General features: G+C 50.0%; 230 protein-coding genes, 9 tRNA genes and 15 pseudogenes (2 of these 254 running past the window's edge). 162 read left to right on the top strand and 92 right to left on the bottom strand.

Annotated features, from left to right (window positions below; all coding sequences use genetic code 11):
* Positions 1 to 411, top strand: partial view of an amidohydrolase gene (locus ACE15A_RS13760; protein WP_023246998.1) — the final stretch only. It extends 546 nt beyond the left edge of the window; the window shows 411 of its 957 coding nt (coding positions 547–957); its start codon lies off the left edge, out of view; the stop codon is at positions 409 to 411.
* Between the two features lie 239 nt (positions 412 to 650).
* Here ACE15A_RS13760 and ACE15A_RS13755 read toward each other — a convergent pair.
* Positions 651 to 1786 (bottom strand): IS3 family transposase gene (locus tag ACE15A_RS13755; RefSeq protein ID WP_206541419.1). Its coding sequence is split into 2 segments (ribosomal slippage): positions 651 to 1540 and positions 1540 to 1786, totalling 1137 coding nucleotides; the frame shifts between segments, so codons are not numbered across the junction.
* Between the two features lie 692 nt (positions 1787 to 2478).
* Between ACE15A_RS13755 and ACE15A_RS13750 the strand changes: the two genes are divergently transcribed.
* Genes ACE15A_RS13750 through ACE15A_RS13720 form a run of 7 tightly spaced genes read left to right on the top strand, consistent with a single transcriptional unit; the run spans position 2479 to position 9073 of the window.
* On the top strand, positions 2479 to 3381 hold the full coding sequence (locus ACE15A_RS13750) for a Bcr/CflA family efflux MFS transporter (protein ID WP_226998558.1): 903 nt from the start codon (positions 2479 to 2481) through the stop codon (positions 3379 to 3381).
* Positions 3378 to 3701: a hypothetical protein gene (locus tag ACE15A_RS13745; RefSeq protein ID WP_226998560.1), complete on the top strand. Its 324-nt coding sequence runs from the start codon at positions 3378 to 3380 to the stop codon at positions 3699 to 3701. The genes ACE15A_RS13750 and ACE15A_RS13745 overlap by 4 nt, the downstream gene beginning before the upstream one ends.
* Complete coding sequence (locus ACE15A_RS13740; RefSeq protein ID WP_053510649.1) at positions 3694 to 4635, top strand: 3-hydroxy-3-methylglutaryl-CoA lyase; 942 nt, start codon at positions 3694 to 3696, stop codon at positions 4633 to 4635. Before ACE15A_RS13745 ends, ACE15A_RS13740 begins: the two co-directional genes overlap by 8 nt.
* On the top strand, positions 4632 to 5348 hold the full coding sequence (locus tag ACE15A_RS13735) for a hypothetical protein (RefSeq protein ID WP_023246898.1): 717 nt from the start codon (positions 4632 to 4634) through the stop codon (positions 5346 to 5348). The genes ACE15A_RS13740 and ACE15A_RS13735 overlap by 4 nt, the downstream gene beginning before the upstream one ends.
* Positions 5345 to 7507 (top strand): isocitrate/isopropylmalate dehydrogenase family protein, encoded by a 2163-nt coding sequence (locus ACE15A_RS13730; protein WP_053510647.1) that lies wholly within the window; start codon positions 5345 to 5347, stop codon positions 7505 to 7507. Before ACE15A_RS13735 ends, ACE15A_RS13730 begins: the two co-directional genes overlap by 4 nt.
* A 7-nt stretch (positions 7508 to 7514) precedes the next feature.
* A complete protein-coding gene (locus ACE15A_RS13725; RefSeq protein WP_053510725.1) occupies positions 7515 to 8183 on the top strand; it encodes an RraA family protein in 669 nt (222 codons plus the stop codon).
* Complete coding sequence (locus ACE15A_RS13720) at positions 8180 to 9073, top strand: DUF6282 family protein (RefSeq protein ID WP_023246901.1); 894 nt, start codon at positions 8180 to 8182, stop codon at positions 9071 to 9073. Before ACE15A_RS13725 ends, ACE15A_RS13720 begins: the two co-directional genes overlap by 4 nt.
* Here the strand turns inward: ACE15A_RS13720 and ACE15A_RS13715 are convergent.
* The 4 genes and pseudogenes from ACE15A_RS13715 to ACE15A_RS13700 form a co-directional block, all read right to left on the bottom strand.
* A complete protein-coding gene (locus ACE15A_RS13715; RefSeq protein WP_023246902.1) occupies positions 9039 to 9932 on the bottom strand; it encodes a LysR family transcriptional regulator in 894 nt (297 codons plus the stop codon). The two genes, ACE15A_RS13720 and ACE15A_RS13715, sit on opposite strands and share 35 nt — an antisense overlap.
* A gap of 162 nt (positions 9933 to 10094) precedes the next feature.
* Positions 10095 to 11357, bottom strand: a pseudogene (locus tag ACE15A_RS13710) (tyrosine-type recombinase/integrase).
* A gap of 165 nt (positions 11358 to 11522) precedes the next feature.
* Positions 11523 to 11598: transfer RNA gene (locus ACE15A_RS13705), tRNA-Asn, on the bottom strand.
* A gap of 122 nt (positions 11599 to 11720) precedes the next feature.
* Complete coding sequence (locus ACE15A_RS13700) at positions 11721 to 13184, bottom strand: EmmdR/YeeO family multidrug/toxin efflux MATE transporter (protein ID WP_023247436.1); 1464 nt, start codon at positions 13182 to 13184, stop codon at positions 11721 to 11723.
* A 159-nt stretch (positions 13185 to 13343) separates the two neighbouring features.
* Between ACE15A_RS13700 and ACE15A_RS13695 the strand changes: the two genes are divergently transcribed.
* From ACE15A_RS13695 to ACE15A_RS13680, 4 genes are all read left to right on the top strand, one after another.
* Positions 13344 to 13419: transfer RNA gene (locus ACE15A_RS13695), tRNA-Asn, on the top strand.
* Positions 13420 to 14146: 727 nt separating this feature from the next.
* Positions 14147 to 16324 carry a hypothetical protein gene (locus ACE15A_RS13690; protein ID WP_249928964.1) on the top strand — a complete coding sequence of 726 codons (2178 nt, stop codon included), beginning with the start codon at positions 14147 to 14149 and terminating at the stop codon, positions 16322 to 16324.
* An 8-nt stretch (positions 16325 to 16332) separates the two neighbouring features.
* Positions 16333 to 16743 (top strand): hypothetical protein, encoded by a 411-nt coding sequence (locus tag ACE15A_RS13685; RefSeq protein ID WP_249928965.1) that lies wholly within the window; start codon positions 16333 to 16335, stop codon positions 16741 to 16743.
* A gap of 177 nt (positions 16744 to 16920) precedes the next feature.
* Positions 16921 to 18375 (top strand): AMP nucleosidase, encoded by a 1455-nt coding sequence (locus tag ACE15A_RS13680; protein WP_023247434.1) that lies wholly within the window; start codon positions 16921 to 16923, stop codon positions 18373 to 18375.
* A 111-nt stretch (positions 18376 to 18486) separates the two neighbouring features.
* Here ACE15A_RS13680 and ACE15A_RS13675 read toward each other — a convergent pair whose 3' ends face one another.
* Together ACE15A_RS13675 and ACE15A_RS13670 are read right to left on the bottom strand one after the other, a co-directional pair.
* Positions 18487 to 18846: an aldo/keto reductase gene (locus ACE15A_RS13675; RefSeq protein WP_226296310.1), complete on the bottom strand. Its 360-nt coding sequence runs from the start codon at positions 18844 to 18846 to the stop codon at positions 18487 to 18489.
* A gap of 443 nt (positions 18847 to 19289) precedes the next feature.
* Positions 19290 to 19520 (bottom strand): annotated as a pseudogene (locus ACE15A_RS13670) (integrase); the annotation flags it as partial.
* Between the two features lie 177 nt (positions 19521 to 19697).
* Here ACE15A_RS13670 and ACE15A_RS13665 point away from each other — a divergent pair.
* Both ACE15A_RS13665 and ACE15A_RS13660 read left to right on the top strand, forming a co-directional pair.
* The gene (locus ACE15A_RS13665) at positions 19698 to 21602 is read left to right on the top strand and encodes a hypothetical protein (RefSeq protein WP_220529744.1); all 1905 of its coding nucleotides are present in this window, start codon (positions 19698 to 19700) and stop codon (positions 21600 to 21602) included.
* A gap of 55 nt (positions 21603 to 21657) precedes the next feature.
* A complete protein-coding gene (locus ACE15A_RS13660) occupies positions 21658 to 22242 on the top strand; it encodes a hypothetical protein (protein WP_023247431.1) in 585 nt (194 codons plus the stop codon).
* A gap of 119 nt (positions 22243 to 22361) precedes the next feature.
* Here the strand turns inward: ACE15A_RS13660 and ACE15A_RS13655 are convergent.
* The 3 genes and pseudogenes from ACE15A_RS13655 to mtfA form a co-directional block, all read right to left on the bottom strand.
* A pseudogene (locus ACE15A_RS13655) lies at positions 22362 to 23398 on the bottom strand (tyrosine-type recombinase/integrase).
* Positions 23399 to 23565: 167 nt separating this feature from the next.
* Positions 23566 to 23641, bottom strand: a tRNA-Asn gene (locus ACE15A_RS13650).
* Positions 23642 to 23741: 100 nt separating this feature from the next.
* Positions 23742 to 24539, bottom strand: coding sequence for a DgsA anti-repressor MtfA (gene mtfA, locus ACE15A_RS13645; protein WP_023246485.1), 798 nt, complete (start codon positions 24537 to 24539; stop codon positions 23742 to 23744).
* 88 nt (positions 24540 to 24627) lie between these two features.
* Between mtfA and ACE15A_RS13640 the strand changes: the two genes are divergently transcribed.
* From ACE15A_RS13640 to ACE15A_RS13630, 3 genes are all read left to right on the top strand, one after another.
* Positions 24628 to 24717: transfer RNA gene (locus ACE15A_RS13640), tRNA-Ser, on the top strand.
* Positions 24718 to 25287: 570 nt separating this feature from the next.
* Positions 25288 to 25500, top strand: coding sequence for a cold shock domain-containing protein (locus tag ACE15A_RS13635; RefSeq protein WP_023246484.1), 213 nt, complete (start codon positions 25288 to 25290; stop codon positions 25498 to 25500).
* Positions 25501 to 25510: 10 nt separating this feature from the next.
* Complete coding sequence (locus tag ACE15A_RS13630; RefSeq protein ID WP_024131163.1) at positions 25511 to 25699, top strand: hypothetical protein; 189 nt, start codon at positions 25511 to 25513, stop codon at positions 25697 to 25699.
* Between the two features lie 236 nt (positions 25700 to 25935).
* On the opposite strand, the pseudogene ACE15A_RS13625 reads toward ACE15A_RS13630, so the two are convergent.
* Both ACE15A_RS13625 and ACE15A_RS13620 read right to left on the bottom strand, forming a co-directional pair.
* A pseudogene (locus ACE15A_RS13625) lies at positions 25936 to 26251 on the bottom strand (porin); the annotation flags it as partial.
* 5 nt (positions 26252 to 26256) lie between these two features.
* Positions 26257 to 26379: pseudogene (locus ACE15A_RS13620) on the bottom strand (porin); the annotation flags it as partial.
* Positions 26380 to 27017: 638 nt separating this feature from the next.
* On the opposite strand from ACE15A_RS13620, the gene drpB reads away from it, so the two are divergent.
* From drpB to ACE15A_RS13600, 4 genes are all read left to right on the top strand, one after another.
* Positions 27018 to 27329 (top strand): cell division protein DrpB, encoded by a 312-nt coding sequence (gene drpB / locus ACE15A_RS13615; RefSeq protein WP_023246830.1) that lies wholly within the window; start codon positions 27018 to 27020, stop codon positions 27327 to 27329.
* 79 nt (positions 27330 to 27408) lie between these two features.
* Positions 27409 to 28104: a phosphohydrolase gene (locus tag ACE15A_RS13610; protein WP_053508871.1), complete on the top strand. Its 696-nt coding sequence runs from the start codon at positions 27409 to 27411 to the stop codon at positions 28102 to 28104.
* A gap of 73 nt (positions 28105 to 28177) precedes the next feature.
* Positions 28178 to 29608, top strand: coding sequence for a DNA cytosine methyltransferase (locus tag ACE15A_RS13605; protein ID WP_053508873.1), 1431 nt, complete (start codon positions 28178 to 28180; stop codon positions 29606 to 29608).
* On the top strand, positions 29589 to 30059 hold the full coding sequence (locus tag ACE15A_RS13600) for a very short patch repair endonuclease (RefSeq protein WP_023246833.1): 471 nt from the start codon (positions 29589 to 29591) through the stop codon (positions 30057 to 30059). The genes ACE15A_RS13605 and ACE15A_RS13600 overlap by 20 nt, the downstream gene beginning before the upstream one ends.
* On the opposite strand, the gene yedA is transcribed toward ACE15A_RS13600, so the two are convergent.
* Positions 30048 to 30968, bottom strand: coding sequence for a drug/metabolite exporter YedA (yedA, locus tag ACE15A_RS13595; RefSeq protein ID WP_023246834.1), 921 nt, complete (start codon positions 30966 to 30968; stop codon positions 30048 to 30050). The genes ACE15A_RS13600 and yedA overlap by 12 nt on opposite strands.
* A gap of 169 nt (positions 30969 to 31137) precedes the next feature.
* On the opposite strand from yedA, the gene ACE15A_RS13590 reads away from it, so the two are divergent.
* The 3 genes from ACE15A_RS13590 to dgcQ all read left to right on the top strand — a co-directional run bounded on the left by ACE15A_RS13590 (position 31138) and on the right by dgcQ (position 34194).
* Positions 31138 to 32055 (top strand): DUF808 domain-containing protein, encoded by a 918-nt coding sequence (locus tag ACE15A_RS13590; RefSeq protein WP_088733885.1) that lies wholly within the window; start codon positions 31138 to 31140, stop codon positions 32053 to 32055.
* A 76-nt stretch (positions 32056 to 32131) separates the two neighbouring features.
* Positions 32132 to 32317, top strand: a complete 186-nt coding sequence (locus ACE15A_RS13585; RefSeq protein WP_000232161.1) for a YodC family protein — start codon at positions 32132 to 32134, stop codon at positions 32315 to 32317.
* Between the two features lie 164 nt (positions 32318 to 32481).
* Positions 32482 to 34194, top strand: a complete 1713-nt coding sequence (gene dgcQ / locus ACE15A_RS13580) for a cellulose biosynthesis regulator diguanylate cyclase DgcQ (RefSeq protein ID WP_053508875.1) — start codon at positions 32482 to 32484, stop codon at positions 34192 to 34194.
* On the opposite strand, the gene ACE15A_RS13575 is transcribed toward dgcQ, so the two are convergent.
* Both ACE15A_RS13575 and yodD read right to left on the bottom strand, forming a co-directional pair.
* Complete coding sequence (locus ACE15A_RS13575) at positions 34173 to 34988, bottom strand: mannosyl-3-phosphoglycerate phosphatase-related protein (RefSeq protein ID WP_023246836.1); 816 nt, start codon at positions 34986 to 34988, stop codon at positions 34173 to 34175. The genes dgcQ and ACE15A_RS13575 overlap by 22 nt on opposite strands.
* Positions 34989 to 35296: 308 nt before the next feature.
* Positions 35297 to 35524 carry a YodD family peroxide/acid resistance protein gene (yodD, locus tag ACE15A_RS13570; RefSeq protein ID WP_023246837.1) on the bottom strand — a complete coding sequence of 76 codons (228 nt, stop codon included), beginning with the start codon at positions 35522 to 35524 and terminating at the stop codon, positions 35297 to 35299.
* Positions 35525 to 35652: 128 nt separating this feature from the next.
* Between yodD and dsrB the strand changes: the two genes are divergently transcribed.
* Positions 35653 to 35847, top strand: a complete 195-nt coding sequence (gene dsrB / locus ACE15A_RS13565) for a protein DsrB (RefSeq protein WP_000867218.1) — start codon at positions 35653 to 35655, stop codon at positions 35845 to 35847.
* Between the two features lie 38 nt (positions 35848 to 35885).
* Here dsrB and rcsA read toward each other — a convergent pair whose 3' ends face one another.
* The 14 genes from rcsA to fliF form a co-directional block, all read right to left on the bottom strand.
* Complete coding sequence (gene rcsA, locus ACE15A_RS13560) at positions 35886 to 36509, bottom strand: transcriptional regulator RcsA (protein WP_129382444.1); 624 nt, start codon at positions 36507 to 36509, stop codon at positions 35886 to 35888.
* A 281-nt stretch (positions 36510 to 36790) separates the two neighbouring features.
* Entirely contained in the window at positions 36791 to 37585 is a 795-nt protein-coding gene (fliR, locus tag ACE15A_RS13555) for a flagellar biosynthetic protein FliR (protein WP_023246840.1), read from the bottom strand.
* Positions 37586 to 37593: 8 nt separating this feature from the next.
* The gene (gene fliQ, locus ACE15A_RS13550) at positions 37594 to 37863 is read right to left on the bottom strand and encodes a flagellar biosynthesis protein FliQ (RefSeq protein ID WP_000187355.1); all 270 of its coding nucleotides are present in this window, start codon (positions 37861 to 37863) and stop codon (positions 37594 to 37596) included.
* Between the two features lie 9 nt (positions 37864 to 37872).
* Positions 37873 to 38610, bottom strand: coding sequence for a flagellar type III secretion system pore protein FliP (gene fliP, locus ACE15A_RS13545; RefSeq protein WP_001253411.1), 738 nt, complete (start codon positions 38608 to 38610; stop codon positions 37873 to 37875).
* On the bottom strand, positions 38610 to 38987 hold the full coding sequence (fliO, locus tag ACE15A_RS13540) for a flagellar biosynthetic protein FliO (protein ID WP_072158691.1): 378 nt from the start codon (positions 38985 to 38987) through the stop codon (positions 38610 to 38612). The genes fliP and fliO overlap by 1 nt, the downstream gene beginning before the upstream one ends.
* The gene (fliN, locus tag ACE15A_RS13535; protein ID WP_053508877.1) at positions 38987 to 39400 is read right to left on the bottom strand and encodes a flagellar motor switch protein FliN; all 414 of its coding nucleotides are present in this window, start codon (positions 39398 to 39400) and stop codon (positions 38987 to 38989) included. Before fliN ends, fliO begins: the two co-directional genes overlap by 1 nt.
* Positions 39397 to 40401 carry a flagellar motor switch protein FliM gene (gene fliM / locus ACE15A_RS13530; RefSeq protein WP_000502811.1) on the bottom strand — a complete coding sequence of 335 codons (1005 nt, stop codon included), beginning with the start codon at positions 40399 to 40401 and terminating at the stop codon, positions 39397 to 39399. The genes fliN and fliM overlap by 4 nt, the downstream gene beginning before the upstream one ends.
* A 4-nt stretch (positions 40402 to 40405) precedes the next feature.
* Positions 40406 to 40873 (bottom strand): flagellar basal body-associated protein FliL, encoded by a 468-nt coding sequence (fliL, locus tag ACE15A_RS13525; protein ID WP_023246842.1) that lies wholly within the window; start codon positions 40871 to 40873, stop codon positions 40406 to 40408.
* A 104-nt stretch (positions 40874 to 40977) separates the two neighbouring features.
* The gene (gene fliK, locus ACE15A_RS13520) at positions 40978 to 42198 is read right to left on the bottom strand and encodes a flagellar hook length control protein FliK (protein WP_064055684.1); all 1221 of its coding nucleotides are present in this window, start codon (positions 42196 to 42198) and stop codon (positions 40978 to 40980) included.
* Positions 42195 to 42638 (bottom strand): flagellar export protein FliJ, encoded by a 444-nt coding sequence (gene fliJ, locus ACE15A_RS13515; protein ID WP_023246844.1) that lies wholly within the window; start codon positions 42636 to 42638, stop codon positions 42195 to 42197. The genes fliK and fliJ overlap by 4 nt, the downstream gene beginning before the upstream one ends.
* Positions 42639 to 42659: 21 nt before the next feature.
* A complete protein-coding gene (fliI, locus tag ACE15A_RS13510) occupies positions 42660 to 44030 on the bottom strand; it encodes a flagellar protein export ATPase FliI (protein ID WP_023246845.1) in 1371 nt (456 codons plus the stop codon).
* The gene (gene fliH / locus ACE15A_RS13505; protein WP_023246846.1) at positions 44030 to 44737 is read right to left on the bottom strand and encodes a flagellar assembly protein FliH; all 708 of its coding nucleotides are present in this window, start codon (positions 44735 to 44737) and stop codon (positions 44030 to 44032) included. Before fliH ends, fliI begins: the two co-directional genes overlap by 1 nt.
* The gene (fliG, locus tag ACE15A_RS13500) at positions 44730 to 45725 is read right to left on the bottom strand and encodes a flagellar motor switch protein FliG (RefSeq protein ID WP_023246847.1); all 996 of its coding nucleotides are present in this window, start codon (positions 45723 to 45725) and stop codon (positions 44730 to 44732) included. The genes fliH and fliG overlap by 8 nt, the downstream gene beginning before the upstream one ends.
* Positions 45718 to 47400 carry a flagellar basal-body MS-ring/collar protein FliF gene (gene fliF / locus ACE15A_RS13495; RefSeq protein WP_053508881.1) on the bottom strand — a complete coding sequence of 561 codons (1683 nt, stop codon included), beginning with the start codon at positions 47398 to 47400 and terminating at the stop codon, positions 45718 to 45720. The genes fliG and fliF overlap by 8 nt, the downstream gene beginning before the upstream one ends.
* 216 nt (positions 47401 to 47616) lie before the next feature.
* Here fliF and fliE point away from each other — a divergent pair, with 216 nt between their 5' ends.
* Positions 47617 to 47931: a flagellar hook-basal body complex protein FliE gene (gene fliE / locus ACE15A_RS13490; RefSeq protein WP_023246849.1), complete on the top strand. Its 315-nt coding sequence runs from the start codon at positions 47617 to 47619 to the stop codon at positions 47929 to 47931.
* A 118-nt stretch (positions 47932 to 48049) separates the two neighbouring features.
* Here the strand turns inward: fliE and ACE15A_RS13485 are convergent, their stop codons facing one another.
* The 3 genes from ACE15A_RS13485 to yedE all read right to left on the bottom strand — a co-directional run bounded on the left by ACE15A_RS13485 (position 48050) and on the right by yedE (position 50134).
* Positions 48050 to 48448: a hypothetical protein gene (locus ACE15A_RS13485; RefSeq protein WP_162786016.1), complete on the bottom strand. Its 399-nt coding sequence runs from the start codon at positions 48446 to 48448 to the stop codon at positions 48050 to 48052.
* A 250-nt stretch (positions 48449 to 48698) separates the two neighbouring features.
* Positions 48699 to 48932, bottom strand: a complete 234-nt coding sequence (gene yedF / locus ACE15A_RS13480; protein WP_000790504.1) for a sulfurtransferase-like selenium metabolism protein YedF — start codon at positions 48930 to 48932, stop codon at positions 48699 to 48701.
* Positions 48929 to 50134 carry a selenium metabolism membrane protein YedE/FdhT gene (yedE, locus tag ACE15A_RS13475; protein WP_023246851.1) on the bottom strand — a complete coding sequence of 402 codons (1206 nt, stop codon included), beginning with the start codon at positions 50132 to 50134 and terminating at the stop codon, positions 48929 to 48931. Before yedE ends, yedF begins: the two co-directional genes overlap by 4 nt.
* Positions 50135 to 50319: 185 nt before the next feature.
* On the opposite strand from yedE, the gene yedD reads away from it, so the two are divergent.
* A complete protein-coding gene (gene yedD / locus ACE15A_RS13470; protein ID WP_023246852.1) occupies positions 50320 to 50733 on the top strand; it encodes a lipoprotein YedD in 414 nt (137 codons plus the stop codon).
* A gap of 39 nt (positions 50734 to 50772) precedes the next feature.
* On the opposite strand, the gene amyA is transcribed toward yedD, so the two are convergent.
* From amyA to fliD, 4 genes are all read right to left on the bottom strand, one after another.
* Positions 50773 to 52257 (bottom strand): alpha-amylase, encoded by a 1485-nt coding sequence (amyA, locus tag ACE15A_RS13465; RefSeq protein WP_053508885.1) that lies wholly within the window; start codon positions 52255 to 52257, stop codon positions 50773 to 50775.
* 71 nt (positions 52258 to 52328) lie between these two features.
* The gene (gene fliT, locus ACE15A_RS13460; protein WP_000204899.1) at positions 52329 to 52697 is read right to left on the bottom strand and encodes a flagella biosynthesis regulatory protein FliT; all 369 of its coding nucleotides are present in this window, start codon (positions 52695 to 52697) and stop codon (positions 52329 to 52331) included.
* Positions 52697 to 53104, bottom strand: a complete 408-nt coding sequence (fliS, locus tag ACE15A_RS13455) for a flagellar export chaperone FliS (protein WP_000287764.1) — start codon at positions 53102 to 53104, stop codon at positions 52697 to 52699. The genes fliT and fliS overlap by 1 nt, the downstream gene beginning before the upstream one ends.
* An 11-nt stretch (positions 53105 to 53115) precedes the next feature.
* Positions 53116 to 54522: a flagellar filament capping protein FliD gene (gene fliD / locus ACE15A_RS13450; protein ID WP_023246854.1), complete on the bottom strand. Its 1407-nt coding sequence runs from the start codon at positions 54520 to 54522 to the stop codon at positions 53116 to 53118.
* A 255-nt stretch (positions 54523 to 54777) separates the two neighbouring features.
* Between fliD and ACE15A_RS13445 the strand changes: the two genes are divergently transcribed.
* The 9 genes from ACE15A_RS13445 (at position 54778) to sdiA (ending at position 63554) form a co-directional block, all read left to right on the top strand.
* Positions 54778 to 56265, top strand: coding sequence for a FliC/FljB family flagellin (locus ACE15A_RS13445; RefSeq protein WP_129382443.1), 1488 nt, complete (start codon positions 54778 to 54780; stop codon positions 56263 to 56265).
* A 78-nt stretch (positions 56266 to 56343) separates the two neighbouring features.
* Positions 56344 to 57549, top strand: coding sequence for a flagellin lysine-N-methylase (fliB, locus tag ACE15A_RS13440; RefSeq protein WP_053508889.1), 1206 nt, complete (start codon positions 56344 to 56346; stop codon positions 57547 to 57549).
* A 196-nt stretch (positions 57550 to 57745) separates the two neighbouring features.
* A complete protein-coding gene (locus tag ACE15A_RS13435) occupies positions 57746 to 58465 on the top strand; it encodes an RNA polymerase sigma factor FliA (RefSeq protein ID WP_053508891.1) in 720 nt (239 codons plus the stop codon).
* Positions 58466 to 58523: 58 nt separating this feature from the next.
* Positions 58524 to 59075, top strand: coding sequence for a flagella biosynthesis regulatory protein FliZ (gene fliZ / locus ACE15A_RS13430; RefSeq protein WP_023248839.1), 552 nt, complete (start codon positions 58524 to 58526; stop codon positions 59073 to 59075).
* A gap of 146 nt (positions 59076 to 59221) precedes the next feature.
* Positions 59222 to 60022, top strand: a complete 801-nt coding sequence (tcyJ, locus tag ACE15A_RS13425; protein WP_053508893.1) for a cystine ABC transporter substrate-binding protein — start codon at positions 59222 to 59224, stop codon at positions 60020 to 60022.
* A 153-nt stretch (positions 60023 to 60175) separates the two neighbouring features.
* A complete protein-coding gene (dcyD, locus tag ACE15A_RS13420) occupies positions 60176 to 61162 on the top strand; it encodes a D-cysteine desulfhydrase (RefSeq protein WP_023248837.1) in 987 nt (328 codons plus the stop codon).
* 20 nt (positions 61163 to 61182) lie between these two features.
* Entirely contained in the window at positions 61183 to 61851 is a 669-nt protein-coding gene (gene tcyL, locus ACE15A_RS13415) for a cystine ABC transporter permease (protein WP_023248836.1), read from the top strand.
* Positions 61848 to 62600, top strand: coding sequence for an L-cystine ABC transporter ATP-binding protein TcyN (gene tcyN / locus ACE15A_RS13410; RefSeq protein ID WP_023248835.1), 753 nt, complete (start codon positions 61848 to 61850; stop codon positions 62598 to 62600). Before tcyL ends, tcyN begins: the two co-directional genes overlap by 4 nt.
* A gap of 231 nt (positions 62601 to 62831) precedes the next feature.
* Positions 62832 to 63554 (top strand): transcriptional regulator SdiA, encoded by a 723-nt coding sequence (sdiA, locus tag ACE15A_RS13405; RefSeq protein WP_053508895.1) that lies wholly within the window; start codon positions 62832 to 62834, stop codon positions 63552 to 63554.
* A 66-nt stretch (positions 63555 to 63620) separates the two neighbouring features.
* Here sdiA and ACE15A_RS13400 read toward each other — a convergent pair whose 3' ends face one another.
* Positions 63621 to 63845, bottom strand: coding sequence for a DUF2594 family protein (locus ACE15A_RS13400; protein WP_000106483.1), 225 nt, complete (start codon positions 63843 to 63845; stop codon positions 63621 to 63623).
* A complete protein-coding gene (locus tag ACE15A_RS13395; RefSeq protein WP_023248833.1) occupies positions 63842 to 63997 on the bottom strand; it encodes a hypothetical protein in 156 nt (51 codons plus the stop codon). The genes ACE15A_RS13400 and ACE15A_RS13395 overlap by 4 nt, the downstream gene beginning before the upstream one ends.
* A 311-nt stretch (positions 63998 to 64308) precedes the next feature.
* Between ACE15A_RS13395 and uvrY the strand changes: the two genes are divergently transcribed.
* From uvrY to ACE15A_RS13345, 10 genes and pseudogenes are all read left to right on the top strand, one after another.
* A complete protein-coding gene (gene uvrY / locus ACE15A_RS13390; protein WP_023248832.1) occupies positions 64309 to 64965 on the top strand; it encodes a UvrY/SirA/GacA family response regulator transcription factor in 657 nt (218 codons plus the stop codon).
* Complete coding sequence (uvrC, locus tag ACE15A_RS13385) at positions 64962 to 66794, top strand: excinuclease ABC subunit UvrC (RefSeq protein WP_023248831.1); 1833 nt, start codon at positions 64962 to 64964, stop codon at positions 66792 to 66794. The genes uvrY and uvrC overlap by 4 nt, the downstream gene beginning before the upstream one ends.
* Before the next feature lie 56 nt (positions 66795 to 66850).
* Complete coding sequence (gene pgsA / locus ACE15A_RS13380) at positions 66851 to 67399, top strand: CDP-diacylglycerol--glycerol-3-phosphate 3-phosphatidyltransferase (protein ID WP_001160192.1); 549 nt, start codon at positions 66851 to 66853, stop codon at positions 67397 to 67399.
* Between the two features lie 150 nt (positions 67400 to 67549).
* A tRNA-Gly gene (locus ACE15A_RS13375) sits at positions 67550 to 67625 on the top strand.
* A gap of 43 nt (positions 67626 to 67668) precedes the next feature.
* Positions 67669 to 67742: transfer RNA gene (locus ACE15A_RS13370), tRNA-Cys, on the top strand.
* An 11-nt stretch (positions 67743 to 67753) separates the two neighbouring features.
* Positions 67754 to 67840, top strand: a tRNA-Leu gene (locus ACE15A_RS13365).
* A gap of 247 nt (positions 67841 to 68087) precedes the next feature.
* Positions 68088 to 68419: pseudogene (locus ACE15A_RS13360) on the top strand (hypothetical protein).
* 214 nt (positions 68420 to 68633) lie between these two features.
* Entirely contained in the window at positions 68634 to 70073 is a 1440-nt protein-coding gene (locus ACE15A_RS13355; RefSeq protein WP_077918487.1) for an SH3 domain-containing C40 family peptidase, read from the top strand.
* Positions 70074 to 70287: 214 nt separating this feature from the next.
* A complete protein-coding gene (locus ACE15A_RS13350) occupies positions 70288 to 70614 on the top strand; it encodes a hypothetical protein (protein WP_023248828.1) in 327 nt (108 codons plus the stop codon).
* Between the two features lie 435 nt (positions 70615 to 71049).
* A complete protein-coding gene (locus tag ACE15A_RS13345; RefSeq protein WP_023248827.1) occupies positions 71050 to 71715 on the top strand; it encodes a YecA family protein in 666 nt (221 codons plus the stop codon).
* A 73-nt stretch (positions 71716 to 71788) separates the two neighbouring features.
* On the opposite strand, the gene tyrP is transcribed toward ACE15A_RS13345, so the two are convergent.
* Positions 71789 to 73000: a tyrosine transporter TyrP gene (gene tyrP / locus ACE15A_RS13340; RefSeq protein ID WP_053508946.1), complete on the bottom strand. Its 1212-nt coding sequence runs from the start codon at positions 72998 to 73000 to the stop codon at positions 71789 to 71791.
* A 226-nt stretch (positions 73001 to 73226) separates the two neighbouring features.
* Here tyrP and ACE15A_RS13335 point away from each other — a divergent pair, with 226 nt between their 5' ends.
* Positions 73227 to 73466, top strand: a complete 240-nt coding sequence (locus ACE15A_RS13335) for a YecH family metal-binding protein (RefSeq protein WP_023242292.1) — start codon at positions 73227 to 73229, stop codon at positions 73464 to 73466.
* A 45-nt stretch (positions 73467 to 73511) separates the two neighbouring features.
* Here ACE15A_RS13335 and ftnA read toward each other — a convergent pair whose 3' ends face one another.
* On the bottom strand, positions 73512 to 74009 hold the full coding sequence (gene ftnA, locus ACE15A_RS13330) for a non-heme ferritin (protein ID WP_000920616.1): 498 nt from the start codon (positions 74007 to 74009) through the stop codon (positions 73512 to 73514).
* Positions 74010 to 74360: 351 nt separating this feature from the next.
* On the bottom strand, positions 74361 to 74696 hold the full coding sequence (locus tag ACE15A_RS13325) for a YecR-like lipofamily protein (RefSeq protein WP_000803229.1): 336 nt from the start codon (positions 74694 to 74696) through the stop codon (positions 74361 to 74363).
* A gap of 255 nt (positions 74697 to 74951) precedes the next feature.
* On the opposite strand from ACE15A_RS13325, the gene ACE15A_RS13320 reads away from it, so the two are divergent.
* Both ACE15A_RS13320 and ACE15A_RS13315 read left to right on the top strand, forming a co-directional pair.
* Positions 74952 to 75590: an RpiB/LacA/LacB family sugar-phosphate isomerase gene (locus tag ACE15A_RS13320; protein ID WP_053508898.1), complete on the top strand. Its 639-nt coding sequence runs from the start codon at positions 74952 to 74954 to the stop codon at positions 75588 to 75590.
* Positions 75591 to 75758: 168 nt separating this feature from the next.
* Positions 75759 to 76010, top strand: a complete 252-nt coding sequence (locus ACE15A_RS13315) for a DUF2766 family protein (protein WP_023248824.1) — start codon at positions 75759 to 75761, stop codon at positions 76008 to 76010.
* Positions 76011 to 76096: 86 nt separating this feature from the next.
* Here the strand turns inward: ACE15A_RS13315 and ACE15A_RS13310 are convergent, their stop codons facing one another.
* The gene (locus ACE15A_RS13310; protein ID WP_053508900.1) at positions 76097 to 76600 is read right to left on the bottom strand and encodes a non-heme ferritin-like protein; all 504 of its coding nucleotides are present in this window, start codon (positions 76598 to 76600) and stop codon (positions 76097 to 76099) included.
* 554 nt (positions 76601 to 77154) lie between these two features.
* On the opposite strand from ACE15A_RS13310, the gene ACE15A_RS13305 reads away from it, so the two are divergent.
* From ACE15A_RS13305 to otsA, 4 genes and pseudogenes are all read left to right on the top strand, one after another.
* Positions 77155 to 77712, top strand: a complete 558-nt coding sequence (locus ACE15A_RS13305; RefSeq protein ID WP_053508902.1) for a DJ-1/PfpI family protein — start codon at positions 77155 to 77157, stop codon at positions 77710 to 77712.
* 271 nt (positions 77713 to 77983) lie between these two features.
* Positions 77984 to 78553 (top strand): annotated as a pseudogene (gene araH, locus ACE15A_RS13300) (L-arabinose ABC transporter permease AraH); the annotation flags it as partial.
* 162 nt (positions 78554 to 78715) lie between these two features.
* The gene (gene otsB, locus ACE15A_RS13295) at positions 78716 to 79519 is read left to right on the top strand and encodes a trehalose-phosphatase (RefSeq protein WP_023248821.1); all 804 of its coding nucleotides are present in this window, start codon (positions 78716 to 78718) and stop codon (positions 79517 to 79519) included.
* Positions 79494 to 80915, top strand: a complete 1422-nt coding sequence (gene otsA / locus ACE15A_RS13290) for an alpha,alpha-trehalose-phosphate synthase (RefSeq protein ID WP_053508904.1) — start codon at positions 79494 to 79496, stop codon at positions 80913 to 80915. The genes otsB and otsA overlap by 26 nt, the downstream gene beginning before the upstream one ends.
* 17 nt (positions 80916 to 80932) lie before the next feature.
* Here the strand turns inward: otsA and uspC are convergent, their stop codons facing one another.
* Positions 80933 to 81361 carry a universal stress protein UspC gene (gene uspC, locus ACE15A_RS13285; RefSeq protein WP_023248819.1) on the bottom strand — a complete coding sequence of 143 codons (429 nt, stop codon included), beginning with the start codon at positions 81359 to 81361 and terminating at the stop codon, positions 80933 to 80935.
* Positions 81358 to 81474, bottom strand: a complete 117-nt coding sequence (locus ACE15A_RS13280; RefSeq protein WP_044136501.1) for a hypothetical protein — start codon at positions 81472 to 81474, stop codon at positions 81358 to 81360. Before ACE15A_RS13280 ends, uspC begins: the two co-directional genes overlap by 4 nt.
* Positions 81475 to 82147: 673 nt before the next feature.
* Between ACE15A_RS13280 and flhD the strand changes: the two genes are divergently transcribed.
* The 15 genes from flhD to ACE15A_RS13205 all read left to right on the top strand — a co-directional run bounded on the left by flhD (position 82148) and on the right by ACE15A_RS13205 (position 97796).
* Entirely contained in the window at positions 82148 to 82489 is a 342-nt protein-coding gene (gene flhD / locus ACE15A_RS13275; protein ID WP_001804550.1) for a flagellar transcriptional regulator FlhD, read from the top strand.
* Entirely contained in the window at positions 82486 to 83070 is a 585-nt protein-coding gene (gene flhC, locus ACE15A_RS13270; protein ID WP_000605987.1) for a flagellar transcriptional regulator FlhC, read from the top strand. The genes flhD and flhC overlap by 4 nt, the downstream gene beginning before the upstream one ends.
* Positions 83071 to 83194: 124 nt before the next feature.
* Positions 83195 to 84082: a flagellar motor stator protein MotA gene (gene motA, locus ACE15A_RS13265; RefSeq protein WP_000906315.1), complete on the top strand. Its 888-nt coding sequence runs from the start codon at positions 83195 to 83197 to the stop codon at positions 84080 to 84082.
* Entirely contained in the window at positions 84079 to 85008 is a 930-nt protein-coding gene (gene motB / locus ACE15A_RS13260; protein ID WP_023248818.1) for a flagellar motor protein MotB, read from the top strand. The genes motA and motB overlap by 4 nt, the downstream gene beginning before the upstream one ends.
* 4 nt (positions 85009 to 85012) lie before the next feature.
* A complete protein-coding gene (cheA, locus tag ACE15A_RS13255; protein WP_023248817.1) occupies positions 85013 to 87028 on the top strand; it encodes a chemotaxis protein CheA in 2016 nt (671 codons plus the stop codon).
* Between the two features lie 20 nt (positions 87029 to 87048).
* Positions 87049 to 87552: a chemotaxis protein CheW gene (cheW, locus tag ACE15A_RS13250; RefSeq protein WP_000147290.1), complete on the top strand. Its 504-nt coding sequence runs from the start codon at positions 87049 to 87051 to the stop codon at positions 87550 to 87552.
* A 238-nt stretch (positions 87553 to 87790) separates the two neighbouring features.
* Positions 87791 to 89452: a methyl-accepting chemotaxis protein II gene (gene tar / locus ACE15A_RS13245; RefSeq protein ID WP_023248816.1), complete on the top strand. Its 1662-nt coding sequence runs from the start codon at positions 87791 to 87793 to the stop codon at positions 89450 to 89452.
* Positions 89453 to 89613: 161 nt separating this feature from the next.
* A complete protein-coding gene (gene cheR, locus ACE15A_RS13240; RefSeq protein WP_000204357.1) occupies positions 89614 to 90480 on the top strand; it encodes a protein-glutamate O-methyltransferase CheR in 867 nt (288 codons plus the stop codon).
* Positions 90477 to 91526 (top strand): protein-glutamate methylesterase/protein glutamine deamidase, encoded by a 1050-nt coding sequence (gene cheB, locus ACE15A_RS13235; protein ID WP_023248815.1) that lies wholly within the window; start codon positions 90477 to 90479, stop codon positions 91524 to 91526. Before cheR ends, cheB begins: the two co-directional genes overlap by 4 nt.
* 17 nt (positions 91527 to 91543) lie before the next feature.
* Positions 91544 to 91933: a chemotaxis response regulator CheY gene (gene cheY, locus ACE15A_RS13230; protein WP_000763861.1), complete on the top strand. Its 390-nt coding sequence runs from the start codon at positions 91544 to 91546 to the stop codon at positions 91931 to 91933.
* Between the two features lie 10 nt (positions 91934 to 91943).
* Positions 91944 to 92588, top strand: coding sequence for a protein phosphatase CheZ (gene cheZ, locus ACE15A_RS13225; protein ID WP_023248814.1), 645 nt, complete (start codon positions 91944 to 91946; stop codon positions 92586 to 92588).
* A 193-nt stretch (positions 92589 to 92781) separates the two neighbouring features.
* Positions 92782 to 93933 (top strand): flagellar biosynthesis protein FlhB, encoded by a 1152-nt coding sequence (flhB, locus tag ACE15A_RS13220; protein WP_023248813.1) that lies wholly within the window; start codon positions 92782 to 92784, stop codon positions 93931 to 93933.
* A complete protein-coding gene (flhA, locus tag ACE15A_RS13215; RefSeq protein WP_023248812.1) occupies positions 93926 to 96004 on the top strand; it encodes a flagellar biosynthesis protein FlhA in 2079 nt (692 codons plus the stop codon). Before flhB ends, flhA begins: the two co-directional genes overlap by 8 nt.
* Entirely contained in the window at positions 96004 to 96396 is a 393-nt protein-coding gene (gene flhe / locus ACE15A_RS13210; RefSeq protein ID WP_023248811.1) for a flagellar protein FlhE, read from the top strand. Before flhA ends, flhe begins: the two co-directional genes overlap by 1 nt.
* Positions 96397 to 96656: 260 nt before the next feature.
* Entirely contained in the window at positions 96657 to 97796 is a 1140-nt protein-coding gene (locus ACE15A_RS13205; RefSeq protein ID WP_053508908.1) for a glycoside hydrolase family 105 protein, read from the top strand.
* Between the two features lie 54 nt (positions 97797 to 97850).
* Here ACE15A_RS13205 and mrdA read toward each other — a convergent pair whose 3' ends face one another.
* The gene (gene mrdA / locus ACE15A_RS13200) at positions 97851 to 99722 is read right to left on the bottom strand and encodes a penicillin-binding protein 2 (protein WP_064055773.1); all 1872 of its coding nucleotides are present in this window, start codon (positions 99720 to 99722) and stop codon (positions 97851 to 97853) included.
* A 188-nt stretch (positions 99723 to 99910) separates the two neighbouring features.
* Complete coding sequence (gene argS / locus ACE15A_RS13195; RefSeq protein WP_001025367.1) at positions 99911 to 101644, bottom strand: arginine--tRNA ligase; 1734 nt, start codon at positions 101642 to 101644, stop codon at positions 99911 to 99913.
* A 236-nt stretch (positions 101645 to 101880) separates the two neighbouring features.
* Between argS and ACE15A_RS13190 the strand changes: the two genes are divergently transcribed.
* Together ACE15A_RS13190 and cutC are read left to right on the top strand one after the other, a co-directional pair.
* Positions 101881 to 102450 (top strand): VOC family protein, encoded by a 570-nt coding sequence (locus tag ACE15A_RS13190; protein WP_053508911.1) that lies wholly within the window; start codon positions 101881 to 101883, stop codon positions 102448 to 102450.
* A gap of 19 nt (positions 102451 to 102469) precedes the next feature.
* A complete protein-coding gene (cutC, locus tag ACE15A_RS13185; RefSeq protein ID WP_023248807.1) occupies positions 102470 to 103216 on the top strand; it encodes a copper homeostasis protein CutC in 747 nt (248 codons plus the stop codon).
* A gap of 316 nt (positions 103217 to 103532) precedes the next feature.
* Here the strand turns inward: cutC and cmoB are convergent, their stop codons facing one another.
* From cmoB to ACE15A_RS13160, 5 genes are all read right to left on the bottom strand, one after another.
* Positions 103533 to 104504: a tRNA 5-methoxyuridine(34)/uridine 5-oxyacetic acid(34) synthase CmoB gene (gene cmoB / locus ACE15A_RS13180; RefSeq protein ID WP_053508913.1), complete on the bottom strand. Its 972-nt coding sequence runs from the start codon at positions 104502 to 104504 to the stop codon at positions 103533 to 103535.
* Complete coding sequence (gene cmoA, locus ACE15A_RS13175) at positions 104501 to 105244, bottom strand: carboxy-S-adenosyl-L-methionine synthase CmoA (RefSeq protein ID WP_023248805.1); 744 nt, start codon at positions 105242 to 105244, stop codon at positions 104501 to 104503. Before cmoA ends, cmoB begins: the two co-directional genes overlap by 4 nt.
* A gap of 40 nt (positions 105245 to 105284) precedes the next feature.
* Positions 105285 to 105680: an MAPEG family protein gene (locus ACE15A_RS13170; RefSeq protein WP_129382442.1), complete on the bottom strand. Its 396-nt coding sequence runs from the start codon at positions 105678 to 105680 to the stop codon at positions 105285 to 105287.
* Positions 105681 to 105932: 252 nt separating this feature from the next.
* Complete coding sequence (locus ACE15A_RS13165; RefSeq protein ID WP_053508914.1) at positions 105933 to 106751, bottom strand: DUF72 domain-containing protein; 819 nt, start codon at positions 106749 to 106751, stop codon at positions 105933 to 105935.
* Positions 106748 to 107314, bottom strand: coding sequence for a hydrolase (locus ACE15A_RS13160; protein WP_023248802.1), 567 nt, complete (start codon positions 107312 to 107314; stop codon positions 106748 to 106750). Before ACE15A_RS13160 ends, ACE15A_RS13165 begins: the two co-directional genes overlap by 4 nt.
* 324 nt (positions 107315 to 107638) lie before the next feature.
* Between ACE15A_RS13160 and aspS the strand changes: the two genes are divergently transcribed.
* The 6 genes from aspS (at position 107639) to ruvB (ending at position 113007) form a co-directional block, all read left to right on the top strand.
* Complete coding sequence (gene aspS, locus ACE15A_RS13155; protein WP_053508916.1) at positions 107639 to 109411, top strand: aspartate--tRNA ligase; 1773 nt, start codon at positions 107639 to 107641, stop codon at positions 109409 to 109411.
* 102 nt (positions 109412 to 109513) lie between these two features.
* Complete coding sequence (nudB, locus tag ACE15A_RS13150) at positions 109514 to 109966, top strand: dihydroneopterin triphosphate diphosphatase (protein ID WP_053508919.1); 453 nt, start codon at positions 109514 to 109516, stop codon at positions 109964 to 109966.
* Between the two features lie 29 nt (positions 109967 to 109995).
* The gene (locus tag ACE15A_RS13145; RefSeq protein ID WP_023248799.1) at positions 109996 to 110739 is read left to right on the top strand and encodes a YebC/PmpR family DNA-binding transcriptional regulator; all 744 of its coding nucleotides are present in this window, start codon (positions 109996 to 109998) and stop codon (positions 110737 to 110739) included.
* 34 nt (positions 110740 to 110773) lie between these two features.
* Entirely contained in the window at positions 110774 to 111295 is a 522-nt protein-coding gene (gene ruvC, locus ACE15A_RS13140; RefSeq protein ID WP_023248798.1) for a crossover junction endodeoxyribonuclease RuvC, read from the top strand.
* A gap of 81 nt (positions 111296 to 111376) precedes the next feature.
* Positions 111377 to 111988, top strand: coding sequence for a Holliday junction branch migration protein RuvA (gene ruvA / locus ACE15A_RS13135; protein WP_023248797.1), 612 nt, complete (start codon positions 111377 to 111379; stop codon positions 111986 to 111988).
* An 8-nt stretch (positions 111989 to 111996) separates the two neighbouring features.
* On the top strand, positions 111997 to 113007 hold the full coding sequence (ruvB, locus tag ACE15A_RS13130) for a Holliday junction branch migration DNA helicase RuvB (protein WP_000568510.1): 1011 nt from the start codon (positions 111997 to 111999) through the stop codon (positions 113005 to 113007).
* A 51-nt stretch (positions 113008 to 113058) separates the two neighbouring features.
* Here the strand turns inward: ruvB and znuB are convergent, their stop codons facing one another.
* Positions 113059 to 113844, bottom strand: a complete 786-nt coding sequence (gene znuB, locus ACE15A_RS13125; RefSeq protein ID WP_023248795.1) for a zinc ABC transporter permease subunit ZnuB — start codon at positions 113842 to 113844, stop codon at positions 113059 to 113061.
* Positions 113841 to 114596: a zinc ABC transporter ATP-binding protein ZnuC gene (znuC, locus tag ACE15A_RS13120; protein ID WP_053508920.1), complete on the bottom strand. Its 756-nt coding sequence runs from the start codon at positions 114594 to 114596 to the stop codon at positions 113841 to 113843. The genes znuB and znuC overlap by 4 nt, the downstream gene beginning before the upstream one ends.
* Before the next feature lie 78 nt (positions 114597 to 114674).
* Here znuC and znuA point away from each other — a divergent pair, with 78 nt between their 5' ends.
* From znuA to ACE15A_RS13095, 5 genes and pseudogenes are all read left to right on the top strand, one after another.
* Positions 114675 to 115619 (top strand): zinc ABC transporter substrate-binding protein ZnuA, encoded by a 945-nt coding sequence (znuA, locus tag ACE15A_RS13115; RefSeq protein WP_053508948.1) that lies wholly within the window; start codon positions 114675 to 114677, stop codon positions 115617 to 115619.
* A gap of 15 nt (positions 115620 to 115634) precedes the next feature.
* Positions 115635 to 116954 (top strand): murein DD-endopeptidase MepM, encoded by a 1320-nt coding sequence (gene mepM / locus ACE15A_RS13110; protein WP_023248792.1) that lies wholly within the window; start codon positions 115635 to 115637, stop codon positions 116952 to 116954.
* A gap of 116 nt (positions 116955 to 117070) precedes the next feature.
* Positions 117071 to 118042, top strand: coding sequence for a lauroyl-Kdo(2)-lipid IV(A) myristoyltransferase (lpxM, locus tag ACE15A_RS13105; protein ID WP_023248791.1), 972 nt, complete (start codon positions 117071 to 117073; stop codon positions 118040 to 118042).
* 746 nt (positions 118043 to 118788) lie between these two features.
* Positions 118789 to 124017: an Ig-like domain-containing protein gene (locus ACE15A_RS13100; RefSeq protein ID WP_164984582.1), complete on the top strand. Its 5229-nt coding sequence runs from the start codon at positions 118789 to 118791 to the stop codon at positions 124015 to 124017.
* A gap of 286 nt (positions 124018 to 124303) precedes the next feature.
* Positions 124304 to 124503 (top strand): annotated as a pseudogene (locus ACE15A_RS13095) (integrase core domain-containing protein); the annotation flags it as partial.
* A 3-nt stretch (positions 124504 to 124506) separates the two neighbouring features.
* Here the strand turns inward: ACE15A_RS13095 and pyk are convergent.
* Together pyk and ACE15A_RS13085 are read right to left on the bottom strand one after the other, a co-directional pair.
* A complete protein-coding gene (pyk, locus tag ACE15A_RS13090) occupies positions 124507 to 125949 on the bottom strand; it encodes a pyruvate kinase (RefSeq protein WP_023246238.1) in 1443 nt (480 codons plus the stop codon).
* A gap of 123 nt (positions 125950 to 126072) precedes the next feature.
* Complete coding sequence (locus ACE15A_RS13085; RefSeq protein ID WP_001056723.1) at positions 126073 to 126942, bottom strand: MurR/RpiR family transcriptional regulator; 870 nt, start codon at positions 126940 to 126942, stop codon at positions 126073 to 126075.
* 341 nt (positions 126943 to 127283) lie between these two features.
* Between ACE15A_RS13085 and zwf the strand changes: the two genes are divergently transcribed.
* The 3 genes from zwf to kdgA all read left to right on the top strand — a co-directional run bounded on the left by zwf (position 127284) and on the right by kdgA (position 131484).
* On the top strand, positions 127284 to 128759 hold the full coding sequence (gene zwf, locus ACE15A_RS13080) for a glucose-6-phosphate dehydrogenase (RefSeq protein ID WP_053508927.1): 1476 nt from the start codon (positions 127284 to 127286) through the stop codon (positions 128757 to 128759).
* Between the two features lie 234 nt (positions 128760 to 128993).
* A complete protein-coding gene (gene edd / locus ACE15A_RS13075; protein WP_129382441.1) occupies positions 128994 to 130805 on the top strand; it encodes a phosphogluconate dehydratase in 1812 nt (603 codons plus the stop codon).
* A gap of 37 nt (positions 130806 to 130842) precedes the next feature.
* Complete coding sequence (kdgA, locus tag ACE15A_RS13070; RefSeq protein WP_053508930.1) at positions 130843 to 131484, top strand: bifunctional 4-hydroxy-2-oxoglutarate aldolase/2-dehydro-3-deoxy-phosphogluconate aldolase; 642 nt, start codon at positions 130843 to 130845, stop codon at positions 131482 to 131484.
* Between the two features lie 97 nt (positions 131485 to 131581).
* Here kdgA and purT read toward each other — a convergent pair whose 3' ends face one another.
* Positions 131582 to 132760: a formate-dependent phosphoribosylglycinamide formyltransferase gene (purT, locus tag ACE15A_RS13065; RefSeq protein WP_053508931.1), complete on the bottom strand. Its 1179-nt coding sequence runs from the start codon at positions 132758 to 132760 to the stop codon at positions 131582 to 131584.
* 130 nt (positions 132761 to 132890) lie between these two features.
* Between purT and yebG the strand changes: the two genes are divergently transcribed.
* The 4 genes from yebG (at position 132891) to ptrB (ending at position 136619) form a co-directional block, all read left to right on the top strand.
* Positions 132891 to 133181, top strand: coding sequence for a DNA damage-inducible protein YebG (gene yebG / locus ACE15A_RS13060; RefSeq protein WP_023246234.1), 291 nt, complete (start codon positions 132891 to 132893; stop codon positions 133179 to 133181).
* A 67-nt stretch (positions 133182 to 133248) separates the two neighbouring features.
* On the top strand, positions 133249 to 133602 hold the full coding sequence (gene yebF / locus ACE15A_RS13055; protein ID WP_053508933.1) for a protein YebF: 354 nt from the start codon (positions 133249 to 133251) through the stop codon (positions 133600 to 133602).
* A 93-nt stretch (positions 133603 to 133695) separates the two neighbouring features.
* Complete coding sequence (locus ACE15A_RS13050; protein WP_023178693.1) at positions 133696 to 134355, top strand: tellurite resistance TerB family protein; 660 nt, start codon at positions 133696 to 133698, stop codon at positions 134353 to 134355.
* 212 nt (positions 134356 to 134567) lie between these two features.
* The gene (gene ptrB, locus ACE15A_RS13045) at positions 134568 to 136619 is read left to right on the top strand and encodes an oligopeptidase B (RefSeq protein WP_053508935.1); all 2052 of its coding nucleotides are present in this window, start codon (positions 134568 to 134570) and stop codon (positions 136617 to 136619) included.
* Positions 136620 to 136657: 38 nt separating this feature from the next.
* Here the strand turns inward: ptrB and exoX are convergent, their stop codons facing one another.
* The 3 genes from exoX to ACE15A_RS13030 all read right to left on the bottom strand — a co-directional run bounded on the left by exoX (position 136658) and on the right by ACE15A_RS13030 (position 138370).
* A complete protein-coding gene (exoX, locus tag ACE15A_RS13040) occupies positions 136658 to 137353 on the bottom strand; it encodes an exodeoxyribonuclease X (protein ID WP_023246231.1) in 696 nt (231 codons plus the stop codon).
* A gap of 23 nt (positions 137354 to 137376) precedes the next feature.
* The gene (locus tag ACE15A_RS13035) at positions 137377 to 138033 is read right to left on the bottom strand and encodes a carbon-nitrogen hydrolase family protein (protein ID WP_053508937.1); all 657 of its coding nucleotides are present in this window, start codon (positions 138031 to 138033) and stop codon (positions 137377 to 137379) included.
* A gap of 106 nt (positions 138034 to 138139) precedes the next feature.
* Positions 138140 to 138370: a DNA polymerase III subunit theta gene (locus tag ACE15A_RS13030; RefSeq protein ID WP_023246229.1), complete on the bottom strand. Its 231-nt coding sequence runs from the start codon at positions 138368 to 138370 to the stop codon at positions 138140 to 138142.
* A 137-nt stretch (positions 138371 to 138507) separates the two neighbouring features.
* Between ACE15A_RS13030 and yobA the strand changes: the two genes are divergently transcribed.
* Genes yobA through ACE15A_RS13015 form a run of 3 tightly spaced genes read left to right on the top strand, consistent with a single transcriptional unit; the run spans position 138508 to position 140125 of the window.
* Entirely contained in the window at positions 138508 to 138882 is a 375-nt protein-coding gene (gene yobA / locus ACE15A_RS13025; RefSeq protein ID WP_023246228.1) for a CopC domain-containing protein YobA, read from the top strand.
* Positions 138883 to 139758: a copper homeostasis membrane protein CopD gene (copD, locus tag ACE15A_RS13020; RefSeq protein ID WP_072158693.1), complete on the top strand. Its 876-nt coding sequence runs from the start codon at positions 138883 to 138885 to the stop codon at positions 139756 to 139758.
* A 16-nt stretch (positions 139759 to 139774) separates the two neighbouring features.
* Positions 139775 to 140125 (top strand): YebY family protein, encoded by a 351-nt coding sequence (locus ACE15A_RS13015; protein WP_053508939.1) that lies wholly within the window; start codon positions 139775 to 139777, stop codon positions 140123 to 140125.
* A gap of 378 nt (positions 140126 to 140503) precedes the next feature.
* Here ACE15A_RS13015 and ACE15A_RS13010 read toward each other — a convergent pair whose 3' ends face one another.
* From ACE15A_RS13010 to ACE15A_RS12990, 5 genes and pseudogenes are all read right to left on the bottom strand, one after another.
* Complete coding sequence (locus tag ACE15A_RS13010) at positions 140504 to 141580, bottom strand: tyrosine-type recombinase/integrase (protein ID WP_053508942.1); 1077 nt, start codon at positions 141578 to 141580, stop codon at positions 140504 to 140506.
* Positions 141546 to 141827 carry an excisionase gene (locus ACE15A_RS13005; RefSeq protein WP_001311878.1) on the bottom strand — a complete coding sequence of 94 codons (282 nt, stop codon included), beginning with the start codon at positions 141825 to 141827 and terminating at the stop codon, positions 141546 to 141548. The genes ACE15A_RS13010 and ACE15A_RS13005 overlap by 35 nt, the downstream gene beginning before the upstream one ends.
* Positions 141828 to 141933: 106 nt before the next feature.
* On the bottom strand, positions 141934 to 142122 hold the full coding sequence (locus tag ACE15A_RS13000; protein WP_380910826.1) for a DUF1187 family protein: 189 nt from the start codon (positions 142120 to 142122) through the stop codon (positions 141934 to 141936).
* Positions 142115 to 142309: a type I toxin-antitoxin system endodeoxyribonuclease toxin RalR gene (ralR, locus tag ACE15A_RS12995; protein WP_021500490.1), complete on the bottom strand. Its 195-nt coding sequence runs from the start codon at positions 142307 to 142309 to the stop codon at positions 142115 to 142117. The genes ACE15A_RS13000 and ralR overlap by 8 nt, the downstream gene beginning before the upstream one ends.
* A gap of 63 nt (positions 142310 to 142372) precedes the next feature.
* Positions 142373 to 142912, bottom strand: a pseudogene (locus ACE15A_RS12990) (recombinase RecT); the annotation flags it as partial.
* A gap of 102 nt (positions 142913 to 143014) precedes the next feature.
* Between ACE15A_RS12990 and istA the strand changes: the two are divergent.
* Together istA and istB are read left to right on the top strand one after the other, a co-directional pair.
* A complete protein-coding gene (istA, locus tag ACE15A_RS12985; protein ID WP_000952373.1) occupies positions 143015 to 144187 on the top strand; it encodes an IS21-like element IS21 family transposase in 1173 nt (390 codons plus the stop codon).
* The gene (gene istB, locus ACE15A_RS12980; protein WP_000544830.1) at positions 144187 to 144984 is read left to right on the top strand and encodes an IS21-like element IS21 family helper ATPase IstB; all 798 of its coding nucleotides are present in this window, start codon (positions 144187 to 144189) and stop codon (positions 144982 to 144984) included. The genes istA and istB overlap by 1 nt, the downstream gene beginning before the upstream one ends.
* A gap of 60 nt (positions 144985 to 145044) precedes the next feature.
* On the opposite strand, the pseudogene ACE15A_RS12975 reads toward istB, so the two are convergent.
* The 9 genes and pseudogenes from ACE15A_RS12975 to ACE15A_RS12935 form a co-directional block, all read right to left on the bottom strand.
* Positions 145045 to 145596 (bottom strand): annotated as a pseudogene (locus tag ACE15A_RS12975) (recombinase RecT); the annotation flags it as partial.
* Positions 145597 to 145610: 14 nt separating this feature from the next.
* A complete protein-coding gene (recE, locus tag ACE15A_RS12970; protein WP_064055953.1) occupies positions 145611 to 148757 on the bottom strand; it encodes an exodeoxyribonuclease VIII in 3147 nt (1048 codons plus the stop codon).
* A 99-nt stretch (positions 148758 to 148856) separates the two neighbouring features.
* Positions 148857 to 149132, bottom strand: a complete 276-nt coding sequence (locus tag ACE15A_RS12965) for a hypothetical protein (RefSeq protein ID WP_055278136.1) — start codon at positions 149130 to 149132, stop codon at positions 148857 to 148859.
* 74 nt (positions 149133 to 149206) lie between these two features.
* Positions 149207 to 149371 (bottom strand): YdaE family protein, encoded by a 165-nt coding sequence (locus ACE15A_RS12960; protein WP_000692777.1) that lies wholly within the window; start codon positions 149369 to 149371, stop codon positions 149207 to 149209.
* Positions 149337 to 149573 carry a DUF1482 family protein gene (locus ACE15A_RS12955; protein ID WP_001093898.1) on the bottom strand — a complete coding sequence of 79 codons (237 nt, stop codon included), beginning with the start codon at positions 149571 to 149573 and terminating at the stop codon, positions 149337 to 149339. Before ACE15A_RS12955 ends, ACE15A_RS12960 begins: the two co-directional genes overlap by 35 nt.
* Positions 149574 to 149721: 148 nt before the next feature.
* Positions 149722 to 149994 (bottom strand): hypothetical protein, encoded by a 273-nt coding sequence (locus ACE15A_RS12950; protein ID WP_001156287.1) that lies wholly within the window; start codon positions 149992 to 149994, stop codon positions 149722 to 149724.
* A gap of 422 nt (positions 149995 to 150416) precedes the next feature.
* A complete protein-coding gene (locus ACE15A_RS12945) occupies positions 150417 to 150569 on the bottom strand; it encodes a DUF1391 family protein (protein ID WP_001169150.1) in 153 nt (50 codons plus the stop codon).
* Positions 150570 to 150579: 10 nt separating this feature from the next.
* A complete protein-coding gene (locus ACE15A_RS12940; protein ID WP_000233807.1) occupies positions 150580 to 150714 on the bottom strand; it encodes a hypothetical protein in 135 nt (44 codons plus the stop codon).
* A 250-nt stretch (positions 150715 to 150964) separates the two neighbouring features.
* Entirely contained in the window at positions 150965 to 151426 is a 462-nt protein-coding gene (locus ACE15A_RS12935) for a helix-turn-helix domain-containing protein (RefSeq protein ID WP_000753628.1), read from the bottom strand.
* A gap of 107 nt (positions 151427 to 151533) precedes the next feature.
* On the opposite strand from ACE15A_RS12935, the gene ACE15A_RS12930 reads away from it, so the two are divergent.
* The 54 genes and pseudogenes from ACE15A_RS12930 to ACE15A_RS12665 all read left to right on the top strand — a co-directional run bounded on the left by ACE15A_RS12930 (position 151534) and on the right by ACE15A_RS12665 (position 193678).
* Positions 151534 to 151809 (top strand): YdaS family helix-turn-helix protein, encoded by a 276-nt coding sequence (locus ACE15A_RS12930; protein WP_001053423.1) that lies wholly within the window; start codon positions 151534 to 151536, stop codon positions 151807 to 151809.
* On the top strand, positions 151793 to 152215 hold the full coding sequence (locus tag ACE15A_RS12925) for a toxin YdaT family protein (RefSeq protein WP_053507835.1): 423 nt from the start codon (positions 151793 to 151795) through the stop codon (positions 152213 to 152215). The genes ACE15A_RS12930 and ACE15A_RS12925 overlap by 17 nt, the downstream gene beginning before the upstream one ends.
* A gap of 19 nt (positions 152216 to 152234) precedes the next feature.
* A complete protein-coding gene (locus tag ACE15A_RS12920; RefSeq protein WP_000695003.1) occupies positions 152235 to 152648 on the top strand; it encodes a hypothetical protein in 414 nt (137 codons plus the stop codon).
* Positions 152649 to 153157: 509 nt separating this feature from the next.
* Positions 153158 to 154072, top strand: a complete 915-nt coding sequence (locus ACE15A_RS12915) for a DnaT-like ssDNA-binding domain-containing protein (protein WP_064055958.1) — start codon at positions 153158 to 153160, stop codon at positions 154070 to 154072.
* Positions 153984 to 154526 (top strand): replication protein P, encoded by a 543-nt coding sequence (locus ACE15A_RS12910; RefSeq protein ID WP_072158637.1) that lies wholly within the window; start codon positions 153984 to 153986, stop codon positions 154524 to 154526. Before ACE15A_RS12915 ends, ACE15A_RS12910 begins: the two co-directional genes overlap by 89 nt.
* A gap of 32 nt (positions 154527 to 154558) precedes the next feature.
* A complete protein-coding gene (locus ACE15A_RS12905; RefSeq protein ID WP_053507836.1) occupies positions 154559 to 155320 on the top strand; it encodes a DUF1627 domain-containing protein in 762 nt (253 codons plus the stop codon).
* A gap of 15 nt (positions 155321 to 155335) precedes the next feature.
* The gene (locus ACE15A_RS12900) at positions 155336 to 155758 is read left to right on the top strand and encodes a DUF977 family protein (RefSeq protein ID WP_053507837.1); all 423 of its coding nucleotides are present in this window, start codon (positions 155336 to 155338) and stop codon (positions 155756 to 155758) included.
* 57 nt (positions 155759 to 155815) lie between these two features.
* Positions 155816 to 156172: a hypothetical protein gene (locus ACE15A_RS12895; RefSeq protein ID WP_001533377.1), complete on the top strand. Its 357-nt coding sequence runs from the start codon at positions 155816 to 155818 to the stop codon at positions 156170 to 156172.
* Positions 156173 to 156262: 90 nt separating this feature from the next.
* Complete coding sequence (locus tag ACE15A_RS12890) at positions 156263 to 156445, top strand: hypothetical protein (RefSeq protein WP_001224672.1); 183 nt, start codon at positions 156263 to 156265, stop codon at positions 156443 to 156445.
* Positions 156438 to 156614 (top strand): hypothetical protein, encoded by a 177-nt coding sequence (locus ACE15A_RS12885; protein ID WP_000753063.1) that lies wholly within the window; start codon positions 156438 to 156440, stop codon positions 156612 to 156614. The genes ACE15A_RS12890 and ACE15A_RS12885 overlap by 8 nt, the downstream gene beginning before the upstream one ends.
* The gene (locus ACE15A_RS12880; RefSeq protein ID WP_129382440.1) at positions 156611 to 157126 is read left to right on the top strand and encodes a hypothetical protein; all 516 of its coding nucleotides are present in this window, start codon (positions 156611 to 156613) and stop codon (positions 157124 to 157126) included. The genes ACE15A_RS12885 and ACE15A_RS12880 overlap by 4 nt, the downstream gene beginning before the upstream one ends.
* A 290-nt stretch (positions 157127 to 157416) precedes the next feature.
* Positions 157417 to 157572 (top strand): type I toxin-antitoxin system toxin HokD, encoded by a 156-nt coding sequence (gene hokD, locus ACE15A_RS12875; RefSeq protein WP_000813254.1) that lies wholly within the window; start codon positions 157417 to 157419, stop codon positions 157570 to 157572.
* A gap of 220 nt (positions 157573 to 157792) precedes the next feature.
* Positions 157793 to 157870, top strand: a pseudogene (locus ACE15A_RS12870) (hypothetical protein); the annotation flags it as partial.
* A 155-nt stretch (positions 157871 to 158025) separates the two neighbouring features.
* Positions 158026 to 158625 carry a DUF1367 family protein gene (locus ACE15A_RS12865; RefSeq protein ID WP_064055952.1) on the top strand — a complete coding sequence of 200 codons (600 nt, stop codon included), beginning with the start codon at positions 158026 to 158028 and terminating at the stop codon, positions 158623 to 158625.
* Positions 158625 to 158915, top strand: coding sequence for a DUF1364 domain-containing protein (locus ACE15A_RS12860; RefSeq protein ID WP_000228037.1), 291 nt, complete (start codon positions 158625 to 158627; stop codon positions 158913 to 158915). The genes ACE15A_RS12865 and ACE15A_RS12860 overlap by 1 nt, the downstream gene beginning before the upstream one ends.
* Positions 158912 to 159454, top strand: coding sequence for a DUF1133 family protein (locus ACE15A_RS12855; RefSeq protein WP_000640163.1), 543 nt, complete (start codon positions 158912 to 158914; stop codon positions 159452 to 159454). The genes ACE15A_RS12860 and ACE15A_RS12855 overlap by 4 nt, the downstream gene beginning before the upstream one ends.
* A gap of 453 nt (positions 159455 to 159907) precedes the next feature.
* Complete coding sequence (locus tag ACE15A_RS12850; protein WP_053507840.1) at positions 159908 to 160621, top strand: hypothetical protein; 714 nt, start codon at positions 159908 to 159910, stop codon at positions 160619 to 160621.
* A gap of 136 nt (positions 160622 to 160757) precedes the next feature.
* Positions 160758 to 160833, top strand: a tRNA-Ile gene (locus tag ACE15A_RS12845).
* Between the two features lie 2 nt (positions 160834 to 160835).
* Positions 160836 to 160912, top strand: a tRNA-Arg gene (locus ACE15A_RS12840).
* A gap of 1140 nt (positions 160913 to 162052) precedes the next feature.
* Entirely contained in the window at positions 162053 to 162445 is a 393-nt protein-coding gene (locus ACE15A_RS12835) for a putative holin (protein ID WP_053507841.1), read from the top strand.
* Complete coding sequence (locus tag ACE15A_RS12830; protein WP_000016408.1) at positions 162435 to 162710, top strand: phage holin family protein; 276 nt, start codon at positions 162435 to 162437, stop codon at positions 162708 to 162710. Before ACE15A_RS12835 ends, ACE15A_RS12830 begins: the two co-directional genes overlap by 11 nt.
* 2 nt (positions 162711 to 162712) lie before the next feature.
* Positions 162713 to 163090 (top strand): M15 family metallopeptidase, encoded by a 378-nt coding sequence (locus ACE15A_RS12825; RefSeq protein WP_000014549.1) that lies wholly within the window; start codon positions 162713 to 162715, stop codon positions 163088 to 163090.
* Between the two features lie 14 nt (positions 163091 to 163104).
* Positions 163105 to 163287, top strand: a complete 183-nt coding sequence (locus ACE15A_RS12820) for a hypothetical protein (RefSeq protein WP_000087514.1) — start codon at positions 163105 to 163107, stop codon at positions 163285 to 163287.
* Between the two features lie 404 nt (positions 163288 to 163691).
* The gene (locus tag ACE15A_RS12815; RefSeq protein WP_053507842.1) at positions 163692 to 164483 is read left to right on the top strand and encodes a ParB/Srx family N-terminal domain-containing protein; all 792 of its coding nucleotides are present in this window, start codon (positions 163692 to 163694) and stop codon (positions 164481 to 164483) included.
* The gene (locus ACE15A_RS12810; protein ID WP_053507843.1) at positions 164476 to 165408 is read left to right on the top strand and encodes a hypothetical protein; all 933 of its coding nucleotides are present in this window, start codon (positions 164476 to 164478) and stop codon (positions 165406 to 165408) included. The genes ACE15A_RS12815 and ACE15A_RS12810 overlap by 8 nt, the downstream gene beginning before the upstream one ends.
* Positions 165386 to 165595 (top strand): hypothetical protein, encoded by a 210-nt coding sequence (locus tag ACE15A_RS12805; RefSeq protein ID WP_053507844.1) that lies wholly within the window; start codon positions 165386 to 165388, stop codon positions 165593 to 165595. Before ACE15A_RS12810 ends, ACE15A_RS12805 begins: the two co-directional genes overlap by 23 nt.
* 3 nt (positions 165596 to 165598) lie before the next feature.
* Positions 165599 to 166678, top strand: coding sequence for a terminase small subunit (locus tag ACE15A_RS12800; RefSeq protein ID WP_053507845.1), 1080 nt, complete (start codon positions 165599 to 165601; stop codon positions 166676 to 166678).
* Positions 166668 to 167996 carry a terminase gene (locus ACE15A_RS12795; RefSeq protein WP_053507846.1) on the top strand — a complete coding sequence of 443 codons (1329 nt, stop codon included), beginning with the start codon at positions 166668 to 166670 and terminating at the stop codon, positions 167994 to 167996. The genes ACE15A_RS12800 and ACE15A_RS12795 overlap by 11 nt, the downstream gene beginning before the upstream one ends.
* 19 nt (positions 167997 to 168015) lie before the next feature.
* Positions 168016 to 169452, top strand: coding sequence for an anti-CBASS protein Acb1 family protein (locus tag ACE15A_RS12790; protein ID WP_053507847.1), 1437 nt, complete (start codon positions 168016 to 168018; stop codon positions 169450 to 169452).
* Positions 169397 to 170230, top strand: a complete 834-nt coding sequence (locus ACE15A_RS12785; protein WP_001018392.1) for a hypothetical protein — start codon at positions 169397 to 169399, stop codon at positions 170228 to 170230. The genes ACE15A_RS12790 and ACE15A_RS12785 overlap by 56 nt, the downstream gene beginning before the upstream one ends.
* On the top strand, positions 170211 to 171533 hold the full coding sequence (locus ACE15A_RS12780) for a DUF2213 domain-containing protein (RefSeq protein WP_053507848.1): 1323 nt from the start codon (positions 170211 to 170213) through the stop codon (positions 171531 to 171533). Before ACE15A_RS12785 ends, ACE15A_RS12780 begins: the two co-directional genes overlap by 20 nt.
* The gene (locus ACE15A_RS12775; protein WP_047675851.1) at positions 171526 to 172143 is read left to right on the top strand and encodes a hypothetical protein; all 618 of its coding nucleotides are present in this window, start codon (positions 171526 to 171528) and stop codon (positions 172141 to 172143) included. The genes ACE15A_RS12780 and ACE15A_RS12775 overlap by 8 nt, the downstream gene beginning before the upstream one ends.
* A gap of 14 nt (positions 172144 to 172157) precedes the next feature.
* Positions 172158 to 173186, top strand: coding sequence for a hypothetical protein (locus ACE15A_RS12770; protein ID WP_001272367.1), 1029 nt, complete (start codon positions 172158 to 172160; stop codon positions 173184 to 173186).
* A gap of 57 nt (positions 173187 to 173243) precedes the next feature.
* Entirely contained in the window at positions 173244 to 173714 is a 471-nt protein-coding gene (locus ACE15A_RS12765) for a hypothetical protein (protein WP_000780861.1), read from the top strand.
* Entirely contained in the window at positions 173714 to 174154 is a 441-nt protein-coding gene (locus tag ACE15A_RS12760; RefSeq protein WP_053507849.1) for a hypothetical protein, read from the top strand. The genes ACE15A_RS12765 and ACE15A_RS12760 overlap by 1 nt, the downstream gene beginning before the upstream one ends.
* A complete protein-coding gene (locus ACE15A_RS12755; protein ID WP_000762302.1) occupies positions 174151 to 174591 on the top strand; it encodes a hypothetical protein in 441 nt (146 codons plus the stop codon). The genes ACE15A_RS12760 and ACE15A_RS12755 overlap by 4 nt, the downstream gene beginning before the upstream one ends.
* Entirely contained in the window at positions 174578 to 175522 is a 945-nt protein-coding gene (locus ACE15A_RS12750; RefSeq protein WP_001139505.1) for a hypothetical protein, read from the top strand. Before ACE15A_RS12755 ends, ACE15A_RS12750 begins: the two co-directional genes overlap by 14 nt.
* Positions 175522 to 176859, top strand: coding sequence for a hypothetical protein (locus ACE15A_RS12745; RefSeq protein WP_053507850.1), 1338 nt, complete (start codon positions 175522 to 175524; stop codon positions 176857 to 176859). Before ACE15A_RS12750 ends, ACE15A_RS12745 begins: the two co-directional genes overlap by 1 nt.
* Positions 176860 to 176882: 23 nt before the next feature.
* Positions 176883 to 177314, top strand: coding sequence for a hypothetical protein (locus tag ACE15A_RS12740; protein WP_000613368.1), 432 nt, complete (start codon positions 176883 to 176885; stop codon positions 177312 to 177314).
* A complete protein-coding gene (locus tag ACE15A_RS12735; protein WP_000684992.1) occupies positions 177311 to 177928 on the top strand; it encodes a hypothetical protein in 618 nt (205 codons plus the stop codon). Before ACE15A_RS12740 ends, ACE15A_RS12735 begins: the two co-directional genes overlap by 4 nt.
* Before the next feature lie 64 nt (positions 177929 to 177992).
* Entirely contained in the window at positions 177993 to 180068 is a 2076-nt protein-coding gene (locus tag ACE15A_RS12730) for a hypothetical protein (RefSeq protein ID WP_053507851.1), read from the top strand.
* A gap of 3 nt (positions 180069 to 180071) precedes the next feature.
* Positions 180072 to 180740, top strand: coding sequence for a hypothetical protein (locus ACE15A_RS12725; RefSeq protein ID WP_000056327.1), 669 nt, complete (start codon positions 180072 to 180074; stop codon positions 180738 to 180740).
* On the top strand, positions 180737 to 181003 hold the full coding sequence (locus ACE15A_RS12720) for a hypothetical protein (RefSeq protein WP_000209263.1): 267 nt from the start codon (positions 180737 to 180739) through the stop codon (positions 181001 to 181003). Before ACE15A_RS12725 ends, ACE15A_RS12720 begins: the two co-directional genes overlap by 4 nt.
* The gene (locus tag ACE15A_RS12715) at positions 181003 to 182010 is read left to right on the top strand and encodes a hypothetical protein (protein WP_053507852.1); all 1008 of its coding nucleotides are present in this window, start codon (positions 181003 to 181005) and stop codon (positions 182008 to 182010) included. The genes ACE15A_RS12720 and ACE15A_RS12715 overlap by 1 nt, the downstream gene beginning before the upstream one ends.
* Complete coding sequence (locus tag ACE15A_RS12710) at positions 182010 to 182723, top strand: phage baseplate protein (RefSeq protein WP_000063620.1); 714 nt, start codon at positions 182010 to 182012, stop codon at positions 182721 to 182723. The genes ACE15A_RS12715 and ACE15A_RS12710 overlap by 1 nt, the downstream gene beginning before the upstream one ends.
* A gap of 282 nt (positions 182724 to 183005) precedes the next feature.
* On the top strand, positions 183006 to 183353 hold the full coding sequence (locus ACE15A_RS12705; RefSeq protein WP_001261327.1) for a hypothetical protein: 348 nt from the start codon (positions 183006 to 183008) through the stop codon (positions 183351 to 183353).
* Positions 183354 to 183502: 149 nt separating this feature from the next.
* Positions 183503 to 184663 carry a type I restriction endonuclease gene (locus tag ACE15A_RS12700; RefSeq protein WP_000426902.1) on the top strand — a complete coding sequence of 387 codons (1161 nt, stop codon included), beginning with the start codon at positions 183503 to 183505 and terminating at the stop codon, positions 184661 to 184663.
* Between the two features lie 40 nt (positions 184664 to 184703).
* Positions 184704 to 185930, top strand: coding sequence for a baseplate J/gp47 family protein (locus tag ACE15A_RS12695; RefSeq protein ID WP_380910790.1), 1227 nt, complete (start codon positions 184704 to 184706; stop codon positions 185928 to 185930).
* Positions 185914 to 186540 (top strand): hypothetical protein, encoded by a 627-nt coding sequence (locus ACE15A_RS12690; protein WP_053507853.1) that lies wholly within the window; start codon positions 185914 to 185916, stop codon positions 186538 to 186540. The genes ACE15A_RS12695 and ACE15A_RS12690 overlap by 17 nt, the downstream gene beginning before the upstream one ends.
* Positions 186537 to 188090, top strand: coding sequence for a hypothetical protein (locus tag ACE15A_RS12685; protein WP_064055950.1), 1554 nt, complete (start codon positions 186537 to 186539; stop codon positions 188088 to 188090). The genes ACE15A_RS12690 and ACE15A_RS12685 overlap by 4 nt, the downstream gene beginning before the upstream one ends.
* A gap of 2 nt (positions 188091 to 188092) precedes the next feature.
* Positions 188093 to 188638 carry a tail fiber assembly protein gene (locus ACE15A_RS12680; protein WP_053507855.1) on the top strand — a complete coding sequence of 182 codons (546 nt, stop codon included), beginning with the start codon at positions 188093 to 188095 and terminating at the stop codon, positions 188636 to 188638.
* Positions 188639 to 188661: 23 nt separating this feature from the next.
* Positions 188662 to 189064: pseudogene (locus ACE15A_RS12675) on the top strand (prophage tail fiber N-terminal domain-containing protein); the annotation flags it as partial.
* Between the two features lie 2527 nt (positions 189065 to 191591).
* Positions 191592 to 192155: a DUF4376 domain-containing protein gene (locus ACE15A_RS12670; RefSeq protein WP_053507935.1), complete on the top strand. Its 564-nt coding sequence runs from the start codon at positions 191592 to 191594 to the stop codon at positions 192153 to 192155.
* Between the two features lie 1070 nt (positions 192156 to 193225).
* Positions 193226 to 193678: a helix-turn-helix transcriptional regulator gene (locus ACE15A_RS12665; RefSeq protein WP_319792437.1), complete on the top strand. Its 453-nt coding sequence runs from the start codon at positions 193226 to 193228 to the stop codon at positions 193676 to 193678.
* Positions 193679 to 194137: 459 nt separating this feature from the next.
* On the opposite strand, the gene ACE15A_RS12660 is transcribed toward ACE15A_RS12665, so the two are convergent.
* Complete coding sequence (locus ACE15A_RS12660; RefSeq protein WP_023245926.1) at positions 194138 to 194587, bottom strand: hypothetical protein; 450 nt, start codon at positions 194585 to 194587, stop codon at positions 194138 to 194140.
* A 495-nt stretch (positions 194588 to 195082) separates the two neighbouring features.
* On the opposite strand from ACE15A_RS12660, the gene ACE15A_RS12655 reads away from it, so the two are divergent.
* The 7 genes and pseudogenes from ACE15A_RS12655 to ACE15A_RS12625 all read left to right on the top strand — a co-directional run bounded on the left by ACE15A_RS12655 (position 195083) and on the right by ACE15A_RS12625 (position 199167).
* A complete protein-coding gene (locus tag ACE15A_RS12655) occupies positions 195083 to 195295 on the top strand; it encodes a phage holin (RefSeq protein WP_345964928.1) in 213 nt (70 codons plus the stop codon).
* A pseudogene (locus ACE15A_RS12650) lies at positions 195276 to 195626 on the top strand (lysozyme); the annotation flags it as partial. The gene ACE15A_RS12655 and the pseudogene ACE15A_RS12650, both read left to right, overlap by 20 nt.
* Before the next feature lie 49 nt (positions 195627 to 195675).
* Positions 195676 to 195897, top strand: a complete 222-nt coding sequence (locus ACE15A_RS12645) for a DUF6979 family protein (RefSeq protein ID WP_371113465.1) — start codon at positions 195676 to 195678, stop codon at positions 195895 to 195897.
* Positions 195898 to 196710: 813 nt separating this feature from the next.
* Positions 196711 to 197130, top strand: coding sequence for a subtilase family AB5 toxin binding subunit (locus tag ACE15A_RS12640; protein WP_072158639.1), 420 nt, complete (start codon positions 196711 to 196713; stop codon positions 197128 to 197130).
* Between the two features lie 117 nt (positions 197131 to 197247).
* Positions 197248 to 197700: a subtilase cytotoxin subunit B gene (locus ACE15A_RS12635; protein WP_053507858.1), complete on the top strand. Its 453-nt coding sequence runs from the start codon at positions 197248 to 197250 to the stop codon at positions 197698 to 197700.
* A complete protein-coding gene (gene artA / locus ACE15A_RS12630) occupies positions 197697 to 198428 on the top strand; it encodes a pertussis-like toxin subunit ArtA (protein ID WP_053507859.1) in 732 nt (243 codons plus the stop codon). The genes ACE15A_RS12635 and artA overlap by 4 nt, the downstream gene beginning before the upstream one ends.
* A 196-nt stretch (positions 198429 to 198624) precedes the next feature.
* Entirely contained in the window at positions 198625 to 199167 is a 543-nt protein-coding gene (locus tag ACE15A_RS12625; protein ID WP_053507860.1) for a glycoside hydrolase family 108 protein, read from the top strand.
* 177 nt (positions 199168 to 199344) lie between these two features.
* Here ACE15A_RS12625 and ACE15A_RS12620 read toward each other — a convergent pair whose 3' ends face one another.
* The 9 genes and pseudogenes from ACE15A_RS12620 to ACE15A_RS12580 form a co-directional block, all read right to left on the bottom strand.
* A complete protein-coding gene (locus ACE15A_RS12620) occupies positions 199345 to 199722 on the bottom strand; it encodes a DUF1353 domain-containing protein (protein ID WP_053507861.1) in 378 nt (125 codons plus the stop codon).
* 157 nt (positions 199723 to 199879) lie between these two features.
* Positions 199880 to 200692, bottom strand: a complete 813-nt coding sequence (gene cdtB / locus ACE15A_RS12615; RefSeq protein WP_064055957.1) for a cytolethal distending toxin subunit B family protein — start codon at positions 200690 to 200692, stop codon at positions 199880 to 199882.
* A 716-nt stretch (positions 200693 to 201408) separates the two neighbouring features.
* Positions 201409 to 201543, bottom strand: a pseudogene (locus ACE15A_RS12610) (DinI-like family protein); the annotation flags it as partial.
* Between the two features lie 516 nt (positions 201544 to 202059).
* Positions 202060 to 202866: a transcriptional regulator gene (locus tag ACE15A_RS12605; protein ID WP_053507938.1), complete on the bottom strand. Its 807-nt coding sequence runs from the start codon at positions 202864 to 202866 to the stop codon at positions 202060 to 202062.
* Positions 202853 to 203362: a CaiF/GrlA family transcriptional regulator gene (locus ACE15A_RS12600; protein ID WP_053507939.1), complete on the bottom strand. Its 510-nt coding sequence runs from the start codon at positions 203360 to 203362 to the stop codon at positions 202853 to 202855. The genes ACE15A_RS12605 and ACE15A_RS12600 overlap by 14 nt, the downstream gene beginning before the upstream one ends.
* 126 nt (positions 203363 to 203488) lie before the next feature.
* The gene (locus ACE15A_RS12595; protein WP_053507862.1) at positions 203489 to 204685 is read right to left on the bottom strand and encodes a hypothetical protein; all 1197 of its coding nucleotides are present in this window, start codon (positions 204683 to 204685) and stop codon (positions 203489 to 203491) included.
* Positions 204678 to 205430, bottom strand: coding sequence for a fimbria/pilus periplasmic chaperone (locus ACE15A_RS12590; protein WP_077944397.1), 753 nt, complete (start codon positions 205428 to 205430; stop codon positions 204678 to 204680). Before ACE15A_RS12590 ends, ACE15A_RS12595 begins: the two co-directional genes overlap by 8 nt.
* 60 nt (positions 205431 to 205490) lie before the next feature.
* Positions 205491 to 207974, bottom strand: a complete 2484-nt coding sequence (gene stdB, locus ACE15A_RS12585) for a fimbrial outer membrane usher protein StdB (protein ID WP_053507864.1) — start codon at positions 207972 to 207974, stop codon at positions 205491 to 205493.
* 188 nt (positions 207975 to 208162) lie between these two features.
* On the bottom strand, positions 208163 to 208777 hold the full coding sequence (locus ACE15A_RS12580; RefSeq protein ID WP_053507865.1) for a fimbrial protein: 615 nt from the start codon (positions 208775 to 208777) through the stop codon (positions 208163 to 208165).
* A gap of 982 nt (positions 208778 to 209759) precedes the next feature.
* On the opposite strand from ACE15A_RS12580, the gene ACE15A_RS12575 reads away from it, so the two are divergent.
* On the top strand, positions 209760 to 210503 hold the full coding sequence (locus ACE15A_RS12575; protein ID WP_053507866.1) for a CZB domain-containing protein: 744 nt from the start codon (positions 209760 to 209762) through the stop codon (positions 210501 to 210503).
* Between the two features lie 147 nt (positions 210504 to 210650).
* Here the strand turns inward: ACE15A_RS12575 and ACE15A_RS12570 are convergent, their stop codons facing one another.
* From ACE15A_RS12570 to ACE15A_RS12560, 3 genes are all read right to left on the bottom strand, one after another.
* Positions 210651 to 211649 (bottom strand): hypothetical protein, encoded by a 999-nt coding sequence (locus ACE15A_RS12570; protein ID WP_053507867.1) that lies wholly within the window; start codon positions 211647 to 211649, stop codon positions 210651 to 210653.
* Positions 211650 to 211765: 116 nt separating this feature from the next.
* Positions 211766 to 212266, bottom strand: a complete 501-nt coding sequence (locus tag ACE15A_RS12565) for a hypothetical protein (RefSeq protein WP_023247737.1) — start codon at positions 212264 to 212266, stop codon at positions 211766 to 211768.
* A 325-nt stretch (positions 212267 to 212591) separates the two neighbouring features.
* On the bottom strand, positions 212592 to 212987 hold the full coding sequence (locus ACE15A_RS12560) for a DUF1398 domain-containing protein (protein ID WP_023247736.1): 396 nt from the start codon (positions 212985 to 212987) through the stop codon (positions 212592 to 212594).
* A 690-nt stretch (positions 212988 to 213677) separates the two neighbouring features.
* Between ACE15A_RS12560 and sopE2 the strand changes: the two genes are divergently transcribed.
* The 3 genes and pseudogenes from sopE2 to pphA all read left to right on the top strand — a co-directional run bounded on the left by sopE2 (position 213678) and on the right by pphA (position 215721).
* The gene (gene sopE2, locus ACE15A_RS12555; RefSeq protein ID WP_129382437.1) at positions 213678 to 214400 is read left to right on the top strand and encodes a type III secretion system guanine nucleotide exchange factor SopE2; all 723 of its coding nucleotides are present in this window, start codon (positions 213678 to 213680) and stop codon (positions 214398 to 214400) included.
* A gap of 284 nt (positions 214401 to 214684) precedes the next feature.
* A pseudogene (locus ACE15A_RS12550) lies at positions 214685 to 214848 on the top strand (hypothetical protein).
* A 222-nt stretch (positions 214849 to 215070) separates the two neighbouring features.
* Positions 215071 to 215721 carry a protein-serine/threonine phosphatase gene (gene pphA / locus ACE15A_RS12545; RefSeq protein ID WP_053507869.1) on the top strand — a complete coding sequence of 217 codons (651 nt, stop codon included), beginning with the start codon at positions 215071 to 215073 and terminating at the stop codon, positions 215719 to 215721.
* Between the two features lie 27 nt (positions 215722 to 215748).
* Here pphA and ACE15A_RS12540 read toward each other — a convergent pair whose 3' ends face one another.
* From ACE15A_RS12540 to yebS, 5 genes are all read right to left on the bottom strand, one after another.
* Positions 215749 to 215940: a YebW family protein gene (locus ACE15A_RS12540; protein ID WP_000457838.1), complete on the bottom strand. Its 192-nt coding sequence runs from the start codon at positions 215938 to 215940 to the stop codon at positions 215749 to 215751.
* A 110-nt stretch (positions 215941 to 216050) separates the two neighbouring features.
* Entirely contained in the window at positions 216051 to 216287 is a 237-nt protein-coding gene (locus tag ACE15A_RS12535; RefSeq protein WP_024149645.1) for a YebV family protein, read from the bottom strand.
* Between the two features lie 117 nt (positions 216288 to 216404).
* Positions 216405 to 217844: a 16S rRNA (cytosine(1407)-C(5))-methyltransferase RsmF gene (gene rsmF / locus ACE15A_RS12530; RefSeq protein WP_053507940.1), complete on the bottom strand. Its 1440-nt coding sequence runs from the start codon at positions 217842 to 217844 to the stop codon at positions 216405 to 216407.
* 77 nt (positions 217845 to 217921) lie between these two features.
* Entirely contained in the window at positions 217922 to 220555 is a 2634-nt protein-coding gene (locus ACE15A_RS12525; RefSeq protein WP_053507870.1) for a PqiB family protein, read from the bottom strand.
* On the bottom strand, positions 220524 to 221807 hold the full coding sequence (yebS, locus tag ACE15A_RS12520) for a membrane integrity lipid transport subunit YebS (RefSeq protein ID WP_023247729.1): 1284 nt from the start codon (positions 221805 to 221807) through the stop codon (positions 220524 to 220526). Before yebS ends, ACE15A_RS12525 begins: the two co-directional genes overlap by 32 nt.
* 128 nt (positions 221808 to 221935) lie before the next feature.
* Between yebS and ACE15A_RS12515 the strand changes: the two genes are divergently transcribed.
* The 4 genes from ACE15A_RS12515 (at position 221936) to htpX (ending at position 226359) form a co-directional block, all read left to right on the top strand.
* Positions 221936 to 222433 carry a GAF domain-containing protein gene (locus tag ACE15A_RS12515; protein WP_001518229.1) on the top strand — a complete coding sequence of 166 codons (498 nt, stop codon included), beginning with the start codon at positions 221936 to 221938 and terminating at the stop codon, positions 222431 to 222433.
* A 97-nt stretch (positions 222434 to 222530) separates the two neighbouring features.
* Positions 222531 to 223217, top strand: a complete 687-nt coding sequence (gene proQ, locus ACE15A_RS12510) for an RNA chaperone ProQ (protein ID WP_000431401.1) — start codon at positions 222531 to 222533, stop codon at positions 223215 to 223217.
* A 19-nt stretch (positions 223218 to 223236) separates the two neighbouring features.
* Positions 223237 to 225285 (top strand): carboxy terminal-processing peptidase, encoded by a 2049-nt coding sequence (prc, locus tag ACE15A_RS12505; protein WP_053507871.1) that lies wholly within the window; start codon positions 223237 to 223239, stop codon positions 225283 to 225285.
* Between the two features lie 192 nt (positions 225286 to 225477).
* A complete protein-coding gene (gene htpX / locus ACE15A_RS12500; protein WP_000984496.1) occupies positions 225478 to 226359 on the top strand; it encodes a protease HtpX in 882 nt (293 codons plus the stop codon).
* 94 nt (positions 226360 to 226453) lie between these two features.
* Here htpX and ACE15A_RS12495 read toward each other — a convergent pair whose 3' ends face one another.
* Positions 226454 to 228295 carry the 3' portion of a hypothetical protein gene (locus ACE15A_RS12495; protein ID WP_053507872.1) on the bottom strand. It continues 819 nt past the right edge of the window, so only the last 1842 of its 2661 coding nucleotides appear in the window; the start codon falls outside the window, past its right edge; its stop codon occupies positions 226454 to 226456.

Raw genomic sequence — 228295 nt, 5'->3', positions numbered from 1 at the left:
AATGATTTCCCGGATACGATGATAATCCTGAACCATACGGGACTACCCGCCCAGCGTTCTGTTGAAGGACTTGCCGGATGGCATTCATCAATGGCAGCTTTAGCCGAGTGCGAAAATGTTGTGGTGAAAGTGTCAGGTATTGGTTTAAAGGGTATCCCGTGGTCGGTGGAAAATAACCTGTGGATTATCTCTGAAGTTATATCAATGTTTGGCCCAGACAGAATCATGTTTGCAAGTAATTTCCCTGTGGATAGTCTTTGCGGTAGTTTCAGTGACATATTTCATGGATTTATGACGGTATGTGAAATGAAAGGATATTCTCATGCAGCACAACGGAAAATGTTTCATGATAACTGTAAACGAATTTACAGGACCATACCGCCACATGAGATAAAAGAAGACAATAGTTAACTACAATATAATTATACGACACATCAACGAAACCATACATACTGAGATAGTATATCGCTGGTCAGTGATGTCTTTTTCTGAATTTCGGTTATTATCAGGAACAGAGAGTACCTGAAAGCAGCTTTATGCCAGTAATCGTTGGCGACGGGCTCAATTACAGAGCATATGGATGTGAATAATTTTTGCAGCCACAGGTAAAAAAATTGGAGTGACCACGCTCCGGTAGACAGTTTCTGTCCTCACGGTGAGGCCTTTTCGAAGGCCTCTGGGCTGACGCCACCGAGGTGGCTGTGGCGTCGGGTACGGTTGTAGAACACTTCAATGTAATCGAAGATATCCGCCCGGGCTATGTCCCGGGTTTTATATATCCGCTTCCTGATGCGCTCTTTTTTGAGTGAACTGAAGAACGATTCTGCCACTGCATTATCCCAGCAGTTGCCACGACGGCTCATGCTCGGTGCCAGATTATTGGCCCGACAGAACCGCTGCCAGTCATCACTGCCATACTGACTGCCCTGATCGCTGTGCACAATGACGTTTTCTGCAGGTTTACGCCGCCAGACCGCCATCAGCAGCGCATCCAGTGCCAGCTCGCGCGACAGTGTCGGTTTCATCGACCAGCCCACCACATTACGGGCAAAAAGATCGATAACCACTGCCAGATACAGCCAGCCCTGCCAGGTGCGGATGTAGGTGATGTCGGTTACCCGCACCTGATTGGGCTTCACAACAGTAAATTCACGCTGCACGCGATTGGGCGCTATCACGGACGGTCTTCCCCGGGTTCCGCGTGGCACTTTATAACCATGTATGGCCTGTATCCTGTTTTTCCTCATGATTTTGGCAACCCGGTTTCTGTTGCACGCTTCACCAATTTCACGAAGATCGCCATGGACTCTGCGATAACCGTAAACTCCGCCACTCAGCGTATAAGAGTCGCGGATGAGTTCCAGCAGCCGCTGGTTATCCTTTTCTCCGGCGGATACTGGGTTATGGAGCCAGACATAAAATCCGGCACGGGCAACCTTAAGGACCCGACACATTGTAACGATCGACCAGATTTCACGGTGATCGTTGATAAAGCGATACTTCAGTCGGGCTCCCTTGCAAAGTACCGCGCTGCCTTTTTCAGAATATCCCGCTCTTCCTCAGTGCGTTTAAGCTGTGCTTTCAGCCTGAGAATTTCTGTTCTGGCATCCAGTAAATCCTGTGCCTGCTGTCCACTGTTGTCAGGCTTAACAGCACGGAGCCATTTATATAGGCTGTGCGCCGACACGCCGAGCCGTTCAGATACTTCAGCAATAGAATAGCCCCGCTCGGTGATCTGGCGGACAGCCTCTTCCTTAAATTCAGGTGTAAAACGTGGTGTGCCCATAGACTCCTCCTATGCTCAAACTATAGGGCAGATTTGTCTACGGGCTCGGGGGCACTCCACCGCTTAACATGAACTGTCCAACTTTATGGGGTCAGTCCAATTTGTGGTGCGATCGTTTATCCGGACTATTTTACCTTTTGGTTTTCAGGCCTTTTCGGGCAGGTCAGTTACCCTTATGAACCCTTACCTTTGGCCTTTTTAGGTCCCTTTGTTTCACACTACATTATGATGGCCAGGTTCCTGGGTCGGGTCATTAAATCTATTGCTATCAACATGAATGTACCTTTTACGATAAATATTATGAATGGAAGTGTTGACCATGATAGTTTACGCCAAGGCGATACCATCCAGACTATATTTATTAATCTATTCTGCCTGCCCATAAACAGGACATTTTACGTCACCTTAGCTATCAGAACTCCTCCTATAAAACGTTTAACCAGCCTGATAACCTTCTAATTGAAAACTTGCCCTAAACAATGAAACTGCATGACAAAGTTACGGGGCAATATCTGGCTAAACATAATTATCAATGAGTTGGAACTATCATCATAAAAATTTATATATTTACTTAGTAAGGATACAACTGAAGATTGTTTGTTTACTTATATGCAACAGTCTGTTTGATTATTTTTCATATTCATTTCGATAGCTTTTCGCTAGATTTAAGTTACTCAAGAATTATTGTTGAAATGATGATGAATAAAAAAATTCCGATATCTCTCATGGTGTTAGTTATATGCCTCTCTGTTGGCGGGTTGATTTCCACCGACATATTTTTACCCGCGCTTGGTGAAATGCGATTGTTTTATAAAGTGACTGAAGCGCAAATACAGGACGCAATTGCGTTATTTTTATTTGGTGTGGCATTTTCGCAACTTATCTATGGCCCATTGAGTGATAGCCTTGGGAGGAAAAAAACATTAATCGGAGGGTTACTGATATGGCTGATTTCCACTGCCAGTGTGATTTATACGACGCACATTAATGAATTGCTGGGTTTAAGATTATGGCAGGGGATCGGCTCATGCGCTGGTATTACCATCAGTCGGGCGATCATTAACGATATGATGGATAAAAAATCATCTGCGCAGCTCTACCTGGTCATCTTTCCGTTTGTGGGGATGTCACCTGCGATTGCGCCGATGATCGGCGGGATTTTGACTCAGCATTTCGGCTGGCGGGCATGTTTTATCTTTTTAACCCTCTTTATCCTGGCCACGCTGGTTCTCTGCTTTACGGCACTCCGTGAGACATTGCCGATAGAAAAAAGACAAAAACTAAGTGTACTGACAGCAACAAAAAATACCGTTGATGTTGTGCGAAACCCAACCTTTCTCTTTTATGCTGCCATTCCCTGTTTTGCCTATGCGGCTTATTTTGCCTATATCGTCGAGTCGCCGTTTATGCTTGCGAAACTGGGGCTTTCCCCAGCCTATGTGGGTTATACATATATTCTGCTCTCCGCCAGTTATGTCGCCGGAAATTTGACGGCCAAAAGGCGTTCAAGGCGCGAGGGTATTGAAGATACGATCCGTCAGGGATACCGCATTTTTGTGCTGGGGGGATTATTTTTGCCTTGCAGATGTATGTGAGTCCATTTCCCCTGCCGACGACGATTATCGCTATTTCCATTCTGACCTTTGGCAACGGCTTTTTGCTGCCGTTGGGGACGGCATCAGCCATTGCCGCCCATCCGCAGGCCTCCGGGACGGCATCTGGTGTGATGGGAGCACTGCAACTCGGGAGTGCTGCCATCGCCACTTTTTTAATTGGCAAACTGTCCGCCCATGCACCAGGAATGACCGCCCTGATCATCGCATGTGTGTGTGTATTCGGTTTTCTCATTTATGTGTTGGGTCAATCTTCATTTATGCAATTTGTCTCTAACAAAGAGAGTAAGATCAATGATTAATAATATCGATGTCACATTACGGGATGGTGGTTATCAGAATGGTTTTCACTTTCCGACAGACTACGCGATTAAACATGTTCAGGCGCTAGTGGAAAGCGGTGTTGAGTGGATTGAAATAGGTTATCGGAACGGGTCTTTTAAGCCGATTCCTGATATTGGTATTACGGGGGTGTCACCCGATGAATATATTCAGCAGATCCACAATGCTGTGCCGGATGCTAAATTAGTGGTGATTGCCCATCCGCATAATATTAATCACGATGATGTGATTCGTATGAAAATGCACGGTGTGAGTCTGCTCAGGATCTGTATTAAAACAGATAATCCACAACCAGCATTGGCATTATGCGAATTTGCCAAAATGAGTGGGTTACGTGTGAGTATGAATTTTACCCGTGCCAGCCAAATTAATATCAATACGCTTATTGATGTGGCTGCACAATGCGAAAAAGCCGGGGCCGATATTATCTGTATCGCCGATTCAAATGGTAGCTTACGCCCGGAACAGACATCGCGGCTGGTCAACGTCCTTAAATGCACCACGCGTGTGGACGTGGGTTTTCACGCGCATGACAACCTGGGGCTGGCGATGGCAAATGCAATTGAGGCTGTCAAAGCCGGGGCAACGTTTATCGACAGCTCATTAACCGGAATGGGAAAAGGCGCGGGCAATCTCGCCATGGAGACTTGGCTTGCCCTGTGCAATTTCAATAGCGGCGCTGACATTTATCAGACGGAAGTGATCTTCAGGCAGGTTCAACAGCTTCAGTCTCAGGCCTGTTTTAATGCTTCGCACCGCAGCGTGGTGGACATGATCCTCGGGGTGAAAAACCTGAGCGTGGACTACCGCAAAATGATTGAGGAGAAACTTTCCGAAAATCTCAGCAACACCTTTACGGCCATTGATCACGTTATTACCGGGACGGCAGCATGAAAAAGAGGGAGGCCGTTATCCTCGCCCCGGTGATGCCCGTCTGGGATGAAGGTCAGTTTTGCGCGCCACTGGTTATGTTGCTGGTGGCAAAGGGGTATCACGTCACCGTTATTGATACGTTGACCCTGATTCAGGATGCCTCGCCAGAGAGGGCGGTTGAGGCACTCTGCCAGGCACTGAATGCCCGGTTCCAGTCTCCCTATCTGCTGGTGGGGTTCGCCATGGCGGGCACGTTAGTCCAGCTGTTGGCTCCGCACCTGCACGGCCTCAGTGGTGTGATGTCTGTCAGTGCACCGGGTTTTGCGGATGAACAACTCAACAGGCGTTTGGGCGAGCTTGTCTCGCTGCTGGAGAAGGGCGAGGTTGAGCATGCGGTGGACGTTCTGCATCAATTCGTTGTCCCTGAAGGGCAAGCCGCCCAGGAGGGGCGTTTCACGTTGCCTGACGCGGCGAAAGCATCTGCCATTCAGCGGATGTTGACCGGATTTGCCTTGCTACTGAACATGGACGCTCGCGCTGCCATTGCTCGCTATAACGGGAAATACCTTGCCATCGTGGGGGATAAATCACAGCTGGCGTCCTGGGAAAACCAAACCCATAGCACTCAACCGACACACCTCTACAGGCGCATCCCGAAAGCGGGTATGCGCCCATGGAATGACAATCCCGCAGCGATGAATGCCTTACTTAATGAATGGGTCGACACACTATGAAAAAAAATGTGCTGGTTTTACCGGGTGATGGAATTGGTCAGGAGGTTTGCGAGGCTGCGCTACCTGTTATCAGTGCTATGGATCTTCCCATTACGCTCACTTTTGGCGAGATTGGCTGGGCATGCTGGACGCGGGAGGGAAACCCCGTACCAGATCAAACCTGGGAAAAAATCGCCGGGGCAGACGCGGTGCTGCTTGGCGCAATAACCAGTAAAGGTAAAGCGCAGGCGCAGCAGGCTTTACCTCTGCCTCTCCAGCAGAAAGGTATCGAGTATGTTTCGTCGGTGATCCAACTCCGCCAGAAACTGGGGTTGTTCGCCAATATCCGCCCGGTGAAATATGTCGCAGGCGATCGACGTCCTTTTCGCTGCTGCGTGATTCGGGAAAATACCGAAGGTTTGTACGCCGGGATGGATTTTAAAGGGGTTAGACCGGCGGTTTCCGACTGGCTGAAGCATCCTAATCTGAACAAGTATGGCCCGGAAGAGGCTGCCTGGACGGTTCGGCTGCAAACCCGGTATGGGCTGGAGCGCTTGTTTCAGACGGCCTTTGAGTATGCCCGCAAGCACCACTTTACCCGCGTCACATTTGCCGATAAACCCAATGTGATGCGCGAGAGTGGTCACTTTGCGGGGAGCATATTCCATGAGGTGGCTGCGCGTTTTCCTGAGATCACGGCAGATATCCATAATGTCGATGCTATTGCCCTCTGGCTGGTGCGTAAGCCCCATGAGTTCGGCGTGATTGTCGCAGAAAATATGTTTGGGGATATTTTGTCCGACTTAGCCGCAGGGGTGATGGGCGGTTTAGGCCTTGCACCAAGCGCCAATATTGGCAGCCATGTTGCCTACTTTGAGCCGGTACATGGCAGCGCGCCAGGGATGGCAGGACAGGGGAAAGCCAACCCGTGTGCCATGTTTTACACCATTGCACTGATGCTGGAGTATCTGGGCTTTGAGTCACAAGCCGAAAAACTTCAACACGCGGTTGACCGGGTGGTCCGGGACGGGAAAGTGGCTACCTATGATTTGGGAGGGACGGCATCCACACGGGAAATGGCGCAGGCCATCATCCGGGAGCTGCTTCACCCGACTCTCGGGAAAACGGCCAGCGTGATCACCATCGGTGATGAACTGTTGTCCGGGCAATACCCGAACAGCAATCAGTTGCACATCAGCCAGCGGCTTGAGGCGGCGCAGCATCAGGTGAGATTTCAGGCGTCCTGCGCGGACAATATTGCCCAGATCAGCGCCCTGATCACCTCACGTATAGGGCAGGACGATCTCATTGTCATTTGCGGCGGACTTGGCCCCACCTCCGACGATAAAACCCGCGAGGCAGTGGCACAGTCTCTCGGCAGGCCCTTGATTTATGATGAGGATGTCTGGGCCACTATTCAGGCGCAGCTCAGGGCGTTTGGGGTGAAAAACGATCCGTCTAACCGTCAACAGGCCAGATTTCCAGACGGCGCTAGCGTTCTGGATAACCCGTTCGGTACTGCCCCCGGTTTTTACACCAGCATAGCCAGTAGCCTGGTAGTTGTTCTGCCTGGCCCTCCTTCTCAAGCGTTGCCCATGCTTGATGACTTGTTATCAGGCCGCGAGCATAGCGAACCGGCAAAGACTACATCCTCCTGGACGCTTATTGGTATAAGCGAAAGCGAAGTAGGTTCAATTGTGAGCGCCTTAGTCTCTTCGACGGCGTGGGATGTGCATTTTTTATGGAAAAGTCCCTATGTCATTGTGCAAATAGAAACGCCGGAGCACAGCCCGTTACCACTTCCGGTGTGGCAAAGTCTGGATCGGGCATTACGTCCGTATCTGGTGAGTAAACGTAACAAAAAGGCGAGTGAGATATTGCAGGACACCTGCAACGTCCGCTGGCAGACGGCCGATGTGGAGCTGTCATCTTATTTGCCAGTGGCCAGAAAAAAGACGGGAGGTGAGCCAGTGCTTTGCATCGACGTCGCGGTTAACCCCTCTCTGGTCGACGTGCTGGAGAGTGAAACATGGATGGGGCAAATGACGATGTCGGTTCGCCATCAGGATGGCAAGAAACACCAGATGACCTTTCCCCTTAATAAAGCCCTTCTGGCGCAAACCCTGCCTGAGTATGCGGCCTGGTGCGTACTGAAAACCCTGACAATACAAAATGGATGAGACGATCATGACAACCCAAAAAACGATTAAAGAGCGCCTGTTGGCCCTGGACACGGCAGCAGTCTCTGATGCGCTGGACAGCCTGTACATTTCGGGGGGGCTGTTGGGGATTAAGCCGCAGGTCAGCGGAAAGAAAATCGCGGGGCCGGCTTTTACCGTTCAATATGAAGCTTGTACACCGGAAAAAAATCGCTTCATGAATGCCGGTAACTATATTGATCAGGTTCCGGCCAGAGCCGTTATTGTGGTGGACAACGGCGGGCGTCTGGACTGCACGAGCTGGGGGAATATTCTCACCACTAAAGCGGTGCAAAAGAAGATCGCCGGGTCTGTCATCTATGGTTCAGCCCGTGATATTACCGATATTCGCCAGATGGATTACCCCCTGTTCTCCTGCAATATCTATATGGTTTCTGGGAAAAACCGGGCGCGGGTAAAAGCGGTGCAGTGCACGCTTGATATCCACGGTGTGACAGTCTGCCCTGGCGACTGGGTGTTTGGCGACGACAATGGTGTGCTGGTGATACCCGGCGAACACCTGGAAGAGGTGATCCGGCGTGCGGAAAATGTCGAAAATACCGAGCGGCAGATCCTCAGTACCATTGATGCCGGCACACCGCTGGACGTTGCCCGTCAGCAACTGGGCTATGATGTTCCCTGGGAAAATAACGTATGACCCGTCAATTTTTCGCGTACTGGGCATCCCGGCTGCAGTTTCTGGACGTGCATTATCACGCGCGTCCGGATAGCTACCATCGGCGCTACTCGGCATTTGAAGCCGGGCAGCAGTATGCCCGGTATCAGGGCGGGGTCGTGTTGAAGAACCACCTGGGGAGCGTGAGTGCGCTGGCGGCAGCCATGCAGGAGATATCTCTGCCTGTGTTTGGCTCGGTGGTGCTCAATGCGGCTGCGGGAGGAGTGAACCTTAATACGGTACGCCAGGCGCTGAGCCAGTATCAGTTTGAGGGCGCTCCCCGGTTGCTGGTGCATTTGCCCACGGTGGTTTCCACCGTACACAAGAGCACACTTTCAAGAACCTTCAGTAACAAATATGCCCGCTATTTTGCCGGACAACCGCTCTCTGTGACCGATGAATACGGTAAGTTACACCCTGATGTTGAGGCACTAATCCATTTCGCACGACATCATGACATTGTGCTTTCTTCTGGGCATACCTCGAAAGATCAAACGCTGCGTCTGATTGAAGCCGTGGAGCGTGTTGGCGGCGTCCGGTTGATGTTGAACCAACCGGCAAATCCGATCACGGGGTTTTCGGCGGCAGAACTCTGCGCGCTGGGAGAATACGACTGGCTCTATGTCGAGCAGTGCGCGCTGACGCTGTATCTGGGCTACCAGACCCCGCAGGACATGTATGATGTTCTGACGCAGGTGAACAATGTGGTTTATAGCTCTGATCTGGGCCAACCCGCTCAGCCGGACATCGGCGAATGGCTGGAAGGCAGCCGACGCTGGTTCCAGACCGGCGGACTCAGTGCAGAGCGAATTGATGCTGTGACCCGGTTAAATCCGCTCAGGATGCTGGATCCAGAGCGGTCGCCAGATTGAGGGGACGAATAAAATCAATGAATGCCTGCTCTTTGGGGGATGGGCGCGGATTGATATGCACCACATACATTGGCAATGGCGGAGGCATAAATTCTTCCAGCACGGTAATAATTTCGCCTGACTCAATACCGGCTTTGATGGTGAAATCAGGGAGGTAACAAATCCCAAGCCCTTGATGGACCATGTTACAGAGGTCAAGGCTGTTGCTGACCCTGGAGATGTAATGAGGCCGAATTTCTGTACATTCGTTATCAATCATAAATTTCCAGGAGCGTCGGTGATTATCAAAGTGCAGCAGACAGGTATGCTTGTGCAGCTCGTCGGGATGTGACGGCATACCGTGCTGCTGCGCATAGCCGCGCGAGAGGCAGGTATGTTTACGCCAGTAACCAATGAGCGAGTAGTACAGGTTGCTGTCCGGGAGGGGGCCACACTGTAGCGCTAGATCAAAACCGTGGCTGAACAGTTCCATGCAGTGGTTTCCGGTGACAATATCCAGCTTAAGGTCAGGGTAGCGTTCAAGGAATGTTTTCAGACACGGGATTACATGCAGATGACTTATGGAATGGGGGAGCCCAACCTTGAGGTTGCCGCTAACCACATTACTGAGACTTTTCACGTCCCTGAGGCAGGATTCATACTCATCAATAATCAGCAGACAGCGCTGATAAAACTGTTCACCGGCGGCCGTAAGGGATATGCGACGCGAATTACGCTTGATAAGCTGTGTATTGACTTCAAACTCCAGCTTCTCAATTCTGCGACTTACCATTGCCGGTGAGAGTTTCATGGCAATCGCGGCGGCCCGGAATCCCTGACATTCCACCACCATCCTGAATGCTTTCATATTTTCCAGCATCGTGTCCTCCTGACATACTCAACATATCTATTCTTGCACTATTCCTTTCATCGGGGGAGTTTAGATATTGTAAGCAAGTCTAAACCTCTCGCTCACCACTATGTTATAAAATGTAGTTTTAGTAGCCATCAGGGATAGGTAGTGCGAGTGGGAATTTTCCCGCTACGATATTTTCTTCAGATTCCCGGCAATCTGATAAGGTGACACATACAGCTCAGTATTTGTATCAAGATAATCCGCCCACCACTGCATCATAGCGATCCGCTCCTCCATATATTTTGCCTTATGAATATAGGCGGCACGCACGCTGTTCCTTTCCTGATGGCTCATTTACTTTTCAATCGCTTCTTTGCTCCACCGTCCCGACTCACTCAGCGCACTGCACGCCATAGCCCGGAAGCCGTGACCGCAGATCTCTTTTCGGGTGTCGTAGCCCATCACGCGCAATGCCTTGTTGATGGTGTTGTCGCTCATGCACTTGTCCTGGTCGTATTCGCCGGGGAAAATAAACCCCAGATGCCCGGAGAGCGCTTCAGTTTGTTTCAGGATCGCCATTGCCTGATCGGACAGCGGGACGATGTGCTGCGTTTTCATCTTTGTGCCACGGTGAGAGAAGCGAACGTTTTCGATCTGCTCCCGTTCTACCGGGATTATCCAGAGCTTCTGCTGCCAGTCGATCTCACTCCAGCGGGCAAAGCGCAGTTCGCTGGAGCGCACAAAGAACAGCAGCGACAGCTTAAGCGCATACCGTGTCAGCAGCCTGCCGGAGTAGTTATCCGTCCGGGATAATAATTCTGGTAGTTTCTCAAGCGGCAGGGCCGGGTAATGCTGTGTTTCCGGCGGCGTAAATTCACCGTCCAGATCCAGCGCCGGGTTTGACCTGATTAACTGCTTTTTCACCGCATAACGCATGATCTCGGTAACGTAATTTTTCAGCCGTGCAGTGATCTCCAGAAAGCCTTTGTTCTCCACCTTACGCAGGGTAAACAGCAGATCTTCCGTGACGATTTGAACGATGTATCTGTCCCCGATATCCGGGGAAATATACATTTCCAGCCTGCGCCGGATGGTTGTCGCATAGTGTTCAGACCAGCGGCGGTGATCGGCATGCCAGTTCATGGCGATCTGGCGGAATGTCTGTCCGTTTTTCTTTTTCTGTTGCGCGATTTTTTTGTCAACGGAGGGATCGACCCCCGCACGCATTTTACTGCGTGCCGCATTGCGGAACTGGCATGCCGTAAGCAGGGAAACATCCGGGTAAGGACCAAAGGCCAGCTTCTTCTCTTTCCCGTCAATGCGGTACTTCATATACCAGAGTTTTGAGCCGTTGGGTTTGATCAGCAGGTACAGTCCGGCACTGCCGCCGAGTTTGAAGGGGGGGGCTGTGGGTCTGGGCTTGCGGATAGCGGTATCAGTGAGTGCCATAGCGGGGGGCTCCATTCGTTCAACGAACCGAGAGGCCCCCGATGAATCCCCCGAAAACTACAGATATCAAAAAACCCGGCAATCCTTTTCAGGACAACCGGGTCAATCTAACTGCTTGTTTTTATAACGCATTAAGACTCACTGAGGCGTCTTAATACTAAAATCTGGCTCCTCTGACTGGACTCGAACCAGTGACATACGGATTAACAGTCCGCCGTTCTACCGACTGAACTACAGAGGAATCGTGTGAACGAGGCGCATAGTAACGATGCGACTGCGGGTTGTCAAAGCCTGAATGCATAAAAAATTCTGTTTGCTGAAATATTCTTCATTTCGCTGAATATTCAGGCGTAGCAGCACTTTTCACCTTGTTTTTCGTTCAGGGCGTGGATATTTCCATAGCCAGCGTCCGCTGACCATTCTCCAGTAAAAGAGAACGGCGCGTACGGTCCAGTCGAAAAACATCCCCAGCCAGACACCAACCACGCCCCAGCCAAGTAATATTCCCAGTACATAGCCTGCGATAACGCGGCAACCCCACATTCCAAGCATCGAGACCCACATGGCGAAACGCGCGTCGCGTGCGCCTTTAAAACCGGCAGGCAGTACCCATGAGGCGGCCCAGATAGGCATAAATGCCGCATTCAGCCAGATAAGGATCACCACGACATCTTTGACGTCCGGGTCGTGGGTATAAAATGACGCCATAATACCGGCGAAAGGCGCGCTAAGCCACGCGATGGCCGTGAGGCCTATGGTAGAAAGCCAGAACACGTGGCGAAGCTGGATCTCGGCCTGGGCTATCTGCCCATTTCCCAACCGACGCCCCGTAATGATGGTGGATGCCGAACCTAAGGCATTGCCCGGAAGGTTAATTAACGCCGCAATGGAGAATGCAATAAAATTACCGGCGATGACGCTGGTGCCCATACCAGCAACAAACATCTGTGTAAGTAATTTCCCGCTATTAAATAAAACCGACTCAACGCTGGCAGGCACCCCTATGCCCATCACTTCCCAAATAATGGCAAAGTTTAAGGGTTTAAAATAACTTTTAAGGGGGATACGTAGCGCGGGGTTAAACCCAATCATTAAAACCCAGATAATTGCGATAGCGCCAATGTAACGCGAGATAGTCAACCCCAACCCTGCGCCAATAAAGCCGAGCCCCTGCCAGGAGAAAATCCCGTAGATAAGAATGCTGCTGATAATAATGTTCAGAATATTCATGCCGCCATTAATCAGCAGGGGGATTTTCGTATTTCCAGCGCCACGCAAGGCACCGCTGCCAATCAGAGCAATAGCGGCCGCCGGATAACTGAGCACCGTTAATTCCAGATAGATTAACGCCAGATCTTTTACATCTGCAGTAGCTTCTCCGGCGACGACATCAATAATCTGTTTGCCAAAATAGTGTATGAGAGCCGCCAGCAATACGGCAAACAGCGTCATGATCACCAGCGACTGCCTGGCGGCCGCCCTGGCGCGTCGACGGTCACGTTTACCCAGACTAAAGGCGACAACAACCGTCGTCCCCAGATCGATAGCGGCAAAAAAAGCCATAATCACCATGTTAAAACTGTCGGCAAGCCCCACTCCCGCCATTGCTTCCTTGCCCAGCCAGCTGACAAGAAAAGTGCTGAGCACGCCCATCAGCAGAACACAGGTATTCTCCAGAAAAATGGGGATAGCAAGTGGGGTGATTTCACGCCAGAACAACACCTTGTAACTCTTGCGTTTGGCATACCAGGGCGTACGGACGACAGCCTGGCGTAAGGCAGCGGAGACGTTCAAAATGGACCTTAAAGAAGAGAGTTGAAACCACATTTCAATAATGAGCGAGAAATCGTAAGGCTGCAAAGCTTTTCGCAGAAAAAATGTCTGCAAATGCAACAAAGTGATGAGAGAATCCGCAATCGAACCTGTAAGGGGTTAAATGGGGTTTGACAAAATTTTTTTCGCCGCTAACATACGACTCCACGCGATTCCTCTGTAGTTCAGTCGGTAGAACGGCGGACTGTTAATCCGTATGTCACTGGTTCGAGTCCAGTCAGAGGAGCCAGATTTTAGTATTAAGACATCTCAGTGAGTCTTAATGCGTTATAAAAACAAGCAGTTAGATTGACCCGGTTGTCCTGAAAAGGATTGCCGGGTTTTTTGATATCTGTAGTTTTCGGGGGGATTCATCGGGGGCCTCTCGGTTCATTAAACAAATAGCCTTTCACTATGGCACTCACTGATAGCGCTATCCGCAGGATCAAACCCACCGATAAACATCTCTACATCAGACAATAACAGATTGCATCCTGCGTCCGGAAACTATGCAGGGAATGCGAAACTGCTGCCCGATACATGGCGTTTGACCGTTCTCTTATTTATAATTACTTTAAGCTGGTTTACGGTAACGTTTTTCAGGTGCAACTCTAATGCTTCGGCAATTAACGTCTCTTCTTTGGGTGTGTTTCATACCGCCAATAGATGTAGGACAATATCATGTAAATAATAATAGAGAGATTATGTTTCCCGTCACTGGCTAATTTATTATCACTTGTTTTCTCTTTGATTCCACCATTATATTAATATCCATCAAAAAATTAAACTCAGCGGTATATATGTTATGATATTAAATCACCGCTTCTCATTTTATCGGCGATAGGCATGCGTTTTCATTTTTACTGGGTTATAACTAAAAATGCTTGAGCACTGAATTAATCTCATTGCAGAGAAGTTCAGCCGGGATGGCACTTAATATAAAAACGTTTGATTATGCATATTTCATGGAGAAAACAATGCAATTAGATTTTACCCTTAATTTCCATAACGACACCTGGTACCCCACTGTCGATATCAGTGGTTTTAAATCCACCACTGGCGCCAGCGCCGATATTCAGGAGAAAATGATCCTGACGTTTAGCGCGCCGGGTAAAATTACCGCCGGAGATATCACCATATCGACGAACCCGTGGTGTGAATTAAAAACCCATATTGAAACCAGTGAAATTTCCAGCGGCGTTTTTGATAGTAAACTGACGATTACCGCCGCCGATGGTTCCGCCCTGGGTAATGCCATTTCAACTATTCATATGGGCGTTAATGCCTCCTCCGATACCGCGCCAAAATGGGAAACCTTCAGCGACGCTTTCACCGCCGCCGCTGACGAAGAGGCGGACGTGGCAGGTGAGCTGGCGGTCACCTGCGCCGCCTTCCCGGCTGGACTGGAAAACACCGTTCTGGAACTGGTTTTAGTTCGCGGTGAAAAAAGCGAAACGCTCCAGCCAAAAGCGGGCATCACCTGGTTCGATATTGACGCTGGCGCGTACGCGGTTACCGCTGCGGAGCTGCGTACCGCTGAAGGTACTATTCGCGCAGCGGTGCAATTAAGCGCATCGGAGCTGATCATCACTAAAGGCCAGCGCACTCAGCTTGATATCACCTTTGCCCAGGCGGAGCGCAGTACTACTCTGGACCTGGCAGTGAATTTACCAGCCACTCACGCGCTGTATAATGAAGATCTCAGCGTAGTTTATATGGAAAATGGCGTTGCTAAACAGCGTCATACTATGCGCGTAGGTCAAAAGCAGCGCCTGGAACTTTTGCCGGTTACCGGAACCTATTCGGCGCGCATCGATGATGTCAAACTGAACAATATCCACTACACCTTTGATGTGGCGAGCGGCGCACTGGATAATCAGCTCCACGATATCGCCTTCACCAGCACTCACCAGAACGATGAATCTCAGTCAGCCTCAACGAAGCTGACCATCAGCATCGACGCGGAAAAAACGGTTGCTTCTACCTTCTCTCTACGTCTTGTGGATGGCAGCACAACTCCGCGCCAGTATCTCTTCACCGATCTGGCAATGAAAGCGGGCAGTCTCACGCCGTCGGTTGAACTGGCGCCGGGCCTTTATCAGGTTGAATCCGCGACCGTGATCCATAACGGCATCGTTTACTATATTGATGTCGCTCCACAGACGCTGAGCGTTGAGAAAAATACCGCGCTGACCTTAGCGGTAACCCTTACTGAAGGGGCGAATCTGCGTGTCAAAGGTTTTCCTGATTTCCTGAGCTTCGGCGGTTGCGCCAATATGTCGCCCAGCAACGTGGACGACCTGGCCGAAGCTCGTGTCTCCTCCCTGTTCAAATACTCCGGCGATGACGGTATGGGAGACGCTTCCGCTTATCTGGACCCGACGAAAGAACCGACGACAAAAATCATTCAGATGGCGCGCGATGTTGCTGCCAAAACCGGCGATAGCGTGCTGCCGGTAATGGTCTCTTACACCTGCAACCTGTCGCTGGGTGATGTAGAAAACATCATTGACGATCCGGAACGTCATCAGTTCAGCTTTGCTAATTTCATCCAGGCGCTGCAAATGGCGCAAGCCATGAAAGATGATGAACATCTGGTACCGGCTGGTTTTATCGTCAACCCGGATTACCTGGGCGAATGCCAGAAATACGGTTTCTCTCCAGACTATGCTATTCCGGTACGTCAACCGCTGGCGAAAGCGCTGGCGCATCACGGTGTGGATATCGCCGTTCCGGCCTCGATTACCGATACGCTGAAAGGCTATATCAAAGGCGTTAACTGGTTGGTGCGCGTTATTGCCCCTGACGTGGTGTTGGGCTGGCAGGTTAACTTGTGGAGCGTCGGCGGTTCACAGTGGGTTTATAACGATTTCACCTACGACGATGTGTTTGATGCCGTAGACGGAACCAAAAAGAAAATGACCATCAACCCGACGCTGGCGGGCAAGCTTACCGCCGAGTACGCGCTGCTGGTCGGCGTATTCGAGAATATCGAATACACCGACGCCAAAGGAGCCGTGATTATGGCTAAGGGCGCGGACTTTATGGCCGCAGACCGCTATGAAGCGGACGACTTCACCGTCGCGCCTATAAAAACGGTTACTGCTATTCGCCGTTTGAGTGGGACCGTACCTTTGATTTCTGCGCCGCGCTGAGCCGCTATTTGCGCCAGCCGGTGCTGCCGTGGCAGGTTCCGGCCAGCCGTCTGGCTACCGTTTCCGAGTCGGTTGGCGCGTTAGAAGAGAAATTCTGGGGGACCGGCGGCAGCTATCTGATGGGCCACGCTGAAATTGGTAGCGCAGTGGAAGCAATTAATGCTGATCTGCTGAACATTGAGTTCCTTGATGTTCACGCCAGCATGATGGGCAAAACTCCACGCGAGCTATTCCAGCGTCACAAGTGGGATTTCACTGAGCCTAAGTACATCGATTTCCCGTCACGCGGAATATTCCACGTACAGGTTGGCGGCGGGGCAACCACAGGCGTAGTGAGCGCGGTCAATAACAACAGCAGCCGTTGGATGCGCGCGAAGCTGGCGGCCTATCGTGATAATCCGCTAAAATTTGAAGTGTGATCTATTAAGATAGTCCTCTTTTTGTGAAACAGGAAAGCCAACGCATAATGCGCCGGCTTTTCTTTTTAAATTGCTCATATTTACTGCCGACGCTCTTACGCTAATCCCTTTAGTTTCCCCCTTTGCTGTCATACTATCGAATGACGTGCCTCACCTGTGAACGCTAAGGAGAATAATATGGAAAATAAAGGCACAAACCTGACGCCCGAGCAGGCGCTGGATCGCCTGGAGGCGCTGTACGAGCAGTCGGTTAACGCGCTCCGTGAAGCCATCGCTGACTATATTGATAACGGTACGCTGCCCGATCCCCATGCAAGATTTAACGGACTGTTTGTTTATCCTTCGCTGTCTGTAAGCTGGGATGGCGCGACATCGAACCCACCTAAAACACGCGCTTTTGGACGCTTTACTCATCCCGGCTGTTATACCACTACCGTTACGCGGCCTGCGCTATTTCGCGCTTATCTCCTGGAGCAACTTAACCTCGTTTACCATGATTATGGCGCGCATATTGCGGTGGAAGCCTCGCACCATGAGATCCCGTATCCTTACGTGATCGACGGCTCAGCTCTGACGCTGGATCGTTCTATGAGCGCCGGGCTAACGCGCCATTTTCCCACCACAGAACTGGCGCAGATTGGCGATGAGACGGCAGACGGTCTTTTCCACCCCGGCGAGTTCTATCCGTTATCGCACTTCGACGCGCGTCGCGTTGACTTCTCGTTGGCCAGGTTACGACACTATACCGGTACGCCGGTCGAACACTTTCAGCCCTTCGTTCTGTTTACCAACTATACCCGCTATGTCGATGAGTTTGTGCGCTGGGGATGTAGCCAAATTCTTGATCCTGACAGTCCCTATATCGCGCTTTCCTGTGCCGGTGGAATTTGGATCACGGCGGAAACGGAAGCGCCGGAAGAGGCTATTTCCGATCTGGCCTGGAAGAAACATCAGATGCCCGCCTGGCACCTGGTAACGGCAGATGGACAGGGGATTACGCTGGTAAATATCGGTGTCGGCCCTTCAAATGCTAAAACGATTTGCGACCATTTGGCCGTGTTGCGGCCTGACGTCTGGCTTATGATTGGACACTGTGGAGGGTTACGAGAAAGTCAGGCGATTGGTGATTATGTGCTGGCCCATGCCTACTTACGTGATGATCACGTGCTGGATGCCGTTCTGCCGCCTGATATTCCTATTCCAAGCATTGCGGAAGTACAGCGGGCGCTGTATGACGCTACCAAAGTGGTTAGCGGAATGCCCGGCGAAGAGGTCAAACAGCGACTACGCACGGGAACGGTCGTCACCACGGATGATCGTAACTGGGAGCTCCGCTATTCCGCTTCTGCGCTGCGGTTCAACCTCAGCCGTGCTGTCGCGATTGATATGGAAAGCGCGACGATAGCAGCGCAGGGCTATCGCTTCCGCGTACCTTACGGCACGTTGCTTTGTGTCTCTGATAAACCTTTACACGGTGAAATTAAACTGCCCGGGCAGGCAAACCGGTTTTATGAGGGGGCTATTTCAGAACATTTGCAAATTGGTATTCGTGCTATTGATTTGCTACGCGCAGAAGGCGATCGTCTGCATTCACGTAAATTACGCACATTTAATGAACCACCGTTTCGCTAACAGAATGAGCCGTCGCCTGCCATTGGATAAGGGCAGAAGGCGCATTTATTTAATGTGGAAAGTGGCTGAATGAAGTCTTAGCGGGATGCGATTCTGCATCCCGCGGAGTCTTTATCGTGCTGCAAACTTCATCACTATCGCCGGATACCTGTAGCTAATAATAGCGTCAGGTGAGAAGGCGCTATCCAGCGTAAACTGTTCCTCATCCGTCAATGTGATATCAAACGCCTGAAGGTTTTCCGCCACGCGATCTGGCCGACTCATACCGACAACCGGCACGATATCATCCCCGCGAGACAGCAGCCAGGCGACGGCTAGCTGCGCGGGAGAACATCTGCGGGCTGCGGCCAGAGCTTTTAGTACCGCCGTGGGCTGCAAATTATGTTCGAGATTTTCGCCTTCCATTCTGGGAACAGTATAGTGGGCGGCGCTGCGTGAAGTTACTCTCCCCGTGAGAAGACCATCGGCCAGAATGCGATATCAGCGGCACGCTGAAGGGCAGTTTGATCGTCGTGGGAAAGATTATCCCAGGTTTTTTATTCATAACTAAAAGGTAGAGATTCCCCAACCATAAATTTTTAGAAATCAATATATTGGGTGAAAATTACTGAGCTTTCAGGGAGTAACCGCTATCCACATTAAGGATCATCCCGTCAAAGGCTAAATGGGCCTTAGATGGCGCAGTTCGATGCTTATTCCGCAGTATCTGGTGCAGTCCTGCCATATCCTGGCGACGACAGGTTGGTGCAGATTATCTGGCAGTTATCGCCTGAAATTATTCGACGTGGAATAATTTTGTACGCTTTCTGATTAGTAACTATAAAATTGAAGGTAAATCCTTTTAATACAAAAAAGCAGTCCCTTATCAATTGGGAACTGCTTTTTTATTTTTAACGAATTATGCTGCTACAGGCTCAGGCCGCCTTATTCCGCCGCGCATAAATGTAAGACGCAACGTACCCCTCGCGGCTCACGTCCAGATAGTCCGACCACCACTGCATCATGTCTTTACGGGCGTCAAGATGCTCGGCGCGATGGATATACGCCGCCCGCACGCTGTTGCGTTCCTGATGATTCATCTGCCGCTCCACGGCATCCCGCAACCAGAGTTCAGACTCCACCAGTGTGCTACAGGCCATTGCCTGGAAGCGCAAAAAATTATAGCGCAGGGCAGTACAGCATTGCGACGAAAGTATCCTGAGTAAGTCAGTCCGGCGTATCAGATATGCCGGTAACATCCTGAAATGAAAAATTGTACTGAATACAAGCTATTGCGCGGAAAATAAACGCACTTTTATCATGGTGTCAGGGAACAAAGATTCATGGGAAACACCTCAGCCAGTACTACCGGTGCTGCCGTCAGTACACCACCACGTCCCTTTATCCGGGTCTTTCCGGTCCCCAAAAATAACCGGGGGCACGCGTTCAGCAACATTGACGACATTCTGGCTCATCTTCAGGGAGAGCCTACCGGACACTGGCTCATTGGCAGTAACGGGATGTGGCATGGCGGGATTCATATCACCGATGCCACCACGCCGTGGTGCGCCCTGAGTGGGAAAGCACCACAGGAGGTGATGGAGTACCCTGTGCCCGGGAAAGGCGAGCAGGCCATACGCTGTATGGCAGACGGTGAGGTTGTCGCTTACCGTATTAACCGGGACTACCTTACTCTGCCGTGGGAGTCGGGCGATTTGTTTTATTCCTCGTCCTTCGTGCTGGTCAGGCATCATATCCAGCCGGGACAAACCGCTGCCAGCTCCCTGACGTTTTACACGCTGTATATGCACCTGGCCCCGTGGTCGGCGTATCCCGAAGAAAGCACGGCGTACAAAGTGGCTGACGGTCAGCACCTGAAAGCGTATGTTGACGATACCCTGCAATGGACCGCCACCACACTGAAGCCCGGTACCCGCGTGAACTGGAATAAATCAGACCCGGCAGCACAGATGACCGCTCGCGGGCGACGGTATGCGCACGTGTCACTGGTGGAAGGTATCACCGATAAAATGAACCTGAACGCCGGGGACCTGCTCTGGGTGGTGTGCGATAACGGCAATCTGTTGCCGGACCATAACGGGCCGGAGCGCCCGGCATGGTGGAGTAATCTGCTGCCTCCGGCAAAAGAGACGATGCAGTTTGATACCGTGGTCTGCCCGACGCCGTACCCGATACGGTCCGGGGATGCCATCGGGCATCTGGGGTATTATCAGGCACCGAAGGATGGCGGTTATAACGGGCGCTATCAGGTGCATATTGAGTGCTTTACCACTGATGACTTGCCGCGCTTTCTGAGTAATTCTGAACATGTGGAGCGGGATAAACCCGCGTTTGGCAAATACCCGGCGGGTATACCGCTCTATATGAAGAACAGCGTAAATGCGATATATCAAAGCCAGTTGACTACCCATCAGGACGGTATTTTTCCCCTGAATGGCAGCCAGCACACAGAAGACAATCAGGTGACTTACTGGCAGGCTGGCGCATCGCGGGGCTATCTTGCAGAATCCGACCTGAAACTGCTGTCACGCTATGACCTGGCGGAGCGGGGTTTTGAAACCGTTGAAGCCAGCCCGCGTAGCTTTGACCACCTCGACGGCAAAAACCAGCCTGCGGGACTGGTGCGGCATATTTTTCAGATGCTGTTTAACGCTTCCTCAAAAGACCCGCGTACCAGTCATGCGCAGGTGAAACACAACTACCAGCGGCTGCTGGATAAAATCGACAGCGGTGAGACACGCTATTCGGCCCAGGAGTACCGCCGGGCAGTACAGAACCCGGATTACATTGATCACCTGCAACACCTGTGTGTGAAACATCCGGGTGACTGGTACTGTACGTCAGATGACCCCGTCTGGCAGGCTTTCTTCACCACATTGCTCAAAAAGGAAGCGCCGGAATGGTACAGCTATGGTATCCGTTTTCTGAACGCCACTCGCTGGATGGATCAGGTACCGGACATGTCGCGAACGCCATGGCATATGCACCCGCAGGTGTTTCTGGATGCCATCAGCACGTCGAAAAAACGCGGCTGGGCGCACAGTCCGTTTGCAGACCTGCTGGGCTGCGTGGAGTCAAAGAACGATTACACGGCTTACAACCAGATATTTCATAGTCCGGAAAGGTCGGAGAATTTGCATCTGCTGGAGTTCGAAAAGGTAAGCAAATCAGTAAGGGACGAATTAGCGCGAATGATGGGCATGGTTATTATGATGGCGATGGTTTAAACAAAGCTTCACTTCTACCTGACGATATGGTTAGAGCACTAGAGGAGTCAAAATAATGCAACGGAAATCTATATTGCTAGCCTGTATCAGCCTGTGGGTGTGCGCAACTGCAACAATTCAGGCTGAAGATAAAATGTTCCCTGAATTTTCTCATTATCCAGCAACAGTCACTTCGGGGCCTTTTTCTCAGACGCTGGTTTTAACAAACGAGCAGATTAAATACTCTGCGCATTGGAAAAAAACGATGCAGCAGCAATTAGTAAAACCCGTTAATTTCGCGGGGCATTATCGCTTCTTTGCAACAGATGCGTACCAAGGCGATGAATGTCAACATGGTATTTGTGGCTGGGTATTAGATAAATCGACAGGGAACGTTGTCTCGAACCTTCCTGAATTTAATGGCAGTGACTCATATGGTGCAGTAGGTGATAATGGTACACCTGTTGGCGAACCGTTTGAAACAAAAACACAAAGTGATAGTTTGTTATTAATACTTACCGGCCAAGCAATACCTAAAGAGTTAAAGCATGATAAAGATGGCGTTCCAATAACCAATCCATGCGAAACAAATTACTATAAATTTGAGAATAACAAATTTATTAGAATTTTCGAAGATAGAAATGGCTGTAATGTTGATTAATTGATTATAGATAGCCTCATTCATGAGGCTATCATTTTTAGAAGTAAACCAATGAAATACTGACAGGCTCATACTGATAGGTAAAAATGGTGTAAGTTCTCTCCTGTCCTGGTATTATTTTATGACGCTTCCCTCTGATATCCCGCAAACTGATAAGGAGACACATACAGATCCATGCTTGCATCCAGATAATCCGCCCACCACTGCATCATAGCGATCCGCTCCTCCAGATATTTTGCCTTATGAATATAGGCGGCACGGACGCTGTTTCTTTCCTGGTGACTCATTTGCTTTTCAATCGCTTCTTTGCTCCACCGTCCCGACTCACTCAGCGCACTGCACGCCATCGCCCGGAAGCCGTGACCGCAGATCTCTTTTCTGGTGTCGTAGCCCATCACGCGCAATGCTTTGTTGATGGTGTTGTCGCTCATGCACTTGTCCTGGTCGTATTCGCCGGGGAAAATAAACGCCAGATGCCCGGAGAGCGCTTCAGTTTGTTTCAGGATCGCCATTGCCTGATCGGACAGCGGGACGATGTGCTGTGTTTTCATCTTTGTGCCACGGTGAGAGAAGCGCACGTTTTCGATCTGCTCCCGTTCTTCCGGGATTATCCATAGCTTCTGCTGCCAGTCGATTTCACTCCAGCGGGCAAAGCGCAGTTCGCTGGAGCGCACAAAGAACAGCAGCGACAGCTTAAGCGCATACCGTGTCAGCAGCCTGCCGGAGTAGTTATCCGTCCGGGATAATAATTCTGGTAGTTTCTCAAGCGGCAGGGCCGGGTAATGCTGTGTTTCCGGCGGCGTAAATTCACCGTCCAGATCCAGCGCCGGTGATCGGCATGCCAGTTTATGGCGATCTGGCGGAATGTCTGTCCGTTTTTCTTTTTCTGTTGCGCGATTTTTTTGTCAACGGAGGGATCGACCCCCGCACGCATTTTACTGCGTGCCGCATTGCGGAACTGGCGTGCCGTAAGCAGGGAAACATCCGGGTAAGGACCAAAGGCCAGCTTCTTCTCTTTCCCGTCAATGCGGTACTTCATATACCAGAGTTTTGAACCGTTGGGTTTGATCAGCAGGTACAGTCCGGCACTGTCGCCGAGTTTGAAGGGGTTGTCTGTGGGTCTGAGCTTGCGGATAGCGGTATCAGTGAGTGCCATAGCGGGGGGGCTCCATTCGTTCAACGAACCGAGAGGCCCCCGATGAATCCCCCCGAAAACTACAGATATCAAAAAACCCGGCAATCCTTTTCAGGACAACCGGGTCAATCTAACTGCTTGTTTTTATAACGCATTAAGACTCACTGAGGCGTCTTAATACTAAAATCTGGCTCCTCTGACTGGACTCGAACCAGTGACATACGGATTAACAGTCCGCCGTTCTACCGACTGAACTACAGAGGAATCGTTTCAACGAGGCGCATAATACTGGGCCAGCTATACCGTGTCAATAGTAAAATTAACGCGGTAATTCAATTGGTTAATTAACCTACAAAATGAGGAATTAATGCTCTGATGCTTTCCCGTAGTCGCCCTCGGTTGAGTGTACCCGTAAGCGCTGAGAAGGGTCCTGGCGATAGAACTGACAAAAACGCTGCCATAACGACGGAAAGCGTGGAGCAAACAGTTCTGGCGCACTGAAAAAATACTCTGACAACACGGCAAAACATTCTGCTGGGTCGGTGGCGGCATAGGCATCTATACTGGCAGCGCTTTCGCCAACAAGATCGATTTCATCCTGTATATTATTCATTGCAGCGTGGAGATCGTGTTCCCAGCCGGCCACGTCCCGCAACGGGATGAAAGGAATACCGCTGGCGCGATCGCCATTGCGCATATCCAGTTTGTGCGCGACTTCATGGATAATGAGGTTGAAACCCGAAGCATCGAACGAGTCCTTGATATCCAGCCAGTTCAAAATGATTGGCCCTTGTTGCCAGCTTTGCCCCGACTGTACGACGCGCTGACTATGCACCAGACCTATGTCATCTTCCCATTCATCATCTACAACAAAGGGGGCGGGATAAATGAGTACTTCATGGAAACCATCAAGCCACTCAATACCGAGCTCCAGGATCGGTAAGCAAAAAATTAACGCAATACGCGCGCTTTTCAACGAGTCGAGCTCAAATCCCTGTAGCGCTACCAGCCTTTTTTGCTGCAAAAAACGTTCGGCCAGCGCAATGAGCCGGGCCTGTTCTTGCGCAGTGAGGTTTACCAGAAGAGGTATAGCCAGCGCATCATCCCACGGCCAGTCTGCGTTCTGGGTTATTTCTTGTGCTTTCCAGGGCCATTTAATCATCGTTTTGCTCGTAAACTCGTCACTTGAACAAAATTACCCAAACAGGGTCTGTTAAAATGCCAAATTACCTGGCATCATTGCAATATACGGAGAGATGCCGGAGCGGCTGAACGGACCGGTCTCGAAAACCGGAGTAGGGGCAACTCTACCGGGGGTTCAAATCCCCCTCTCTCCGCCACTATTCAAACACTTAGCTTAACTGCTTTCAACGACCCTCGTCACACTTGGTATGTCACACCTGATATCCTGGTATATAGTGTTGGTATACGCACTGGCTCTCTTTCTTACCATCATCATCTTCTGATTTCCTCAAAACAGCACGTGTCAGTGTTGAAGAAATCTTCGCTTCGCAATGGTGGCACGTCTCCGGTTTACGATATCAGGAGAGTGGCGCGTTTATTACCAGGGTAGGTAGGCGTTGTGAGACGTAGCTGGCTATTAATAGATATTTGATGAAGATTATTTACGCCAGGTTCACCTGCAGCGGCGGACATAGCTAAAAAAACGTATGGCAATCAGCGCGATAATGCCAAAAAAGCAATTAATATTTTTTTAACAAAACTAAAGCTTGCTATGTTCAGTTAACCGTGCGTTAATGGTTGTGCGGTTTGATACAAACTTATCTGAAGTAGTGATTGTAATATTTCTCATTATTTGTTCCTCTTGAGATCTCCTTTAGGTTTTTTTCTCTCTGATAATTTTCTTCAGGCCATTCTGCCCAAGGGCTAATTCAAAAGGTAACAATATTATGACGACGAAAATCACTGGTTTAGTAAAATGGTTTAACCCTGAAAAAGGCTTTGGTTTCATTACGCCTAAAGATGGTAGCAAAGATGTATTTGTACATTTTTCTGCAATCCAAAGTAATGATTTCCGCACTCTTAATGAAAATCAGGAAGTTGAGTTTTCAGTAGAGCAGGGACCAAAAGGTCCATCAGCGGTCAACGTTGTGGCGCTTTAAGGCAACTGATATCACTAATAAAATTCACTTCAGGTGTCCATGTTGTCATGGTTCACAATACAGAACATCGACATTCGATGTTACTGAGCAAAACCCGTTCGGCGCGAAATGTATTTTTTGTAAGTCAACCATGATCACTTTTGATAATGTTGGGCTATACATTCGTTCAGGACAGGTTCCGCTAGATTTTAGAAAATAATTCACATTAGCTCCGTACAGGAGCTTTTTTTATACCCGGATGATTATAATCTATGGAAGCTGGCATCTATAGTGATATTCTTCTCTCTTTCATACAGCGCCTAAAAAACGTAAGGTTGTTTTCATCTATCGGATGAAACCAGGTCAGCCTATCTTTGCGTTGTTATCCGTTATTCAATTCTCACTATTATAATAATAAGCCCGCGATAAATGCGGACTCGAATAACCTAAAGCGTTTTAGAACGGGTAGACCAGACCAACATCTACGATATCATCGGTTACAATACCGCTTTTCGTATAGAAGTCGTTATCTTCATCCAGCAGGCTGATTTTATAATCAACCAGGGTGGACATATTTTTGTTGAAGTAATAAGTCATACTGGCGTCAACATATTTAACCAGATCTTTGTCAGTGTAACGCCAGTGGCCACGATGGACTTTCTGACCGCCAAAAATCTTTGCCCTTAGACAGCAAACAGGCGACAGACGGACACAGATCGAAATCGAACTGATACTGTGCGACTACTACAACGTTCTGGGTTTTGTTAGCGATACTTGCAGACCATCAACTTTGCCGTACAGATCAAGCTTGTTGCCATTTTTATTATAAACTTCAGCCGCATTTTCTGCGCCTGCCACTAATAACGTCGGGACAAGTAGTGTCAAAATTTTTCTGTGCATTATGTATTCCCTTGTGATAATAATTTATATGAATGTATAGTCACCTCAATAAAACCACAATCTGATACTATTCTATTAAGTTCGCGAATTTAGAAAATAACATGCAACAAATGCATTTCAAATTATTTCTATTCGATTTTTTATAATGTAAACTATATAGGTAGTAATGAATATATACATTATAATTATCATTTTTATCAATGATTTATTTATTTTTATTTGAGGATTTTTGTTGCGAATATAATTTGTTTTTTATATGTATTTTATATTTTGATTATGAAAAGACATAAAAAAACCGGCATAAGCGCCGGCAATATGGGTAATAATAAAAATAAATAATAAAAGGCTAATAACCGGATCATTTTGACATTTAATACCAATAAAATAAAACACTATCTCAATAGGTAAAAATAAGTTGTTCTGGTTATAGGTTATTCTGCATCAGAATGCGATTCAATCACCATTATCTTATTTAACAGCAGGTTCAGCGCCAGGCGCAACATTGTCTGAGAATAAACTATTTGTGGCATGAATAACCAGAACAGGCGGAGAAGGTATTTCATGGTCGAAATGTGACTGATATCACATTATAATGTAATTAATGTCATATGACTTACATCACAAAAGCGGAGTAAAGTTTGAGTACCAGGGAGGACAACGCCACCCGTAGCATGGGCGGTAAATTAGCGTTATGGGTTTTTTATACCTTTTGCGGCTACTTCATCTGGGCGATGGCACGTTGCATCTGGTTGATGTCCGCCATACAAACCGAGCCGGTTCTCGGCCCAACCAGCGCGCCTGGCAGCGCAACGGAAAAATGGCTTAACGCGCTCTCGCTGGGCGTCGTCTGGCTTATTCTGGGGAGTATTGCCTGGTACACCCGGCCTCGCAAAAAACTGGCTTATCCCTCCAACACTAAGCCAGAAACGCGCAAGCAAGCAGGGATGTAAAGTGGTGACGGATATGTCAGGATAGCGAACCACATGCTCAGGCATGTAATAAAAATGGTCTGCTATAAAGAGAGGGCGTATGGACTCAGGATACTGGCAATCGCAGTTTGAAGACTGGCTACGTCACCACCACCAGGAGCAGGATGCCGCCCATGACATCTTCCATTTTCGTCGTGTTTGGGCAACCGCGCAAACGCTCGGGGAAAACGGTCCTGTCGACTGGCTGGTGGTTCTGGCGGCATGTTATTTCCATGACATTGTCAGCCTGGCGAAAAATCATCCGCAGCGGCATCGCTCTTCCATTCTGGCGGCGGCAGAAACCCGGCGTATTTTTCTGCGGGATTTTCCTGACTTTCCGGCAGAAAAACTGGCGGGTATTTGTCATGCTATCGAAGCGCATAGTTTCAGCGCAAACATTGCGCCCGCCACGCCAGAGGCAAAAATCGTGCAGGATGCAGACAGACTGGAGGCATTGGGCGCCATTGGTCTGGCGCGGGTCTTTGCGGTCTCCGGCGCGCTGGGCGTCGCGCTGTTTGATGCCGACGATCCCTTTGCTGACAGACGGCCTCTTAACGATAAACAATTCGCGCTCGACCATTTTCAAACCAAACTGCTGAAACTGCCGCTGACGATGCAGACCGAACGGGGCAAGTACCTGGCGCAGCGTAATGCGGATTTTCTGGTGTCGTACATGGCAAAATTGAGCGCTGAGTTGAAAGGCGACTATGAAACGCAGGACCAGGCGGTCATCCAGAGGTTTGCTACGCATCAGTAACCCCTGTCGCTGAAACGTAAACCGCGTCATTTTATGTTAGTCTGTCGGCAATTATTTTTGGCCGGTTAAATGTATGCAGGAAAATATTTCAGTAACACACGCCCGGAACCTCATCGCCGACGACGCCGGAAGCGAGATCCAGGCGATGCTGAGTCAATTGCTGGAAATCTATGATGTTAAAACGCTGGTGGCGCACCTTAACAGCCTGGGCGAACAGCACTGGAGCCCGGCCATCTTAAAGCGCGTAATGATGAACGCGGCATGGCATCGTTTGAGCGACAATGAACTCACCTGTCTTAAAACAGGGTTGCCGACGCCGCCAGCGCATCATCCGCATTACGCCTTTCGTTTTATCGATCTCTTCGCTGGCATCGGCGGTATTCGCCGCGGATTTGAAGCGATAGGCGGACAGTGCGTGTTTACCAGCGAATGGAATAAGCACGCGGTACGGACATATAAAGCGAACTATTTTTGCGATCCGCTGCAACATCGCTTTAATGAAGATATCCGCGATATCACGTTGAGCCACCGGGAAGGGGTCAGCGATGAGGAGGCGGCGGAACACATTCGCCAGCATATTCCGCAACATGATGTCCTGCTGGCAGGCTTTCCCTGCCAGCCATTTTCCCTGGCGGGCGTCTCCAAGAAAAATGCGCTGGGCCGGGCCCACGGCTTTGCCTGCGAGACTCAGGGGACGTTATTTTTTGATGTCGTAAGAATTATCGACGCCCGCCGCCCCGCGCTGTTTGTGCTGGAAAACGTGAAAAACCTTAAAAGTCACGACCAGGGCAACACCTTCCGCATTATTATGCAAACGCTCAATGAACTGGGATATGACGTGGCGGATGCCGCTGACAATGGCCCGGACGATCCGAAAATTATCGACGGGCAGCACTTTCTTCCTCAGCATCGGGAACGTATTGTGTTGGTGGGATTCCGCCGCGATTTGAACCTGAAAACCGATTTTACGTTACGCAATATCGCCCGCTGTTATCCACCGCGCCGTCCGGCGCTGGCGGAGCTGCTGGAGCCCGTCGTCGAAGCCAAATATATCCTGACGCCGGTACTGTGGAAATATTTATATCGCTACGCAAAAAAGCACCAGGCGCGGGGAAACGGTTTTGGCTATGGCATGGTTTATCCTGACAATCCAGAAAGTGTGGCGCGCACGTTATCTGCACGTTACTACAAAGATGGCGCCGAAATCCTGATTGATCGTGGTTGGGACATGGCGAAAGGCGAAGCGAATTTCGACGATATCGGTAATCAACAACATCGTCCCCGCCGACTCACGCCGAGGGAGTGCGCGCGTTTAATGGGATTTGAGGCGCCGCAAACGTACCAGTTCAGGATACCCGTCTCGGATACTCAGGCTTATCGCCAGTTTGGCAATTCCGTGGTGGTGCCGGTATTTGCCGCGGTAGCAAAGCTACTGGAAGCCAAAATTCACCAGGCGGTGGCGCTGCGTCAGAGAGAGGCGGTAGATGGCGGACGTTCACGATAAAGCCACGCGCAGTAAAAATATGCGCGCGATAGCGACCCGCGATACGGCCATTGAAAAACGTCTTGCCGGCCTGTTAACCGCGCAGGGGATTACGTTTCATACTCAGGACGCGACATTACCGGGCAAGCCGGATTTTGTGGTGAATGACTATGATTGTGTGATTTTTACTCACGGCTGTTTTTGGCATCATCACCACTGTTATCTGTTCAAAGTACCGGCCACGCGAACGGCTTTCTGGCTGGAAAAAATCGGTAAGAACGTTGAGCGAGACGAGCGCGATATTCAGCGTTTACAGGCGCTTGGCTGGCGGGTACTGATCGTCTGGGAGTGCGCCTTGCGCGGGCGGGCGAAATTGAGCGACGCGGCGCTGGCGGAGCGCCTGGAAGAGTGGATCTGCGGCGGCGGTGCCAGCGCGCAGATCGACACCCAGGGTATGCATCTACTGGCGTGAATTTTCCGTTTTACACGGCGTGACCACCGCCCTGGCGGAAAACAGGTACTTACCCAGCGTCACCAGCACTACGGCAAACACAATCACGCCCAGCGCGGCCCATTCAACGGGCGAGAGCCTCTCGCCGCCCAATCCGGTGCCAAGCAACACGGCGACAACCGGATTCACATAGGCATAGCTGGTCGCCAGCGCCGGGCTGACATTGCGAATCAGGTACATATAGGCATTAATGGCGATGACAGAACCGAACAGCGCCAGGTAGCCGACGGCCATAAAACCCGATAAGCCAGGCAGCGTGGTGAGTTTCTCGCCGGAAAGAAACGCCGCGCAAAGCAAGACCACGCCCGCCGCCAGCATTTCAATCGCGCCCGCCATCATGCCTACGGGGAGGGCGATGCGCGAGCCGTAAACGGAACCAAACGCCCAGCTCATCGAGCCTATCAGGATCAACATCGCGCCCCACGGATTGCCGCTTAAATTGCCACCACTGTTCAGCAGAATAATCCCGGCAAGCCCAATGGCAATCCCCACCCATTCTAATTTGCGCGTTTTAATACCGAAAAAGTAACTAAAGCACAGCGTAAATAGCGGGACGGTGGCGACCACAACTGCAGCAATGCCCGATGGCACGTTTTGATGCTCCGCCACCGTAACCAGGCCATTACCCACCGCCAACAATAATAAACCAATCAGCGCAGCATTGATGGACTGGCGCAGCGGCGGAAGTTTTTCGCCGCGCAGCAGCAAAAACGCCATAAGCAAAATACCCGCTGAGAGGAAACGTACGCCTGCCATCATCAGCGGCGGCCAGCTTTCAACGCCTATTCGGATAACAAAATAGGTAGACCCCCAAATGATGTACAAGGCAAAAAGCGCGCCAAAAAGAGGTAACAACTGCCGGAAACGCATAATCTCTCACGGTGAAATAAAAAGGGTGAATATAGTAAACGCCAAAATTATTATGCTGGCGAGCATTATAATTGTCCTTTTTGAATAAAAAGGCGTTGACCCGTGCCGCTGGTTTCGGCATTGCGCGTTTTGCTACATACTTAACGTTTTAGAAGAAAAAACCGAGGGAATCATTTTGGCAGGAAGTAGCTTACTGACATTGCTCGACGATATTGCCACGTTGCTGGACGATATTTCGGTAATGGGCAAATTGGCCGCGAAGAAAACCGCGGGCGTACTGGGGGACGATCTGTCGCTCAATGCGCAGCAGGTGACCGGCGTTCGCGCCAACCGAGAGCTGCCAGTCGTATGGAGCGTGGCGAAAGGGTCATTGATCAACAAGGTTATTCTGGTGCCGCTGGCGCTGCTGATAAGCGCATTTATCCCGTGGGCCATTACGCCTTTATTAATGTTAGGCGGCGCGTTTCTCTGCTTTGAAGGGGTAGAAAAAGTCCTTCATACCTTTGAAGCGCGAAAACACAAAGAAGACCCGGCGGAGCGGCAAAAACGTCTTGAGGCTCTGGCTGCGCAAGATCCTTTGGCCTTTGAAAAAGATAAAGTGAAAGGGGCGGTACGTACCGATTTTATTCTTTCTGCTGAAATTGTGGCTATCACCCTGGGGATTGTCGCGCAGGCGCCGCTGCTTAATCAGGTACTGGTACTGGCAGGGATTGCGTTGGTCGTAACCATTGGCGTGTATGGCCTGGTGGGGATTATCGTAAAACTGGATGATATGGGATACTGGCTGGCGGAAAAGCGTAGTGTACTGGCGCAGGGCATCGGTAAAGGATTACTGATTATCGCGCCCTGGTTAATGAAAGCGTTATCCATTGTCGGTACGCTGGCGATGTTTTTAGTCGGCGGCGGGATTGTCGTACACGGTATTGCGCCGTTACACCATGCCATTGAACATCTTGCGCAGCAACAGGGTACTTTCATGGCGCATACGCTTCCCGGGGGGCTGAATCTGGTGCTCGGTTTTATTATCGGCGCCATTGTGGTGGCGCTGGTGAAAGGTGTGGCGAAAATTCGCGGTGTTTCGCACTGATTTTCTGCAATGAATTGTGCAAAATTGCCCGTTGTCGTCTAAGGTGAAAACGTTTCATCTGATACCGGAGGCAGGTATGGTCTTTTCTGTCAGTGAGGAAGTTACGGTGAAAGAGGGGGGACCCCGGATGATCGTCACCGGTTATTCCAGCGGAATGGTAGAGTGCCGCTGGTATGACGGTTTTGGCGTAAAGCGGGAGGCATTCCATGAGAATGAGCTCGTGCCAGGCAAGGAAAGGCGCGTGCGGGACGAAGCCCGATGACAAAACGCCCGGTTAACGCCGGGCGTTTTGTTGTGGATAAAGAGAGTCGTCGCGCGGCGACATGCTGCTATCAGGTTATGCCTGGATTTAGCGGTATCCCTTAGTGATGTCTGACTACCGTAAGCCATCAAGGGGCGTTGTATAAATAACCAGGAGTTACCAGGGTGCCGCACGAGACACTGTTAGAAAATCAAGGCTGGTTTAAAAAGCTGGCGCGGCGTTTTGGTCCCGGCCATGTCGTCAACACTTGCTTTCTGATCGTGATGCTGTTCTCGACGCTACTTACCTGGCGGGAAGTGATGATACTGAAAGACGCCTATGTCGCCAGTCAGCGCAATCATCTGGGGAGCGTCGCGAATGCCCTTGACCGCCAACTGCAATTCAACATGGATAGGTTGATCTTTTTACGTAACGGTATGCATGAAGCGCTGGTGGCGCCGCTGGCTTTTGCCGCATTGCAAAGTGCGGTAACGCAGTTTGAGCAACGACGCGCCCGGCATTTCTGGCAACTGGAGCTGGATAAGCGGCGGACATTGCCGCTATATGGCGTTTCCGATCAGTTTGTCGCCCGGACGACGCTCCTTTCGCGGGATAATCGCGATCTGGCAAATGAATTAACCGCCACGCTGGAGCTGGGGTATCTGGCGCGTCTGGCGCGCTCATCCGCCATGCTGACGCTGGAGACGATGTATGTTTCTCGCTCAGGGTTTTATCTCTCAACCCTCCCTACGGCATACGGTAGCGATATCGTATCACGTTACTATCAGTACGTGACCCAGCCCTGGTTTATTGAGCAAAGTCAACGGCGTAACCCACAGCGCGGCGTGCAGTGGTTTACCTCCTCACAGCCCTATATTGCTGTTGAGCAGCAAAAAGTGACAGCCAGTGTGCCGCTGGATCACGATAATTACTGGTATGGCGTACTGGCAATGGATATTCCCGTCGCGTCATTCCAGCGGTTCCTGCGCGATGCGGCTGAAAAGGATATCGAAGGAGAGTATCAGCTATACGATAACCATCTCCGTTTGCTGGCAGACTCCACGCCGGAACAACAAACCGCTAATACGTTAAATGACCGTGAACGCGCCTTACTGGCGCGTGAAATAGAAAAAGATACCCTCGGCGGGCTGCGTTTAGGAACGCATTATGTAAGCTGGGAGCGGCTGGATCATTTTGATGGCGTCCTGCTGCGCGTGCATACATTTCGTGAAGGCATACAAGGGAATTTTGGCAGTATTAGTATCGCGCTGACGCTGTTATGGGTACTTTTTACGGCGATGCTGTTGATCTCCTGGGGCGTTATTCGACATATGGTCAAAAACATGTTTGTTCTGCAAAATTCGCTGCAATGGCAGGCATGGCACGATCCGCTGACCCGGCTCTATAACCGTGGCGCGCTGTTTGAAAAAGCGTCCAGGCTGGCAAAGCGTTACCGGGAATCCCGCCAGCCTTTTTCTGTGGTACAGCTGGATTTAGATTATTTTAAAAGCGTTAACGATCGCTTTGGCCATCAGGCCGGCGATCGCGTGTTGTCCCATGCCGCTGGGCTCATTGGCAGCACCATTCGATCGCACGACATCGCCGGACGGGTAGGGGGCGAAGAGTTTTGTATCGTGCTGCCCGGCGCGACGAAAGCGCAGGCGCTGCAGATTGCCGAACGCATACGCCAGCGCATTAATGACAAAGAGATTCTGGTGACGAAAAGCACGACGCTTCGTATCAGCGCGTCAATGGGGATCAGCAGCGCGGAGGAATACGGCGACTATGACTTTGAACAGTTGCAGTCGCTGGCCGACAAACGGCTTTATTACGCCAAACAGTCCGGACGTAACCGTATTTGCGCCAGCGACGCGACTCAGGAGCGGGAAAAGAAATAGTCCATTCCTTCGCGCCAGCCATTCGGTCCTTCATTCTGGCTACGGTAGACGCGCTGAGGATCGTCGTTACGCAAATGTACGCCCTCCCGGTTTAGCCCTTTAACGATAACCGCATAATCCATCACATCCAGTAAGGGCGCATCATTGGGACCGTCTCCCAGTCCCAACGTCAGAGGACGCGCGTGCCACTGGCGACGATATGCTTCAATCAGCCAGTTGGCGGCCTGATCTTTACCGGCGGAGGCGTCCAGCACATGCCAGAAACGGGCGCCATGGACAAATTGCAGTCCCAGTTCATTTAAACGGGCGACAAACTGCGCCATGCGTTCATCGCTATCGCGCCAGATCAGCGACACCGAAGCTTCATGCAGACGGGTTAGGGCAGACTGTGCCCGATTCAGGCCCGTCCATTCACTTATTACCTGATCGTCAACGTCATCAAAAGTGGTGAACTTAAACTGTTCCTTTTCACGCAACTTATGCAGGACGAGGCGGATTTCGTTGTGAGAAATACCGGCTATCAGGCGGGGATAGTTGGGATGGTCTTCCCAATGAGCGTCCAGTTGGATCACCGCACCGTTTTCCGCAATCAGCGGCAGTCCCTGTAGATTTAACGTCGTCTGGAGCTGGAGCATTTCAGCCGCGGTTTTACTGCTACAGAGGATCACGGGTACGCCGCTTTCATGCAGGCGCGTAAGCCAGGGGGCTGCGGGCTGCCACTCAAAGGTGTGGCTGTTCAGCAACGTGCCGTCCAGATCGGTAAAAATCAGCAAGGGGTCATGGATTGAGAGCATTTTTTCCTCATTTTCCATTGCAACGGCGGGCTTATTTCTAGGAAAAATCCTAAAGCACATCCGAAAGAAGTAGAACGCTAACTGGAACCGATCCCGTCGCTTCCAGACAGCGCATGCGTTGTCACACTTTTGCTACCGAACCATTAGCAGGCTTAATCATTCATGTAAAAAATATTTACTTGTCATGCAAAAAAATTGCAGATAAGGTAAATCTCACATCAGATTTCCTGGTGTAACGAATTTTCAAGTGCTTCTTGCATAAGCAAGTTTGATCCCGACCCGTAGGCCGGGATTTTTTTCGGCCATTTTTAACGGTTTATTTCCGTTACACTAAAATCATGAATATCCAGCTCGAATGCTTCAGCTAATTCATGCCATGTATGATATTCCCGTCCGTCTACGCTCACTCGCTCAGGATCTTCTTGGCTACGGTGAACCTCGCTTTCGCTGATTTCATTTATTGCCGCCAGTAGCGCATCTACGTCGACGCTGACTTCGCGCTTGGCCGTATCGCTGTACTCTTTTGCCGTTTTCATCTTCACTACCTCGCTGGTTCCTGACAGCCTAAGTATAGCCCGTTGAGAAAACCAGCAAACACGTCAGCAAGGCGCTGTCAGACGCGGAAAATTGTTCTACACTGGCACAAAGTAACAGGAGGAAAATGATGAAGGTGAATGATCGGGTAACCGTTAAAACGGACGGCGGTCCCCGCCGACCGGGCGTGGTACTGGCAGTGGAAGAATTTAGTGAAGGCACAATGTATCTGGTTTCGCTGGAAGATTACCCGCTCGGCATCTGGTTCTTCAATGAGTCAGGTCATCAGGACGGCATTTTTGTCGAGAAGGCGGAGCAGGACTAATTGAGCCGGACTGGAGGTGCATTGCCAGTCCGGATGTCTCAGCGCATGTTAACAAAAATGCTGTTAGTGACGTTATCTGTCAGTCGTACTACGTGATAGATCACTTGTTTATTATGCGTTTTTATCTTTCGTTTAATATTCCCCTTATGGGAGGACACTGTCTTGGCTTTAATATTCATTCTGTCAGAAATCTGAATGGTTCCCTGACCTTCCATCCACATTCGCAGCATGCTGGATTCAGTTCGACTTAACGATAACGTTGGTAAATTTATGGTTCCTGAAATACCAGACTCTTTTTTCAGAATATCGCCAAGAATAGTATCCAGCGAGTCAGGTTTAATCGATTTTGAGCTAATCAGTAAGTTTTTTCTTACTAATAAATATTCATCAAAATGTACATTAGCAATTGCCATAAAAACAATAAATAACGTGTCAGGATGTTGATTAATGATTTGCTTTATTTGTTGACTGTCTGAAGGCGTATGAATAAAACAGTCCTCATTAATAAACACCACCGAAGGCTGATGCGCGCTACAAGCGATAGCGAGTTCGTCAACGGTTTCGATGTCGTTGATTTCCCTTTTTTTCACCCCTCTGCTGACCAGATACCCGCTTAACCCTAGCCGGGTGTAACTGCATAAATCCATAATAATCGTTGACATGGCATACCCTCACTCAATGCGTAACGATAATTCCCCTTACCTGAATAACTCACCATAATCAGACGGAACACGAATAGTCACCTTAGATAACGCTTACGCCGTTTTTCAGGCGAACTTACTATCCCGTAAAGTTGCATATAATTTGCTAGGAATCATCTTAAAGTAAAGTGAATATTGTGTTATGTGAGTGAAGTAAAAACAAATAAGTGGCAACAGATATATCCTGGTGAATGTTTTTTAAAATTTATTTTCGGATAAACCTTAGTAAAACATGATAAAGATTATGGGTTATTATTTATCGGCATCTCGCTAACAATATCAGCAAGCAAATTGAAAATTTCGCTGAATAAATGTTCGCAAAACGGTGCAATTAATGGCATTAGCGCGGCCATCAGCATAATGCCGACGGTGAGCGTCAGCGGGAAACCGATAACGAATATAGAAAGCTGTGGTGCCATGCGGTTTAATAGCCCCAGCGCCAGATTGAGCGTAAGCAGGAGGGTAATGACCGGCAATGCCAGCATCAGTCCGTTTAAGAAAATGAGTCCTCCGGCCCTGGCGAGCGCCATAAACGCATTACTGTTCACCGGGTTGCTACCGATGGGCAGGGTGTGGAAGGTATCGACCAGCAGCGAAATAAGCCACAAATGACCATTAAAGGTGAGAAACAGTAGCATGGCGAGCATATCCATAATACGCGCCAGGACCGGCATATTAAGGTGGCTGCCCGGGTCGACGAAGGTGGCAAAGGAAAGCCCCATTTGCAGACCGATAAATTCACCCGCGGTACGAACCGCCGCAAAGGCGAACTGCATGGTAAATCCCAGCGCAATACCGATCAGAATTTGTTGCATTGCCAGCCATAAGGCGGCAATAGAAAAAAGCGGCGTATCGTTTGTCGGTAACGACGGCGCGATAACGAGGGTAATCATCACTCCCAGTCCCAGCTTTACACGCTTGGGAATAGCGCGCTCGCTGAGAATCGGCGCGGTTGAAATCAGCGCCAGCACGCGCAGCAAAGGCCAGAAATAAAGATTCATCCAGTATAGCCATTGCTCGCTTGTGACCTGTATCATCGTTCTGTTTATCCGATGATATAAGGTAAATTGCTGAACAGAGTGCGTACGTAATCCAGCAGCAGGTTGAGCATCCACGGGCCGGCAACGATAATTGCGATAAATACGGCGACGATTTTAGGGATAAACGACAGCGTCATTTCATTAATCTGAGTGGCGGCCTGCAAGATACTGATAATGAGGCCGGTAATCAGCGCGACGAGTAACAGCGGCGCAGCCAGGGCGAGGGCGACTTTCATCGCCTCGGTGCCCATCATCATGACGGATTCTGGAGTCATTTTGCGCCTCTAACTGTAAAAGCTTTGGGCCAGCGACCCCACAAGCAATTGCCAACCATCGACCAGTACAAACAGCATCAGCTTAAACGGCAGGGCGATTGTCGCTGGCGGTACCATCATCATCCCTAACGCCATCAGTACGCTGGCGATCACCAGGTCGATAATCAAAAAAGGGATGAAAATCGTAAAACCGATCTGAAACGCCGTCTTTAATTCGCTGGTGACATAGGCGGGCAGGAGAATACGCATCGGTACTGCTTCCGGTCCCTGTAACGGGCCGCTATTGGCCAGACGGGCAAACAGCGCCAGATCGGCTTCGCGGGTTTGGCGCAGCATGAACGCGCGTAACGGTTGCGCGCCTTTATCCAGCGCTTCCTGCATAGAAATTTTCTGCTCGCTAAACGGCTGGTAAGCGTCCACGTAAATCTTGTCAATGACGGGCGACATAATAAAAAAGGTCAAAAACAACGCCAGTCCGAGTAGTACCTGATTTGGCGGCGCCGAGGGCGTGCCCAGCGCGTTACGCAACAAGCCAAAAACAATGATGATGCGGGTGAAACTGGTCATCATCAGTAAAATCGCTGGCAGGAACGTCAGCGAGGTGATGAAGACCAGAGTCTGGACGGATAATGACCAGCTTTGGCCTCCGCCCGCTAATGGTTGGCTGATAAGCCCCGGCAGTTGCGCAGCGGCGGCGGGACTAAAAAGCCACAGGCCCGCCAGCGAAAGGAATAACAAGCGGCGCATCAGGATCTCCCGGAACGCTTGAGTAAGCTCTTCATCATGTTCTGGAAATCTGCCGGTGGGGCCACAGGCGCTTCCGTGTCGCTCTCCGCGGGAGGAAGAGTGTGCAGCAGGTTAATCTGCGAGGCGGTTACGCCCAGTACCAGACGTGCATTTTCGACCTCAACAATCACCACGCGTTCTCGCGGGCCGAGCGAGGTGCTGGCTGATACCTTGAGTCCACGCACGCTATTTCCTTTTGGGGCGAATCCCATACGCTTAATCACCCAGGCCGCCGCCAGAATGAGCGCTATAATGCCAATTAATGCGCCGCTCACTTGAATTAGCGGCGATCCGGTTGACGCGGCGGGCTGAGAAACCGTGGCCTGTGTCTTCATCATTAACGACTCAAACGACGCATACGCTCGGATGGCGTAATAATATCGGTGATACGTACACCGTATTTATCCGCCACGACGACCACTTCACCCTGGGCAATCAGGTAGCCGTTAATCAGGATATCCAGCGGCTCGCCCGCCAGCCCGTCCAGCGCGACGACCGACCCCTGCGTCAGGCGCAGCAGTTCTTTAATGGTCATTCGCGTGCGGCCCAGCTCTACGGTCAGTTTGACCGGGATATCCATAATCAGGTCGATATCCTGCATGGCGCCGCTGACATCGCCGCTGCCAAGTTGTTGGAAAACCGCGTCGGCGGCGCTTTTATTGGTGGTCGCTTTTTGCTCGTTTAACGCGTCAGCCCACAGATCATCCAATGCGCCAGTATTCTCATCGGACGGATTATTCATGTCACTCATTTGGGCTGTTCCTCATTCAGCGAATTCAAAATTGGGTTGATCAAATGTTCTACGCGTAGCGCATACTGTCCGTTTACGGTGCCATATTGGCTGGTGAGTACCGGCACGCCGTCCACATGAGCAATAATGCGGTCGGGTTTTTCAATCGGCAGTACATCGCCGGGTTTCAGCTTCAAAATCTGGGAAAGACGCAACGGAATGTCGGCAAAATTCGCCACCAGCTCCAGTTCGGAGTGCTGAACCTGGCGTACCAGGTTATCACGCCAGTTCTGATCTTCATGGCGCGAGTTTTCCAGCGGCGGGTTCACCAGCAGCTCACGCAGCGGCTCGATCATGCTAAATGGCAGACAGATGTTAAATTCACCGGTCAGATTGCCGATTTCCACATGAAACGGCGTATTGACGACGATATCGTTCGGCGAGGTGGTGATATTGGTAAATTTCACCTGCATTTCGGAACGAACATACTCCACTTCCAGCGGATTAATGGCTTTCCATGCATCGCTATAGCCTTCCAGCGCCAGTTTCAGCATACGGTTGATGACGCGCTGTTCCGTATGGGTAAACTCGCGGCCCTCGACTTTGGTCGGGAAACGACCGTCGCCGCCGAACAGGTTATCGACGGCAATAAACACCAGACTCGGCGAGAACACCACCAGCCCGGTGCCGCGTAGCGGCTTCAGGTGGATAAGGTTCAGGTTGGTCGGTACCGGCAGATTACGCGCAAATTCGTGATACGGCTGAATACGTATAGCGCCCACGGTAATATCCGGGCTGCGGCGCAGCAGGTTAAATAATCCCATCCGGAACTGGCGTGCGAAACGTTCGTTAATGATCTCCAGCGCCTGCAAGCGTTCACGCACGACGCGACGCTGGGTATTGGGATCGTAAGGGCGAATATCGCTATCGCTTGCGATACCGGGAGTGGGTTCGTCTTTAGTGTCGCTGTCGCCGTTCAACAGCGCATCGATTTCAGCCTGAGAAAGAATACTATCGCCCATATCGTTACCGCAGAATAAAAGCTGTATAAAGCACGTCGGTGACGACCTGTCTTGGTTGTCCGGCAACGAGCGGCGCGGCCAGAGTCTCTTTAATGGCGGCAATCAGTTTTTGTTTGCCTGCTTCCGTTGAGAGCTCGGCGGCATTCTGACGGGAAAACAGCAACAGCAGACGGCTGCGCACTTCCGGCAGATATTCATTTAATCGCGCGCGGGTCGCTTCGTCTTTCAGACGCAGGGTTACGCCGATATACAACACACGATCCGCATCGCCCAGATTGACGGTAAACGTATCCAGCGCAAAAAATACCGGCGCAGGCGGCGGAGCCGGTTCCGCTTTAGCGTTCGGGGTCGGTTGTTGCTGCATACGCCAGTAGCTATAACCTGCGGTTGCGCAGGCGGCGAGGGTAATCAACACCAGCAAAGGTATCCAAATCGAGCGTTTGCTCTTTTTGTTAATCGCGGAGTCAGTCATCTGATACGGGCTTCCTGTTTCGGTACTGCTTATTGGCTGATTATCCCGTGTCCTGTCCACGACAAAGCGTGGAAAAGACGCGGATAATCATGCTACCTCTGGCGTTAGGCGAAGATATCCACTGCGCCATTGCCGCGTGCGGCGGCCTGAAGCGAGGCCGGCGCCGCTAACGCTATGTCATCTTCAGCGCCAAACGCGTCCGCATGTTGGGCGCGGGCAGGCTGTTGCTGCTGCGATGAAGACTGCTGCTGTCCGGCAAAGCTTTCGCTACTGATGCTGCTTTGTCCCAACTGAATGCCGCTTTCCGCTAACTGGGTCCGCAACACGGGCAGCGCGGCTTCCAGCGCGGCGCGGACATGGCTGTGCGGCGATACCATCTGGAGCTGCGCCTGATTGTCATCCAGCTTGAGCGAAATATGCACCTGACCTAACTCTTCCGGATGTAATCGAAGCTGCGCGCTTTGCTGTCCCTGACGTGTAAATAACATGACCTGCTGACTGAACGTTTGCTGCCATTCATGGCTGCCTAACGGCGCGCTGAGAACCGGGGCTGAGGCAACAGGTAGCGGTTGCGCCGTGGCGCTGCTGAGAGTCGGCATTGCCGCGCCATGCGTTACTGGCGCGGGTGGGCTATCAACATCCACTTTCGCGCTGGTCGCGGCGGCGGCAGCAACCAGCGGCGTCAGTGATTGACCCGTGGCGCGATCGTCGCTGATGCGCGCAAACGACGCCTCTGTTTTCCCTTTTTCATGCTCGCTAAAAGAGAGCGTATGTGTCTCTTCCTGCGGCACCGATCGCATGTCGCCGCGTAAAAGTGACGGTAAGGCGATGTGATTTTCAGCCGACGTTTCTCCGGCGACAGGCGTCGCGACAGGTTGTCCGGGCAGCATGGCGAATAAGGCGCTCAGACTGGCGAGATCCTCATCGCTCAGCGCTGGCGTTTTCTCATCATGCTGCGCTGTTTTACTCAATGCGGCCAGAGCGCTGGTTTTCAACGATGGCGTTAGCGTAGACAGTAGATGTTGCGCTTGTGTCAGATCCGTAAGCGTTTCATCCGTCGCATTCGCTTTTTGCGCCAGCAGGTCGGCAAGCTTCGCCGCCTGACCCGGTTCGCCATGTTGGGTCAGTAACCCTTTTGATAATTTGCCGCCTGCCGCCTGTAAATCGGCCAGCGTGATGCGGGCGTCTTTGCCCTGTACGCCGTCTGCGCCTAACGCGCCCGCCAGTAGCGCCAGAAAGTCCTCGGCTGAACCGGTGGCTTTTCCTGACGTCAGACCCGCGGTCATGTCGGTATCGGTGGTGATCAGTTGGGGCAGGGTGATCATTCGGGTTTCCTCATTGCTGCACGCTGAGCAAATTCATCCATCTTTTTCTGATCCATGCGGTTTTCAGCTAACAGCGCTGCCGCGGTTTGTCGGTCCTGTAAGGTTTGCCAGGCCTGAAGACGTTGCTTTTTTTCACACCAGCTCTTCAGCGCCATGTCAACTTTTTGCGTCCACTGCGTAAGCTGGAGGCGATGCTGCTCTATCGCCTTTTCCAGTGTCTGAATAAACTGCTGATAATTGATCCAGCGATTACTGGCGATGCCGTTGCCCATATCGGTGTTCAAATTACTGCGATACTCATTCTGATAATCGATCAGCATTTTGAGCTGTTCTTCCGCCTGTTGGCAGCCGCGACGCATTTCTCCCAGTAAACGCGCCGCGTTATCTACCTCTTTTTCGGCCAGATCTTTGAGTGTTTCCAGAGCGCCATGTTGTGCCATGATCGTCGCCCTCCTGCTTTATCACACCGTCGGGAAAATTAAATCGAGCGCCTGGAGAGAGTCCTCCCAGTCGGCCCGTTCAAAAATGCCTTGCTGTAAAAACGCTTCTAATTGCGGCCATAAGGTAATGGCTTTATCGAGCATCGGATCGCTGCCTTTGGCATAGGCGCCGACGCTGACCAGATCGCGGTTACGCTGGAAACTGGAAAGCAACTGTTTAAATAGCCGTACCCGCGCATAGTGCTGCTCGGTAATGAGCGCGGTCATCGCCCGGCTGATTGACGCCTCGATATCAATGGCCGGATAGTGTCCGGCCTCCGCCAGACGGCGGGACAAGACAATGTGCCCGTCAAGAATTGCGCGTGCCGAGTCGGCAATGGGATCTTGTTGGTCATCCCCTTCGGTCAACACGGTATAAAACGCGGTGATAGAGCCGCCGCCGTGGATGCCATTACCGGCACGTTCGACCAGCGCCGGCAGCTTTGCGAACACCGAGGGCGGATAACCTTTGGTGGCTGGCGGTTCGCCGATCGCCAGCGCAATTTCACGCTGCGCCATCGCATAGCGAGTCAGCGAATCCATAATCAGCAACACATGCTGTCCGCGATCGCGAAAGTCTTCGGCGATGCGAGTGGCATAGGCGGCGCCCTGCATTCGCAGCAGCGGTGAGACATCAGCCGGGGCGGCAATCACCACCGAGCGCGCGCGACCGTCGGGGCCGAGAATATTTTCGATGAAATCTTTGACTTCGCGGCCACGTTCGCCGATAAGTCCCACGACAATCACGTCCGCCCGCGTGTAGCGCGCCATCATGCCAAGCAGAACCGACTTACCGACGCCGGAACCGGCAAATAGCCCCATACGCTGACCGCGCCCTACGGTTAACAACGCGTTGATAGCGCGCACGCCGGTATCCAACACATGTTCGATTGGCGTTCGCTGTAGCGGGTTAAACGGCGGTGTGATTAACGCGCCAGTCTCCATCGTATCCGGCGCAGGCAGTCCGTCCAGCGGTTTACCGCCGCCATCCAGCACCCGACCAAGCAGGGCCGGGCCGAGCGGTAACTGTTTGCCGCTTTGCAGACCATCGCCATGCCCGTTACGGGCGTAAACGCGGGCACCGGGCAGAATGCCTTCGACTTCTTCCAGCGGCATTAAAAACAGACGTTGGCCGTTAAAACCGACCACTTCCGATTCCACCTCTTTGGTTTCAGGGCCGTCCTGGCGCTCAATAATGCAGGTTGCTCCCAGCGGAAGCTGGAGACCGGTGGCTTCCAGTACCAGTCCAGTGGCGCGGGTTAAACGTCCATAACGACGCACCGCCGGCAATAACGCTATTTTTGCTTCAAAGTTGTCGAGCGCGGTAAGCCAGCGGGTTAGACGCGTGGTCATCAGAGCACTCCCGGCGCCGCCAGGCGACATAACTCTTGCCAGCGAGTGGCGACACTGGCGTCCAGATCGCCCTCATCGGCAGACACTTTACACCCACCGTGATGCAGAGTCGGATCGCCACGCAACCGCCAGCCATGAAGACTGAGCGTGGCGCCCAGCATCTCTTCCACCCGCTGTAAGTCGTCCGGATGCACGCGCAACTGCGGCTTGCCGCTAAAGAGCGGCTCTTGCTGCAATAGTTGTTGGATCTGTTTAATCAGCGCTGAGTTGTCCACTGCTGGCGTTTGGCCGATGACCTGACGTGCGGCCTCCAGGGCCATTTGCATCAGCCGTGAGGCGATGACGCTATCGAGCGCGTCAAGCGTATTCTGAAACTCGCTCACTAACTGCTGCATACGGGCATGAATCGGCGCCTGCTGCGTCTGCGCCTGGGCTTGTCCTTGCTCCAGTCCCTGCGCTAACCCTTCCTGATATCCCTGTGCGTGTCCTTTTTGCCGTCCCTCCGCCAGCCCGGCGTTATAACCTTGTTCATGGGCCTGTATTTTTAGCTGCGCCAGTTCCTGCTCCAATTGTTGTTCGGCAGTGAGCTCGGGCTCTGGCGCATCTTCTGTCAAGGTAACGTTATCAGCTTCAACCGGCACAAACGTCTCTGGCGGCGGGGCGAGGTCGTCGGGGGTCCAGACTTGCCACGGCAATTCATTAGACATAGGTATCCTCGCCGCTGCCAATCACCATTTCGCCGGTTTCCGCCAGACGACGCACAATAAGCAGAATCGCTTTCTGCTCGTTTTCCACCTGAGACAGACGAACCGGGCCACGGTTGGCAAGGTCGTCGCGCAGGATATCGGCGGCGCGCTGGGACATATTGCGCAGGAACTTCTCGCGTAATGGCGGTTCGGCACCTTTCAGGGCGATCAGTAGCGACTCGGAATCCACTTCCTGCAGCAGACGCTGGATACTGCGATCGTCCACATCCACCAGATTTTCGAACAGGAACATCTCGTCGATGATTTTCTGCGCCAGTTCGCCGTCGAATTCACGCACAGCGGTAATAACCGCTTCTTCCTGCTGCGTTTTCATCAGGTTGATAATTTCCGCCGCGGTTCTTACGCCGCCCATTTTGCTGCGTTTCAGGTTCTGACCGTCGAGCAGGCCATTCAGCACTTCGGTCAACTCCGCCAGCGCCGCCGGCTGTACACCGCCAAACGTCGCGATACGCAGCATCACATCATGACGCAGACGCTCGTCAAACAGCGCCAGAATATCGGCGGCCTGGCCGCGTTTGAGGTGGACCAGAATGGTGGCGATAATCTGTGGGTGTTCGTCGCGAATCAGGTCGGCGGCGCTCTGCGGTTCCATAAAGTTGAGCGTTTCGATACCGCTGGTGGTATCGCGCGTTTCCAGAATATCTTCCAGCAGGCTGGAGGCGCGCTCTTCGCCCAGCGCTTTTATCAGTACGGAGCGTAGGTATTCGTTGGCATTGATATTCAGCGCGGCGAACTGCTCCGCTTCCTGCTCAAACTCTGACAGTACGTCCGTCAGTTGTTTGTTGGAGATCTGACGCACGTTAGCCATCGCCGTACTTAGCGCCTGTACTTCGCGGGTGGAGAGGTGTTTAAACACCTCTGCCGCCCGGTCTTCGCCAATGGTCATCAACAAAATGACGCTTTTATCGGTACCGCTAAGATTACTCATGATCGTTACTCATCCACTGGCGAATGACCAGCGCCACCACGCGCGGATCGTTGTCTGACATTTCGCGAATACGCTGACTCATCACCTCGGCGCCAAGACGCTGGTTAGCCCGACGTTGCTGGAGTTGCTCGTCTTTGCTGAGGCGTACTTCCACAGCTTCTTCGGTTTCCTGACGAACCTGCGCCTGTTCCTGCGCTGCTTTCGTTTCTTCAACGCGGCGCGTCAGCTGCGGACGTACCGCTTTGCGCCACAGAATCCAGGCCACCAACAGCACCAGTAACCAGCGACCTGCCGCGAGCAGTTGATCGATAAAGGATTGCTGTTGCCAGAAGGGCAGTTCGCCGCCGGTTTCATCCACTGCGGTAAACGGTGAATTCACCACGTTTAGCGTATCGCCGCGTTTATCGGAAAAGCCCATTGCTTCGCGGGTTAAATCCTCGATCTGTTTCATCTGATCGGCAGTCAGCGGCAGCGGTTTGCCATCCGCCAGCGTTTTGTAATTCACCACGACGGCCACTGAGAGACGCTCAATATCGCCCACATTCATTTTGGTGTGACGAATGGTACGGTCCACTTCGTAGTTGCTGGTTTCATTACGCTGCGTATTGCGCGGACCAGCGCTGTTACTGTTCGTACTGGTGCTGGTTTGTGGCGTATTCTGCGCGTTTTGCTGATTGGTCGGCGGCGTGGCGATCGGCGCCTCGTTCGGCGGCGCTGGTTGGTTCGACAGCGCGCCAGGCACGCCGCCGGGGTAGCCCGCGCCTATCTGTTCGCTAATATTCAACTGACGTGAACGCAGGGTGGCCTTCGACGCATCGCCGTTCGGGCTGTAGTGCTCTTCCGTCTGTTCTTTATTGGCGAAATCCAACTGGGCGGTTACCTGAGCGTGAACATTACCGTTACCGACGATAGGCGACAGAATGGCTTCGATACGGCGCTGGATACGGCTTTCCACATCATTAGCGAATTTTAATTGTGCGTCATTAAGGTCGCGACCGCTGGTATTGGATTGCGTAAGCAGATGACCGGATTGATCGACCAGAGTAACGTTTCCTGGCGGCAAACCGGCGACAGCGCTGGAAACCAGATGTACTACGGCGCTAATTTGTCCTTCATCCAGAGCCCGGCCCGGTTCCAGTGTGACGGTGACGGAGGCGGAAGGGGATTTTTGTTCCCGCACAAATAGAGACGGTTTTGGCATCGCCAGGTGAACGCGGGCGCTTTTTACCGGACCCAGCGTCTCGATCGTCCGGGCCAGTTCACCTTCCAGCGCGCGCTGATAATTCACCTGCTCGCTGAACTGACTGATACCGAATTTTTCCTGATCAAGCAGTTCAAAGCCTACCGCACCCCCTTTGGGCAACCCCTGCTGTGCCAGACGTAGACGCAGTTCGTGCACTTTGTCGGCTGGCACTTCAATCGCGCCGCTGCCATTGGCAAAGCGATAGGGGATATTCATCTGGGTCAACTGCGCGACGATCGCGCCGCCGTCCTGATCGGAAAGATTGCTAAATAGCGTGCGGTAATCGGGCGTTTTGGCCCACAGCACCATCGCAACGACGATCGCCACGGCAGCGGAACCCGCCACAATTAATGGAATTCGGGGATTCGCGCGTAGGCGATTAAGCCACTCGAGAGGTTTAGGTTGGGTTGCAGTCGATGCAGTCGCACTCATCTCGCACCTCGTGACTGATCGTGGACGGCGTTTTTTGCAAAGTGGAACAAGACTCACTCCCGGGTCAGCAAACTCGAAAAATTGACGGTCTCATTATTTGCGGTTTCGAATTTTTCTATGCGCTAAAAACCGAGGTTTTTTATCGTTATTTAACGCCTTTATCTTATTGACAAACTGGTAATCTCTGTTGCGTAAAAAATCATCCAGGGGAATAGCATGGCAGCAATACAGGGGATTGAAGGGGTTATTAGCCAGTTACAGGCGACGGCGGTGGCCGCGCGCGGGCAAGAAACGCACTCGCAGCCGACGGTGAGTTTTGCCGGTCAGCTACATGCTGCGCTGGATCGTATTAGCGACAAGCAGACGGAGGCGCGCGTTCAGGCCGAAAAATTCACTCTGGGTGAGCCGGGCATTGCGCTTAATGATGTGATGGCCGATATGCAGAAAGCGTCCGTCTCCATGCAAATGGGAATTCAGGTGCGCAACAAGCTGGTGGCTGCGTACCAGGAAGTAATGTCGATGCAGGTTTAAGCCAGAGCTGACAACACATCGGCAGCGAGCTCCCAGGCGTTTACATAAGTCAGTGGCTGGGGGCGTGACTTATGTAACTAGTGCGTCAGAAAGTGGATTTATTTTTTGCGAGGCGAGCTCATTTCATTGATAAGCGGGTTGCACATTGTTGCAGGGACTTATTAAAAATAGGGTACGCTTGTTTACTGACGCCATACATCCCTACCGTTCGTTCTGGCGATGTTGACATTGAGTTTGCGATCCAGAATGTTCCGGCAATGTGCGCGCCGTTGCGATAATACACGGTAAATTCTTTATTAACGCCTGGAAAATCTGTTTCATGAAGATCCAGTATATAACCATACTGGTACAGATTATCAGCGAGACAGCGGGCAATGACGCTGGGATACGCATTGACTACTGTGACGGGTGAGTAACGGGCAGCAGCAAGGCTGACGGTTACCATAAGAGAAATGAGAATAACTTTTATCATTTTTTTGACTTTTGCTGCGCATAAATAAATCTCACCTGATGGCATCAGTGAGTAAAAGTATCAATATCCGATAGTTTTTATGGTGTGGGCGAAAAATAATAATTACTTTATATTTTGGTCAAATAGTCATAAATTTTTCATCATCTCAGAAAAAATTAAAGCGGTATCTATTAATAATAGATTTATGCAGCGGCGCACAAGACAACCTTGTCTGATTTATTTTATGTGTTTTAGATTTTTGCCTGTTACGCCGTAAAAAATGTCTCCCGCCGTAACGTACAGCGGGAGCATGCGCTTATTTTTGAATCAGATAACGAATTGTTGGGCCATCCTGCTGGATATCCAGCACCGTATAGCCATGATTGCGCGCATCCAGCGGAATATTATTAATAGATTGCGGACAATCGCTCACCACTTCCAGAATCTCCCCTTTTTTTAGCTGCGGCATCGCTTCCAGAGTCGCTACCGCCGGGTACGGACAGGGTTCGCCAACCATATCAAGACGGTAATCAGGGACGATATTTTTCATGTGGATTCCTTAGCGAGAGTTAGTCCGGCGCGGCGGAAGAAACGTTTTTCCCAACCGATGATTAACATCAGCGCGGCAAATAACAACAGATACGTGACCAGCAGACCACCCAGCGGGCCGAAGGTACTCAACAGGTTCACTTTATCCCAACTGGTCGCCAGCGCGGGCGCGAAATCATCCCAGTAGTAAGCCAGGATGGTCGAACCGATGACATTGCCGAGTCCCACCCACCAGTAATGCACCTGGCCCTCTACGGCGCGGTACATCCAGCCGGTTTCGCAGCCGCCCGCCAGCACGATGCCAAAACCGAACAGCAGTCCGCCAATGACCGCATTCGGGCCTGCCCACATAATTTTAGGTGCAACGCCCAACTGCACGTAGCTGAAAATACCAATGGCGCTGACCGCCATGCCGAAAATAATCGCTTTTGCCATATGGGCGCGTCCGGAGATCCACAGATCGCGGAAGGCCGAGGTAAAGCAGATTTGCGCGCGCTCGATCAGTAGTCCAAATCCGACGCCGAACAGCATCGCCAGTCCCAGTTTCGGCTGATGCATTGCCGTTAACAGCGCCCAGCCCATCATGCCGATAAAGACCAGCATACCGAGCCTGAAACGCCGTCTTGCCTGATCCGGTTTCTGCGTCAGCGGGGAAGCCGCTGAGACCTTCTGCATTTTCACCGGTACACGAAATATCGGCAGCAGCGTAAAGCGGGCACCGAACCAGGAGCCGATAGCGGTCGCCAGCGCAAAGAACCACGCGTGTAGGGAGAACTGCGGAATACCGGTAAAAAAGGCGGCCAGGTTACACCCCATCGCCAGACGCGCGCCGAAGCCAGCGATAATGCCTCCGACCACCGCCTGCACGATACGGATTCTGCTACGCGGCATACGCAGTTTTACGTTGTTGGCCCACAGCGCGGCGGCAAAACAGCCACCGAACATGCCGAGGATCATCATTCCGTCGATACGCGTCAGCGGCGTACCTTCCAGATGAATCAGCTTATAGTAGCCCCACTGTTCGGCATGAACGCCAAAAAGCTGTAAAATTTGCCCGCCCCAGCGGGTAAATTCGCCCGTCACGGCCCAGAAAGTACCGGTGATGCCAAAATAGTAGGTAGAGAGAATACCGGCTGCGATCACCGCAGGGGCCGGGGCCCAGAATTTAATTAACCAGGTTTGCCTGAAGTGTTGCCATGACATGTGTTTAGCCTCTGAACTCAGAAGGTGTGAAACAAGAAGTGTGCATACTACACCGATCACAGAATTTGCCCACACCTAATAAGCGGTAATACCGACTGGATCAAATTGCGGCCAGAGCCTGGAAAGGCTGGCGGCATCAGGGCTTTAATGCCACAATTCCTCTTTCTTCTGATGCAGGATGAATGATGAAAAAAGTAGCGATCGTTGGCGCATTGCTGGTTCTGGCCGGATGCGCTGAGGTGGAAAATTATAATGATGTGGTGAAAACGCCAGCGCCGGCCGGTCTGGAAGGGTACTGGCAGTCAAAAGGCCCGCAACGTAAGCTGGTGAGTCCTGAAGCTATCGCCAGCCTGGTAGTAACTAAAGACGGCGATACGCTGGACTGTCGCCAGTGGCAGCGCGTTATTGCCCTGCCGGGTAAGCTGACCATGCTCTCCGATGATTTAACCAATGTTACGGTTAAGCGTGAGCTTTATGAGATTGAGCGCGACGGGAATACCCTGGAATATGATGGTATGACGCTGCAACGGGTCGCTCGTCCGACGCCGGAGTGCGCCGCCGCGTTAGAAAAAACGCCACTGCCGACGCCACTGCCGTAATTTTGCTTCCCGGCAGCGTTCTGCCGCCGGGAAAGTTCATCACGCGTCCTCAATAACCCACACGCTGACGCTGCCTCCGTTGCAGAAAAAAGTCGCTTCGCCTTGCTTGTTAGTTACAACATGCTCATCCCGGTTTCTCAGAAAATCACGCCAGGTCTTGTTAGCGTAATTGTCGCCGAGCAGGAGGGTTTTTTCACCGTCGTCGCCATTAGAAAGTACGACCACGCAGCCTGGGTTTTCTTTAGTACCACTGCGGCTAAAGGCAATACAGTTAGGATGATCGAAAAAGAGTGTTTGTATGCCGTGCGCAAAATGATGACGAGCGAGGATCAGCCGATCCAGTTGGTTAATGACCGGCATTTCGACCCGACGGGGCTCACCATTTTCGTTGCTATCCTCATAGCTGGCGCCGTATAAATCGGGATAGAATACCGACGGTACGCCGTTTTCACGAAGCAGGATCAGCGCATAGGCTAACGGTTTGAACCAGGGTTCTACCGGGGCTTCCAGCGCCTGTAACGGTTGTGTATCGTGGTTAGCGACCAGCGTTACCGCGTGAAAAGGATCGGCTTCTACCAGCGTGCCGGTGAAAATGTGGCGCATGTCATAATCCGCGCCCTGGCGGGAGGCCTCGTGAAATTTCATCTGCAACGGCGCGTCGAACAGCATGGTTTTCCCGTCAACCTGATCGATGTACGTTTGTAGTTTATCCACTTCATGCGACCAGTATTCTGCGACAATAAACAGCGATTTTGGTGCGACGGCCTGTACATGCTCAATCCATTCTTTATAAAACCAGGCGGGTATATGTTTTACCGCGTCCAGGCGAAAGCCGTCACAGTGGGTTTGTTCCATGACCCAGCGTGCCCAATATTTAATCTCTTCCGTAACCGCATGGTTGCGAAAATCGATATTTTCGCCCATCAGGTAGTCAAAATTACCCATCTCATCATCAACCTGATTGTTCCAGCCATCGCCGGTATAGTCATTGACGATCTTAAAAATGCCGTCTTCATCGGGATTTTCGATGTGATCAATGCCGCTGAAACAGTGATAGTCCCAAATAAAGTTGGAATATTGGCCCGCGCGGGCAGGGAAGGTGTAGCGCGTCCAGCCTTCGCATTCGATGATGTTGTCATCGATTTGCGTGCGGTCATCCTGATTCACGCGCTGGACGCGAATACGTTCTTTTTCGTCTGCGCCCATTTTGTGGTTCACAACCACGTCGAGTAACACCGCAATATTATTTTTTTTGAGCGCGTCTATCGCTGCCAGTAACTGGCGTTTATCGCCGTACTTTGTCGCGACGGTCCCTTTTTGGTCAAATTCGCCGAGGTCAAATAGGTCGTAGGTATCATAGCCTACGGAATAGCCGCCGGAGGCGCCTTTACAGGCGGGCGGTAGCCAGACCATATTGATACCGATATCATTCAGCTCATCAGCACGTTCCGCCAGCTCAGGCCAGAGTTTACCGCCGTCGGGATAATACCAGTGGAAGTACTGCAATAACGTGGGGTTTTTCATCTTCCGCGCTCCAGAAGTCGTTTAGCCGACCTCTGGAGTATGGAGGAGTTTTCATACGAGACGGGAAAATATTATGAGGCGCCAGGCGCGTCTGGCACGAGTAACATACCGGAGAGACGGCCATAAGCGTTATTGAGCGATTTTTGGCGGGTGGATTGTCCGATCAAACTACTGAGTTCATCCAGTCGCTGTTGCAGCAGCCCTTTGAGGAGCTGCTCATTATCCAGCGTTTGTTTGATGTACCCGGCGACCATATCCTGAATACTTCGCGTAATGCCCGGTGGAGTTTGCTTTTCCATCACCGTTTCAATACTTTGCAGATAGGAGACCTCTTGTTGCAGTAAGAGATCCCATTCACCTCGCTGCGCAAGTTCAAGCAGCGATTGACTGAGCAGCGCAATACGCTGCCAACGGTTGATAAACTCCACGGTTGAGGTCATTAACGAGACTCCTGGAAAGATGCTTTCGGTGAAATCTGCTTCCAGGCTTCTGCAATATTGCTGAGTAACCCTTCCACTTCTTCGATGGCCTGAGCGTCGTTACGCAAGTTAGCCTGCAGTAAACGGCGAATCATATAGTCGTATAGTTCGGAAAGATTCGTCGCAATCTCACCGCCTTTTTCCTGATCGAGACCGGCTTTCAGACCGTTATCGATAATATTAATAGCTTTGCTTAACGCTTCACCTTTCGCGACAACATCGCCTTGTTCTAAAAACAGGCGAGCGCGCACCAGGGCGCTATTCGCGCCATCAAACAACATTTCAATCAACTGGTGCGGGCTGGCGCTCATCACGGCGCTTTCCACGCTGACTTGCGCATAAGCTTTGATACCGCTCGCGGTGTACATGGTGACCTCTGTTATCTGGAGTTGCTCATTGCTGTAAATTGCTGGGTCAAATAACTACTGGTGTTATTCAGTTTACTCATCATGGTATCCAGTTGGGTAAACTGGGCCTTGTAACGGGCAACGGTTTCATCGATGCTGTTGCTAACGGACAGGTATTGTTTAGTCAGGCTTTTCAGCGTGGCGTTAATGTTGTCCTGCGCATTATCAATAATGCCGTCATCCGCCAGATAACTTTTTACTTCGGTGGCAATTTTGGTGGTGATCCCCGTTTCTTTACCATCGCCCACCAGCAGCTCACGTGCTGCTGCTGTGTTATCTTTCAGTGCCTTGGACAGCTTATCATCATCAATCTTCAGTTTGCCGGAAGTCCCATCTTGGGCGATGCCAATTTCCGCCATCGTTTTGAACGCAGAGTGACTACCGCTATTGGCAAATTGTGCCCGAATCCCGGTCTGAATAGTACGAACCACACTATCGCCTAACAGAGCGCCATTTTTATCGCTGGCCTCTTCGCCCGGCTCGACAGCAGTATATTTAGTTAATGAATTAAAGGTGTCCACCAGCGAGTTATAGGCATCAACCCAGGATTTAATCGCCTCTTTCGCTTTAGTATCATCTTTCGTTACCGTCACGGTCGCGTCGGTCACTTTCTTCGTCAGGTTTAGCGTAATTCCCTGAGGGGCGTCGGTTACGGTATTGCTTTGACGCTCAATATCGATACCGTTTACGTTCAGCTTTGCATTTTCCGCCTTCACCAGCTCTTTCATGTTGCCGGTATTGGTGGTGCTGTCATAGGCGAGTAGATCGTTAAGTTTCTTATCGCCTTCCACCGTTATCTTCATCGTATTGTCGGTACCGCTATCGGCGGTAAGCACCAACTGGAATTCGTTCTCTTTGACCTTAACGATACTGGCGGAAATACCGCTGTCGGCGTCATTGATCGCATCGCGAATCGCCTCCATTGAGGTGTCGCCGTTATCCAGCTTAATTTCCAGCGGCTCTTTACGTCCCGGCTGTTCAATTTTAATTGTCCGGGACGTGGCCGACGTATCGCCCAACTGCTCTTTGGTGGTCGCGAAGGTGGTTTTTGTCGCCAGCGACTGTGCGGCGGCAAGCTGGGTTACGCTGATCTTATAAGTACCTGCGGCAGCGCCAGCGGTAGTACTGACTTTGAGATCGTCGGTAGTACTGGACGCCACGGTAGACTTAAACAGATCCGCTTTATTTAACGCGGTATTTGCCGTCTGGAATTTTTCTAATGAGCTTTTCAGTGTGCCGTAGGCAGTAAGCTTTGCCGAATTCGCGCTCTGCTGCTTGGTAATTGGCGTTAAGCGTCCTTTTTCGTTCTTTGCCAGGTCTGTCAACAACTGGTCCAACGGTAAGTTTGATCCCACACCTAATGATGAAATTGAAGCCATGCCTTCTTCCTTTTGATTGCAAACAGTAGTTAAGCGCGTTATCGGCAATCTGGAGGCAAAGTTTAATGTTAATTTTGCAAAAATAATGCGCGGAATAATGATGCATAAAGCGGCTATTTCGCAGGCTAAGAAAAAGATCGGGGGAAGTGAAAAATTTTCTAAAGTTCGAAATTCAGGTGCCGATACAAGGGTTACGGTGAGAAACCGTGGGCAACAGCCCAATAACATCAAGTTGTAATTGATAAGGAAAAGATCATGGCACAAGTCATTAATACAAACAGCCTGTCGCTGTTGACCCAGAATAACCTGAACAAATCCCAGTCCGCACTGGGCACCGCTATTGAGCGTCTGTCTTCCGGTCTGCGTATCAACAGCGCGAAAGACGATGCGGCAGGTCAGGCGATTGCTAACCGTTTCACCGCGAACATCAAAGGCCTGACTCAGGCTTCCCGTAACGCTAACGACGGTATTTCTATTGCGCAGACCACTGAAGGCGCGCTGAACGAAATCAACAACAACCTGCAGCGTGTGCGTGAACTGGCGGTTCAGTCTGCTAACAGCACCAACTCCCAGTCTGACCTCGACTCTATCCAGGCTGAAATCACCCAGCGTCTGAACGAAATCGACCGTGTATCCGGTCAGACTCAGTTCAACGGCGTGAAAGTTCTGGCGCAGGACAACACCCTGACCATCCAGGTTGGCGCCAATGACGGTGAAACTATCGACATCGATCTGAAGCAGATCAACTCTCAGACCCTGGGTCTGGATGCGCTGAATGTGCAGAAAGCTTATGATGTAGATAGCAAACCAGCGCAGAGCATTAAACTGGATACCAGTGCTCTTACTGCTACTGCAATTAAAAATGGTGTAACTGGTGCATCGACAGATGGTGCCCTAAAAGACGGTAAAGTTTACTCTAATGGCACAGATTACTATGTAGAAGTAAGCTTTGCTGATGCGACTGATACTGCTAAAGGTGGTTTCCTTAAAGTAGATGTTGATTCCGCTACTGGTGCAGTTACCGTTCCGGGTACGGCAGCAACAGCAGCTGCAACTAAACCTGCCGGTGTGAAAGAGGTTACAGAAGTACAAGGTAAAATCCCAGCATCTACTGCTATTCAAGACCAATTGAAAGCAGGCGGTGTGACTACTGCAGATGCAGCTACTGCTGAAGTTGTCAAAATGTCTTATACCGATAAAAACGGTAAGACGATTGATGGCGGTTATGCTGTAAAAGTAGGCAATGACTACTACGCCGCTACTCAGAAAAAAGATGGTAGCTTTAGTGTTAACACTACGTCTTACACCGCAGATGACGGTACATCCAAAACTGCACTAAACAAACTGGGTGGCGCAGACGGCAAAACCGAAGTTGTTTCTATTGGTGGTAAAACTTACGCTGCGAGTAAAGCCGAAGGTCACAACTTTAAAGCACAGCCCGATCTGGCGGAAGCGGCTACCACAACAACCGAAAACCCGCTGCAGAAAATTGATGCTGCGCTGGCACAGGTTGACACGTTACGTTCTGACCTGGGTGCGGTACAGAACCGTTTCAACTCCGCTATCACCAACCTGGGCAACACCGTAAACAACCTGACTTCTGCCCGTAGCCGTATCGAAGATTCCGACTATGCGACCGAAGTCTCCAACATGTCTCGCGCGCAGATTCTGCAGCAGGCAGGGACTTCCGTTCTGGCGCAGGCTAACCAGGTTCCGCAAAACGTCCTCTCTTTACTGCGTTAATCCGGCGATTGATTCACCGACACGTGGTACACAATCAAGGCAGCGAAAGCTGCCTTTTTTAATTCCGGAGCCTGTGTAATGAAAGAAATCACCGTCACTGAACCTGCCTTTGTCACCCGCTTTTCCTGTTCTGGCTCGGCCTGTCGCGACCACTGTTGTAAGGGCTGGAAAATCACGCTGGATAAGACGACGGTCAAAAAGTATCTCGCCAGTAAAGACACGACGATTCGTACCATAGCGCAAGACCATATTATTCTGCTGAAAAAGAACAACAGCCACTGGGGGGAAATTAAACTGCCTTCCGCGCTGGGAAATTGCCCCTATCTGGATGAGGACCGTCTGTGCCGGGTGCAAAAAACGTTGGGAGCAAAGGCATTAAGCCATACCTGTTCCTCTTTCCCGCGGGCGCATCATACCTATAAAAATGAGGTACGTAACTCTCTGAGCCTTGCCTGCCCGGAGGTGACGTCCCGCATTTTAAACGACCCTGACGCGATGGCACTTGGCGAAAAAACAATCATTCAGCAGACATTCAATACTGCGCCGTTATTTCCACCGCAGCAAAAGTTACTCAATCTGTTTTGCCTGAGTTTGATCAACCATGCCAACAGCAGTACGGAAGCCGCGCTCTATGCGTTAATTAAATTTGTCATGTATGCGCAGAAATTTGCCAAAATTGATGATGCGGCGCTGGGTGAACTGGAACAAGTATATGCCGCGTTACTTGAGCAATTGCAGACAGGCGTGCTGGCGCAGGAGTTGATGAATATCACGCCGGATAGCAAGGTAAAAACCTCGCTGGTATTGCAGATGCAGAACTATTTCCGCTCGCTCCCGCTTAATCGCGGCAGCATTATCCTTGATCACTACATCCAGTGTCTTCTGCGGGTGTTGACGGCGGAAGAGGGCGTTTCAATGGAGCAGAAGGTCGGCGATATTGAGACCTCGTTCGCACGTTGTTTGCAGGCGGATGAGCAGCAGGGGAGCTGGGCCTTCAGGAATTTAATTCTCTATAAAATTTGGGAAAATAATTTCCCCAATCAGCCGAATGTTGACCCGTTACGCGCGCTGTATATTATCGTGGCGGAATATGCGTTTATTAAGCTATTAACGGCGGCCAGCGTGCATGAGCGCGGGCGGCTTGAGTGGGATGACGTTACCAACATTGTGTATAGTTTTCACTCCCGCAGTCAGCATAACAGCGAGGTGGCGAAGAATTTTCATCGCCATATAGAAACGGTGCGTACTGGCGACGATCTGTCGATGATTCATCTTCTGACATAATTTTGTTCGGGGTGGGCTCTTGCGCATCCCGTTAATTCTATCTGGCTGATTTTATTCTGCTCTTTTATCCGCAAAAAAGGCGCTACAGGTTACATAAGTGAAATAACCCTTCTTTTATAGCCTTATTCCTTCGATAGAACCCTCTGCAGAAACGGATAATCATGCCGATAACTCATTTAACGCAGGGCTGTTTATCGTGAATTCACTGTATACCGCTGAAGGTGTAATGGATAAACACTCGCTGTGGCAGCGTTATGTACCGCTGGTGCGTCACGAAGCATTGCGCCTGCAGGTGCGATTGCCGGCGAGCGTGGAACTGGACGAGCTGCTACAAGCGGGCGGCATCGGGTTATTAAATGCGGTCGACCGATATGACGCTTTGCAAGGAACGGCATTTACCACTTACGCAGTGCAGCGTATTCGTGGGGCGATGCTGGATGAATTACGCAGCCGCGATTGGGTGCCGCGTAGCGTCCGGCGTAATGCCCGCGAAGTGGCGCAGGCGATGGGACAACTGGAGCAGGAACTGGGGCGTAATGCGACGGAAACCGAAGTGGCGGAACGTCTTGGCATTCCTGTTGCAGAGTATCGTCAGATGTTGCTCGACACCAATAACAGTCAACTTTTCTCTTACGATGAGTGGCGGGAAGAGCATGGCGATAGCATCGAACTGGTGACTGAAGAACATCAACAGGAAAACCCGTTACATCAACTGCTGGAGGGTGACCTGCGACAGCGGGTAATGGACGCGATTGAATCGCTGCCGGAACGCGAGCAACTGGTGTTAACGCTGTATTATCAGGAAGAGCTCAATCTGAAAGAGATTGGCGCGGTACTGGAAGTCGGCGAATCGCGGGTCAGCCAGTTGCATAGTCAGGCCATCAAACGATTACGTATCAAACTGGGTAAGTTATAGGTAGCGCATGATCGCACCCGAAAAGTGCCGCACAACGTATAGACTACCAGGAGTTCTCATGACGGTGCAGCAACCTAAAAGGCGGCCTCTGAGCCGCTATCTTAAAGACTTTAAACACAGTCAGACGCATTGCGCGCATTGTCACAAACTGCTCGACCGCATTACGCTGGTTCGTCGTGGCAAGATCGTTAATAAAATCGCCATTTCACAGCTGGATATGCTGCTTGACGACGCTGCCTGGCAGCGAGAGCAAAAAGAGTGGGTGGCGCTGTGTCGCTTTTGCGGCGATTTACACTGCAAAAAACAGAGCGATTTTTTCGATATTATCGGTTTTAAACAGTATTTGTTTGAACAAACCGAGATGAGCCATGGCACGGTGCGGGAATATGTAGTGCGTTTGCGACGTCTTGGCAATTATCTCAGCGAGCAAAACATTTCCCACGATCTGCTGCGGGACGGTTTTCTCGACGAAAGCCTGGCGCCATGGTTGCCGGAAACCAGCACCAATAATTACCGTATCGCACTGCGTAAATACCAGCAATATAAAGCGCATAAACAGATTGCGCCCAGACAGATATCCCCCTTTACCGCCAGTTCTGATATATATTAAAAAAGAATAAGATGTAGCAGAGTCGTGTTGGTGAATTGCGGTAAACCTTCTACATTAGGCTGAGTCCCCCCAAGGTTCATGAGACGTGACGATGCGCCATGGCGGGACACAGTCTATGGTCATTAACGGCAATATTCGGGGTTACTATGAAATTAGCACTGCTGGGACGTCAGGCACTGATGGGAGTAATGGCTGTGGCGCTGGTTGCGGGAATGAGCGCGAAGAGCTTTGCCGATGAGGGTTTGCTGAACAAAGTTAAAGAACGCGGCACGCTACTGGTAGGGCTGGAAGGCACCTACCCGCCGTTTAGCTTTCAGGGCGACAACGGCAAATTAACCGGTTTTGAAGTCGACTTCGCCGAGGCGTTAGCAAAACATCTGGGCGTTAAAGCGTCGCTGAAGCCGACCAAATGGGACGGAATGCTGGCGTCGCTGGATTCTAAACGTATTGATGTGGTGATAAACCAGGTCACGATTTCAGACGTCCGCAAGAAAAAATATGATTTCTCTACACCTTATACTGTCTCCGGCGTTCAGGCGCTGGTGAAAAAAGGGAATGAAGGCACGATCAAAACGGCTGCCGATCTGCAGGGCAAAAAAGTAGGCGTCGGGCTGGGTACTAACTATGAAGAGTGGCTACGTCAACATGTTCAGGACGTGGATATCCGTACCTACGACGATGATCCTACGAAATACCAGGATCTGCGCGTAGGCCGTATTGACGCGATTTTAGTCGATCGTCTGGCGGCGCTGGATCTGGTGAAAAAAACCAAAGGGACGCTGGCTGTCACCGGTGATGCGTTTTCGCGTCAGGAGTCCGGGGTTGCATTACGTAAAGGTAACGAAGATTTGCTGAAGGCGGTAGATAACGCGATTGCGGAAATGCAAAAAGATGGCACCTTAAAAGCGCTTTCCGAAAAATGGTTTGGCGCTGACGTGACCCAATAATCCTCTACGTTGCCTGGCAGGCAGAGCGCCGCCGGGCAATACCCATCTCATACTATGTCAGCAAACGGAGGCGCGTTAATCGGCGCCTTTTTTATTTCCGTTGAATCAACGTGCATAATAAAAAGAATACACGACAACACTACCGGAGGCTTAATGCCACTACATCACTTAACGCGCTTCCCTCGTCTGGAGTTTATCGGCGCGCCTACCCCGCTCGAATACCTGCCGCGGTTGTCTGATTATCTTGGCCGTGAGATTTACATTAAGCGCGATGACGTTACGCCCATTGCGATGGGCGGCAATAAACTGCGCAAGCTGGAGTTTCTGGTGGCCGACGCGCTGCGGGAAGGGGCGGATACGCTGGTAACCGCAGGGGCGATTCAGTCGAACCATGTCCGTCAGACGGCGGCGGTCGCGGCTAAATTGGGACTGCATTGCGTCGCCTTACTGGAAAATCCCATCGGTACTACCGCGGAAAATTACCTGACGAATGGTAATCGCCTGTTACTGGATTTATTTAATACGCAAATTGAGATGTGCGATGCGCTGACCGATCCGGATGCGCAACTTCAAACGCTGGCGACGCGCATTGAAGCGCAAGGGTTCAGGCCCTATGTGATTCCCGTTGGCGGTTCCAGCGCGCTGGGCGCAATGGGATACGTAGAGAGCGCTCTGGAAATCGCCCGGCAGTGTGAAGAGGTCGTCGGACTCTCTTCGGTGGTGGTGGCTTCCGGCAGCGCAGGTACGCACGCCGGGTTAGCCGTCGGGCTGGAACACCTGATGCCTGATGTCGAACTGATTGGCGTGACCGTTTCACGTTCTGTCGTCGAGCAGAAACCAAAAGTGATTGCCTTGCAGCAGGCTATTGCCGGTAAGCTGGCGCTGACGGCGACGGCGGATATTCATTTATGGGATGACTATTTTGCTCCAGGTTACGGCGTGCCAAATGACGCGGGGATGGAGGCGGTGAAACTGCTGGCGCGTCTGGAGGGGGTACTGCTGGACCCGGTATATACCGGCAAAGCGATGGCGGGTCTGATAGACGGCATCAGCCAGAAACGCTTTAACGATGACGGGCCGATTCTCTTTATTCACACCGGTGGGGCGCCTGCGCTGTTTGCCTACCATCCTCATGTATAATCTCCAGGTAATCAACGCGAATGCAAGAAAGTATCCAACTGGTTATTGAATCGCTGCCGTATTTGCTTAAAGGCGCCGTATTTACCCTGCAACTGAGTATTGGCGGTATGTTTTTCGGCCTGCTGCTGGGATTTGTGCTGGCGCTGATGCGGATGTCGCCGCTATGGCCGGTTCGCTGGCTGGCGCGCTTTTATATCTCGATTTTTCGCGGTACGCCGCTTATCGCCCAGCTATTTATGATCTATTACGGCCTGCCGCAATTTGGTATTGAGCTGGACCCTATTCCGGCGGCGATGATTGGTTTATCGCTCAATACCGCGGCTTACACGTCTGAGACGCTGCGCGCGGCGATCTCGGCTATCGACAAGGGACAATGGGAAGCGGCGGCGAGTATTGGCATGACGCCGTGGCAAACGCTACGCCGCGCTATTTTGCCGCAGGCGGCTCGCGTCGCGCTTCCGCCATTGAGCAACAGCTTTATCAGTCTGGTGAAAGATACATCGCTCGCCGCGACGATTCAGGTGCCGGAGTTGTTTCGCCAGGCGCAGTTAATTACCTCGCGAACGCTGGAGGTGTTTACCATGTATCTGGCTGCGTCGTTAATCTACTGGCTGATGGCGACCGTCTTATCGGCACTGCAAAACTATTTTGAAAACCAGCTTAACCGCCAGGAGAGAGAGCCAAAATGAGTGCGATCCAAGTCACCAACCTGGTCAAAAAATTTCATGGTCAAACGGTGCTGCACGGTATCGACCTTGAGGTGAAGCCCGGAGAAGTCGTCGCCATTATCGGCCCGAGCGGCTCAGGGAAGACAACGTTATTACGCAGCATTAACCTGCTGGAACAACCGGAAGCGGGCACCATTAAAGTGGGTGACATTGTCATTGATACCGCCCGCCCATTAAGCCAGCAGAAAGGGCTGATTCGCCAGTTGCGCCAGCATGTCGGCTTTGTCTTTCAGAGTTTTAACCTGTTCCCGCATCGTACTGTGCTGGAAAATATCATTGAAGGTCCGGTGATTGTAAAGGGGGAGCCGAAAGCCGACGCGACGGCGCTGGCGCGGGAACTGTTAGCCAAAGTCGGATTGGCCGGAAAAGAGACCCGCTATCCGCGTCGTTTGTCGGGCGGGCAACAGCAGCGCGTGGCGATTGCGCGCGCGCTGGCGATGCGCCCGGAAGTGATTCTGTTTGATGAGCCCACTTCGGCGCTTGATCCTGAATTAGTTGGCGAGGTGCTCAATACGATTCGCCAGCTGGCGCAGGAAAAGCGCACAATGGTGATTGTCACTCACGAAATGGGCTTTGCGCGCGACGTGGCTGACCGGGCAATATTTATGGATCAGGGGCGAATTGTTGAGCAAGGGCCTGCGAAAACCTTATTCGCTGATCCTCAACATCCGCGTACCCGCCAGTTCCTTGAGAAATTTTTAATGAAATAATGCCTTTTCAACGCTCGCCCGAATTAACCGTGCTTCGGGCGAGCGCAATGAATAATTATGAACTAATTCTGCCAGAATATTAGCTACTCCCTCAGGCGCAAGCAGAAAACTGTAATGCCGCTCAAGTATTCTACGATTCGTCCGATATTTCTTACATATAAACGCTATTTATGTGTTAATTTGAATCATTCATAATAATGATTATCAATATCAAAGGCGTGACCACAAAATATGCAGGAAAATGATTTCTTCACCTGGCGACGCGCAATGCTGTTACGCTTTCAGGAGATGGCGACAGCAGAAGATGTTTATACTGAATTGCAATATCAGACACAGCGGCTGGAATTTGATTATTATGCACTATGTGTTCGTCATCCCATTCCCTTTACCCGGCCTAAAATATCGCTTCGTACCACTTATCCTCAGGCGTGGGTAACGCATTACCAGTCCGAAAACTATTTCGCGATCGATCCGGTATTAAAGCCGGAAAATTTCAGGCAGGGCCATTTACATTGGGATGACGTGCTATTTCATGAGGCACAGGCGATGTGGGATGCAGCCCAGCGTTTCGGATTACGCAGAAGCGTAACCCAGTGTGTGATGTTGCCGAATCGGGCGCTGGGCTTTTTGTCTGTCTCTCGTGGCAGTCTGCGTTGCTCCTCCTTTACCTACGATGAAGTGGAGCTGAGGTTGCAACTGCTGGCGCGGGAGAGTCTTTCGGCGCTAACAAGACTGGAAGACGACATGGTGATGGCGCCGGAGATGCGTTTCAGTAAACGTGAGAAAGAGATTCTGAAGTGGACAGCGGAGGGGAAGACCTCATCGGAGATCGCTATTATTCTGTCGATTTCTGAAAATACCGTTAACTTCCATCAGAAAAACATGCAGAAGAAATTCAATGCGCCGAATAAAACGCAGATTGCCTGCTACGCTGCGGCGACAGGTCTGATATGACGCGTTGACGATTCTTCACGTCAGACGCGAAACCGGCTGAAAGCAACGCTAACAGCCGGTTTTTTACTACTGGCGGTAAGCCTGTTTAATTTGCTTAACCGTACTGGAAAATACCGCCGCTTGTGCTTCATCATCCATCTGCGCGATCTGTTTTTCCATTTTAAGAATCACGCGGCCTGCATCGGCCTGGCCCATCGCCTGCAGCATCAGCGTTAACATGGCTTTCAGGCAGTTGACTTCAGTAGCCAGTTCTTGATTATTCTCAGCGGTGGAAAAATCAGGCGTACTCATTTATTTTCCTCGTTATGTTTCAGTGAAAATGTGCGATAGCAGATGTTAAGGCGGCGGAGTATACCATAAGCTACGCTAAAAATAGCAGTGGTTGTTTTTTGATCAAAAAGCCGAAGATTTACCCATAAAATAAACGTTGCCGCGTGATGCATATATTTTCTTCATTCTTTGTTTATTACGCGTATTTCACTCGTTAATTATTGTTACAAAGTTGATTTCCTAATTAGTGTTTAGACAGCGGAACGTGAAATTTTTGTCACCATTATGAAATACCTGACTGAGGCGGTTGCGCCAGTAGGGGCTACAGCACTGGCGGTTTCCGCATGACGTACAACATAATTTCCAAAAACGAGAGCAAAATCGAATAGCCGGCGTTTTTTTACGTTTCAAAGTTGAGATAAAACCAGCTAATATAAGGGCGATTAACTATCAGTAGCGTTATCCCTATTCTGGAGATATTCCTTTGATCAACGTTCTTCTTGTTGATGACCACGAACTGGTGCGCGCAGGGATACGACGCATTCTTGAAGATATAAAGGGCATTAAAGTTGTCGGTGAAGCGTGCTGCGGAGAGGATGCGGTAAAATGGTGCCGTACTAACGCCGTTGACGTTGTGCTGATGGATATGAACATGCCTGGTATCGGCGGCCTTGAGGCGACGCGTAAAATTGCCCGATCGACAGCGGATATCAAAGTGATCATGCTGACCGTCCATACGGAGAACCCGTTGCCCGCCAAAGTGATGCAGGCTGGCGCAGCAGGCTATCTCAGTAAAGGTGCCGCGCCTCAGGAGGTGGTGAGCGCTATTCGTTCGGTGTATACCGGACAACGCTATATCGCTTCCGATATTGCCCAGCAGATGGCGCTCAGTCAGATCGAGCCTGCAAAAACGGAAACGCCGTTCGCCAGTTTGTCTGAACGCGAGTTGCAGATTATGCTGATGATCACTAAGGGTCAGAAGGTCAATGAGATTTCAGAACAGCTTAATCTCAGTCCTAAAACGGTGAACAGCTATCGCTATCGTATGTTCAGTAAATTAAACATTCATGGTGATGTTGAGCTGACTCACCTGGCAATCCGCCATGGCCTGTGTAATGCGGAGACGTTAACAAGCCAGTGAGTGAAATGTTTGACGCAAAGGCGTTCCTGAAAACCGTTACCAGTCAACCCGGCGTCTATCGTATGTATGACGCTGGTGGTACGGTTATTTATGTCGGCAAAGCGAAAGACCTGAAAAAGCGTCTTTCCAGCTACTTTCGCAGCAACCTGGCTTCGCGTAAAACCGAAGCGTTAGTCGCGCAAATTCAACACATTGATGTCACGGTAACGCATACCGAAACGGAAGCGCTGCTACTTGAACATAATTACATCAAGTTGTATCAACCGCGTTACAACGTGTTGTTGCGTGATGATAAATCCTATCCTTTTATTTTCCTGAGCGGCGATACTCATCCACGTCTGGCGATGCACCGTGGCGCCAAACATGCGAAAGGCGAGTACTTCGGTCCGTTTCCTAATGGCTATGCTGTGCGGGAAACGCTGGCGCTGTTACAGAAAATTTTCCCTATCCGCCAGTGCGAAAACAGCGTGTATCGCAACCGTTCGCGTCCTTGCCTGCAATACCAGATTGGCAGGTGTTTAGGCCCATGCGTTGCAGGACTGGTCAGCGAGGAGGAGTACGCGCAACAGGTGGAGTATGTCCGGCTGTTTTTGTCCGGCAAAGACGACCAGGTGTTAACACAGTTGATTGCCCGGATGGAAAAGGCCAGCCAGAATCTGGCATTTGAAGAGGCGGCGCGTATTCGCGATCAGATTCAGGCGGTACGCCGTGTTACGGAGAGACAGTTTGTCTCCAATACGGGCGACGATCTCGACGTTATCGGCGTGGCTTTTGATGCCGGTATGGCCTGTGTGCATGTGCTGTTTATTCGCCAGGGTAAGGTGCTGGGCAGCCGCAGTTATTTTCCAAAAGTGCCTGGCGGTACGGAACTGGGCGAAGTGGTGGAAACCTTTGTCGGCCAGTTTTACCTGCAGGGTAGCCAGATGCGCACGCTACCGGGCGAGATACTACTCGATTTTAACCTGAGCGATAAAATGCTGCTGGCCGATTCGTTGTCGGAACTTGCCGGACGGCGTATTCATGTCCAGACAAAGCCGCGCGGCGATCGCGCCCGTTATCTCAAGCTGGCGCGGACCAACGCGGCGACGGCCTTAACCACTAAACTTTCGCAGCAGTCCACCGTCACGCAGCGTTTGACCGCGCTGGCGACGGTGTTAAAACTTCCTGCGGTCATGCGAATGGAATGTTTTGACATCAGCCATACCATGGGAGAGCAAACGGTCGCATCCTGCGTGGTATTTGACGCTAACGGGCCATTACGCGCCGAGTATCGTCGTTATAATATCGCGGGCATCACGCCGGGTGATGACTACGCGGCGATGAATCAGGTGCTACGTCGACGTTATGGCAAGGCCATAGAAGAAAGTAAGATTCCGGACGTAATTCTGATCGACGGCGGAAAAGGGCAACTCGCCCAGGCGAAAGCCGTTTTCGCTGAGCTGGATGTTCCCTGGGATAAGCATCGCCCGTTGCTGCTCGGCGTTGCCAAAGGCGCGGACAGAAAGGCGGGGCTGGAAACGCTTTTTTTTGAACCGGAAGGCGAGGGGTTTAGCCTGCCGCCAGACTCCCCAGCGCTGCATGTCATTCAGCATATTCGCGATGAGTCGCACGATCACGCGATCGGCGGGCACCGTAAAAAACGGGCGAAGGTAAAAAACACCAGTACGCTGGAAACTATTGAAGGCGTTGGGCCTAAACGCCGTCAAATGCTGCTGAAATATATGGGCGGTTTGCAAGGACTACGTAACGCCAGCGTAGAAGAAATTGCAAAAGTGCCGGGTATTTCGCAAGGTCTGGCAGAAAAGATCTTCTGGTCGTTGAAACATTGAGGCCACTGTAGCAACATAGGGGTAATTTCACTGACAACAGATAGTTACCCGTCACTATGCAATTTAATATCCCTACGTTGCTCACGCTGTTTCGCGTCATCCTGATTCCATTCTTTGTCGTGGTGTTTTATTTGCCGTTCGCCTGGGCGCCGATGGTCAGCGCGCTGATTTTCTGTATTGCCGCTATTACCGACTGGTTTGACGGCTTTTTGGCGCGACGCTGGAACCAGAGTACGCGTTTCGGCGCCTTCCTCGATCCCGTTGCCGACAAGGTGCTGGTGGCGATCGCCATGGTGCTGGTCACCGAGCATTATCATAGCTGGTGGGTGACGTTACCTGCGGCGACGATGATAGCCCGCGAAATTATTATTTCTGCTCTGCGTGAATGGATGGCGGAGCTGGGCAAACGAAGTAGCGTAGCGGTTTCCTGGATCGGTAAAGTCAAAACTACCGCGCAGATGGTGGCGCTGGCGTGGCTCTTGTGGCGTCCGAATATCTGGGTGGAGTATGCGGGTATCGCGCTTTTCTTTGTCGCAGCAGTGTTAACGTTGTGGTCCATGTTGCAATATTTGAGCGCGGCACGTGGAGATTTGCTTGATCAGTGATCGTTTCGCCGCAAATTTCAGCAAACGATCATGAGTGACGAAAAATATCGTTGACTCAGTGCGTCAGGTAAGTAGAATGCAACGCATCGAACGGCAGCACTGATTGCCAGACGATAACAAAATCAAGTGATTAACAAGTTGCTTGATAATGCGGGAATAGCTCAGTTGGTAGAGCACGACCTTGCCAAGGTCGGGGTCGCGAGTTCGAGTCTCGTTTCCCGCTCCAGTTTAAAAGCATTGGCGTAAAGCGGATGCTGGATGAAAAATTTGGCGCGTTAACAAAGCGGTTATGTAGCGGATTGCAAATCCGTCTAGTCCGGTTCGACTCCGGAACGCGCCTCCAATTTTTCCCGAGCCCGGATGGTGGAATCGGTAGACACAAGGGATTTAAAATCCCTCGGCGTTCGCGCTGTGCGGGTTCAAGTCCCGCTCCGGGTACCATGGGAAAAACAAGAATAATCAAAGCAATAAGCAGTGTCGTGAAACCACCTACGGGTGGTTTTTTTGTGCCTTTAATTCACACGCCGGTCATGAGCGTGAACTTTCCAGTGCTATTCACAGTAAAAAACATTGGTAGCGGCATTTCTGCCAGTATAGCAGTTATCGTGTTACCGCCCTCCAGGACCATGCTGGCAAATACTAAACGTCAGGTAAATCAGCCGGTAAAATTCATTAATCTGTATAAAAAATACTGATATGTTTTATTCCTGATTTATGAAGAGGGTAGATATGCCAGTGAAATATACCGATAATGCAAAATTCTTTATTAGCTTCATTAATATTGGAATTGTAGGTTGCACTTTTCTACTCTTTTTTATTTTATATGAACCTGATACGGAAGTTGTAACCCATGTTTTTCCGGGTGAGTATTCATCTTCTACGTGTGATGCGCGTAATTTTATCGGCTACGTCGATGCAAATGATTTTGCAGGATATATAAAAATAGCAGAATCGACACGCTACAGTATGTATTGTCTGAAAAAAACGGGGGCTGGTCAGTGGGGTATTTATGCAAATTAAACGAGTATATCGCTACATAATGGATGTTTTTTGCACAATTTAATTAAAGGTAAATAGCAGACTAACGTTCATCATAAGATAATGTGATTGGCGTCATGCTTTAATCACGTTTTGCAATAATGTCTTAATAACAGGTCAACTACAGACAATTTTAGGTTTTCGTAAATGGTGATTTTGGTCAGTCTCTATATTGTGCTTTCCCTACGTTACGGAGATGATGATGCAAAACAAAGCCTGGGCCGTTTTATTGATGCCGCTGTGCCTTACCGCTTGTCACCAGACGACGTACCGACCAACGGCCAAAGGTGAAATCCCCGCGGGGAGTTATATTGACCCAACAAAAACGCGCTTTCCGTTAGCGGATTATTCACAGTCGGTCGATAAATGGATACCCCCGGACTCGGCTGATTACACTATTCCGGTTATTGATAGTGCTACCCAACAACGCTACTTTAGCGCACTGAAATCCCATTATTTCGGAATGGACAGTGAAGCACACTCGCCGTGGAATGTTTTTTATATCACCACGTTGCTGAAAAAAAACGCAGGGCAGGCCCGGGATGCCAGTATTAAGCAGTTCCTTAGCGACGGCAGTGCTTATTGGGGGGAAAATTTCAGATTGTATTCCTCACACTGGAAAGCGGGGGTAAGAGGGAATGCGGATACGCAGATTGATGATATATATCATGCCTCCCGACGTGGCATTATGGTCAGAGAGAGTTTAGTCAGAGCACTACCAACGGACGATCCGCTCTTTAACGATCCCCGTCGGGCGGGCGAGGGGTACCCTTTTGATAATTTACAAATGTCTTCGCTGCGCCCCGGCACGCCGGTCTATACGCTAACGGAGAGCAAAGACCAACGTTGGCAATATGTCGTTTCACCGGCGGTAACAGGTTGGGTTCATAGTGAGGATATTGCCAGTGTGGATCAGAAATTTGTAACCCAGTGGGTTTCGCTCGCTCATAAGCAACTGGGAGCATTTATCAACTCGCCAGTTTCTGTCCATGCCGCAGGCGTCTATTATTTCACCGGGCGACCGGGCACTATTTTACCGTTCCGGAATCAACGAGCGGGTCTTTTCCTGATTGCGGCGCCAGTTCGCGACAGCAATGGTCGTGCGTCTATCCATTGGGTCTGGCTAAGTGACAAAGAGTTTACGGCTATGCCGTGGAAAATGACGCCGGAAAATATTGCCGTATTAATGAAATCAATGGGCGGCACCCCCTACGGCTGGGGAAATTTTAACTTTTATAATGATTGTTCAGCCGAAATCCGCAGCCTGATGATGCCGTTTGGCATATTCCTACCCAGACATTCAACCGCGCAGGTAGAGGCTGCTGGACGAGTCGTCGATCTCAGCAGTAAAAGCACCCAAATGCGGATCGATTATCTCACCAGGTACGGAAAACCGTTTACTACGCTGGTCTATATTCCAGGGCATATTATGCTGTATATCGGTAACACAACCATGAACGGGCAGGTGGTACCGGTCACTTATCAAAATATCTGGGGATTGCGCCCGAACAATGCCAATAGCCGGAGCATTATCGGCGAGGCAGTATTTTTCCCACTACTCCATTTTTATCCTGAAAATCCTGAACTGGTATCGCTGGCTGGTAAGGTTCTGTTTAAACTTGGTTATATAGAATAAGGTTGACAGGCTGTGCTATCGCGGAATACGTGATTGAGGCAACTGTGCGCAGTGGATATAAAGATGGTATCCCTGTAAACTGTATCTGAAAAAGGTATGCGCTATAGTGCGGTCTGTTTATTTGAAATACTATCTGGAGTTGATTCTGGATGTGGTCATGAGCCTCACACATTGAAGTGAGAGTTATTGTTAGCGGTATCTGGCTGGAGGCTGGGTGGTAAAAAGACGTAGTTTATTGCATTTTAATAACCGTACCCGGTCGGAGCGCGATCTTGGGGATCTGGTCACTAAAGTTTTTGAGAAAGCGGCGAAAAAAGAACCGCAACCGCTATACACATTTAGCCTGCCGTTGCTGAGTGTGCAGGATGAGATCCGTGCTTACTGTAAGAAAAAAAATATCAAAATAGGGTATGATACTCTGTTTATGGAAATAACCTTTTCTGCTGACAGAGAAGCGGTAGACGAACTCATCAAACACTTTTTTACTGAAAATAAGCTCTATTTAAGAGGACGATTTTATCTGTCCGCGGCGGTGGTATAAGTTAGCATGAGTATAATATAGCGAGAAACATTTAGAATGCCTGTCCCGTCTTGCGCACCGCCAGCATAGCGATTATTACACTGAGTAAAGAATGTCTGATTTCAATAAGGGAAGAGGATGTTGTACTCATATAGGACAGTGACGCCCCCGCCGTTATGAGAAATATGCAGTGGAGAGTATCTCATGGTAGAGAATGCGCGGGCAATGACCGTCGCGAACGCGAGTTCAGATGCCTGGCTTTTATGTGGATTTGAGCGCTTCTTAGCGGAAAACCTGCGTCCCGATCCTCCTTTTGTGCGTTAACTTCCGGAATCCTCCCCATTTCGTGTTAATCTGGCCCCTGATGGTTGCCATCCAAACTGCCTGCAAAAATTATTTTTATCCGCTGCAATGTAAGAGAGCCACAGGCGGAAGTCATCACTGAGGAAAAGCGTTATGAAAATGGAACCATTAAATGAGAACGAGCTGGAATGGCTGGATGATGTGTTGACGAAATACAATACCGATCAGGCCATTCTGGATGTCGCGGAACTGGACGGTTTGATTACTGCGGTACTGAGTTCTCCGCGTCCAATTGAGCCGGAACAGTGGCTGGTAGCGATATGGGGTGGACCCGCGTACGTACCGCGCTGGACATCTGAAAAAGAAATGACGCGATTTATGGACCTGGTGTTCCAGCACATGGCGGACACAGCCGCCCGGCTTGAAGACTATCCAGAACAGTTCGAGCCGCTGTTTGGCCTGCGAGAAGTTGATGGCCATGAACTAACGATTGTTGAAGAATGGTGCTTTGGTTATATGCGTGGAGTGTCGCTGTCCGACTGGTCAGATTTGCCAGATACGCTAAAACCGGCTCTGGAAGCGATTGCATTACACGGCACTGAAGAAAACTTTGACCTGCTGGATAAAATGAGCCCGGAAGCGTTCGATAAAAGCGTTGACGCTATCCGTATCGCGGCGCTTGAGCTGCATGCCTGGTGGATGGCGCATCCGCAGACTACGCCGCTACAGATGCCGGTAAAAGTAGAGGTGAAAGTGGGGCGTAACGATCCTTGTCCATGCGGGAGCGGCAAAAAATTTAAGCAGTGCTGCCTGCATTAATTCCTCATAAACGACATAGCGTGATGATTATCGAGCCTGGATGGGGTCCGGGCCCGGTAATCTTTTCCTGGCATTAACCTGGATCGGGCAGGAATCCCATTGCGATCGAAAACTGGACGCCAATCACGACAATGCCGCAGATAAACACCAGCGCCAGCGCTGGGGTGCCGCCTGCCACACGATATCCCGCCTGAGAATTCTGTTTGCGGCATTGCCAGACCAGCATGGCAGGGATTAGCAGTGCCAACACTGCCAGCGCCACGCCGGCATAGCCTAATGCCATCACAAATCCGCGTGGGTAGAAAAGCGCAAACGCCAGCGGCGGCAGAAAGGTAATCAGCCCGGTTTGCATACGCCCGAACACCGTACTGCGACGCTGGAATAGATCGGCCAGGTAATCAAATAATCCTAGCGCTACGCCCAGAAAAGAGGTTGCCAGCGCCAGATCGGCGAACAGGTGGACCGCCAGTTCGACATGTGGGGAAGCGACCACTTCTCTGAGCGCCTGCAGCAGACCATTTAACCCGGCATGGCTGGCTAGCAGCCCTCTGAATGTCGGCGAGTCGATGCTTCCCAGCGTGGCAAGCTGCCAAAAAATATAGGCCACTAACGGAATGGCGCTGCCCGTCATAAAGACCCAACGCAGCTTGCGAATGTTGCCGTTCATATAACTTACAATACTCGGTACACTTCCGTGAAAACCAAAGGAGGTGAAAATGACCGGTATTGCAGATAATGCCAGTCCCTGCTGTAAAGGAAGCGTAAGAAGATTTACTTTATGAATATGTGGTGTTAGCAACGCAAGCATGATGACCAGAAAAATGATCTTCGCGCTAAACAGAAAGCGGTTAAAAAGATCGACCAGCGAGGTACCCACACACACCACACCACCGGCAACAAAGGTGAACAGCAGCACACCGGCGGCAGGAGAGAGCGTGGCGCCGACCCAGTTGTTAATACTGGACGCCAGTAATTCACCGGCTCCGGAAATGTAGGCGGCGGTGAGCGCATACATTAAGAACATCATGCTGAATCCCGTAAGCCACTGTCCGTAACGTCCAAGATAGCGTTTTGCCAACGAGCCCAGCCCGGTATCCGCCGGAACATGTTGATACACCTCCAGTAATAGTAACGCGGTATAACACATCAGCGCCCACAGTCCAATCAACAATCCCAGCGTAACGCTGAAACCAACGCCAGCCGCTGCCAGCGGCATTGCCAGCATCCCGGCGCCGATAGTGGTGCCTGCCACGATAAAAATACTGCCCAGAGTTCTGTTTTTCACGCTTTCTACTACCCCGGTAAAAAAGAACGGTGATATCCGCGGCGCAGGGTAAGCCATTACGCTATTTTCGTCAAATGGCCGTTACAATGTGTGTACTGTAAATTTTACAGTTCCGGGCATAAAAGCGAATATGGGAAGAGACACGTACAACCACCGCAAACCTGCGCTAGCGCAAAGTCGCTCGCACAAGGACACATTAGGCTACGGGTTTTATTCAGGAGGGGTTATGGATTCCATTCATGGTCACGAGGTGCTCAACATGATGATTGAGTCTGGCGAGCAGTATACGCATACTTCGCTGGAGGCGGCAATTAAAGCGCGCTTTGGCGAGCGGGCACGATTTCACACCTGTTCAGCGTCAGATATGACGGCGGCGGAACTGGTCGCGTTTCTGGCGGCGAAAGGAAAGTTTATTGCCGTGGATGGCGGTTTTTCAACGCATGAGAGTAAGATCTGCCGCCATTAATACACCACGGTGAGAGTTCGTCTCACCGTGTAAGGACGTGTTGGATTAATTTTGCGTATCCAGTGTTGAGAGTTCTTTATCAATGAAATAAAGCCCTTCGCCGCTTTTTCCCGCCAGCGTTAATTTATCAATAATGGATTTGAATAATTTTTCTTCTTCATGCTGTTCTGCCACATACCACTGTAAGAAATTAAATGTCGGATAATCCTGGCTGGTCATTGCGGCATGAGCCAGTTCATTAATTTTTTGCGTAATAAGTTGCTCATGCTCATAGGTCGCGCGGAACAGTTCATCCAGTGAGGCGTACTCAGCGAAGGGCGAAGAAACGGTATTAATGCGCGGCAGACTTCCGGTATCGGTAAGGTAGTCGAACAGGCGTTGCATATGCGTCATCTCTTCTTGCGCATGGCGGCGAAGAAATGCGGCGGCGCCTTCAAAACTGTGATAGCTGCACCACGCGCTCATCTGTTGATAGAGCAGTGAGGAATACAGCTCCAGATTCATTTGCTCATTCAGCTTGTCGATCATTTCTGTTTTCAGCATGGTTCCGCTCCACAAATAGCAAAAGATATACGGTGATGTGGCGCCACTATAATTTGTTATTTTATTATTTGCAAAAGGTAAAATATTAAAATTAATTATTAAAAATACGAATGGGAATAAAACGCATTAGCACCATTGTGTACTCTAAATAATTCAGGTTGCAGGCAGGCGGCGCGGCGAATCCCAGAGGGGGGACATAATTAAGTGGCTGGGGAAACGAGGAAAGCCAACGCACATGCCGCTTGAAGTATGACGAGTATATAAATAAAGGAAAGCCAGCACCTTCATGCTGGCAATAGCGACCATGCACTATCCTCCATTGTACATGGTGTCGGCGTTAAGCCAGCAACCTTAATAATAAAGCGGCATGATTTGCGGGACGGCTACGCCCCGGCACTGCCAGGAGAGGGTAAATCGGGTGTTCAGGCACAAAGAGCCCGCATAAATGCTACAGGTTCCTACCGGCTGACCAAACGACACGGCATCGGCATAGCCCATCTGCTGGCATTCGCGAGTTGCGGTCCCGTGAGAAACATAGTCGTCTGTCCGTGACGTAAAAAATAGCGGCTGGTTATACGTCAGGCGCACAATGCCGCTTATCGGGCTGGCTTCGCTGACCTGCGCTTGTCGAGTAATGGTGCACCCCGTCAGGGCTAGCAGTGAAAGAGTAAAAATAAGAGGCTTCATAAAATCGCTCCGACAGTTCGGTATCGGACCATGCTACCTCGTGTCTTTCACCGTCAATGGCTGGAATAACTTACGGATTCGCCTTGATTAAAGGTAACGGCAGGAGATTTACAGCGGGAGCAGAAAATGTGTGAGCGCCTTTTTATTTTTTAAAACTTGGTTTCATTAAATTTGAAAGTGTGTTTGTAAGCGTGTAGTGTAGGCGAAACGTCATGATTTACACAGGCGCGATCGCCTGCATTCAGGAGGAACACCATGAAAATCGCATTGATGATGGAAAACAGCCAGGCCAGCAAAAACGCCATCATTTATAACGAACTTAGCGCTGTCGCCGATGAAAAGGGATTTCCCGTTTTTAACGTCGGTATGTGCGACGAAAATGACCATCATCTGACGTACATTCATTTAGGCATTATGGCGAGTATTCTGCTTAATTCAAAAGCGGTTGATTTCGTCGTTACCGGCTGCGGTACAGGTCAGGGCGCGCTCATGTCGCTAAATATTCATCCTGGTGTCATTTGTGGCTATTGCATCGATCCGGCAGATGCTTTTCTGTTTGCGCAGATCAACAACGGTAATGCGTTGTCCCTGCCATTTGCGAAAGGCTTTGGCTGGGGCGCTGAGCTGAACGTGCGTTTCATCTTTGAAAAAGCGTTTACCGGTCGTAAAGGCGAGGGCTATCCGCCTGAACGTAAAGCGCCGCAGGTTCGCAATGCGGGCATTTTGAATCAGGTTAAAGCTGCGGTCGTCAAAGAGAATTATCTGGATACATTACGGGCTATCGATCCTGAGCTGGTTAAAACAGCGGTTTCAGGGCCGCGTTTCCAGCAATGTTTGTTTGAAAACGGCCAGAATAAAGAAATAGAAGCGTTTGTACGTGAGATTCTGGGGTAATGCCCCGCCTGACAAGTCAGAAGCGTTTCGCCCTGTCGCCAGGCATGATGTGTCGATAAAAGACCAGTAGCGACAGGTTCTATCCCTGGCATACAGACCAGAAACGGTGTTGCTACCGTTTCTGGCTATGAATGGGTACTATGACGTCCTGACTATAAGGAGTTCATCATGCCCCATACACTTAATGCCGACCAGGAACTGCTTTCTGACGTTGTCGCTTGTCAGTTGGTTATCAAGCAGATTCTGGACGTAATCGATGTGATTGCGCCAGTGGAAGTACGCGAAAAAATGTCCAGCCAATTGAAAAATATCGACTTTTCTAATCATCCTGCCGCCGCTGATCCGGTCACGATGCGCGCCATCCAAAAAGCGATAGCTCTGATCGAACTGAAATTTACGCCCCAGGGTGACTCTCACTAACAACCGCTGACTGTAGGCCGGATTAGCCGCTTCACGTTGCTATCCGGCGTAATAACGTCTCAATATCGTCGTTCAGGTAGCTGTTATCAGTGATGCTGATAGGTCACGACGTTAAGGAGATGTTGATCGGTTTGCGCCAGACATAACCCTGCTCGTTTAGCGCTGCGAACTTCTTCGAGAATAGTTTGTAAAAGTACGCCATCCTGCTGCTGCTCTTTTTCCAGGGTATGGAGAAAATCAAGCGTTGAGGCATCATTGAGCGCTTTCGCTTCGTCCGCAAGACGCGACAGCGTGCTGGCGCGTTGCTGATAATCCTCCAGAGTTTTCTGGAACAGTTCTTCCAGAGAACAGAGCTCATCGCCCGGAACGTCAATGGCTTTGACGATAGGGGGGGCGCCAGCGCTTTTCATAAAATTAAACATGCGCATCATTTGCGTCACGTTGCCTTGCGCCTGGGTACGAAGAAAGGTGGCGGTGCCTGTTAAACTGTGTTCAGAACACCATTCGCTTAGATGGAGGTAAAGATTTGATGCGTAAAATTCAAGGTTCATTTGCGTGTTGAGCTTTTGAACCATTCCTACTGCTGCCATAACAATATCCTTATTTCCAGAAAGTGTTGATGTGCATGACGGACGAAAATGCAACGGGCCGTTGTCACACTCTTACATCCATGCACAATAAATACTCTTAGCAGAAGAACTCCGTTCCGCCAGTCCCTTATGCGATCTGATTTCCTGTTTATCGATCGGTAACGAGAATAGCGCGTCAATAAAAATAAAAAAATCCTTAAATGCAATTGTTTATCTTTTTTTACATTTTCAGTGACGCGATTTTTTCAATAGTAATGTTTTCTGTTGTGCTTTTGTAATTATAACCAATTGAAAAACAATAGATATATAATTATTGTTTTGTTTTATGAAACATTGTTTCAGATCATAGAATAATCGTTTGAATCGTGGTAGTATCAATAAAATAAACATTATCCGATCTGGTTGTCACACGCATGAACGGTTGATAGCAAATTTACCTGTTTTTATAAAAAAACTGATTTTGCTGTAGATCATTTTTAATGTCATTAATCATACGGGCACATTATTCGGTTGAGCATAGTTTTGATGGGTGACACGTTAACAAGGAGCAGTCAATGAAAAAGGTCGCGGTGCTGCTGGCGCCAGGATTTGAAGAGGCAGAGGCCATTGTTACTATTGATATCCTGCGGCGTTTGCATATCGACGTAGAAATGCTGGCGTGTGCTGAATCTCGGGCGGTGGTGAGTTACCATGATATTCCCATGGTTGCGGACAGCACGCTGAGTGAACGCCAGCAGGCGCTTTTCGATGCGGTAGTTCTACCGGGTGGTCCGCAGGGTAGTGCCAATCTGGCCGCTAATCCGGCAGCGATCGCTTTCGTTGCGCGTCATGACGCAGCAGGTAAATTAATTTGTCCTATCTGTTCCGCTGCGGCAAGGGTACTGGGTGCCCACGGATTACTGAAGGGGCGTCGTTATGTTTGCTCCGGCGATCTGTGGAAAGCGGTTCAGGAAGGTGTCTATGTGGATGCTCCTGTTGTTGAAGACGGCAATTTAATTAGCGGCAAAGGTTTGGGTCATGTCTTTGATTTCGCGCTAACCCTTGCCGCCAGACTGCTGGTAGACGACGCGCCGGTTCGCGAACAAGCCGGACATATCTATTATTCCTGGTAATCGTTATTTGCCCAGAGACGTAAGGATTAGCTGGCAGATGTGATGCTGGCTTTCCTGCCACTTGTCTGACAAACCTGATCTGGTTTATGTTATTTTCCGCTGAATTTATGTACGCAATTACTGTAATTCAGCGCTGTGCTGCTCTCCTGTGGGGAATCAAGTTCCCACTAAAACTATTCCAGCCATCAGTATTTATCTAACAAGAATCGCTCGATTTTACCCTACATAAAAGAATGCTAAAGCTGGAGTTAACCATGCACAAATTTACTAAGGTGTTGGCGCCGGGCTGCTGCTGGGCGTACTGTGCGGACTGGTCAGTGGCTTTGTGATTGCGCATCTGGAAATTGCCGCACTCGCCACAATGCAGATTGTGCGCAGTCTGGCTTATATCATCTCCGAGGGTAAATCGGTAGGCATTGAAGACGAGCTTTTCTGAACAAAACACTTTCGGGCGTAACACGCTGACGATAGGCGGCAATGAGGAGGCCGCACGGCTGGCCGGCGTACCGGTTGTACGTACCAAAATTATCATTTTTATTCTCTCTGGCCTGGTGTCGGCGGGTATCATTCTGGCTTCGCGTATGACCAGCGGTCAGCCAATGACCTCCCTGGATTATGAGTTAATCATTATTTCTGTGTGCGTATTAGGGGGGCATCCCTGAAAGGCGGTCTCGGAAAAATCTCATATGTGGTGGCGGGCTTACTGATATTAGGGACGGTGGAGAACGCGATGAACCTGCTCAACATTTCACCCTTTGCGCAGTATGTGGTTCGCGGCTTAATCCTTCTGGCAGCAGTCATTTTCGACCATTATAAGCAAAAAGCGAAGGGTACGATTTGATGAATTAACATTCAACTAAACAGTATAGCCCCACGCCATCGCTAACCGCTACCCCGGCTGGCGATGGCCTTTCTAAATGGCGAGCAGCGTCACACTGTCTATACTTACATGACTAATGAGACCGTTTGTGAGTCTCAATATGATGATAAGGAGGAGACCAGGGTGGCAGAACCGTTAACCGTATCCCCCGAACTCACTGCGAACTATGCGTATTTTTTTGACCTTGATGGCACATTGGCAGAGATAAAGCCTCATCCCGATCAGGTAGCGGTACCGCATAAAATCCTTCAGTTGTTAGACCGTCTCGCGGCGCACAACGCAGGGGCACTGGCATTGATTTCAGGGCGTTCAATGACCGAGCTGGATGCTTTGGCGAAACCTTTTCGCTTTCCGCTTGCTGGCGTTCACGGGGCAGAGCGCCGTGATATCAATGGTAAAACCCATATCGTACGCCTTCCTGAATCGGTAGTCCGCGAGGTAGAGGCGTTATTACGTTCGATGCTAGTGGCGCTGCCCGGGGCGGAGCTGGAGACGAAGGGCATGGCGTTTGCGCTGCACTACCGTCAGGCTCCTGAACATGAAGCGGCACTGCTGGCGCTTGCGCAACACGTTACGCAGCACTGGCCACAACTGGCGTTGCAGCCCGGTAAATGCGTAGTGGAAATCAAACCTAAAGGAACCAACAAAGGCGAAGCGATTGCCGCCTTTATGCAGGAAGCCCCCTTTGCGGGACGGATTCCCGTTTTTGTGGGAGACGATTTGACCGACGAGGCTGGCTTTGGCGTGGTGAATCACGCTGGCGGAATTTCCGTAAAAGTGGGCGTCGGGGCAACCCAGGCGGCATGGCGACTGGAAAGCGTACCCGATGTCTGGCGCTGGCTGGAGCAAATCAATTATCCACAACAAGAACAACAAGTAATGAATAACAGGAGAGATGGCTATGAGTCGTTTAGTCGTAGTATCTAATCGAATTGCCCCCCCGGATAATAAAGGCGGCGCCGGCGGCCTCGCCGTTGGCGTGCTTGGCGCGCTAAAAGCGGCTGGCGGGTTGTGGTTCGGCTGGAGTGGCGAGACAGGTAACGAGGATGAGCCATTAAAAAAGGTGACAAAAGGTAATATTACCTGGGCATCGTTTAACCTGAGTGAACAAGATTACGAAGATTATTACTGTCAATTTTCCAATGCGGTTCTCTGGCCTGCGTTCCACTATCGTCTGGATCTGGTGCAGTTTCAGCGTCCTGCATGGGAAGGCTACATGCGGGTTAATGCGTTATTAGCGGATAAGTTATTGCCTCTCGTTAAAGAGGACGACATCATTTGGGTGCATGACTACCACTTATTACCGTTTGCCAGCGAACTGCGTAAACGCGGCGTGAACAACCGAATTGGTTTTTTCCTGCATATTCCATTCCCGACCCCGGAGATTTTTAACGCCTTACCACCGCATGATGAACTGCTGGAGCAGTTGTGTGACTTTGATCTGCTAGGGTTCCAGACGGAAAATGATCGCCTGGCTTTTCTGGATAGCCTTTCAAGTCAGACACGAGTTACGACTCGCAGTGGCAAGCAGCATATCGCGTGGGGTAAAGACTTCCAGACAGAAGTGTATCCTATCGGTATTGAACCCGATGAGATTGCCCTACAGGCTGCCGGTCCGTTGCCGCCTAAACTGGCGCAGCTCAAAGCGGAACTGAAAAATGTGAAGAATATTTTTTCCGTTGAGCGACTGGATTATTCGAAAGGGTTGCCGGAACGCTTTCTGGCGTATGAAGCGCTACTGGAAAACTATCCGCAGCACCGGGGAAAAATTCGTTACACCCAAATCGCGCCTACATCACGCGGCGAAGTACAGGCATATCAGGATATTCGCCACCAGCTTGAGACGGAAGCAGGCCGTATTAATGGGAAATATGGACAACTGGGCTGGACGCCGCTCTATTATCTGAATCAGCATTTCGACCGTAAGCTATTAATGAAGATATTCCGTTATTCAGATGTTGGGCTCGTCACCCCGCTGCGTGATGGGATGAACCTGGTGGCGAAAGAGTTTGTCGCCGCGCAGGACCCCGCTAACCCTGGCGTATTGGTACTGTCGCAGTTTGCCGGCGCGGCGAATGAACTGACGTCAGCGCTTATCGTCAATCCTTACGATCGGGATGACGTAGCGGCGGCGCTTAATCGCGCTTTAACGATGCCGCTTGCCGAGCGTATTTCGCGTCATGCGGAAATGCTTGACGTAATCGTTAAAAATGACATTAGCCGCTGGCAGGAGCGTTTTATTCATGACCTAAAGGAGGTCACGCCGCGCAGCGCGGAGCGTCAACAGCAGAATAAAGTAGCGACGTTCCCTAAGCTGGCCTGATATATCGCGAGCGGCGACTAGTCACCCGCTAACGGCACCAGCAATACATCTACCTGGCTGGCGCTAACCACACTTTTTGCTGAGCAGGACGCTCGCGAAAAGAAGCTGTGGTTATGGTTGCCGCAAATGACCAGATCAACATGGTGTTTGCGGCACACATCCAAAATATGCTGGCTTAGCTCACCATAGGTGATGAAGGTTTGTTCAATCGGATAATCCGCTCTCTCACCCAGCATCTTAAGAAAATTCTCAGTCTCCTCATGCATAACCGCGCGTAAATCCTCCATCATAGGCGCGGCGAATTGGTTATACAGCTCAGGATCGGAAGCAAGGGTAATCAGACTTACTTTCGCCTGAACTGGACGGGCGATAGAAACGGCTTTAGCCAGTAGCTGGTGACTTTCGGGGGTGACGGCAACAGCGACAAGAATATGGGTGTAGCTCATAACTCGCTCCTTAATTGCAAGAATATGAGGTTGTCCTTTAGCTTTACTCTGTTTATCTCATTTCTGCAATGTGGTAATACCACAATAATGTGAAGGGCATCATAATTAATCATTAATTATTCTTATGAAAAGAATAGTGTTATAAGATGCTTTTTACACACCATCAAGATACTTTGATTGAGCCGATGAATAATAAAAGCTAAAAGTTAAATTAATTGAGCTTGTTTTTAATGTGACAGGGCTTGTGCTGAGGTATGATTAATTAATAACATTTAATATTTAACCTGCTGTTTACTAAAGGTAAAATAAAATCGTTTCTATAATAGAAATAATAGCGTGTTATCTATTACCCTGCCGTTATTTTAACACAGAGAAACAAAAAATAATTTGGTGTTGACGTCCCTCTATTCATCAGTGTGGAATAGAAAAAGTGAACATTAGGTGATTAAATAAACAAAATAAAAGCCATGCTGATGGTTTTATCGTAAGTATTCCGCTAAAATATGTGATCTACATCACATATTTTCTAAAATCGCTGTCCCGCTCCGTTGTATGTGACGAAGCTGACGAGTAGAGTTGCGTCGAATTAGGAAAAATCTTAGGCATTTGTAAAAATTGATGTAAACGTGTAAGGCGAATCCCGGCGGGAGGCTGTGTTATACGTCACAATGTCTGAGCACTGCTATGCATTTGACCTTTTTGCTTCTTTTACCGGGCCTTCCCGGCGACATCACGGGGTGCGGCTACGCCGCACAAAAATAAAGTTGGTTATTCTGGATGGGAACAATGCATACATCCGAGTTGCTAAAACACATTTATGACATCAATTTGTCATATTTACTCCTTGCACAGCGTTTGATCGTCCAGGACAAAGCATCTGCGATGTTCCGCCTCGGTATCAACGAAGAGATGGCAAACACACTGGGCGCGTTGACCCTGCCGCAGATGGTCAAACTGGCTGAGACGAATCAGCTAGTTTGTCATTTCCGGTTTGACGATCATCAGACGATCACCCGTTTGACTCAGGATTCGCGCGTCGACGATTTACAGCAGATTCACACAGGTATCATGCTTTCAACGCGTCTGCTCAATGAAGCGGACGATACGGCGCGTAAGAAAAGGGCGTGATAATGAGTGAAAAAAGCATTGTTCAGGAAGCTCGCGATATCCAGTTGGCGATGGAGTTGATCAATCTTGGCGCTCGCCTGCAAATGCTGGAAAGCGAAACACAGCTCAGCCGTGGTCGCCTCATCAGGCTGTACAAAGAGTTACGCGGTAGTCCGCCGCCTAAAGGGATGCTGCCATTTTCGACAGACTGGTTTATGACCTGGGAGCAAAATATTCACGCTTCCATGTTCTGCAATGCCTGGCAATTTTTACTTAAAACTGGCTTATGTAGCGGTGTGGATGCGGTGATTAAAGCTTATCGGCTTTATCTTGAGCAGTGTCCGCAACCGCCTGAAGGGCCGTTGTTGGCGCTGACCCGCGCATGGACTCTGGTGCGTTTTGTTGAAAGCGGATTGCTCGAATTGTCGAGCTGCAACTGCTGCGGCGGAAACTTTATCACCCATGCGCATCAGCCCGTGGGTAGCTTTGCGTGTAGTTTGTGCCAGCCGCCATCCCGCGCAGTAAAAAGACGTAAACTTTCCCGAGATGCTGCCGATATTATTCCACAACTGCTGGATGAACAGATCGAACAGGCTGTTTAACCGAAACGGTGTGGACAAACACTCCAGCAGCGGTAAGTCATTACCGCTGCTTTTTTTTGCCTTACCTTCGCGTTAATCGCCCGACTGCGCATCCTGTCATAGTCAACAGCGGAAGGATGATGTCGTGCTTATCTTATTAGGTTACCTGGTGGTTATCGGTACAGTTTTCGGCGGTTATGTCATGACCGGCGGACACCTTGGGGCACTCTATCAACCCGCTGAACTGGTCATCATTGGTGGCGCGGGGATAGGGGCGTTCATTGTCGGCAACAACGGGAAGGCCATCAAGGGCACAATGAAAGCGATCCCGTTGTTGTTTCGTCGTTCGAAATACACGAAAACCATGTACATGGATCTGCTGGCGTTGCTCTATCGCCTGATGGCCAAATCACGCCAGCAGGGTATGTTCTCCCTTGAGCGCGACATTGAAAATCCGAAAGAGAGTGAAATCTTCGCCAGTTATCCGCGTATTCTGGCTGATGCGGTGATGCTTGATTTTATTGTCGATTATCTGCGTCTGATCATCAGCGGCAACATGAATACGTTCGAAATTGAAGCGTTGATGGATGAAGAGATTGAAACCCATGAAAGCGAGGCGGAGGTCCCTGCCAACAGTTTGGCGATGGTGGGGGATTCACTGCCTGCCTTTGGTATCGTAGCGGCGGTAATGGGGGTGGTTCACGCTCTGGCTTCAGCCGATCGCCCTGCAGCGGAGTTGGGGGCGCTGATTGCCCATGCCATGGTAGGAACGTTCCTCGGTATTTTACTGGCTTATGGATTCATTTCACCGTTAGCTACCGTTTTGCGCCAGAAGAGCGCCGAAACCACCAAGATGATGCAGTGCGTAAAAATCACACTGCTGTCTAATCTGAACGGCTATGCGCCGCCGATTGCCGTGGAATTTGGACGTAAAACCCTTTATTCCAGTGAGCGTCCGTCGTTTATCGAGCTGGAAGAACATGTTCGCGCGGTGAGAAACCCAAACCAGCAGCAGACGACTGAGGAAGCATGAAAAATCAGGCTCATCCCATTGTCGTCGTAAAACGCCGCAAGCACAAACCGCATGGCGGCGGGGCTCACGGTTCCTGGAAGATTGCCTACGCCGATTTTATGACGGCGATGATGGCTTTTTTTCTGGTGATGTGGCTGATTTCCATCTCCAGCCCTAAAGAATTAATTCAGATTGCCGAATATTTTCGTACGCCGTTGGCCACCGCGGTAACGGGCGGTAAGCGGATTGCCAATAGCGAGAGCCCGATACCAGGCGGCGGCGATGATTACACCCAACAGCAGGGTGAAGTGGAAAAGCAACCGAATATCGACGAGCTGAAAAAACGGATGGAGCAGAGTCGGTTAAACAAACTGCGCGGCGATCTGGATCAACTGATCGAATCCGATCCCAAGCTGCGCGCGTTACGTCCGCATCTGAAGATTGATTTAGTTCAGGAGGGGTTACGCATCCAGATTATCGACAGCCAGAACCGTCCGATGTTTAAAACTGGCAGCGCCGAAGTTGAGCCGTATATGCGCGATATCCTGCGCGCGATTGCGCCAGTGTTAAACGGTATTCCTAACCGAATTAGCCTGGCGGGCCATACCGATGACTTTCCCTACGCGAACGGCGAAAAAGGCTATAGCAACTGGGAGTTATCTGCCGACCGCGCCAATGCCTCGCGTCGTGAACTGGTCGCCGGCGGGCTGGATAACGGAAAAGTATTACGGGTGGTTGGCATGGCCGCCACGATGCGGCTGAGCGATCGCGGTCCTGATGACGCCATCAATCGCCGTATAAGCCTGCTGGTGTTAAACAAACAGGCGGAACAGGCCATTTTGCATGAAAACGCTGAAAGCCAGAATGAGCCGGTAAGTGTATTACAACAGCCTGCGGCAGTCCCGCCGGCAAGCGTACCCACATCGCCACAAGCCGAACCGAGGTGATAGCGTGAGCATGGATATTAGCGATTTTTATCAGACATTTTTTGATGAAGCTGACGAGCTGTTGGCAGATATGGAGCAGCATCTGCTGGATTTGGCGCCGGAATCCCCGGACGCTGAACAACTGAACGCCATTTTTCGCGCGGCGCACTCTATTAAAGGCGGCGCGGGCACATTCGGCTTCACTATTCTGCAGGAAACCACGCATTTAATGGAAAACCTGCTGGATGAAGCCCGACGCGGTGAAATGCAGCTCAATACCGACATTATCAACCTGTTTTTGGAAACGAAAGATATTATGCAGGAACAGCTCGACGCCTATAAAAACTCCGAAGAGCCGGATGCCGCAAGCTTCGAATATATCTGCAATGCGCTACGCCAGTTGGCACTGGAAGCGAAAGGCGAAACCGCGCCGGCGGTCGTAGAACCCGCGGCATTAAGCGCCGCGATCCAGGAAGAGAACGTAGCCGAAACCGAAACGCCTTGTGACGAGAGTAAACTGCGCATTGTACTTTCGCGGTTGAAAGCCAGTGAGGTCGATCTGCTTGAAGAAGAGTTGGGTAATCTGGCTACTCTGACGGATGTCGTCAAGGGGGCGGATTCACTGTCGGCGACTCTGGATGGCAGTGTTGCGGAAGATGACATTGTCGCAGTGCTCTGTTTTGTCATCGAGGCCGATCAGATCGCTTTTGAAAAAGTTGTCGCCGCGCCGGTTGCAAAAGTGCAAGAGAACATCGAGGTGGCGCCGGTAGCACCTCCGGCGGTGGTTGCGCCTGCCGCCAAAAGCGCGGCGCATGAACATCATGCGGGGCGCGAAAAACCTGCGCGTGAACGCGAGTCCACCAGTATTCGCGTGGCGGTAGAGAAAGTGGATCAGCTCATAAACCTGGTCGGCGAGTTAGTGATTACCCAGTCAATGTTGGCCCAGCGTTCTAATGAGCTGGACCCGGTAAACCACGGCGATCTCATTACCAGTATGGGACAGTTACAACGTAACGCCCGCGACTTACAAGAGTCGGTGATGTCGATTCGCATGATGCCTATGGAGTACGTCTTCAGCCGTTTCCCGCGTCTGGTACGCGATTTAGCGGGCAAACTGGGCAAGCAGGTAGAGTTGACGCTGGTGGGGAGCTCCACTGAACTTGATAAAAGCCTGATCGAACGCATTATCGACCCGCTGACGCACCTGGTGCGCAACAGTCTCGACCACGGGATTGAAATGCCGGAAAAACGCCTTGAGGCCGGAAAAAATGTTGTCGGCAACCTGATTCTCTCGGCAGAACATCAGGGCGGGAATATTTGTATTGAAGTAACCGATGACGGCGCGGGACTTAACCGTGAGCGTATCCTGGCGAAGGCCATTTCGCAGGGCATGGCGGTGAACGAAAACATGACCGATGATGAAGTGGGCATGCTGATTTTCGCGCCGGGATTCTCAACTGCGGAACAGGTCACGGATGTCTCCGGTCGCGGCGTTGGCATGGATGTCGTGAAACGTAACATTCAGGAGATGGGCGGTCACGTTGAGATCCAGTCAAAACAGGGCTCCGGCACCACGATTCGTATTCTGCTACCGCTGACGCTGGCAATCCTCGATGGCATGTCGGTTCGCGTAGCGGGGGAAGTTTTTATCCTGCCGTTGAATGCGGTGATGGAGTCGTTGCAACCGCGTGAAGAAGATCTTCATCCGCTGGCGGGCGGCGAACGAGTTCTGGAAGTCCGCGGCGAGTATTTGCCGCTGGTCGAATTGTGGAAAGTATTTGACGTGGAAGGGGCGAAAACCGAAGCCACGCAGGGCATTGTTGTGATTCTGCAAAGCGCGGGACGCCGTTACGCGCTGCTGGTCGATCAGCTCATCGGCCAGCACCAGGTGGTGGTTAAAAACCTGGAAAGCAACTATCGCAAGGTACCGGGTATTTCCGCCGCGACGATCCTGGGCGATGGTAGCGTCGCGCTGATTGTTGATGTTTCCGCATTGCAGGGTTTAAACCGCGAACAACGTATGGCGATCACAGCCGCCTGATTGAGTGAGAAGGGAATAATATGACCGGTATGAGTAATGTAAGCAAACTGGCCGGCGAGCCGTCAGGTCAGGAATTCCTGGTGTTTACACTGGGAGATGAAGAGTACGGTATCGATATCCTGAAAGTGCAGGAGATCCGTGGCTATGACCAGGTGACGCGCATCGCCAATACACCGGCCTTTATTAAAGGGGTGACTAACCTACGCGGCGTGATTGTACCCATTGTTGATCTGCGCGTGAAATTCTGCGAAGGCGACGTGGAGTATGATGACAATACGGTAGTGATCGTACTGAATCTGGGGCAACGTGTCGTCGGGATCGTGGTGGACGGCGTGTCTGACGTACTGTCGTTAACGGCGGAACAAATCCGTCCGGCGCCAGAATTTGCCGTGACTTTGTCAACGGAGTATTTGACGGGGTTGGGCGCGCTCGGCGAGCGTATGCTGATTCTGGTGAATATCGAAAAACTGCTTAACAGCGAAGAGATGGCGCTGCTGGATATCGCAGCATCACACGTCGCGTAATGACGTTGCCGGATGGCGTTGCGCCATCCGGCAATATTAACCGTTATGCTTCCACCTGCGGTAATATTGCCTCTTCATCGCCCACGCCCAGAACTCCTGCATTTTGCGTCAGCATCGCCGCCGCGACACCGGTATGGTCAATATCGCCTTCCGGGATAACGTTTTTCCTTTTCGCAAATGTAAAGTTATCACCGCAGGTGCCGATAACGTTGATAACTCGTTATCAGGAAGGTGCCTTATGTTTAACCGTATCCGCGTTGTCACAATGCTGATGATGGTGCTGGGGGTTTTCGCACTGCTACAGCTTGTTTCCGGTGGTTTGCTGTTTTCTTCATTACAGCATAACCAGCAGGGTTTTGTTATTTCTAACGAATTACGCCAGCAGCAAAGTGAACTCACGTCGACATGGGACTTAATGCTGCAAACGCGCATTAACCTGAGCCGCTCCGCCGCACGCATGATGATGGACGCCTCTAACCAGCAGAGCAGCGCCAAAAAGGATTTACTCCAGAACGCAAAAACGACCCTCGCACAGGCGGCGACGCACTACACCAATTTCAAAAACATAACTCCATTGCCAGCGATGGCGGAGGCCAGCGCCAACGTCGATGAAAAATATCAGCGTTATCAGGCCGCATTAACCGAACTTATCCAGTTCCTGGATAACGGTAATATGGAGGCCTACTTCGCCCAGCCAACCCAGGGAATGCAAAACGCGTTGGGTGAAGCGCTGGGCAACTACGCCCGGGTGAGCGAAAACCTGTACCGCCAGACATTTGAGCAAAGCGCTCATGACTACCGTTTTGCGCAATGGCAACTGGGGATTCTCGCGGTTGTGCTGGTGCTGATTTTGGTGGTGGTTTGGTACGGCATTCGTCATGCCCTGCTTAACCCATTAGTGCGAGTGATTGCCCATATCCGTGAAATTGCCAGCGGCGATCTGACGAAAACGCTCACCGTCTCAGGGCGTAATGAAATCGGCGAACTGGCGGGGACGGTTGATCATATGCAACGCTCGCTGATTAACACCGTGACGCAGGTTCGCGAAGGTTCGGATGCGATTTATTCCGGCACCAGCGAAATTGCCGCCGGTAATACCGATCTCTCTTCCCGTACCGAACAGCAGGCCTCCGCGCTGGAAGAGACGGCCGCCAGCATGGAACAACTGACGGCTACCGTGAAGCAAAACGCCGATAACGCTCGTCAGGCTTCGCAACTGGCGCAAAGCGCCTCCGATACCGCGCGTCATGGCGGTAAAGTTGTCGATGGCGTGGTGAACACCATGCACGAAATTGCCGACAGTTCGAAAAAGATCGCTGACATTATCAGCGTTATCGACGGTATTGCTTTCCAGACCAACATTCTGGCGCTGAACGCGGCGGTAGAAGCGGCGCGCGCGGGCGAGCAGGGCCGTGGTTTTGCGGTAGTGGCAGGCGAGGTACGTAATCTGGCCAGCCGCAGCGCCCAGGCGGCGAAAGAAATAAAAGCGTTGATTGAAGATTCCGTCTCGCGTGTCGATACCGGTTCTGTGCTGGTGGAAAGCGCCGGGGAAACCATGACTGACATCGTCAATGCCGTTACGCGCGTCACGGATATCATGGGCGAAATCGCTTCCGCCTCGGATGAGCAAAGCCGGGGTATCGATCAGGTCGCTTTGGCCGTTTCCGAAATGGATCGCGTAACGCAACAGAACGCCTCTCTGGTTCAGGAGTCTGCGGCGGCGGCCGCCGCGCTGGAAGAGCAGGCCAGCCGTCTTACCCAGGCGGTATCGGCTTTCCGCCTGGCGTCGCGACCGCTGGTGGCAAATAAACATGAGACGCGTCCGTCAGTGGACGTTCAGTCTGGCAATACGCCGCGGCCGTTAGCCGCCGGGGATGATGCGAACTGGGAAACCTTCTGATCGACATACGCTGTGTGCTATCGGTTATCGATTAATTTGCGAGCCTGCCGATACTTTTCGACTGGTTCGCGATAGATAAAAGCAAAAAATGTGTAATACGGGAAGCATGGCGCTGCCGCAGGGCGCGCCCGTTGTATTTTGAATGTGATTAAGAAGGCGCTATGACATCATCTCTGCCCTCCGGGCAAACGTCATTATTGTTACAGATGACACAGCGCCTCGCGCTGTCCGACGCGCATTTTCGTCGGATATGTCAATTAATCTACCAGCGCGCAGGGATCGTGCTGGCCGACCATAAGCGGGATATGGTTTATAACCGCCTGGTCCGTCGGCTGCGTACCCTGGGACTGGATGATTTTGGCCGTTATCTCAGTATGCTGGAGGCTAACCAAAACAGCGCTGAGTGGCAGGCTTTTATCAACGCTCTGACCACCAACCTGACCGCTTTTTTTCGGGAGGCGCACCATTTTCCGATCCTTGCGGAACATGCGCGTCGCCGCCACGGCGAGTACCGCGTCTGGAGTGCGGCGGCATCGACGGGAGAAGAACCTTACAGCATCGCCATTACGCTGGCGGATGCGTTGGGGATGGCTCCCGGTCGCTGGAAAGTGTTCGCCAGCGATATTGATACTGAAGTGCTGGAAAAAGCGAGAAGCGGTATTTATCGCCTCAGCGAACTGAAAACGTTATCGCCGCAGCAGTTACAGCGTTACTTCATGCGCGGTACGGGGCCGCATGACGGATTGGTGCGCGTGCGTCAGGAACTGGCCAATTATGTTGAATTTTCCTCCCTTAATTTGCTGGAAAAGCAGTACAACATACCCGGCCCCTTTGACGCGATATTTTGCCGTAACGTCATGATCTATTTTGATAAAACGACACAGCAGGACATTCTGCGCCGTTTTGTTCCACTCCTTAAACCTGACGGACTGTTGTTTGCCGGTCACTCAGAAAACTTTAGCAACCTCGTGCGCGAGTTTAGCCTGCGCGGACAGACGGTGTATGCGCTAAGTAAGGATAAAGCATGAGTAAAATCAGGGTATTGTCGGTTGATGATTCTGCGCTGATGCGTCAAATCATGACTGAAATTATTAATAGCCATAGCGATATGGAGATGGTGGCGACCGCGCCGGACCCGTTGGTCGCCAGGGATCTCATCAAAAAATTTAATCCGGACGTATTGACGCTGGACGTTGAGATGCCGCGTATGGATGGCCTCGATTTCCTTGAAAAACTGATGCGTCTGCGTCCGATGCCGGTGGTGATGGTCTCCTCGCTGACCGGTAAAGGTTCCGAGGTGACGCTGCGGGCGCTGGAGTTGGGGGCCATCGATTTTGTCACTAAACCGCAGCTTGGCATTCGTGAAGGTATGCTGGCGTATAGCGAGATGATCGCTGAAAAAGTGCGTACCGCCGCGCGAGCCCGCATCGCCGCGCATAAACCGATGACGGCCCCGGCAACTTTAAAAGCCGGTCCGCTGCTCAGTTCGGAGAAACTGATTGCTATCGGCGCTTCAACGGGCGGTACTGAAGCTATCCGCCATGTGCTGCAACCGCTGCCGCTTTCCAGTCCGGCAGTGATTATTACGCAGCATATGCCGCCTGGCTTTACCCGCTCGTTTGCCGAGCGCCTGAATAAACTCTGTCAAATCAGCGTCAAGGAGGCCGAGGATGGCGAACGCGTATTGCCAGGTCATGCCTACATTGCGCCCGGCGACAAGCACATGGAGCTGGCGCGTAGCGGGGCGAATTATCAAATCAAAATTCATGACGGCCCGCCGGTGAACCGGCATCGGCCTTCCGTGGATGTGCTGTTTCATTCGGTGGCGAAACACGCGGGGCGAAACGCCGTAGGCGTCATTCTTACGGGGATGGGCAACGATGGCGCCGCCGGAATGTTAGCGATGTACCAGGCAGGTGCCTGGACCATTGCGCAAAACGAAGCAAGTTGTGTGGTGTTCGGCATGCCGCGCGAGGCCATCAATATGGGTGGCGTAAGCGAAGTGGTCGATCTTAGCCAGGTAAGCCAGCAAATGCTGGCGAAAATCAGTGCCGGACAGGCGATACGTATTTGAACCAGGAGTAGTATTTTATGGCGGATAAAGAGCTTAAATTTTTGGTTGTGGATGACTTTTCGACCATGCGTCGTATCGTGCGCAACCTTTTAAAAGAGCTTGGATTTAACAATGTGGAAGAGGCCGAAGACGGCGTCGATGCGCTGAATAAGCTCCAGGCGGGCGGCTTTGGTTTCATTATCTCCGACTGGAACATGCCGAACATGGATGGTCTGGAGCTGCTGAAAACCATTCGCGCCGATAGCGCCATGTCGGCGTTACCCGTGTTGATGGTAACGGCGGAAGCCAAGAAAGAGAATATTATCGCCGCCGCGCAGGCTGGCGCCAGCGGTTATGTCGTAAAACCGTTTACGGCAGCGACTCTGGAAGAGAAGCTAAACAAAATCTTTGAGAAACTGGGCATGTGAGGATGCGATGATGATGCAACCATCTATCAAGCCTGTTGATGAAGGCTCAGCAGGAGACATCATTGCGCGCATCGGTAGTCTGACCCGAATGCTGCGCGACAGCCTGCGCGAACTGGGGCTGGACCAGGCGATTGCCGAAGCGGCGGAGGCGATACCCGATGCGCGCGACCGTCTGGATTACGTCGTCCAGATGACGGCGCAGGCGGCGGAACGCGCGCTAAACAGCGTAGAGGCCTCGCAGCCGCATCAGGATGCGATGGAAAAAGAGGCGAAAGCGCTGACACAACGTTGGGACGAGTGGTTTGAAAATCCGATCGAGCTTTCCGACGCCCGTGAGCTGGTGACAGATACGCGCCAGTTTCTCAAGGATGTCCCGGGCCATACCAGTTTTACGAATGCGCAACTGCTGGACATCATGATGGCGCAAGATTTCCAGGACCTGACGGGTCAGGTGATCAAACGCATGATGGACGTGATTCAGGAGATTGAGCGCCAGTTGTTAATGGTGCTGCTGGAAAACATCCCGGAACAGGGCGCGCGCCCAAAACGCGAGAACGAAAGCTTGCTCAACGGCCCGCAGGTGGATACCTCGAAAGCTGGCGTAGTCGCCAGCCAGGATCAGGTGGACGACCTACTGGACAGCCTTGGGTTTTAAGCCTTTTTGACCTGATGGCGCTGCGCTTATCGGGTCTGAATCCGTCAACCAGGCCGGATACGATACCTTCTTATCGTATCCGGTTATCCATATTAACGCCATAAACCCCGCCTTTTTTACCGCTTACTCTGCCCATTGGCGTAAAGCGGTTCTGGCATCATTCTCGCTTATCAATCTATCCAGGGTTTGCTGCGTGGCAGAAGAGAGCGACGACGACAAAACAGAAGCCCCCACACCCCACCGACTTGAAAAAGCGCGGGAAGAAGGGCAGATCCCCCGATCCAGAGAACTGACCTCACTGCTGATATTGCTGGTGGGCGTTTGCATTATCTGGTTCGGCGGCGAGTCGTTGGCGCGGCAACTGGCGGGAATGCTCTCAGCAGGCCTGCACTTCGATCACCGTATGGTGAACGATCCTAACCTGATCCTGGGACAGATAATTTTGCTGATTAAAGCGGCGATGATGGCGCTGCTACCGCTCATTGCGGGCGTGGTGCTGGTGGCGCTTATCTCGCCGGTTATGCTTGGCGGTCTGATTTTTAGCGGTAAGTCACTACAGCCCAAATTTTCTAAATTAAACCCGCTACCGGGAATTAAGCGTATGTTCTCGGCGCAGACCGGCGCGGAGCTGCTAAAAGCGGTGTTGAAATCCACGTTGGTAGGCTGCGTTACCGGATTTTATCTCTGGCATAACTGGCCGCAAATGATGCGCCTGATGGCGGAGTCGCCGATCGTCGCAATGGGGAATGCGCTGGATCTGGTCGGACTCTGCGCGTTACTGGTGGTACTGGGCGTGATCCCGATGGTGGGATTTGACGTTTTTTTCCAGATCTTTAGCCACCTGAAAAAATTGCGCATGTCACGTAAAGATATTCGCGACGAATTTAAAGAGAGCGAAGGCGATCCGCACGTTAAGGGCAAAATTCGCCAGATGCAACGCGCCGCCGCGCAGCGACGCATGATGGAAGATGTGCCGAAAGCGGACGTCATTGTCACCAACCCGACGCACTATTCCGTGGCGCTGCAGTATGACGAAAACAAAATGAGCGCGCCGAAAGTGGTCGCGAAGGGGGCCGGGTTGATAGCGCTGCGCATTCGCGAAATAGGCGCTGAACACCGGGTTCCCACTTTAGAAGCGCCGCCGCTGGCGCGGGCATTATATCGCCACGCCGAAATCGGTCAGCAAATTCCCGGACAGCTATATGCTGCCGTTGCGGAAGTGTTGGCCTGGGTCTGGCAGCTTAAACGCTGGCGGCTTGCGGGCGGGCAACGTCCTCCACAACCTGAGAATCTTCCAGTGCCAGAAGCGCTGGATTTTATGAACGAGAAGACTACTGATGGCTAATCTGGTCGCGATGCTGCGCCTGCCCAGCAACCTGAAATCAACGCAATGGCAAATTCTCGCCGGGCCGATCCTCATTCTGCTGATTTTGTCGATGATGGTGCTGCCGCTGCCTGCTTTTATCCTCGACTTACTGTTTACCTTTAATATTGCGCTATCGATCATGGTGCTGCTGGTGGCGATGTTTACCCAGCGTACTCTGGATTTTGCCGCGTTTCCGACCATCCTGCTGTTTACCACGCTATTGCGTCTGGCGCTTAACGTGGCCTCAACGCGTATTATTTTGATGGAGGGACATACCGGCGCGGCGGCGGCGGGAAAGGTGGTGGAGGCGTTCGGTCATTTCCTGGTCGGCGGTAATTTCGCGATCGGGATTGTGGTCTTTATCATTCTTGTCATTATCAACTTCATGGTCATCACCAAAGGCGCCGGACGTATTGCCGAAGTCGGCGCGCGCTTTGTACTGGACGGTATGCCCGGTAAGCAAATGGCGATTGATGCCGATCTTAATGCCGGTCTGATTGGTGAAGACGAGGCCAAAAAGCGGCGTTCGGAAGTCACTCAGGAAGCCGATTTCTACGGCTCGATGGACGGGGCGAGTAAATTTGTACGTGGCGACGCCATCGCCGGTATTCTCATCATGGTGATTAACGTGGTCGGCGGGTTGCTGGTCGGCGTATTGCAGCATGGAATGAGCGTGAGCAGCGCGGCGGAAAGCTATACCCTGCTGACCATTGGCGACGGCCTGGTCGCCCAGATCCCGGCGCTGGTCATCTCCACGGCGGCGGGTGTCATTGTAACCCGCGTCAGTACCGATCAGGATGTCGGCGAGCAGATGGTCGGCCAACTGTTCAGTAACCCAAGAGTAATGCTGCTTGCAGCGGCGGTACTGGGGCTGCTTGGCATGGTGCCTGGAATGCCTAACCTGGTATTTTTACTCTTTACCGCCGCCTTGCTCGGCCTGGCATGGTGGCTGCGCGGGCGCGAAGAAAAAGCGCCTGAGGAGCCGCAGCCGGTAAAAATGCCGGAGAATAACTCGGTGGTCGAAGCCACCTGGAATGACGTACAGCTTGAGGATTCACTGGGAATGGAAGTCGGTTACCGCCTGATTCCGATGGTGGATTTTCAACAGGATGGAGAATTACTCGGACGTATTCGCAGCATTCGTAAGAAATTCGCGCAGGATATGGGGTTTCTGCCACCGGTTGTCCATATTCGCGACAATATGGATTTACAGCCTGCGCGTTACCGTATTTTGATGAAAGGGGTAGAGATCGGCAGCGGGGACGCTTATCCGGGACGCTGGTTGGCTATTAACCCCGGCACGGCGGCGGGAACACTACCGGGCGAGAAAACCGTCGATCCAGCTTTTGGCCTTGATGCCATCTGGATTGAAAGCGCCCTGAAAGAGCAGGCGCAAATTCAGGGCTTTACCGTAGTTGAAGCCAGTACTGTTGTGGCGACGCACCTTAACCACTTGATTGGCCAATTCTCCGCCGAACTGTTTGGCCGCCAGGAAGCGCAGCAACTGTTGGATCGTGTCTCTCAGGAGATGCCTAAACTCACAGAAGATCTGGTCCCCGGCGTCGTGACCCTTACGACCTTACACAAAGTCCTGCAAAACTTACTGGCGGAAAAAGTCCCGATTCGCGATATGCGAACCATTCTTGAAACGTTGGCGGAACATGCGCCGTTACAAAGCGATCCGCATGAATTAACCGCCGTGGTACGCGTGGCATTAGGACGGGCTATTACGCAACAGTGGTTCCCCGGTAATGAAGAAGTGCAGGTGATTGGCCTGGATACCGCGCTGGAACGTTTGCTGCTTCAGGCATTGCAGGGCGGCGGCGGTCTTGAACCGGGTTTGGCGGATCGCCTGCTGGCGCAGACGCAAGAGGCGCTTTCTCGCCAGGAGATGCTTGGCGCGCCGCCAGTATTGCTGGTTAACCATGCGCTACGTCCATTATTGTCCCGCTTTTTGCGACGCAGTTTACCGCAGTTGGTGGTGTTATCGAACCTTGAGCTTTCCGATAACCGTCATATCCGCATGACAGCGACCATTGGAGGAAAATAATGCGTAAGTGGCTGGCGTTGCTGCTCTTTCCCCTGACGGTTCAGGCCGCAGGCGAAGGCGCGTGGCAGGATAGCGGTATGGGCGTAACCTTAAATTACCGGGGCGTTTCCGTATCGTCTTCGCCGCTGTCGGCGCGTCAGCCGGTTTCCGGTTTGATGACGCTGGTCGTCTGGCGTTATGAACTGAATGGCCCGACACCCGCGGGATTACGGGTACGTTTATGTTCCCAGTCCCGTTGCGTAGAACTTGATGGTCAGAGTGGCACGACCCACGGTTTTGCTCATGTTCCCGCAGTCGAACCGCTCCGCTTTGTCTGGGAAGTCCCCGGCGGCGGCCGACTCATCCCCGCGTTAAAAGTGCGGAGCAATCAGGTGATTGTTAACTACCGCTAACCCCCCATCTTTTCACCAGGCAGCAGGAATGCTGCTGCCTGTTTCGCATGTTTGACTTTCCTTTTTTTATAAACAGAAACGCTGTTTTATAAATTGGTGACGTAGGTTGCCGGACTCTTTGTGTTTTTGCCATTTATGCTCTGGCAATGGCAGAAACAAAAAGGTTTCCGCCCAGCTTAGCTTTTACTGTGGCGAATCGACTGCGTCGGCGATAAAACTGCACGCAGTGCTGAATTCGACATTAAACAGAGGGTAAGTAAATGATGGTTTATCCAGTCAAACACAGTCCGTTATTGCGTCAGCCTGAGCATTTTATCGCCAGAGATGAACTAAAAGCCTTGATTCAAAAGGTGACGCATAACCTGGTCAATATTAAAGATGAGACGGGCGAATTTTTATTGCGACTGGACGATGGACGCGTGATCGATACTAAAGGTTGGGCAGGATGGGAGTGGACGCACGGTGTGGGTCTGTACGGAATGTATCACTATTATCAACAGACCGGCGACCAGACGATGCGTAAGATCATTGATGACTGGTTTGCCGATCGTTTTGCGGAAGGCGCGACGACGAAAAACGTTAATACGATGGCGCCGTTTTTAACGCTGGCGTATCGCTATGAAGAGACGCGTAATCCAGCGTATTTACCGTGGCTGGAAACGTGGGCCGAATGGGCGATGAATGAAATGCCCCGTACCGATCACGGCGGGATGCAGCACACCACGCTGGCGGAGGAAAATCATCAGCAGATGTGGGACGACACGCTAATGATGACGGTGCTGCCGCTGGCGAAAATCGGTAAACTGTTGAACCGACCGGAATACATGGAAGAGGCAACCTATCAGTTCCTGCTACATGTGCAGAATTTGATGGATAAAGAGACGGGGTTGTGGTTCCACGGCTGGAGCTATGACGGTCATCATAACTTCGCTAACGCTCGCTGGGCGCGTGGCAACAGTTGGCTGACCATTGTGATCCCGGATTTTCTTGAACTGCTGAATTTGCCGGAAAATAATGCCGTGCGCCGTTATCTGGTCCAGGTACTGAATGCGCAGATCGCCGCGCTGGCGAAATATCAGGATGAAAGCGGTTTGTGGCATACTCTGCTTGACGATCCGCACTCTTATCTTGAGGCGTCGGCGACGGCAGGTTTTGCCTACGGTATTCTTAAAGCGGTGCGCAAACGCTATGTCGAGCGGCACTATGCGCTGGTGGCGGAAAAAGCCATTCGGGGGATAGTGAAACATATCTCGCCGGAAGGCGAACTGCGACAAACTTCATTTGGCACGGGCATGGGCCACGATCTCGATTTTTACCGCCATATTCCGTTGACCTCTATGCCTTACGGGCAGGCGATGGCCATGCTGTGTTTGACGGAATACCTGCGTAACTATTTCTGATTTATACGCATATTCCGGCCGTATCCTTGTCTGATGGCGCTTCGCTTATTTGATTTATGGAGCCTGGCCCGGCTGCGTGGTATTAGCCTGCGGATCAAACAGATGGTCAAGGATTTTTCGCATGACGGGCGCGGCGGTAACACCGTCGCTTCCGCCGTTTTCCAGAATCAAGGCAATAGCGACCTTAGGGTTTTTATATGGCGCAAAAGCAGTATAAAACACATGATCGCGAAGGCGAATGGGGATCATTTTCGCGTTGTAGGTCTGATTTTCTTTCAGGCTAAACACCTGCGACGTGCCGCTTTTCGCCGCAATGCCGTAGGGCGCGGTGTGAAAGAACTTATAGCCCGTTCCGTTGGGCGCATTCGCCATGCCATACATCGCCTGCCGCACCAGTCCCCAGTATGGCGAAGCCGGATCGGCTATCTGTGACGATGTACCAGAAGGACGATACGGAACCACCGTTTTGCCGCTCTCTTCATTGAGTAACAGGTGAGGGACGATCACCTTGCCGTTGTTGATGAGCGCTACCATCGCTTTTACCATCTGGATGGGGGTGGCAATCCAGTAACCCTGGCCGATGCCGACAGAGATGGTATCGCCCTGATACCAGGCTTTTTTATGGACCCGCTGTTTCCATGCGCGGCTGGGAAGCAGTCCGTCATACTCTTCATTAAGATCGATGCCCGTCGGTTTGCCATAGCCGAACTGAGACAACATCGTGTCGATACGGTCAATATCCATCATATAAGCGACCTGATAGAAAAAGGTATCCGCAGATTCCTCAATCGCTTTAGTGACATCCAGCATACCGTGTCCGGTTTTTTTCCAGTCCCGGTAATGTCGCTGCGTGCCGGGAAGCGTCCAGGTTGGCGCGCCAAAGAAGGTGGTTTGCGGCGTAATAATCCCGCTTAACAGCGCGGACATCGCCATATAGGGTTTAACCGTTGATGCCGGAGGATAAAGCCCTTGCGTCACGCGGTTGATCAGCGGCAGATTTTTATCGTGCAGCAGTTTGCCGTAATCCTGATAGCTAATGCCTTTTACAAAGGGGTTCGGGTCGTAGCTAGGCATAGATACCATCGCCAGCACTGAACCATCGTGCGGATCTTCAACCAGTACGGCAGCACGCTGCCCGGCCAGCAAACTTTCAATGTACTCTTGTAAATGGAGATCCAGCGTCAGGTGAATGTTCTTACCCGCGATGGGGGGAACGTCTTTCAGCAGGCGGACAATACGCCCGTGATTATCCACCTCGACCTCCTGATAGCCAGTTTTACCGTGAAGATCGTTTTCGTAGTAACGCTCAATTCCCTGCTTACCGATGTTATGGTCCGCCGCGTAATTCTCCGCCAGCCCTTTTTGGTTCAGCGCTTTAAGGTCGTTGTCGTTTATCTTTGACACGTAACCGAGAACATGCGCCAGCTCGGCGCCGTAAGGATACTGCCGATCCTGATAGCTATTGATCGTGACGCCGTTGAAATGGAACTGATTGACCGCAAAGCGTGCGATTTCAACATCCGTTAGCGCGTTTTTGAGCACTACCGGACGGTAGCGGCTACTTGATTTTAGCGCATGGCGGAAGTCGGCGATATCATCGGGAGAGAGATCAACAATAGGGGGGAGCTGTTTTAGCAGCGCATCCATATCGGCAATTTTATAGGGCGTAACCGCGATATCATACCAGGTCACGTTACGTACCAGCGGAATACCGTTACGATCGTAAATGATGCCGCGCGTTGGCGCGACGGGCAGCATCTTGATATCGTTCTCATTCGAACGGGTGGTGTAGTAGTGGTGCTGGCGGATTTGCAAGTTATAGAGATTGAAGATCAGGATACCAAAGCAGACAACCACTACGCCAAACGCCACGATTACACGTCTCAGGAAGAGTTTCTCTTCCGCATCAAAGTCTTTAAAAGTCATTACCTGTACCTGAACAATCCGCCGCCTAATGATACGGGGCGGTCAGCGCCAGCACAGGTAAAAGATGTTCCATCTCTCTATAGAAATGTGTCATTCCTTGTGATTTGTTACAGATATACCGCAGTGGCAATAAAAAGGCCTGAGTCCGCTACCCGGAGCCAGGCCTGATGATGTTAACGACGGCGCGTTTACATGCGTTCTACGGTTTCGATACCTAACGTATCCAGACCCAGTTTCAGGGTCTTCGCCGTCAGTTGCGCTAGCTTCAGACGGCTATTGCGAACCGCGTCATTCTCTGCGCTGAGAATGGGGCAGTGCTCGTAGAAGCCGGAGAACAGCCCGGCGACGTCATACAGATAAGCGCACATGACGTGCGGCGTACCTTCACGCGCCACCACCGTCAGGGTCTCTTCAAACTGCAGCAGACGGGCAGCCAGTTGCGCTTCGCGATCTTCGCTGATGATAACCGGCGCGCTCGCCAGCGCCTGCTCGTCGATGTCCGCTTTACGGAAAACAGACAGCACACGCGTATAGGCATACTGCATATAAGGTGCGGTATTGCCTTCGAAAGCCAACATATTATCCCAGTCGAAGATATAGTCAGTGGTGCGGTTTTTCGACAGATCGGCGTATTTCACCGCGCCAATACCGACTGCGTTAGCCAGTTTTTCCAGCTCGTCAGCCGGCATATCCGGGTTCTTCTCCGCCACCAGACGACGCGCGCGCTCCAGCGCCTCATCCAGCAGATCCGCCAGTTTCACCGTACCGCCCGCGCGAGTTTTAAACGGTTTGCCGTCTTTACCCAGCATCATGCCGAACATGTGGTGTTCCAGCGGAACGGAATCTGGTACATAACCGGCTTTGCGCACAATGGTCCAGGCTTGCATCAGGTGCTGGTGCTGACGGGAATCAATGTAGTAGAGCACGCGGTCGGCGTGCAGCGTTTCGTAACGGTATTTGGCGCAGGCGATATCGGTAGTGGTATACAGATAACCACCATCTTTCTTCTGAATGATGACGCCCATTGGGTCGCCTTCCTTGTTTTTAAACTCATCAAGGAAAACCACCGTTGCGCCTTCGCTTTCAACCGCCAGGCCTTTGGCTTTCAGATCGGCGACGATGCCCGGCAGCATCGGGTTATACAGACTTTCGCCCATCACATCATCACGCGTCAGAGTGACGTTGAGGCGATCATAGGTGATCTGGTTTTGCGTCATCGTGATATCAACCAGCTTACGCCACATCTCACGGAAATAGGCATCACCGCTCTGCAATTTTACGACGTAGTTACGCGCGCGCTCGGCAAACGCTTCATCTTCGTCATAATGCTTTTTCGCATCGCGGTAAAATCCTTCGAGATCCGCCAGCGCCATGTCGCCCGCGTTTTCCTGCTGCTGTTTTTCCAGCCAGGCGATAAGCATACCGAACTGGGTGCCCCAGTCGCCGACGTGGTTAGCGCGAATAACATGATGGCCCAGAAACTCCAGCGTGCGCACTGCCGCATCGCCGATAATCGTAGAGCGTAGATGACCGACGTGCATCTCTTTCGCGACGTTGGGCGCGGAGTAGTCAACGACAATCGTCTGGCGAGTCGGCTGAGAAACGCCCAGACGATCGGAGGTCAGCGCCTGTTGCACCTGTTCAGCGAGAAAAGCTGGTTCGAGGAAAATATTGATAAAGCCAGGGCCGGCGATTTCAACCTTGCTGGCGATGCCGCTGAGATCCAGATGAGTCAGCACCTGCTCTGCAAGTTGTCGGGGGGCCATACCCAGTTTTTTCGCAACTGCCATCATGCCGTTGGCCTGATAGTCGCCGAACTGAACTTTGGCTGACTGACGAACCTGGGGCTCGCAATCTGCAGGCGCGCCTGCAGCAATCATGGCCTGACTAACTTTTTCTGAGAGAAGAGCCTGAATATTCACCGGAATACCTTACGTTTATGAAGCGGGCTGTATTGCCCGCGCCAGTTTAAGAATTAGGGCGGGAGTATACTGCAAATGCCCGTTGGCGTCAGCATTGCGCGCGCGGCGCGTCGCCTGAAATATACGCAACAATAATCTGCATAAGCATTCAATAAACGCCCCATCAAATCAAAGGTTGGTTGACGGGACGCAACAGCGTAAATTAGCGGTTTTCACAGCAAGAAGAGCGTCCTGATATGGCGAACTGGCAAAACATTGACGAACTGCATGATATTTCCGCAGATTTACCGCGATTCACTCTGGCGTTCAGAGAACTTTCCACTCGTCTTGGTCTGGATATTAGCGCCCTTGAGGCCGATCACATTTCCTTGCGCTGTCACCAGAATACGACGGCAGAGCGTTGGCGTCGCGGATTTGAACAATGCGGTGAGTTACTGTCGGAAAATATCATCAACGGCAGGCCGATTTGTCTGTTTAAACTGCATGAACCGGTATGTGTGGAACACTGGCGGTTTTCTGTCATTGAATTACCGTGGCCGGGAGAAAAACGCTATCCGCACGAAGGGTGGGAGCATATTGAAATCGTGCTGCCCGGCGAGCCGGAGACCTTGAACGCGAGGGCCCTGGCGTTGTTGTCGGATGAGGGACTTAGTCAGCCGGGGATCGTGGTTAAAACCAGTACGCCGCAGGGCGAGCATGAACGTTTGCCAAACCCTACGCTGGCCGTGACCGATGGCCGCGTCACGGTAAAATTTCATCCGTGGTCGATTGAAGCGATCGTCGCCAGTGAACAGGCTGCCCATTAACCTGCCGACAGGAGTGAATATGGCGTTACTTGAGATCTGTTGTTACAGCATGGAATGCGCGCTCACCGCGCAGCGAAACGGCGCGGATCGTATCGAACTGTGCGCTGCGCCGAAAGAAGGGGGGCTTACGCCTTCGCTGGGCGTCTTACGCAGCGTGCGCGAGCATATTACGATTCCCGTACATCCGATTATTCGTCCTCGCGGCGGGGATTTTTATTACACTGACGGCGAATTTGCCGCCATGCTGGAAGATATTCGCCTCGTCAGAGAGTTGGGTTTTCCCGGGCTGGTTACTGGCGTGTTAACCCTTGACGGGGATGTCGATATGTTGCGAATGGAAAAAATAATGGCGGCGGCCGGACCGCTGGCGGTGACATTCCACCGCGCCTTTGATATGTGCGCTAATTCCTTCAATGCGCTAAAGAATCTGGCTGACGCAGGCGTAGCAAGAGTGCTGACCTCCGGGCAAAAATCCGATGCGGCGCAAGGTTTATCAATAATTATGGAACTTATTGCACAGAGGGATGCTCCAATCATTATGGCTGGTGCGGGGGTTCGTGCAAATAACCTGCAGAATTTCCTCGATGCCGGAGTACGGGAAGTACACAGTTCCGCCGGAGTCTTACTGCCTTCGCCGATGCGCTATCGCAATCAGGGGTTATCGATGTCTGCCGATATTCAGGCGGACGAGTATTCCCGCTATAGGGTAGAGGGGGCGGCGGTCGCTGAAATGAAAGGAATCATGGTTCGCCATCAGGCCAAATGATTTTTACCGTTGCATCATGTCGCCCAATATGATGCTTGCTCGTACCAGGCCCCTGCAATTTCAACAGGGGCCTTTTTTTATCCTTCTCCTGCATATTTCGGTCTGCTACTGCGTTGGCAATAACTCGGCCCATCCCTGGGCCTCGCCCTTGCGGGCGCTGTGAACAGCGTTCAAATTCGTTCCAGACGAATTTGTCCTCGCGCACCCCGGTCACGTAGTGATCTACGCTCCCGGGGATTTGCTGCGTTGCCGCCTTGCTGCAACTTGAACTATTTTGGAGAAACGGTGCTATACGTAACGGTCATTCGGCAATCCATCACGGTTTACGCGCAATCAGCACCGCGCGCTGCGGGGCGGGATAGCCTTCTACCGTTTTACTGTGATCGTTCGGGTCAAGAAAATCGGCCAGCGATTCGGTAACCATCCATTCGGTACGGCGCTGCTCTTCGGTGGTGGTGACGCAAACGTCAGCGATACGCACATCAATAAAGCCACATTTTTCCAGCCATTTTTTTAATGCCGGCGCGGAAGGAATAAAATAGACGTTACGCATCTGGGCATAGCGATCTCCGGGCACCAGAACGGTATTTTCATCGCCGTCGACGACCAGCGTTTCCAGTACCAGTTCACCCTCGTTGACTAACTGATCTTTTAACTGCCACAGATGCTCCAGCGGCGAGCGACGGTGATAAAGCACCCCCATCGAGAAGACGGTATCAAATGCTCTCAGCGCCGGGAGTTGTTCAATGCCCAACGGCAGCAGATGCGCGCGCTGATCGTTACCCAACAGTTTACGCACCGCCTCAAACTGGCAGAGGAAAAGCTGCGTAGGATCGATGCCGACCGCCAGATGTGCGCCTGCGCCAATCATCCGCCACAGGTGATAGCCGCTGCCGCAGCCGACATCAAGGATCGTCCGGCCGGTTAAATCTGACAAATGCGGCAGTACGCGATCCCACTTCCAGTCGGAACGCCATTCGGTATCAATATTGACGCCATAAAGCGAGAACGGGCCTTTACGCCACGGCATCAGATTACGCAGCAACGTATCAATACGCTTTAGCTGACCTTCGCTGAGCGGCGTTTCGCTTTCCGCCGTGACGCTGTGCAGTAAGTCCAGCCGCCAGGGCGTAATTTCCGGTAAAAATTCTACCGCGTTCGACCACTGTTTAAACAAGCCATGCTGCTGCTCGCGTTGCCAGGCGGCAATCTGCGCTGGTAATGTTTCCAGCCAGTGGGAGAGATGATTTTTAGCAATGAGCTGATAAAAGTTACCAAACTCGATCATGCGGCAACTCCGGCTTTTAACGCGACAAGCGACCCAAAATTAAAGCACTGGAACCACAGTTCGCTGTGTTCGAAACCCGCCTTACGCAGGCGCGCTTTATGCGTTTCCACCGAGTCGGTGAGCATCACGTTTTCCAGCATACTGCGCTTCTGGCTGATCTCCAGTTCGCTGTACCCATTCGCGCGTTTAAAATCGTGGTGCATGTTGAATAACAGCTCGCCCACTTTAGCGTCTTCAAAGCTAAATTTTTCCGACAGCACCAGCGCGCCGCCGGGATTTAACCCCTGGTAAATCTTATCCAGCAATGCCTGGCGTTCGGCAGGTTCAAGGAATTGCAGGGTAAAATTCAGCACCACCAGCGAGGCGTTTTCAATAGTGATATCGCGGATATCGCCTTCAACTACGTCAACCGGCGTAGGCGCTTTATACGCATCAATATGGCGGCGGCAGCGTTCAATCATGGCCGGGGAGTTATCGACGGCGATAATCCGACAATGCTCATGGCGGATATTGCGCCGAACAGACAGCGTCGCGGCGCCCAGCGAGCAGCCCAGATCGTAGACCTGCGTGTTCGGCTGTACAAAGCGTTCAGCCAACATACCGATCATAGAGATGATGTTAGAGTAGCCGGGCACCGACCGTTGAATCATGTCGGGGAAAACTTCGGCTACTCGTTCATCAAAAGTCCAGTCGCCGAGACGGGCGATAGGCGCAGAAAAAAGCGTGTCGCGGTGAGACATAACGTATACATCCGGGAAAAATAAAGGCGCGTATTGTGCGCTAATACAGGGAGAAAACCAACTCCCAGGGCATATACCACAGGTTTGCCAGCACCATCAGCAACAATGCACACCAGGTCGCGCTCATCCCCGCCCGCCGCCAGCGGAACAGGCGGTGGTGGAAGCCGTAATAATGCATCAGCCGACTGGCGATTAAAATGATGCCGCAGATATGCACCATCCACGTTTCGGCGCCGTTCATTTCCATAAACAGCAGCAGTACCAGCGCGACGGGAATATATTCCACCGCATTACCATGAATACGGATAGCGCTTTGCAGCTCGCTAAAACCGCCGTCGCCATAGGCGACACGGTACTGCATTCGCAAGCGAACGACATCAAAAGAGAACTTCATTAATAATAACGCACCCAAAACGGCATAAAGCGCGCTTACCATACAAACTCCCTTTACTTTTCATACTTCAAGTTGCATGTGCGTTGGCTGTAGATACTTGACTCATCTCTGGGTCTCGCCCCATACGGGGCCGCTGCAAGCCGCGTTCAAATCTGCTCCCGGCAGATTTGTCGTTCACTCCAGTCACTTATTGAATGTAAGCTCCCGGGGATTCTCTCCCTTGCCATCTTCCTGCAACTCGAATTATTTAGAGTAAGTAATGGCTGATGGCATTGCCTATGATAGGGGGCATTTTCAGAAAAGAGAAGATTGCTGTGGAATGGACGGAGCAGTGCCGATTTCCGGTAAGACGCTGCGTAAATCATGCCAAAGCGTATTCACCAGTTCCGGCGCCTGCGCGATATCCGGAGTATGTAAAAACAGAAAAGGCGTGGTGGTCTGCCGCCACTGCGGGAGTTTCTGCAACCAGGCGGCGAAAAACTGACGGTTTTGCGCCATATTATCGCTACCGATAAAACGCACCATCGGATGGCTGGCCGTCACGACCGCATGTACCGGGACTTTGGGTTTTTTCCGCTGCGCCTCGCGGACGGCCTCGCTGTGGGGATGGGCGGCATGTACCGGACGACTATCCAGGATCACGCGGTTTACGCCGCGCTCGTGTAACCCGCGATTGAACCGCTGTTCATCCTCACCTTTGTCAAAAAAACACGGATGACGAACTTCTACGCCATAGGTAAACGTGGCGGGGAGCGCATCAAGAAATTGCCATAAGGCGGGGAGATCTCGCGGTCCAAAGACGGCAGGCAACTGAAGCCAGTATTGGCCAATGCGCGTTTCCAGCGGCGCCAGACGGGTAAAAAATTCCTGCACCAGATCGTCGCAATGACGCAGAGCGGCCTGGTGAGAAATGGTCGCGGGAAATTTGAAACAAAAACGAAAATCATCCGTAGTTTGCGCATACCAGCGATCAACAATTTCCGCTTTCGGCAGCGCGTAAAGCGTGGTGTTGCCCTCCACGCAGTTAAAGTGGCGGGCATACTCTTCCAGACTGGTGATGCCGAGCCGCGCCCATTTCGGGTGCGACCATTGCGGCAAGCCAATGTAGATCATAAGGCGTTTAAAATATCCTCTACGCTACGTACCCGGCCAATACGCGGGAAAATATGCGTCATACTGCTCTGATGCTGCTCACTGCTGGCGGCGCTACAGGCATCTTCGGCAATAATAAGGTTAAATCCCAACTCCCAGGCGTTACGCGCTGTGGATTCGACGCCGATATTGGTTGAGATCCCGCACAATATGATGGTGTCGATACCCCGGCGGCGAAGTTGTAATTCCAGATCGGTGCCGTAAAACGCGCCCCACTGGCGTTTAGTCACTTCCAGATCGCTGTCAGTTTTACCCAATGCCGTAGGCCAGGTCCACCAGTTTTCCGGCAACGCGTGCGCAGGCGTTGAAGCATCAACCGGCTGTTTTAACGCCTCGGCATAATCCTCAGACCATCCGACGCGTACCATGACCACTGGCGAGCCGTTGGCGCGACACTTTTCCGCCAGCCGCGCGGCGCGGGCGACCACCTCGTTTGCCGTGTACGGGCCGCCGGCAAACGGAAGAATTCCTTCCTGTAAATCAATAACTACCAGGGCGGTTGTGGTCGCGTTGAGTTTCAGCATGATAATCACTCTCCTAAAAATAGCGGATTTCGCTATACCTTAAGCACGATTAAAGAGGAAAGCGGCGACAAATATTGTTAATTTTTGTGAGCATACGCAATACCCGCGTGAAAAACCCGGGTACAGTCAGTATGAACCAGGCGTCGATACCGCATGAAACGGGCAAGTTATCGCTCCCATGCTGGATTGACTCTTATCGTGCGGCAGAATTTCCAGTATAATAGCCGCCTTTTTTCATCCAGTTGTGACATACAGCTAAAGCTGCGACTTCGTCGCCTGCATGGCAGGCAACAATCCGCCTGCGGCTAAGTTAAGGGATATCTCATGCGTACAGAATATTGCGGACAGCTACGTCTGTCCCACGTGGGGCAGCAGGTGACTCTGTGTGGTTGGGTCAACCGTCGTCGTGATCTTGGTAGCCTGATCTTTATCGATATGCGCGACCGCGAAGGTATTGTGCAGGTGTTCTTCGATCCGGATCGTGCGGACGCGTTAAAGCTGGCCTCTGAACTGCGTAATGAGTTCTGCATTCAGGTTACGGGCACCGTGCGTGCGCGTGACGCGAAAAACGTCAATGCGGATATGGCGACCGGCGAAATTGAAGTGCTGGCGTCCTCTCTCACTATCATCAACCGCGCAGACTCACTGCCGCTTGACGCTAACCACGTTAATACCGAAGAGGCGCGTCTCAAGTACCGCTATCTGGATTTGCGTCGTCCGGAAATGGCGCAGCGCCTGAAAACTCGCGCCAAAATTACCAGCCTGGTGCGTCGTTTTATGGACGATCACGGTTTCCTTGATATTGAAACGCCGATGCTGACCAAAGCCACGCCGGAAGGCGCGCGCGACTATCTGGTGCCTTCGCGCGTTCATAAAGGTAAATTCTACGCGCTGCCGCAGTCGCCGCAACTGTTTAAACAGCTCCTGATGATGTCCGGTTTCGACCGTTACTATCAGATAGTCAAATGCTTCCGTGATGAAGACTTACGTGCTGACCGCCAGCCTGAATTTACTCAGATCGACGTCGAGACCTCCTTCATGACCGCGCCGCAGGTGCGCGAAGTGATGGAAGCGTTGGTGCGCCATTTGTGGCTGGAAGTGAAAGGCGTGGATCTGGGGGATTTCCCGGTCATGACATTTGCAGAGGCGGAACGTCGTTACGGCTCTGACAAACCAGACCTGCGTAACCCGATGGAGCTGGTGGATGTCGCTGACCTGCTGAAATCGGTAGAGTTCGCGGTCTTCGCGGGCCCGGCTAACGATCCGAAAGGCCGTGTGGCTGCGCTGCGTGTGCCGGGCGGCGCACAGCTTAGCCGTAAGCAGATCGACGATTACGGTAACTTTGTTAAGATCTACGGCGCGAAAGGCCTGGCGTATATCAAAGTTAACGAGCGCGCGAAAGGTCTGGACGGGATCAACAGCCCGGTGGCCAAGTTCCTGACCGCCGACATCGTAGACGCTATCCTTGAACGTACTGGTGCGCAGGACGGCGATATGGTTTTCTTCGGCGCAGATAACAAAAAAGTGGTTGCCGATGCGCTGGGCGCGTTGCGTCTGAAACTGGGCAAAGACCTGAGCCTGACCGACGAAGACAAGTGGGCGCCGCTGTGGGTGATTGACTTCCCGATGTTTGAAGACGACGGCGAAGGCGGTTTGACCGCGATGCACCATCCGTTCACCGCCCCGCGCGACATGACGGCGTCTGAACTGAAAACTGCGCCGGAAGAAGCCGTCGCTAACGCTTACGATATGGTGATTAACGGCTACGAAGTGGGCGGCGGTTCGGTGCGTATTCACAACGGTGAAATGCAGCAAACCGTATTTGGTATTCTCGGTATCAATGAGCAGGAGCAGCGCGAGAAGTTCGGCTTCCTGCTGGATGCGTTAAAATACGGTACGCCGCCGCACGCGGGCCTGGCGTTTGGTCTGGACCGTCTGACCATGCTGTTGACCGGCACCGACAATATTCGTGATGTTATCGCCTTCCCGAAAACGACCGCTGCCGCGTGTCTGATGACCGAAGCGCCAAGTTTCGCCAACCAGGCGGCGTTGACGGAGTTGGGTATTCAGGTTGTGAAGAAAGCTGAGAATAACTGATATGAACAATGTACACGACATCATTCGCGCGATATCGCGGCGGTCCACAAGGGCGAGTCTCATCAATGAGCGGCGTCACCTAACAGCCAACAACGAGGCCGCGTGAAGGATAAAGTGTACAAGCGCCCCGTTTCGGTCTTGGTGATTATCTTCGCGCAAGATACGAAACGGGTGCTGATGTTGCAGCGACGCGACGACCCGGATTTCTGGCAGTCGGTGACGGGCAGTGTGGAAGAAGGGGAGACCGCGTTGCAGGCCGCCGTGCGTGAAGTCAAAGAGGAGGTCACGATTGATGTTGCGGCAGAGCAACTGACCTTAATCGACTGCCAACGTACGGTGGAGTTTGAGATTTTTTCACATTTACGTCATCGCTATGCGCCGGGCGTCATGCACAATACAGAATCCTGGTTCTGCCTTGCCCTACCGCATGAGCGTCAGGTGATATTCACAGAACATCTGACGTACCAGTGGCTTGATGCGCCTGACGCGGCGGCGCTTACCAAGTCCTGGAGTAATCGGCAAGCGATTGAAGAGTTTGTCATTAACGTCGCCTGAAAAGGCGCGCTTTTTTTGAGGAAATATTTATGGCAGGTCATAGTAAATGGGCCAACACCAGACATCGTAAAGCTGCGCAGGATGCCAAGCGCGGTAAAATCTTCACTAAAATTATTCGTGAACTGGTAACGGCAGCTAAATTGGGCGGCGGCGATCCGGATGCCAACCCGCGTCTGCGCGCGGCCGTGGATAAAGCTCTGGCCAACAACATGACCCGCGACACTCTGAACCGCGCCATCGCTCGCGGCGTCGGCGGCGATGATGATGCGAACATGGAAACCATCATCTATGAAGGTTACGGTCCTGGCGGCACGGCCATTATGATTGAGTGTCTGAGTGACAATCGTAACCGTACCGTAGCGGAAGTGCGTCATGCTTTCAGCAAGTGCGGCGGTAATCTGGGTACGGACGGCTCAGTGGCGTACCTGTTCAGTAAGAAAGGGGTCATCTCCTTTGAGAAAGGCGATGAAGACACCATCATGGAAGCCGCTCTGGAAGCTGGCGCGGAAGATGTTGTGACCTATGATGATGGCGCGATTGATGTTTACACTGCTTGGGAAGAGATGGGCAAAGTGCGTGACGCGCTGGAAGCGGCGGGTCTGAAAGCGGACAGCGCCGAAGTGTCCATGATCCCGTCAACCAAAGCGGATATGGATGCGGAAACCGCGCCGAAACTGCTGCGTCTGATTGATATGCTGGAAGACTGTGATGATGTTCAGGAAGTCTACCATAACGGTGAGATCTCTGATGAGGTTGCCGCTACCTTAGAATGAGGTGGTTGAATCCGAACATAACAGGAGATGCGTGATGGCTATTATTCTCGGTATTGACCCGGGGTCGCGCATCACCGGTTATGGCGTTATTCGTCAGATCGGCAGGCAACTGACCTATCTGGGCAGCGGATGTATTCGCACTAAAGTCGATGATCTGCCGTCTCGTTTGAAGCTCATATACGCAGGCGTGACGGAAATCATTACACAGTTCCAGCCGGACTATTTCGCTATCGAACAGGTGTTTATGGCGAAGAATGCCGATTCAGCCCTCAAATTGGGACAGGCGCGCGGCGTAGCAATTGTCGCCGCGGTCAACCAGGAACTGCCGGTGTTTGAATACGCGGCGCGTCAGGTGAAGCAAACCGTCGTCGGTATTGGTAGCGCGGAGAAAAGCCAGGTGCAGCATATGGTGCGAACGTTGCTGAAGCTCCCCGCTAACCCGCAGGCAGACGCCGCAGATGCGCTGGCTATCGCGATTACGCATTGCCACGTTAGCCAGAACGCGATGCAAATGAGCGAGAGCCGACTCAATCTGGCGCGGGGAAGGTTGCGATAATGACAAATGAGGCTGGATATCTATCCAGCCTTTTTTTATGATACGGCTTTACCTTTTCAGCCCTTTACGCAGGAGCGTCATGTGATTGGCAGACTCAGAGGCATTATTCTCGAAAAACAACCCCCGATCGTGCTGCTGGAGACAGGGGGCGTAGGCTATGAAGTGCATATGCCCATGACCTGTTTCTATGAGCTCCCGGAATCCGGAAAGGAAGCGACTGTCTTTACCCATTTTGTGGTGCGTGAAGATGCGCAGTTGCTGTACGGATTCAACAATAAGCAAGAGCGCACGCTGTTTAAAGAGCTAATCAAAACAAATGGCGTCGGGCCTAAGCTGGCGCTGGCGATCCTCTCCGGCATGTCGGCGCAACAATTCGTCAATGCGGTTGAACGTGAAGATCCTGCGGCGCTGGTGAAATTACCCGGCATCGGTAAAAAAACCGCTGAACGATTGATTGTGGAAATGAAAGACCGCTTTAAAGGGCTACATGGCGATCTCTTTACGCCAGCGGTCGATCTGGTATTGACGTCGCCAGCCAGCCCGACAACGGACGATGCTGAGCAAGAAGCGGTTGCTGCGCTGGTGGCGCTGGGTTATAAACCGCAAGAAGCCAGTCGGATGGTGAGCAAAATCGCTCGTCCGGACGCAAGCAGTGAAACACTGATTCGCGACGCGTTACGCGCCGCGTTATGAGGTAAAGGATGATAGAAGCAGATCGCCTGATTTCAGCAGGCGCCACGATCGCAGAGGAAGTTGCCGATCGCGCCATTCGCCCTAAGTTATTGGCGGAGTATGTCGGTCAACCGCAGGTGCGCTCCCAGATGGAGATCTTTATTCAGGCGGCAAAACTGCGCGGCGACGCATTAGATCACTTGCTGATTTTCGGTCCGCCAGGGTTAGGTAAAACGACTCTGGCGAATATCGTGGCCAATGAAATGGGCGTTAATCTGCGTACCACATCCGGCCCGGTGCTGGAAAAAGCGGGCGATCTGGCGGCCATGCTCACCAATCTTGAACCGCATGATGTGCTGTTTATTGATGAGATTCATCGGCTTTCACCGGTGGTGGAAGAGGTGCTCTATCCGGCGATGGAAGATTACCAGTTGGATATCATGATTGGCGAAGGGCCAGCCGCGCGGTCGATTAAAATCGACCTGCCGCCGTTTACGCTCATTGGCGCGACGACGCGAGCAGGTTCGCTAACCTCGCCGCTACGCGACCGTTTTGGTATCGTGCAGCGCCTGGAGTTCTATCAGGTGCCCGATCTGCAGCACATTGTCGGGCGCAGCGCCCGGCACATGGGGCTTGAGATGAGCGATGACGGCGCGCTGGAAGTGGCGCGTCGGGCGCGCGGTACGCCGCGTATAGCCAACCGTCTGCTCAGACGTGTGCGTGATTTCGCCGAGGTGAAGCATGACGGGGCTATTTCTGCGGAAATTGCCGCGCAGGCGCTGGATATGTTGAACGTCGATGCGGAAGGGTTTGACTATATGGATCGCAAACTGCTGCTGGCGGTTATTGATAAATTCTTCGGTGGTCCGGTGGGACTGGATAACCTTGCGGCGGCGATTGGCGAAGAGCGTGAAACCATTGAAGATGTGCTGGAGCCGTATTTGATTCAGCAGGGCTTTTTACAGCGCACGCCACGCGGCAGAATGGCAACAGTGCGTGCGTGGAACCACTTTGGTATTACGCCGCCGGAAATGCCTTAAGCTTGATTATGCCGGATGGCGGTGTTGAACTGCGCCACCCGGTAACATCCCCTAGCTCGCCTGTTTTTTCATCATGCTGAAGATAAACAGCATGGCTGCGCACAATACCACTGACGGACCTGCTGGCGTATCATAGAACGCGGAGAAGGTCAGTCCGCCCGTTACGGCGATCATTCCTGTTACCACCGCTACACCCGCCATCTGCTCCGGCGTACGGGCAAAGCGACGCGCGGTTGCGGCGGGGATAATCAGTAGCGATGTAATGATCAGTGCCCCGACAAACTTCATCGCTACGCCGATGGTTAACGCCGTTACCAGCATCAATAGCAGCTTCACGCGCTGTAACTTCACGCCATCGACAAAGGCAAGATCCGGGCTAATAGTCATCGACAGCAAGTTGCGCCACTGCCAGAAGAGAATAGCCAGCACAATAACTACGCCAATGGCGATCGAGATAAGATCTTCCGGCGTGACGGCCAGCAAATCGCCAAACAGATAAGCCATTAAATCAACGCGGACATTGGACATCAGGCTGACAACGACCAGTCCTAAAGACAGAGCGCTATGCGCCATAATGCCCAGTAAGGTATCAATCGCGAGGTGAGGGCGTTTCTCCAGCCATACCAGACCGGCGGCCAGCAGCAGCGTAACGGCGATTACCGCATAAAAGGGGTTAACGTCCAGCAACAGGCCAAACGCCACGCCCAGAAGCGACGCGTGAGCCAGTGTATCGCCAAAGTAGGACATCCGACGCCAGACCACGAATGAGCCCAACGGACCTGCGGCGCAGGCCAACATCATCCCGGCTAGCCAGCCGGGCAGTAATAATTCAATCATGAGTGACCATTTCCCCGGCGCAGTACAATACGGCCCTGTAAATCATGGCGATGATTATGATGATGGCGATAAATCCCCAGTTGCTCTGCACCGCGCGGACCAAACATAGAGATAAATTCCGGATGCATAGACACCACTTCCGGCGTGCCGGAACAGCAAATATGATGGTTCAGGCATAACACCTCATCTGTTTTTGCCATTACCAGATGTAGATCATGCGACACCATTAGCACGGCGCAATCGAGTTCGCGGCGCAACTGATCGATAAGGTCGTATAACGCGACCTGGCCGTTGACATCCACGCCTTGCGTCGGCTCATCAAGTACCAGCAACTGCGGCCGGTTAAGCAGAGCGCGGGCCAGCAGTACGCGCTGTGTCTCGCCGCCGGAGAGTTTTTGCATGGGCGCGTCAATCAGATGTCCGGCCTGAACACGTTTAAGCGCCGGGAGAATATCCGTTTTTTGCGTGCCGGGACGTAAACGTAAAAATCGGTTTACCGTCAGCGGAAGCGTGGTATCGAGATAGAGCTTTTGTGGGACATAGCCGATACGGAGTTGTCCGTTGCGCTTGATCACTCCTTCATCAGGAGCTACCAGTCCTAAAACCACGCGCACAAGCGTTGACTTCCCCGCGCCGTTAGGACCGAGAAGCGTTAAAATTTTTCCGGGGCTCAATTCAAGCGACACGTCAGAGAGGACGCGGCGTTGACCAAATGAGACCGAGACGTTTTCCAGTGAAACTAAACTTGTCATGTCAATTTTAGGCTTGCAGAAGTGATAGGATGTTATAATATCACATTTCACACATTCATTACGATGATTGGTCGCATTATGTTACAGAAAAATACGCTTCTTTTCGCAGCATTATCCGCCGCGCTTTGGGGGAGTGCAACCCAGGCTGCCGACGCCGCCGTTGTCGCTTCGCTTAAACCGCTTGGGTTTATCGCTTCCGCCATTGCTGACGGCGTTACGGATACGCAAGTCTTACTTCCGGATGGGGCTTCCGAGCATGATTATTCATTGCGTCCATCAGACGTAAAACGCTTACAGGGCGCGGACTTAGTCGTCTGGGTTGGCCCGGAAATGGAAGCCTTTATGGAGAGGTCGGTCAGGAATATTCCTGGTAATAAGCAGGTTACCATTGCGCAACTTGCCGATGTGAAGCCATTACTCATGAAGGGCGCGGATGATGATGAGGATGAACATGCGCACGCTGATGCCGATGAGGAAAAAGGTGACGTACATCACCATCACGGCGAATATAACATGCATCTTTGGCTTTCCCCAGAGATAGCGCGGGCTACAGCGGTTGCAATCCATGAAAAATTAGTGGAACTTATGCCGCAAAGTCGAGCCAAACTCGACGCCAACCTGAAGGATTTTGAGGCACAATTAGCCGCAACCGATAAACAGGTCGGTAACGAGCTCGCGCCGCTCAAGGGGAAAGGGTATTTCGTTTTTCATGACGCCTACGGTTACTACGAAAAACACTACGGACTCACCCCACTCGGTCACTTTACCGTGAACCCTGAGATACAACCTGGCGCGCAGCGTTTACATGAAATAAGAACACAGTTGGTTGAGCAAAAAGCAACCTGCGTTTTTGCTGAGCCACAATTCAGGCCAGCGGTCGTGGAAGCCGTGGCGAGAGGGACATCCGTTCGAATGGGAACACTGGACCCCCTCGGGACGAACATTAAACTGGGTAAAACAAGCTATTCAGCGTTTTTAAGCCAATTAGCCAACCAGTATGCGAGCTGCCTGAAAGGAGATTAACGAGGAAGTGAATACGTGCAACAGATAGCCCGCTCTGTCGCCCTGGCATTTAATAATCTGCCCCGACCCCATCGCGTTATGTTGGGGTCACTTACCGTTCTGACACTGGCCGTCGCCGTATGGCGGCCATATGTCTACCACCCGGAATCCGCGCCAATCGTTAAAACTATTGAACTGGAGAAAAGCGAGATTCGTTCCCTCTTACCTGAGGCCAGTGAACCCATCGATCAGGCCGCCCAGGAAGATGAAGCTATTCCTCAGGATGAGCTGGACGATAAAACCTCAGGCGAAGTCGGCGTCCATGAATACGTCGTCTCTACAGGCGATACGCTAAGCAGCATTCTGAATCAGTACGGCATCGATATGGCCGATATTAGTCGACTTGCCGCTTCTGATAAGGAGCTGCGAAATCTGAAAATTGGTCAACAACTCTCATGGACACTGACCGCCGATGGCGATTTACAGCGTCTGACATGGGAAGTCTCCCGCCGTGAAACGCGTACCTACGATCGCACTGCAAACGGTTTCAAAATGAGCAGTGAAATGCAGCAGGGGGACTGGGTCAACAGCCTGCTGAAAGGCACGGTAGGTGGTAGCTTTGTCGCCAGCGCGAAAGAGGCAGGTTTAACCAGCAGCGAAATCAGCGCAGTGATAAAAGCGATGCAGTGGCAGATGGATTTTCGGAAGCTGAAAAAGGGCGATGAATTTTCGGTTCTGATGTCGCGTGAGATGCTGGACGGCAAGCGCGAGCAGAGTCAGTTGTTGGGCGTGCGTATGCGTTCCGATGGCAAAGATTACTACGCCATTCGCGCCGCTGACGGTAAATTCTATGACCGTAACGGTGTCGGCCTGGCGAAAGGCTTTTTACGATTCCCGACCGCAAAACAGTTCCGCATCTCCTCCAACTTTAATCCGCGTCGTCTGAACCCGGTTACTGGACGCGTTGCGCCGCATCGTGGCGTTGACTTTGCGATGCCGCAGGGGACGCCGGTGCTGTCGGTGGGGGATGGCGAGGTAGTGGTTGCTAAACGTAGCGGCGCTGCCGGTTACTACATCGCGATTCGTCATGGACGCACCTACACCACGCGCTATATGCACCTGCGTAAGCTGCTGGTGAAACCGGGGCAAAAAGTGAAACGTGGCGATCGTATTGCGCTTTCTGGTAATACAGGGCGTTCCACAGGGCCGCATCTGCATTATGAGGTATGGATCAACCAGCAGGCCGTTAACCCTCTAACAGCAAAATTGCCGCGTACGGAAGGTCTGACGGGATCAGATCGTCGTGAATACCTGGCGCAGGTGAAAGAGGTTCTGCCGCAACTGCGTTTCGATTAACAAATGTGCTGACAGAGCCGGTACGCGATGTGTACCGGCTTTTTTGTTTTGTGTGAGGCGCAGACGCCGCTACACTATTCACAATTCCTTTTCGCGTCAGCAGACCCTGGAACAGCATGAAAACCCAAAAAAATAATAGAGAATATATCCCTGAATTTGAAAAATCCTTTCGCTATCCGCAGTATTGGGGCGCCTGGTTGGGCGCTGCGGCAATGGCGGGGATCGCATTAACCCCGGCATCATTTCGCGACCCTTTGCTGGCGACGCTGGGGCGTTTTGCCGGACGTATGGGAAAGAGCTCCCGTCGCCGTGCGCTGATTAATCTGTCATTGTGCTTTCCGCAGCGTAGCGAAGTTGAGCGCGAAGCAATTGTCGATGAAATGTTCGCCACCGCGCCGCAGGCGATGGCGATGATGGCTGAGCTGGCGATGCGCGGTCCGAAAAAAATTCAACAGCGTGTTGACTGGGAAGGTCTGGAAATCATTGAGGAGATGCGTCGTAACGACGAGAAAGTCATTTTCCTTGTGCCGCATGGCTGGGGTGTGGATATTCCGGCCATGCTGATGGCCTCGCAAGGGCAAAAAATGGCGGCGATGTTTCATAACCAGGGTAACCCGGTTTTTGACTATATCTGGAACACGGTGCGTCGGCGTTTCGGCGGACGTTTACATGCGCGTAATGACGGGATTAAACCCTTCATTCAGTCTGTTCGCCAGGGCTACTGGGGTTACTACCTACCGGACCAGGATCACGGCCCGGAGCATAGTGAATTCGTTGATTTCTTTGCAACGTACAAAGCGACGCTGCCTGCGATTGGTCGGCTGATGAAAGTGTGTCGCGCACGCGTGATACCGCTTTTCCCGGTTTATAATGGTAAAACGCATCGCCTGACCATCCAGATTCGCCCACCAATGGACGATCTTCTCACCGCTGACGATCACACTATCGCCAGACGAATGAACGAAGAGGTCGAAATTTTTGTCGGCCCGCATCCGGAACAGTACACCTGGATTCTGAAATTGCTCAAAACTCGCAAGCCGGGCGAGATCCAGCCGTATAAGCGTAAAGATCTTTATCCCATCAAATAAATAAAGCCTCTCGTAAGAGAGGCTTTATATTGTGTATACCCCGTCCTGAATAGCGTTGGCACATTTTGCTTATACATGTGATGAACCAATAAGTTAACGCACACAACACGATGACTCACTGTTGTTTAAACCGGTCGTCGTTGAACAGGTCGAAAAAGGCGAAATGACATACTGCCAGCGGCAGCATACAAACGAACGCGTCGCTAAAACTGAAGGTTAATGAAACGCTTACTATAATAATTATGGATAATCAATAAATTACTCATAATGTAAATAATAGGAAATAAAATAGCTCTCTTGAAGAATATTATTTTTTGTCTCTTGATAGCGAATACCTGATCTATTATTAATTATGGGGGTAGCTATAAATTTCCTTCTTTTAAATCATTTAAATGATGTAACTGTTTGTTATTTTATGATGTTAGAAAAACTAAATTTATAAATAAGAAATCATAAAGCTGCTTCCTGAAAAAATATTAATATACTCTCAAGTGGTTTTTATTCTGCCTCGTCGTTAACCTAAAAGGATTTTGGCTATGCGTTTTTCCACTCGATTTACGGCCTGCATACAAATATGTATTCATATAATATTTTTATTTATTAACTCTTTTGTATTTTCATTCCCAATCAGAGCGGAAACTACCCCCTCGTCAGCGCCGCAGACAACGGTCACAGCGGCATCAAACACGGCGAAAGAAGACGATGCAGGTAAGAATCTCGCGAATGTGCTTTCCAGCACTGGTGCTATGTTGAATCAGGATAACAAAACGGATGCATTAATCAATTCTGCGATTAATAATGGATCTGCTTACGCCACTAATGCAGTACAAAACTGGCTTCAGCAATTTGGTACGGCGAGGGTAAATCTGGGTCTCGATAACGATCTGTCGCTGGAAAGTGCTAGCCTGGATATACTGTTGCCGCTTTATGATGACAAGAAACACAACCTGTTATTTACACAATTAGGCGGAAGACGCGATGACGATCGTAATATTATCAACGCAGGCGTGGGCTACCGCTATTTCGCCGACCACTGGATGTGGGGCGTTAACGCATTTTATGATCAGCAAATCTCCAGTGTTACCCACCAGCGTCTGGGTTTCGGCGGCGAGCTTGGCTGGGATTATTTCAAGCTGAGCGCCAACGCCTATCAGCGTCTTTCTGGCTGGAAAGATTCGAAAGACCATACTGATTACGAAGAACGTGTCGCCAACGGCTATGATGTGCGAGCCGAAGGCTATTTACCAGCATATCCGCAGCTAGGCGCTCAGTTGATTTGGGAGCAGTATTATGGCGATGACGTTGCTCTGTTTGGCGATAGCGACGACGACCGTCAACGTGATCCTTATGCTTTGACCGCAGGCGTTAATTACACCCCGGTTCCGCTGTTTTCCGTTGGCTTAAATCAAAAAATGGGGAAAGGCAATCATAACGATACTCAAATTGAGATGGCGGTTAACTGGATGCTCGGCTCGCCGCTCAATGCTCAGCTCGACGCCGATAATGTCAAAAACCGCCGCACACTTCTCGGCAGTCGCCTTGATTTGGTTAATCGCAATAACACTATCGTGCTGGAATACCGCAAGAAAGAGTTAATTTCGCTGAAAGTGCCGGAAAAAATGACCGGCGTGGAAGATGAAACCCTGCCTGTCAACGTAACTGTGAAGAGTAAATATCCTCTCGATCATATCACCTGGCAGGATGATAGCCTGATACAGAACGGCGGCAACATCACCGAGGAAAATGGGACGTGGACGGTTACGATGCCGCACTACGTGCAAAATGGTGCCGAGAAGAATATGTATGTTGTCGCCGCCACGGCATACGACAACCAGGGTAATAAATCTGACGTCAGCCATATGACTGTCGCCGTGAGCGGCTTTAACCCTAATGACATTGTTACCGCAACCACAGCGGCCAGCACAACTCTGCCGGCAGACGGCGTCAGCACCACGCAGGTGAGCGTTACTGTTACGTCCGGTAGCGGGCAAAAAATTACCGGCCTCGCCAGTAGCCTTAGCGCCCAGCTCATTCGTAACACGCAGATTCAGGGGGCATCGGCGGCCTCGCCGGTAGCGGAAAAAATCAGCGAGTTTAAAGAGCAATCGCCGGGCGTGTACGTCAGTACCTTCACCGCAGGCACCCAGCCTGGCGCGGTTATCGTTCAGCCTCTCTACAATCAGACGACCAAGCTCAACACAACCACCATTAACCTTACGGCAGTGAAAGACACCGCGCATTTCGCCACACTTGATGCGTCCAAAACCACAGCGCTGGCGAATAGTCAGGATGCGATTTCAATGACTGCGCACGTGGTGGATGCGATGAATAATCCTGTTCAGGGCGTGACCGTGCACTGGGAAAGCGACAATGCTGGCGCGATGCTAAACACACCATCAAGCACAACGGATAGCCAGGGTAATGCCGTCGCCTCTGTCACCAGCGGTCAAATCATAAGCACAACGGTGAGTGTAACGCTGGATAACGGCGAATCCATGCAGAGTAAAACGCTGCAGTTTACGGCCGACGCCAGCAGCGCAAAAGTCATAAAAATTGATGCCGATAAAACCCTTGCTCGCGCCGATAATCAGGACGCTATCACCGTCAGCGCGATGGTCACTGATGCCAGCCAGCACCCGCTGGTGAACCAGCCCGTTAACTGGGCGATCGATTCGGCCAGCGGCAGCGCTCACCTGGCGGATAAACAGAGTAATACCGATGAAAATGGCATCGCCACCGTCACGCTGAAATCAGCGAAAGCCGGACAGGGCATCGTTTCGGCCTCAACAGGCGACAGCGAAGCGTTAAAAACAGATACGCTAACCTTCCTGCCAGACGTTAAAACCGCGACATTGAGCAGCGTAACGGTCAGCAAAACGTCAGCTCTCGCGAACGGGCACGATCCTGTGACGTTCAGCGTAAAGGTTGAAGATGCTAATAAAAATCCATTAAAAGGAATACAAATTAGCTGGGCAACCAGCAGTACCCAGGCCAGTCTGTCCGCCACCTCCACCAGCACGGACGCGCAGGGGGAAGCGACAGTAGATCTGACTTCCACCGCCGTAGAAAACGTGACGGTGACCGCGACACTGGGAGAACAATCGCAAACTTCGCCCACGGTTAATTTCCTCGCCGATGACGCCACAGCATCCGTTCAGTCAGTGAATGCCGACAAAACCCAGGCGGTTGCTAACCAAAACGACCGGATTACGCTGACAGCTCACGTTATCGATGCCAATGAGCACCCTGTCGCTAACAGCGCAATTGAATGGAAAATCGTGGAAGGACAAGGCACGCTGAGCACCACGCAAAACAGCACCGACCAGCAAGGTGATGCCATTGTAACGCTGGTCTCATCCGTGCAGGGTAAGGTCGTCGTCTCAGCCAGCGCCGCAACCGGCGGGGCGGTTAATTCGCCCGACCTTCTGTTTACCGCAGATACCGCAACAGCCAAAGTGACTGACATTACTGTAGATAAATCGACGGCTATCGCCAATGGTAAAGACCAGATTACCTACACCGCCACCGTGACGGATGCAAAAGGCAATCCAGTTAAGGAACAGGACGTTAACTGGAAGGTAACGCCTGCCACGGCAAAACTGTCTGCAGTAACGACCCAAACGGACGTGAACGGAACCACTACGGTGACTGTGACAACGCTGAAAGCAGGTGACGTAAACGTCACCGCCCAGGCAACTACGGGCGCGGCGTGGAATGCGCCGGTAACCACATTTACCGGTGATACCGCTACCGCACAGATAGGAAACATCACCGTGAGTAAAACCACCGCCATCGCCGATGGCGTGGATAGCATTACCTATACCGGCACCGTTATCGATGCCAACAGCAATCCTGTTGCAGGTGTTACTGCAGAATGGTCGGTCAGCCCGGCTACGGGCAAGCTGTCAGCCACCACCAGCACCTCTGACATCGCAGGTAAAGTGACCGTCGCCTTAACATCTACCGAGGTAGAAAATTACGTGGTGACCGCAGAAGTCAATGGTAACCCTGAAAACGCCGAAACCGTTAACTTTACCGCTGACGCCGGATCGGCCGCCATCCGAACGCTTACGGCAAATAAAACGGACGATATCGCCGCAGGAAGAGACACTATCACTCTTACCGCAACGGTACAGGATGCGTCGGGGCACCCTATTGCGAACGCTAACGTGAACTGGTCATCCGATAATACTTCGGGCAACTTCAGCGAAACCACCACGGCCACGGATGCCCAGGGTCAGGCGATTGTCACCTTTAGTGGCACACTCGCACAGGTCACAACTGTGACGGCGAGTAGCGTGAATGACAGTGAGAAAACCATTCAGCTCAACATCGTACCGGATCAGTTGAGCGCGAAAGTGGTCTCGATCACCTCTCCGGAACATGACTACGATGCCATAGCCAATGGAATGGACGCGATTAACTTAACGGCCACCGTGAAGGATCAATACGGCAACGTCATCAATCAGGGCGACGTAGCCTGGAGTCTTGACCCGGCGAGTTCTGCACAGCTCTCTGCCGACACCGTACCCACCAATACCGAGGGCAAATCTACTGTATCCGTTACTTCAGAGAATATTGTCTCATGCAAAGCGGTCGCCACGTTCAATGGCATCAGTACACACTCGGTGACGATGCGTTTTATCGCTGACAGCACGACAGAGAAGCTCTCGCAAATCACTGCCAGCAAAACGACGGATATCGTCGCCGGAAAAGACGTCATCACGCTTCAGGCCGCCGTCACCGACGGGAATAACAATCCCGTCGCTAACGCGACGGTAAATTGGGGGACTGATAGCAGCGGGGGGGCATTCCAGCCAGCCGACAGCAGCGTCACCGACAGCAATGGTTTAGCCAGTGTGACTTACACAGATACCAAAGCCGGTACAACGACTGTCGGGGCGGGTATCAACGATTCTCAGAAAGAATTACAGTTGAACGTTATCGGTGATGTTGACACCGCAACGCTCTCAAACATTAAGGCCGATAAAACCCAGGCCGTAGCGGACAACACCGACACGGTCACCTGGTCCGTCACCGTGAAGGACGGTTACGGCAACGTTCTGCCGTCAACGGCGATTAACTGGAGCAGCGACGACCCGGATCTGACGCTTACGGCCAACAGTAGCGTAACCAACGAGCAGGGTATCGCCTCCATTTCAGGCCATACGCTGAAAGCACGTGATGCGGTGGTGACAGCAACCGTTCCAGGTAATGGCAAAACGCTGTCAGCCGCTAAAGTGACCTTTATTGGCGACGCGAAAACGGCAACGCTGCTTTCACTGACAGTGGATAAAACCAACGCACTCGCTAATGGCTCTGATACTGTTACCTATACCACTCAAATTGAGGATGTGAACCATAACAGTGTGCCTAATGCAGCCATTAACTGGCAGACCACGCTGAACAAGCTGTCAGCGTCAACAACCAATACTAACAGTTCTGGCGTCGCCACAGTGAAACTAAGTGGTAATGATGTTGGTCAGGCCACGGTAACAGCATCGATCAATACGTCGTCATTAAAAAATGACCAGGTGAAGTTTATCAACACCATTGAAGATACATGGTATGTCACAACGGATTCATCAACCTATACGTCTTCGTCAATCAAAGGTTATTCCGATTTAGGTTTTGTCACCTCTGCGCCCACAACGGGCCCGACAGAACTGGTCTGGGCGCCTTCTGGCGATTATTCTAAAGTCTCAACGCCCGTGACGCTGGTAGATAACAGTGGGCAGCAGTATACGGTTAATCTCAAAGGCTATCGTAAATCGGATTGTTCACAACGTCCTCTTAACGCTGCCGTGGGATGTAGCAGCTCAGGCGGGTACCAGGCCAGATTTACATGGAGCCGCAGCGATAATCAGGCTATCCCACCGGGTCATTACACTGGACTGATCCATTTCTACGGACAAGACTGGCATACCAGTTGGGCGTTTGAATACCGATTAACGTTGGATTTAACTATTAACTGACAGCGAATAAAAAAGCGAGCCACAAGGTTCGCTTTTTTATATCCGTTCCCCCGCCCTGAATAACGTTGACATATTTAACGTATAGACAGATGAAAGTTTGATGAATCAAAAAGTTAAACGCACACGGTGCGATCACTCTCTATCCTTTAAACTGGCTGTCGTTGAGCAGGTCGGAAAAGGCGAAATGACATACTGCCAGGCGCAAAACCGCGGGCAACCATACTGTGCTGAACTGGCTGAACAAACGGTTAACCCGACTGGCTCACGTCCTCTTCACTCAGAAAGTGCGGAGCCAGAAGATAGAGAACAGGCAAGAAGGATGGTCAGGGAGTCGGTAGAAATTTACAACACTCAGCGGCCTCATCTGTCGCTACAATACAAAACGCCCGATGAGGTTCATCGGGCGTTATAAGACTGAAAAGTGTCAACCTATTCCAGGACTCGTCAGTAATACCTGATGGCGCAACGCTTATCAGGCCTGGGTGAGTTTTACTCAACGGTCAAAATACGCGTGGTATTGGTCGAACCTACTGTGCTCATTACATCGCCCTGGGTCACGATCACCAGGTCGCCGGAAACCAGATACCCTTTATCGCGCAGCAGATTAACAGCTTCATGCGCCGCGACAACGCCATCAGCCGCGCTGTCAAAATGCACCGGCGTTACGCCGCGGTAGAGCGCGGTCAGGTTCAGCGTGCGTTCATGGCGTGACATGGCGAAAATCGGCAGGCCGGAGCTGATACGGGAAGTCATCAGCGCGGTACGACCGGATTCCGTCATAGTGATGATCGCGGTAACGCCTTTCAGATGGTTTGCCGCATACATCGCAGACATGGCAATGGCTTCTTCGACATTGTCGAACTGCACGTCGAGACGGTGTTTAGACACATTGATGCTGGGGATTTTTTCTGCGCCCAGGCAGACACGCGCCATTGCGGCAACGGTTTCAGACGGATACTGACCGGCTGCGGTTTCGGCAGACAACATAACCGCATCAGTGCCATCCAGTACGGCGTTCGCCACGTCCATCACTTCTGCACGGGTTGGCATTGGGTTAGTGATCATCGATTCCATCATCTGGGTTGCAGTGATGACTGCGCGGTTCAGTTGACGCGCACGGCGAATCAGCGCTTTCTGGATTCCGACCAGTTCCGGATCGCCGATTTCAACGCCCAGGTCGCCACGAGCGACCATCACCACGTCAGATGCCAGAATGATGTCGTCCATGGCGTTTTCATCGCATACCGCTTCGGCGCGTTCGACCTTAGCCACGATTTTCGCGTCGCAGCCGGCGTCGCGTGCCAGTCGGCGTGCATAGTTCAGATCTTCGCCGCAGCGTGGGAAGGAGACGGCCAGATAGTCAACGCCTATCAGCGCAGCGGTCTGAATATCGGCTTTGTCTTTTTCGGTCAGCGCTTCGGCAGAAAGCCCGCCGCCGAGCTTGTTAATGCCTTTATTGTTAGACAGCGGGCCGCCGACGGTGACTTCGGTAAAGACTTTCATGCCCTGGACTTCAAGCACTTTCAGTTGCACGCGACCATCATCAAGCAGCAGAATATCGCCGGGAACGACGTCTGCCGGCAATCCTTTGTAATCAATGCCGACTTTTTCTTTGTCGCCTTCGCCTTTACCCAGGTTCGCGTCTAACAGAAATTTGTCCCCAATGTTGAGGAACACTTTGCCTTCTTTGAAGGTGGAAACGCGAATTTTTGGCCCTTGCAGGTCGCCTAAAATAGCCACATGACGCCCCAGTCTGGCGGCAATCTCACGGACTTTATCAGCACGCATTTTATGATCTTCCGGCGAGCCGTGAGAGAAGTTCATACGTACTACGTTTGCGCCCGCGGCGATAACCTTCTCAAGGTTGTTATCGCGGTCAGTTGCCGGGCCTAACGTGGTAACGATTTTGGTTCTGCGAAGCCTTCTGGACATGTAATACTCCGTTGACTAAAACAACTTGGTGTTGCGTGAACATTGATCCGGTCGTTCTGAAACCTTAACGGTATAAAATGAACGTCCCCGGATGACGAAAAGGGTAGAACATTGTTATTGCTTTTAGCGGTCATCACTCCTGGTGAGTAATTCTTTATCAAAACGCGATTCCTTGAGCGCTTCCTTGACACGCTTCAAGTTATCTCTGAATTTTGCCCCACGGCGCAAAGTAAATCCCGTTGCCAGCACATCTATCACGGTCAGCTGAGCAAGTCGAGAGACCATAGGCATATAAATGTCTGTATCTTCCGGTACATCGAGGGTAATGGCCAGCGTGGCTTCGCGCGCCAGCGGGGTTCCAGCGGAAGTCAGGGCGATCACCATCGCATCGTTTTCCCGCGCCAACTGCGCCAGCTCCACCAGGCTCTTGGTTCTGCCAGTATGAGAAATAAGCACGACGACGTCATCATCGCTACAATTCATACAGCTCATTCGTTGCAGCACGATATCGTCGGAGTAAATCACCGGTACATTGAAGCGAAAAAACTTGTTCATGGCGTCATGTGCGACCGCGGCGGAGGAACCAAGACCGAAAAAGGCGATTTTTTTTGCCTGGGTCAGTAAATCGACCGCGCGGTTGACGGCCGATTTATCCAGCGACTGGCGAACATGGTCAAGGCTGGCCATGGCGGACTCGAAGATTTTTCCTGTATAGGCCTCAACGCTGTCATCTTCATCCACATTGCGATTAACATAGGGGGTGCCATTTGCCAGACTTTGCGCCAGATGCAGTTTAAAATCAGGAAAGCCGCGGGTATTCATACTGCGACAGAAGCGGTTCACCGTCGGCTCGCTAACGTTGGCTTCCTGGGCCAGCATGGCAATGCTTAAGTGAATCGATCTGCCGGGGGCGGCCAGAATAACATCGGCGACTTTTCGTTCAGATTTGCTTAAATGTTCCAGTTGAGACTGGACTTTTTCCAGCATATTCATGATTAGCAAGGCTCATGGGTATTAGCGATTTCAATGATGCGCGAAACCGAGCGCGTTTTGTTAGATATTACCCCTGGCGACTGCCGAAGGGAGCAAAATGGTTAAAAAAGGTGTCGTTTTTTTTCATTACATGACCGATGTCGGATTTTAGGTTCCGGCTTGTGTGGAAAAACGACAATTTTATTAGGCGTTTTGCCGATTATATTGCCAGTCAAACGTCAGTTCACCCATGAAAAGGCGTTTACGGTTTCCGTAATCTCGTAAAAGCAGTACAGTGCTGTGTAATAAAATTACAACGATATCCTGGCTAAAGTACCAGGAGATTAACTGAGGAGAATGACATGGCGGTAACGCAAACAGCCCAGGCATGTGACCTGGTCATTTTCGGCGCGAAAGGCGACCTGGCGCGCCGGAAACTGCTGCCTTCCCTGTATCAGCTTGAGAAAGCCGGCCAGATCCATCCGGATACCCGTATTATTGGGGTAGGGCGCGCGGACTGGGATAAAGAAGCCTATACCCACGTCGTGCGTGAAGCGCTGGAAACCTTCATGAAGGAAAAAATCGATGAAGGATTGTGGGATACGCTGAGCGGCCGTCTGGATTTTTGTAATCTTGACGTTAACGATACGCCTGCGTTTAGTCGCCTGGGCGATATGCTGGATCAAAAAAACCGCACCACCATTAACTATTTTGCGATGCCGCCCAGCACCTTTGGCGCTATTTGTAAAGGGTTAGGGGAAGCTAAACTCAACGCCAAACCGGCGCGCGTCGTGATGGAAAAACCGTTGGGTACTTCACTGGTAACCTCGCGCGAGATTAATGATCAGGTTGGCGAATACTTTGAAGAGTGTCAGGTGTACCGTATTGACCACTATCTGGGCAAAGAAACGGTTCTCAACCTGCTGGCGCTGCGTTTTGCCAACTCGTTATTCGTTAATAACTGGGATAACCGCACTATCGATCATGTTGAGATTACCGTAGCGGAAGAGGTGGGGATTGAAGGGCGCTGGGGATACTTTGACCAGGCCGGCCAGATGCGCGATATGATCCAGAACCACTTGCTGCAAATTCTCTGCATGATTGCCATGTCACCGCCGTCTGACCTGAGCGCCGACAGCATTCGTGATGAAAAAGTGAAAGTGCTGAAATCGCTGCGTCGTATCGATCGCTCCAACGTGCGCGAAAAAACGGTTCGTGGTCAATACACCGCTGGTTTTGCGCAGGGTAAAAAGGTGCCGGGCTATCTGGAGGAAGAGGGGGCGAATAAAAGCAGCAACACCGAAACTTTCGTCGCGATCCGCGTTGACATCGATAACTGGCGTTGGGCGGGCGTGCCATTCTATCTGCGTACCGGCAAGCGCCTGCCAACCAAGTGCTCTGAAGTCGTGGTTTATTTCAAGACGCCTGAACTGAACCTCTTTAAAGAGTCCTGGCAAGACCTGCCACAGAACAAACTGACGATTCGCCTGCAGCCGGATGAGGGCGTAGATATTCAGGTGCTTAACAAAGTACCGGGGCTGGATCATAAGCATAACCTGCAAATCACGAAGCTTGATCTGAGCTACTCCGAGACCTTCAATCAGACGCACCTAGCGGATGCATATGAGCGCCTGCTGCTGGAGACGATGCGTGGCATTCAGGCGCTGTTTGTCCGCCGTGACGAAGTGGAAGAAGCCTGGAAGTGGGTGGATTCCATTACCGAAGCATGGGCGATGGACAACGATGCGCCGAAGCCGTATCAGGCGGGCACCTGGGGACCGGTAGCGTCCGTGGCGATGATTACCCGTGACGGTCGTTCATGGAATGAGTTTGAGTAACTTTGCCACTTATTCTTAGGTGTTATTTTACCGGTAACATGATCTAACACAGATTGTAGAATCATTTTTGCACTTTTAAGCCTCGTGTGGATTCACCCGCGAGGCTTTTTTTATTACACTTCCTGAAACGATTTTGCCCCATTATCGCCGGACATCATGTAGTTCGCTGTCTTTCCACATTGATGAAACACATGGTAAACCCGGTAGTCGGACAGCTAAATTTCAGGAGCCTCTATGAATTCTAATTTGTTACGCGTAACGCAGCGAATTGTCGAACGCTCGCAGCAGACCCGAAAAGCCTATCTTGCCCGTATTGAGCAGGCGAAAACCGCCACGGTTCACCGCTCTCAATTGGCCTGTGGCAACCTGGCGCATGGCTTCGCCGCCTGTCAGCCAGAGGACAAAGCCTCGCTGAAAAGTATGTTGCGCAATAATATCGCCATCATTACTTCCTACAATGACATGCTCTCTGCGCATCAACCGTATGAACATTATCCGGAGATCATTCGCCAGGCGCTGCATTCCGTGAACGCGGTAGGTCAGGTCGCAGGCGGCGTACCGGCAATGTGCGATGGCGTTACGCAAGGGCAGGACGGCATGGAGTTGTCATTACTCAGCCGCGAAGTGATAGCGATGTCGGCGGCGGTAGGGCTCTCTCACAATATGTTCGACGGCGCGTTATTCCTCGGCGTATGCGACAAAATCGTCCCGGGGCTGGCGATGGCTGCGCTCTCTTTTGGTCATTTACCCGCGATTTTTGTTCCGTCAGGCCCGATGGCGAGCGGCCTGGCGAATAAAGAAAAAGTCCGTATTCGTCAGCTATATGCGGAAGGAAAAGTAGACAGAATGGCGCTGCTGGAGTCGGAAGCCGCCTCTTACCATGCGCCGGGCACCTGTACATTTTACGGCACCGCCAACACCAACCAGATGGTGGTGGAGTTTATGGGGATGCAGTTGCCGGGTTCTTCGTTTGTGCATCCGGATGCGCCGCTGCGCGAGGCATTGACTGCCGCTGCCGCACGTCAGGTAACTCGTCTTACCGGCAATGGCAATACGTGGATGCCGCTCGGTAAAATGATCGACGAGAAAGTCGTGGTGAACGGCATTGTCGCGCTGTTGGCTACCGGCGGCTCCACCAACCACACCATGCATCTGGTTGCGATGGCGCGCGCGGCGGGAATTCTGATCAACTGGGATGACTTCTCGGATTTGTCGGAAGTGGTACCGTTGATGGCGCGCCTGTATCCGAACGGCCCGGCGGACATTAACCACTTCCAGGCGGCGGGCGGCGTACCGGTATTGGTACGCGAGTTGCTCAATGCCGGATTGCTGCACGAAGACGTTAACACTGTCGCAGGCTTCGGCCTGAAACGCTATACGCTGGAACCCTGGCTCAACAACGGCGAGCTGGACTGGCGTGAAGGCGCGGAAACGTCACTGGATAGCGATGTGATTGCCTCTTTTGATAAGCCATTCTCTCCCCACGGCGGCACTAAGGTACTGAGCGGTAATCTGGGACGCGCAGTGATGAAGACGTCTGCGGTACCGGTTGAAAATCAGATCATTGAAGCGCCTGCCGTGGTATTTGAAAGTCAGCATGATGTGCTGCCTGCGTTCGACGCGGGTCTGCTTGACCGGGATTGTGTCGTTGTCGTGCGTCATCAGGGACCAAAAGCGAATGGAATGCCAGAATTACATAAACCCATGCCGCCACTTGGTGTATTATTGGACCGCTGTTTCAAAATCGCGTTAGTTACAGATGGACGACTTTCAGGCGCTTCGGGTAAAGTGCCTTCAGCTATCCACGTAACGCCGGAAGCCTACGATGGCGGCTTACTGGCAAAAGTGCGCGATGGCGACATCATTCGCGTGAATGGACAGACAGGTGAGTTAACTCTGCTGGTCGACGAGGCAGAACTTGCCGTTCGCCAGCCTCATATTCCGGACCTGCGCGCGTCGCGCGTCGGAACGGGACGTGAGTTGTTCGGCGCGCTGCGCGAGAAGCTGTCGGGTGCGGAGCAAGGCGCAACCTGTATCACTTTTTAAGATGACACATTTGTAATCAGGCGAGAGAAGAATTCCGATGAAAAACTGGAAAACAAGTGCAGAAGCAATCCTGACCACCGGCCCGGTTGTCCCGGTCATTGTAGTCAATAAACTGGAGCACGCGGTGCCAATGGCTAAAGCGCTGGTGGCCGGGGGCGTTCGCGTTCTGGAAGTGACCTTACGTACGGCGTGCGCGATGGATGCTATTCGCGCTATCGCTAAAGAAGTGCCGGAAGCGATTGTCGGTGCCGGAACCGTTCTCAATCCGCAACAGTTGGCGGAGGTGACGGAAGCGGGCGCGCAGTTTGCGATTAGCCCGGGATTGACTGAGCCACTGTTGAAAGCCGCAACGGAAGGTACGATTCCATTGATCCCCGGTATTAGCACCGTTTCCGAACTGATGCTGGGCATGGACTATGGTCTGAAAGAGTTCAAATTCTTCCCGGCGGAAGCGAATGGCGGCACCAAAGCGTTACAGGCGATTGCCGGTCCGTTCTCTCAGGTACGTTTCTGCCCAACCGGCGGCATCTCTCCGGCAAACTATCGTGACTATCTGGCGCTGAAAAGCGTGTTGTGCATCGGCGGCTCCTGGCTGGTGCCGGCCGACGCGCTGGAAGCGGGTGATTACGATCGCATCACCAAACTGGCGCGTGAAGCGCTAGAAGGCGCAAAGCAGTAAGCCGTTAAATGCCCGATGACGCTTGCTTATCGGGCCTATGAGTTGCGAACTGTAGGCCTGATAAGACGCGCTAGCGTCGCCATCAGGCTATGGCGCATTAGCCTTTTACTATCACGCGGCTGACGGCCTTTTGCGCTCTTATCACCGCCTCTTCAACGTTTTCACCTGTCGCTAACGCTACGCCAAGACGACGGGCGCCGTCGATCTCCGGCTTACCAAACAGCCGCACCTGCACTCCTGCCCCTACCGCCGCGTGTACATTATCAAACGTCACATTCTGACTGGTAAGCTGCGGCAGAATCACGGCTGAGGCCGCGGGGCCATACTGGCGAATAGCGCCTACTGGCAGCCCTAAAAAGGCGCGTACATGCAGCGCAAACTCAGAAAGATCCTGAGAAATCAACGTCACCATTCCGGTATCGTGCGGGCGAGGGGAGACTTCGCTGAAAATAACTTCATCGCCACAGACGAAAAGTTCAACGCCGAACAGACCATGACCGCCTAACGCCAGCACCACATGACGGGCAATCTCTTGCGCCCGCTTCAGCGCCAGTTCGCTCATCTGCTGTGGCTGCCAGGATTCGCGATAGTCGCCATCTTGCTGACGATGACCGACCGGCGCACAGAAATGTACGCCATCGACGGCGCTAACGGTGAGCAACGTAATTTCAAAATCAAATTTAACCACGCCTTCCACAATCACGCGACCCGCGCCAGCGCGTCCGCCCTGTTGAGCATACTCCCATGCCTGCGCGAGCTGTTCGGCTGAGCGGATAAAACTTTGGCCTTTGCCGGAAGAGCTCATAACCGGTTTGACGATGCAAGGAAAACCTATTGCGGCTACCGCATCATGAAAACTGGCCTCACTGTCGGCAAAACGATACGCAGATGTCGGCAGACCTAATTCTTCTGCGGCCAGGCGACGAATCCCTTCGCGGTTCATCGTTAACTGCGTAGCACGGGCGCAGGGCACAACATTCAGCCCTTCGTCTTCCAGCTCACGCAGCGTATCGGTGGCGATCGCTTCTATTTCTGGCACGATATAATGCGGTTTTTCCACTGTAATCACATGACGTAGCGCCTCGCCGTCCAGCATATTAATGACGTGTGAACGGTGAGCCACATGCATGGCGGGAGCGTCAGGATAGCGATCGACGGCGATAATCTCGATTCCCAGGCGTTGGCATTCAATCGCCACCTCTTTTCCCAATTCTCCTGCACCTAATAACATCACCCGCGTTGCTGCCGGACGCAGCGCTGTGCCTAATAGCGTCATATTTCTGTCCCCTGATTTACCTGCGCGCAGTATATACGAAAACGTTTGCGTCTGTCTTTTCGAATAGATTGCTTTTCTTGCTGTCTCACAATATACTGTATATAAACACAGTTAACTAAGGGGCTGCAAAATGGCGGTTGAAGTTAAATACGTAGTCATTCGCGAGGGTGAGGAGAAGATGTCATTTACCAGTAAAAAGGAAGCCGACGCCTGGGACAAAATGCTCGATACTGCCGATCTTCTTGATACCTGGCTTGAGCAGTCGCCAGTCGTGCTGGAAGATGGGCAGCGCGAAGCGCTGTCGCTGTGGCTGGCGGAACATAAAGAGGTGTTAAGCACCATCCTGAAAACCGGTAAGTTGCCTTCTCCGCAGGCGGTTGAAAAGCACGCCGTGAGTAAAACGAAAAAGCAAGCCGCGTGAACCCACACTTGCGCTCCCGGCGTTTTGTACCATGCTTTTCCTGAACCATTGTGCTAAGGAGAAAAGTATGAATAAAAGAGGAGCGTTGTTGAGCCTGCTGTTGCTATCCGCCAGCGTATCGGCATTTGCGGCATCCACCGAGAGTAAATCGGTTAAGTTTCCGCAGTGCGAAGGGCTGGATGCCGCCGGGATTGCGGCAAGCGTGAAGCGCGACTACCAGCAAAATCGTATCGTGCGGTGGGCAGACGACCAAAAAAAGGTCGGGCAGGCTGACCCGGTCGCGTGGGTTAATGTGCAGGACGTTGTCGGTCAAAATGATAAATGGAATGTTCCACTTACCGTTCGCGGTAAAAGTGCCGACATTCATTATCAGGTCATCGTTGATTGCAAAGCTGGTACGGCGGAATATAAGCCTCGTTAGTAGCGTAATTTGCGCTTCTTTTGCCGGAACAGACAATTCCTGACATCCCCTCAGGTACGCTTGACCATTATTGGTCTGTATTTGAGGGGTACTATGGCTAACTGGTTGAACCAATTACAATCACTTCTTGGGCAAAAAGGCGCTTCCGCCTCGTCTTCCGGTGAACAGGGGCTAAATAAATTGCTGGTTCCCGGCGCGCTGGGCGGTCTGGCGGGACTGTTGGTCGCCAATAAGTCTTCGCGCAAATTATTAACCAAATATGGTACTGGCGCTTTGCTGGTGGGCGGTGGCGCGGTGGCGGGTTCCGTATTGTGGAATAAGTACAAAGATAAAGTACGCGCTGCGCACCAGGGAGAGCCGCAATTCGGCAGCCAAAGTACGCCGCTGGATGTTCGCACTGAGCGACTGATCCTGGCGCTGGTTTTTGCTGCAAAAAGCGACGGGCATATTGATGCCAAAGAACGCGCGGCGATTGAGCACCAACTGCGAGAATCAGGTGTGGAAGAGCAAGGGCGTGTGTTTATCGAGAAAGCTATCGAGCAGCCGCTTGATCCACAACGTCTGGCGCAGGGCGTTCGCAATGAAGAAGAAGCCCTTGAAGTCTACTTCCTGAGCTGCGCCGCCATTGATATTGACCACTTTATGGAACGTAGCTACCTGAATGCTTTAGGAGACGCGCTAAAAATTCCTCAGGATGTTCGGGACGGTATCGAGCAGGACTTGCAGCAGCAAAAACAGGCGCTACCTGGCTGATAACCTGCCATTAAGTAACATGTTTCGCTTGCATCATGCGTGTCTTTTGCCACCCTTATAGGATGGATAGTTTACGTCATTCATGTTGCAGGGTAGCGGCGAAGCAGTGACATCTCAGGCGCTTACCAAGGTGAGTGACCGGGATGACTATGCTAAGTCGCTGTGTTTGCCGCGTGATATATAACAAATATTAACGCAAAAGAAAAAACGACATGTTGCCAAAAGCCAATCGAATTCCCTATGCCATGACCGTACATGGCGACACGCGCATTGATAATTATTACTGGCTGCGAGATGACACTCGCTCGCAGCCGGAAGTCCTTGATTACCTGCATCAGGAAAATGAGTATGGCCGGAAGGTCATGACCTCTCAGCAGGCGTTACAGGACCGCATTCTAAAAGAAATTATCGATCGCATCCCGCCCAAAGAAGTCTCCGCCCCGTATGTGAAAAACGGCTATCGCTACCGTTATGTCTATGAACCCGGCTGCGAATATGCCATCTATCAACGACAATCGGCGTTAAGCGAAGAGTGGGATGGATGGGAAACCTTGCTTGATGCGAACCAGCGAGCCGCACACAGCGAATTTTATACGCTCGGCGGACTTGCCATTACGCCGGATAATACCATCATGGCGCTGGCAGAAGATTATTTATCCCGCCGTCAGTATGGGTTGCGTTTTCGTAACCTCGAAAGCGGTAACTGGTATCCGGAACTGCTGGATAACGTTGCGCCTGAATTCGTCTGGGCCAATGATTCCCTGACCCTTTACTATGTGCGTAAACATAAGAAGACCTTGCTGCCCTATCAGGTTTGGCGGCACACGATTGGCACTCCGTCGTCGCAAGATGAGCTGGTATATGAAGAGAAAGACGATACCTTTTATGTCAGCCTGCATAAAACCACTTCGCAACATTATGTGGTGATTCATCTTGCCAGCGCCACCACCAGCGAAGTGCTATTACTTGACGCGGAACTGGCCGATGCCGAGCCGTTTTCATTCTTACCGCGCCGCAAAGATCACGAATATAGTCTCGATCACTATCAGCACAAATTTTACCTGCGCTCTAACCGGAACGGTAAAAACTTTGGGTTGTACCGTACCCGCGTACGCAATGAAAACGCCTGGGAAGAGCTGATCCCTCCGCGCGAGCATATTATGCTGGAAGGGTTTACCCTGTTTACCGACTGGTTAGTGGTAGAAGAGCGTCAACGTGGCTTAACCAGCCTGCGGCAAATTAACCGTAAAACCCGTGAAGTGATAGGCATCGCCTTTGACGATCCGGCTTACGTGACGTGGCTTGCCTATAATCCTGAACCTGAGACCTCCCGGCTGCGTTACGGCTATTCTTCAATGACGACGCCAGATACCTTGTTTGAACTGGATATGGATACTGGAGAGCGACGGGTACTTAAACAGACGGAAGTGCCTGGGTTTGATTCTGGCTGTTATCGGAGCGAACACCTGTGGATCACCGCGCGCGACGGCGTCGAAGTGCCGGTATCGCTGGTTTATCATCAGAAGTATTTTCGTAAAGGGCAAAATCCGCTTCTGGTTTACGGCTACGGATCTTACGGTTCCAGTATTGACGCAGACTTCAGCAGCAGTCGACTGAGCTTGCTGGATCGTGGCTTTGTTTACGCTATCGTACACGTTCGCGGTGGCGGCGAGCTGGGGCAGCAGTGGTATGAGGATGGCAAGTTCCTCAAAAAGCGGAATACCTTTAATGACTATCTTGATGCCTGCGATGCCTTATTAAAACTGGGCTACGGTTCGCCTTCGCTGTGTTACGGGATGGGCGGGAGCGCGGGCGGAATGCTAATGGGCGTCGCTATCAACGAGCGTCCCGAGCTTTTCCACGGCGTTATTGCTCAGGTACCGTTTGTTGATGTATTGACCACGATGATGGATGAGTCGATCCCATTAACGACAGGAGAGTTTGAAGAGTGGGGGAACCCGCAGGACATTGAGTATTATGACTATATGAAAAGCTATAGTCCCTATGACAATGTTAAAGCGCAGGACTATCCGCACCTGCTGGTGACAACCGGATTGCACGATTCTCAGGTGCAATACTGGGAACCGGCGAAATGGGTGGCAAAATTACGCGAGCTAAAAACGAACGATCATCTGTTGCTATTATGTACCGATATGGACTCCGGCCACGGTGGTAAGTCGGGGCGGTTTAAATCCTATGAAGGCGTCGCGCTGGAGTTCGCCTTTTTAATCGGCCTGGCGCAGGGAACCTTATATAGCGCGTAAACGCGCGTCTCGTAACGGCTTGTGAGTGTCGTTGGCTATTATGGTGTCCCATTGCCGCGTTGCTCGCCAGCCTGAACATCCTCCAGATAGTGTTTAAGCGTCAGGCGAAGTTCCGGGCTCATATTATCAAGGTTATTAAAAAGCCAGCGCAAATAACCCGGGTCGCGTTTTGCGACTTCAGATACCGCCTTACCGCGGTATTTACCGAACGGGAAAGTGGTTAACAGCGCAGGACGGCCCGTGATATTGACCATCTCTTCCGCGGTCCAGCCGGTGGTTCGCATAATATCAATCAGCAAGGCAGCGGTGATATAGCAATCATAAAGCGCCCGGTGATGATGCAGCCCCGGCGGCGTTTGTACGCTTAACTTGCGTGATTTATAGAGTGCCATATTGCTGTATTTTATTCCCGGCCACAGGCGTCGCGACAACTTCATGGTACAGATCCACTCACCCGGCAATTCTGGTAATACGCGTCTGTCGAAACTGGCATTGTGGGCGACATACCACTGACTACCGTAATAAAGTGGTATGACATCTTCAATCCACGGTTTATCAGCGACCATGGCTTCGGTAATGCGATGTATCGCCATCGCCTGCGGCGTAATAGGGCGATCGGGACGTATCAGGTGACTCATGGGATTGACAATGTTGCCATCAATGACATCAACAGAGGCTATCTCTACGATCCCGCCCTGCAGCCCGCAGGTTTCCGTGTCTATTATCCGCAACATGATTCATTCCTCACCGAAAGACCTTAGCGTAATGGAATGATATCGCCTTGCCAACCCTCCGTTGTGCGCAGACCTGTCAGTAATAACGGACCGCTATCGGCACGAACAATAAGTTGCCCGCTTTCATCCCACAGCGAGCTACTGCCACAGGCATTGGCCATCAGTACGGCCAACGCATATTTATGCGAAAAACGTTGTAAGCGTGCTGTAGAAGCATGTAGCTCAGGATCGTTAAGGCATTGACTGGTTGTGAATAACGTAAATGACGGGTCTATATCAAACCCTTCGGGCTGCTCATCCACCACGTTGATAGCGCTTCGCTGCCTGGCAATACAGGCCCCATGACTTTTGTGAAACACGAGCGGCGACGTTATCCACGGGGCAAAAATGGCGATGCCTTTTACGAAGCGGCAATTATGCTCGACAGGCATGCCCACAATGATAGTCATACGGTGGGTATTGGCCGCATGAGTGAGCGGCTGTAAAAGCGCCTCATCAGGCGGGGCGGGCAATGGTTTATTTCTTTCGTCGCATCCTAATAGCGACAGTGACGGAAAGACCAGTAGTTCGCACTGTTGACGAGCTGCAAGCTCAATATATTCCAGATGATGGGCGACATGCTCCGCCGGCGAGGCGTTCACGGGCGCATATTGCGCAGCGGCAATTTTCCAGGATGACATAATGACTTCCTTTTCATAGTCTCTACAGCCATTCTAAAAAGCATAGGTTAAGAATCGCCTTATAATGTAGTCAACTGCATGTAAGGAAGTGTAACGTTATATAATTTTATTTAACCCTGGGTTCGTAGGGTAGCCGGGATAGGGATACGGAAGCCAGACGGTGGGCAATCAGCCGCTCGCGAAACCAGGCGCGTAGATGCTCTGGCTGTTCTCGTTCAACCGCTTCCGCTACAACCGGCATATTATAGCGCTCTTTAAATGCCACCCCGGCTGCCGCCAGGTCCACATTGACTTTATCCATTTCTGCTTGTTCAAGCTGAGCCAGATTCGTTTTCATACGCGTCTCCTTTTTTGTTGCCGCCAGAAGGTACTAAGAGTCCGTGGTAATGGCAAGATGGAAATGATCATCCTCGACTCATTGATTGTTGAAGGTTATTCTCTGTAACGTAGGCATAACAAAAAGGAATAGTGAATATGGCTTTTTCTGCACCATCGCGACGTTTAGCTTTACTTTTATTGGCATCGACATTTGCGACGCCAGCGGCCTGGGCGCATGCGCACCTGACGCATCAATACCCGGCGGCGAATGCTGCCGTCACGGCTGCGCCACAGGCGCTGACACTGAACTTTTCTGAGGGGATTGAGCCCGGATTCAGCGGCGCAACAATTACCGGCCCTCAGCAAGAGTCCATCAAAACGCGACCGGCAAAGCGAAACGAACAGGATAAAACGCAGTTAATTATCCCGCTCGAGCAGCCGCTAAAACCCGGCACTTACACGGTAGACTGGCATGTTGTGTCGGTGGATGGGCATAAAACAAAAGGGAAATACACCTTCAGCGTGAAATAAATGATGCTGACATTCGTCTGGATAACTCTCCGATTTATTCATTTTACCAGTTTGATGCTGGTCTACGGCTGCGCGCTTTACGGCGCCTGGCTGGCGCCAGCATCAATTCGTCGTTTAATGACGTGTCGATTTTTACATCTGCAACGACATGCCGCCGCCTGGAGTGTTATCAGCGCGGCTTTTATGCTGGCGATTCAGGGCGGGCTGATGGGCGGCGGCTGGCCCGATGTGTTTTCCGTCTCGGTGTGGAGCGCGGTACTGCAAACCCGTTTTGGCGCGGTCTGGATATGGCAAATTATCCTCGCGTTGGTCACGCTGGTGATGGTGGTCATTGCGCCGGTAAAAATGCAGCGACGGCTTCTTATTCTGACCGTTGCTCAGTTTATTCTGTTGGCAGGCGTTGGACATGCGACGATGCGCGACGGCGTACCGGGAACATTACAGCAAATTAACCATGCCCTGCATTTACTCTGCGCTGCATCCTGGTTTGGCGGGCTGTTGCCAGTGGTTTATTGTATGCGCATGGCTCAAGGACGCTGGCGTCAGCAGGCCATTAGCGCCATGATGCGTTTTTCTCGTTATGGTCACTTTTTTGTGGCGGGCGTATTGCTCACAGGCATTAGCAACACGCTATTTATCACGGGATTTACTGCCATCTGGCAGACCACCTATGGACAGTTGCTTTTGTTAAAATGTGCGCTGGTAGTGCTTATGGTGGCAATTGCGCTGACGAATCGGTATGTTCTCGTACCACGTATGCGACAGGAAAATCCCCGGGCTGACATATGGTTTGTCAGGATGACGCAAATTGAATGGGGAGTCGGAGGCATAGTCCTGGCGATCGTCAGCCTGTTTGCAACCCTCGAACCTTTCTGATGGACTGGCATAACGAATGAAAAAAATTCTACTCCCGGTGCTTCTGCTGGCAACTTCAGGCGTTGCGCTGGCGGCGCCGCAGGTGATTACCGTAAGTCGTTTTGAAGTAGGAAAAGACAAGTGGGCGTTTAATCGGGAAGAGGTCATGTTGACCTGTCGGCCAGGCCAGGCGCTCTATGCGATCAACCCCAGTACGCTGGTGCAGTATCCCTTGAATGACATTGCCGAACAGCAAGTGGCGGAAGGTAAAACGCGCGCTCAGCCTATTGCCGTCATTCAAATAGATAACCCGGCGAAGCCCGGTGAGAAAATGAGTCTGGCGCCGTTTATCGAACGTGCGAAAAAGCTTTGTGATCCATCCAAATAGCTGACTGATTTTTAATAAAAAACCGTAAACCTTCACGAAAAGGGTTACAGTTTTTTTATCTCTGATGACAAACATGGCGGCAGATTTTTTCAATCACCTTCGTCACAAACTGGAAAACCTGGCGTCGTCATCTATTCTTAAAGGGCAAGGCGACTTAGCCTGCATTAATGCCAACTTTTAGCGCACGGCTCTCTCCCAAGAGCCATTTCCCTGGACCGAATACAGGAATCGTATTCGGTCTTTTTTTAATAGCATTTGAAATCAATTAGTTACAAATATTTCCCCGAAATTCCCCGAAATTTACTCGAATTTCTGTATTCCGGTCTTTTTTGGTTATATCACAACCAAAATACATTTAACAATCCATTTACGTTAAAATCAGAGCAGTAAGTACGTTTTTTCTCTCTCATCAAGATACATTTTTGTTGTCTTCTCCGATGTGTGGCCAAGTAGACGTTGAGCAAATTCTTCCCCACATGTTTCTTTGTACAATCGTCCAGCCAGGCTTCTGATCTCGTGAAAAGTTGGTGGGTTTTCACTGAACTGGATACCTGTTAATTTTCTGGCTGCGACAAATTTTTTTGTCAGGCCGTCCGGGTGAATGCTGCCGTCAGGGCTGTTTTTTCTAATTCCGGCACTGATTAGATAATCCCCCCGACTTACCATGCGGCACCGTTCAACTACTGCACCAAGCCGTAAACCAGCGACCGGAAGGCTGAGTGACAGGGGGATAGCAATCATCATTCCTGTCTTAATTTGCCTGATGTGGAGACGATCATCATAAATATCACTGAACCGCATATTCGTTATGTCTTCGCGACGTTGTCCTGTTACAAGGGCTAAGTCCATAGCTAATGGGAACCATGTCGGAAGTTGATCTGCTGCCTCCCTGATGCAGTTGTATGTCTTTAGTTTCAGCCGTTCTCTTGTAACTACTATTTTCGGTGCTCTTGTTGGCGTTACTGGATTTTGAGATATACGCCCTTCAACAATGGCTTCGCGGAACATATCAGATAACACAGAACGCATTGATCCTGCCATCGTGTTTTTCCCTCCTTCAATCCACAAATCAAGAAACTCGGCAATATGGCGAGTGGTTATTTCTGTCAGTAAAATCCCTCCTAATTTTTCTTTTATTGTTTCCAGTTGATTTCCCCGAATTTTATAAGTATTTCTGGACACTTTTCTCCTTATAAGAATCGTTTTGTAACGTTCAATCCAGTCTGCCATAGTAAATGAGTCGAACCCTTTAAGTTTTTCAATTAAGGCAGCAGGAGAGTAGTTTTTGTATATATAATGATTTGCTTCAATTGCCTGCGCGATTGCATCTCTTCTTGAAATTTTACCTAGTGTAAATTCTTCTTTCGTCAGAGGGTTGCGCCAGTAATATGCTTTGTCCCTCCTTCGATATGTTAAGTTCCTAGGCAAATTGGGATCGTATTTTTTCCGCTGCATGTTTTAACTTCTCCAGTAACGGACTGTCTCTCCCTTGTCGCCCATTAGGCTGATGGTGTGTTATATCGGTATCAACCTTATTTGGGTTGATATAGAAAGCCTCCGGAACCACCCTGTAACTCCTCCCGTGTAGTTCAGGTGCAGGATAAATGTTTCCATTCCTTGCCCATCGTCTCAGCGTTGATATTGATGGTGGGTTATCCGGATATCTGAGTTTTCCCCACGTTTTGAGTGTCACAAGATTCATTGCCATACCTCTTACGATATGACCGCCAGTAAATATACAGAATACTGGCGGACGTGATTGATTTTTAATAATCAGCTATGAAGTTATAATTTGGATATAATGCAACTCACGAGGGCAGAAGTTTCTCGCAATTAAAATTTATCAGCTTTACTTTCTGATCTCTGGAAACGCCTGCTTCTTTTTTCCCCGAGAGCATTTTTTCGCATTCCGATTTGGTTAACTTTGTTTTTGAGTACCTTGTCCAGTTAGTAGGAGTGCCACCTTCCTTTTCAATAGTGGCGGTAATTTTATACATGAACACCTCCATTATTATTTCCAGTGGTTCGTTTATTCCATCGTTCGAGTGCTTCTTTTTCACTTCCACCATAGCCGGTTCGGGATTCGCATCCGTTACACTTCGCGCGGTAATATCCTGAAATGGCTTTCACCGTTACTGATGGACAACCACAAAAAGGGCATGGTTTGACTTTTTCATACCGCATTGTCTTTTCTCTCATATAATAAAATTTTGTGATGGCGGTGAGGCTACACCGCCAAAGTCAATATCAGGAGCCGATATATTCTGGTTTCATATCTGTCAGTGTCGTTTTATACGCCTCATATAATTCACCCAGATGTGGCCGGGCAGCATTCAGCGTATTTTCCAGAGCAGTAAATTTTTGTTCTGCTTCTGGATCACCTGATGAAGGAAGGTCATTTATCATCTTCTCGATACTGGCAATAGCATTGAGACGGTGATGACGCCGAACCACTTTTCCTTTAAGCTCGGCAAAGAATTCGCCGATCTGGTTTTTCTGATCCTCTATCTCTTGGCGTAATGCAGTGGTTTCCTCAGTCGTGGCCGCGCTTTCGACACGCTGCCGGAATTCATCAATCCACGCTTCGTCAATACGCTGTTCGATGGTTTCTGTTCGCTGCTCGCTTACCTCGCTATAATTCTGTACCGGCACAGGATTGATGATTTTTTCCTGTGGCTCTTCCAGTTCGTCCGGGGTATACACGCCCAGGATGACGTCAGGACAATAAAGGCGAGCCCAGTATTTCAACGCCAGATAGGCGAGCTGTTGTTTCGGGTTTGAGGTCCATTGTCAGCGCCAGTGATATAAGACGGTAATTCACCATTTGGATTGTCCGCTCCACCCAACATGTTGTTTCCTTAAGGTTCTCACACCAGAAAGGACATCAACATGCTGAGCAGAGAGGACTTTTACATGATAAAGCAAATGCGCCAGCAGGGCGCGTACATTGTCGATATTGCGACTCAGATTGGTTGCTCTGAACGGACGGTCAGACGCTACCTCAAATACCCTGAACCGCCAGCCAGAAAGACCCGCCACAAAATGGTTAAGCTGAAACCGTTTATGGATTACATCGACATGCGCCTGGCAGAGAATGTCTGGAATAGTGAGGTTATCTTCGCGGAGATTAAGGCAATGGGTTATACGGGCGGACGTTCCATGCTGCGTTACTACATCCAGCCCAAACGTAAAATGCGTCCGTCAAAAAGAACAGTTCGCTTCGAAACTCAGCCTGGATACCAGCTCCAGCACGACTGGGGCGAAGTTGAGGTGGAGGTTGCCGGGCAACGGTGCAAAGTTAACTTTGCGGTTAATACGCTGGGGTTCTCCCGCCGCTTCCATGTCTTCGCAGCACCAAAACAGGATGCTGAGCATACCTACGAATCACTGGTTCGCGCCTTCCGCTACTTCGGTGGTTGTGTGAAAACGGTGCTGGTTGATAACCAGAAGGCTGCGGTGCTGAAGAATAACAACGGGAAAGTCGTGTTCAACTCCGGATTCCTGTTGCTGGCCGACCACTATAACTTCCTGCCACGGGCATGCCGTCCACGCAGGGCCAGAACAAAAGGTAAGGTTGAGCGAATGGTGAAATACCTCAAGGAGAACTTCTTCGTCCGGTACCGCAGGTTCGACAGCTTCACTCATGTTAATCAACAACTGGAGCAATGGATAGCCGATGTGGCTGACAAACGGGAACTTCGCCAGTTCAAAGAAACGCCGGAACAGCGCTTCGCGCTGGAGCAGGAACATCTGCAGCCGTTACCGGATACGGACTTCGATACCAGTTACTTCGATATCCGCCATGTGTCCTGGGACAGCTATATCGAGGTTGGTGGTAATCGTTACAGCGTTCCCGAAGCGCTGTGTGGTCAGCCGGTATCGATACGAATATCGCTGGATGACGAGTTGCGGATCTACAGTAATGAGAAACTGGTGGCCTCACATCGCCTCTGTTCGGCATCGTCTGGCTGGCAGACAGTGCCGGAGCATCACGCCCCGCTCTGGCAGCAGGTCAGTCAGGTGGAACATCGACCACTGAGTGCCTATGAGGAGCTGTTGTGATGCATGAGCTGGAAGTCCTGCTGAGTCGCCTGAAAATGGAGCATCTGAGTTATCACGTTGAAAGCCTGCTGGAACAGGCAGCTAAAAAAGAGCTGAACTACCGGGAGTTCCTGTGCATGGCGCTACAGCAGGAATGGAACGGCAGGCATCAGCGCGGTATGGAGTCCAGGCTGAAGCAGGCTCGTCTGCCGTGGGTCAAAACGCTGGAGCAGTTCGACTTTACCTTCCAGCCGGGCATCGACCGTAAGGTTGTCCGGGAACTGGCTGGTCTGGCGTTCGTGGAGCGCAGCGAAAACGTGATCCTGCTGGGACCTCCTGGTGTCGGAAAAACTCATCTGGCCATAGCTCTTGGCGTGAAAGCGGTGGATGCGGGACATCGGGTACTGTTTATGCCACTGGACAGACTGATCGCGACACTGATGAAAGCGAAACAGGAAAACCGTCTGGAGCGTCAGCTGCAGCAACTGAGTTATGCCCGGGTGTTGATCCTGGATGAAATAGGCTATCTGCCGATGAACAGAGAGGAAGCCAGCCTGTTCTTCCGGCTACTGAACCGTCGATATGAAAAAGCGAGCATCATACTGACGTCAAACAAAGGGTTCGCAGACTGGGGAGAAATGTTCGGAGATCACGTGCTGGCAACAGCGATACTGGATCGGTTGCTACATCACTCAACCACGCTGAATATCAAAGGAGAGAGTTACCGGTTAAAAGAGAAACGTAAAGCTGGAGTGCTGACCAAAAACACAACGCCAATCAGTGATGATGAAATGGTGAAAAGCGGACAGCATCAGTAACGAAAGTATCTTAGCGGGCATGAAAATGGCAAATAACGGTCAAACATCGTGGCGTTGACACCATAAAGGAGAATTACGCGTAATCACGCTGGAAAGAAACACCGGTTCTCCCCAGGTAATCTCACTTTCACCGCGAAGAACTGCACCAACTCGAACTGAGAGACCATACTCATCTTCACTGGTCCAACATGGGATCGTTTCTTTTTTCTCATAGATTCCGCCTCCTTTGGCCGTTTTCTTAACGGTCTCCACTCGGGTGCGAGAGCATTTCTCCCAGTCTCCCTCGTACTTGTAATGGAAGCGGCCTACAATTGCACTTGAGCTAGAGATCACAGCGTTAACCAGTTGTGCTTCATAACCCAGAACTCCGTTTACCAGGTGTGTTTTCTGAGCCACAGCGTAGGGGTTCATGCCCCATTGCATGGCTTGCATGATGATTGCCATGCAGTCGGCAGGATTTCCGCGAAGGTGATCGGGAACTGTGACGGTGGCCTGTGACATCAACCCGGCTACTGCCTGAAGTTGCGTCAACGCCTGAACGTTAAAAATAGTGTTACTGGCAGAAATGGTATTTGGTGTCTGCTCTGTCGTGATGATATTGGTATTTTGCATGGTCAGGTTCTCCATTAAGCCAGATGCAGTGCTTCAAGACGACGAAGATCAAAGTCGTTTAATTCGTCGGTATAACTTTCGGTAATCGGTGCTGGCCAGTTGTTTGTCTCTAGGGCTTCGTTTATCTGGCGTAGCGTCCGGCGATATTCCTGTCGACCAAGTTCCAGGAGTTCCTGCGAGGCTTCCACGACAGCCACCCAGTGATAGCCAGCATCTTTGTTGACGAAGATCCAGAAAAATTTGTCCAGGTTTGCCACATCGCAATACATTGCGGCGCTGAGGTGATAATCACGCTCAATAATTTCACGGTGCAGGCGATCTTTAAGTCGTTCCTGCCGCACATAACCGAGGCTGACTGACTTCACGTCAGCGCAAATGCTTTCGTATGGCAGCCGGATTTCGATATCAGGACGGACCCTGATTTCCAGCCCGGTTTCTTCATCAAACCCGAAATAGCTGATTTCAGATTTGCGATCCGGGTGGTTGAGTAGCCTTGCTGCATCAGTATTGTTTTGCATTGCAGCGTGAATATTTTTTGCCTGTTCATACATATCCGGACTGATAAACGTTTTCCCGGCGTTTTCTTCTTGCTGGCGTTTTTGCCAGTCCTCCAGTGTCACCAGTTCCGGGCGAATTTTCCGTGCGATTTCGGTTAATTGCTCTTTTGTGCCACTGATGTTGTAAGGCAAAGATTTAGCACGTTCTTTTTTTGCCAGTTCTGGGTCTACAGTTTCAATTTGATCCAGAAGCTGCTCCCGTGCTCCACTGGTTTTCAACAGAGGAGGGAGGCTTGCGTTGTATTCTTTAATACAGGCTTTCATTGCTGATGCTGTATGTTTTTCCCCCTCAGGAATACGCCGAAATTCCACCGGAAGCGAACCGTAAAGGATGCCTGTTTCTTCGGCCCCAGCACTTACAGACAGTGGCTGTATAAGAGTGCTGTTGTAGCTTTCGATCCACTCTTTCATCTGCTCTGGTGTCATCAGTGCTGGCAGATTGGCATTGTGTTTTTTAATGATGGCGATCAGTTCGTTAGAAGTAGTAACCACATATTCAGGAACCGGTACCGGAATGGCATATTCATCAGCGAATTTATCCGTTTCCAGAACATAGCTGTGAATGATCCGCCCACGCAGCAGTGCATCACTTTCCTCGTTCGGAATAGTTCCGGCAATGTGCCGCCCGTGGTAATACATCAGGCTGATACGGGCATCCTTCAGCATCGTGCTGCTTATTCCGTTGGCGGAGTGATAAACCTCGTTCGGGAGGTTTTCATAGCGGCCTGGCTCGAAATATGACGGCCACATGATTTCAGTTGCTACAGGAGCTGATGCTTCACCAGTTTCATCACTGCAATCGTGATGCGGATGGTTGCCAGCGTTCTCCTTGTGCGGATGTTCAGCGCCTTCCATTTCCTCCTGATCATTTTCCTTAGCTTCAACCTGATTCTCTTCATCGAATGTTTCCTGGTATGTTGCGTCGCCCATTACCGCACCACAGTCAGGGCTGTTATCCCCGCCAGTCTGACCGCAGGCGGCGCAGACTTTTTCCGGTTCCTGTTGCGCTTCTGGTTCATTTTGTCGCGCATTTTGGCCGTTTTGTTCCGATTTTCGGTCGTTCTGTTCCGTTTTTGGCTGATGCTGGTACACAGAATCGCGGGTCTGGATCCCCTTAACCCATTTCGGATCATTCGGGTCGCTAATCCCTTCAACAAATTCTCCGCGATAGGCAGCCAGTAATTTGTCTGCATCGACAGGATTTTTGGGCGGAATGTTTTTCCGGGCTTCATGGAGTTCTGCCCGCAGTTTCTGATATTTCGCATCAACAGAATTTACCTGTGACTGAGCATCCAGCGGCTGCGTGTCCTGATGATGTTCAGTTGCATCCGGTTCCACTGTTTCAGCCGTTGCCTGTTCATCTGCCATTGCGCAAGATGGTTGCGGTTTTTCTTCATCATCCTGTTTTTCTTCTTCTGTTACACGCTGCGGCATCGGGGCAGAGGAGCGACCGCAGGCAATATCCACGATTTCCGGATCAGGGTTGGCATGATCGGTTTCAGTCAGTACTTTGTTCAGATATTCAGTGACGTGCGCGGGGATGACCTCGATCCCAATTGGTGCTTCTTTCACGGACGCAACCACGATGGCGCGGGAATAATCCAGCCCGCCAGGCATGGTGATGAATTTGTCGCGGAAAACAGAAAAGGGCGGTTTATTTTCAGCGATAATTTCCTCAATGCGTTTAGCGTGTGCCGGATGAAGGTTATAGATGTCCACGTCCATTGAACGGGCCAGTACGCCAGTGGCTACATCGCGCGCCAGTGACGTCAGATCGTGGACGAAACCTTCGCCGCGATCGGTGAGGTTCCCGCCGCCAGCATTAGCACCGGAAGCCGTGCGAGTGATGCGTGAAACACGATTCCCTTTTCGCCATTCTTTTGTCAGAAGACCGCGATCAATGTGTTCGGTATCCAGCCAGGCTGAAATGAAATTCTTAAATTCATAGGGCTGATGTTTTTTCGTGATAGAGAAAACTGCCTTAATTGCATCAGTCAGGCGGAGCAGGGCGGCATTATCCAGAGTTGTCGGTTCTGCCATGCCGCGTATGGCCAACAGCAGATTCTGGACATAGCTGTTTTCCTGATCCATCTCAAGAGCAGTGATGTGTTCGCGTTGTTCACGGGTGGCATGATGCAGGTATTTCCGATCCCCGGCCGCATACGTAAAAATGTGCAGAAGACGCTGTGTGAACCGCAAAGTGGCTACAGAGACTTCGCAATCCTGGCAATCCCCGTGGGCGTCTGCCTGCGCGTTTTCTTCCTGGCCCCCCGCCAGTTCTTTGGTTTCCTGGGTATTCTCCTGATGGTGAACGTCGTCTGGTGCTGCACCCGGTTTTAGTTCCCAGGTGATGGAGTCCTTGCCGAGTTGATAGCGTTCACACCACGTAAAATCGATCTCACCTTCAGGGGGAAGGTCATTAACGACAGGAAAATTAGTTGCAACTGTTTTAAAATAGCTGCTCAGTTTTTTACCTGACTTAACGATCAGGTAGTCCAGAGTGGCACTGGTCGATTCAAAATCGTCGCTTGCCCACAGGACGACGTCAGGTTCACCGGATGATTTTTTCGCTTTCCGTAAAAGGAAGAGTGGTTTTGTGCTCATTGTTTTTTAACCTCAACTCAGATTAAAATTACTGCGAGTGATGAATAAATGTCCCAGGTTCTTCACTCAGGCCTGCACACTGTGCAGGCTTTCTTTTTTTCAGATTTCACCGTTTAATTTCATTGCGATCAGAGTTGCCAGAAATCCAGTTTTTTTTTCTGCGGGCAGATTCTTTCCGATGTGAACCAGGCACATTTTTGTGACACCTTCATCAAGTGTTTTTACGTTGCCTGATGGACCATCGATATCAACCACAGTGAATGGGGTTTCTTTATTTTCTGTTTTAATCACGTAGCCAATACGCTTTCCTTCCAGATTAACCTCGTGAACAATGTCATCGGTCGTTACAACAGTGGCTTCATAATTGGTAATCATGTTTTTCTCCTTAATTAAGGTTGAGCGAATCCCTGCCATCGCTGGCATAAATTCAGTTTCGAATAGTCAGTTAATTAAAGTTCGTGTGCCATCTGGTCTTTTTCGGCACAGCTTTCACTACAATATTTTTTCATTTCCGTTGTTGGGATAACTCCACGCATGAAATGAAGAGGTCTTTTAATGGTTTTGCTTTCTTCAACGTCTTTATTGCAAAGGTGGTAACCACATTTTATTTTCATGATTTTCTCCTGTGAGGCCTGCGGGAATTTCTTCATCTACAGGCCGGATAAATTTCTCAACAGGGAAACATTCACCAGCTACTTTTTGCTCAATAGCTGCGGCCTTGCATTCAGATTCGGAGTTATAAATTCCGGTAACAACATCCTGAGTTTCGCCTGATGTCAGAAAAACGGTCATGACAAGAGCGAACAAAGTGTTCATTTATTTTACTCCCGGTCGCAATTGCAAACTGAATAATGGCCTGCTCAAACATTTCTTCATCCTGTAAAAATACAGCGATGGCGAATTTACTCTGTGCGGCACTGATAGCTGTTAGATGATTACGTTCCATAACGCCACCTGAGCTACTTTATTCCTCGGTAACTTTATAACCATTAATTTCCAGAAATGTAGCGATATCCTGATATGAAAATTTTTCCAGAAGCTCATGAAGACGCCCCTCTGTTGAAAAGTATTCTGCTATTTCTTCGGCTCCAACCATTTCAATAATAGCGTCGTTATCTTCAACTGAATCAATCAGGTCTGATAACTTCACGCCATTGACTTCAATACATAATTTTTGATTGTAATCGGGCTTAACCTGTACATCTTTTGCTGTTACTTCAAAACTTATCTCTTGCATATAATTCCCTTCTTGGTTACTAAGTGAATTTTGTGATGCGGTGCCTGGTGCCTCCAGGTGACTGCAACCAGTTAACAATTACAGTCGGCTTTCCCACCCAAACCAATAAGGACTAACATGACTTTTAACTGTGCCGCGTGCGCTTAGCCGCATTCACCGCATCACAAAATTCACTTTAAAAAGGGCGGACATCAGTCGAACTTCAAGAAAAAACTGATGCTGCCAGGACTACACACAGCAGTGTTGTTATTCACAACCGGAGGCGCACTCCCACCATTTAAATTTAACAGACAAGACCGACTCTTTATGGATATCGGAAATGCGCCTTCGTGTTGTGCCCGGTTTTATTTCACCACCTCCGGGCTTTGGTGGCCTCGGCTATACCCCTACAGCGAGAATATTGAATTAATCCAAATAATGGATTAGCAAGTATTTCTGGCAAGCCAGCGACGTGCGCCCGTTTCAGTTTTGAATGTCTTGCTTTTGGTATAAGTCATGGCGGTGAACGTTCCATCCTGGTTGGGGAACACGCCGCACACCAGGGATTCGTTATTGCCGAGGTCGATTTTTTGCATTTTTCGCACCTCACATTTTGTTGTTGCGGATAGAGGCTTCTGCCTGCCAGAGATCCCAGTCGTTGCTGCGTAAAGCCTGCACAGCCTGGTTGTAAGTGATACCACAACAATCCATCAAATACTGAACTACTTCGTAATGCACCATCTTATCTCTCCCCTTAACGCCGGGTGGCGGAACTAAAACCTACAGCGCCGTGCTGTTCTTGATAGAAATATTAGTGAAACGGATATTTTAAGTCAACAGTAAAGCGTATTATATTTTTGATTTTGTAACTATGTAAATGTTTTTTCAAGGGAAAAATATTAGTTATACAGCTGATTTGCAGAAGTTATGGCACAAAAAAAACCGACTAAGACGTCGGTTTTTTTGTTGTGGGTGGGGTAGTGAGCGGTGGCTACTGGTTACGTTTCTTTAGTGCCAGCATGTTCTCGAAGGCTTCCTCGTAGAGCTTGTTTAGTCCACGTAGCTGGTTAAGGAGTTTGGCTTTTTCTGACGCAGGTAGAATCTCGAAGAGGTTAAGTAACTCTGCCTGTTCTTCATTGACCAGCCTCCATCCTTTGCCTGAAAAGCTATCATCATAAGTATCTGATGATCTTACATAATTCATTAAGTCTTTAAGGTCTTCTCGAATGTCCTCTGGTTTTACCTTTAACAGAGCCGCAAATTTTAGCGCAGCGTCGGTATTTACCGGTATCTTGCCGTTCAGATACTGGCTAACGGTGCCTTGAGATTCGAATCCCAACAACTCAGCCGCCAACTCTTGAGTCAGCTTCAGCTCTTTTTTTCTTGCATTCCATGCGGCTTTTAAATTCTTGCTCGCTTCTGGAGTTGCAATCACTTCGCGTGTTTTTTTCATACATAGAGTTTATTTGTTTTACCAATATTATCAAAGATAGTCTGACTATTGATCTTTAAAATTAGTATAGCTAATATTTGCTCGAGGCATAACGTAGAAGGTTGGCTATGAACTTAAGAGACTATTTAAAAGAGAAACATATCACCCAGCTACAGTTTGGGAAGCTAACGGGTTTATCTCAGGTGCATGTAAGTCGAGTGCTGGGGGGCTATGAAAGATTCAGCCCTGAAAAAGCATTACGTGTTGCTGAAGTAACGAATTTCGAGGTTACACCTCATGAACTCCGGCCTGATATCTACCCGAATCCAACCGACGGTTTACCTGTTGGATGTAAGGCTAACACACAAAATACACAGGAGTTGATTCATGAAAATCAGGCATGAGCACATCGAATCAGTGCTGTTAGCCCTGGCAGCCGAAAAAGGGCAGGCGTGGGTCGCTAACGCAATTACTGAAGAATATCTGCGCCAGGGGGGAGGTGAATTGTCTCTGACACCAGGCAAGGACTGGAACAATCAGCAGAATATCTATCACCGTTGGTTGAAAGGTGAAACGAAAGCGCAAAGGGAAAAAATTCAGAAACTGATCCCTGCGGTTCTGGCAATTCTTCCGCGCGAGCTGCGTCATCGACTCTGCATCTTCGATACCCTGGAACGCCGTGCATTACTGGCGGCGCAGGAAGCGTTGAGTACGGCAATTGATGCGCATGATGATGCAGTCCAGGCCGTTTACCGGAAAGCACATTTCAGCGGCGGCGGTTCGTCCGGCGATTCTGTTGTTGTTCATTAAGTGAATAGGGTAACTAACAATGAAAATCAAACCGTTTATCAATGCTGGAAATCTTACTCCCGGCGAACTACGAGACTGGATCCTGAAACTTGCAAAAAATGCAGAAATTGCGGGTTGGGGTACAGAAACTTCGGTTCGGAAGCTTCAGAGCGCAGAACTTAGCCTGCGCTCAGTTATGGACGATTTATCCCCAAGAATTAATTTTCTGGGGTCAGAGCAAATAATTCGTTCGGAAGATCACTCCAGCGAAGTTGCGGAAGTTCTGAATACTCTGAGGATAACTTTTGCTGCCGTTCGCGATATTCAACGAACCATTCTCTCATTGATTTCTCAGCTTCAAGAAATTGATAGTCGCATTCCTGACGGGGGTCATAGAGAGCGTCTTCCAGAATGTGAAGAGCAAGGACAGGGGAAACAGATAAGGGATCAGTAATACGTTTTTCACTTGCCTGGTATAGCAATCTCGCCAGCGAATCATAGCTACTGGGGCTCAGGAGAGAATCCCGTGAGTGATTTGTAAGAATCAGGTGGAAGCGGGTGAGAACTATAGCCCTGCATGTTACCAGGTTAACCATGTCGTGGTCGTGTTGGTTAATTTTGTACACAGTGCGCATGTGATTTTTAATTTTTTGGCAAACAGCCATTAAAGACATGTCGAACCTCCTTTGGTTCTGTTGATTGGGGAATCACAGATTATATCCGGAGGAAGGTTCGACACCAGATGAGGCAATTATGGTTAAGGCTAAAAACATGCCAAATCCCATGCCAAAAACTAAGGCAAACAATGAGCCTTATCGCAAGGTAAAAATAACGATATGGGATGATCCCAAATTTAGGGCGTTATCTCCTCTGCCTCCAAGTGGACAGAGTTTGTTTATTTATCTGCTGACCAGTCCATTTACCGGGATTATTCCTGGGTTGTTTAAAGCCGGGCGGGCAGCAATGGCTGAAGAGTTGGGGTGGGATATCGAAGCCTTTGACTTAGCCTTAGGCGAAGCCATGAATCTTGGCATGGTGAAAGCAGATATCAAAGCCAGAGTTTTTTGGCTCCCGAATGCTGCGAAACACAATCCGCCAAACTCGATAAATGTCATTAAATCCTGGGCAAAGGCATTCGCTTTAATTCCTGATTGCCCTCTCAAATGGGAGGCCAGGGAATCGCTGAGAGCCGCGTCCTACGGGGTTTCTGAGGCTTTGGGGATGGCATTCGATAAGGCAATCCCTTTGCCTGAGGATAAGCCTAAGGATAAGGCTAACGCTTTGTCATGCGGTATCCAGATAACAGATAACAGATATATAAACCCCACACATAACGCGCGCGTGCGCGAGAGTGCTCCGGCCAGTGAGGCAAATGGCGTGCCGTTGCAGACAGCGGAACCTGATTACCTGGAAGGCCTGAGCGAACCCATCGGGAAATTTCCGATGACCGATGGCTGGCATCCGTCGCCGGATTTTCGACGACGGGCTGCGCTGTGGGGCGTGGCTCTTCCTGAGCCGGAATTTACACCAGCTGAACTTGCCGCCTTCCGGGACTACTGGGCAGCGGAGGGCAAAGTGTTCACGCAGGTTCAGTGGGAGCAGAAATTCGCCCGTCACGTAAATCACGTCAGGGCGCAGGTTAAACCAGTCAGCAAGGGGGTGAGCCATGCAGCCGCACCAGGTGGCACCGCATCACGGGCAGTTCAGGAAATTCGGGCAGCACGTGAGCAGTGGGAACGTGAAAACGGATTTATCAGCGACGGAAACGGCGTGGAAGCTGTGGGAACTCATGGGGGAGGTTTATTCGAACCGCTGGACCCAGAAGAACGGGGCCGCACCTTCGAAGCTCTGGATTGCACAGATTGGCGCGATGACTGAGCAGCAAATCCGGCTGGTCTGCCGCCAGTGCATGGACCGCTGCCGGGCGGGTGAAACATGGCCTCCGGACCTGGCTGAGTTTGTGGCGCTGATTTCGGAGAGTGGGGCAAATCCATTTGGTCTGACGGTGGATGCTGTGATGGAGGAGTACCGCCGCTGGCGCAATGAGTCCTGGCGATACGACGGAAGTGATAAGTACCCGTGGTCTCAGCCTGTGCTGTATCACATTTGCCTCGAGATGCGTTCAAAGGGGATTGAGCGCCAGATGACCGAAGGGGAATTAAAACGGCTTGCAGAACGGCAGCTGACGAAATGGGCAAAGCATGTTAGTAACGGCCTGAGCGTTCCGCCAGTCCGGCGACAACTGGCGGCACCCAAACGCCCGTCGGGGCCAACGCCAATTGAGTTACTGAAACAGGAATATGAACGCCGGAAAGCGGCTGGGTTTGTTTGAGTTGAGAAGTAATTTTTACCGGGAGGAAATTTATGGAGACTGTTTTTGACGCACTGAAAGCGATGGGAAAAGCCACGTCGGTAGAGCTGGCTGCGCGACTTGATATCAGTCGTGAAGAAGTACTGAACGAGCTGTGGGAACTGAAAAAGGCTGGCTGCGTTGATAAAAGCGTATACACCTGGCGTGTGGCTGATAACAACGTTCAGCAGGAACAGCCAGCGCCAGAAGAACAGCCGGAAGAAACCACCACGGCGACAGTAGCGAAAATCTCAGAGTGCGATTTAACCGCGACGATTGAACAACGCGGACCACAAACGGCGGATGAACTGGCTACGCTGTTCGGTACAACATCCCGCAAAGTGGCTTCAACGCTGGCAATGGCAATCAGCAAATGTCGTCTGATTCGCGTTAATCAGAACGGTAAATTTCGTTACTGCATGCCGGGCGATAATTTACCAGCAGAGCCGAAAGCGGCATCGGTAGCGGAAACTGATGGTAAAGCCTTTCCTCAGCCTGCATGTGTTGCGTTACCAGTACAGGAAGCTGCAACACAGGAAGATATTAAAACAGAAACTGTGGCGGACATTGTGCAGTCGCTGCCATCGTTCACCGAAACGCAAGCGGATGACCTGATTTTACCATCGCTGCAAATGGCAAACCGCGAACTTCGTCGGGCGAAAAATCATGTCCAGAAGTGGGAGCGAGTCTGCGCCGCGCTGCGGGAGCTGAACAAGCACCGGGATATTGTCCGACAGATTGTCGATTCCTCCAGTCGTATTGTGTCGGAAAAGTGATTATCGGAGGCACCTATGGCAAAAGTATTTACACCAGAAGAGCGGGAAAAAATTAAAGGGCAGGTTGTTGAACTTGTACGTCTGAGCAGTCGCGAGACGTTACGGCAACTGGAAGCGAAAACAGGTGCGACAAGATATCTGATGAGTGTTCTCGCCAGAGAGCTGGTTGCCAGTGGTGATGTATACAACTCTGGCTACGGGGTATTTCCCTCTGAACAGGCTCGTAAAGACTGGCAAAACGCCCGCAAAAAGCTATCGAGGGCAAAGGTGAAGAAACCGGTTGTGGTAGATCCAAACCTAATCTGGTCATTGCCAGACGGAGAAATACGTCGTTATGACAGGCGTCAGAACATAATCTGTAGCGAGTGCCGGAAGAGCGAAGTTATGCAGCGCGTGCTGGCGTTTTATCAGGGGAATTTTCAGGAGGTGGTGCTGTGAGTGAAATCAGCTATCAGGCTTCAATTGCCGCTGGCATTCGCATCAAAGGAGAGTGACGTGGAAATAACCCCAGAAGATGAGTCCGGGAATATTGTTTTATTTCCGGTAAAAGATGATGACCCACGTAATCAGGTTAATTTTCTTTATGAGCCATCGGAGAAACCATATTGCCATCACGCTTCTGTCAGGGTTGATGAAAAAGAGCGTCAGGTCCGCTGCAAAATATGTGGCGCAGTTGTGGAGCCATTTGACTGGATGCTCTCTGTGGCGAAAAGAGAAACCAGACTGGCAGATGATGTAAAACAATTGCGTCAGGAGGAGCGGGAAAGACGTAAAAATATAGAAAAGCTAATTCAGATTGAGCGTAATGTGAAAGCGCGGATACGCAGGGCGACAAAACTTGGCCCCGAATAATCAACATTATTATTGAAAATATAATCCTTAACCGGAGGGATTTCTGCACCCTCAAAACATCAGGAGGCCGTTCGAAATGGCGGTAGTGAAATGCGAAAGTTCAAAATAATTATTGAAACGGGAATAGCTGGTGGAGATTTTGAGGATGTATTCGAAGTGGACGATGACGCAACACCTGATGAAATTCATGACGAAGCAAAAGAAATTTTCTTTAACTACTGCAATTATTCATATCACGAAATAAAAGACGAAGAGGAAGAACAAAATGGCTGATTTTGGTTCAACTAAATACAACGTCAGTTTTGAAGAATGGCATGAACTGTTAATGAACTATGCAGAGTTACGTGGTGGAAGTGCTGCTGATGCTGAAGCCTGGAGTGATGACTACGAAGCAGGAAAAACTCCGGTAGAAGCATATTGTGATGAGTGGGGCGATGAATGAGCGAGATTAATTATCAGGAAGGGCATGAAACGGCAGGGCAGGCAAAACCAGTTGCATGGCGATATCGCTACGTGAAAAAAGACGTTACAGACTTTCAGGGGAAGCAGTGGGCTGGTGACTGGAAATATGTCCCGACAAAAGAAGATTGTAACGACAGACCAAACTATGAAATTCAGGCGTTATTCACGGCCCCGCCAGTCCCGGTGACATCAGAAGGACTGGTTAAAGCTGTGCGCTTTTATGAACAGGTACGGCGTGAGAATCCGCCAGTTGAAACCGGAGCATGGAAAGACGCCATTGACTGGGTGCTCAAAGAGGCCTGCTGTGCTGCCATTCTGGGTAAAGCCGACAATCCATCAGCATCCGGCAATCAGGTTAGCGAATTAACAATGTGGGTTAAACGACTGGCCAGCCAACTGGAAAAAGCTAAGCCGGACTGCAAATTACCGGAGAAGGCGATGGACTACCTGAAGCGGAACGAACTGATAAGCGCGGAGGATGTTTTGCGATGACCTGGCCTGAAGCATTCACCACGGTAGGAATTGCGATGGCGGTGGCGCTGGTGGTGTATTCGATTTGCCGCTGGGGATAAAAACGGTTTGCGGGAAAAGGAGAGTTAAGTAGAATTGCTGCGGGTGCTTGAGGCTATCTGCCTCGGGCATGAACACCAACGGCAGATAGAGAAAAGCCCCAGTTAACATTACGCGTCCTGCAAGACGCTTAACATTAATCTGAGGCCCAATCTATGTCTCACAAATGTAGGTTAGCCTCTTACGTGCCGAAAGGCAAGGAGAAGCAGGCTATGAAGCAGCAAAAGGCGATGTTAATCGCCCTGATCGTCATCTGTTTAACCGTCATAGTGACGGCACTGGTAACGAGGAAAGACCTCTGCGAGGTACGAATCCGAACCGGCCAGACGGAGGTCGCTGTCTTCACAGCTTACGAACCTGAGGAGTAAGAGACCAGGCGAGGGAGAAATCCCTCGCCGCCTATGATGTGTCAGGCATCTTCAACGCACCCGCACTTAACCCGCTTCGGCGGGTTTTTGTTTTTATTTTCAATACGTTTGAAGTTATGGACGATGCCGGAATAGAATCAAAAATACTTAAGTAGCGCGCAGGGAGAAGAGGGATGGACCCCGAACAGGGGGGTGCTATTTATCTGGAAGGATTCTGTTGATGAAAATTGAAGAATTACGTGAAATTTTTAGTGAAAATGGCCTCTTTGCTGTGCGCGTTGAGAATGGGGAAGTTATCTACGCAACGTTAATCCCTGATAATCATGTAATTTTATCTATCGAGGCATTCATTGAATATCTTGAAAGGCTCGGTTTCAAGGTGATTCGGGAATGAGTTATAATTCGTAAGCCAGCCTGAACAACTGGCAACCTACAGCGCCATTGGAGACAGCAATGGCGCATATACAACTGGTCAAACAAACCTCTTCCGGATTACTTCTCCCGGCGACGCCGGAGAGTTGCTATTTTTTGCATCAAATCAAAATAGGTGAGTGGATACACGCAGACTTTAAGCGTGTGCGTAACTACGCATTCCACAAGCGTTTTTTCAAACTCCTGCAACTGGGATTCGATTACTGGACTCCGGTCGGTGGGGTGATCACGCCTCGCGAACGAGAACTGGTGTCCGGTTTCGTTGATTTCCTGTGCGAATCAGTAGGTCGGGAACATACGCCAGCCCTTAGTGATGCTGCAGAGCAATACCTTAACACCGTTGCGACTCGCAGAACCCGGGATACGGCCTTACTCAAGTCATTTGACGCTTTTCGCGAATGGATAACCATTCAGGCCGGATTTTACACCGAGCATTTTTATCCGGACGGTAGCCGTGGACGCCGGGCGAAATCCATCGCTTTTGCGAATATGGACGAAACCGAGTTTCAGCAGGTTTATAAATCTGTACTGAATGTGCTGTGGAACTGGATCCTGTTCCGTAAATTTTCCTCTCCGGAGGAAGTCGAAAATGTGGTCGCACAGTTACTGGAGTTTGCGTAATGGTGGATTTACGTAAAGCGGCGCGGGGGCAGATGTGCACCGTCAGAATTCCTGGCTACTGCAATCACAATCCCGAAACTTCTGTGCTGGCGCATTACCGACTGGCGGGGACGTGCGGAACAGCGACAAAACCACACGATATGCAGGCAGCGATTGCCTGTAGATCGTGCCACGATTTAATCGACGGGCGGGTAAAAACCAGTGATTACACCAAAGAAGAATTACGCCTGATGCATGCAGAAGGTGTTTTTCGCACACAAGAAATCTGGAGAAAGGAGGGATATTTATGATTTACCCAACGAATACAGGAAAAAGCGGAGAACACCTTCGTCTCACTACGCTGGAAAGTGTCTGGATTCAGGGAAAACTACGTATGTGGGGGCGCTGGTCATATATTGGTGGTGGCAGGTCAGGAAATATGTTCAATCAGTTGTTGGCATCCAAAAAATTGACGAAAACAGCCATCAATGAAGCCCTGCGCAGAATGAAAAAAGCGGGAATAGAGAAACCTGAGCTGGAAGCGTTTTTGCGAGAGATGATCAATGGTAAGCAAAAGAGCTGGCTGGCGCATTGTACTGATGCAGAGGCGTTATGTATTGATCGGGTTATAAGTGAGGTGCTGGCAGAACATCCGGGATTGATTAGCATCCTCCGACAACGGTATGAGGGGCGAGGAATGAGTAAGAGAAGGATGGCCGGGTTACTAAACGAACAGTATCCAGAGTGGTGTTTTAGCACATGCGAAAAGCGAATTGCTAATTGGTTGGCTGTTGCTGAGTGTGCGCTATACATTCCCATGCGAGAATCATTTGCTCAAAAAATGGCTTGATTTCTTACGCATAAACTGCTTCAATTCCGATACGCTTCGCAAAGCTGTATCGCGTGGCGAATTAATCGCATGAACTTCACCAGAACCCGCCATTGAGCGGGTTTTGTTGTTATGTTTAACCATCTACGGGAGAGCTGGCGCTCTACTGACTGGTATTTTGATAACGAAATCTTAAATATTTTATATTGTGATTGTTAGTTGTCTAAATTTTATGTATGTTAAGCGGCACAGGATTCCTCCTGCGACGAAGTTTTAGTGGAATCATTATTTACTTTTCTTATGCCAGCCTTTCCTTGAGGTTGGTTTTTTTATACCTGAAAAAGCAGGTTGGTACGTTAAACTTTATGATGGCTATGCAATTTTAGTTTCTCCTTTCCTGAACCCTCTTGACTACATGGAATTTTCTTTGTTATGTAAAGCGAGTTAATGTTGTTAAGTTGTTAGAGGATGATTATGAGTGACAGTACTCTGCTCAGGAATTCTTCACTTTTTGTTGCTTACATGGGGTGTCTTGGGTGGGGAAGCGCTTATTTCTATGGATGGGGTACTTCATTTTACTATGGCTTTCCATGGTGGGTTGTCGGGGCCGGTGTTGATGATGTGGCCAGAAGCCTGTTTTATGCTGTCACAGTTATCGTTATATTCTTGGCTGGATGGGGGATCGGTATTGTCTTCTTTCTGGGGATCAAACAAAAAAATAATATGAAGGATTTGAGTGCTGTCAGGCTTTTTCTTGCGATATTGTTGCTTTTTGTTCCTCCGGCTCTGGAGTTTTCGGTAATTCATCAGCACTTTGTGCCAGATGCATTGGTTTTATGCGCTATTGTGGCATTAATAATTACCATGTTCGTCAGAACGGGCAGGAAGTTTATTTACGTTAAATGTATTTCTGAAGTGTCTTTTATTCGGCATCACAAGATTGAGTGTGTTATGGCCGGATTCATGATCTATTTCTGGTTGTTTTCGCTTATTGCTGGATGGTACAAACCTCAGTTTAAGAAGGAGTATCAGACACTTCACTATGAGAGCGTTTGGTATTACGTTCTTGCTCGCTATGGTGATCGCTTGGTTTTATCAAAATCGTACAGGCACAGTAGTACGAATTTCGTCATACTTAATAGCGCACATACAGATGAATTTGAAATTAATATAGTCAAAGTGCGCTAAAACATTATGAGTAACCGGGATATAGACTTTTCTGCTTGTCAGATATTTTTACTTGATTGTAGCTGACATACAAGATTTAAACGGTTGTGTTGGGTGGATTACAGCGCTAAACTGATTCAGTCAATATTTTTCAATCGGCCCTTTAGCTCAGTGGTGAGAGCGAGCGACTCATAATCGCCAGGTCGCTGGTTCAAATCCAGCAAGGGCCACCATTCCGCCACTAGCTCATCGGGATAGAGCATCAACCTTCTAAGTTGATTGTGCGAGGTTCGAGTCCTCGGTGGCGGACCATTCCATGCAAGTTTAGCTGGCAGCGCTATTAGCTCGGCGTAATAGGGCTATTCGTTAGGCTCTGTTAGTTCACCATATTTCGTCAAAACTTTTCTTTTCAACGCTACAGTTAACGTTAATCATTACAAAAACTACTGCTGATGTAAGTCTTGTGAACTGTTATTTCTGAAGAGCTTACTGTGATTTATTGCGACAACGGAGTTAGCGTACTCCCAATTTGTTCATTTTTATGTTGTTTTTTTCGCAATTTCCTGTGAGAAATCAGAAGTCTGGATGAAATAACATAAATTGTATGCATATGATACATATTTATACATATGTTTAAATATGAAAACTAATTAGTTTTTGATGTCATATAAATTATCGGTAATATTACTCCCGACCCGAAAGGCAGCAAGTTTCTGTTCACAGGGGTGTTACCCGCTGTCTTGCGGGTCATTGCTGGCATCCGTTTAATCATAATGAAGGGCTGTTATCAGTATCAGTGTCATTATTGTGGTTACGGAGGCCTGCTCTATATGCAGGTATCGTATAGTGGTTATTACATCAGCCTTAGGTTGGTAATGCCGGTTCGATTCCTGTTCTCCGCAACTTCATTGTTTTTTGGACAAGTTTTTACAGCACTGGCGGTTTTCGTGAGGAACAGATCTCTTTAATACCTTTATCGTCCCTCATTCTGTAATGGAGATCGGTTACAGACTCAGTGCTGTATTTTTTATGACACAGAAATGGCGCATTGCCCACGAAAGGAAGCAGGATTTAGCGTGGAGTAACCAGTGATGCGCCATCTCTGTGTCGGAAAACATGAATTGGGGCGTTCCTCAGTGCGAGGGTGGTTTATAGAGTCGGTTTAGCGGGAAACCACAGTATCCACGTAAAGTGGAATACTTCGGGAGGCACCCGAAGCCCCAAACCCAATAATCATTATAATATTGTGTCCTTTTATCGTTTTAGCCGCCGCCCCGGGCGGTTTTTTTATTCAGTTTTTATGGCTCGCCTTGGCGGGCCTTTTTCATATCCGCGCCACGCCCGGCGCACATCACATCAGATAACACCACACAAAAGGCATCTGCGGGTGCCTTTGACAGGGTGTTTTTACGGGCCGCTGGTGGCCCTTTTTTATTTGTGGGAGGAAAAAGCATGTCTGAACCCTTATCCGGTTCCGGTACGGCTGCGGCGCTCGGTGGGGCGACGGTATTTGGACTGTTTACCGGAACGGATTTCGGGATTGTGTTTGGTGCATTCGCCGGGGCGTTGTTTGTGGCGACGATACCCCAGCAGATTTCTGTCTGGCGTGTGGCGGCGCATTTTCTGGTGTCGTTTATCATTGGCGTGCTGGGGGCGGATGTCATGGCGTCTTATCTGGTCGAAAAACTGGGGCTACACAGCACATCTCTCGACGCGCTTTGCGCGGTACTGGTATCGGTGATTTCGGTGAAGATTCTGTCGTTCATCCACCAGCAGGATATTGCATCACTGGTATCCGGCCTGTTCTCCCGCCTGCGGGATGGAGGAGGCGGCAATGTCAGGTAACCTTCCCGGATTGCTGAATGTGGCGTTATGCACGGTTATCGTACTGACGCTCTTTTTTTACCGTCGTCGTGATTCCAGACATAAACCGCTGATGTCATGGCTGGCCTGGCTGTTGATGCTGCTTTATGCCTTTGCGCCACTCAGCTATCTGTGTGGTCGTCCGTTAGCAATGGGCTGGCTGGAAGTGTTTTTTAATCTGTTGTTCTGCGTGCTGGTAATACGCGCACGCGGGAACGTCACAAAAATCTTTCCATTGTTGAGGTGAATATGTCGGGTAAATTCAGATTCAGCCGTCGCAGTGAAAAAAATCTGGAGGGCGTCAAACCACAGCTGGTTGCTGTCGTTCGCCGTGCGCTGGAGCTGACGGAGGTTGATTTCGGTATTACGGAAGGCCTGCGCAGTAAGTATCGCCAGAAACAGCTGGTTGCAGAAGGCAAGAGCCAGACCATGAACAGCCGCCACCTGACAGGTGATGCGGTGGATGTTGTTGCCTACATTGGTAGCCAGGTGTCATGGGACTGGCCTCTGTACGAGAAAATCGCGCAGGCATTTAAGCAGGCTGCCGCAGAGCTGGGAACTGCCATCGAATGGGGCGGGGACTGGAAAACACTGAAAGACGGACCTCACTTTCAGTTGAAACGCTGATAACCAGGTGTGTTATGAGCAGAAAACACTGGACACACAGAACGCCGCGAACAGCGGCGAAATGGGCACTGGTAGCGATACTGGTGCCTTTTTTATTGGTGGGATGCGTTAGCCTGGATAAGGCGCGCCAGCTTTTCGATACCGCGTCTCAGGTCTGTCAGCTTATTGATGGTGTTCGGCAGTGTATGCAGAACTGATCGCCTGTAATAGCAGAATATTTTGCTGAAAAATGAAGGGTGCGCCATCGTCCGGAAAGCATGAAATTCTGCTGCGTGTGCCAATTTTATCTTATTCATTCTAAATCTTGCCGAATCAAGATGAACTTTGATCAACTGCCTGGCGGCAAGGGGCATTAAAACAGGAGAAAATTATGTGGAAACCTACAGGTGACAAGTTAATCACCGCGTTGATTGACGGCAAGCCACAATACTTACGCATTGAAATGAGTGGTCAGCATGCTCGTTTGATTCGTGAGTAACAGGCATTACAGCAGCCCTTCAGTGTGAGGGGCTGTGATAATGTCAAAGCTCGTTATCAGCACCCGCCGCGCACCCAGCGCACTGGCCGATAGCGGGCTTTTTTATTCATAAAGCGAGGCTGTATGAGCGAGAAATTGAAGATCGTCTATCGCCCGTTACAAGAACTATCTCCGTATGCACACAATGCCAGGACACACAGCCCTGAGCAGGTGGCACAACTGGTAGAAAGCATTAAGCAATTCGGCTGGACTAACCCAGTGCTGATTGATGAAAAGGGCGAAATTATTGCGGGTCATGGTCGTGTTATGGCGGCTGAAGTGCTCAAAATGGATTCGGTTCCGGTCATTGTTCTGTCTGGTCTGACGGATGACCAAAAAAAGGCGTACCGCCTGGCAGATAATCGCCTGCCGATGAATGCTGGCTGGGATGAAGATCTGTTACGGATGGAGCTGTCGGACCTAATCAATGCTGATTTTGATGTCTTCCTGACAGGATTCAGCCCAACAGAAATTGATGAATTGTTGACGGATGTTTTGCCAGGTACAGGAATTGAGGAGGGGCCGTACACGACGAAAATTGATACGCCTGTTTATGAGCCGTTGGGCGATAAACCAGATATCAGTGAACTGTACGACGATACGAAAACTCAGGAGTTGATCAGCCGGATACGTTCGGCGTCCCTTGATCCTGATATTGAGAAATTCCTCCTGTGTGCGGCAGAACGTCATACGGTGTTTAATTTCAGCAGAATTGCGGACTATTACGCTCACGCCCCCGCTGAAATTCAGTGCTTTTTCGAGGAATCGGCGCTGGTGATCATTGATTATCAGCAGGCTATTGAAAATGGATTTGTCCGGATGACGCAGCGTATGGTGGAGATCATGCATGGCGGGGAGGAGGAGGAATATGCGTGATGATTTTTGCGCCTTTATTCTGACTCACGGGCGACCGGACAAAGTTCTGACTTACCGGACGTTGCGTCGTGCTGGCTATACCGGGAAAATTTTTATCGTTGTTGATGATGAAGATAATACACGGCATCAGTACATAGCTGAATTTAGTGAACAGGTGCTGGTGTTTTCCAAAGCCGAAATCGCCAGTCGTTTTGACGAAGCCGATAATTTCGGTGACCGCCGATCAATTTTTTACGCCCGTAATGCCTGTTTCGACCTGGCAAAACTGGTCGGGTGTAAATACTTCATTCAGCTCGATGATGATTATCACGAGTTCCAGTTTCGGGTGGATCGTAACTATGATCAGGCCTATTTTCCGATAAGAAAACTGGATGCGATCCTTTCTGAAATGCTGGCGTACTACGAATCAATACCTGCGCTTTCCATCGCTATGTCGCAGGGCGGGGATTTTCTTGGTGACAATGGCGGCCATGCTTCGTGGGTGAAACGCAAGGCAATGAACAGCTTTATCTGTTCGGTTGATCGACCGTTCTCATTCATGGGGCGCATTAACGAGGATGTGAATACGTACACGAATCTCGGTCGCTGTGGTGAATTGTTTATGACGATCGGTGCTGTCCAGTTAGGGCAGAAACAGACGCAGAAAAACAGCGGCGGAATGACCGAGCTGTATCTGGATTCCGGAACCTACGTTAAAAGTTTTTACTCCGTCATGTATGCGCCGTCGTGCGTAAAAATCTCACTGATGGGTGCCAGCCATAAACGCATTCACCATCAGGTCACCTGGAACAACGCTGCAGTAAAAATCCTTCACGAAAAATACAGGAAGAAGACACCCTGCATATCAATGGGGGTGACAAATGATTCCGTATTCGAAAGTCGAGTCTCTGGCAGCGTGCCGGATGACTGCACAACAAATCGCTGACGTTCTGGATGTTGATCTGAACCGACTGAAAGAAAATCGGGAAGCAATGACAAATTTTTACGCGTCCATCCGTAAGGGCAGAGCGAAAGGTGAAGCCGAGATACGGGCGGCATTGTTTAAGCTTGCCAGAAAAGGGGATGCCTTTGCCCTGCGCGAACTACTCAGGGTGGATAAAAATCAGGACTAACTGATGAGCAGACCGGACTGGGGGGCGTTGCAGCAGGAGTATATTGCTGAATACACCCGCTCCGGTATATCTCCGGTGGCATGGTGTGAAGCAAGGGGACTGAATTACGCAACAGCCCGTCGTTACATCAAAAAACCTCCGAAAAATGCGCAGACAGAAGTGCGCAAAACTGCGCAGAAAAAATTTGCGCAGACTGCGCAAAAGCGGAACGGAAAATCTCAGAAAAAAAAGTCAGTATCCGATGCGTGCCTGAATGAGGGCGACGCGGAGGAAATTTCATTCTGTCCCGATGAATTCGGCATTTCTGACCAGCAGGCAAAATTCGCCATGCTGGTTGCGCAGGGTAAAAACCTCATCGAGGCATACCGCCTAGCGGGTTACGAGGGAACGGGAAACGTAGCAAGTGCCGCAGCCTCACGTCTGTTAAGAAATGTTAAGGTTTATCGGGCTATCTCATGGTTCCGCAATCAGTACCAGAAACGCTATACCGCAGACCTGGATTTACTGGTGAGTCAGTTGATGGCCATTGTCCAGGCCGACCCCAATCAGTTGGCACAATTTCGCCGTGTTAACTGCCGTTATTGCTGGGGCGAGAATCATCTCTACCAGTGGCGCGATATAGCAGAATTTGATAAGGCAGCGGCGCAGGCTTCCAGAGATGGCAAACCTGAACCGGAATATGGAGGCCTTGGCTTTGTTGATAACGCCATACCCAATCCGGACTGCCCGAAGTGCTGCGGTGAGGGAACGGGGCAGCTTTATATGGCTGATACCACTCTGCTTGATGGGGATGCGCGGCAATTATATGCAGGGGCAAAGCTCGGGAAATTTGGTGTTGAGATCCTGCTGGAGGATAAGGCTGCCGCCCGGCGCGAACTTATCAAGCTGATAATGGCGACGAAAGGAAGTTCTGCTGGTGGTGCAACTGACAGTCGCAATGATCTGGAGCTTGAAGGACTGAGGCTTCGCAACGAAAAGCTGCGCACTGAGATTGAAAACCTCAAAAAAGGCGTGGGTGGTGAGAATAACGAAATAATTATCCACAACTCTCTGCCGATGCCGGGAGTGGATAATGTCGATTGAAATCTACCTCCCAAAACCTCATGAGGGGCAAATAGCTGCATGGACGGCGGCAATAGAGGAACGCTTCCACGCGGTATGCTGTGGTCGTCGCTGGGGTAAAACGGTGATGCTGGTAAACATCGCTACCAGTTTCGCGACGCGGAAATTTGCCGTTCCTACCACCGGGCAACTTATCGCGGGTAGGGTGGGGATTTTTACCGCACAATACCGACAGTACCAGGAAATCTGGGATGAAATTAGCGCAGTTCTGCAACCGCTGATCCTCAGTCAGTCAAAAAATGAAAAGCGCATCATTCTCCGGAACGGTGGCCGCATCGACTTCTGGGTGACGGACAACAACAAACTGGCCGGACGTGGGCGTAAGTATCACGCTGTGCTGATTGATGAGGCCGCATTCACTAAATCGCCGGAAATGCTCGAGGAAATCTGGCCCCGCGCTATACGCCCGACGCTTGTCGATTACCGCGGCTGTGCGTGGGTATTTTCCACACCAAACGGTATCGACGAGAGCAATTTTTTCTACGCGATATGCCACGATGAATCCCTGGGATTTGTCATGCACCATGCGCCAACTTCATCGAATCCGTATATTCCGAAAGAAGAACTGGAGGAAACGGAGAAAAAATCCGATCCGCGCGTCTGGCAGCAGGAATATCTTGCAGAGTTCGTAGACTGGTCCAAAGACGCGTTACTCGATGTCGATAAGCTGCTGGTGGACGGTCAACCAATTGAGATGCCGCCGTACTGCGACATGATTTTCGCAGTGATGGATACGGCGCTGAAAGGCGGGACCGAAAATGATGGTACTGGCGTGGTGTATTTCTCTTATGAGTCAACGTATTCGGACGAGCCAAAACTGACGATTATTGACTGGGATGTGACGCAAATTAAAGCGTCATTGCTTCCTGAGTATATCCCCGGCGTTTATGACAACCTCGAGCGCCTCGCGAAATTATGCCGTCCGCGTCTGGGCAGCCAGGGTATTTTTATGGAAGACGCAGCGATGGGGGCAATCCTCAACCAGAAGGCGGAAACCGAAGGCTGGGATATGACGCCGATTAAATCGGCACTAACCAGCAAGGGCAAAGACGAACGGGCGGTGATGGCATCCAGCTACCACTATCAGGGGATGTGCAAAATCGTCCGGGAGGCTTACGACAAGACCGTTTCATTCAAACGCACCACCGCAAACCACCTCATAAAACAAATCGTCGGGTTCCACCTGGCAGACAAAGATGCGCATAAACGTGCTGATGACCTTTTCGATTGTTACACCTATGGATTGATCATCGCGCACGGTAATTACGCGGAATTGTAAAAATCTGGATTTTTTTCTGATGGCTGAGATCGAGATTTCTGTAAATCTCAGTTCTTCGTTGATGCGCATTCTTGAGGCTGAAGAAATTCAGCCGGGAACCGACATTGGCTATGAACTGTGTAAACTGCTGTGGCAGTACCACCCGCTGGGCGGGAAACTTGTCGAAAAACCCATACTTATGGCGATGTGTAAGCCGCGCCAGTACAACGTGGAGACAGACCCTGACGAGCGGGTTGTGCGGCGTTTCCAGGAGGTATGGGAACGTATGAAGGTTAACGAGAAGATTAAAAATCTGTTTTTTCTGTCTCGTTGCTACGGTGCCGCAGCGATCGGCGTGGGCACCGACAGTGTTTCATGTCGTGAACCGCTTCCGACGTTCGGACTGACAGAAGATGACGTGTATATCAACGCGTGGGACCCGTTGAACGCTTCCGGTTCGATGGTGACTGACCAGAACCCCAACAGCCCGTTTTTCCAGGAAGCCAATAAAAAACTGAAGATTGGCGGAAAAGACTGGCATCCGTCACGCACACTGAAAATCTTCAACGGCACACCGATTTATCTGGAGTTTCAGAGTTCATCGTTCGGATTCACCGGGCGAAGCGTGTTTCAGCGAGTTCTTTATTCCCTGAAATCCTATATCAATACGATGGAGGCGAATGATCTCGTCAGCCAGAAGGCAGGCGTACTGGTGGCTAAAGTTGTGCAGAACGGTTCGAAAATTGACGGGATCATGGCTGCTGCCACGGGGCGTAAAAGGGAAAACGTGAAAGCCGCCAAAAATAAAGGCGTGTTGAGTATTGGAAAAGACGAAGATGTAAGTTCACTGAATCTGCAAAACATCGACGGGGCGCTGAATACATCCCGCGACAACATCATTGCTGATATTGCCGCCGGGAGTGACGTTCCGGCCATTATTATCAAGGAAGAAGCGTTCAGTAACGGATTCGGTGAAGGTAAGGAGGACTCGAAAGCTATCAGCCAGTATATCGATGGTGTACGCCAGCAGATTGAACCCGTGATGGATTATTTCGAACGCCTGGTGCAGTACATCGCCTGGAACGAGGAATTTTATCAGTCGCTGAAAAATGATTACCCGGACATCATAACTGATGACTATAAAACCACGTTTTACCAGTGGCGACGTGAATTTACCGCGACATGGCAGGAGCTGGTGGAGGAGTCGCCGGACAAACGCCGGGAAAGCGACAGTAAAGTGATTCAACAGGCGATAGCACTTTTCTCTGCCGTGTCGCCACAGGTTGATCCTGAAAACCGTGCCGCCGTCACTGAATGGCTGGCAAGCCTTGTTAATGCCACGCAAACCTATGGCGAAGCTCCACTCATCATTGATGTGGACGCGCTGGCGAATTATGAACCACCGAAGCAGGAGACGCCTGATGGCAATTTCCAGCCGGGCGGTGAGGAAGAAGAAACGGATCAGGACGCTGTATGAGGTTCTGACGGATGCCGTTAACTACTACGTAAATCACGGGTGGGATAGCGAAAAATCATTGCTCGAATGGTGCCGGAAACTCCGTGTAGCCGCTCAGCGAGAAACCCCTGATGATACCGTAGCCAGAAAACATCTCACCGCTATCTACAGCCGTCTTGTCATCGACGGCGGGGCATTACGGGATCAGCCTCCTGATGGCCCTAAAAAAATCACTGTTGAAAAACTGAAACCTGAGTTTCGTAAGGAACTCGACAGGCGAATTTTCGCCAGTGCCAACCTGATAAAACTCAACCGCGAACAGGCTATCGAGAAAACCATACAGCGTTTTCAGGGATGGGTTACGTCCATTCCGCCTGACGGGGTGAGCGAAATTGATCGCCGGGAAGTGAAGTCCGGTTTTCAGAAGTCCGTGAAGGATATGGATTTTATCAGTCGCCGGGTGGCAATTGATCAGGGGCATAAGCTGGCAAGCAACGTTAAGTATCTGCTGGCTGTTCAGAGTGGAGCGATTGCTCTGCGCTGGCATTCTAACTGGCGGCGTCCGGGCTACAAATACCGACAGGACCACAAAGAGCGCGACGAGAAAATTTATCTCCTCCGCAATTCGTGGGCGCTGGAGCAGGGGCTGATTAAGCCCGTATATGGTTTTTATGACGAAATCACTGCTGCCGGGGAGGAGGTTTATTGCAGTTGCGATGCACTGCCGATCTACGCCCCTCAGAAACTACCCGACGAATTTTTAACGGAGAAGGGCAAACGTGAGTTTAACCGAGCTTGAAGTGGCAGAACGCATCAGGGACGGAACCGTACCGTCTCCAGTGAAATTCTCCAACATGTGGCTGGTGAATTTGCGAATAACCGGAACCGGGCTTGCCTATCGCGCCGGGCTGAAAGAGCACGTCTGGCGTGATCCAAAGCTCTATCTGAACGAGGAGTTTTTAAGGCGATGCAATGGCCTTCCGGTTATCGCAAACCATCCTGACGACGCAGTTCTGACGGAGGAGGATTTTAAATCGCGGATCGTCGGTAGCGTCATGCTGCCGTATATCCGGGGTGATGAGGTATGGGCGGTGTGCCGCGTTTACCTCCAGAGCATTGTTGAAGAAATCGCTGAGGGGGATGTTTCGACAAGCCCGTCGGTGGTGTTCAACAGCACATCAGGAAATGTGGAAGTACAGGAAGGTGACACCAATTTTTTAATCGAAGGCGTTCCTTTCCTTGTTGATCACATCGCCCTGGTGACGAAAGACCACGGCTCGCTGGGCGTGTGGGATAAAGACCGGATCCCCGCAGGGGTTGAAGTGACAAGCACAGGTGAAATCGAGATGGAAAAAGAAGAACTCCAGGCCCTGTTACAGGGGGTTGTGAGCGATGCCCTGCAAGGCATTAATCAGAAAATCGATGGTGTCGTTACGCGCATGGACTCACTGGAACAGCGGGACAAAGCGCGGGCGGACGCCGAAGCTCAGGCGAAAAAAGAGGCCGAAGAAAAGGCCAAAGCCGATGAAGCAGCAGAGGAACAGCGTAAAGCTGATGAAGCTGCGGCAAAGGAGGCGGAAGAAAAAGCCAAAGCTGACGAGGCGGCAGCTAAAGACGCTGAGGAGAAAGCAAAGGCTGATTCCGAAGCGGAAGAACAGCGTAAGGCTGACGAGGAGGCAGAAAAAGAACGCAATGACTCAGCCCTGGCAGAAGCACAGGCAAAAGCCGACTCCGCATTCAGTGCCTGCGGTAAAAACGCGCCAGCACCGTTTTCTGGTGAAAATGCGCTGGACTACCGCAAGCGTGCGCTAATCGCTATGCAGAAACACTCTCCGGCACATAAGGACGTCAATATTCGCGCGATTGCGGATTCTGCAACGCTGGCTGTGCTTGAGGACGCAATTTTCAGTGCCGCCCGTCAGTCCATCGAAAAAGAAATGATGAGTACGCAGGGGCAACTGCATAAACGTATCCGCAACGATGAAGCCGGACGTCGCATTACTGAATATCAGGGCGATCCGAACGTCTGGCTGAGTGCTTTCAAAATTCCGGGGCGTCGTCTGGCAAAAATTAACACTCAAGGGAGCCTGAACAATGGCTGATATTAACTTTCATCCGTTTAAAAACCGTGGAGCATTTGGTGGCCTTTTTAACGTCGAATCCCGTGGGCTGATGCAGGGGGATGCGCAGGATGATCCGGCAATTCGTCTGCAACTTTGCTCCGGTCGACTGGACAGCAAAATCACTGAACCGGTATGGGGTGGCGTTGGAGTTATGGAGTGCATTGCTCCCGCGAAAGACAGCGTTAACGGCGCGGTAATTAAACAAGCCACGAAGGACGCCTGTAACGCCTTTACTGTCTTTAATCAGGCATTTCATGGCATTACCACGCCGGATAATCCGGTGCCGTTATATCTCGCGGGTGGCTTTGTTCACTATTACCGCGTTGGCTCAGGTTCCCGCATTCCTCTCCCTGTCAGTGCAGAAGTTGTTGCGCTGGCTGATGGAAATAACACCGTTGCTGCCAGTGGTTTTGTGTGGGATCTGACGAAAAACATGGTTGATGTTTATTCGGGATCACCCGGCGCTAATCCGAAAGTGGATATTAAGCTGCTGATGGTTTCAGTTGACGGAAACCTGACGGTGAAAAAAGAGGATGGCGGTAACGTTGTCTGGGAAATCGGCAAACCGTGCGGCCTGTTTTTAATTTAAGGGGATATTAATTAATGAGCGCATTTACTCCTGCGACTACTATTGTGTCGCCGTCAATGGTGCTGCCGGAAATGATCGTGCAACAGAGCATGGCTTCCGGGGCGTTTGAAGTCCTGGCTGGTGGTGCTCCAGCGGTAAAAATCAGTTCCAGTGATTTGATGGTCTATCAGAAATATCTGCGCATGACCTCGCAGGCGCAGGTCAGCCAGTCTCTGCCGGGTCAGTTACCGTCTTCCAGTATCTCTGGCGGCTATGACGGAATGATGACTTACCGAATTTCTTCCCGCTCGCAATACAGCTATCTCGATACTGATGCAGCAGATCGCTGGGGCTATTCTCTGATTGAAGGCCTGCGCCTGGCTAACCGTCAGGGACACGCTCAAATGTTGCGTAATATGCTGCTGTATGGCGTGAATGCAGCTAATAACGAGGGGATCACCAACTCCCCGAACGCAGTGACGCTGAATCTGGGCAACGACAGCAAAGGGAATGATTCATATACCACCTGGGATTCCGGTGAGATGGCTAAATTTATGCTTGGCCTGATTGCTGACCAGAAAACCCGCATGTTGCTGCTGGGGCAGCCATTAACGACTGTTATTCTGAGCCCACAGCGATTCATGAAGGCGCTGGAGTGGACAGGAATTGTTGAGCTGACCAGTTACCAGCGTCCTGGTGGTGGTACCGGAACGGTGGGAACGATGGTTAAAGACGTCGCCGATAAGGCGACAGGCGACGACATCATTTTCTGCCAGGACGACACGCTGATCGGTAAAGGCGCTGGTGGTAATGACCTGATCATCGTTACGAACCCGACGATTGAGGTTCCGGAAGCGCGTCACACCATTAACACCAATATTTTCTCCACGCTGGTACCTAACCAGCAGGCAGTCAACGTGATGTTCTGTGATATGGCAGCGCCGACGGAAATTCCGTCCCCTATGCCGGATGGCGGCCTGACCACGTTGTATACCATGCGCGCGACGCCGGGCTGGAACTTCCGCCCTGAGGGGATCACCCTGTTGTCTGCCAAATACGCATAAACGTTCAATCTGATAATGCGGGGAGCTAAATGCTCCCCTTTTTTGTGGGAAAAATTTATGAAGCTCTACATCGCTAACTGCTCACGTCAGCCGCACACGTTCAACTACAAACTCCCCGAAAAAACGCAGTCGTTCGGTGTGACAATTCCGTCCGGACGTCAGCATATGATCGAAAATCAGTCCGATATTATCGACCACATCATCCGACAGCATGAGCCTTACGGATTCCAGCGTTGTGACAAGGTGGACAAGAATTTTTCCGGTATCTGCTATTCCATCGATAAACCTGTGAGCGTCGGTCGCATTGAGGATTGCGCGGAGCAGAAAACGGAAAATCTGGAATCCCTGTCAGAAGAAATTCTCGCAGCCAGCGCCGTATCGCTGAATAACGCAGTGGATCAGGCAGTGATTCAGAGTGGCGAAAAACCTCAACCGGGTGGTATTGAAATGGAAATCACCGGGGAAGCGATTAACACTGAACAGGAAAATCCGCCCAGCACAAAGCGAAATATTAAGGTTAAAAAATAATGACCTTGCGTCCGTCACTGGAGGGATTTATTCGCTTTGTTCGTGACGACATGAAAGTACCGGTTCACGCTATTGCTGACGATGATCCGACGCTGGAATGTTGCTTTCAGTCTGCGATGGAGCTAATCCCTCATGAGCAGGGGCTGGAGTGTTTACCCATCATCTATGTGCGAACGGTTTATAACGCTGCCGCCTCATTTCTCCTGAATTTCGCTCCCGGCTCGTGGTTTGCCGACCTGAGAAAAAAACTCAACCTTGGGAAACTGGCTACCGGGCTTGTCAGTGCGGCTGCAGACCAGGGGACATCGGGTTCGATCACCATCAGCGATGCGCTGAGTAATCTGTCTTTGCTGGATTTGCAGATGTTACAGGATCCGTATGGACGACAGGTTGTTGCGGTGCTGATGCAGATGGGCACGGTATGGGGTTACACGCCATGAAACTTTGTTTTGGGGTTATCGACCAGCCGTATGACTACGGCGACGAACCGGGAAAAACCACGTTTGACGTAGCCTGTGACCTCGAGGAGCGATACGAAATTTTTACGCACTTCTGGGAAATGCATAAGGACGAGATTATCCAGGAGGCAGGTACTGAACTGGCGTACCAGTTGGTCAATCACTTCAAGTATAAGGCTCCGCTACCTGGCGAGCATTTTCTGGAAGGGACCGGGAAGATTTTCCATATTTTTCTTGAAACTGAAGAAATGGCCGGGATGACGATTAACGGAAACCCTGTGCCAACTCAGGCCGCGCTACTGGGCGTTAACTCCAGGCTTAAGGACAAATATACCGGAGAGCGGCGTCCGTCATTCATAGACGGCGGCCTGTTTAAGGGCAGCTTTATAGCGTGGATAGATAATAATGCCGAGTCTTGAGGAATTAGCCGAACAGCACAGTTCGCAGCTCTCGTCCGTTCTTAAATCCGCAGTTGAAACCATCTCGTCAGACCAGGAAATCACGTTCAGGCTCTATGTCCGGCAGGTTCTGCCGCTGGATGGCTTTGTCTATTGGGTTAATGCGGAAATCATCAGTTGCGATGAACTGTGTCGCCTGAATATTGAGTCACCAACTCGTCTGAAAATCAAAGGCAGCCTGCATCGTCAGGTTATTGCGATTCAGGACGAGTCTGTCTCGAAGGATGTGAACAACATTATTTTCACGCCTGTTCAGCAGGTTGATGATTTTAATGTGGAAAATCCCGATGCGATCTATCTCGGTGAGTACGGCGGCGTCCAGTTCGCTTTTTCTCGAATGGAGAGCCGCTATCAGCAGTCGGGTATTTTTCATTATCGCGGCATGGCGATTTTGCCAACCATGCGTTCCCAGATTATCGACTGCGAGGAGGATATCAGCGACGAGCAGATCATATCCAACAGCATCCCGATCTGGCTGCAAATGAAAGATGCCGCGACCGTGTATCCGTCTTACCTGGTACCGCAGAACCTTCGCCCTCCGTATATCGCGGTGGATGTTCGCAACAGTATTCCATTGCAGGTGGCTCCCGTTGTTTTCGGTGGTGAGCGATTCCAGCTCGTCCAGGATTCGGTTCGCCTGACGCTTTATGGATTCAGCAATAAAATGGCGCTGGATCTTGTCGACTCGGTGGTGAACAGGGCGCTGGAGGAGGAAAAGTTTGGTGTAACCAATATTCCGGTGGTTCAGGACGCAAAGTCGGGACAGGTTGAAATCAACGCTCTGGCGAAGAAAAAGATTGTCGATTTTGACGTGAATTACTACCAGAGCACCGCCCGGGAAATATCCCGGCAGTTGATTGAAAAAGTCATTTGTAAATATGAGGTTAAATAATGGGGTTTAATATCGTCACGGTGAATGTGTCCCAGACCATCTGGGCCATTCCCTCGAATTTGCAGCAGATGTCCGCTGTTCTCTCGTTTGGCTCCACGACTCATGAGCCGGGAAAGCCTGTATTACTCACCCGTAATCAGGATATTAACGATCTGGTAAGAAATCCGATTGCTGCGTTGTCGGCGGCTGCTGCAGGAAAATCTGCGGCAAACGTCACCGTTACGATGACGCTTCCGGAAGGGAGCAACATCCGACGCGAAAACAGTTCTGAGGTGAAAATTGTTGTTTCCGGGTGTTCGCCCGACGCGTGGAATGGCGAATATACTGCTACCGTCACGGATGAAAAAACACTGACCTGGACGATTGCTGATTCTCAGCTTTCCGGTTCGCCAGTGACACTGGGGCAGTTTTCCATTGTTGGCAGTGAAAATCTGGTGACGGCAGTAAACACGTTTTTTGCCCAGGGAAATTCAGTTGGGATTTACCTGCTGGAGCTGGGAGTACAGAAAGGTGGAGTCAGTAAGGAAATCGCTGCACTGAAAGCTTATATGGAAGATCCGCTCCTGCGTTTTTATGCGTATCTGGTGCCGCAGCCGTGGGATGGTGACGCAGAGTTTATCAGTCTGGCAAAACTCCACACCGCCAACGAAGCGATGCAGTATTTCTTCGTGCTGACGAAAACGCCGGACGACACGAATTACGTTTCGCCTTATGCCGGTATTAAGTCGGTTATTGCAACGGCGGATGATACGTACCCGGCGACAAACGCGGCAGCAGCCGTAATGTGGAACTATGTTTCCGCATCACCTTCAGAAATCAACAAGGTGCCGCCGATGGCATTTCGCTATCTACAGGCGGTAAACGCCCACACGGGCAAAAATTCAATTCTGGTCACGATGACGAAGCAGAATATTAACTACGTCGACACGGGGGCTGAGGGGGGAATTTCCAACACGATTCTGGTGAAAGGCGTTACCAGTGACGGTAACGATATGACGTACTGGTATTCCGTGGACTGGGTGCAGATTAATGTCGATATGCAGCTCGCCAACACGGTGATCAACGGCAGCAATAACTCAATTAACCCGCTTTACTACAACCAGGACGGGATCGACCGTCTACAGCAGGTCGCACAGGCGGTGTTCAATACGGGCGTATCTTACGGCCTGGTCAACGGTCAGCCTGTCGTCGATGCAGTGCCTTTCCGCCAGTATATCAACACTAATCCCAATGATTACGGTATCGGGCGTTATGCAGGCCTTTCGGCCTCCTATACGCCGATGCGCGGATTTGTCGAAATCATTTTTAACATCAATGTGACAATGCAGCTTTCGTGAGGGACTGAACCGTGCCTAATCCAATGATCCCCGTTGGCACCCTTAACCGGGTTCGCGCCAGCGTTAAATTCACCTCCCATTCTGAACTGAATGTGTCCGCCTCATTTCTGGCAAAAGAAGGCGTCGAATTGTCCTTTCAGGGCAATATCACGGAGTTTTTACCCGCTATGACGGGAGCCGTGCAGTCGCCGCAGCCATACATGATTTTACAGGCGCGTGTTCATCTGCTGCGTAGCCAGGCGCTGGGAAAACAATTCAAGGCGCAATGGGAAAAGAATGCCACGATCGGCGACGCAAAAGTGTATAGCGACAGCACGGTGTTCGGTGATTTCGATATCTATAACACGGCGATCACCAACGTGCAGGATATGACCTTCGCCGGGGGCGAGCCGGGTGTGGCCATCACCATTACTGGTACGTATTACATCAACTCTGAAATGTGGGATCTGGTATGAAAATCGCGCGAAATTTAAACCTGATTATTCCTGTCCGGACAGAAAAGGGTAATGGCTGGATCCATGCCACGCCGATCAGCAAAGAGGTGTTTAAAGAGCATTTCTTCATTCTGAGTAAAACTTTTTCTGCCATTTTTTCAGAAGGTCTTGGCGTCGTTGCGGGTCCGCGTATCGCTTTTTTGATGCTGGAGCGGATCTCGCGTGATTCTAATATCTGGGAAGGTGATAAAGGGGTCCGTAATACACTTGTTAATGAGGTCATTCGCCTGGCAAACCTTGTTTACCCAGTGGAGGGTAAAGGCTACGACACAATCCCTCTCGATATGGCGCTGGAGCGTGAAATCATTGATTTGGATGAAGTGGCGGGTGAGCTCATTTTTTTTACATGCGTCTCGTCGATAAATTCACCGGAGCAGGCGAAGGGGACTATGGATGTGGTCAATGGAGTATGGAGCACTCAATGCTCGTTATTGAATCTTACGGAATGGATCGCTTCATTGCCGACATTGAAATCAGCCGCCAGTTCTGGCGCGACGGCGAACACGTCATCAGCGACATCCTCGACTACTCAGCCGGAGCCGGATTCAGAGACATCTGTGCAGATTCCGGCCTAAATGTAAAAACAGCAGCTCAGTTTCGTGAGCTGCTCAAATTCAAAAATCCCGCAGGAGTATTGTGATGGCTGGTAACCAGATGCCAGTTCTGACGCTGGATGTTAATGAAGAACACCTCAGGCGGCTTGAGGCGATATTTGAAAAGTATCGCAACGGACTGATGATTGGCCCTGCCGGTACGCCGCTTAAAATACCTTCAAATACCGGTCCGGGAGGTGGCTCTTGGCAGACAACCACAGGCGGAGAAGCCAATCAGGCTCCCAGGAAACCATCTTCACCCGCGCCAGTTCTGGCTGCTTCCACTGATGGACGTTTAAGGGATGAAAAATGGCGCTTTGTTGGCAGCGGGAAAACACCTGATTCGCTGGTGAGCAACTATAAAGGTCGCGGCGAAACGATGTTTGATAAGTACCTCAGCGGGCTGGGGAAAAACGCCAAACAGACGCTGAAAACTTACAAGCAGATCAATTCTACGCTACGGACGACCACTTCGAGATTAAACAACCTGTTTAAAACCACCGTATCGTGGGGGACAAAACTTGCGGTTATGGGCGTTGCCGGGCCGTTTGGCTTTGGCATGATGGCTCGTAATGTTGTAGAGAAACAGAAAAATGCTGATGAATTGCAGGCAACTCCAGGAGAGTTAAAGGCGGCAGAAAGCACTTATTCGCCTTATTTTTCCGGTGTTGGTAATTTGCTCAATACACTGGCAGCCGCGCAAAATGACACTCAGCATCCTGCCTACAACGGGCTAATTGGATTAGGGATAAATCCTAAAAAAGGGGCAGCAGAAAATCTTCCTGTATTGTTAGAAAGAGTTGCTGCTCTTGCAAAGGAGTATGAGGGAACCGGACTTACTCAGAGCATGCTCAGAGGTCGTGGCCTTGGATGGGTAAATTTTGGTATTGCTAACCAGTTAGTCAAATATCAGGACAAAATACCTGAACTCAACAAAGAGTTTTTATCGCGAGCTTCTCAGAATGACTCGTTGCTCACCTCTGGACATACAAGCCAGTATCAGAATCTTACCAGCAACTTAGAAAATAACTGGGATCAACTTACCAGCGGATTTCAGGGGGCAATGTCGGGTAACTCTGTACAGCTAATTAGAATATCTAATGGTGTAAAGAATGCTGGTCTAAATTTCCTTAACGGTGAGAACTTTAAAAGAATTTTGACTGATGTTGAAACAGGTCTGGATAAACTTGGTAAGTATGTAAATGGCCCGGATTTTAATAACGACCTGAATAATTTTGCCGAAAATGTTGCAAAGGTTGTTAAGGCACTTAGCGGGTTTGTTGGTTTTGCGGTTGAACATCCCTGGCTTTTTGGGGCCGCAGTACTTGCTGGACCATCGAGAGTTGGTGCTGTGGCAGCCACAACGACCGGAGTTGCCGCCCGTGTTGTTGGTGGAAGTCTTCTTGGGGCTACAGCCGGAACAGTAGCTGGATTGGCTATTCCTACAAATGACACACCTACCACCAGTGAGGAAATGAAAGGGCTGGAGGGGCGTTTCAACTTTGATTATTTTAACGAAGTGCAGGAGTGGCAAAAAAACAATCCGGGTAAGGTCTGGCCTGGAGGATTGCAGGGATTTTCAAATCAAGTAAACAGGTCTGCATATTTATCCAGAGGGATCAGGAATAACAATCCCGGAAATCTTAATTTCGCAGGACAAAAAGGGGCTACCCTGGAATCGGGGCCAAATGCCCGTTTTGCCAGCTTCCCGACGATGCTGGAAGGCATTGCTGCCTTAGATCGGCAGGTAATGCTATACCTGAAACGCGGCAAAAATACGATTGATCAGATTATTGATATTTATGCCCCTTCATCTGATGGAAATAACACATCGTCCTATAAAAGCTATCTCTCTCAGTACACCGGATTAGGTGTTAAGGAGAAAATCGATGGTTCTAATTTTGAGATAATGAGAAAGCTAATTCAGGGCATTATTAACCATGAAAATGGGGACGCCGCTCGTGCAGTAAGTGGCGATGATGTGATGCGGGCGCTGGCAATGAACCGGGGAAACGTATATTCACCAAATAATACTTCTCAGGTAATCAGGCTCGACGTTCAACAAAAACCAGGTTCCGACATACTGGCACAACTCGCCGGAATGCAACAAATACCGGGGTAAACCATGTCACTTAATTACTTTGGACAAGCTTTCAAACTGGCGTTTGAAGTATCGCCCATTCTTTTAGTTGATGGCATAGCGTCGAAAATTCCCGGCGGGGTGATGCCGATTGCTGTTTTGACCGAAGGCCTAAGCATTGTGAACGGTCTGCTGCATGGCGAGATTCGTACACGCTCGATGGCGGCATTTACCCCGATGGCGGGGACAACGTTGGTTCAGCAGGATATTTGCAACCTGAATTTCTATAACCAGGTAACGGCAGCGAATGCGACCGTCAAGAAGCCTAACCGGGTAGTCATGCAGATGATCCGTCCGGCATCAACGGAGGACGGTGGCTACATCACTAAGGGGATGACATTCACGGCGCTGAAAATGGCGCTCGATATGCATAACCAGTATGGCGGTTGTTACACCGTAATGACGCCATCTTTCATCTACACGCGCTGTCTGATGCGGTCGTTTATCGATACATCCGGTTTCTCTGAGCAGAACAAGCAGGTTCAGCACACCTGGCAGATTGAGTTTGAGCAACCATTGTCGTCTGTCGAACAAACGGTAAAAACGCTGGCGAGCGTTCTGGATAAATTTGATAAAGGGATGCCGTCAGACGGGGCGCTATCGTGGTCAGGTATTAAGAACCAGGTCGTGCAGGAGTTTGGTTTTGGCTTATGACAACGTTAATTCCTTTCAAACCTGACGGGCGAGGACCATTTCAGTTCACGGCCAGAATCGGAGAATATGAAACATTCGCCCGCGTTCCGTTTAATCTGTATGCAAATCGTTACTACCTGGAACTGAAAGACAGTTCAGGCGACGTGATTGTATACATGCCTTTGATCGCGTCACCTGACAGTTACGACATCAATCTGGCGCTGCCTTGCTCACCGGGGAAACTTGTTTTTCGCAAAAGTACGAATCAGTTTGAGGTTTCGTAATGCGTTATTACCGACTGGAAATTATTAATCCTAAAACAGGCAAGCCGCCAGTGGATAGCAATGGAAAACCCATTGGACCTTTTGATACCAATGAAACACCAGGATGTGGGTTGCATGTTGAATTTGACTTTGAAGTAACCGGCCTGGATGTAGTCTGTTCGGGTACGATGCTGACGATCTATGGATTACCAATTGACATGCTGAAGCAAAGCGTAAGTTTGCAGGGTTGTCTGGTACGTATGAAAGCAGGCTTTGTTCAGGGGTTACCACTGGCAAATAAGGATCAACAGGGGGAGGTAATCTATGGTGAAATTTATCTGGCCTATGCCAACTGGATCGGCACGAACCAGACTTTAAACTTGGTAATAAATCCAAGCATACGCAAAACCGATGACGGTAAACCTTTTTCAATTGAGGGGCAGGGGGAAGCAGGGGAAAGGGTGGGCGATGTTTTAGTCCGCGCTTTGCAAAAAGCATATCCCAATAAACTTATTGATTGCACAGTCAGCGACAACCTGGTTTTGCCGGAACCGTGGAATGGAACCTACGAAGATATTGGTTCGCTGGCTATGGTCCTCCGTAGTGCTTCAATTGCAATGATGCGCGATGAGAAATACAGCGGAATTGCCATCAGTATTCTTTCCGACAGAATACGAATTTACGATAACGCGTCAGCAAAGTGGGGTGAGCCAAAAACAATTCATGCCCATGAACTGGTCGGGCAGCCGACATGGATAGCGCCGTTTACCGTCAGTTTCAAATGTCCTATGAGAGGCGATATCAGATGTGGTGATGTGGTTAAACTGCCGGAGGGGCTATATTCTGGCGCTGCGTCGATTGTGATGGCTAATACAACGGTACCCAGCGTTATCGCAAAAAATTCGACCACGTTTACCGGGAAATTTCTTGTGAAATCAGTCAGACACATTGGTTCGTATCTGACAGCCGATGGCGATGCCTGGGTGACGGTATTTGAGGCATATGCTGAGAACTGGGCGAGGGTGTAATGTCAAACGCTCAAAAATTACCGTTTCTCCGAACACTGTCGGAGATGATGACCAGTTCTGGTAACCAGCAAGCCGAGCTTAAAGGCCGCGAATTGCCCTGCCATGTTGTCGATATCTGCGGGCAAATAGTGACAGTTCAGTTTGATATGCTGCCGGAGGGGATCAACTTCCCGCAGATAACAATCCCTGTCGCCACATTCCCGTATATCCGTTACCCGATACAGCCGGGCGATCGAGGAGTAACAATTGCCGCTGATGTATCACTGCGCGGTGTGTCCGGATTGGGAACCGGTATGGCAACGCTTTCTTACTCGATGTCGCTCACTCCCCTGTTTTTCGTGCCACTGGCAAACAAGGAGTGGTCCGACGAAGATCCGCAAAAAATCGTTTTGTACGGTCCGGATGGCGCGATCCTCAAAACAGAGGACGGCAGTAGCTCGGTAATGGTGGCTCTGGAAGAAATCAGGCAAAAGTCGAAAGCTGTTTACCTCGAGGCCGAAGATATTTTCCTGAACGGGAAAATTCACCTCAACGGACCGATCGTCCAGGACAAAGCCCAGATGAAGGATACAACCGCTTCGCTGATTGGTCCTCTTAATGTCGAGATGGATGCAGTTATCAACGGCGTGAGCGTCAGCGGCCACAGCCACGATGTGACTGGTGTTCAAAGCGGCAGCAGCACGATTACGTCGAAGAAACCAAATCCTGGTTAATACCGGTTCATTTCACTTTAAATTCTAACCATAAAACGAAAACCCCGACTGTTGGCCCAGTCGGGGTTTTCTGTTTCTCACCTTGAATACGCAAGGGATGATTACGTATGTTTGGAGGTCTTCCGTGATTAATTTTAGCGGAGGAGACTGGATTGTGAAAGCCTTAAAATTAGTGGCAAAAAGCAATACCTTACGACGCATGTATTACACCGCTGCACTCGTAGCTTTAGCATTTGCCTTTTCACCAGTACTGACAGAGTTAGTTAAAGTGATGGGGGCACGATGAGAACATGGGGCCGCGTCACCGACGCGAACGGCAACAAAAAATGGGTTGCAGTAGAATCTGACGCCAACGGTGATTTCTCCTACGGCTGGCTGACGACGCTCATTCAGACGTTAAAGCTGGGATTGGGGGAGTCGCCGTTTTACGCGAATTACGGTATTCCTGCACAGCAGTGCATCGTGCAGCAGATTTACCCAGACTACTATGTGAACATGGTTCAGCAACAGTTTGCTGGGTATTTTGCATCACTGGCAATTTCAAAGGTAGATGGAGCAGATAACCCCACCTATAACATCGATGTTGTGTTTTTTAATGGGACCAGTTACCGGACGCAGGTGCCGGTATGAATCACAGTTTTATGATAAAACTTTTACCTTGGTTTGGAGTGCTGTAGAGAGATATTTTAGGGGGGCGAGTAATTTTCTAAGCTGGAGCATATTGACATATATTATTTCGGATTTGCAAAATACATATTGTTACCATGGAGGAGACAAGCATGGAAAATTTTGCAAATAAGTTAAAAATACACACAGAGCATGTTGCAAAAATGGGGGTGTTTTGTACAACTGAAGAAACGACAAAACAAGCACTCATTATGCCATTACTAGATATTCTTGGTTTTACTCCGTATGATCCAAGAAAAGTCAAAGCTGAGTATAGTGCTGACTTCCCCGGGGTTAAGGCTAATGAACGGGTTGATTACGCTTTATTTTGTCATGATGTTCCTGTGATGTTCATTGAGGCGAAATCGTTTTCAGAACAAATTGATAATCACTGCCCACAGCTATCAAGATATTTTAATTCAACACCGGAAGTTACTATATCAGCCATTACAAATGGTGTTGAATGGCGTTTTTTTACGGATTTGAAACAAAAAAACATAATGGATTCAACGCCGTTTTTAAAAATAAGAATGGATTCTCTAACTCACTCCGATATTACACAATTATTTCGTTTTCGTTATGATAAATTCAAACCAGAGGCTTTACGGACACTGGCTGAAGAAAGTGTTTATTTGAATTCATTTACTAAAACAATCAGTTCTAGTCTTCGTGAAGTTGATCTGGAGTTTGTTCGATATGTTGCTAGTCGTTCAAATATTGAGAGACAACTTAATCAGAGATTTCTTGAGTTCGTGACTCCATTAGTTAAACAGGCCGTTGAGCGCGCTGTTAGCGCAATGGTGGTTTCCGGGCTATCTACACAACCGGTAGAGCAAACTAAAGAAAATGATGCAACGGATACACAAGTTAATAACGCCATTGTTGATGAAGAAAACCCCAACATAATAACCACAGCCAAAGAATTGGAGCTATTTGAAAGGGTAAAACAAATCATACAAACAGAAGATAATATAGAATATAAAGATACTGAGTCATATTTTGGTGTACTATTGAATGGTAAAACTAATAGATGGCTGCTAAGATTTTATGATAAAAAATCTTCATTTATAACTTTACCTATTTCGCTTAGTGAAGTTCAGTTGAATGAAATAAGACGAGCTCGACTTGATACGGATGGTAAAAGGATACATATAACTAATCCGGAAGATATACTTCGCATATCCGGTTTGATTCTGGATTCATACGAGTATGTTAAAAATGATGATAATTTCCGCCGAGGGTCCAGAGTGAGCAGTTTAGAAGAGGTTGAATAAGTAAAAAAACCGCGAAAGCGGTTTTTTTAATGGAGTAAATATGTCAGAAATACCAATTACTATGACCAGTGCGGGGGCGCAGCCTACGCCACCCAATGATTTGCTTGCAAATCTTATCATCAGAGTTGCTGAAAAAGTACCTGGATATACAGCCAACCTTCCGGCGGGGCTTATTACTGACCTTGCCAGCACGGCAGTCGGGGCGCTGGCATTAATAGACCAGGCGCGGGTGGACCTTATTAACTCCGTAAGCCCATACGGCGCAAATATTCCGTTACTTATGCAACTCGGAAACATTTATGGAGCACAGAAGGGATTAAGTACAAATACGGCGGTATACGTGGTGTTTGAGGCGTTGCCGGGGTTTGGTATCCCTAAAGGATTTGTTGTCGGTAACGGCAACTACCAGTATGCAGTTTCCCGCGATACGGTGGTGCCGGAAAGCGGGCAGACTGAGCCAGTCTACTGTGTGGCCACAACGTCAGGCTCATGGGCTGTACCGGAAGGAACCGTAACGCAGGTCATTACATCGGTACCCAAAGATCAGCCTGTAAAATGCACGAACCTTACCGCAGGGATGCCAGGTCAGGAGGCGCAAACGTGGGCATCTTACCGCGCCGAAGTCATGGAGTCCGGCATGTTTGGTGTGCAGGGAACACCGGATTGCTTTAAAGCGATGCTCAAATCAGTAAGCGGTGTGCGAGAAAACCTGATTTCTTTCCGGCAGTCGTCGCTGGGGAAATGGGTTGCGGTTGTTGGTGGCGGTGATCCGTATGATGTGGCTTATGCTATTTACAAATCTGTACCGGATATTTCGAAACTGACCAACGATGTTAGCAATCCATCTGGTGCGGCAGTGGAAAAACGCACGGTTTCAATAACCGTTTCGCCAGATGTTTATCAGGTGCCGTTCGTTATCCCGTCATCACAAAACGTCATGGTGCTAATCACCTGGAACACTGTATCTGATGATTATGTTGATCCGGCGGGTATTGCTATGGCTGTGCAGCAAAACGTTGCTGATTACATCAATTCTATTGAAGTCGGACACCCGATAAATCTGCTGCGAATCCAGGATATTTTTACCAGTTCCGTCAGATTGTTGGTTGATGCGACGTTGATCTCAACAATCAGTGTGAGCATTGGCATTAATGGCCATATTGTTCCTCCGGCAAAAGACACAAGCCTGGTTTATGGCGATACCTATTCCTATTTTTCGACGGTGGCATCACAGGTTCAAGTTAACAAGTATGCAATATCTGACTGAAAAAATTCTCCCTGCTTATCCGTTTGTGCAGTACAGAGATGATCCGAATGTTGTTGCGTTCTTTGATGCATACAATGAAATTGCTCAGGAATACCTCGATTCACTCAACAATCTGGCATTGCCATGCTGGACATCGGAATCAATAACCGGGCAATTGCTGGACTGGATTGCTCTCGGGATTTATGGCGTTGAAAGGCCTTTACTACAGGTTTCCGAGGAGGCTATTGCACGCGGCGCATACGATACCATTGAATACAATACAATCCCTTATGCGGCAATGCGGAATTATGTTCCGGGGCAGGCATCGTATGTTCCGGATGATTATTTCAAGCGAATATTAACTTGGAATTTTTATAAGGCTGACGGTTCGCATTTCTGCATTGACTGGTTAAAGCGCCGTGTGGCACGGTTCATTCATGGGAAAAACGGAATAGACCCGCCGTTGCAGCACACTTTTGATGTGAGCATGACTGTATCGGACAGTGTTTTTTCTATTCAGATACCAGAATATGGTGATGGTATAGGCTATTTTCTGAAAGATGCCATTGACCAGAAATATGTAAAACTCCCTTTTATTTATTCCTATGCAACAACGGTGATTCAAAAATGATTCTTGGATTCGGAAATAACGTTGTTTCAGCACTGGCTGGTGATATTACGACGATTCAGACTGATATTCCGGTGATGCCGGGCACGGGAGCTAAATTTGCAAAATTGCTTTCTGCCGATTTTGAAAATAAATCGAACGGGCAACGCGTCTATGCAAAAATTACTCTTACCGATAATAAAGAGTCTGCATTTGAGATTTGTCACCTGGTATCGGTAAGCGGTGATGTGCTGAAAGTCATTCGTGGGCAGGAAGGAACAACCGCGAAAGGTTGGTCCCTTAATGACGTTGTGGCTAACTTTGCCACGCGTGGATCGGAAAACTATTTCGTACAGATAGCGCAGCTTCAGAGCGGTCATTATATTGCGGGTGTTGCTGGTGGCACTGCAAACACACTGACGCTGGAACTTCCCTCGACGTTTTTTGTTAATGAGGGTACAGATTGGACGCTACGAACCCCGATTATCGTTTTCCCCGTTCAGAACAATACCAACGCGGCGACACTTCAACTAACACTAGGCGGAAAGGTTCTTGGTACGTTCCCACTTTATAAGGGGAACAAGTCCGAGCTGGTGGCGAATGATATCATTAAGGGTATTCCTTTTATTTGCCTTCTTGATAGCGAGAAAAGCTATTTCAGCGTGATAAACCCCGGCAATATCTATTCAGATTTTGATCTGCGATATGTAAAAAAATCTGGTGATTTGATGACCGGGGAGCTGAAAATCCGTGGTGTTAATGCGCTGAGGATTTTCAACGAAGCATTTGGTCTGATTTTTCGTCGTTCGGAAGAGTGCCTGCACCTTATCCCTACCAGTGAAGGTCAGGGCGAGAATGGCGATATTGGCCCCCTGCGTCCGTTCACTATTAATCTGCGGACGGGCGAAATATCCATGTCGCATAAAGTGTCTGTTGGCGGTGGTTCTCAGGTCAATGGTGCACTGGGTATCGGCGTTCAGAACGCGCTGGGCGGAAACTCAATTGCTTTCGGGGATAACGATACAGGTATAAAACAAAACGGCGACGGCATTCTGGATGTTTATGCGAATGGACAGCATGTATTTCGTTTCCAGAATGGTGTGGCGATAGCGTTAAAAAATATTCAGGCCGGAAATGCTAAAAAATTCACGTTATCCAGCACCAACAACTCCACGAAAAACGCAACGTTTAATTTATGGGGTAATTCATCCCGACCTGTAGTTGCAGAGCTTGGTGATGATTCCGGCTGGCATTTTTACAGCCAGAGAAATACCGATGGCAGTATCACATTCGCTGTAAACGGAAAGATGACCCCATCAAACTATGGAAATTTCGATGCCCGTTATCAGCAGCGAAATGGCGGCGTGCAGGATGTGCGTTATGGTTCCGAAATGTATTACAACCCGGGAGGTAACCAGGTATCCTGGACATTTCGCTCACCTTCAGGCCACGGGTTATCCGGTATTAATGTGCAGGACACCGGAAGAAATTCGGCAGATAACATCGGCGGCGTGTATTACCGCCCTCTTCAGAAACTGATTAATGGCACCTGGTATAACGTGGCGAGTGTTTAACAATGTTGCATTTAAAAAATATTACTGCGGGTAATCCGAAAACCGCAGAACAATATCAGATGACAAAACAACATGGTATCACCTGGCTTTTTTCGGAAGACGACAAAAACTGGTATGAAGAGCTGAAAAATTTTGCCAGTGACACCATAAAAATGGTTTACACCGGAGACGGGCGCGTGGTGTGGGTCGGTAAGGATGTGACAGGCATTGAACCCCGTAACGCCAGTGTTATTGAAGTTCCTGATATTACCGCTAACCGCCGTATTACCATGCCTGGTTACTGGTTTTACCGCGACGATAAATTTGTCTTCGACTACAAACTTAAAGCGGAAGATGAGCGCGATGCCCTGTTACAACGGGTCAGCATCATGACCAGCGAATGGGAAAAAGACCTGCTGCTGGGATTAATCAGTGACGAAGACAGGGAGAAGCTGAAAGCGTACCGCATTTACGCGAAATCGCTGCAGGCGATGGATTTCAGCGCCATCGCTGATAAAACCTCATATAACGCCATTGAATGGCCCGTCTCTCCGGAAGCCTCTTCCTGATTTAATTTATCGCGAGAAAAACTATGTCTGTAGTGATATCAGGTGCGCTGATTGATGGCGCAGGCATCCCCATGTCCGGATGCCACATAATTCTGAAATCCCGGGTAAACACCTCAGAAGTGGTGATGCGCACAGTTGCTGATGTGGTAACGGGCGCTGACGGTGAATATTCATTTGAAGCACAGACCGGGAAATACTGCGTATATCTGAAACAGGACTGGCGCGACGAGTACTGTGTTGGTCATATCACGGTTTATCCAGAATCACCCCCCCGGTACACTGAATGATTTTCTGACAGCCATCGATGAAGGTGACCTGAAGCCGGATGTCGTCAAACGATTTGAGGAAATGGTGGCGCAGGCGCAGCAGAGCGCGGAAGCCGCAGCGGAAAGCGAGCGACAGGCCTGGCAACATGTCGCTGATGCGCAACAAATTAAGAGCGACTGCCAGACGCTGGCAGATAACGTACAGCAGAATGCAGAAGCCGTTGCCGAAGATAAACAGCGCGTTGCACAGCTGGCCTCAGAAGTTGAGCAGAACGCCGGGCAGGTACAGCAGGGTGTGCAGAGTGTTACAGATGCAGTAAAGCAGGCTCAACAGGCAGCAGATGACTCAGCATCCAGCGCAGAGGAATCAAAAAACAATGCGGATAACGCCGCCCTGAGCGAGCAGAATGCGAAAAATTGCGCTGATAATGCTGCCGGAAGTGCACAGCAGACCGCACAGGATGTGAAGGCAACCGCAGCGGCGCGTGATGATGCAGAGCGTTTTGCTGATGAAGCCAGAAATAATGCAGTTGCAACGGCTGCGGACAGGGAATCCACTGCGGAGGATGCGAAACAAACCGGTCAGAATGCCGCCGCGGCCGCCATGAGTGCTCAGGAGGCGAAAGACGCAGCAGGGCATGTGCAGGGATTCATTCATGACCACCTTTCAGTATCAGCCCGTTATTCGGTAACAGAGGCGAACCGTCAGCTACAGGCGTTGAGGATAAACAGCGGGCGCTACGAGGGGCTGTGGCGCTACCTGAATGCGAACGGTGGTATCAACTGGTATTTTCTGTTTCTTGCCGTGTATGAAAGTGAAGGAAAATGCTTTTCCCTCAGTGACCGTATGACAATTTGCGAAAAGGCGTTAAGACTGGGGCTTGTGGTTCCGTTTATGACCGGTTGCCGTTATGAAGCCGGGCAGCGCCTGACAATAAACGGCACGCTTTTTTTTGTTAATATCGCGGGCACCACCGGGGAAACGTTGCCTGATATCAGCTCTGTAGCCCCCGGAGATTTTGTCCGGACCGGCTCCGCTGTGCTGGAGTGCCTGAAAAGCCCCTCAAACCGAATTCCGGCTGCATGGCAGTATTTTTTTCTGGATGTGGCTCCGGATTTGTATACCCCTGTTGCGCCGGACTCCACGGACAGCTACCCGGCGCTCTGGTTCGCCTGCATTGCTGAATTTGCGGACAGTACCTGGTTACAGGAGTCAGCCGGAATCGGCGGGTCCAGCCGCTGGGAAATCATAAAACAGGTGGCAAAGTTCAATATCGTTGCTGAAATAAATCCGGTGGCAAGTCTGGTAAACGTATTCCAGCACAATCTTGCACCCGGTGACCGGGCTTATGCACAGTGTTTTTGTCAGGATAACGCAGAGGTTTATGCCGGTTTGCGTGCACTGAAAACACTGGCTGACCTTGCCGGAGATACCACTGCTGCAACTGAATATACCGCTGCCATGAAAACCATCAGGGCTGGCCTGCTTGCGTTGTTTGTACCTGAACAAAAACGGTTCCTGACGTATTACAACGAGACGGATTACCCGGCAGAGCCTGGTGAAGGGCGTTTTGTTGATAAGGACCGTTTTTCTGTGGCCCCGTGGCGCTTTGGGGTGCTGGAAACACAGGAAGAAGTGGAACGGTACGGCAGGCAGGTCCTGGACGCCATACAGAGTGCTTACCCGGACCTGTTCACGGCAAATTATGACGGCATTGATACGTTTGCCATGAGTGATTTTTTTGCTTTTGTGGCAAAGGTCACCACCTCTCAGACAGCAGCCACGGCTGCCATCAGACGCCTGCAAATCCGGGCGACATCTGCCGTCACGGTGGCCGACGTTGCCGCCGCCATATCCGTTACAGCCTGGGGAAAAATCCCACAGTTTCGTGCCTGTGATTTTATGCGCATCAACGGGCATTCCGTGCTCGGAGGGGGCGATATCACGCTGGGCGCGGCGGCCACAATGGAGCCACAGAGTGATATTCGCGACAGGACGGAAGGCAGGATGGCACTTCCCGATGCCTTCGGTTTTGGGCGTATATTCAATACAAACGAAACTGTCTGCTTTGACTCAGAAAATGATTTTCTGGTGTGGGTAAAACAGGTCACGCCGGGTGAATATTTTGTTGATGGTGGCAGTAAAATCATATCCGGAGGTGTGTTGTTTAACGGGGTGGTCAGCATCCGCTGGGTTGAGGCACGCAATAATCCACCGGAACCGCGATATACAGTAAAGGTCATTATTTTCTACGGTATTAATGGCGATATTTATTACAACCGTTACTGGACAACAGGTAATGGTTATCTGACTGGCTGGGAAAGGTTGAAGCTGGGGGAAACAGGGATTGCGGATACGCTACGTTCCATCGCCGGAAGAGCCAATAATTACGGTTATCCAGGAATTGGCGGGGTCGTGTTTGCCGCATACTGCATAAATGACATGGATGAAGACGGAAGAATTTTCAGGGGAAGCGGTGTGTCAGGCTCCAGACTTGCTGCCATTTCTGTTACAGCGCCGTACAGCCATAATGGCCTGAGCACCTCAACTCCGCAGATTGTAATTGCACCGCCTTCGGCGTATCCAATGGCAGGGACGTTTGTGGCACTGTCAGGGGAACCCACAACTAAAGTGAGTGCCGGTACTTCGATAACAGGTCTGTTTGTCCGTATTGCGTAGGTAGATGATGCAGATAAAACGAATTGAAAATGCGCGTTATCTTGAGAATGGCGCGATTGACTGCGAGGTGTTGTTTGATGGCATGGATGCCCCTGTTCCGTATACGGCAACTGCCACTGATGCAGCAGAGACAGGGCAGCGAGTCTGGCTGGAACTGCAAAGCGGGAGATGGGGTGAGATTACCCCGTTCGTCGTTACACCAGAACTGCTGGAGGCCGTAAAAGCAGCCAAACGTCAGGAAATAGAAGAATGGCGTACAGAACAGGAGGCGCAGCCGTTCACGTTCGAATGGAACGGTCATAGCTGGAACGGGGGACCGGATTCGATGGCCCGTCTTTACACGGTGGTGATGTCAGCAAAATCAGTCACGGCACGGAAAACCATGGTATGGTGCGATGCGGAAAATCGGCAGGTAAAGTTGTCAATGCAACAACTGGATGAGCTGCTTACTGCAATGGCGCAGGCGCAGGTCGATCGTAATGACGAGATTTATCAGCGCCAGCGAGGGATGAAAGAGGAGCTGAGCAGTCTGGAGGATTTGAAATCGGTTAGGGATTTCATGCTGGAATAATAGGAGCTGCGGCACGTCGTATGCAAGAACGTGCCGCAGCTGGCTGACGTACGTTCGATAGTGCGAAATTGAATGAAAGTCAGCCGGAAATAATCTTACATAATTGCTGTGAAATTATTCAACTTATAGGTTGTTTATTTCTGCCTGGATTGGTCTGAAATAGTCCCGAAAATATCTCTAAAAAACTCGAAAAAAAATGGTAACTAATTGAATGCATTAATATGCAATGGTACGTGTTTAGGATTAAAAGATGAACGCAATTTTGTTTAATGCATTGATTTTAATTGGTTTTATTGTTTGCTGGCGAAAACAGGAATCGTATTCGGTCTCTTTTTGTTTTTAAATCAATAGCTTACAGCACTGAATCCGAAATTTTTCCGAATTACTGTATTCTGGCCTTTTTGGTTATATCACATCCAAATTCAGTTTAACATTTCTTTTACAGCAAAGATTGAGCATCACGTACGTCTTATCATCACGCTTATCGAGATAGAGCTTTGTTGTGTTCTCTGAGGTGTGGCCCAGGAGTTTTTGGGTGAATTCCTCGCGAGCTGTCAGAACGTGAAATTCGGCGTCTTATGGCGACTGCAGAGGGCTTTATTGAGGGGGAAAAGAAAAGTATTAGTACGGGCCGCAAAAAGTGCGCTACGCTGGTATGAGTTGAATTTCTGACCTCAACGAAGAGCCCCAAATCATAGGGGCTTGTTTCTTGCCACTTTCAGAGGAAAGTTAATAAAACAGCGTGTTCGTTACGAAAAAACGCTATGCAATTTTTACTCTGTTCTATGCATTTTTTATTCAGTTTGTTTTGACCATATAGCCATCGAAAATAACCATCTCATGGTCGTTTCAACGTGGACGGGACCCGTCTTGTTATTGCAAGTTTAAAATGTCACCCGATTCCACAAAGTAGAAATGTCACTTACCGACTGTAACTAACTGATATTAAAATTGTCATACTGGTGTCGTGTTCGTGTCATGATGATGTCGTTGCCATAAACGGTCAGCACTGCAACAATAATCAAACCGTGATTATTTATTTCAGAGGGTATGCCATTATGGAAAGCAGAGTGAAACAACTAAGACTGGAAAGAGCCTGGTCTCAAGAAAGACTGGCTGAGTTATCATCGCTCAGCACAAGGACTATTCAGCGAATAGAAAATAATGAAGTGCCAAGTTTAGAAACACTTAGCGCATTAGCTTCCGTGTTTAATGTCAGTGTATCTGAACTTACTTCTGAGCCGCTGCCGGAAAGTATAGAGTTAGATAGTCGAATCGCAGAAGCTAAAAAACGAGTAAAAGATGAAGCTAAGTTATTAAAAAGTATAATAGTAGCTATCATTGTATGTGCAATAATGTATTTTCTTAATTATATATATGCGCCGCATAGTGATTGGCCTGTTTGGGTTATGGCTATTTGGGGCGGTATTTTGATAGTGAAAGTATTCAAACTATTTCTTTTAGATAAGTTGCTCTTTAAATGGCAAAAAAATAGATTAATGTCTCTTACCAGAAAAAATTAGCACTGGTTTATTGGAGTCTGCCTCCTGTTTGCTAATATTGTTGATAACAGACAGGCAGGGAGATTCTATTTGTGTAAACTAGCGCTAACTTCCTCTTTGTTCAAATAATGCAATGTCGCCATTTTGGTATACTGGGGTATCAGGAATAGAATTAGCGATGTTAGATTCAGACTGTCTTCTTCCGGTTAGAGCAACTAGCTGTAACGACTCGCAATAATTCCATTTTTCAGCTCGGATTAAATGCAAATGGGCTCGCAATCCATTTTGGCTGGCTCACAATAACTGCAAATGAAAAAACTTCTCATTTGTGTCTGGATGTCGGATTTCGTTCTCACTTAGCGTGAGTCCACGTCCGATTTCAGTTGCAGTTATTGTGAACCAAAATTTGCGCTGTCTGCGAGTCGTTACAAGATAGCCGCCGGGCTGGACACCATGACGGTACCAGGTAGCGTTACGTGCTTAGAAACCGAAATTTTTGAACATATCATTACTACTCATATCGTTAGCAGGCGCACGGTTCATCGACTCCATCTGCTTGATCAACCCCAGGCTGGCACCAACAGGCCCTCCGACGCTGAAACCGACGCTACTGGAGCGGGTTTTGCTGGTGCTACTGCTGTGGGTTTGGCTACGGGTGTTACAGTTGCTTTGGTGTGTCCGTGTGAGACCATTTTTGCTGAGCTGGCTATCTTCACTTTGGGTGCAGTTTCCCTGTGACTGGCTGTGACTGTCTCCTGTGGTGTGGTTGCGGCTATCCGTGTGCCACTCGCTATAGCCTCCCGCTGGCGCGATGATGCCGACCGATGTGCCGTGGGTGGCATAGGGTGGCATGGCCATGCCACTACAGCCACCGAGCAGCAACGCGGTGCCGACGATAAAAATGATCTTACCCAGAGCGGTGTTTTTCATTGTTCCTACCTATTTCTCGTTAGTTATTTCTATGCCCTGCCCTGGCAGGGCTCGTTATTATTCATTCTTCAATTGGGAGATCAAGTTATTTTAATTAAATTGGTATTATTCTTAATGGTGTTCCTTATGGAAAAGATTAATTTGCAATGCAAATAAAGTTATATCGAATTGTCCTTTCGGGGTCATGTATTCAATCCGGTGATTATCGTTTAGAATACCGATTCTTATCGCAGGATTTATGATGGCTAAAGTCGATATGAAGTACCCGTTTTGCGCGTAAACCACACCCGTTAAAAAACATGGCTCGGGGAGTCGTAAATGGTTGCTGATACGGATAATCGTGCGAGTCACGGTGCGTAACCAGCCAAAGACTCACCGGGTAGCGCCCGGCACTGCAATACTCACTCATTATTTAAATCAAAGGCTACTTCGGTAGCCTTTTCTTTTTCCACTCACCCGATACCCGGATAGTTAGTCTCCCGGACAGGGGAAGTTATGATAATGGACAAAATGACCACGGGAGTGTCATACGGCGTGTCTTTTGCCACAACGCTTTATTCCGTCCTCGACTCATTTACTCCTGATGAATGGGCGGCAATTGGAATTCTTAGTGGCGTTATTTTTGGTACGCTGACATTTCTAACGAATTTTTATTTTCAGTGGCGGCGGTTAAAGATTCAGGAGGGGGATGGTAGTTCTAAAGAATAAAGTAAAAGCCCTTCTGGCTGGTGGCGCGGGGGCAATAGTGATAGCGGCGGCGCTTCTTGACGATCTGGAAGGCAGGCGCCACGAACCCTATCGCGATGTGGCAGTCGTACTCACAGTCTGCGACGGGCATACGGGAAAAGACATCGTTCCAGGCAAGTACTACACCGATGCGGAATGTGATGCGCTACTGAATAAAGACCTTGCACTGGTCGCAGCCCGCATTGATCCACTGATTAAGGTCAGTATCCCCGAAAGCGAAAGGGCGGCGTTCTACTCCTTTGCATACAACGTTGGTACTGGTGCATTTGCCAAATTCTCCCTGCTGAAAAGAAAGTGAATCTTCAAGAAAGAAGGGATGCCCGAGAGCAACATTTCTCACCCTGGCTGATTGCGGCTATCTACAGGGCATAGAAGCACGGCATGAGGAGAAAAAAGGAGGAAAGCTGTACCAGAGAGCAATCCAGGTTGCTAATCTGATATTAGATTTACCTACAATCAGCAAAGCCGAGTTGGTGGACAAAACTTGCTACAAAGACAGGCAAGGATCTTATGACATTGTCATAGCACTTGCTCAAGGTAGATTACTTCAACATCCAGAGTAAGTTCCTGGCTTGTCTGGCACCTAAAGGCCCCGGATTTAGTGTGACTTTTTCTTATCCACTTCATCGCGCACTCACCACGTATTTCAACCCCGAGACCATTCACAAAAGCGACCGCTGAGAACGCCATCGCAGCATGGTGCGCTCGGGTGTGGCTGTTTTGGTGAGACAGTGATCTCTTTTTTGAAGGTAATCACCATGCAATATCCAATCGTAATTGTTAATGGCGTAACCGGGAGTACAGGGAGAAGACAGAGAGTAAATGGTGAACATCCGGCATGGATGCCGGGTGTGGTCAGGTGCGCCCTGTCAGTGTCGTCCGGCAAATGCGACTGGCATGGGTTAGTTTTATACCTACCCCACAGAAATGAACTGGTAACACGCCAGATCCCGCCAGAATGCAGTATTCAGTGCCTCGGCATAATGTCCGTCACAGGCACTTTTTTCGAACGCTAAAATGAAATATATAGATTTCGGTTTGTATGAGTACTTAATAATTAAAATGTTAGACGATTGTCATAAGTACTCATCATTACCAGAGGTTAATTTGTTTTATTATTATTATGAAGATAAAAGTGTTGGTGGTGATATTTTTTAATAATGGAAATAGGTCTGGCTTATTATTAGCTGTGAAAGTTTCATGTGCGGATAGTATAGTATGAATGGTTATTCTTGACATGAGAAGAGAGGAGTCTGTGCTAGTGACTCTTTGTTGAAGTAAGTTATGATAGTTTTGTTTAACTCTAATAGAGCACGGTAGATACACAATGAATAAATGCAAGCTTCGTTCTGTTTATAAAGGTGTGAGGTGTTAATATGAAAAAGATTTTTTCTGTCTGTGCTTTGTTAATTACAGCATGGCCTTTGAGTTCGTGGGCTGAATGGACAGGAGATAGTTCTATAAACTATTATTCTGATGAAGTTATCTCTGATTTTCATGTCGGTCAGTTTAACCACAGTGCATATTTTTGCATAAAAACAGTTAAAAAATCAGGAGAAGGGACACCGATTATAGCATGTGCACTTTCACATGATTCTAAATGGATACCTTCATTTAATATTATGTTAGAACAGGCAAGGAATTTTTATATTACAGGGCACTCTATAAGAGTGTATGTTCAACCAAATGTCTGGAGCAATAAATCCTTTATAGAAGCGTTATCATCCAATGCACTTGTTGGACTTTCTTCATGTAGTACATCTGAATGTTTCGGACCTGTGAAGCCGAAGATGTAAAGTGAGTTCCTGGCTATTAAGAATGCCATCATATACGAATTTAAACTGATATAATAGTTTATTCGTAATAGTAATTCCTGCTTTTAAATATTTTTGGCTAAGCTAAGAGGAAGTATTATGAAAAAAATCACCTCTGTTTGTGCGTTATTAAGCCTCATTTGTTCTTTCAACGCCAGCGCTGAGTGGACGGGAGATTACGAAAACATTGGTTATTTTTCACACGAAGTTATCAGTGAGTTCCATGTTGGCCAGATCGATGGGGGCGCTTATTTTTGCATAAAAGCGGTTAAAGCCGATGGTAGTCGTAGTACTCCTCTTATTGCATGCTCAGTATCAAATGAGAGTGTATGGGCTCCTTCTTTTAAAGTGCTCCTAGAACAAGCAAGGTATTTTTACGTCACCGAACAATCTGTAAGGATTTATTATGATCATAATGTCTGGACAAATCAACCCTTTGTAAATACATTTTCAACAAATGCCCTCGTGGGATTATCGTCATGCAGCGCAGCAACCGACTGCTTTGGCCCTGGTAAGCCTAAGAGTAAGAGTAAGAGGGATGTGGAACAATGAAAAAGTTAATATTACTGACCTTAATAATAGCCAGTTTTGATATCTATGCGATAGATTTTGTTTATCGTGTAGATCCAAATCCACCGGATGTTATTTTTCGTGATGGGTTCTCTCTACTTGGATATAATCGGGACCTACAGCAATTGATCAGTGGAAGATCGTGTGCTGGTGGAAGTAGTGACAGTCGTTATATTGTAACGACATCAGATATTAATAAAACATACGCTATAGCCAGAGCGTACTATTCTCATTCAAAATTCAAAGGTAATCTGTACAGATATAAAATTCGCGCAGACAATAATTTCTACAGTTTGACTCCATCCGTCAACTACCTGGAATCGCAAGGCGGTCACTTTAATGCTTATGAAAAAAGCATGATACGATTACAAAGTGAGTATGTTTCCACATTGTCTATTTTGCCGGAAAATATTCAAAAGGCTGTGGCGCTCGTTTATGATAGTTCAACAGGTCAGATAAAGGATGGTACAAGTACAATAAATACCGATTATGTAAGTATAAGCAGTGTGTCGAATCCAGGAGTGATACCTTTTCTCCCCGAGCCGCAGGCTAATACACAGCAACGGATTGATGCATTTGGCTCGTTAATAAGTTCATGCTTTTCAATTTATAGCGTGTGTCAGACACATAGAGGTCAAAAAACTGAAGTGTACAAAATGCCATTTTATGATGCAAGGCCAGTAATACAATTTATCATTTCAGGTAATTGAGGGTTAAAGTATGCTGCAAATTAAATTGAACAGACCACTGTCAGTAGTCTGTTCAATGCTGTTAATAGTTCCTGATTTCTGAACAGATTTATTATTAAAGATTAATGTTCATATGATAATGATGACACTATTCCTGCTGGTATTATAAAACATGGAAATCGGGTGATGTACTTTATTAATATTGAGAAGAGCTATCATGACTAAAGATGAAGTCTTTGCGTCTATCCTCGATAGAGAGGGCGGTTACGTTAATCATCCTGACGACAGAGGCGGTCCAACTAACTGGGGGATCACCCTGATGAGGGCGCGAGCTAATGGCTACATGGGCGATATGCGAAATCTTACTCGTGATCAAGCGTTAAAAATTCTTGAGGCTGATTACTGGTACGGTCCGCGGTTCGATCAAGTCGCCATGATATCTCACTCTGTCGCTGCTGAGCTTTGTGATACGGGTGTGAATATGGGGCCATTAATCCCGATTAAGTGGTTCCAGCGTTGGCTGAATGTCTTTAATAATCAACAAAGATTTTATCCGGATTTGATAGTGGATAGTCAGATTGGTTCGCGTACCCTATCGGCGTTGAGATTTTTCCTCTCTATCCGGGGAAGTGAAGGTGAAATGATACTTATTCTTGCGCTAAATTGTAGTCAGGGGCAACGCTATCTGGAACTGGCTGAACAGCGTCAGGCTAATGAATCATTTATTTACGGATGGATGAAAGAACGTGTTAAACTGTAGTTTTCATTAATCTGCAATATGGCTATTTGCGATGGATGCATCAATACGATTTGTGTCACTGTCGATGGAACAGTAAAGCCGTTAAGAATCATAATTGCTATTTTAAAGCATGGAGGCTTTCCATGCTTTTTTAATAACCCATCCACTTTGTTAATTTTGAAAGTCAGCCTGAGAAAGTTAATCAGACTGTGAAGTATGAGAGTCATAATATTTCCATCCAAACATCCTTACAGCAAGATACATTAATGTTCGTTTCCATTTTGGCACACCGAGTACTGTCATTCCATCCAGAAATATTAAATCGGATTCTTTTCTGTCGCGTAGTGAATAGTGGTACAGGTAGTCGTGAATGATTGCTGCTTTGGCATATTCTCCATCCGGTGGTAACAGTGACCAGAAAATACGCGGAACAGTGGCTAGATCGGTAATAAAACCGACTGGCACTTCAATTACATCATTTTTATCTTCACTGAGATAAAATCGGAATGGTTCGTAAACCCGCCATCTATAATGACCTAACATTTCCATTATTGCTGGAGTAGTAAAACAACTCATAATTTTACCTGTTATTAATCCCATGTACTGTATTATCAGGAATACATATCGCAAAACTCTATACTGGGGAGAATTGACTATTCCTGCTGTTTACTATCTGCTAATAGATATCATGCTTAATAATATGAAAAATACATCGTTTTTGTGGATGAGTCTCTTATCCACAATGCTGTGCTTCAAACGCCACAGGATAATGATCAGAAGCGAGTTGAGGATTACGTAATGCTTCAACCCTTTGTGAATAAGGTGCTCGATCGACAATGACCCCATAATCTAAAATATTACCGCCAATTTGCGTGGGTTCTGTAGGTGCAATTATGGTTACAAGTCGTTCCAGATGCTCAGTCATCAGGTCATTTTCAAGTCTGTCTGGGGCGCGATTAAAATCTCCGCCAAGCAACCAGGATAAATGCCGCATCTGAGGTGTTCTAAAAAAATTATAGGTAACCCTGACAATAGCTGCAGCATCCGGACCTCCACTAGCCAGTGCGTGCGTCGTCAGAAAAACATCATTACCCAGTCCGATGCCAATGATGGGGCGAGATGCGACAGTTGTCGGACGCAAGACATAAACATTATCCGCTCTTCGTCTGGTAACTATTGCCAGATTCACACGGCGTGCTCCAACATCAATAGGCGAGTAGTAAATATATCTTATATCCTGACGTCTGGTGGTTCCGAGATTCCAGGTGTACTCATCAATGGGAATACCCACTCCAAAAGGCTGAATATGTCGTCCGGTACGAACCGCTGAGGTGGGAATAGCACCGGCCTCCTGGACCATAAGGATATCCACACCGGCAGTACCACTTAAAAGCTGTCTGACATTGATATTCCATTTACTGTCTGTAGATGCTGAAGCTCCCTGAAGATTCCAGGTCATAACTCTGTAGTCGCTGATATTCGCGTAGGCAAAAGAAATATAGCTGCAGATAAGCATTATCAGAAGGTGAAAAAAATTCTTTTTCATCATCTACTCCCCTGTTGATTCGCTGAATTATTGACTGTTTGTTTAAATTGAATGAGATAAAAATGCGTAGATCTTGATGGTTTCATTAGTATTCTCCAGTATCATATTCGTTTTTAGAGATGTTATTTTTTACCAGGATGATGATTATATCCATAATATTATCCGTTCACAGTATTGCTGTTGATTGTATCCTGGCAATGTATGCTTCATGTTCCATACATTGCATAGGGTAGTATTCAAAGTACATCATGAAACGTAAATAAAACCGAAATAGATGTCTGATATAGAAGTGAATTTATATTTATTTAACGAAGTCAATTCTTTGTTACGGTGAGTAGAGTCAAACGATTATATGAATAATGTGCATGAAATTTAAACTTCATGCTGCTGAATTTTTCATAATTGTATCTTGATGATTTAGTTGCATAGAGAGAAGTGTCGTCCGTTCCGGTTATTCGGCCTGGATGTAGATTGGTGACGCTCAGTTTTCATTATCAGAAGACAGTGCTGATTAACGTGACGTGGGATTATCGTTCATTATGATAATGTCCATATGAGTATGTGAGTTTGATAGTGCTCTGGAGGAAGAAGCTGAATACCACAGCTCATACTATGTGGGGCGTGAGCGGTAGATTGATACTTGTTCTACTGAACAATCGCCAGTTACCGTGGCTGTTACTAGTACAATACGAAAGTACAAGAGAATCCGAAACCCGCTACTTATTTGTTACTTCAAACATTTCCTCCAGCATACGGTTTAGTTTTTCACGATCGCTTTTGCTGGCGTCGCTATTCAAGCCATTCGTCTACATGGGCTTAACCTTCACTTTAGCATCGGGAAATATCTGGTGCTGGGGGTTCCCCAGAGGAGGAGGGAGATGTATTTGATCGTGCGGATTTTGGGGCGGGAAAATGACAAACAAAACGGTCAGAAATACGTCCCAATTAAAACGTAAAGAATGATAACTAATTGAATCTATGAGAACGTAACATAACGTATTTTAGTCGTTAAAAATACTCAATTATTATGTAGTGGTCTGAATTTAAATGGGAATTTTAATGTTGACTTAATGTAGAAATCATATTTGGTCTCTTTTTATTTGTCTTTGAAATCGAAGGCGTGTTTGCCGTTACTCGACACATCCCTGTTCGGCTTTTTTCCTTATACCACGACAAAATTCTATTTAACATTTTTAAATTAAAAAAGCAGGGCATTAATAGATTATCTCAGTGGCCATTCTCGAACCCGACTCGGTTGCGGGAGCCGGGGATACGGCTATGCGCGGCCGAACAGATTGTCTGAGGCGTTGCGTGAATGGATTATTTGTCACTTCATGAGCCGCGCAATACTCCGTCTGGCGCCATCATCAGAATGAGTGTGGTGCGAAATCATTCTGCTGGTCAGGGAATACGGTTTCTGCCGGAGCCATAAAAACTGTTTTTTGCATATTCATACAGAACCGGGTGCCGTACAACAGTTCACGTAACCGATTTCTCATGCCTAATTTCACCAGTAACCGATACTTGTCTTGCCAGATTTGTCTTTCCCTTGCATTCAGCCGTCCACAGAGCGCTGACAGCCTTCCCCGGCCACGATAAACCTCCTCAAGCAGACGCTGCTGGGCCGGACTCACTCCACATGCCAGAATTTCCCTGTGCATCAGCAGTGACATGTAGGTCATCAGCCGCTTTGGGCTGTTGAATATCTGGGGGACTTCCAGAAAACCTGTCACCAGGGTCGGATATAACAGAAAATCGTCCAGCTTTTTCGTCACTTGACAACGCGTTCCGCCATACCATTGCTCTTCTTGTTTAACCCGTATAAGCATCTCCGTTAGTTCCTGCTGCTGAATTGCCGGGATATCCCCATATACCTTTAGTACCAACTGGTCACTAAAAAACAGTTCATCACTGATGACCAGGACCGGGTGATCCAGGATCGCTTGTTTCAGAGCGTAAAACAAAAAAAGATGTTCACGAGGGCGCAGACACAATACTAAGGTTGCTTCCGGTTTCCGGTGCAGTTGCTGTAACAGAACTGGCAGCGTGTACGTAATTACATACTCACACGTAGATAGTACTGACCTGACCAGATGCGCCACGGCGGTTGTTACCGGCCAGCAGTCACCATGCACGATGATCTGCCGAACCGGCATCCGGTTATGTCCTGTCATCTTCATCTTTCTCCTTTTTCAGGATTTTCCCCGCATTTCTGTTACTGCACAGCTGGTTCCACAACACATTCGCCATCGTTTTGTCGGCATTCCCGACCCTGCGCCGGGATACCGGTGGCGTTACGATCCGTTCACGGCGAGCTGGATTGGGATTGTTAAGAACACGAATAATATAAATCTCATAGCGTAGCGCTTTATTAGGCAGAGTCTGATGGCGGCAGACACAGACTACCCGCGAAGCTTTACTTCGCAGATAGGCAATCAGGTAACTGGCCCGTCTGGCAGTAATATGAAACGCCTCTGATATCTGGTTGCGTTGGACCCAGTCCTGCTGCTGTTGGCACCAGTGCGCGACGATGATATATAAGGGCTCGCTGGCATACTGGCGGACGCTCTCTGGAATAAAGCAGGCGTCATGGTTTGACTGACCGGGATAATGCATATCGTTACCGGGCGTCAGGTACCGCTTTTTTGCGTGTGTGTTATCAGGGCACATAAAAACCTCGTCATCATAATTAACGAAAAAAGAAAGGCCTGAGGTATCATTAAATATTATTAATATGTTTATTATTTTTATGACGGTGTTCAGCCGATGGATTATTATGCTCTCCACCGGAAATAATCAGTAATATTCCACCTTAACGAGAACCTGTGCGTTGTATTTTCCGGTTAATGCCGGTTCTCCTGTGGCGGACAGTTTGACGTTATATATTTTTTTAGCATTAAAATTTCCATTACTGAATTCACCTAGTTTATTGCCAGGTAGTGACTGGGCATCAGGTGAAATGATTTCACCAAACTTAACCGGGTGATTATCCGGGTCAGTTATTGTCAGTTTCAGGCCATTTTTTGTTAGTGTGCCTTGCTTATACAGAAGAATGGAATTCCCTGAAATATATCCTCCACCCTGCAGTGTAAAAGAGACCTTTAAAGGGAGGTCCAGATAATATGTCTGTGCCCCTGTCAGTTGAGGGGTATAGCCGCCAAGGAGATTTCCGAACTGCCCGCTGTTACAGTTTGGGTTTACATCTGCAGTGACAGTAAAGTTATCTCTCCGGGAAAAAGAACTGTCCACATCTGTTGTCATTACCGGTCCAAAGTTAATGTTATTTTTATCCAGTTGGAACCTCACAAAACATGTCGGGACATACTGTAATCTTATTGCCGGAGAAGTCAGGAATGGACCACTGCCATAATTATAATAAGGTTTCAGTCTGAAAGCAGACAGCGATGGTATCGCATAAAACCCGGGGCGGGTACTTTGTGATGGATTTCTTGACAGGGTTGCATTGATGGTCATCGTTCTCTCACCGGTACCGTCATTACCCTTATAAGAATCGCCGATCGCTACATATTCAGGGTATATCCCCCCCCCCCCCCCCGGGGCGGGAAAAGTCCAATGACCTACGGCCCCTCCGGAGCTATCAGTAATCGTCATTTTCAGTGTCAGCCCAAGTGATTTCAGTGAGCTAATTAAATTATGCGCATCGGCAAGAGAGACTATAGCCACTGTGTGATTGTTACTGTCCGGTACGCTACATTTATACTTAACGGTGACCGACGGGATGGGAGGAATGTCGACCATACTGGGCTGAATAGTGATAGAGGCCGGCAACTTTAGTTGTATATCTCCCTGGCTATTGTTCCAGTCCGTACATTGCGCTGTAGCCGGAACAGGCTCTGCCGCGCTGGCAAATCCCGGCAACATGACAGAACAGTGCAGCGCCAGACATAAAAACCACCGTCCGGACCGGAGCAGCCGGCATAACATATTCCTGCCGCCACGTCTCCTGTTTTCTCCGTACATCACCTTATTCATTGATACGCTCCTGATAAGTACATCTTCCTGACGTGCAGATGAAGCGGTTCATCCGCAGCCCGCCATAGTCATCCACATTGCCCACCATTATCTGGCCAGTTCCGGCAGGCAGGACGGCATTCACCGGCAGCGATGAAAACGGGGCCACCATCGTGCCTTCCTTAAAGCCCGCCAGTTTCTGTTTCGGACTTTGTCCCAGCCAGACAAGCGTGATGTAATACGGCGTCGGATTTTTCAGCGTCAGCGACCCGCCGGCGGACTGTACCAGCAGCCTCTTCTCCGGCGAGGCGTTCCCCTCCGCCGCCAGCGTGGCCGGGCGCAGGAACAGCTTCAACTGGCTCTGGGTGGCAAGCTGCAGGATATTTTTGTTTTTGTCCTCCGGCGCCGGTGGGATTTCCCTGACGTTAAAATAAAACAGGCTCTCCCGGTCTGCCGGCAGCGGGGCGGTGCCTGCATTCTCCACCCGCATTATCCTGACCCGGGATTTTTTTCCCGCATCGATGCGCTGCAGCGGCGGCAGCGCTATCAGTATATTTGTCGCTTTTCCCAGGCTGTCCTCCATCCATGACTGCGCCAGATAGGGGGCGTCGGGACTGTCGTTACTCAGCCCGACGGAGACGGCTTTTGCATCGCTGCTCATGATGATACGGGTGCGGTCAACATTGATGGCCGCCTGGCCAGTACCGGGCCCGACAAGGACAAGGACCAGGCCGGCAATGAGCATCGCTGTCTGTCTGTTGTTCACCTTTTCTCTCCGTAAGAATAATGTTGTACGTCTGCTGTGTTGCACGCCTGTCGCAGGCCGTCACCGGCAGGGAAGCAGCAGGGCTCCCCGGCTGAGATTCGCGTTCTCCGGCAGGGACAGCCGGCACTGCGGCCTGCCGCCCCATGTCACGACCAGAGCATTCCGCTCTGAAGCCTCAATGCCCGTCAGGTAGACCAGCCCGTTATCACCCGCCATCCCCGCCGTTTTACCGGTTTTCTCCGACACGACCTGCGCGCCGAATGGCGGACTTGTGCCGTCAGCCAGCCGGATATGCCCGAATATCTGTTCTCCCTGGCTGACGTCTATCTTCCTGTAACCGATGGCCCCTTCCGTCAGTACCTGGCTGATCACCGGGTCAGCCACATCCACGCCGTCCGGCAGCGCGGACACATCCACGGAGACGTCGCCCGGGCGATAGCTGCTGCCCGCGCTCACCACGGCCACCCCGAAGTGGTTGGTCACGCCGCTGTTGCCGTTAACCGGCACACCGGACACGTCTCCGGTATCAATCATCATCCGCGGCTCATTCCCGGCCATTGACTGGCTGAACGCAGCGCCATGTGCCGTGGCGGTCAGTGAGCCATACCAGTTCAGCCCCAGACTGCGGTACTGACCGGGCTGCAGGGTGGCATCCGCGCTGGCCTGGCCCCACGGCAGACGGCTCTGGATACTCCCGCTGAAGCTGTCACTGCTGTTGCTGTCATACCGGTTATGGCCGGCGCTGATATTCCATGAGGTATCCGGGTTATGGAAATCGCTGTAATTCACGGTCTGCAGCATACTGCCCTGGTTATCCTTCTGCAGGCTGTAACTCACCTGGCGACTGTCCCCCCAGGGGACACTGACCTGGAAATAAACCTGGTTTTGTGTCCGGTTGTACGCCGACTGGTTACGGGACAGTGACAGTGACAGGTTAATGCCGTGAACGGGGCCGATATCTGTCGACTTACTGAGCGACATTGTCCAGTTATTGTTTGAATCAGCATTCCAGTAGCTGAGACGGCTCAGGGAAAGCGAGGCATTCATGTTCAGGGCTGACAGATACTGATTCCAGCTTACGGAGTAGCTCTGCTTTTCATCCTGCAGATACTCCCCGTCATACACGGAACGCGCCAGATACTCCTGCAGGGACAGAAAATGCCGGTCAGAGAAACGGTATCCGACGAACGCCAGCGTGCTGCCGGTACTGTTAAACGTTTTGGTGTAGTTAACCCGGTAGCTGTAACCGGACTGGCTCTGCCCGTGCGGGAGCTGTGCATCCGAGCGGGTGACATCCACCGATACCGCGCCGAAGAGCCCCATGTTCTGCGCCGCACCCAGGGCGACGGACTGGTAATCGCCGGTGGAGGCAATCACGCCGCCGTACAGCGAGGTGTTATTAAATGCTCCCCAGGTGGCCTCGCCGAGCAGAAAGTCGGGACTGACCGTGCTGTTGTTATGCGTCCCGCCGTACAGCGGACGTCCGGCGGCCACCTTGTAGCGAACCTGCCCCTGACGGGCCATAAAAGGCACGCTGGCCGTGTTGACCTGCCAGGCCCGGACGCTGCCGTCGCTTTCGCGCACCGTCACGTCAAGATTGCCGCTGATGTTCTGGCTCAGGTCCGGCAGTACGAACGGTCCGGGAGACACCCGGGTCTGGTACAGCATGCGGCCGTTCTGGCTGACGGTCACCTGCGCGTTACTGTTCGCAATGCCGCTGATTTGCGGGGCATATCCCTGCAGGGAGGACGGCAGCATGCGCTCATCGCTGGCCAGGGTGAGTCCGGCAAAGCGGAAGGAGTCAAAAATGGCGGAGCTGAGATACGTCTGTCCCAGCGTCAGTTTCGAGCGCAGTGAGGGCAGCGCCCGGAACAGATACGTCTGCGGCAGGTAAAAATCAGACTGCACGCTGCCGTTTCCGCTGTCATAGCGGTTGTACTGGTAATCGCTGCGCAGGCGCCAGGCGCCGAGGTTAAACCCGGCGGTGCCGTACAGACTGTAACTGGTGGAGGTCTCACCCTGATGCGGCATGTACCGGTTGGCCATCAGGTTATAGTCCAGCAGGGCCGCCGTGACGCCCTCGCTCCAGCGGGCCGGGGGCACCCAGTCCGGGTCCTGGTATTCCATCCACGCCTGGGGCAGGGTGACGGACAGGGACTGGTTGTCCGGTGAATACTGTACCCTGCTGTCCGCTGTGCTCAGGTTAAGGCACTGACCGTCCGTCCCTTCGACCGGGACAAGCTGACGGCGGCTCTCCTCTTTCAGCCCGAGCATGTCTGTCAGTGCCGGGGTGATGCAGAAGCGTGAGCGCCCGTCGCCGGTCTCCACCACCCTGACGTTGTACTGGCTGCGGATGAGTCTGTCGTTCAGGTAAATATCAAGCAGGTAATCTCCCGGCGCAACGTAGCCATCCCGGCTGAAGGCGGATAAATCCACGCTGCTGTGGTCACTGTTTTTAAGAAAACCGGCGCTGAACTGTGTCGCCCCTGCAGGTAACGTCAGTATATTCAGGGTAATCAGCAGTGCCGGCCGGGTTATTTTCATGGTATGTGTCGCTGTCCGTGTTACCTGAATAAATTAAAATCCGTTGCTGCTGATATAAACCGCTCCGTGAAATATCAGCCCGCCACTGAAGAAAGAAAATAAACAGTTCCGGTGCCCGGACATGCCGGATAAATAAACAGCGAAACTGTTTATTACTGTCTGAAATAAATACCGGCCTGCGGACCGTATCAGAAATATTTCAGTTTATAGGTGACTGTGGCGCTGACAGCGCCCTGGGAGGCTGCTCCGCCAACGGTTATCATACGGGCAAAGAAATTCAGCTTATTGGTTGCCGAAGAGGTATCCAGTGTAATATCACCTGTTGTAGGTGTCGTCTTGCTCAGGTCCACAGGATTAACGCCATCACCTTTCAGGAGCTGAATAGCTACATTAGCGGCAGGGGAGTTTGCGGTATTTGCTATTTCTCCTTTAGTCAAATCGCCGCCCGGTGGGGGCATAACACCAGGGAATGTTACGGCCACTTTTGAATAGTTACCTGTCGTGCCATCTGTCGGTGGCGTGCCAGGGGCTGCCTCAAATGAACATCCGGTCAGACTTATGGTAACAGGAACCGAACTGGAGTACTTGTCTGCTGCTGATAGTGATTTCATACTGACCTGACCCAGGTCCACTTTGATGTTCTGGCTGTCCGGCACAATGCTGCACGGCGCATCAATGACTGAGCCACTGAAGGTCATTGTCCCTCCGCCAGCGTCAGTGGTGGCAATAGCACCAGCAGCAAAAGCCGAAGTGGCGCACATCATACCGGCAGCCGTCATGGCAAGTATTATTTTATTACGCATAGATAATATGTCCTTTGAGCAAATGAGAATTATTGAGCACAGGCTGAAAACAGGTCTGAAAATATTAATGAGAAGCGTTCAGGTGAAGCAGGTATTAATAATAGATGCCAGGAGACAACCAACATGTCTGAACCGATCTCAGGATGCTGCTATTTCAGCTAATGCCTGGATAGTTATAAGAAAAGTCTCATTTAAATTAAAATAATAAAAATAGATCGATACGATCGATGTTTATGATCGTGATTTAAGAATAATCATCAGGGAAACACTTTTTAAAAGAATTATTAGTATGGGGAATGCCTTGCCTGTAGATATTCACTGTGGTTATGAAATATTTTGTAATATTATAGATGAAATGTATCTTTTGTTTTGTGGGGGAACTAAATATCATGAATGATAATTTCAAAAATGCGTTCAAATAGTCGCAATTAACAGGATTAAATCCTGTTGTAGCGGCAAGTATCAGATCATTAACTCCAATTCGTTAAGTTTATGAATATTTATAAACTGTCCTGGTGTAAATTCGATAAAGATTAATCGGCAAAGCGACATATTTCTTTAATTGTGATGCCTGTCACGATATGCCGCTATTTTCCTCGCTGCACTCAACGCAGTATGAAACTACAACAGCTAACATTGTGTAGTTGTCAGGAGGTCAGAAGACTGGAACGTTACCCTTTGTTTATCCGACCTCTTTTTATCCATCCTGAATAATCGGGTACCTAAATGTGATGGCATTGGCAGGTATAAGGTCTGATGCTTTGTCGTCTGGTGAGGTTAATGCTCGCTATAATCGAATTTATCGATCGTTATGATCGATAAATTCGCTTTAAAGTTATAACCTGCTGTCTCTAATCTGTATCTGTCGTACGAACGTGAGCTTTTTCATAGAGGAAATTGCAGAATCCCGAACTGATGTTTCTCATCAGTAAGCGATATGTGGATTATCCCATGATGACACCGCTGTAGTGGAGTAGTGGAAATGCCCGATACTATAAAAAGAATGCAGTACATTTACCGTCTTCAGCAGAGTAAGTTAACCAGTCTTAGCTACCTGACCGATGGACTTGGCAGCGTTCGTGAAAATCTGGAGCACTTATGTTCAGCTCATCGGCTATTGGCCGGAGAGCTACAGGACAGCGCTAACCGGAGTAGGTTGGTTATCAGGCGTCTTGAGCACTGGAATGCTAAAGAAACAAAATATGCTGACTCTGAAAGGACTCCTCTGTCCCCAGTGAGAAGAAAATCGTTATTGCAGCAGTTGAGAGAATTTCATACCACTGCCTCTTCAGTTGCCGAAAGGATTCATACATTTTCGGTTGAGCAGCGTTATGCTGCTGAATTACTCGACTTGTCGGTTATCACAATAAAGCATTTCTTATGGCGCGAGCGAGTATTTATGGCGATTATTCTTGGCGGAGATGATAACGCGTCGCTGAAATTGATGAGCGCTGAAAGGTGTCATCTGGGCCTGTGGTATAATGGACGAGGTAAAAAAGCGTACTCACATTTACCGATATTCCGTTCGCTTGGGGAGATACATTCTCGCTATCATGAAATGATAAATAAAATAATTGATAAGGGGGTTGAGGGAACGGAGTTTAATCAATTGTCCAGCGACCTTGCACAACTAGAGGTACTCAGTCAGCAGCTTGTCGGCGGCATTGTCCGGATACAAAAACATATTGCGCTGTTACATAAACTGCAAACTGAACTGAGCGTATAATACGGGATACTTACAGCAGCCGGACAGACTGCCTGAAGCGTTACTTGAACATTCTTGTACGGGATTCAAGTGCGCCACAGGTTTCGGCATTATTTGTTTTTAGCTTGAGTGATCTCAGGCATGGATAGCGTACGTTTCCATTATTCATTACTTAAAACGTAGTGGGGGTCTTGAAGGTGGCGCGCTATCACCATACGCTGCATTAAACCGTTGGGTGGCTTCTGCAAGACGCGCCGTTTCTGCGTCAGCCATACAGCGTGCTGTAAGAGTAAAGTCTTCCAGATCAGGGATTGCCCCAGCTGAGTTTTTATTCGCTTTTACCTCAGCTAACCTTTCATCCAGCGTTGTAAAATCAATATTCTGGTCTTTTGTATAAAGTAATAACTCGTATTCCCGACAGAGATCGGTGAAAGTACCTTCAACTTCCATAACTTGTAACCCATTAGTTATCTGTGATTTTTTTTGTTCGTCGCCTGATTCTTGCGAGATACTAAATTCAATTTCTGACCCTCCGATTAACGTTACTTTTGCCCCTGTCATTTCCATGGATATAGCCTTGCTAAGTGCATTATGTATATTGAGAATATTATTCTCATATAAATTTTCATATTGTCCGGTGACCGGCGAAAAGTTAATGACTGGCGCAATTGTGCAGGCTCGCATCTGTAAAAAGAAGTCCAGCGGCTGATATTGACTGCTAATGTTATACAGACCAGGCGCATTATTAAACTCCTGACCTAGCTTCATACAGATATCGCTAAACGTTCCTGGGATTTCTTCTGTATGCTCACCATCTGATATCCTTACAGAGGATTCACTAACGTGCTCATGGTTAATTTGTTCTAATGTTAAAATTCTATTGTCCTGGAGTTTAATCTCGGCAACGTTATTCCCCGTCACTATAGCTACCGCAATCCCATTATGAATATTCTCGGCATTAGCGCAATAATCATTAATTTTATCACGAACGTTGCAATAATTTTCAATTAGTCGGATAATACCATATCCAATTCCCAGAGTGAGTGCTCCAACGATTCCTTTGGCGATTTTAGTGGCAAGTTTATTTTCATAATTTCCTGCAGCTTCATGCAGTTGTGTATTTGCGGTAAACGCCCTGGCATAGGTTTTCGCTGAATTGATGTGCATCGGTACTCCCCTATTTATATATATTAACTGATTACTGTAGTTATCAGTATAAAATTACGGATTGATTATGAGTGAAAGGGAGCCTGTAAACTTTCAAATAACGCTCAGAGAGTTTTTTAGCCGTTGAACCAATCATTTTCTTCAATAGGGGGCAGGGGCTGGGGTTTCGTCGCGCCACTCAAAAATGCACATAGTTTTTCACCCGCCGTCAATGGCTCAATGGGGGTTTTCCCGAGGGCGGTCCGGGTCATGACTATGGCAGGACCAATAAGCATGGACCACACTTCGCTCGCGTCTTGCTCAAGAGATGTGATGCTAAGAAACAAAGATTTATCTGAAGGAAAGCGGTGCCGGGTATTAAAAAGTTTCAACCAGGCGCGGGATTGCCAGTCGGCCTGTGTTGATCGTGTGCCGAAGCGGAATACTATTTTTAGTACGGAGATACCCACAATGCTTAGCCCCAGTATAAAGGGACTCCCGACGTTTACGATGACGCCGACCCCGAAAAGAACGAGAGCAAATGACAGCACGTTATCCACTCTCCGGGTAAAGGTGCTGTACAGCTTTTCCAGATAGTACCGGTAAAGAATTTGATAACTGATTTCATCCTTGCTCATACATCTCCAGATGGCTTTTCGATTACGCTCCGGTACGCACCCGAAGCCTGACAGATTCGGCAATTATGCCATACTTCCCGGAGGGTATTAATTAGACAGGGTATAAATAGCATGCAAATATTTTGAGTTTTTACTCAAAATCACTTTGAAAATCATTTTGCCTGATGTAAGCCATTCAGTTGTAGAGGGGACGTATCAAAAGTTGCCGCGCAGTCTGAACTGAACAGGCGCCATCGCAGCCAGACTCTCACCGTTGTTTCTAATTGACAACCTGTATTCGCAGCACGGCAGATGTCACGACTGACTCTATTAGTACCGCTGTCGGTTAAAGCGTCGTGATCACATTTTCTATATATAATAATTTGTTGTCTTTCGACCAGTATTGTCGAGTTTTTTGGTTTAACTCAACAATCCATTTAAAAACGCCTGCTGTTGCCAGATCATTACAGTACTTTTCATAGGAGTGTCCTCCAGAAAAATGTTTAGCGGAAGTGAATTTTATTAATTCTGCATTCGTTGTTGAACTGACTTTAATTAGCTTTCTATTGCTTTTAACCGAAATAAAGTGACCGGTATGGGTAATGATTTTAACATTACCGGTAGCAACAAAATAGATATAATAAGCAATATTATTGTGTTCCAGATCGATTAAAAATGCGTTGAAATTTGCATCCCTTCTGACGCGCTCGAAATAATTATTAAGTATAAGCTGTAATTCCATTTGTTAACCTATTGTAAGTTATAATGCTATATGTTGTGCTAGAGTATTGTTGCTTTAAAAAGAACCGTACAAAGATGTTACCAAAAAGCAATAATAATCGTCTGGTATCATATAATTTACGTTATGATTGGAATAGTGTTTCAATTGTTACTGATTATTTCTTGTTGAGTGTTTTTTGGACCGCTACTAGATTAGCCCATTCATATAAATTTGTAGTTCTTCCGATCGACATGAAAATCAAAATAAATAATTTATTAAAAAATCAGTAGGTTAGTTGTGTTTTTGATGATGTTTTCTGTGGCCGAAAGATATGGGGGGGTAACTTTATTGGTTCTGAAAAAGTGGATAATTCACCGACAGAAAAATCGGTGGGCAGTCTATGTATAAGGTAAAACCGTAACGGTATCAGCATGAATAATAATATTCATGAATGTCTCGTGTGATGCAGAAGATGAATTGGGGTTACGTTTTCCCTGTTCAGGCTTGTCCTGGTAAAAATGAGATTGGATAAAAGCTGATCACGTTTTGCCGAAAAAACACGCTAAGTGATAGAGTGCCAAAATTCACCAGGTAAATAAAATTTATAAAAATCAACATGTAAAGAGGATTGTGTCGGAAGTGGTTATTTTTTGAAAGCAAGGAACCTAAACAAGGTGTAGCTATGCATACATATTCAAAAGGAGAACTACCGTGACTAACATAACACTATCCCCCCAGCTTTGTAGAATTCATAAAAGTGACGTTGAACCAGTAAAAGAAAAAACAGCGGAGAAGAGCGCGTTTGCAAAAAGTATTACCGCTGTTAGAAATAGCTTTATCAGACTATCTACGAGTCTGTCAGAGCATTTTAGCTTGCACAAGCAAACAGAAACACCGACTGCCCATTTTCATCGTGGGAACGCTTCTGAGGGACGCTCAGTATTAACCAATAAAATTGTTAAAGATTTTATGCTGCAAAAACTCAATAGTCTGGATATCAAAGGGAATGCGAGTAAAGATCCGGCCTATGCTCGTCAGACATGCGAAGCCATATTATCATCGGTGTACAGTAATCATAAAGATCAATGTTGTAAATTACTCGTCAATAAAGGGGGCAGTATTACGCCCTTTCTGAAAGAGATAGGAGAGGCTGCGCAAAATGCGGGGCTACCTGGAGAGATAAAAAATGGAGTATTTACTCCAGCTGGGGCAGGGATGAATCCTTTTGTCGTTCCTCTCATCTCTTCAGCGAGCACTAAATATCCGCATATGTTTACAAATTATAATCAGCAGGTGTCTTTTAAAGCATATGCTGAGAAGATCATTATGAAAGAAGTTACGTCGCTGTTTAATGAGAGATCGATGCAGACGCCACAACAATTTCAGTTAACAGTGGAAAATATTGCGAATAAGTATCTTCAGAATGCCTCCTGAAGATAGCAAACATAGTGCTACTGTTAAGCATGTGAATTGATAGCAGATTTTCTTAAACTGTATACTCATTTTTATGGCGACGCTGTTAACAAAAGGTCGCCATCTTTATTTTAATATAAAAATCAAAAGGATATCCTTAAAACTTAAAATAATTGTTATTACTCTAAATACCTGCATAACCAGACAGCTTTTTTTGTAACACCAGGTGCTGTTAAGTCTATGATACCCGCACACGGATGATGTCTCGATAAGGATTAATGGTCTGTTAATTGTCAGGAGAGGTTATGCCGCCTTTAAAAAAAATTGTGCTGCTCCTTTTTTGGGGGCGATGCTAGCCACGGTAACGACACCTGCATTGGCGCTGGTTTGTCTTGAGGATCACCCCGCTAAAGAGTGCGCTATATCGTGTGTTGAGGTGATGTGGTTTATGTTTCCGATATGTTTTTAAGGAGGAAGAATATTGAATGTGAACAGGCGATATTGAGTAACTCGCTGCGCCAGGGGATAACGCTCCCTGGCGCAGTCAGTTATATTTTATTCCGCTGATAACAATGAATTTATTCTCTACTGTTGAAATACGCTATTTACAACAGAGGATATTTACTAAGCAAAACAACCTATACGCGCTATCCTTTTATATCCGTCCAAGATAATGAACGACAGGAAAAAAATGATGCGGCCTGAAGAAATTTATCAGCGAATAGAGGGGAAGGATTGGCGGCATATCTGGGTTGTCGGCGATATCCACGGCTGTTTTTCAATGTTAATGAAAAAGTTACGTGAGTGTCGATTTGATCCTCAACAAGACTTGTTAGTTTCTGTGGGCGATATTATTGATAGAGGGCCAGACAGCCTGCGCTGCCTGGCCTTACTGCGTGAGTCATGGATGAGGGCGGTTCGCGGCAATCATGAACAAATGGCGCTGGATGCGCGGTCTTCATCGCAGTCAACGCTGTGGTTTATGAATGGTGGCGACTGGTTTACCCGCCTGACGACTGAACACGCTGCGCAAGCTGAAATGCTTTTTACCCTTTGCCAGTGGCTGCCCTGGATACTGGAAGTTCGCTGCCGCCATAGCACGCATGTGATCGCCCATGCTGATTATCCGTCGTCAACCTATCAATGGCAAAAAAAGGTCGATTTACATCAGGTTCTCTGGAGCCGCAAACGGCTTATGAATAAACGTGGCGGGATCAGCGGCGCCGATCATTTTTGGTTTGGCCATACGCCGCTGTGTCGGCGTATGGATTTTGGCAACGTACACTATATTGATACGGGCGCAGTATTTGGCGGACAATTGACGTTAGCGCAGATGCAATAGCGGCATTTGGAGAGGTCAATGTCGGGGTTAAAAATCGCTATATTGCTGCGCAGGTCGCCAGAAGCCGTCGATAAAATCCTCCACCGGAAAACAGCCGCCGTGGCGAATACGTTGATCGTCCATCGAATAAAGACATTGCTGCTCGGTATCGTAGATGTCCACAACGATATCCTCGCATCCTCCATCCAGGTAACACACAAAAAGTACCAGCGCGAACATTCCATCCTCAATGTTAACTACTTTACACGATAGTGTAGGAGAGGTTAGCGCAAGGGGGAAATGAGAAAAGGAAGAATAAATAACCCGCCTGGCGACGGGTTCTTTTTGAGTCAGGCAAGACGCATGACCCAGGCATCAGATTTAGGATCGTAATGATTACGGAACAAAACGGAATGTTCCCCGTTAAGAAGGGCGGGAACGCTGGTTTCGGCGTCCCAGGCGTCAAGCTGCATACATAAATCCGGATCGGATTTACAGGGGATAGTTAACGTTCGCTCTCCCGGCGATTCGCCATGTAACTCGGCATCGTCGATTTCAAAAGCGCCAATGCGCACACTGGTTTTCATCATCGTGCTCTCCGTTAATACGCTAATTGTGGTACGACCAGTTTAGTCGTCCATTTTTCAGCGTAGTCAACGTGCGCAAAAGCGCCAGTCAAAAAGTGCGGTTTTTTTGTGCGCCCTTTAGCGGTTACCGGTAAAGAGTTTACCATCTCGTACCAGTTCACGCGGGTAGCTGTTCTTTATTCGTGAGCCGATACGTTTTGCCAGACCGAGCGGCTGATGCTGGAACGTCACCAGTATATCATCAGCGGCAGGGGGTGTTTGCGGATAAATATCCCGTCCGCGATACCACTCCTCTGCCTCTTGCGGGGAAAGTTCGAACGCGTGAGCATGATTCCGACTGGCAAGGGCTATCGTTGCCTCATGTTGCCAGCGATAGCCTTTATTATGACTTTCGGCCAGCTTAATGCCGAGCCGGGAAAAACGGACTTTTCCGATCAGGGGTTCAATCGCAGCCGGGAACAGCCAGACCTCTTTTTCACGCTGCCAAAGATGGAGATTTTCATCCCAGATCAGTCCGACGGCGTTGGCCACCTGGGTAACGTGTAATGCTTCGCGGCCTTTGAGGGGGGTAAAAGGAAACTTCCCCACTTTATACGTCGGCGCGGGCATGGCTGGAAGGGATGAAATTTTACGCAGACGTGCGACAAAGAACCCTTCGCAGTCGTAAATTTGTGGGAAAACGTGCAAGAAGCCTTCCGGCGTGAGGGCGCGGTCAGCCTCAGGAAACAGATCATCCAGCGGCAAAAATTCAACGGCATCGGCGTAGGTCTCTTTCAGCCAGAGGCAGACCGCTTCGTTTTCCTGGCGATTTAACGTGCAGGTGGAGTAGACCAGCGTGCCGCCGGGCCGTAAAGCATGAAAGGCACTGTCGAGCAGTTCCCGCTGTGTAGCAGCGATATCCAGATTGCTTTCTGGCGACCAGTTTTTTAGCGCATCAGGATCTTTACGTACTACGCCTTCGCCAGAGCAGGGCGCATCCAGCAGGATAGCGTCAAACATCTCCGGCAATGCGGCGCCAAATACGCGGCCATCGAAATGCGTCAGCACGGTATTGGCGATTCCACATCGGCTGATGTTAGCGTGCAGAACTTTGACGCGGCTGGCCGAAAATTCGTTGGCCAGAATGGCGCCGTGGTTCCCCATGCGGGCAGCGATTTGCGTGGTTTTGGAGCCTGGCGCCGCCGCCATATCCATGACCCGCTGCGGATGATTATTACCGGCGAACAGCGCCGCGACCGGTAGCATCGAGCTGGCCTCCTGAATGTAAAACAGGCCGCTTAAATGCTCAGCGGTACTGCCCAACGGCAAAGCTTCTTCATCATCGCGCTCGATCCAGAATCCTTCCTCACACCACGGGATTGGCGTGAGCGACCAGCCGTAGGGCGCGGTTAAGGCGAGGAAATCAGCCACGGATATTTTAAGTGTATTGATGCGTATACTGCGGCGCAACGGGCGTTGGCAGGCCGAAATAAACTCATCAAAAGAGAGCGTGGAAGGCATTGTTTCACGCATTTGCCTCAGAAAAGCGTCGGGAAAATAGACAGTGTGTTGAGCCACAGGTGTATCGCCGGCAAAAAAACAGGCGCGCAGTGTAGCATAAAACGCTCCGGCGCGAGTACGCCGGAGCCTGGTGTTTAACGTGGCAGGGCGGTGCCCCATTCACGCCACTCTTTCGGTTCGCTCTCTTGTAACAGGAAGTGCTTACCGGCCTGCGCTTTCGGCGCCAGCGGCGTACCTGGCGGAGTGGCGAAGGCGATACCACCGCGGATGAATTGATTAAATGTCCCTGTTTTCACCACGCCGCCTGTCAGACCAAAGTCGAGACTATAGCCGGAGGCGAGCCAGAACACGGAATTATTGCGCACCAGATGTTGGTAACGCTTACTGATGCGCAGGGTGATCATCACGCGATCGGAGAGCGACCCCAGGGACATTCCGGTGACGGTTCCCACTTCGATACCGCGGAACAGAACCGGTGTGCCGATATTAAGCGAGCCTGCTTCTGACGCCTCCACGACGATGCTTAATCCATCCAGGTAGCGCGAGTCGGTGATGGTCGCTTCCTGTAGCTCAAAGTCGCGCCGCGCCGCGCCGCGTCCTGGCTCAACGTTAATATAGGGCTGGAGAATCGTATCCAGATGCTCGACGCCCGCCGCAGAAATTTGTGGCGTAATAACGGAAAAACGCGTCCCGGCGCGGGCAAATGTCTGTACGTACTCCGGATAAAGTACGGCTTTTGCCTGCACTTCATTACGCGCGGTGATCAATTCCAGCGTCTGGATCTGACCGATATCGATACCGAGGTAACGAATTGGCATTCCCTCCGCCAGTTTTCCGGCGTCGAACGCGTGCAGCGTAATTTGTCCGCCTACTGCGCGGGCGGAAGTTTCTGAAGCATAAAGAATACGTTTATCGCCTTTGCGCCGACTGGCGCTGGCGCCGCTCAGGTTATCAAAACTAATGGCGCCTTTCAGCGCGCGAGAGAGTGGAGAGGCCTGCACCGTTAGGCCGCTACCGTTAAGTTGCACCTTCGCGCCGCCTTCCGCCCAGAACACACTATTGCTGGTCAACAGGTGGCGATACTCCGGCTTAATATGCAGGTCGATGTCAAAGGTATTGGCGCGTGGTCGGACAGTGATGACTTCGCCTACTTCAAATTTTCGATACAGCACGACGGAACCGGCCTGAACATCCGGCAATGTTTCGGCAGTCAGCGTCAGGGTGGTAGTGGGTAAGTCACTGAGGCTATTTTCCAGCGCTTTCTCCAGGTTAGCATAGAGCGGGTAGGTGGATTTCATCTTCCCGCCTGTACCTGGCAAAATGCGAATCCCGCCGTCAATCCACTCGCTGGCGCTGGCACCGAGAAACTCTACGCCGTCAAGGCCGACTTTGACATCCACCCGGCTGTTGACCACGAATTTACTGTCGCCCTGTACCAAATCCCGGTGCTGCGGTTCAATCGCGACGGTGAATGACACCCCTTTACTGGATAAGTTGCGCTCAATGATCTGGCCAATTTTTACGCCATGTAAAATTAACGGCTGTCCCGGTTCGATGCCGTAGCTTTCCGGGGCCGTCAGCGTCAGGATTAAGGCATTCGCCTCATGCAGTAAGGCTTCTTCACCCGGCACTACCATAAATTCACTGCGCGGTTCGCCGTCACCCGGCACCAGCTCGAAGGTTTTTCCGGTTAACAACGAACTGATATTCGCGTCGCTTAGCGACAGCCTGGGATTGCGTAACTCAATACGCGTATTTTCCCGCATCAGCGGAACAACGCTGGGATCGACGGTCATCTCTCCGGTAACTTTACCGCCAGGGTTGAGCGTCAGTTTAGAAAGCTCTCCCACCTCCAGTCCCTGGTACATTAGCGGCGTAGATTCCGCTTTCAGTCCGTCCCCGCTGGGTAGCTCAAGTTTAACTATTACCCCTCGTTGGCTATGGGCTAAATCTTTATATAAGCCGAACGTGTCATCCTGGGCGGCGGGTTTGGAATTGTCCGGCGAGTCAAACGCAATCGCGCCATTGACCAGGGCCGCGAGGCTTTCCAGTTTCACTTTCGCGCCGCTCAGGCTCAGATCGGCGTCAACGCCGGAGACATTCCAGAAACGGCTGCCTTTCTTCACCAGATCGGTAAACCGTCGTTCAATCAGAACGTCAATCGTGACGCCCTGTTTGTTAGGGTTAATCGAATAGTCATACACCCGTCCGACAGGGATTTTACGGAAATAGACCAGTGAACCGCTATTGAGCGAACCAAGATCCGGCGCATGGAGATGAATCATCAGATCGCCATTGCTAAGCCGGTATTTAGGCTGTGTATCCAGGGCGACGAAATGATCTCTGGGCTTACCTTTACCTGGCATCATACCGATGTAATTCCCGCCGACCAGCGCATCCAGGCCGGAAACGCCCGCCAGCGAGGCTTTGGGCGTCACCAACCAGAATTGCGTCTCTTCGCGCAACGCATCCTCCATATCTGATTTGATGCTAACGCGAACTTCAATTTTGCGCAGATCTTTGCTCAGGCTGACATCTTCCACGGTGCCGACTTCTACTCCCTGGTAACGAACGGGAGTACGACCCGGTACGATACCGTCCGCCGACATAAAATCGATAGTCACGCTATTGCCGCGATCCTGGTAGCTATCCCATACTAACCACCCTGCGATCATTAGCGCGATAAGCGGCAGCAGCCAGAAAGGTGAAATACGGCGTTTGGTTTTAATTTGCGCTTCAGTCTTCGAAGCGGGCGTTTCCTGGCTCATGTGCATCCCAAAGTAAGCGGCTATCCAGCCATTCCACTGCAAGAATAGTCAAAATTACCGCTGCGCCGAAATAAAACGCAGCCGGTCCCATTGTAAAAGCCAGAATCTGATCGCGATTAATCAGAGACATGGTTAACGAGATAACGAAAAGATCCAGCATCGACCAGCGGCCTATCCATGTCACCAGACGCAGCAACAAAATTCGTGTTCGCAGCCCCTGTTCGCATTTGAAATGGATACTCAGCAGTAACGTAAACATCACGATGACTTTGGTAAACGGCACCAAAATACTGGCGATAAAAACCACGGCGGCGACGGCGATATTGCTGCTGGCGAGCGACATAATACCCGACAGGATAGTATCTTCCTGACGCCCGCCATTAATATAAATCACTGAGATAGGCAGCAGATTTGCCGGCAGCAAAAAGACAATAGACGCCAGCAATGCCGCCCAACACTTTTGCACGCTCTGCTTTCTGCGTAACCGTAGCGGAATATGGCAACGCGGACAGCGCCCTTTAGCATCCGGATAGCCGCTAAAGTGGCAGCCAAGACAGACGCGTAATCTTTCGTCCGAACGTTGGGCAGGGCGCTGCGGATAAAATCGTTCCCATAGTTGCTCCACATTCAGATGAATCATAGTCAGAATGCTAAGAACCACCAACGAGACGAACGCTAAAAGCCCGATGCCCGGCTGCAGAAAGGCATAGTCCTGTACTTTGATAGAAGCAACGCCAATACCGACCAGATAGATATCCAGCATCACCCACTCTTTCAGTTTTTCCAGCATCAGCAGGACCGGGCGCAGATTCATGCCGAGGAGGCTGCCAAACCACAGGTAAGCGATTGAAAAAACCAGAATAAGCGGCGCGCCCACCACGCAAAAGAGCACCATTGCGGCGGTTAACGGATCGCCCTGCTGCGTCATTTGCCAGATGCCGTGCATAACATTGGCATCAATGCGTACGCCCAACAGGTAGATGTGGAGTAGCGGCTCGCTCCAGGCAAACGGCATCAGTAACAGCATGGTTACCGCCATCGCGGTCAGCCGCGTCAGCGACCAGTCGCGACCATCGCGAATTTTGGCCTGGCAACGAGGACAATAAGCGCTTTGATGAGCGCTCATCTCCGGTAAGCTGAACAGCATGTCGCATTCAGGGCAGCGCTGATAGTGGCTGCGCGGCAGCGCTTCGCTAATTGACCAGATCGTTAGCTTTTTTGTTGGCGTGACGTGTGAGGTGTTCAGAGCCATGTATCGTGAATCAAAGTGTTAGAATAATGTAATCTTAACTCATGACAGGAATAATCTTGAGCAAGAACGCATTTAATGCTTATTTTAATAGCCTGTGTTGAGGAGTAAGACCACGAAGTGATTATATAATGAGCAAAACAGAGCTATACGCGGCGTTAAACCGTGATTTTCAGTCGTTAATGGCAGGTGAAACCAGTTTTCTGGCCACGCTGGCGAATACCAGCGCGCTACTGTTCGAACGCCTTACTGAGGTGAACTGGGCAGGATTTTATCTCCTCGAAGGTGATACGCTGGTGTTGGGGCCGTTTCAGGGGAGAATCGCCTGTGTGCGGATTCCGGTTGGTCGCGGCGTGTGCGGCGCAGCGGTAGCGCAGAATAAGGTTCAGCGTATTGATGATGTTCATGCGTTTGACGGTCATATTGCCTGTGATGCCGCCAGCAACGCCGAAATTGTGCTGCCTGTCACGGTTGGCGAACGGATTATCGGCGTGCTGGATATAGATAGCACGGCGTTTGGCCGCTTTACCGAAGAAGATGAACATGGCCTGCGTACGCTGGTCGCACAGCTTGAAACCGTGCTTGCAACGACGGATTACAAAAAATTCTTTGCGAGCGTCGCAGGATAATCAACGGATAACGTAGCAATTACTGATGGCGTCATTATAATGACGCCTGTTCATGCCTGCGGCTTGTTGGCTACGTCCGTTGTAATCAGGAAATTTCATGGAAAATCAACCTAAGTTGAATAGCAGTAAAGAAGTTATCGCGTTTCTGGCCGAGCGTTTTCCTCACTGTTTTAGTGCGGAAGGCGAAGCTCGCCCGCTGAAAATTGGTATTTTTCAGGATCTGGTAGAGCGAGTTGGGGGCGAAATGAACCTCAGCAAAACGCAACTTCGTTCCGCTTTACGTCTTTATACTTCAAGCTGGCGTTACCTGTACGGCGTTAAGCCAGGCGCAACGCGCGTCGATCTTGATGGCAATCCGTGCGGCGAGCTGGAAGAACAGCATGTCGAACATGCTCGTAAGCAGCTTGAAGAAGCTAAAGCCCGGGTTCAGGCGCAGCGCGCAGAGCAGCAAGCGAAAAAACGCGAAGCTGCCGCGGCGGCAGGCGAAAAAGAAGACGCGCCGCGACGCGAGCGTAAACCTCGCCCGGTAGCGCGTCGTAAAGAAGGCGCTGAACGTAAGCCTCGCGCTGATAAACCGACGACGAAAGCGCCGCGTGCGCCTCGCGAAGAGAAGCACACGCCGGTTTCTGATATTTCAGTATTGACCGTAGGGCAGTCCCTCAAGGTGAAAGCGGGTAATAATGCGATGGATGCCACCGTATTAGAAATCACCAAAGATGGTGTCCGTGTACAGCTGAATTCGGGTATGTCTTTGATTGTACGCGCAGAACACCTGGTGTTCTGAAACGGAGGCCAGGCCTGGCATGAACACTTTTTTTAGGCTTACCGCGTTAGCTGGCCTGCTTGCATTAGCAGGTCAGTCCTTCGCCGTGGAAGATATTACGCGAGCCGATCAAATTCCCGTATTGAAGGAAGAGACGCAACATGCGACGGTGAGCGAGCGCGTAACGTCGCGTTTTACCCGCTCCCACTATCGCCAGTTCGATCTGGATCAGGCATTTTCGGCAAAGATTTTTGATCGCTATCTGAATCTTCTCGACTATAGCCATAACGTTTTGTTGGCGAGCGATGTCGAGCAGTTTGCGAAAAAGAAAACCGTGTTGGGCGATGAGCTGCGCACGGGTAAGCTGGATGTTTTTTACGATCTCTACAATCTGGCGCAAAAGCGCCGGTTTGAACGTTACCAGTACGCGCTAAAAGTGCTGGAACGGCCAATGGATTTCACCGGAAACGATACGTTTAACCTGGACCGCAGTAAAGCGCCCTGGCCGAAAGATGAGGCTGAGCTAAATGCGCTGTGGGATGGGAAAGTGAAATTCGATGAGCTTAGTCTGAAACTCACTGGCAAGAGCGACAAAGAAATTCGCGAAACCCTGACGCGTCGCTACAAATTTGCTATTCGCCGTCTGGCGCAGACTAACAGTGAAGATGTGTTCTCGCTGGCGATGACCGCTTTTGCGCGTGAAATCGACCCGCATACGAATTATCTTTCACCCCGCAATACCGAGCAGTTTAATACCGAAATGAGTCTGTCTCTGGAAGGTATCGGCGCGGTGCTGCAAATGGATGACGATTACACTGTCATTAACTCATTGGTTGCCGGCGGCCCGGCCGCGAAGAGCAAGTCGATTAGCGTCGGCGATCGTATCGTTGGCGTAGGACAGACCGGAAAACCGATGGTCGACGTGATCGGCTGGCGTCTTGACGATGTAGTGGCGCTGATCAAAGGGCCAAAAGGCAGTAAGGTCCGTCTGGAAATTCTGCCTGCTGGGAAAGGGACGAAAACCCGTATTGTTACGCTGACGCGTGAACGGATTCGTCTTGAAGATCGCGCGGTTAAAATGTCGGTGAAAACCGTTGGCAAAGAGAAAGTTGGCGTACTGGATATTCCTGGTTTCTATGTTGGCTTGACCGATGATGTCAAAATTCAGCTTCAGAAATTGGAAAAACAGAACGTTAACAGCATTGTTATCGATCTGCGTTCAAACGGTGGCGGGGCTCTGACGGAAGCCGTTTCGCTTTCCGGTCTGTTTATCCCTTCCGGTCCGATAGTGCAGGTACGCGACAATAACGGCAAGGTGCGTGAGGATAGCGACACCGACGGTGTGGTCTACTATAAAGGCCCGCTGGTGGTGCTGGTCGATCGCTTCAGCGCCTCGGCATCGGAAATCTTCGCCGCCGCGATGCAGGACTATGGTCGCGCGCTGATTGTCGGTGAGCCGACCTTCGGCAAAGGGACGGTACAGCAATATCGTTCGTTAAATCGAATTTACGATCAGATGCTTCGCCCGGAATGGCCTGCGTTGGGCTCGGTGCAGTACACCATTCAGAAGTTTTACCGTGTCAACGGCGGCAGTACGCAGCGCAAAGGGGTCACGCCGGATATCATCATGCCGACAGGCAATGAAGAAACGGAAACCGGAGAAAAATTTGAAGATAACGCCTTACCGTGGGATAGCATTGATGCGGCTAAGTACGCGAAATCGGGTGATTTAACTCCGTTTGGTCCGGAATTATTGAAAGAACACAACGCGCGTATCGCCAAAGATCCTGAGTTCCAGTACATCATGAAGGATATCGCACGTTTCAATGCCATGAAGGATAAACGTAACATTGTCTCCCTGAATTATGCGCAGCGTGAGAAAGAGAACAATGAAGAAGACGCTATGCGTCTGGCGCGTATCAATGATCGGTTTAAACGCGAGGGTAAACCGTTGCTGAAGAAACTGGACGATCTGCCGAAGGATTACCAGGAGCCAGACCCGTACCTTGATGAAACGGTGAAGATTGCTCTGGACCTGGCGCATCTTGAAAAAGAAAAACCAACAGAGCAGGCGGCAGCCAGTAAGTAACGCTAAACAGGCACAAGAAATTGTGCCTGTTTTTTTAACAAGCGCAGAAAGTCGTCAGTATAATGCTACAAAATGTAAAGTTGTGTTTTTCTCGTGACTTACAGCCTGATGATGCTTGAAAATAGTCATAAGACCCATACGATGTGGGTAATCGCATAGTGCGCTTTGTTAAATTGAGGTTAAAAGAAAATTATGATGCGAATCGCGCTCTTCCTGCTGACGAACCTGGCCGTGATGGTCGTTTTCGGGCTGGTTCTGAGCCTGACGGGGATACAGTCGAGCAGCGTACAAGGCTTGCTGATCATGGCGCTGCTGTTTGGTTTTGGCGGTTCTTTTATTTCATTGCTGATGTCCAAATGGATGGCGTTAAAATCCGTAGGAGGGGAAGTTATTGAACAGCCTCGCAATGAAAGAGAACGCTGGTTGATGAACACCGTAGCAACGCAAGCGCGCCAGGCCGGTATCGCCATGCCGCAGGTTGCTATCTACCATGCGCCGGACATTAACGCGTTTGCGACGGGCGCACGCCGTGACGCCTCATTGGTCGCTGTGAGTACCGGTCTGTTGCAAAACATGAGCCCTGACGAAGCAGAAGCCGTCATTGCCCATGAAATCAGCCATATTGCCAATGGCGATATGGTGACAATGACGTTGATTCAGGGGGTGGTAAACACCTTCGTTATCTTTATTTCGCGTATTATCGCGCAAATTGCTGCTGGCTTTCTGGGCGGCAACCGTGATGAGGGCGAAGGGAGTAACGGCAATCCGCTAATTTATTTCGCCGTTGCGATGGTGCTGGAACTGGTTTTCGGTATTCTGGCGAGTATTATTACCATGTGGTTCTCCCGTTATCGCGAGTTCCATGCCGATGCGGGATCGGCGAAGCTGGTTGGTCGCGAAAAAATGATTGCCGCGTTGCAGCGCCTGAAAACCAGCTATGAGCCGCAAGAGGCGACCAGCATGATGGCGTTTTGTATTAACGGTAAATCAAAATCGTTAAGTGAGCTGTTTATGACCCACCCGCCGTTAGATAAGCGTATCGAAGCGTTGCGCAGTGGGGAATACCTGAAGTAATCTGCGGCAAATGAAAAGAGAAAGCGCGTCGACAGACGCGCTTTTTTTATCGGGTTCGGTGACCGCCTGGACGGTCACTTCTGAGAAAAGGCATTTACACAGAATCCGGTACAAGCTCAAAACGCTTGAGTGCTGCAGCACGTTTTTCTGCCTGTGTCGGTTCTTTCATGTTTTGCATCCGCTTCAATTTTTCCTCATCTTCCTCATTTTTTAACGCCTTATAAGCATCCTTCTCTTTCTGTTCTTTTTCCTTCTCTTCCTCTATTTTCTTCTCTTCTTCCCTGGCCTTGTCTAAGGCCTTCTCATGCTTTTCAGCCCTTTCTTCTTCTATTTCACTTCGCTTCGCATCGACTGCATCATGAATTTCACTATTAGCTTTTATGACCGTAGTATCTGTTGAGTCCTTAGATTGCATTTTATCTGAAAATGTAACCGCATCAACCAGAGCGGCCTCATGCTTTATGATAGTGGCAAACTGCGATGTTTCAACAATAGCTTTAGCACTGTCTTCAATATGTTTTATAGCAGAATTAAAGCCATCTTTATATCGGCTTCGGATATCTTCAGGAAGCGATGTGAGCGTATTAGCGCTAATTATTTTGCTTTCCCAACGGGAGTGGGTTTCGTTATTTTCACTTTCCGATTTTAATTTTACAGTATTATGTACTTTATTCAAAAGATGTGTGTCATTCAAAATCTTATTCATGTGGACCTCTTCTTTACCAAGAGCAGGTTCATTCCATTGATAATGTGCTTTGGTCTCCACTGCATCGTTAGATACCATACTATTATTTTTAACTTCCCGTTCCCATTCAATATATTCCGCATTTAATTTTTGTATCGCGTCTCTAACTAACGCTTTTTCGTTGATAGATTTCTGGTTTATACCCTCAACATATCCATCAAAAGTAAAATTAGGCGTTTGGGCTTTATTCCTCTCCACTTCAAATTTTTTCTTAATCTCATCTTCAGTTATTGATTTATCATATTGAAAATATTGAAACGATTGTGGTTTAGACATCGGTAGAACATTCTCTTTCATTTTTTTATCATTAATCAGAGCTGGAGAGTAAGGTTTGTCTTGTAATTTTTTTACATCTTTTTTGTCAATGGCATACGTGGATGAAATAGCGTGATAACTTAATGCTCCATTGGTAGTAACTGCTTGAGCCACTCTGGACTCTCGCTCATGCTCTACAGGTTGTAAATAGTTAAGGTCAGGTTTAAGCTTTTCAGTAGTGAGAGGGTTCTCTACAAGAGAATTCGTTACTTTAACTCTTTCATTTCCAGTATCCACCGAAGCATTAACATTATTTTGTATGCCATTAGGTAGAGACATTGTGTTCAGAGAATTTGCATGCGATACAATTGTTGGAACACGAATTCCTCCGGTTTCTCCTGTAATTTTAGTTCGGTCACTATTTTCCAGGCTGTTTCTCGTACTATTCTTTAGCGTTTTACTGAATGATTGTTGCGCTCGTTCACTTTGTGCAGGAAAAATATTCTCGTCGGAAAATATCTTAATATCTCTTGTATGCGGATATTTATGATTAAGACGGAGACGTTTATTTTTGCTAATCCAGGCATTAGTCTGGCCTGTTTTATTTCGATACTGATCAATATACAATTCCTCCGTTGTATATTGACCATCTGCATTTATACCCGATACATCCTTACTCGCATCAATTAATTTGGATACTCTCGCACAATCCTCAACAGAAAGTTCGCTGTTGGGCATCATTGGCTCTTTGTGTTCAGAAGCATGATCACCGACGATAACATCCTGAATTAAAAGGTTGAATGCTGGACTGGATGAAATATAACTCGCATAACGAGGAACGACCATCCGTTCTTCTTGCTCATCCCACGTTTGCATAAAAGGAAGCAAATTCGCATGACTGGAAATTATCTGCCGAAGAACGGGAATATAATCCTG

This window comes from Salmonella sp. HY31 (assembly GCF_042604575.1).
Classification (GTDB): Bacteria; Pseudomonadota; Gammaproteobacteria; order Enterobacterales; family Enterobacteriaceae; genus Salmonella; species Salmonella diarizonae.
Note: the sequence above shows the minus strand (reverse complement) of the source record. Positions and strands in the feature narration are given on the sequence as shown.

Excerpts from the sequence above, each read along its gene's own strand:
- ACE15A_RS13750 (WP_226998558.1), top strand. The coding sequence starts at position 2,479 with ATGATGATGAATAAAAAAATTCCGATATCTCTCATGGTGTTAGTTATA.
- ACE15A_RS13740 (WP_053510649.1), top strand. The coding sequence starts at position 3,694 with ATGATTAATAATATCGATGTCACATTACGGGATGGTGGTTATCAGAAT.
- ACE15A_RS13735 (WP_023246898.1), top strand. The coding sequence starts at position 4,632 with ATGAAAAAGAGGGAGGCCGTTATCCTCGCCCCGGTGATGCCCGTCTGG.
- ACE15A_RS13730 (WP_053510647.1), top strand. The coding sequence starts at position 5,345 with ATGAAAAAAAATGTGCTGGTTTTACCGGGTGATGGAATTGGTCAGGAG.
- ACE15A_RS13725 (WP_053510725.1), top strand. The coding sequence starts at position 7,515 with ATGACAACCCAAAAAACGATTAAAGAGCGCCTGTTGGCCCTGGACACG.
- ACE15A_RS13720 (WP_023246901.1), top strand. The coding sequence starts at position 8,180 with ATGACCCGTCAATTTTTCGCGTACTGGGCATCCCGGCTGCAGTTTCTG.
- ACE15A_RS13715 (WP_023246902.1), bottom strand. The coding sequence starts at position 9,932 with ATGCTGGAAAATATGAAAGCATTCAGGATGGTGGTGGAATGTCAGGGA.
- ACE15A_RS13700 (WP_023247436.1), bottom strand. The coding sequence starts at position 13,184 with ATGTGGTTTCAACTCTCTTCTTTAAGGTCCATTTTGAACGTCTCCGCT.
- ACE15A_RS13690 (WP_249928964.1), top strand. The coding sequence starts at position 14,147 with ATGCAATTAGATTTTACCCTTAATTTCCATAACGACACCTGGTACCCC.
- ACE15A_RS13680 (WP_023247434.1), top strand. The coding sequence starts at position 16,921 with ATGGAAAATAAAGGCACAAACCTGACGCCCGAGCAGGCGCTGGATCGC.
- ACE15A_RS13665 (WP_220529744.1), top strand. The coding sequence starts at position 19,698 with ATGGGAAACACCTCAGCCAGTACTACCGGTGCTGCCGTCAGTACACCA.
- ACE15A_RS13660 (WP_023247431.1), top strand. The coding sequence starts at position 21,658 with ATGCAACGGAAATCTATATTGCTAGCCTGTATCAGCCTGTGGGTGTGC.
- mtfA (WP_023246485.1), bottom strand. The coding sequence starts at position 24,539 with ATGATTAAATGGCCCTGGAAAGCACAAGAAATAACCCAGAACGCAGAC.
- ACE15A_RS13635 (WP_023246484.1), top strand. The coding sequence starts at position 25,288 with ATGACGACGAAAATCACTGGTTTAGTAAAATGGTTTAACCCTGAAAAA.
- ACE15A_RS13610 (WP_053508871.1), top strand. The coding sequence starts at position 27,409 with ATGGACTCAGGATACTGGCAATCGCAGTTTGAAGACTGGCTACGTCAC.
- ACE15A_RS13605 (WP_053508873.1), top strand. The coding sequence starts at position 28,178 with ATGCAGGAAAATATTTCAGTAACACACGCCCGGAACCTCATCGCCGAC.
- ACE15A_RS13600 (WP_023246833.1), top strand. The coding sequence starts at position 29,589 with ATGGCGGACGTTCACGATAAAGCCACGCGCAGTAAAAATATGCGCGCG.
- yedA (WP_023246834.1), bottom strand. The coding sequence starts at position 30,968 with ATGCGTTTCCGGCAGTTGTTACCTCTTTTTGGCGCGCTTTTTGCCTTG.
- ACE15A_RS13585 (WP_000232161.1), top strand. The coding sequence starts at position 32,132 with ATGGTCTTTTCTGTCAGTGAGGAAGTTACGGTGAAAGAGGGGGGACCC.
- ACE15A_RS13575 (WP_023246836.1), bottom strand. The coding sequence starts at position 34,988 with ATGCTCTCAATCCATGACCCCTTGCTGATTTTTACCGATCTGGACGGC.
- yodD (WP_023246837.1), bottom strand. The coding sequence starts at position 35,524 with ATGAAAACGGCAAAAGAGTACAGCGATACGGCCAAGCGCGAAGTCAGC.
- dsrB (WP_000867218.1), top strand. The coding sequence starts at position 35,653 with ATGAAGGTGAATGATCGGGTAACCGTTAAAACGGACGGCGGTCCCCGC.
- rcsA (WP_129382444.1), bottom strand. The coding sequence starts at position 36,509 with ATGTCAACGATTATTATGGATTTATGCAGTTACACCCGGCTAGGGTTA.
- fliR (WP_023246840.1), bottom strand. The coding sequence starts at position 37,585 with ATGATACAGGTCACAAGCGAGCAATGGCTATACTGGATGAATCTTTAT.
- fliQ (WP_000187355.1), bottom strand. The coding sequence starts at position 37,863 with ATGACTCCAGAATCCGTCATGATGATGGGCACCGAGGCGATGAAAGTC.
- fliP (WP_001253411.1), bottom strand. The coding sequence starts at position 38,610 with ATGCGCCGCTTGTTATTCCTTTCGCTGGCGGGCCTGTGGCTTTTTAGT.
- fliO (WP_072158691.1), bottom strand. The coding sequence starts at position 38,987 with ATGATGAAGACACAGGCCACGGTTTCTCAGCCCGCCGCGTCAACCGGA.
- fliN (WP_053508877.1), bottom strand. The coding sequence starts at position 39,400 with ATGAGTGACATGAATAATCCGTCCGATGAGAATACTGGCGCATTGGAT.
- fliM (WP_000502811.1), bottom strand. The coding sequence starts at position 40,401 with ATGGGCGATAGTATTCTTTCTCAGGCTGAAATCGATGCGCTGTTGAAC.
- fliL (WP_023246842.1), bottom strand. The coding sequence starts at position 40,873 with ATGACTGACTCCGCGATTAACAAAAAGAGCAAACGCTCGATTTGGATA.
- fliK (WP_064055684.1), bottom strand. The coding sequence starts at position 42,198 with ATGATCACCCTGCCCCAACTGATCACCACCGATACCGACATGACCGCG.
- fliJ (WP_023246844.1), bottom strand. The coding sequence starts at position 42,638 with ATGGCACAACATGGCGCTCTGGAAACACTCAAAGATCTGGCCGAAAAA.
- fliI (WP_023246845.1), bottom strand. The coding sequence starts at position 44,030 with ATGACCACGCGTCTAACCCGCTGGCTTACCGCGCTCGACAACTTTGAA.
- fliH (WP_023246846.1), bottom strand. The coding sequence starts at position 44,737 with ATGTCTAATGAATTGCCGTGGCAAGTCTGGACCCCCGACGACCTCGCC.
- fliG (WP_023246847.1), bottom strand. The coding sequence starts at position 45,725 with ATGAGTAATCTTAGCGGTACCGATAAAAGCGTCATTTTGTTGATGACC.
- fliF (WP_053508881.1), bottom strand. The coding sequence starts at position 47,400 with ATGAGTGCGACTGCATCGACTGCAACCCAACCTAAACCTCTCGAGTGG.
- fliE (WP_023246849.1), top strand. The coding sequence starts at position 47,617 with ATGGCAGCAATACAGGGGATTGAAGGGGTTATTAGCCAGTTACAGGCG.
- ACE15A_RS13485 (WP_162786016.1), bottom strand. The coding sequence starts at position 48,448 with ATGCCATCAGGTGAGATTTATTTATGCGCAGCAAAAGTCAAAAAAATG.
- yedF (WP_000790504.1), bottom strand. The coding sequence starts at position 48,932 with ATGAAAAATATCGTCCCTGATTACCGTCTTGATATGGTTGGCGAACCC.
- yedE (WP_023246851.1), bottom strand. The coding sequence starts at position 50,134 with ATGTCATGGCAACACTTCAGGCAAACCTGGTTAATTAAATTCTGGGCC.
- yedD (WP_023246852.1), top strand. The coding sequence starts at position 50,320 with ATGAAAAAAGTAGCGATCGTTGGCGCATTGCTGGTTCTGGCCGGATGC.
- amyA (WP_053508885.1), bottom strand. The coding sequence starts at position 52,257 with ATGAAAAACCCCACGTTATTGCAGTACTTCCACTGGTATTATCCCGAC.
- fliT (WP_000204899.1), bottom strand. The coding sequence starts at position 52,697 with ATGACCTCAACCGTGGAGTTTATCAACCGTTGGCAGCGTATTGCGCTG.
- fliS (WP_000287764.1), bottom strand. The coding sequence starts at position 53,104 with ATGTACACCGCGAGCGGTATCAAAGCTTATGCGCAAGTCAGCGTGGAA.
- fliD (WP_023246854.1), bottom strand. The coding sequence starts at position 54,522 with ATGGCTTCAATTTCATCATTAGGTGTGGGATCAAACTTACCGTTGGAC.
- ACE15A_RS13445 (WP_129382443.1), top strand. The coding sequence starts at position 54,778 with ATGGCACAAGTCATTAATACAAACAGCCTGTCGCTGTTGACCCAGAAT.
- fliB (WP_053508889.1), top strand. The coding sequence starts at position 56,344 with ATGAAAGAAATCACCGTCACTGAACCTGCCTTTGTCACCCGCTTTTCC.
- fliZ (WP_023248839.1), top strand. The coding sequence starts at position 58,524 with ATGACGGTGCAGCAACCTAAAAGGCGGCCTCTGAGCCGCTATCTTAAA.
- tcyJ (WP_053508893.1), top strand. The coding sequence starts at position 59,222 with ATGAAATTAGCACTGCTGGGACGTCAGGCACTGATGGGAGTAATGGCT.
- dcyD (WP_023248837.1), top strand. The coding sequence starts at position 60,176 with ATGCCACTACATCACTTAACGCGCTTCCCTCGTCTGGAGTTTATCGGC.
- tcyL (WP_023248836.1), top strand. The coding sequence starts at position 61,183 with ATGCAAGAAAGTATCCAACTGGTTATTGAATCGCTGCCGTATTTGCTT.
- tcyN (WP_023248835.1), top strand. The coding sequence starts at position 61,848 with ATGAGTGCGATCCAAGTCACCAACCTGGTCAAAAAATTTCATGGTCAA.
- sdiA (WP_053508895.1), top strand. The coding sequence starts at position 62,832 with ATGCAGGAAAATGATTTCTTCACCTGGCGACGCGCAATGCTGTTACGC.
- ACE15A_RS13400 (WP_000106483.1), bottom strand. The coding sequence starts at position 63,845 with ATGAGTACGCCTGATTTTTCCACCGCTGAGAATAATCAAGAACTGGCT.
- ACE15A_RS13395 (WP_023248833.1), bottom strand. The coding sequence starts at position 63,997 with ATGCATCACGCGGCAACGTTTATTTTATGGGTAAATCTTCGGCTTTTT.
- pgsA (WP_001160192.1), top strand. The coding sequence starts at position 66,851 with ATGCAATTTAATATCCCTACGTTGCTCACGCTGTTTCGCGTCATCCTG.
- ACE15A_RS13355 (WP_077918487.1), top strand. The coding sequence starts at position 68,634 with ATGATGATGCAAAACAAAGCCTGGGCCGTTTTATTGATGCCGCTGTGC.
- ACE15A_RS13345 (WP_023248827.1), top strand. The coding sequence starts at position 71,050 with ATGAAAATGGAACCATTAAATGAGAACGAGCTGGAATGGCTGGATGAT.
- ACE15A_RS13335 (WP_023242292.1), top strand. The coding sequence starts at position 73,227 with ATGGATTCCATTCATGGTCACGAGGTGCTCAACATGATGATTGAGTCT.
- ftnA (WP_000920616.1), bottom strand. The coding sequence starts at position 74,009 with ATGCTGAAAACAGAAATGATCGACAAGCTGAATGAGCAAATGAATCTG.
- ACE15A_RS13325 (WP_000803229.1), bottom strand. The coding sequence starts at position 74,696 with ATGAAGCCTCTTATTTTTACTCTTTCACTGCTAGCCCTGACGGGGTGC.
- ACE15A_RS13320 (WP_053508898.1), top strand. The coding sequence starts at position 74,952 with ATGAAAATCGCATTGATGATGGAAAACAGCCAGGCCAGCAAAAACGCC.
- ACE15A_RS13315 (WP_023248824.1), top strand. The coding sequence starts at position 75,759 with ATGCCCCATACACTTAATGCCGACCAGGAACTGCTTTCTGACGTTGTC.
- ACE15A_RS13310 (WP_053508900.1), bottom strand. The coding sequence starts at position 76,600 with ATGGCAGCAGTAGGAATGGTTCAAAAGCTCAACACGCAAATGAACCTT.
- ACE15A_RS13305 (WP_053508902.1), top strand. The coding sequence starts at position 77,155 with ATGAAAAAGGTCGCGGTGCTGCTGGCGCCAGGATTTGAAGAGGCAGAG.
- otsA (WP_053508904.1), top strand. The coding sequence starts at position 79,494 with ATGAGTCGTTTAGTCGTAGTATCTAATCGAATTGCCCCCCCGGATAAT.
- uspC (WP_023248819.1), bottom strand. The coding sequence starts at position 81,361 with ATGAGCTACACCCATATTCTTGTCGCTGTTGCCGTCACCCCCGAAAGT.
- ACE15A_RS13280 (WP_044136501.1), bottom strand. The coding sequence starts at position 81,474 with ATGATTAATTATGATGCCCTTCACATTATTGTGGTATTACCACATTGC.
- flhD (WP_001804550.1), top strand. The coding sequence starts at position 82,148 with ATGCATACATCCGAGTTGCTAAAACACATTTATGACATCAATTTGTCA.
- motB (WP_023248818.1), top strand. The coding sequence starts at position 84,079 with ATGAAAAATCAGGCTCATCCCATTGTCGTCGTAAAACGCCGCAAGCAC.
- cheW (WP_000147290.1), top strand. The coding sequence starts at position 87,049 with ATGACCGGTATGAGTAATGTAAGCAAACTGGCCGGCGAGCCGTCAGGT.
- tar (WP_023248816.1), top strand. The coding sequence starts at position 87,791 with ATGTTTAACCGTATCCGCGTTGTCACAATGCTGATGATGGTGCTGGGG.
- cheR (WP_000204357.1), top strand. The coding sequence starts at position 89,614 with ATGACATCATCTCTGCCCTCCGGGCAAACGTCATTATTGTTACAGATG.
- cheB (WP_023248815.1), top strand. The coding sequence starts at position 90,477 with ATGAGTAAAATCAGGGTATTGTCGGTTGATGATTCTGCGCTGATGCGT.
- cheY (WP_000763861.1), top strand. The coding sequence starts at position 91,544 with ATGGCGGATAAAGAGCTTAAATTTTTGGTTGTGGATGACTTTTCGACC.
- cheZ (WP_023248814.1), top strand. The coding sequence starts at position 91,944 with ATGATGCAACCATCTATCAAGCCTGTTGATGAAGGCTCAGCAGGAGAC.
- flhA (WP_023248812.1), top strand. The coding sequence starts at position 93,926 with ATGGCTAATCTGGTCGCGATGCTGCGCCTGCCCAGCAACCTGAAATCA.
- flhe (WP_023248811.1), top strand. The coding sequence starts at position 96,004 with ATGCGTAAGTGGCTGGCGTTGCTGCTCTTTCCCCTGACGGTTCAGGCC.
- ACE15A_RS13205 (WP_053508908.1), top strand. The coding sequence starts at position 96,657 with ATGATGGTTTATCCAGTCAAACACAGTCCGTTATTGCGTCAGCCTGAG.
- mrdA (WP_064055773.1), bottom strand. The coding sequence starts at position 99,722 with ATGACTTTTAAAGACTTTGATGCGGAAGAGAAACTCTTCCTGAGACGT.
- ACE15A_RS13190 (WP_053508911.1), top strand. The coding sequence starts at position 101,881 with ATGGCGAACTGGCAAAACATTGACGAACTGCATGATATTTCCGCAGAT.
- cutC (WP_023248807.1), top strand. The coding sequence starts at position 102,470 with ATGGCGTTACTTGAGATCTGTTGTTACAGCATGGAATGCGCGCTCACC.
- cmoB (WP_053508913.1), bottom strand. The coding sequence starts at position 104,504 with ATGATCGAGTTTGGTAACTTTTATCAGCTCATTGCTAAAAATCATCTC.
- cmoA (WP_023248805.1), bottom strand. The coding sequence starts at position 105,244 with ATGTCTCACCGCGACACGCTTTTTTCTGCGCCTATCGCCCGTCTCGGC.
- ACE15A_RS13170 (WP_129382442.1), bottom strand. The coding sequence starts at position 105,680 with ATGGTAAGCGCGCTTTATGCCGTTTTGGGTGCGTTATTATTAATGAAG.
- ACE15A_RS13165 (WP_053508914.1), bottom strand. The coding sequence starts at position 106,751 with ATGATCTACATTGGCTTGCCGCAATGGTCGCACCCGAAATGGGCGCGG.
- ACE15A_RS13160 (WP_023248802.1), bottom strand. The coding sequence starts at position 107,314 with ATGCTGAAACTCAACGCGACCACAACCGCCCTGGTAGTTATTGATTTA.
- aspS (WP_053508916.1), top strand. The coding sequence starts at position 107,639 with ATGCGTACAGAATATTGCGGACAGCTACGTCTGTCCCACGTGGGGCAG.
- ACE15A_RS13145 (WP_023248799.1), top strand. The coding sequence starts at position 109,996 with ATGGCAGGTCATAGTAAATGGGCCAACACCAGACATCGTAAAGCTGCG.
- ruvC (WP_023248798.1), top strand. The coding sequence starts at position 110,774 with ATGGCTATTATTCTCGGTATTGACCCGGGGTCGCGCATCACCGGTTAT.
- ruvB (WP_000568510.1), top strand. The coding sequence starts at position 111,997 with ATGATAGAAGCAGATCGCCTGATTTCAGCAGGCGCCACGATCGCAGAG.
- znuB (WP_023248795.1), bottom strand. The coding sequence starts at position 113,844 with ATGATTGAATTATTACTGCCCGGCTGGCTAGCCGGGATGATGTTGGCC.
- znuC (WP_053508920.1), bottom strand. The coding sequence starts at position 114,596 with ATGACAAGTTTAGTTTCACTGGAAAACGTCTCGGTCTCATTTGGTCAA.
- znuA (WP_053508948.1), top strand. The coding sequence starts at position 114,675 with ATGTTACAGAAAAATACGCTTCTTTTCGCAGCATTATCCGCCGCGCTT.
- lpxM (WP_023248791.1), top strand. The coding sequence starts at position 117,071 with ATGAAAACCCAAAAAAATAATAGAGAATATATCCCTGAATTTGAAAAA.
- ACE15A_RS13100 (WP_164984582.1), top strand. The coding sequence starts at position 118,789 with ATGTTGAATCAGGATAACAAAACGGATGCATTAATCAATTCTGCGATT.
- pyk (WP_023246238.1), bottom strand. The coding sequence starts at position 125,949 with ATGTCCAGAAGGCTTCGCAGAACCAAAATCGTTACCACGTTAGGCCCG.
- ACE15A_RS13085 (WP_001056723.1), bottom strand. The coding sequence starts at position 126,942 with ATGAATATGCTGGAAAAAGTCCAGTCTCAACTGGAACATTTAAGCAAA.
- zwf (WP_053508927.1), top strand. The coding sequence starts at position 127,284 with ATGGCGGTAACGCAAACAGCCCAGGCATGTGACCTGGTCATTTTCGGC.
- edd (WP_129382441.1), top strand. The coding sequence starts at position 128,994 with ATGAATTCTAATTTGTTACGCGTAACGCAGCGAATTGTCGAACGCTCG.
- kdgA (WP_053508930.1), top strand. The coding sequence starts at position 130,843 with ATGAAAAACTGGAAAACAAGTGCAGAAGCAATCCTGACCACCGGCCCG.
- purT (WP_053508931.1), bottom strand. The coding sequence starts at position 132,760 with ATGACGCTATTAGGCACAGCGCTGCGTCCGGCAGCAACGCGGGTGATG.
- yebG (WP_023246234.1), top strand. The coding sequence starts at position 132,891 with ATGGCGGTTGAAGTTAAATACGTAGTCATTCGCGAGGGTGAGGAGAAG.
- yebF (WP_053508933.1), top strand. The coding sequence starts at position 133,249 with ATGAATAAAAGAGGAGCGTTGTTGAGCCTGCTGTTGCTATCCGCCAGC.
- ACE15A_RS13050 (WP_023178693.1), top strand. The coding sequence starts at position 133,696 with ATGGCTAACTGGTTGAACCAATTACAATCACTTCTTGGGCAAAAAGGC.
- ptrB (WP_053508935.1), top strand. The coding sequence starts at position 134,568 with ATGTTGCCAAAAGCCAATCGAATTCCCTATGCCATGACCGTACATGGC.
- exoX (WP_023246231.1), bottom strand. The coding sequence starts at position 137,353 with ATGTTGCGGATAATAGACACGGAAACCTGCGGGCTGCAGGGCGGGATC.
- ACE15A_RS13035 (WP_053508937.1), bottom strand. The coding sequence starts at position 138,033 with ATGTCATCCTGGAAAATTGCCGCTGCGCAATATGCGCCCGTGAACGCC.
- ACE15A_RS13030 (WP_023246229.1), bottom strand. The coding sequence starts at position 138,370 with ATGAAAACGAATCTGGCTCAGCTTGAACAAGCAGAAATGGATAAAGTC.
- yobA (WP_023246228.1), top strand. The coding sequence starts at position 138,508 with ATGGCTTTTTCTGCACCATCGCGACGTTTAGCTTTACTTTTATTGGCA.
- copD (WP_072158693.1), top strand. The coding sequence starts at position 138,883 with ATGATGCTGACATTCGTCTGGATAACTCTCCGATTTATTCATTTTACC.
- ACE15A_RS13015 (WP_053508939.1), top strand. The coding sequence starts at position 139,775 with ATGAAAAAAATTCTACTCCCGGTGCTTCTGCTGGCAACTTCAGGCGTT.
- ACE15A_RS13010 (WP_053508942.1), bottom strand. The coding sequence starts at position 141,580 with ATGCAGCGGAAAAAATACGATCCCAATTTGCCTAGGAACTTAACATAT.
- ACE15A_RS13005 (WP_001311878.1), bottom strand. The coding sequence starts at position 141,827 with ATGAATCTTGTGACACTCAAAACGTGGGGAAAACTCAGATATCCGGAT.
- ACE15A_RS13000 (WP_380910826.1), bottom strand. The coding sequence starts at position 142,122 with ATGTATAAAATTACCGCCACTATTGAAAAGGAAGGTGGCACTCCTACT.
- ralR (WP_021500490.1), bottom strand. The coding sequence starts at position 142,309 with ATGCGGTATGAAAAAGTCAAACCATGCCCTTTTTGTGGTTGTCCATCA.
- istA (WP_000952373.1), top strand. The coding sequence starts at position 143,015 with ATGCTGAGCAGAGAGGACTTTTACATGATAAAGCAAATGCGCCAGCAG.
- istB (WP_000544830.1), top strand. The coding sequence starts at position 144,187 with ATGCATGAGCTGGAAGTCCTGCTGAGTCGCCTGAAAATGGAGCATCTG.
- recE (WP_064055953.1), bottom strand. The coding sequence starts at position 148,757 with ATGAGCACAAAACCACTCTTCCTTTTACGGAAAGCGAAAAAATCATCC.
- ACE15A_RS12965 (WP_055278136.1), bottom strand. The coding sequence starts at position 149,132 with ATGATTACCAATTATGAAGCCACTGTTGTAACGACCGATGACATTGTT.
- ACE15A_RS12960 (WP_000692777.1), bottom strand. The coding sequence starts at position 149,371 with ATGAAAATAAAATGTGGTTACCACCTTTGCAATAAAGACGTTGAAGAA.
- ACE15A_RS12955 (WP_001093898.1), bottom strand. The coding sequence starts at position 149,573 with ATGAACACTTTGTTCGCTCTTGTCATGACCGTTTTTCTGACATCAGGC.
- ACE15A_RS12950 (WP_001156287.1), bottom strand. The coding sequence starts at position 149,994 with ATGCAAGAGATAAGTTTTGAAGTAACAGCAAAAGATGTACAGGTTAAG.
- ACE15A_RS12945 (WP_001169150.1), bottom strand. The coding sequence starts at position 150,569 with ATGCAAAAAATCGACCTCGGCAATAACGAATCCCTGGTGTGCGGCGTG.
- ACE15A_RS12940 (WP_000233807.1), bottom strand. The coding sequence starts at position 150,714 with ATGGTGCATTACGAAGTAGTTCAGTATTTGATGGATTGTTGTGGTATC.
- ACE15A_RS12935 (WP_000753628.1), bottom strand. The coding sequence starts at position 151,426 with ATGAAAAAAACACGCGAAGTGATTGCAACTCCAGAAGCGAGCAAGAAT.
- ACE15A_RS12930 (WP_001053423.1), top strand. The coding sequence starts at position 151,534 with ATGAACTTAAGAGACTATTTAAAAGAGAAACATATCACCCAGCTACAG.
- ACE15A_RS12925 (WP_053507835.1), top strand. The coding sequence starts at position 151,793 with ATGAAAATCAGGCATGAGCACATCGAATCAGTGCTGTTAGCCCTGGCA.
- ACE15A_RS12920 (WP_000695003.1), top strand. The coding sequence starts at position 152,235 with ATGAAAATCAAACCGTTTATCAATGCTGGAAATCTTACTCCCGGCGAA.
- ACE15A_RS12915 (WP_064055958.1), top strand. The coding sequence starts at position 153,158 with ATGGCTGAAGAGTTGGGGTGGGATATCGAAGCCTTTGACTTAGCCTTA.
- ACE15A_RS12910 (WP_072158637.1), top strand. The coding sequence starts at position 153,984 with ATGGGGGAGGTTTATTCGAACCGCTGGACCCAGAAGAACGGGGCCGCA.
- ACE15A_RS12905 (WP_053507836.1), top strand. The coding sequence starts at position 154,559 with ATGGAGACTGTTTTTGACGCACTGAAAGCGATGGGAAAAGCCACGTCG.
- ACE15A_RS12900 (WP_053507837.1), top strand. The coding sequence starts at position 155,336 with ATGGCAAAAGTATTTACACCAGAAGAGCGGGAAAAAATTAAAGGGCAG.
- ACE15A_RS12890 (WP_001224672.1), top strand. The coding sequence starts at position 156,263 with ATGCGAAAGTTCAAAATAATTATTGAAACGGGAATAGCTGGTGGAGAT.
- ACE15A_RS12885 (WP_000753063.1), top strand. The coding sequence starts at position 156,438 with ATGGCTGATTTTGGTTCAACTAAATACAACGTCAGTTTTGAAGAATGG.
- ACE15A_RS12880 (WP_129382440.1), top strand. The coding sequence starts at position 156,611 with ATGAGCGAGATTAATTATCAGGAAGGGCATGAAACGGCAGGGCAGGCA.
- hokD (WP_000813254.1), top strand. The coding sequence starts at position 157,417 with ATGAAGCAGCAAAAGGCGATGTTAATCGCCCTGATCGTCATCTGTTTA.
- ACE15A_RS12865 (WP_064055952.1), top strand. The coding sequence starts at position 158,026 with ATGGCGCATATACAACTGGTCAAACAAACCTCTTCCGGATTACTTCTC.
- ACE15A_RS12860 (WP_000228037.1), top strand. The coding sequence starts at position 158,625 with ATGGTGGATTTACGTAAAGCGGCGCGGGGGCAGATGTGCACCGTCAGA.
- ACE15A_RS12855 (WP_000640163.1), top strand. The coding sequence starts at position 158,912 with ATGATTTACCCAACGAATACAGGAAAAAGCGGAGAACACCTTCGTCTC.
- ACE15A_RS12850 (WP_053507840.1), top strand. The coding sequence starts at position 159,908 with ATGAGTGACAGTACTCTGCTCAGGAATTCTTCACTTTTTGTTGCTTAC.
- ACE15A_RS12835 (WP_053507841.1), top strand. The coding sequence starts at position 162,053 with ATGTCTGAACCCTTATCCGGTTCCGGTACGGCTGCGGCGCTCGGTGGG.
- ACE15A_RS12830 (WP_000016408.1), top strand. The coding sequence starts at position 162,435 with ATGTCAGGTAACCTTCCCGGATTGCTGAATGTGGCGTTATGCACGGTT.
- ACE15A_RS12825 (WP_000014549.1), top strand. The coding sequence starts at position 162,713 with ATGTCGGGTAAATTCAGATTCAGCCGTCGCAGTGAAAAAAATCTGGAG.
- ACE15A_RS12820 (WP_000087514.1), top strand. The coding sequence starts at position 163,105 with ATGAGCAGAAAACACTGGACACACAGAACGCCGCGAACAGCGGCGAAA.
- ACE15A_RS12815 (WP_053507842.1), top strand. The coding sequence starts at position 163,692 with ATGAGCGAGAAATTGAAGATCGTCTATCGCCCGTTACAAGAACTATCT.
- ACE15A_RS12810 (WP_053507843.1), top strand. The coding sequence starts at position 164,476 with ATGCGTGATGATTTTTGCGCCTTTATTCTGACTCACGGGCGACCGGAC.
- ACE15A_RS12805 (WP_053507844.1), top strand. The coding sequence starts at position 165,386 with ATGACTGCACAACAAATCGCTGACGTTCTGGATGTTGATCTGAACCGA.
- ACE15A_RS12800 (WP_053507845.1), top strand. The coding sequence starts at position 165,599 with ATGAGCAGACCGGACTGGGGGGCGTTGCAGCAGGAGTATATTGCTGAA.
- ACE15A_RS12795 (WP_053507846.1), top strand. The coding sequence starts at position 166,668 with ATGTCGATTGAAATCTACCTCCCAAAACCTCATGAGGGGCAAATAGCT.
- ACE15A_RS12790 (WP_053507847.1), top strand. The coding sequence starts at position 168,016 with ATGGCTGAGATCGAGATTTCTGTAAATCTCAGTTCTTCGTTGATGCGC.
- ACE15A_RS12785 (WP_001018392.1), top strand. The coding sequence starts at position 169,397 with ATGGCAATTTCCAGCCGGGCGGTGAGGAAGAAGAAACGGATCAGGACG.
- ACE15A_RS12775 (WP_047675851.1), top strand. The coding sequence starts at position 171,526 with ATGGCTGATATTAACTTTCATCCGTTTAAAAACCGTGGAGCATTTGGT.
- ACE15A_RS12770 (WP_001272367.1), top strand. The coding sequence starts at position 172,158 with ATGAGCGCATTTACTCCTGCGACTACTATTGTGTCGCCGTCAATGGTG.
- ACE15A_RS12765 (WP_000780861.1), top strand. The coding sequence starts at position 173,244 with ATGAAGCTCTACATCGCTAACTGCTCACGTCAGCCGCACACGTTCAAC.
- ACE15A_RS12760 (WP_053507849.1), top strand. The coding sequence starts at position 173,714 with ATGACCTTGCGTCCGTCACTGGAGGGATTTATTCGCTTTGTTCGTGAC.
- ACE15A_RS12755 (WP_000762302.1), top strand. The coding sequence starts at position 174,151 with ATGAAACTTTGTTTTGGGGTTATCGACCAGCCGTATGACTACGGCGAC.
- ACE15A_RS12750 (WP_001139505.1), top strand. The coding sequence starts at position 174,578 with ATGCCGAGTCTTGAGGAATTAGCCGAACAGCACAGTTCGCAGCTCTCG.
- ACE15A_RS12745 (WP_053507850.1), top strand. The coding sequence starts at position 175,522 with ATGGGGTTTAATATCGTCACGGTGAATGTGTCCCAGACCATCTGGGCC.
- ACE15A_RS12740 (WP_000613368.1), top strand. The coding sequence starts at position 176,883 with ATGATCCCCGTTGGCACCCTTAACCGGGTTCGCGCCAGCGTTAAATTC.
- ACE15A_RS12735 (WP_000684992.1), top strand. The coding sequence starts at position 177,311 with ATGAAAATCGCGCGAAATTTAAACCTGATTATTCCTGTCCGGACAGAA.
- ACE15A_RS12730 (WP_053507851.1), top strand. The coding sequence starts at position 177,993 with ATGGCTGGTAACCAGATGCCAGTTCTGACGCTGGATGTTAATGAAGAA.
- ACE15A_RS12725 (WP_000056327.1), top strand. The coding sequence starts at position 180,072 with ATGTCACTTAATTACTTTGGACAAGCTTTCAAACTGGCGTTTGAAGTA.
- ACE15A_RS12720 (WP_000209263.1), top strand. The coding sequence starts at position 180,737 with ATGACAACGTTAATTCCTTTCAAACCTGACGGGCGAGGACCATTTCAG.
- ACE15A_RS12715 (WP_053507852.1), top strand. The coding sequence starts at position 181,003 with ATGCGTTATTACCGACTGGAAATTATTAATCCTAAAACAGGCAAGCCG.
- ACE15A_RS12710 (WP_000063620.1), top strand. The coding sequence starts at position 182,010 with ATGTCAAACGCTCAAAAATTACCGTTTCTCCGAACACTGTCGGAGATG.
- ACE15A_RS12705 (WP_001261327.1), top strand. The coding sequence starts at position 183,006 with ATGAGAACATGGGGCCGCGTCACCGACGCGAACGGCAACAAAAAATGG.
- ACE15A_RS12700 (WP_000426902.1), top strand. The coding sequence starts at position 183,503 with ATGGAAAATTTTGCAAATAAGTTAAAAATACACACAGAGCATGTTGCA.
- ACE15A_RS12695 (WP_380910790.1), top strand. The coding sequence starts at position 184,704 with ATGTCAGAAATACCAATTACTATGACCAGTGCGGGGGCGCAGCCTACG.
- ACE15A_RS12690 (WP_053507853.1), top strand. The coding sequence starts at position 185,914 with ATGCAATATCTGACTGAAAAAATTCTCCCTGCTTATCCGTTTGTGCAG.
- ACE15A_RS12685 (WP_064055950.1), top strand. The coding sequence starts at position 186,537 with ATGATTCTTGGATTCGGAAATAACGTTGTTTCAGCACTGGCTGGTGAT.
- ACE15A_RS12680 (WP_053507855.1), top strand. The coding sequence starts at position 188,093 with ATGTTGCATTTAAAAAATATTACTGCGGGTAATCCGAAAACCGCAGAA.
- ACE15A_RS12670 (WP_053507935.1), top strand. The coding sequence starts at position 191,592 with ATGCAGATAAAACGAATTGAAAATGCGCGTTATCTTGAGAATGGCGCG.
- ACE15A_RS12660 (WP_023245926.1), bottom strand. The coding sequence starts at position 194,587 with ATGAAAAACACCGCTCTGGGTAAGATCATTTTTATCGTCGGCACCGCG.
- ACE15A_RS12655 (WP_345964928.1), top strand. The coding sequence starts at position 195,083 with ATGATAATGGACAAAATGACCACGGGAGTGTCATACGGCGTGTCTTTT.
- ACE15A_RS12640 (WP_072158639.1), top strand. The coding sequence starts at position 196,711 with ATGAAAAAGATTTTTTCTGTCTGTGCTTTGTTAATTACAGCATGGCCT.
- ACE15A_RS12635 (WP_053507858.1), top strand. The coding sequence starts at position 197,248 with ATGAAAAAAATCACCTCTGTTTGTGCGTTATTAAGCCTCATTTGTTCT.
- artA (WP_053507859.1), top strand. The coding sequence starts at position 197,697 with ATGAAAAAGTTAATATTACTGACCTTAATAATAGCCAGTTTTGATATC.
- ACE15A_RS12625 (WP_053507860.1), top strand. The coding sequence starts at position 198,625 with ATGACTAAAGATGAAGTCTTTGCGTCTATCCTCGATAGAGAGGGCGGT.
- ACE15A_RS12620 (WP_053507861.1), bottom strand. The coding sequence starts at position 199,722 with ATGAGTTGTTTTACTACTCCAGCAATAATGGAAATGTTAGGTCATTAT.
- cdtB (WP_064055957.1), bottom strand. The coding sequence starts at position 200,692 with ATGAAAAAGAATTTTTTTCACCTTCTGATAATGCTTATCTGCAGCTAT.
- ACE15A_RS12605 (WP_053507938.1), bottom strand. The coding sequence starts at position 202,866 with ATGACAGGACATAACCGGATGCCGGTTCGGCAGATCATCGTGCATGGT.
- ACE15A_RS12600 (WP_053507939.1), bottom strand. The coding sequence starts at position 203,362 with ATGTGCCCTGATAACACACACGCAAAAAAGCGGTACCTGACGCCCGGT.
- ACE15A_RS12595 (WP_053507862.1), bottom strand. The coding sequence starts at position 204,685 with ATGAATAAGGTGATGTACGGAGAAAACAGGAGACGTGGCGGCAGGAAT.
- stdB (WP_053507864.1), bottom strand. The coding sequence starts at position 207,974 with ATGAAAATAACCCGGCCGGCACTGCTGATTACCCTGAATATACTGACG.
- ACE15A_RS12580 (WP_053507865.1), bottom strand. The coding sequence starts at position 208,777 with ATGCGTAATAAAATAATACTTGCCATGACGGCTGCCGGTATGATGTGC.
- ACE15A_RS12575 (WP_053507866.1), top strand. The coding sequence starts at position 209,760 with ATGCCCGATACTATAAAAAGAATGCAGTACATTTACCGTCTTCAGCAG.
- ACE15A_RS12570 (WP_053507867.1), bottom strand. The coding sequence starts at position 211,649 with ATGCACATCAATTCAGCGAAAACCTATGCCAGGGCGTTTACCGCAAAT.
- ACE15A_RS12565 (WP_023247737.1), bottom strand. The coding sequence starts at position 212,266 with ATGAGCAAGGATGAAATCAGTTATCAAATTCTTTACCGGTACTATCTG.
- ACE15A_RS12560 (WP_023247736.1), bottom strand. The coding sequence starts at position 212,987 with ATGGAATTACAGCTTATACTTAATAATTATTTCGAGCGCGTCAGAAGG.
- pphA (WP_053507869.1), top strand. The coding sequence starts at position 215,071 with ATGATGCGGCCTGAAGAAATTTATCAGCGAATAGAGGGGAAGGATTGG.
- ACE15A_RS12540 (WP_000457838.1), bottom strand. The coding sequence starts at position 215,940 with ATGTTCGCGCTGGTACTTTTTGTGTGTTACCTGGATGGAGGATGCGAG.
- ACE15A_RS12535 (WP_024149645.1), bottom strand. The coding sequence starts at position 216,287 with ATGAAAACCAGTGTGCGCATTGGCGCTTTTGAAATCGACGATGCCGAG.
- ACE15A_RS12525 (WP_053507870.1), bottom strand. The coding sequence starts at position 220,555 with ATGAGCCAGGAAACGCCCGCTTCGAAGACTGAAGCGCAAATTAAAACC.
- yebS (WP_023247729.1), bottom strand. The coding sequence starts at position 221,807 with ATGGCTCTGAACACCTCACACGTCACGCCAACAAAAAAGCTAACGATC.
- ACE15A_RS12515 (WP_001518229.1), top strand. The coding sequence starts at position 221,936 with ATGAGCAAAACAGAGCTATACGCGGCGTTAAACCGTGATTTTCAGTCG.
- proQ (WP_000431401.1), top strand. The coding sequence starts at position 222,531 with ATGGAAAATCAACCTAAGTTGAATAGCAGTAAAGAAGTTATCGCGTTT.
- prc (WP_053507871.1), top strand. The coding sequence starts at position 223,237 with ATGAACACTTTTTTTAGGCTTACCGCGTTAGCTGGCCTGCTTGCATTA.
- htpX (WP_000984496.1), top strand. The coding sequence starts at position 225,478 with ATGATGCGAATCGCGCTCTTCCTGCTGACGAACCTGGCCGTGATGGTC.